Source organism: Saprospira grandis DSM 2844, from assembly GCF_000275825.1.
GTDB lineage: Bacteria > Bacteroidota > Bacteroidia > Chitinophagales > Saprospiraceae > Saprospira > Saprospira grandis_A.
In genome coordinates, this window is record NZ_JH719942.1 from 503,600 (window position 1) to 734,285 (window position 230,686).

184 protein-coding genes and 1 pseudogene are annotated in these 230,686 nt (G+C 47.1%); 67 read left to right on the top strand and 118 right to left on the bottom strand.

Annotated features, from left to right (window positions below; translation table 11 throughout):
* The first annotated feature begins 125 nt into the window (after positions 1 to 125).
* The gene (locus SAPGRDRAFT_RS23890; RefSeq protein ID WP_081491905.1) at positions 126 to 311 is read left to right on the top strand and encodes a hypothetical protein; all 186 of its coding nucleotides are present in this window, start codon (positions 126 to 128) and stop codon (positions 309 to 311) included.
* Between the two features lie 1,224 nt (positions 312 to 1,535).
* Here the strand turns inward: SAPGRDRAFT_RS23890 and SAPGRDRAFT_RS02465 are convergent.
* The 21 genes from SAPGRDRAFT_RS02465 to SAPGRDRAFT_RS02575 form a co-directional block, all read right to left on the bottom strand.
* Positions 1,536 to 4,256: a DEAD/DEAH box helicase gene (locus SAPGRDRAFT_RS02465; protein ID WP_002656922.1), complete on the bottom strand. Its 2,721-nt coding sequence runs from the start codon at positions 4,254 to 4,256 to the stop codon at positions 1,536 to 1,538.
* 83 nt (positions 4,257 to 4,339) lie between these two features.
* Entirely contained in the window at positions 4,340 to 6,100 is a 1,761-nt protein-coding gene (locus tag SAPGRDRAFT_RS02470; RefSeq protein WP_002656924.1) for a site-specific DNA-methyltransferase, read from the bottom strand.
* A gap of 666 nt (positions 6,101 to 6,766) precedes the next feature.
* Entirely contained in the window at positions 6,767 to 7,207 is a 441-nt protein-coding gene (locus tag SAPGRDRAFT_RS02475) for a hypothetical protein (protein WP_002656926.1), read from the bottom strand.
* Positions 7,207 to 7,497, bottom strand: a complete 291-nt coding sequence (locus SAPGRDRAFT_RS02480) for a hypothetical protein (RefSeq protein ID WP_002656928.1) — start codon at positions 7,495 to 7,497, stop codon at positions 7,207 to 7,209. Before SAPGRDRAFT_RS02480 ends, SAPGRDRAFT_RS02475 begins: the two co-directional genes overlap by 1 nt.
* A 49-nt stretch (positions 7,498 to 7,546) precedes the next feature.
* Complete coding sequence (locus SAPGRDRAFT_RS02485; RefSeq protein ID WP_002656930.1) at positions 7,547 to 8,104, bottom strand: RNA polymerase sigma factor; 558 nt, start codon at positions 8,102 to 8,104, stop codon at positions 7,547 to 7,549.
* A 55-nt stretch (positions 8,105 to 8,159) separates the two neighbouring features.
* Positions 8,160 to 8,732: a DUF6702 family protein gene (locus SAPGRDRAFT_RS02490; protein ID WP_002656932.1), complete on the bottom strand. Its 573-nt coding sequence runs from the start codon at positions 8,730 to 8,732 to the stop codon at positions 8,160 to 8,162.
* Positions 8,733 to 8,818: 86 nt separating this feature from the next.
* Positions 8,819 to 9,814: a YHYH protein gene (locus tag SAPGRDRAFT_RS02495; RefSeq protein WP_002656933.1), complete on the bottom strand. Its 996-nt coding sequence runs from the start codon at positions 9,812 to 9,814 to the stop codon at positions 8,819 to 8,821.
* Positions 9,815 to 9,840: 26 nt separating this feature from the next.
* The gene (locus tag SAPGRDRAFT_RS02500; protein WP_002656935.1) at positions 9,841 to 10,935 is read right to left on the bottom strand and encodes a YHYH protein; all 1,095 of its coding nucleotides are present in this window, start codon (positions 10,933 to 10,935) and stop codon (positions 9,841 to 9,843) included.
* 9 nt (positions 10,936 to 10,944) lie between these two features.
* Positions 10,945 to 11,592: a hypothetical protein gene (locus SAPGRDRAFT_RS02505; RefSeq protein WP_002656937.1), complete on the bottom strand. Its 648-nt coding sequence runs from the start codon at positions 11,590 to 11,592 to the stop codon at positions 10,945 to 10,947.
* A gap of 235 nt (positions 11,593 to 11,827) precedes the next feature.
* Positions 11,828 to 14,047 carry a TonB-dependent receptor gene (locus SAPGRDRAFT_RS02510; RefSeq protein WP_002656939.1) on the bottom strand — a complete coding sequence of 740 codons (2,220 nt, stop codon included), beginning with the start codon at positions 14,045 to 14,047 and terminating at the stop codon, positions 11,828 to 11,830.
* Positions 14,048 to 14,146: 99 nt separating this feature from the next.
* A complete protein-coding gene (locus SAPGRDRAFT_RS02515) occupies positions 14,147 to 14,425 on the bottom strand; it encodes a hypothetical protein (RefSeq protein ID WP_002656940.1) in 279 nt (92 codons plus the stop codon).
* A gap of 73 nt (positions 14,426 to 14,498) precedes the next feature.
* On the bottom strand, positions 14,499 to 15,488 hold the full coding sequence (locus tag SAPGRDRAFT_RS02520) for a YHYH protein (RefSeq protein WP_002656942.1): 990 nt from the start codon (positions 15,486 to 15,488) through the stop codon (positions 14,499 to 14,501).
* A 411-nt stretch (positions 15,489 to 15,899) separates the two neighbouring features.
* Entirely contained in the window at positions 15,900 to 16,361 is a 462-nt protein-coding gene (locus SAPGRDRAFT_RS02530) for a hypothetical protein (protein WP_002656944.1), read from the bottom strand.
* A 6-nt stretch (positions 16,362 to 16,367) separates the two neighbouring features.
* Positions 16,368 to 17,798, bottom strand: a complete 1,431-nt coding sequence (locus SAPGRDRAFT_RS02535; protein WP_002656946.1) for a CCA tRNA nucleotidyltransferase — start codon at positions 17,796 to 17,798, stop codon at positions 16,368 to 16,370.
* Between the two features lie 71 nt (positions 17,799 to 17,869).
* Positions 17,870 to 18,433 (bottom strand): L-threonylcarbamoyladenylate synthase, encoded by a 564-nt coding sequence (locus tag SAPGRDRAFT_RS02540; protein ID WP_002656948.1) that lies wholly within the window; start codon positions 18,431 to 18,433, stop codon positions 17,870 to 17,872.
* A gap of 324 nt (positions 18,434 to 18,757) precedes the next feature.
* On the bottom strand, positions 18,758 to 19,375 hold the full coding sequence (locus tag SAPGRDRAFT_RS02550; protein WP_002656949.1) for a hypothetical protein: 618 nt from the start codon (positions 19,373 to 19,375) through the stop codon (positions 18,758 to 18,760).
* A gap of 4 nt (positions 19,376 to 19,379) precedes the next feature.
* Positions 19,380 to 20,450 (bottom strand): DNA polymerase III subunit delta, encoded by a 1,071-nt coding sequence (holA, locus tag SAPGRDRAFT_RS02555; RefSeq protein WP_002656952.1) that lies wholly within the window; start codon positions 20,448 to 20,450, stop codon positions 19,380 to 19,382.
* A gap of 3 nt (positions 20,451 to 20,453) precedes the next feature.
* On the bottom strand, positions 20,454 to 21,557 hold the full coding sequence (locus SAPGRDRAFT_RS02560) for a ferredoxin--NADP reductase (RefSeq protein ID WP_002656954.1): 1,104 nt from the start codon (positions 21,555 to 21,557) through the stop codon (positions 20,454 to 20,456).
* Positions 21,558 to 21,688: 131 nt separating this feature from the next.
* Positions 21,689 to 21,970, bottom strand: coding sequence for a transposase (locus SAPGRDRAFT_RS23350; RefSeq protein WP_253271247.1), 282 nt, complete (start codon positions 21,968 to 21,970; stop codon positions 21,689 to 21,691).
* Between the two features lie 249 nt (positions 21,971 to 22,219).
* Positions 22,220 to 22,504: a transposase gene (locus tag SAPGRDRAFT_RS23355; RefSeq protein ID WP_037349759.1), complete on the bottom strand. Its 285-nt coding sequence runs from the start codon at positions 22,502 to 22,504 to the stop codon at positions 22,220 to 22,222.
* Positions 22,505 to 22,573: 69 nt separating this feature from the next.
* Positions 22,574 to 23,137: a TetR/AcrR family transcriptional regulator gene (locus SAPGRDRAFT_RS02575; RefSeq protein WP_002656956.1), complete on the bottom strand. Its 564-nt coding sequence runs from the start codon at positions 23,135 to 23,137 to the stop codon at positions 22,574 to 22,576.
* Positions 23,138 to 23,901: 764 nt separating this feature from the next.
* Here SAPGRDRAFT_RS02575 and SAPGRDRAFT_RS02580 point away from each other — a divergent pair.
* Positions 23,902 to 24,495, top strand: a complete 594-nt coding sequence (locus SAPGRDRAFT_RS02580; RefSeq protein ID WP_002656959.1) for an START domain-containing protein — start codon at positions 23,902 to 23,904, stop codon at positions 24,493 to 24,495.
* Positions 24,496 to 24,515: 20 nt separating this feature from the next.
* On the opposite strand, the gene SAPGRDRAFT_RS02585 is transcribed toward SAPGRDRAFT_RS02580, so the two are convergent.
* The 6 genes from SAPGRDRAFT_RS02585 to SAPGRDRAFT_RS02610 all read right to left on the bottom strand — a co-directional run bounded on the left by SAPGRDRAFT_RS02585 (position 24,516) and on the right by SAPGRDRAFT_RS02610 (position 30,760).
* Entirely contained in the window at positions 24,516 to 25,202 is a 687-nt protein-coding gene (locus SAPGRDRAFT_RS02585) for a hypothetical protein (protein ID WP_002656961.1), read from the bottom strand.
* A 2-nt stretch (positions 25,203 to 25,204) separates the two neighbouring features.
* A complete protein-coding gene (locus SAPGRDRAFT_RS02590) occupies positions 25,205 to 26,320 on the bottom strand; it encodes an AAA family ATPase (RefSeq protein WP_002656962.1) in 1,116 nt (371 codons plus the stop codon).
* 303 nt (positions 26,321 to 26,623) lie between these two features.
* Positions 26,624 to 27,247, bottom strand: coding sequence for a bifunctional nicotinamidase/pyrazinamidase (gene pncA / locus SAPGRDRAFT_RS02595; RefSeq protein WP_002656963.1), 624 nt, complete (start codon positions 27,245 to 27,247; stop codon positions 26,624 to 26,626).
* A gap of 12 nt (positions 27,248 to 27,259) precedes the next feature.
* Positions 27,260 to 27,982 (bottom strand): NUDIX hydrolase, encoded by a 723-nt coding sequence (locus SAPGRDRAFT_RS02600; RefSeq protein WP_002656964.1) that lies wholly within the window; start codon positions 27,980 to 27,982, stop codon positions 27,260 to 27,262.
* A gap of 5 nt (positions 27,983 to 27,987) precedes the next feature.
* Positions 27,988 to 29,442 (bottom strand): nicotinate phosphoribosyltransferase, encoded by a 1,455-nt coding sequence (locus SAPGRDRAFT_RS02605; RefSeq protein WP_002656966.1) that lies wholly within the window; start codon positions 29,440 to 29,442, stop codon positions 27,988 to 27,990.
* 352 nt (positions 29,443 to 29,794) lie between these two features.
* Complete coding sequence (locus SAPGRDRAFT_RS02610) at positions 29,795 to 30,760, bottom strand: hypothetical protein (protein WP_002656968.1); 966 nt, start codon at positions 30,758 to 30,760, stop codon at positions 29,795 to 29,797.
* A gap of 161 nt (positions 30,761 to 30,921) precedes the next feature.
* Between SAPGRDRAFT_RS02610 and SAPGRDRAFT_RS02615 the strand changes: the two genes are divergently transcribed.
* The 5 genes from SAPGRDRAFT_RS02615 to rpoN all read left to right on the top strand — a co-directional run bounded on the left by SAPGRDRAFT_RS02615 (position 30,922) and on the right by rpoN (position 39,831).
* On the top strand, positions 30,922 to 32,574 hold the full coding sequence (locus SAPGRDRAFT_RS02615) for a hypothetical protein (RefSeq protein ID WP_002656970.1): 1,653 nt from the start codon (positions 30,922 to 30,924) through the stop codon (positions 32,572 to 32,574).
* 185 nt (positions 32,575 to 32,759) lie between these two features.
* Positions 32,760 to 33,944, top strand: a complete 1,185-nt coding sequence (locus SAPGRDRAFT_RS02620) for a sensor histidine kinase (protein WP_002656972.1) — start codon at positions 32,760 to 32,762, stop codon at positions 33,942 to 33,944.
* A 274-nt stretch (positions 33,945 to 34,218) separates the two neighbouring features.
* On the top strand, positions 34,219 to 36,195 hold the full coding sequence (gyrB, locus tag SAPGRDRAFT_RS02630; protein WP_002656976.1) for a DNA topoisomerase (ATP-hydrolyzing) subunit B: 1,977 nt from the start codon (positions 34,219 to 34,221) through the stop codon (positions 36,193 to 36,195).
* Between the two features lie 615 nt (positions 36,196 to 36,810).
* The gene (locus SAPGRDRAFT_RS02635) at positions 36,811 to 37,710 is read left to right on the top strand and encodes a UbiA family prenyltransferase (RefSeq protein ID WP_002656977.1); all 900 of its coding nucleotides are present in this window, start codon (positions 36,811 to 36,813) and stop codon (positions 37,708 to 37,710) included.
* A gap of 597 nt (positions 37,711 to 38,307) precedes the next feature.
* Positions 38,308 to 39,831, top strand: a complete 1,524-nt coding sequence (gene rpoN / locus SAPGRDRAFT_RS02640) for an RNA polymerase factor sigma-54 (RefSeq protein WP_002656980.1) — start codon at positions 38,308 to 38,310, stop codon at positions 39,829 to 39,831.
* A 39-nt stretch (positions 39,832 to 39,870) separates the two neighbouring features.
* Here the strand turns inward: rpoN and SAPGRDRAFT_RS02645 are convergent, their stop codons facing one another.
* The 14 genes from SAPGRDRAFT_RS02645 to SAPGRDRAFT_RS02715 all read right to left on the bottom strand — a co-directional run bounded on the left by SAPGRDRAFT_RS02645 (position 39,871) and on the right by SAPGRDRAFT_RS02715 (position 50,697).
* Entirely contained in the window at positions 39,871 to 40,179 is a 309-nt protein-coding gene (locus tag SAPGRDRAFT_RS02645; RefSeq protein ID WP_002656983.1) for a hypothetical protein, read from the bottom strand.
* Between the two features lie 10 nt (positions 40,180 to 40,189).
* Complete coding sequence (locus tag SAPGRDRAFT_RS02650; RefSeq protein ID WP_002656984.1) at positions 40,190 to 41,407, bottom strand: exonuclease SbcCD subunit D C-terminal domain-containing protein; 1,218 nt, start codon at positions 41,405 to 41,407, stop codon at positions 40,190 to 40,192.
* Between the two features lie 81 nt (positions 41,408 to 41,488).
* Positions 41,489 to 42,220 (bottom strand): hypothetical protein, encoded by a 732-nt coding sequence (locus tag SAPGRDRAFT_RS02655; RefSeq protein ID WP_002656986.1) that lies wholly within the window; start codon positions 42,218 to 42,220, stop codon positions 41,489 to 41,491.
* Positions 42,213 to 43,337, bottom strand: coding sequence for an ATP-binding protein (locus SAPGRDRAFT_RS02660; RefSeq protein ID WP_002656988.1), 1,125 nt, complete (start codon positions 43,335 to 43,337; stop codon positions 42,213 to 42,215). Before SAPGRDRAFT_RS02660 ends, SAPGRDRAFT_RS02655 begins: the two co-directional genes overlap by 8 nt.
* A 76-nt stretch (positions 43,338 to 43,413) precedes the next feature.
* Complete coding sequence (locus SAPGRDRAFT_RS02665; protein ID WP_002656990.1) at positions 43,414 to 44,004, bottom strand: hypothetical protein; 591 nt, start codon at positions 44,002 to 44,004, stop codon at positions 43,414 to 43,416.
* Positions 44,005 to 44,010: 6 nt separating this feature from the next.
* Positions 44,011 to 44,643, bottom strand: a complete 633-nt coding sequence (locus tag SAPGRDRAFT_RS02670) for a hypothetical protein (protein WP_002656993.1) — start codon at positions 44,641 to 44,643, stop codon at positions 44,011 to 44,013.
* Positions 44,644 to 45,006: 363 nt separating this feature from the next.
* Positions 45,007 to 45,765: an aminotransferase class IV gene (locus tag SAPGRDRAFT_RS02680; RefSeq protein WP_002656995.1), complete on the bottom strand. Its 759-nt coding sequence runs from the start codon at positions 45,763 to 45,765 to the stop codon at positions 45,007 to 45,009.
* Positions 45,766 to 45,811: 46 nt separating this feature from the next.
* Positions 45,812 to 46,585: a hypothetical protein gene (locus SAPGRDRAFT_RS02685; RefSeq protein WP_002656997.1), complete on the bottom strand. Its 774-nt coding sequence runs from the start codon at positions 46,583 to 46,585 to the stop codon at positions 45,812 to 45,814.
* A 197-nt stretch (positions 46,586 to 46,782) separates the two neighbouring features.
* Entirely contained in the window at positions 46,783 to 47,454 is a 672-nt protein-coding gene (locus SAPGRDRAFT_RS02690) for a rhomboid family intramembrane serine protease (protein ID WP_002656999.1), read from the bottom strand.
* 8 nt (positions 47,455 to 47,462) lie between these two features.
* Positions 47,463 to 47,936 (bottom strand): 23S rRNA (pseudouridine(1915)-N(3))-methyltransferase RlmH, encoded by a 474-nt coding sequence (gene rlmH, locus SAPGRDRAFT_RS02695; protein ID WP_002657003.1) that lies wholly within the window; start codon positions 47,934 to 47,936, stop codon positions 47,463 to 47,465.
* Positions 47,937 to 47,939: 3 nt separating this feature from the next.
* The gene (locus SAPGRDRAFT_RS02700; RefSeq protein WP_002657005.1) at positions 47,940 to 48,758 is read right to left on the bottom strand and encodes a hypothetical protein; all 819 of its coding nucleotides are present in this window, start codon (positions 48,756 to 48,758) and stop codon (positions 47,940 to 47,942) included.
* Positions 48,755 to 49,483, bottom strand: coding sequence for a DUF5672 family protein (locus SAPGRDRAFT_RS02705; protein ID WP_002657007.1), 729 nt, complete (start codon positions 49,481 to 49,483; stop codon positions 48,755 to 48,757). The genes SAPGRDRAFT_RS02700 and SAPGRDRAFT_RS02705 overlap by 4 nt, the downstream gene beginning before the upstream one ends.
* A 1-nt stretch (position 49,484) precedes the next feature.
* A complete protein-coding gene (locus SAPGRDRAFT_RS02710; protein ID WP_002657009.1) occupies positions 49,485 to 49,955 on the bottom strand; it encodes a DUF2452 domain-containing protein in 471 nt (156 codons plus the stop codon).
* Positions 49,956 to 50,136: 181 nt separating this feature from the next.
* Entirely contained in the window at positions 50,137 to 50,697 is a 561-nt protein-coding gene (locus tag SAPGRDRAFT_RS02715; RefSeq protein ID WP_002657010.1) for an RNA 2'-phosphotransferase, read from the bottom strand.
* A 294-nt stretch (positions 50,698 to 50,991) separates the two neighbouring features.
* Here SAPGRDRAFT_RS02715 and SAPGRDRAFT_RS02720 point away from each other — a divergent pair, with 294 nt between their 5' ends.
* On the top strand, positions 50,992 to 52,446 hold the full coding sequence (locus tag SAPGRDRAFT_RS02720) for a toxin-antitoxin system YwqK family antitoxin (RefSeq protein ID WP_002657013.1): 1,455 nt from the start codon (positions 50,992 to 50,994) through the stop codon (positions 52,444 to 52,446).
* Here SAPGRDRAFT_RS02720 and SAPGRDRAFT_RS02725 read toward each other — a convergent pair.
* The 16 genes from SAPGRDRAFT_RS02725 to SAPGRDRAFT_RS19790 form a co-directional block, all read right to left on the bottom strand.
* Positions 52,443 to 55,718, bottom strand: a complete 3,276-nt coding sequence (locus tag SAPGRDRAFT_RS02725) for a UvrD-helicase domain-containing protein (protein ID WP_002657014.1) — start codon at positions 55,716 to 55,718, stop codon at positions 52,443 to 52,445. The two genes, SAPGRDRAFT_RS02720 and SAPGRDRAFT_RS02725, sit on opposite strands and share 4 nt — an antisense overlap.
* Positions 55,719 to 56,066: 348 nt before the next feature.
* Positions 56,067 to 58,700 (bottom strand): TonB-dependent receptor, encoded by a 2,634-nt coding sequence (locus tag SAPGRDRAFT_RS02730; RefSeq protein WP_002657016.1) that lies wholly within the window; start codon positions 58,698 to 58,700, stop codon positions 56,067 to 56,069.
* Positions 58,701 to 59,051: 351 nt separating this feature from the next.
* On the bottom strand, positions 59,052 to 59,834 hold the full coding sequence (locus tag SAPGRDRAFT_RS02740) for a CheR family methyltransferase (protein ID WP_002657017.1): 783 nt from the start codon (positions 59,832 to 59,834) through the stop codon (positions 59,052 to 59,054).
* The gene (locus tag SAPGRDRAFT_RS02745) at positions 59,831 to 60,673 is read right to left on the bottom strand and encodes a CheR family methyltransferase (protein WP_002657019.1); all 843 of its coding nucleotides are present in this window, start codon (positions 60,671 to 60,673) and stop codon (positions 59,831 to 59,833) included. The genes SAPGRDRAFT_RS02740 and SAPGRDRAFT_RS02745 overlap by 4 nt, the downstream gene beginning before the upstream one ends.
* A 3-nt stretch (positions 60,674 to 60,676) precedes the next feature.
* Positions 60,677 to 61,165 (bottom strand): hypothetical protein, encoded by a 489-nt coding sequence (locus SAPGRDRAFT_RS02750; RefSeq protein ID WP_002657020.1) that lies wholly within the window; start codon positions 61,163 to 61,165, stop codon positions 60,677 to 60,679.
* Positions 61,158 to 62,813: a chemotaxis protein CheA gene (locus tag SAPGRDRAFT_RS02755; RefSeq protein WP_156001813.1), complete on the bottom strand. Its 1,656-nt coding sequence runs from the start codon at positions 62,811 to 62,813 to the stop codon at positions 61,158 to 61,160. The genes SAPGRDRAFT_RS02750 and SAPGRDRAFT_RS02755 overlap by 8 nt, the downstream gene beginning before the upstream one ends.
* Positions 62,814 to 63,148: 335 nt before the next feature.
* Positions 63,149 to 64,198 carry a chemotaxis-specific protein-glutamate methyltransferase CheB gene (gene cheB / locus SAPGRDRAFT_RS02760; protein WP_002657023.1) on the bottom strand — a complete coding sequence of 350 codons (1,050 nt, stop codon included), beginning with the start codon at positions 64,196 to 64,198 and terminating at the stop codon, positions 63,149 to 63,151.
* Positions 64,179 to 64,562: a response regulator gene (locus SAPGRDRAFT_RS02765; RefSeq protein WP_002657026.1), complete on the bottom strand. Its 384-nt coding sequence runs from the start codon at positions 64,560 to 64,562 to the stop codon at positions 64,179 to 64,181. Before SAPGRDRAFT_RS02765 ends, cheB begins: the two co-directional genes overlap by 20 nt.
* A gap of 229 nt (positions 64,563 to 64,791) precedes the next feature.
* Positions 64,792 to 65,295: a chemotaxis protein CheW gene (locus tag SAPGRDRAFT_RS02775; RefSeq protein WP_002657028.1), complete on the bottom strand. Its 504-nt coding sequence runs from the start codon at positions 65,293 to 65,295 to the stop codon at positions 64,792 to 64,794.
* Position 65,296: 1 nt separating this feature from the next.
* Positions 65,297 to 67,570, bottom strand: a complete 2,274-nt coding sequence (locus SAPGRDRAFT_RS02780; RefSeq protein ID WP_002657030.1) for a methyl-accepting chemotaxis protein — start codon at positions 67,568 to 67,570, stop codon at positions 65,297 to 65,299.
* Between the two features lie 261 nt (positions 67,571 to 67,831).
* Entirely contained in the window at positions 67,832 to 68,569 is a 738-nt protein-coding gene (locus SAPGRDRAFT_RS02785; RefSeq protein WP_002657032.1) for a chromophore lyase CpcT/CpeT, read from the bottom strand.
* A 28-nt stretch (positions 68,570 to 68,597) separates the two neighbouring features.
* Positions 68,598 to 69,398, bottom strand: a complete 801-nt coding sequence (locus SAPGRDRAFT_RS02790; RefSeq protein ID WP_002657034.1) for a queuosine precursor transporter — start codon at positions 69,396 to 69,398, stop codon at positions 68,598 to 68,600.
* Positions 69,399 to 69,402: 4 nt separating this feature from the next.
* A complete protein-coding gene (locus tag SAPGRDRAFT_RS02795) occupies positions 69,403 to 71,652 on the bottom strand; it encodes a SulP family inorganic anion transporter (RefSeq protein ID WP_002657036.1) in 2,250 nt (749 codons plus the stop codon).
* 530 nt (positions 71,653 to 72,182) lie between these two features.
* Positions 72,183 to 73,811 (bottom strand): ATP-binding SpoIIE family protein phosphatase, encoded by a 1,629-nt coding sequence (locus tag SAPGRDRAFT_RS02805; RefSeq protein WP_002657038.1) that lies wholly within the window; start codon positions 73,809 to 73,811, stop codon positions 72,183 to 72,185.
* A gap of 7 nt (positions 73,812 to 73,818) precedes the next feature.
* Positions 73,819 to 74,421, bottom strand: coding sequence for a SpoIIE family protein phosphatase (locus SAPGRDRAFT_RS02810; RefSeq protein WP_002657039.1), 603 nt, complete (start codon positions 74,419 to 74,421; stop codon positions 73,819 to 73,821).
* Positions 74,418 to 74,600, bottom strand: coding sequence for an ATP-binding protein (locus SAPGRDRAFT_RS19790; RefSeq protein ID WP_051018592.1), 183 nt, complete (start codon positions 74,598 to 74,600; stop codon positions 74,418 to 74,420). The genes SAPGRDRAFT_RS02810 and SAPGRDRAFT_RS19790 overlap by 4 nt, the downstream gene beginning before the upstream one ends.
* Before the next feature lie 142 nt (positions 74,601 to 74,742).
* On the opposite strand from SAPGRDRAFT_RS19790, the pseudogene SAPGRDRAFT_RS02820 reads away from it, so the two are divergent.
* Positions 74,743 to 75,559: pseudogene (locus tag SAPGRDRAFT_RS02820) on the top strand (IS5 family transposase).
* Here the strand turns inward: SAPGRDRAFT_RS02820 and SAPGRDRAFT_RS02825 are convergent.
* From SAPGRDRAFT_RS02825 to glmM, 8 genes are all read right to left on the bottom strand, one after another.
* The gene (locus tag SAPGRDRAFT_RS02825; RefSeq protein ID WP_002657045.1) at positions 75,556 to 75,750 is read right to left on the bottom strand and encodes a hypothetical protein; all 195 of its coding nucleotides are present in this window, start codon (positions 75,748 to 75,750) and stop codon (positions 75,556 to 75,558) included. The pseudogene SAPGRDRAFT_RS02820 and the gene SAPGRDRAFT_RS02825 sit on opposite strands and share 4 nt — an antisense overlap.
* Complete coding sequence (locus tag SAPGRDRAFT_RS02830; protein ID WP_002657047.1) at positions 75,750 to 76,109, bottom strand: STAS domain-containing protein; 360 nt, start codon at positions 76,107 to 76,109, stop codon at positions 75,750 to 75,752. Before SAPGRDRAFT_RS02830 ends, SAPGRDRAFT_RS02825 begins: the two co-directional genes overlap by 1 nt.
* Positions 76,110 to 76,985, bottom strand: a complete 876-nt coding sequence (locus SAPGRDRAFT_RS02835; RefSeq protein ID WP_002657049.1) for a protoglobin domain-containing protein — start codon at positions 76,983 to 76,985, stop codon at positions 76,110 to 76,112.
* Positions 76,986 to 77,046: 61 nt separating this feature from the next.
* A complete protein-coding gene (locus SAPGRDRAFT_RS02840) occupies positions 77,047 to 77,379 on the bottom strand; it encodes an STAS domain-containing protein (RefSeq protein ID WP_002657051.1) in 333 nt (110 codons plus the stop codon).
* Positions 77,380 to 77,440: 61 nt separating this feature from the next.
* Positions 77,441 to 77,968 (bottom strand): helix-turn-helix domain-containing protein, encoded by a 528-nt coding sequence (locus SAPGRDRAFT_RS02845; protein WP_002657053.1) that lies wholly within the window; start codon positions 77,966 to 77,968, stop codon positions 77,441 to 77,443.
* A 4-nt stretch (positions 77,969 to 77,972) separates the two neighbouring features.
* Positions 77,973 to 78,686, bottom strand: a complete 714-nt coding sequence (locus SAPGRDRAFT_RS02850; RefSeq protein WP_002657055.1) for a helix-turn-helix transcriptional regulator — start codon at positions 78,684 to 78,686, stop codon at positions 77,973 to 77,975.
* 387 nt (positions 78,687 to 79,073) lie between these two features.
* The gene (locus tag SAPGRDRAFT_RS02860) at positions 79,074 to 80,204 is read right to left on the bottom strand and encodes a cysteine desulfurase family protein (protein WP_002657056.1); all 1,131 of its coding nucleotides are present in this window, start codon (positions 80,202 to 80,204) and stop codon (positions 79,074 to 79,076) included.
* A gap of 113 nt (positions 80,205 to 80,317) precedes the next feature.
* Positions 80,318 to 81,709 (bottom strand): phosphoglucosamine mutase, encoded by a 1,392-nt coding sequence (gene glmM, locus SAPGRDRAFT_RS02865; RefSeq protein ID WP_002657058.1) that lies wholly within the window; start codon positions 81,707 to 81,709, stop codon positions 80,318 to 80,320.
* A 205-nt stretch (positions 81,710 to 81,914) separates the two neighbouring features.
* Between glmM and SAPGRDRAFT_RS02870 the strand changes: the two genes are divergently transcribed.
* Positions 81,915 to 82,658 carry a hypothetical protein gene (locus SAPGRDRAFT_RS02870; RefSeq protein ID WP_002657060.1) on the top strand — a complete coding sequence of 248 codons (744 nt, stop codon included), beginning with the start codon at positions 81,915 to 81,917 and terminating at the stop codon, positions 82,656 to 82,658.
* Between the two features lie 227 nt (positions 82,659 to 82,885).
* Here the strand turns inward: SAPGRDRAFT_RS02870 and SAPGRDRAFT_RS02880 are convergent, their stop codons facing one another.
* From SAPGRDRAFT_RS02880 to SAPGRDRAFT_RS02895, 4 genes are all read right to left on the bottom strand, one after another.
* The gene (locus tag SAPGRDRAFT_RS02880; protein ID WP_002657062.1) at positions 82,886 to 85,924 is read right to left on the bottom strand and encodes a CHAT domain-containing protein; all 3,039 of its coding nucleotides are present in this window, start codon (positions 85,922 to 85,924) and stop codon (positions 82,886 to 82,888) included.
* Positions 85,925 to 86,156: 232 nt separating this feature from the next.
* Positions 86,157 to 87,260, bottom strand: coding sequence for an acyloxyacyl hydrolase (locus SAPGRDRAFT_RS02885; RefSeq protein WP_002657063.1), 1,104 nt, complete (start codon positions 87,258 to 87,260; stop codon positions 86,157 to 86,159).
* Positions 87,261 to 87,711: 451 nt separating this feature from the next.
* Entirely contained in the window at positions 87,712 to 88,107 is a 396-nt protein-coding gene (locus SAPGRDRAFT_RS02890; RefSeq protein ID WP_002657064.1) for a hypothetical protein, read from the bottom strand.
* Positions 88,108 to 88,119: 12 nt separating this feature from the next.
* Positions 88,120 to 89,040 (bottom strand): hypothetical protein, encoded by a 921-nt coding sequence (locus tag SAPGRDRAFT_RS02895; protein ID WP_002657067.1) that lies wholly within the window; start codon positions 89,038 to 89,040, stop codon positions 88,120 to 88,122.
* Positions 89,041 to 89,116: 76 nt separating this feature from the next.
* Between SAPGRDRAFT_RS02895 and SAPGRDRAFT_RS02900 the strand changes: the two genes are divergently transcribed.
* The 3 genes from SAPGRDRAFT_RS02900 to SAPGRDRAFT_RS02910 all read left to right on the top strand — a co-directional run bounded on the left by SAPGRDRAFT_RS02900 (position 89,117) and on the right by SAPGRDRAFT_RS02910 (position 94,266).
* Positions 89,117 to 89,410, top strand: coding sequence for a hypothetical protein (locus tag SAPGRDRAFT_RS02900; RefSeq protein ID WP_002657069.1), 294 nt, complete (start codon positions 89,117 to 89,119; stop codon positions 89,408 to 89,410).
* 401 nt (positions 89,411 to 89,811) lie between these two features.
* A complete protein-coding gene (locus SAPGRDRAFT_RS02905; RefSeq protein WP_002657070.1) occupies positions 89,812 to 92,007 on the top strand; it encodes a T9SS type A sorting domain-containing protein in 2,196 nt (731 codons plus the stop codon).
* Between the two features lie 27 nt (positions 92,008 to 92,034).
* Positions 92,035 to 94,266, top strand: a complete 2,232-nt coding sequence (locus SAPGRDRAFT_RS02910) for an FG-GAP-like repeat-containing protein (protein WP_002657072.1) — start codon at positions 92,035 to 92,037, stop codon at positions 94,264 to 94,266.
* A gap of 188 nt (positions 94,267 to 94,454) precedes the next feature.
* On the opposite strand, the gene SAPGRDRAFT_RS21435 is transcribed toward SAPGRDRAFT_RS02910, so the two are convergent.
* Positions 94,455 to 94,670 carry a hypothetical protein gene (locus SAPGRDRAFT_RS21435; protein ID WP_002657076.1) on the bottom strand — a complete coding sequence of 72 codons (216 nt, stop codon included), beginning with the start codon at positions 94,668 to 94,670 and terminating at the stop codon, positions 94,455 to 94,457.
* 38 nt (positions 94,671 to 94,708) lie between these two features.
* Between SAPGRDRAFT_RS21435 and SAPGRDRAFT_RS02925 the strand changes: the two genes are divergently transcribed.
* The 9 genes from SAPGRDRAFT_RS02925 to gcvP all read left to right on the top strand — a co-directional run bounded on the left by SAPGRDRAFT_RS02925 (position 94,709) and on the right by gcvP (position 107,523).
* A complete protein-coding gene (locus tag SAPGRDRAFT_RS02925) occupies positions 94,709 to 96,850 on the top strand; it encodes an HD family phosphohydrolase (protein WP_002657077.1) in 2,142 nt (713 codons plus the stop codon).
* Between the two features lie 2 nt (positions 96,851 to 96,852).
* Positions 96,853 to 97,356 carry a GNAT family N-acetyltransferase gene (locus SAPGRDRAFT_RS02930; protein ID WP_002657079.1) on the top strand — a complete coding sequence of 168 codons (504 nt, stop codon included), beginning with the start codon at positions 96,853 to 96,855 and terminating at the stop codon, positions 97,354 to 97,356.
* Between the two features lie 14 nt (positions 97,357 to 97,370).
* Complete coding sequence (gene surE, locus SAPGRDRAFT_RS02935; RefSeq protein ID WP_002657081.1) at positions 97,371 to 98,141, top strand: 5'/3'-nucleotidase SurE; 771 nt, start codon at positions 97,371 to 97,373, stop codon at positions 98,139 to 98,141.
* A gap of 3 nt (positions 98,142 to 98,144) precedes the next feature.
* The gene (locus tag SAPGRDRAFT_RS22805) at positions 98,145 to 98,450 is read left to right on the top strand and encodes a hypothetical protein (protein ID WP_002657082.1); all 306 of its coding nucleotides are present in this window, start codon (positions 98,145 to 98,147) and stop codon (positions 98,448 to 98,450) included.
* A 356-nt stretch (positions 98,451 to 98,806) separates the two neighbouring features.
* Positions 98,807 to 100,186 (top strand): cytochrome c peroxidase, encoded by a 1,380-nt coding sequence (locus tag SAPGRDRAFT_RS02945; protein ID WP_002657085.1) that lies wholly within the window; start codon positions 98,807 to 98,809, stop codon positions 100,184 to 100,186.
* A 21-nt stretch (positions 100,187 to 100,207) separates the two neighbouring features.
* Complete coding sequence (locus SAPGRDRAFT_RS02950; protein ID WP_002657087.1) at positions 100,208 to 100,615, top strand: hypothetical protein; 408 nt, start codon at positions 100,208 to 100,210, stop codon at positions 100,613 to 100,615.
* A 212-nt stretch (positions 100,616 to 100,827) separates the two neighbouring features.
* Positions 100,828 to 101,451 carry a DUF1573 domain-containing protein gene (locus tag SAPGRDRAFT_RS02955; RefSeq protein ID WP_002657089.1) on the top strand — a complete coding sequence of 208 codons (624 nt, stop codon included), beginning with the start codon at positions 100,828 to 100,830 and terminating at the stop codon, positions 101,449 to 101,451.
* Between the two features lie 161 nt (positions 101,452 to 101,612).
* Positions 101,613 to 103,415 (top strand): ABC transporter ATP-binding protein, encoded by a 1,803-nt coding sequence (locus tag SAPGRDRAFT_RS02960; RefSeq protein WP_002657091.1) that lies wholly within the window; start codon positions 101,613 to 101,615, stop codon positions 103,413 to 103,415.
* A 1,180-nt stretch (positions 103,416 to 104,595) separates the two neighbouring features.
* On the top strand, positions 104,596 to 107,523 hold the full coding sequence (gene gcvP / locus SAPGRDRAFT_RS02970; protein ID WP_002657093.1) for an aminomethyl-transferring glycine dehydrogenase: 2,928 nt from the start codon (positions 104,596 to 104,598) through the stop codon (positions 107,521 to 107,523).
* 262 nt (positions 107,524 to 107,785) lie between these two features.
* Here gcvP and SAPGRDRAFT_RS02975 read toward each other — a convergent pair whose 3' ends face one another.
* On the bottom strand, positions 107,786 to 110,296 hold the full coding sequence (locus SAPGRDRAFT_RS02975) for a CHAT domain-containing protein (protein ID WP_002657096.1): 2,511 nt from the start codon (positions 110,294 to 110,296) through the stop codon (positions 107,786 to 107,788).
* Positions 110,297 to 110,496: 200 nt separating this feature from the next.
* Between SAPGRDRAFT_RS02975 and SAPGRDRAFT_RS02980 the strand changes: the two genes are divergently transcribed.
* The 3 genes from SAPGRDRAFT_RS02980 to SAPGRDRAFT_RS02995 all read left to right on the top strand — a co-directional run bounded on the left by SAPGRDRAFT_RS02980 (position 110,497) and on the right by SAPGRDRAFT_RS02995 (position 112,808).
* Complete coding sequence (locus tag SAPGRDRAFT_RS02980; protein ID WP_002657098.1) at positions 110,497 to 111,378, top strand: phosphatidylserine decarboxylase; 882 nt, start codon at positions 110,497 to 110,499, stop codon at positions 111,376 to 111,378.
* Between the two features lie 265 nt (positions 111,379 to 111,643).
* Complete coding sequence (locus SAPGRDRAFT_RS02985) at positions 111,644 to 111,925, top strand: hypothetical protein (RefSeq protein WP_002657100.1); 282 nt, start codon at positions 111,644 to 111,646, stop codon at positions 111,923 to 111,925.
* Positions 111,926 to 112,160: 235 nt separating this feature from the next.
* Positions 112,161 to 112,808 carry a thioredoxin family protein gene (locus SAPGRDRAFT_RS02995; protein ID WP_002657102.1) on the top strand — a complete coding sequence of 216 codons (648 nt, stop codon included), beginning with the start codon at positions 112,161 to 112,163 and terminating at the stop codon, positions 112,806 to 112,808.
* 242 nt (positions 112,809 to 113,050) lie between these two features.
* Here the strand turns inward: SAPGRDRAFT_RS02995 and metG are convergent, their stop codons facing one another.
* The 3 genes from metG to SAPGRDRAFT_RS03015 form a co-directional block, all read right to left on the bottom strand.
* The gene (metG, locus tag SAPGRDRAFT_RS03005; protein WP_002657103.1) at positions 113,051 to 115,225 is read right to left on the bottom strand and encodes a methionine--tRNA ligase; all 2,175 of its coding nucleotides are present in this window, start codon (positions 115,223 to 115,225) and stop codon (positions 113,051 to 113,053) included.
* A gap of 75 nt (positions 115,226 to 115,300) precedes the next feature.
* Positions 115,301 to 115,732 carry a hotdog fold thioesterase gene (locus tag SAPGRDRAFT_RS03010; protein WP_002657105.1) on the bottom strand — a complete coding sequence of 144 codons (432 nt, stop codon included), beginning with the start codon at positions 115,730 to 115,732 and terminating at the stop codon, positions 115,301 to 115,303.
* A gap of 117 nt (positions 115,733 to 115,849) precedes the next feature.
* Positions 115,850 to 117,295 (bottom strand): IS4 family transposase, encoded by a 1,446-nt coding sequence (locus tag SAPGRDRAFT_RS03015; protein WP_172635369.1) that lies wholly within the window; start codon positions 117,293 to 117,295, stop codon positions 115,850 to 115,852.
* Between the two features lie 276 nt (positions 117,296 to 117,571).
* On the opposite strand from SAPGRDRAFT_RS03015, the gene SAPGRDRAFT_RS03020 reads away from it, so the two are divergent.
* Positions 117,572 to 118,180, top strand: coding sequence for a TetR/AcrR family transcriptional regulator (locus SAPGRDRAFT_RS03020; protein WP_002657107.1), 609 nt, complete (start codon positions 117,572 to 117,574; stop codon positions 118,178 to 118,180).
* A gap of 20 nt (positions 118,181 to 118,200) precedes the next feature.
* Entirely contained in the window at positions 118,201 to 119,127 is a 927-nt protein-coding gene (locus tag SAPGRDRAFT_RS03025) for an alpha/beta fold hydrolase (RefSeq protein ID WP_002657115.1), read from the top strand.
* Between the two features lie 231 nt (positions 119,128 to 119,358).
* On the opposite strand, the gene SAPGRDRAFT_RS03030 is transcribed toward SAPGRDRAFT_RS03025, so the two are convergent.
* Positions 119,359 to 121,029, bottom strand: a complete 1,671-nt coding sequence (locus SAPGRDRAFT_RS03030; RefSeq protein ID WP_002657117.1) for a hypothetical protein — start codon at positions 121,027 to 121,029, stop codon at positions 119,359 to 119,361.
* Positions 121,030 to 121,297: 268 nt separating this feature from the next.
* Here SAPGRDRAFT_RS03030 and SAPGRDRAFT_RS03035 point away from each other — a divergent pair, with 268 nt between their 5' ends.
* The 3 genes from SAPGRDRAFT_RS03035 to SAPGRDRAFT_RS03045 are packed head-to-tail and all read left to right on the top strand — an operon-like array spanning position 121,298 to position 122,894.
* Entirely contained in the window at positions 121,298 to 121,657 is a 360-nt protein-coding gene (locus tag SAPGRDRAFT_RS03035) for a VOC family protein (RefSeq protein WP_002657118.1), read from the top strand.
* Entirely contained in the window at positions 121,650 to 122,216 is a 567-nt protein-coding gene (locus tag SAPGRDRAFT_RS03040) for a hypothetical protein (RefSeq protein WP_002657119.1), read from the top strand. The genes SAPGRDRAFT_RS03035 and SAPGRDRAFT_RS03040 overlap by 8 nt, the downstream gene beginning before the upstream one ends.
* 24 nt (positions 122,217 to 122,240) lie before the next feature.
* Positions 122,241 to 122,894: a transglutaminase-like domain-containing protein gene (locus SAPGRDRAFT_RS03045; protein ID WP_002657120.1), complete on the top strand. Its 654-nt coding sequence runs from the start codon at positions 122,241 to 122,243 to the stop codon at positions 122,892 to 122,894.
* Between the two features lie 208 nt (positions 122,895 to 123,102).
* Here the strand turns inward: SAPGRDRAFT_RS03045 and SAPGRDRAFT_RS03050 are convergent, their stop codons facing one another.
* On the bottom strand, positions 123,103 to 124,062 hold the full coding sequence (locus SAPGRDRAFT_RS03050) for an Rpn family recombination-promoting nuclease/putative transposase (protein WP_002657121.1): 960 nt from the start codon (positions 124,060 to 124,062) through the stop codon (positions 123,103 to 123,105).
* Between the two features lie 550 nt (positions 124,063 to 124,612).
* Between SAPGRDRAFT_RS03050 and SAPGRDRAFT_RS03055 the strand changes: the two genes are divergently transcribed.
* Positions 124,613 to 129,478: a beta strand repeat-containing protein gene (locus SAPGRDRAFT_RS03055; protein WP_002657122.1), complete on the top strand. Its 4,866-nt coding sequence runs from the start codon at positions 124,613 to 124,615 to the stop codon at positions 129,476 to 129,478.
* Between the two features lie 570 nt (positions 129,479 to 130,048).
* On the opposite strand, the gene SAPGRDRAFT_RS03065 is transcribed toward SAPGRDRAFT_RS03055, so the two are convergent.
* Entirely contained in the window at positions 130,049 to 130,810 is a 762-nt protein-coding gene (locus tag SAPGRDRAFT_RS03065; protein ID WP_002657123.1) for an amidohydrolase, read from the bottom strand.
* 204 nt (positions 130,811 to 131,014) lie between these two features.
* Positions 131,015 to 131,467 carry a hypothetical protein gene (locus SAPGRDRAFT_RS03070; protein ID WP_253271251.1) on the bottom strand — a complete coding sequence of 151 codons (453 nt, stop codon included), beginning with the start codon at positions 131,465 to 131,467 and terminating at the stop codon, positions 131,015 to 131,017.
* 29 nt (positions 131,468 to 131,496) lie between these two features.
* On the opposite strand from SAPGRDRAFT_RS03070, the gene SAPGRDRAFT_RS03075 reads away from it, so the two are divergent.
* The gene (locus tag SAPGRDRAFT_RS03075; RefSeq protein ID WP_002657125.1) at positions 131,497 to 132,579 is read left to right on the top strand and encodes a DUF3810 domain-containing protein; all 1,083 of its coding nucleotides are present in this window, start codon (positions 131,497 to 131,499) and stop codon (positions 132,577 to 132,579) included.
* Here SAPGRDRAFT_RS03075 and SAPGRDRAFT_RS03080 read toward each other — a convergent pair.
* The 6 genes from SAPGRDRAFT_RS03080 to SAPGRDRAFT_RS03105 form a co-directional block, all read right to left on the bottom strand.
* Positions 132,576 to 134,147, bottom strand: coding sequence for a leucine-rich repeat domain-containing protein (locus SAPGRDRAFT_RS03080; RefSeq protein ID WP_002657126.1), 1,572 nt, complete (start codon positions 134,145 to 134,147; stop codon positions 132,576 to 132,578). The two genes, SAPGRDRAFT_RS03075 and SAPGRDRAFT_RS03080, sit on opposite strands and share 4 nt — an antisense overlap.
* A 4-nt stretch (positions 134,148 to 134,151) precedes the next feature.
* Complete coding sequence (locus tag SAPGRDRAFT_RS03085; RefSeq protein WP_002657127.1) at positions 134,152 to 135,225, bottom strand: hypothetical protein; 1,074 nt, start codon at positions 135,223 to 135,225, stop codon at positions 134,152 to 134,154.
* A gap of 523 nt (positions 135,226 to 135,748) precedes the next feature.
* A complete protein-coding gene (locus SAPGRDRAFT_RS03090) occupies positions 135,749 to 138,814 on the bottom strand; it encodes a M43 family zinc metalloprotease (RefSeq protein WP_002657128.1) in 3,066 nt (1,021 codons plus the stop codon).
* A 279-nt stretch (positions 138,815 to 139,093) separates the two neighbouring features.
* Positions 139,094 to 140,362, bottom strand: coding sequence for a lipase family protein (locus tag SAPGRDRAFT_RS03095; RefSeq protein ID WP_002657129.1), 1,269 nt, complete (start codon positions 140,360 to 140,362; stop codon positions 139,094 to 139,096).
* 97 nt (positions 140,363 to 140,459) lie between these two features.
* Positions 140,460 to 141,881 carry a hypothetical protein gene (locus SAPGRDRAFT_RS03100; protein ID WP_002657130.1) on the bottom strand — a complete coding sequence of 474 codons (1,422 nt, stop codon included), beginning with the start codon at positions 141,879 to 141,881 and terminating at the stop codon, positions 140,460 to 140,462.
* 226 nt (positions 141,882 to 142,107) lie between these two features.
* On the bottom strand, positions 142,108 to 142,917 hold the full coding sequence (locus tag SAPGRDRAFT_RS03105) for a DNA/RNA non-specific endonuclease (RefSeq protein WP_002657131.1): 810 nt from the start codon (positions 142,915 to 142,917) through the stop codon (positions 142,108 to 142,110).
* Positions 142,918 to 143,079: 162 nt separating this feature from the next.
* On the opposite strand from SAPGRDRAFT_RS03105, the gene SAPGRDRAFT_RS03110 reads away from it, so the two are divergent.
* The gene (locus tag SAPGRDRAFT_RS03110; RefSeq protein ID WP_002657132.1) at positions 143,080 to 143,706 is read left to right on the top strand and encodes a cytochrome c oxidase subunit 3; all 627 of its coding nucleotides are present in this window, start codon (positions 143,080 to 143,082) and stop codon (positions 143,704 to 143,706) included.
* Positions 143,707 to 144,206: 500 nt separating this feature from the next.
* Here the strand turns inward: SAPGRDRAFT_RS03110 and SAPGRDRAFT_RS03120 are convergent, their stop codons facing one another.
* Positions 144,207 to 144,758, bottom strand: a complete 552-nt coding sequence (locus SAPGRDRAFT_RS03120) for a SixA phosphatase family protein (RefSeq protein ID WP_002657135.1) — start codon at positions 144,756 to 144,758, stop codon at positions 144,207 to 144,209.
* A gap of 123 nt (positions 144,759 to 144,881) precedes the next feature.
* Complete coding sequence (locus SAPGRDRAFT_RS03125; RefSeq protein ID WP_037349781.1) at positions 144,882 to 146,534, bottom strand: T9SS type A sorting domain-containing protein; 1,653 nt, start codon at positions 146,532 to 146,534, stop codon at positions 144,882 to 144,884.
* A gap of 271 nt (positions 146,535 to 146,805) precedes the next feature.
* On the opposite strand from SAPGRDRAFT_RS03125, the gene SAPGRDRAFT_RS03130 reads away from it, so the two are divergent.
* From SAPGRDRAFT_RS03130 to SAPGRDRAFT_RS03195, 13 genes are all read left to right on the top strand, one after another.
* Complete coding sequence (locus tag SAPGRDRAFT_RS03130; protein ID WP_002657137.1) at positions 146,806 to 147,888, top strand: M42 family metallopeptidase; 1,083 nt, start codon at positions 146,806 to 146,808, stop codon at positions 147,886 to 147,888.
* 434 nt (positions 147,889 to 148,322) lie between these two features.
* Entirely contained in the window at positions 148,323 to 148,931 is a 609-nt protein-coding gene (recR, locus tag SAPGRDRAFT_RS03135) for a recombination mediator RecR (RefSeq protein WP_002657138.1), read from the top strand.
* Positions 148,932 to 148,937: 6 nt separating this feature from the next.
* Complete coding sequence (locus SAPGRDRAFT_RS03140) at positions 148,938 to 150,950, top strand: glycosyltransferase family 2 protein (protein ID WP_002657139.1); 2,013 nt, start codon at positions 148,938 to 148,940, stop codon at positions 150,948 to 150,950.
* A complete protein-coding gene (locus SAPGRDRAFT_RS03145) occupies positions 150,951 to 151,823 on the top strand; it encodes a hypothetical protein (protein ID WP_002657140.1) in 873 nt (290 codons plus the stop codon).
* Positions 151,816 to 152,064, top strand: coding sequence for a hypothetical protein (locus SAPGRDRAFT_RS03150; RefSeq protein WP_002657141.1), 249 nt, complete (start codon positions 151,816 to 151,818; stop codon positions 152,062 to 152,064). Before SAPGRDRAFT_RS03145 ends, SAPGRDRAFT_RS03150 begins: the two co-directional genes overlap by 8 nt.
* 45 nt (positions 152,065 to 152,109) lie before the next feature.
* Positions 152,110 to 152,325: a heavy-metal-associated domain-containing protein gene (locus SAPGRDRAFT_RS03155; protein WP_002657142.1), complete on the top strand. Its 216-nt coding sequence runs from the start codon at positions 152,110 to 152,112 to the stop codon at positions 152,323 to 152,325.
* 13 nt (positions 152,326 to 152,338) lie between these two features.
* On the top strand, positions 152,339 to 153,127 hold the full coding sequence (locus SAPGRDRAFT_RS03160) for a DUF3050 domain-containing protein (protein WP_002657143.1): 789 nt from the start codon (positions 152,339 to 152,341) through the stop codon (positions 153,125 to 153,127).
* 549 nt (positions 153,128 to 153,676) lie between these two features.
* Entirely contained in the window at positions 153,677 to 154,624 is a 948-nt protein-coding gene (locus SAPGRDRAFT_RS03170) for a hypothetical protein (RefSeq protein WP_002657144.1), read from the top strand.
* Positions 154,625 to 154,689: 65 nt separating this feature from the next.
* On the top strand, positions 154,690 to 156,030 hold the full coding sequence (locus SAPGRDRAFT_RS03175; protein ID WP_002657145.1) for an SWIM zinc finger family protein: 1,341 nt from the start codon (positions 154,690 to 154,692) through the stop codon (positions 156,028 to 156,030).
* 5 nt (positions 156,031 to 156,035) lie between these two features.
* Positions 156,036 to 157,565, top strand: coding sequence for a DUF5691 domain-containing protein (locus SAPGRDRAFT_RS03180; RefSeq protein WP_002657146.1), 1,530 nt, complete (start codon positions 156,036 to 156,038; stop codon positions 157,563 to 157,565).
* A gap of 188 nt (positions 157,566 to 157,753) precedes the next feature.
* Positions 157,754 to 158,854, top strand: a complete 1,101-nt coding sequence (locus SAPGRDRAFT_RS03185; RefSeq protein WP_002657147.1) for an ATP-binding protein — start codon at positions 157,754 to 157,756, stop codon at positions 158,852 to 158,854.
* A 45-nt stretch (positions 158,855 to 158,899) separates the two neighbouring features.
* Positions 158,900 to 159,484, top strand: a complete 585-nt coding sequence (locus SAPGRDRAFT_RS03190) for a 3'-5' exonuclease (protein ID WP_002657149.1) — start codon at positions 158,900 to 158,902, stop codon at positions 159,482 to 159,484.
* 210 nt (positions 159,485 to 159,694) lie between these two features.
* The gene (locus SAPGRDRAFT_RS03195) at positions 159,695 to 161,167 is read left to right on the top strand and encodes a hypothetical protein (protein WP_002657150.1); all 1,473 of its coding nucleotides are present in this window, start codon (positions 159,695 to 159,697) and stop codon (positions 161,165 to 161,167) included.
* A gap of 412 nt (positions 161,168 to 161,579) precedes the next feature.
* Here SAPGRDRAFT_RS03195 and SAPGRDRAFT_RS03200 read toward each other — a convergent pair whose 3' ends face one another.
* The 5 genes from SAPGRDRAFT_RS03200 to SAPGRDRAFT_RS03220 all read right to left on the bottom strand — a co-directional run bounded on the left by SAPGRDRAFT_RS03200 (position 161,580) and on the right by SAPGRDRAFT_RS03220 (position 165,948).
* Positions 161,580 to 162,530 carry a hypothetical protein gene (locus tag SAPGRDRAFT_RS03200; protein ID WP_002657152.1) on the bottom strand — a complete coding sequence of 317 codons (951 nt, stop codon included), beginning with the start codon at positions 162,528 to 162,530 and terminating at the stop codon, positions 161,580 to 161,582.
* A gap of 12 nt (positions 162,531 to 162,542) precedes the next feature.
* The gene (locus SAPGRDRAFT_RS03205) at positions 162,543 to 163,070 is read right to left on the bottom strand and encodes a hypothetical protein (RefSeq protein WP_002657154.1); all 528 of its coding nucleotides are present in this window, start codon (positions 163,068 to 163,070) and stop codon (positions 162,543 to 162,545) included.
* A complete protein-coding gene (locus SAPGRDRAFT_RS03210) occupies positions 163,070 to 164,413 on the bottom strand; it encodes a flavin monoamine oxidase family protein (RefSeq protein ID WP_002657155.1) in 1,344 nt (447 codons plus the stop codon). Before SAPGRDRAFT_RS03210 ends, SAPGRDRAFT_RS03205 begins: the two co-directional genes overlap by 1 nt.
* Positions 164,414 to 164,938 carry a dihydroneopterin aldolase gene (gene folB / locus SAPGRDRAFT_RS03215; RefSeq protein WP_002657156.1) on the bottom strand — a complete coding sequence of 175 codons (525 nt, stop codon included), beginning with the start codon at positions 164,936 to 164,938 and terminating at the stop codon, positions 164,414 to 164,416. It abuts the gene before it with no gap.
* 353 nt (positions 164,939 to 165,291) lie between these two features.
* Entirely contained in the window at positions 165,292 to 165,948 is a 657-nt protein-coding gene (locus SAPGRDRAFT_RS03220; RefSeq protein WP_002657158.1) for an NUDIX hydrolase, read from the bottom strand.
* 133 nt (positions 165,949 to 166,081) lie between these two features.
* Between SAPGRDRAFT_RS03220 and SAPGRDRAFT_RS03225 the strand changes: the two genes are divergently transcribed.
* The 6 genes from SAPGRDRAFT_RS03225 to SAPGRDRAFT_RS03260 all read left to right on the top strand — a co-directional run bounded on the left by SAPGRDRAFT_RS03225 (position 166,082) and on the right by SAPGRDRAFT_RS03260 (position 176,847).
* Positions 166,082 to 166,609, top strand: a complete 528-nt coding sequence (locus SAPGRDRAFT_RS03225) for a dihydrofolate reductase (protein ID WP_002657160.1) — start codon at positions 166,082 to 166,084, stop codon at positions 166,607 to 166,609.
* Positions 166,610 to 166,795: 186 nt separating this feature from the next.
* Complete coding sequence (locus tag SAPGRDRAFT_RS03230; RefSeq protein WP_002657162.1) at positions 166,796 to 167,824, top strand: ion transporter; 1,029 nt, start codon at positions 166,796 to 166,798, stop codon at positions 167,822 to 167,824.
* A 161-nt stretch (positions 167,825 to 167,985) separates the two neighbouring features.
* Positions 167,986 to 168,726, top strand: a complete 741-nt coding sequence (locus SAPGRDRAFT_RS03235; RefSeq protein ID WP_002657163.1) for an electron transfer flavoprotein subunit beta/FixA family protein — start codon at positions 167,986 to 167,988, stop codon at positions 168,724 to 168,726.
* Between the two features lie 33 nt (positions 168,727 to 168,759).
* The gene (locus tag SAPGRDRAFT_RS03240) at positions 168,760 to 169,719 is read left to right on the top strand and encodes an electron transfer flavoprotein subunit alpha/FixB family protein (RefSeq protein ID WP_002657165.1); all 960 of its coding nucleotides are present in this window, start codon (positions 168,760 to 168,762) and stop codon (positions 169,717 to 169,719) included.
* A 393-nt stretch (positions 169,720 to 170,112) separates the two neighbouring features.
* Positions 170,113 to 170,682 (top strand): MarC family protein, encoded by a 570-nt coding sequence (locus tag SAPGRDRAFT_RS03245; protein WP_002657166.1) that lies wholly within the window; start codon positions 170,113 to 170,115, stop codon positions 170,680 to 170,682.
* Between the two features lie 498 nt (positions 170,683 to 171,180).
* Positions 171,181 to 176,847, top strand: a complete 5,667-nt coding sequence (locus SAPGRDRAFT_RS03260) for an alpha-2-macroglobulin family protein (protein ID WP_002657170.1) — start codon at positions 171,181 to 171,183, stop codon at positions 176,845 to 176,847.
* A 236-nt stretch (positions 176,848 to 177,083) separates the two neighbouring features.
* Here the strand turns inward: SAPGRDRAFT_RS03260 and SAPGRDRAFT_RS03265 are convergent, their stop codons facing one another.
* The 4 genes from SAPGRDRAFT_RS03265 to SAPGRDRAFT_RS03280 all read right to left on the bottom strand — a co-directional run bounded on the left by SAPGRDRAFT_RS03265 (position 177,084) and on the right by SAPGRDRAFT_RS03280 (position 180,629).
* A complete protein-coding gene (locus tag SAPGRDRAFT_RS03265; protein WP_002657171.1) occupies positions 177,084 to 177,821 on the bottom strand; it encodes an RluA family pseudouridine synthase in 738 nt (245 codons plus the stop codon).
* Positions 177,822 to 178,109: 288 nt separating this feature from the next.
* Entirely contained in the window at positions 178,110 to 178,658 is a 549-nt protein-coding gene (locus SAPGRDRAFT_RS03270) for a hypothetical protein (RefSeq protein WP_002657172.1), read from the bottom strand.
* 199 nt (positions 178,659 to 178,857) lie between these two features.
* Entirely contained in the window at positions 178,858 to 179,715 is an 858-nt protein-coding gene (locus SAPGRDRAFT_RS03275) for a LysM peptidoglycan-binding domain-containing protein (protein WP_253271252.1), read from the bottom strand.
* Positions 179,716 to 179,723: 8 nt separating this feature from the next.
* The gene (locus SAPGRDRAFT_RS03280; RefSeq protein ID WP_002657174.1) at positions 179,724 to 180,629 is read right to left on the bottom strand and encodes a DUF72 domain-containing protein; all 906 of its coding nucleotides are present in this window, start codon (positions 180,627 to 180,629) and stop codon (positions 179,724 to 179,726) included.
* 109 nt (positions 180,630 to 180,738) lie between these two features.
* Between SAPGRDRAFT_RS03280 and SAPGRDRAFT_RS03285 the strand changes: the two genes are divergently transcribed.
* From SAPGRDRAFT_RS03285 to SAPGRDRAFT_RS03315, 7 genes are all read left to right on the top strand, one after another.
* Positions 180,739 to 181,947: an exo-beta-N-acetylmuramidase NamZ family protein gene (locus SAPGRDRAFT_RS03285; protein WP_002657175.1), complete on the top strand. Its 1,209-nt coding sequence runs from the start codon at positions 180,739 to 180,741 to the stop codon at positions 181,945 to 181,947.
* Between the two features lie 219 nt (positions 181,948 to 182,166).
* Positions 182,167 to 182,673, top strand: coding sequence for a DUF4442 domain-containing protein (locus SAPGRDRAFT_RS03290; protein WP_002657176.1), 507 nt, complete (start codon positions 182,167 to 182,169; stop codon positions 182,671 to 182,673).
* A gap of 7 nt (positions 182,674 to 182,680) precedes the next feature.
* Entirely contained in the window at positions 182,681 to 183,457 is a 777-nt protein-coding gene (locus SAPGRDRAFT_RS03295) for an MbnP family protein (protein ID WP_002657177.1), read from the top strand.
* A 261-nt stretch (positions 183,458 to 183,718) separates the two neighbouring features.
* Positions 183,719 to 184,732, top strand: a complete 1,014-nt coding sequence (locus tag SAPGRDRAFT_RS03300) for an FAD:protein FMN transferase (protein WP_002657178.1) — start codon at positions 183,719 to 183,721, stop codon at positions 184,730 to 184,732.
* Positions 184,733 to 184,738: 6 nt separating this feature from the next.
* Positions 184,739 to 185,200: a hypothetical protein gene (locus tag SAPGRDRAFT_RS03305; RefSeq protein WP_002657179.1), complete on the top strand. Its 462-nt coding sequence runs from the start codon at positions 184,739 to 184,741 to the stop codon at positions 185,198 to 185,200.
* Positions 185,201 to 185,465: 265 nt separating this feature from the next.
* Positions 185,466 to 185,858: an energy transducer TonB gene (locus SAPGRDRAFT_RS03310; protein WP_002657180.1), complete on the top strand. Its 393-nt coding sequence runs from the start codon at positions 185,466 to 185,468 to the stop codon at positions 185,856 to 185,858.
* 48 nt (positions 185,859 to 185,906) lie between these two features.
* Positions 185,907 to 186,647 carry an energy transducer TonB gene (locus SAPGRDRAFT_RS03315; RefSeq protein WP_002657181.1) on the top strand — a complete coding sequence of 247 codons (741 nt, stop codon included), beginning with the start codon at positions 185,907 to 185,909 and terminating at the stop codon, positions 186,645 to 186,647.
* Between the two features lie 314 nt (positions 186,648 to 186,961).
* On the opposite strand, the gene SAPGRDRAFT_RS03320 is transcribed toward SAPGRDRAFT_RS03315, so the two are convergent.
* Positions 186,962 to 187,849 (bottom strand): lysophospholipid acyltransferase family protein, encoded by an 888-nt coding sequence (locus tag SAPGRDRAFT_RS03320; RefSeq protein WP_037349784.1) that lies wholly within the window; start codon positions 187,847 to 187,849, stop codon positions 186,962 to 186,964.
* A gap of 164 nt (positions 187,850 to 188,013) precedes the next feature.
* The gene (gene dacB / locus SAPGRDRAFT_RS03325) at positions 188,014 to 189,474 is read right to left on the bottom strand and encodes a D-alanyl-D-alanine carboxypeptidase/D-alanyl-D-alanine endopeptidase (RefSeq protein WP_002657183.1); all 1,461 of its coding nucleotides are present in this window, start codon (positions 189,472 to 189,474) and stop codon (positions 188,014 to 188,016) included.
* 142 nt (positions 189,475 to 189,616) lie between these two features.
* Between dacB and trxA the strand changes: the two genes are divergently transcribed.
* Entirely contained in the window at positions 189,617 to 189,937 is a 321-nt protein-coding gene (gene trxA, locus SAPGRDRAFT_RS03330; RefSeq protein ID WP_002657184.1) for a thioredoxin, read from the top strand.
* Positions 189,938 to 189,996: 59 nt separating this feature from the next.
* On the opposite strand, the gene SAPGRDRAFT_RS03335 is transcribed toward trxA, so the two are convergent.
* The 6 genes from SAPGRDRAFT_RS03335 to ribD all read right to left on the bottom strand — a co-directional run bounded on the left by SAPGRDRAFT_RS03335 (position 189,997) and on the right by ribD (position 195,960).
* Entirely contained in the window at positions 189,997 to 191,115 is a 1,119-nt protein-coding gene (locus tag SAPGRDRAFT_RS03335; protein ID WP_002657185.1) for an AAA family ATPase, read from the bottom strand.
* Positions 191,116 to 191,132: 17 nt separating this feature from the next.
* The gene (locus tag SAPGRDRAFT_RS03340; RefSeq protein WP_002657186.1) at positions 191,133 to 191,897 is read right to left on the bottom strand and encodes a leucine-rich repeat domain-containing protein; all 765 of its coding nucleotides are present in this window, start codon (positions 191,895 to 191,897) and stop codon (positions 191,133 to 191,135) included.
* 3 nt (positions 191,898 to 191,900) lie between these two features.
* Entirely contained in the window at positions 191,901 to 192,332 is a 432-nt protein-coding gene (locus SAPGRDRAFT_RS03345; RefSeq protein ID WP_002657187.1) for a hypothetical protein, read from the bottom strand.
* A 686-nt stretch (positions 192,333 to 193,018) separates the two neighbouring features.
* Positions 193,019 to 193,780, bottom strand: coding sequence for a hypothetical protein (locus SAPGRDRAFT_RS03350; protein WP_002657189.1), 762 nt, complete (start codon positions 193,778 to 193,780; stop codon positions 193,019 to 193,021).
* 227 nt (positions 193,781 to 194,007) lie between these two features.
* Complete coding sequence (locus tag SAPGRDRAFT_RS03355) at positions 194,008 to 194,910, bottom strand: EamA family transporter (RefSeq protein ID WP_253271253.1); 903 nt, start codon at positions 194,908 to 194,910, stop codon at positions 194,008 to 194,010.
* A gap of 3 nt (positions 194,911 to 194,913) precedes the next feature.
* A complete protein-coding gene (ribD, locus tag SAPGRDRAFT_RS03360; protein WP_037349786.1) occupies positions 194,914 to 195,960 on the bottom strand; it encodes a bifunctional diaminohydroxyphosphoribosylaminopyrimidine deaminase/5-amino-6-(5-phosphoribosylamino)uracil reductase RibD in 1,047 nt (348 codons plus the stop codon).
* 181 nt (positions 195,961 to 196,141) lie between these two features.
* Between ribD and SAPGRDRAFT_RS03365 the strand changes: the two genes are divergently transcribed.
* Positions 196,142 to 196,918, top strand: coding sequence for a ParA family protein (locus SAPGRDRAFT_RS03365; RefSeq protein WP_002657193.1), 777 nt, complete (start codon positions 196,142 to 196,144; stop codon positions 196,916 to 196,918).
* Positions 196,919 to 196,977: 59 nt separating this feature from the next.
* Here SAPGRDRAFT_RS03365 and SAPGRDRAFT_RS03370 read toward each other — a convergent pair whose 3' ends face one another.
* From SAPGRDRAFT_RS03370 to SAPGRDRAFT_RS03385, 4 genes are all read right to left on the bottom strand, one after another.
* Positions 196,978 to 197,715 (bottom strand): outer membrane lipoprotein-sorting protein, encoded by a 738-nt coding sequence (locus tag SAPGRDRAFT_RS03370; RefSeq protein ID WP_002657194.1) that lies wholly within the window; start codon positions 197,713 to 197,715, stop codon positions 196,978 to 196,980.
* A 184-nt stretch (positions 197,716 to 197,899) separates the two neighbouring features.
* Positions 197,900 to 199,174: an ABC transporter permease gene (locus tag SAPGRDRAFT_RS03375; RefSeq protein WP_002657195.1), complete on the bottom strand. Its 1,275-nt coding sequence runs from the start codon at positions 199,172 to 199,174 to the stop codon at positions 197,900 to 197,902.
* Positions 199,171 to 200,316, bottom strand: coding sequence for an ABC transporter permease (locus SAPGRDRAFT_RS03380; RefSeq protein ID WP_002657196.1), 1,146 nt, complete (start codon positions 200,314 to 200,316; stop codon positions 199,171 to 199,173). Before SAPGRDRAFT_RS03380 ends, SAPGRDRAFT_RS03375 begins: the two co-directional genes overlap by 4 nt.
* A complete protein-coding gene (locus SAPGRDRAFT_RS03385; protein ID WP_002657197.1) occupies positions 200,313 to 201,023 on the bottom strand; it encodes an ABC transporter ATP-binding protein in 711 nt (236 codons plus the stop codon). Before SAPGRDRAFT_RS03385 ends, SAPGRDRAFT_RS03380 begins: the two co-directional genes overlap by 4 nt.
* Positions 201,024 to 202,567: 1,544 nt before the next feature.
* On the opposite strand from SAPGRDRAFT_RS03385, the gene SAPGRDRAFT_RS03400 reads away from it, so the two are divergent.
* Entirely contained in the window at positions 202,568 to 205,216 is a 2,649-nt protein-coding gene (locus SAPGRDRAFT_RS03400) for an AAA family ATPase (protein WP_002657198.1), read from the top strand.
* Here the strand turns inward: SAPGRDRAFT_RS03400 and SAPGRDRAFT_RS03405 are convergent.
* The 3 genes from SAPGRDRAFT_RS03405 to SAPGRDRAFT_RS03410 are packed head-to-tail and all read right to left on the bottom strand — an operon-like array spanning position 205,213 to position 206,863.
* Entirely contained in the window at positions 205,213 to 205,869 is a 657-nt protein-coding gene (locus tag SAPGRDRAFT_RS03405; RefSeq protein ID WP_002657199.1) for a glycoside hydrolase family 25 protein, read from the bottom strand. The genes SAPGRDRAFT_RS03400 and SAPGRDRAFT_RS03405 overlap by 4 nt on opposite strands.
* Entirely contained in the window at positions 205,869 to 206,048 is a 180-nt protein-coding gene (locus SAPGRDRAFT_RS23370; protein ID WP_253271254.1) for a hypothetical protein, read from the bottom strand. The genes SAPGRDRAFT_RS03405 and SAPGRDRAFT_RS23370 overlap by 1 nt, the downstream gene beginning before the upstream one ends.
* Positions 206,049 to 206,071: 23 nt before the next feature.
* Positions 206,072 to 206,863 carry a sugar nucleotidyltransferase gene (locus tag SAPGRDRAFT_RS03410; protein ID WP_253271255.1) on the bottom strand — a complete coding sequence of 264 codons (792 nt, stop codon included), beginning with the start codon at positions 206,861 to 206,863 and terminating at the stop codon, positions 206,072 to 206,074.
* A 294-nt stretch (positions 206,864 to 207,157) separates the two neighbouring features.
* Between SAPGRDRAFT_RS03410 and SAPGRDRAFT_RS03415 the strand changes: the two genes are divergently transcribed.
* The gene (locus SAPGRDRAFT_RS03415) at positions 207,158 to 207,661 is read left to right on the top strand and encodes a Dps family protein (RefSeq protein ID WP_002657201.1); all 504 of its coding nucleotides are present in this window, start codon (positions 207,158 to 207,160) and stop codon (positions 207,659 to 207,661) included.
* A gap of 230 nt (positions 207,662 to 207,891) precedes the next feature.
* Here SAPGRDRAFT_RS03415 and SAPGRDRAFT_RS19805 read toward each other — a convergent pair whose 3' ends face one another.
* Positions 207,892 to 209,757 (bottom strand): endonuclease, encoded by a 1,866-nt coding sequence (locus SAPGRDRAFT_RS19805; protein WP_002657202.1) that lies wholly within the window; start codon positions 209,755 to 209,757, stop codon positions 207,892 to 207,894.
* Between the two features lie 359 nt (positions 209,758 to 210,116).
* Between SAPGRDRAFT_RS19805 and SAPGRDRAFT_RS03430 the strand changes: the two genes are divergently transcribed.
* From SAPGRDRAFT_RS03430 to SAPGRDRAFT_RS03440, 3 genes are all read left to right on the top strand, one after another.
* Positions 210,117 to 212,051, top strand: coding sequence for a toxin-antitoxin system YwqK family antitoxin (locus SAPGRDRAFT_RS03430; protein WP_002657203.1), 1,935 nt, complete (start codon positions 210,117 to 210,119; stop codon positions 212,049 to 212,051).
* Between the two features lie 95 nt (positions 212,052 to 212,146).
* On the top strand, positions 212,147 to 213,013 hold the full coding sequence (locus SAPGRDRAFT_RS03435) for a nuclear transport factor 2 family protein (protein ID WP_002657204.1): 867 nt from the start codon (positions 212,147 to 212,149) through the stop codon (positions 213,011 to 213,013).
* Positions 213,014 to 213,344: 331 nt separating this feature from the next.
* Positions 213,345 to 214,598 carry a pyruvate dehydrogenase complex dihydrolipoamide acetyltransferase gene (locus tag SAPGRDRAFT_RS03440; protein WP_002657206.1) on the top strand — a complete coding sequence of 418 codons (1,254 nt, stop codon included), beginning with the start codon at positions 213,345 to 213,347 and terminating at the stop codon, positions 214,596 to 214,598.
* 258 nt (positions 214,599 to 214,856) lie between these two features.
* On the opposite strand, the gene SAPGRDRAFT_RS03450 is transcribed toward SAPGRDRAFT_RS03440, so the two are convergent.
* From SAPGRDRAFT_RS03450 to SAPGRDRAFT_RS03460, 3 genes are all read right to left on the bottom strand, one after another.
* Complete coding sequence (locus SAPGRDRAFT_RS03450) at positions 214,857 to 219,710, bottom strand: T9SS type A sorting domain-containing protein (RefSeq protein ID WP_002657208.1); 4,854 nt, start codon at positions 219,708 to 219,710, stop codon at positions 214,857 to 214,859.
* A gap of 329 nt (positions 219,711 to 220,039) precedes the next feature.
* On the bottom strand, positions 220,040 to 224,767 hold the full coding sequence (locus SAPGRDRAFT_RS03455) for a T9SS type A sorting domain-containing protein (protein ID WP_002657209.1): 4,728 nt from the start codon (positions 224,765 to 224,767) through the stop codon (positions 220,040 to 220,042).
* Between the two features lie 433 nt (positions 224,768 to 225,200).
* Entirely contained in the window at positions 225,201 to 226,406 is a 1,206-nt protein-coding gene (locus tag SAPGRDRAFT_RS03460) for an imelysin family protein (protein WP_253271256.1), read from the bottom strand.
* A 178-nt stretch (positions 226,407 to 226,584) separates the two neighbouring features.
* Here SAPGRDRAFT_RS03460 and SAPGRDRAFT_RS03465 point away from each other — a divergent pair, with 178 nt between their 5' ends.
* Positions 226,585 to 226,863, top strand: a complete 279-nt coding sequence (locus SAPGRDRAFT_RS03465) for a DUF202 domain-containing protein (protein ID WP_002657213.1) — start codon at positions 226,585 to 226,587, stop codon at positions 226,861 to 226,863.
* 230 nt (positions 226,864 to 227,093) lie between these two features.
* Here the strand turns inward: SAPGRDRAFT_RS03465 and SAPGRDRAFT_RS03470 are convergent, their stop codons facing one another.
* The 4 genes from SAPGRDRAFT_RS03470 to SAPGRDRAFT_RS03485 all read right to left on the bottom strand — a co-directional run bounded on the left by SAPGRDRAFT_RS03470 (position 227,094) and on the right by SAPGRDRAFT_RS03485 (position 230,622).
* A complete protein-coding gene (locus SAPGRDRAFT_RS03470; protein WP_002657214.1) occupies positions 227,094 to 227,354 on the bottom strand; it encodes a hypothetical protein in 261 nt (86 codons plus the stop codon).
* Between the two features lie 22 nt (positions 227,355 to 227,376).
* Positions 227,377 to 228,972, bottom strand: a complete 1,596-nt coding sequence (locus SAPGRDRAFT_RS03475; protein WP_037349793.1) for a zinc-dependent metalloprotease — start codon at positions 228,970 to 228,972, stop codon at positions 227,377 to 227,379.
* A 208-nt stretch (positions 228,973 to 229,180) separates the two neighbouring features.
* Positions 229,181 to 229,495 (bottom strand): MGMT family protein, encoded by a 315-nt coding sequence (locus SAPGRDRAFT_RS03480; RefSeq protein WP_002657217.1) that lies wholly within the window; start codon positions 229,493 to 229,495, stop codon positions 229,181 to 229,183.
* 14 nt (positions 229,496 to 229,509) lie between these two features.
* Complete coding sequence (locus SAPGRDRAFT_RS03485) at positions 229,510 to 230,622, bottom strand: leucine-rich repeat domain-containing protein (protein ID WP_002657219.1); 1,113 nt, start codon at positions 230,620 to 230,622, stop codon at positions 229,510 to 229,512.
* Positions 230,623 to 230,686 lie beyond the last annotated feature (64 nt).

A 230,686-nucleotide genomic window follows, 5' to 3' on the forward strand; every position in this document is an offset into this window, starting at 1 on the left:
AACATACTCAAAGGGCGCAATTCAGACTGAGCAAAAGCTCCAACTGAACCTATAATAAATAATAGTAGGAATATATTTTTCATATTCTTTTGGCCCAAAGCTAGCCATTTATTGGCTGATGTCAAATAAAAGGATGTTTTTGGGGCCTGCCGCCTGCGGCGGCCGGGCCCTTGCAGGGCTCGCAGGTCTGCTCGGCCCTTCAGCCCTTCGGGCTTCGGTCTGGCCTGCGGCCACCCTTTCAGGCCCCTAGGCCAAGTCGCTTCGCTCCTTTGCGGCGGCTTCGCCGCCTGCTAGCTGTGGCTGCAGGTTGAAACCAGCAGCCATACAACAACCCCATTCTACATCTATAGTGCAGAGAGGATTAAAATCCTCTACCGCTTTGAACAAGGGTTATTTTTTTCTTTGGTAGTTTTGGTTTTGTTTTTCCTCCCCCATAAAATTCAAAGGAACCCTAGGGCCAAGGCCCTAGGCTATCTAAAAAAATCGCCATCCCCTCATTCGAGGGGATTTGCATTCCAGCCAGCCCCTAACCACATTCCCTAAAACAACCATTGAACGAAGCACAAAAAAGCCCCCTCGACAGAGGGGGTGACTTTAGCTTTAGCCTAGGGCCTTGGCCCTAGGGTCCTGTACAAAACTGCCCAACCGCCGAAGAAAACAACCCAAAGAAAAAAGACAGCTGAGTAGGTTGAAACCTACAGCTTGGCGGCGGCTGCGCCGCCTGCTATATGGGCCTGTAGGTTTTAACCTACAGCATATTCCAGCCAACCCCTAACCACATTCCCTAAAACAACCATTGAACGAAGCACAAAAAAGCCCCCTCGACAGAGGGGGTGACTTTAGCTTTAGCCTAGGGCCTTGGCCCTAGGGTCCTGTACAAAACTGCCCAACCGCCGAAGAAAACAACCCAAAGAAAAAAGACAGCTGAGTAGGTTGAAACCTACAGCTTGGCGGCGGCTGCGCCGCCTGCTATATGGGCCTGTAGGTTGAAACCTACAGCCATACAACAGCGGTATTGCTTCGCAATGATATATGTACGAGGGTTGAAACCCTCATACAATTAACTGATTCCCATCTCAATATACCCCCTTATTATATCTACAGTTTTTAACGGACATCATAACAGCCGTATTTATGATTTAAACCGCCCAGAAGCTGTTTATCTATGGAGGGTTTCAACCCTCCATTTTATATTAACATGCATTCGTTAATTGGCTGTAGGTTTTAACCTACAGCATATTCCAGCCAACCCCTAACCACATTCCCTAAAACAACCATTAACCGAAGCACAAAAAAGCCCCCTCGACAGAGGGGGCGACTTTAGCTTTAGCCTAGGGCCTTGGCCCTAGGGTCCTGTACAAAACTGCCCAACCGCCGAAGAAAACAACCCAAAGAAAAAAGACAGCTGAGCGGCCCAGCGCTGCGCAGGGGTGGCCGAAGGCCAGACCAAGCGGGCGCAGCCCGCGCAGGGCCGAACAGACCTGTGAGCCCCGCAGCATAGCGGCGGCCAGCTTGCTGGCCGCGGGCCCCAAATCCTAGATCTCAGCCAAAAGTTCTATCAACTCTCTTACCGTATAAGAACCCTTAACAGCCGTATTTTCTCTAAATACCATACAGTAGTTATACTGAAACCCATCTCCTAAAGCATTGGCATAACTTGCCCACTGGCCTCCCAAACGAGCTTTCTCTTTGGTATCTTCAGTAGCAGATAAATGCTCTCCCTTGGTTTCTACAAGGACAATCCCTTTATTTTTTGTATAGATTAAAAAATCAGGATAATGGTTAATGGGGCCATTGATAAAGAACCCTTTACGACTAGGTATGCGATGCCAAAACACAACATTATCTAAAGCTGCAACTCGATCTATTACCTCATTCTCAAATTTATTCCCATCTTCCTCTTTGGTATACAACCCCTTGGCTAGATTAGACTCTCCTTTAGCGGTATAGGTATTGGTTAAGGTAAACTGATAAGAAGGCCGAATTACCACCTTTCTACTCGCTAGCCTTTTGTAAAATTCCTTTTGAGCGAAGGAAGTACCACAACGATCAATATGATTTTTAATAATCTTAATCGCCTGCATATTGGTCGCCAAATCATAGATCTCCTGACCTTTAAATTCGCCAGCCTCAAAAACTCTCAAGACATATTTCTTCAAATCCTGATCTGAATAAGGTGGCATCTTCCCCATCGAACTAACTATTGCCTCGGCTGTTCGCTCTAGTTTCTTATCCCTATTGCTTTGCGCATTTAAGTAGTCTAAAAATCTGGATGTCTTGTTAGGGCTAAATCGACTATATTTTACATTGCCTTCCCGACTGTTCTCTCCCTCTCGGATATCAATTTCATAAATCTCTTTATCTGAAGGATTAAAGTTAATGTCTACACTCGCCTTGGCCAGCTTAAAGTCTTCCTTCAATGATTCTTTATCAAAGAATAAATAGCCTGTTTCTTCCCTACCCCTCGAAAATAACTGCTCCAATTTCTTAGGCGCCTTTTGAAAAAATTGCGGCAACCGAATGCCCTCCACATAAGAACGATAATCTTCCTTAATAGAAGTGGTATTGATCATTTTTTTCATTCCGCTCTCTTGTTTACTTAGAAATGGGTCTTCTTCTCGCTCGGCAATTCGCTTATGCTGATCTTGCTGATGTACTGCTAATGCTTTCTCCGTCAACTTATCCAATAAAGCCGATCTAACTTTCTCTTTTTGGGCAGGATCTGCAGTTTGTAATTCGGCTCGAATAGGCGCATTACTTTCTAGAATAGTATCTAGTTCCCCCTCATCTAAGAACTGACTAATCGCTCCTCTTACTACCCCATCATCAATCGTACGCTGTACCCCCTCTACAAATTCTTCTTGCTCATCTAAAACGATTATTTCAGAGCGTTCCTTGGCATCCGAAAACCCCGCCTTATTCAACCCCTCTACAATATTATCTAAGGTAGCCGTAAAATTACTTGAAGAGGTAAAGACATATGCCATATTGAGCAAAGGGTTCTTTTGCTCTCTTGTATAAGGTAGACGCAAGACACGCCCCAAGATCTGCTCTACATCTGTTTTTGAGGACTTACTAGCAATCGTAGCCAAAATATAGGCAAAAGGACAATCCCAACCTTCTTTCAATGCATTTACCGTAATGATATAGCGAATTTCACAATCTCTAGACATGAGGTCCACAGACTTCAATTCATTGATGTATGCCGTCTTAATGGCAATCTGCTCTGCAGGAACCCCCTTGGCAATTAACTTCGCCTTGATCTTCTGAAAAGTTTCACTATCCTTTTTTGTCTTTGGCTCTGCCTGAAAAAGAACAATTGGCCGAATGTACTCATCTGCCTGCTCCCTAGCCGTTACTTCTAAGTTATGACGCATGTCTAAAGCCGAACTGATTACATCCTGCGGCTTATTATGATTATAGACAATTACTGGCAACTTTATCATCTGCTCGTCTTTCAAACGACTGGCCGATATTACACTGATTAAGTTGCTATTCTTTCTAGGCGTAGCAGTCAAGTCCAATACAAATGAGGGATACATGTTCTGCAACATTTCTACACTCAAATCACTTTCCGCCCGATGGCTCTCATCTATAATACAAATAGGACGAAGACTGCGGATGACATTCATCAATGAATATTTGTCCACCTTTTCATCCTCTAAAAGAAAATCCGTATTGTTCAATACATCTATGAAAGGAGCCAAGGCTCCATTCTCCCGATAAATGAGACGATCCACTTTCTTTCTGGACCGAAAGCTGTCAAAACTCATCACCAAGATGTTTAACTGCTCTCGTACCGAGCCCACATTAAAACTCGCTCCCTGCAAAACCTGATCCTTGCTATAAACAGCGACTCTATTATTAAATAATACGTTCAATCTCCGCCGATAAGGATGCTCCGGGTCCTTTAAGTTGTTTAGCGTTTGCTCTAAAATTGTATTGGAGGGCACTAACCATAATACAAGGTTAGCCTGCGTAGCTGGCAAAGCTTCCGCTATTTCCCCCAAAGCATTACAAGCTAAAAAAGTCTTCCCGCCAGCCGTAGGCACCTTTATACATACATGCGGAATCTCCGCACCCAAGTTCGGCTTGTAGGCCTGCATCCCGTCTACTATATTCTCGCTCTTCATCTGAACGCCCTGAGACTCCCAGAAAAACTTAAATGCCGATTTTAAATCCTTTTTTTGCTCCCAGCATTCAATAAATCGTCTTAGGTCTTGAATGACTTCCTGTTGGTATTCCTTTAATTCCATCTTTGCTCTTGTCTGTTAATGCACTGTCTATATAATATGTATCTTCTCGCTATGGCTTTAAGGCTTGCGTTCACTCCGCCTCCCTATATTCTAGCTATATCTCTCGGAATCTTCTTAAAGATAATATTCCCCGATGCTAAAAATTCATCTCCAATCAAACTTAAGTCAGCATAAATTACAACACCCCTTATCTCATCTGATGACAACTCTATCTGCTCCAAAAACTTATAGGTCAAATGACAACTCTCTTCTTTCTCATAAAAAAAGAAATAGTCCCGATCTTCATAAGTCCCCATAAAGTAGGGGGCCTCCGCTCCCCTTTCCCGATAGCCTTTCAAAGAACCCGTCTCCGTATAAAATATATACTTCCGCAATTCCTCTTCCTCCAAATCCTCATTCAAAAAGTTGGGATTGCTCTCCTTAAATATGCTCGGCCCCAAACGATAAAATCCAAAGTCTCCTCCCAGACCCGCTACGGCTTTAGCCCCTTCTCCATATCCATCTATCACTCTGCGTACCCGCTCCGCCGTGATCTGCTCTGCATAATCCTCCATCTCTATCAAAATAAACTGACGATTCCCCCCATCTTCTTTGTTTAACTCTAATACCGCCTGGGCCGTTGTCCCCGAACCCGCAAAAGAATCTAAGATGATGGAGTCGGGGTCTGATAAGTTTTTAATTATCTGTTTAGAAAAAGCACAAGGCTTAGGAGTACTAAAATGTATTTTCATATTTTTTAAAAGCTGATCATCACTCCCTCCATACCGAAAAATAGAGCTTATATTTTCCTGCATGTTTTCATGCAGAAAATACTTCCTCGTAGGTTGAGTAGACTGATCTTCCCCAAATAAGATACGACCTTCTTCTAATAGCCGCTGCATTGTTTGTGGCGGATTTCTCCATCCTCTAGCCGGCACCGGACAAGCGTTTCCAGTTAAAGGATGTTTTAATGGAATAAAATATTCATCTGGCGCTTGCTTTTTATTTGGCCAAGCCATTGAAACTCCACGATAGACTGCTCCTGAGCTATCTATATATTTATACGCTAGTTCGCCCCCTGTAAAATCTTGCTTTTTAAGCCATGCTTGAAATTCAGCATTAGCATCTTCTAATGAATAATTCTTTTTCAGGTGCTTATATTCCTTAATATCTATATTATACTTCTTGGCAACTTTTACAAAGTCTTCAGGATAAATAGTTTGTCCAATTTTGGAGTAATACTTCTTTGCCGTAGCTAACATTTTTAAAGCGTTCTTTTTATCCTGCTTTAAAAGCAAGTCAAACTTTTGCACATCTTTAGCGTATAGCAGAATACTTTCATGTTGACAGGATATCCTCTTAGTATCTCCTTTTGGGTTTTTTTTATCCCAAACTATTGTCCCTAAACTGTTCGTAGATCCAAAAATTTCTTCTAAAAGAAATAAAAAACTATGGTATTCATTTTCATCAATATGAATTATGATAATACCATCCTCTGCCAGCAATTTATGCAATAGTTTTAGCCTAGGGTACATCATACAGAGCCATTTATCATGTCGGCTCAGGTCTTCACTTTCTTTACCGACCACCTCGCCCAGCCACTTCTGGATCTTAGGGTCTTTCACATTATCATTATAGACCCAGCCTTCGTTTCCGGTATTATAAGGGGGGTCAATATAGATGCACTTAATTTTGCCTTCATAGGCGGGCAACAAAGACTTTAGGGCCAGCAAATTATCGCCATGAATAATCTTATTAGCACTTTGGGCTGCACCATAAGTATAAGAAAGGGAAAGGGGACGATAAGGAACATCCAAATGATGCGTAAGCACCTTTTCCTTTCCTATCCAATTTAATGTAGGCATTCTACTATAGCTTTAACAGTTTGATTGAATCTTTACGAAAAGCAATATATAGGTTTTTAACAAAAATTGCTAGCCCAAAGCCCTCGGAGCTTTTTTCAGCCTTAGATAAAGCAGGATTTAGGCCTTTTTCGCTATAATCAGCAGGATGATTTTTTTGGGGCCTGCCGCCTTTGGCGGCCGGGCCCTTGCAGGGCTCGCAGCTCTGCTCGGCCCTGCGTCGCCTTTGGCTCCTTGGTCTGCGGCTGCGCCGCCCCCTTTCAGGCCCCTAGGCCGATTTGGCCTCCGGCCAACCCTAGGGCCAAGGCCCTAGGCTATCTAAAAAATCGCCATCCCCTCATTCGAGGGGATTTGCATTCCAGCCAGCCCCTAACCACATTCCCTAAACCGCCCGGCCGCCGAAGAAGATGGCCCAAAGAAAACATAAAAGATGAGCGGCCTAGCGATGTGTAGGGGTGGCGCAAAGCGCCAGACCAAGCGGGCCTTAGCCCGCGCAGGGCCGAGCAGACCTGCGAGCCCCGAAACGTAGCGCCGCAAGGCGAAGCCGCGGCGGAGGCCCCAAAAAAGGCAAAAAAAAGGGAAAAAAAAGGCAAAAAAAAGCCCCCTACAGAGGAGGGGGATATCTGGCTAGCGTTTAGGCGAATTGGCTAAAAGAGAAAGTTTGGGGTTCTATTTTTCTAGTAGGATAGCTTTTAGCGTATGGGCCAACCATCTTTTAAAGGACTTCTTTTGTTCTTCATGGAGGAGGGCTTCTACTTTTTCGAAATGTTCGTAGGTAACAACTACCTTTTGAGATTGGAGTGATTCAATATCTTGGATAATAGTTTGTTGGTTGCTTACTTTATTTTGGCTAACGAGCGGGCTAAAGTACCTCATAACCAGGTCATGTTCTTGGAGGTGGACCTTTTGCATTTGCTGCAGATGTTCGTTTACGAGTAGAATAAACGCTTGTTCTTGTTCATTGCTTAAGTTAAGTTCTTGGGTGGTATCTTCTAATCGTGGGGGGCCTTTTGGGGGAGGGGGGCTAAAGAATAGGAAAAGGGTAATTAGGGAAATATTTAGTAGGAGAAGGCCTAAGCTCAGGTATTTATAAAACTGTAGCTGCTTCATTATTGATAAATTTTATAATTAGACATTAGGCTAATATTGGGGTTATTGCTTTGTTTTTGGGTGGACAGTTGTCTATTTTGTTGAAGGGCTTGGATGGTCCAGAGATTTAGTATTAGGAGGCCTACTAGGGCGGCGGCGACAATAGAAAGCTGTTTGAGTTGGATAACTTTTGATTGGGAGGCTAGCTCTTGTTCAATTTTGGTAAACAGTTGAGTTGGCGGTTTTGCTTTGGGTGCTCCTTTCATGCTGTAGAGCACATTATTTAGTTGTTCTTCTTTATTGTTATTCATAGAAAATAATTTTAGGGTGACTTTATATATTATTAGACTTCAGAAGGGGTTAAATCCTTCGGTTGGGGTAGGATTTTTCTAGTTTGGATCTAAGATTTTTTTTTGCTCTTTGGAGGAGGGATTCTACGGCTTTTAGGGAGATGCCCATAATATTGGCTACTTCTTGTCGGGGTAAATCCTCGACAAAGCTAAGGATAAAAGCTGTTTTTTGTTTATTGGCCAAGCTTTCAATAAACTGAAAGAGCAGTTTTGCATTTTCTTTATTTTCGAGAATCAGGGCGGGGTGTTCAAAGTCTGTTTGTTCTTTTTGGGTATAATTTAGTTGAAAGAGGGTTAATCGTTTTTTCTTTTTAATAAAATTGATGGATTTATTGACTGTAATTCGGTAGACCCAAGTATTGACAGCAGCCTTAGCTTTAAAATTGGCGGCGGCTTGATAGATGCTTGTAAAAACATCTTGTGTAACTTCCTCGGCATCTTGAAGATTCTGGGTATAGCTAAGGGCTGTATTAAAGACCTTTTCTGCAAAGAGCTGGTAGAACTGCTGAAAAGCTTGGCGGTCTTCAGCGGCGATACGGCTTAATAATTCCTCAGCGTTAACATTCAAAGCTTAGTATAATTTGATACTTATAACAAAGCGCTAGAATAGGGTGGTAGGAGCCTTATCTAGCGAGTAAATAATAAATGAGGGCGATAAAAACGAGGGCGCCTAGGGTGATCAGGAGGTAAGTGCTTAGCTTACTTTTAGGGGCTTCAATGATTATTGCTTGGTAGTCATTATTGGTGGAGAGGACAAGATGTTCTGCTTGGCCATTTAAGTGGTGGAAAAAGATAGTTTGATGTTGTTTATTCTCCTTAAATGCGGGGATACTGATCGTGGCTTCTTTTATATTTTGGGGTAGATCTGAGAGGATAAACTTCAGGTCTGTTTGGTGGTTTCCTAGGCGCAGGCCGCCATCTTTTAAGGTAATTTTTTCTCCGTTGACCTTTAGTACAAATCGGGGTTTAATATATTCTATGATTAGTTGTTTGAGTTGGGTGGTTGTTTTGGTATTGAGCGATTCTTTGCTGTATTGTTTTAGCAGTGCTTGTTCTAGTCCGCTTTGGCTCAGGTTAACATTGAGGGTCCAATGATTATCTTCTTGATTTAGCTCATAGCGGGCGGAAAGCGGGTTATGGGCAAAAAGGCTGAAAGGGAGTAGGGTGAGGAGGAGATGGAATAGGATAAACTTCATTTAGGCAATGCTTTAGTGGTTGAGTAAAAAGGGGAAGAGGTGATCCTCTTCCCCTTTTTGGTTTAATCATATTTAGTTTGCTGTATTTAGTTATATTGGAAAGCATTTTGGGCGGCCACGCCCTTTAGGCATTGGGGTACATTGGGTGCGCTAGTTGTGCTAGCTACATAGTGGTAGACGCCATCGGGGTATTCGTTGGTTATGGCTGTTCTTCCGCCGCAGTCATCTAGATCTGTAGGAGTAGTAGCATAAGCATAGATAGGAAATCCATCTTTGGCAAAGCCTACTAATTCGGTAGTAGTTGTTTGAGTAATTTTGGTACAAGAGGTAGCGGTAATTCCGTTGGCTACAAGTACTTGATTCATTACTTGAGGGACAAAATGCCAGTGGTAGTAGCCAGCGGGGTCATGATGTCCACCACAGGGGTCTAGAGAAGGGATATTGATTTCTGTTGCTGTACCGCCGGTACCGCCTGCTCCTCCACCTGGGCCATTCATAGCTGGTCCATTGATTGCTGAGGGGGGGTCACCATTGATGGGGACGCCATCTAGAGAGAGGCCGATGAGTTCTATTTCTTCGATATCATTATTAGTTGCGGCTAATTTAGGGTTGGCCGGAATAATGAAGGTGAGTTCTAGGTCATCGTTGGGTGCAGCATCTAAGCAATTAGACTGATCCATATTGATAGTCCCTGAAACAAAGTCATAGATATTCACATTGCCGCTAGAGTCTACGATATCGTAGCCATCGGCTTCCATATCATTGAGAAAATCGGCTGCCCAGAGGCGGAGGCCGGGGTTAGTTGCCCCATCATAGACGCTTAATCCGGCTACATCATTAACTGTTTCGGCACAAAAAGGGCCATTAGCTACGGGGTTGCTAGAGAAGCTAAGTTGGAAGCAATCGGCGGTAGTTCCGTCTTCTAGGGTTGCGGTAATGAGTTCAAAGCTCAGCAGTGAATTTGCGTTAAATAGTGATTCCTTGATGAGGTAATCTTCTGTGGGGGAATCTTCATCTGTTTTATTGCAAGCGGAGAGGCCAAAAAGGCCTATTATGGCTGCTATATAAATTAGATTTTTCATACTTAGGATTTTTTTTGGTTAGATAATTATTCGGCCCAGGCGCCATGATAGCATTCTAAGATTTCATTATTTTCTAGGGGCATAACATGGTAGTGATAGCCTCTAATTTCGTCATAATGTCCGCGACATTCGTCCAGATCGGTAGGTTCATTTCCATTGACATCATATTGTGCGTAGAGTCCGTGTCCATCTAAGGCGTAGCCAATCATGGGGGCGTGTCCATCTGCTTGAGCGATACGTGTAGTGAGGCCCATATCTCCGTGATAGTGGTAGCCCAGGCGGTTATTGACATGTCCTCCGGCGTCATCGACGGGGGCGAGTTGGTATCCGGCGAGGATAATATTAACATCTGCGGGGTGGTCAAAGCGGACGCCATTAAAGGCTAGTCCTCTAACTAGGGGGCCATAACTCACGCCAGCTTGGTCAAGAGTTGGTCCATCGCCAAGTGTGGTAGAATTAGCTTGAATAGTTGGTCGAACGGGGATGAGATAGCTTTCTTGAGCGTTTACCCAAGAGGGTAGGCATTGGGCGCACATATTCATATATTGGTCTTCAATATTGGGGTCGGCGCCCTGTTCGCATTCTTGTTGAGTAGTGAAGCGGTAGACATTTCCGTTAGCGTCATGCATTTTCCAGCTTGTATCATTATAAAATACGGCTAGATTTTCAATAAAGGGTCCATCTACATCGTAGAGGACGCCATTATCCATCCAGAGGCCTCCATCTTCTGGTCCATCAGAAATATGTTCTGGGCACCAGGGTCCCATTTGGTGATCGGTGGGGATATGTTTAGAAACAATTTCAAAACATTCTGTTTCTGTGCCGTCGGATAAGGTACAGGGTACACGGTTTATCGTAACATTTCCATCTGTAGTAATGAATAGAGTTTCATCTACTTCATTGACAACATAGGGGCTCGTATCGTCATTATCTAGACTATTATCTACGTATCCTGTTGGTTGTTCGCAGGCAGTTTTGCTGATGGCAGGATTTCCTAGTCCGTCGGCGTCGGTATCTTCATACCAGAGGGTATCTTCACAGAGGGGTTCATCATCTCCGCAGGCCCAGAGGAGTTGCAGGCTTAGGAGGAGGAGCAAAGCATATTTCAGTTGATTTTTCATGGCTTTATTTTAAAGATTTGGCGTGGGTGGGGCTATTTTAGATTGTTTATTAAGGAGTAAAAAAATTGCTATTCCAGTTAGCAGGATGCCTAAGACAAGAACAAGAGCATAGACATTAGTTTGTTTTTCTGCGCTAGGGTCTAGGGGTTCAAATTTATTATCTTCAGCTTTGAGGTATAGTTGATGATTATTTTCTTTATTCATCATAAACTGATTTTTGGCGAAGCCTTTTTTTAGTACAATCAGGGCGGCTTGGTTTCTGGAGATATGTTCAAAGCTAGTGTTCTTCACCTCTATAAGGTTCATATTGTCATGTTGTCCTTCTAGTTCAAAAGTAATACTGCTTTCATGTCCTAGGCGAACTTGGGGTTTATTCAGTTTAAGGCTTTCGCCCTCATTAAATTTCACCGACAGGCTTTGTTCTATTTGCTTAACGACCAATTCTTTAAACTCTTCGGCTGTTTTATAGGCATCTTGGCCAAAGCGTGCAGCTACTTCATATTCGAAGGCGGTAAGGGAGGCTCGGATTTGGACAATCCACTGTCCGTTTTCTTTTTCCATTAAGATGGTGGAGGACAAATTGGGTTGGTGGGCCCAGAGCCCTGTTGTGGAGCAAAGGAAGAGGAGCAATAGGCTATATTGAATGATCTTTTTCATGCTGTATAATTTTATAGTGGTGATCAATGCTTAGAAGCTAATTATTCAAGATATTTTTGGGGTTTGCCCCTCTCCTATTGGTTGGGGTTTTCTTGGCCCAGCGCTGCGGAGCGGGTGGCCGTCAGGCCAGACCGAAGGCGAAACGAAGTGTAGCCTGAAGGGCCGAACGAACAGTGAGCCCCGCAGCATAGCGGCGGCCGCCCGCCCTTTTTGGGGCGGCCGCGGGCCCCAAATTCTAGAACTTATATTGCATGACTGCCTTGAGGAAAAAAGGAGTTCCGGGCGTAAAGTGAATTTCCTCTACCGATTCGCTTTCATTAAAAAGGCGAGATTCGGTGGCAAACTGTGTTTCGTTCCATGCTGTATTAAAGAGGTTTTGAACCTGCACAGCAAAATCAAATTGTTTATATCCATAGCCTAGGTTGGCATCGACAAGCGTGTATCCTTCTGCTACGATAGAATTATCTTCATTGGCGGGGCGGTCATTGATATGTCTTAGGTTGAGGCTCCCATAAAGTCCGCTAGGGTGTTTATAATTCAGGCCAGCTTGGAGGGTGAAATCTGCTGCTAGGGGGATATAATCTTGGCCGATTTCCTCCTCTATACTTCGGGCGTGGGTATAATTGGCATCCAGGTTAAAAAAGAGGGGAGCAATAGGTTGGTATCGATAGCTAAGGTCTATACCTTGTCTTTGGCTACGGCCAGAGGGTTCTACAATACCGGCATCGCCTACATAGACAAACTCTTGTTCCATATAGAGGTACCAATAGGCCATATTGAGGAACATTTTGGGGCTAATTTTCCAGTTATAGCCTAGATCGAAGCCATAGGTAGCGGGTAAAATTTCGTCTAAATTTTGGGCAATGACTAGGCGGCTATCATTGGAGTGGAAGCCCTTTCCTCCTTTGAGGTAGAGCTGCAAGCGATTGGATTGTTGGTAAGCGATATTGAGTTTTGGGCTCAAAATGCTTTTTGTTGTAGCGCGATGGTCATATTCGCTGCTCAGATGGTTGGTATAAGCAAAATCAAAATAATCTAGGCGCAAGCTGGGCTGGATCAGCCATTTGCCAATATTTAATTTTGCGCCTAGATAAGCAGCGGCATTTTTTTCTTGGATATCGCCAAATTGGATTTGCTCCAAAACGGTTTGGCGATTGACCGTATGAGAGAGTTCATTGTCTATAGATTCATCGGCTCTTAGTTGTAGGCCAGCGATCAGGGCCCCTTCTAACTGATTAAAATGAAAGAAGCGATTATACTCTGTATTTAGGCCGTAGATATTTCGATCTTCTTGCTGTTTGATTTGGTCGCCATTGATGCTATCTTCTAAGAAGAAGGTAAAATTAGAGTAGAGTTCAAAATCGTACTTGCTCCAATAGAGGCTAGTTTTGATCAAAGAATGCGCATCAATAATTTTTTTGTGCGCCAAACGAATATTTGTTCGGCTGGTTTGTCCGCCTTCGGTATCATCTATAGCTCCAAAGCGGCTAATGAGTCCTTGTTCTACTGCTCGTGTAGGAATTTGGCCCGAGGCGTCCCAACTACTTTGAAAATGCGAGGCCGTAATATTTATTTGATTATTTGGGGAGCTATTTAGGCTATATTTAGCAAAGAGATTGAGCCGATCAAAGTGCTGGGGGCTTTCAAAATAGCCATCAGTTGCTTGATAATCGCTAGCGATATAAGCCGATTGCTTTTCGCTATTAAATAATTTAAAAAGCCCCAAAACACGGGCACTATTATATTGGCCAGCTTCTAGTTTAATCAGATTGTTTTCTAAGTAGTTTTTTGTTTTAAAATTGACATAGCCAGCTGTAGCAAAATTACCTTTTTGCTCATTGTAGCTTCCTTTTTCAAACTGAATTTGCTCTACCGTTTCAGGAATCAGAAAATGCAAATCTGCATAGCCCTGCCCATGCGCATGAGAGACCATATTTACGGGCATATCATCTACCGTGATGCTCAAATCGGTGCCGTGGTCAATGTCAAAACCACGTAGAAATATCTGCTCGGCTTTTCCTCCCCCAGCATGCTGCCCAATAAAAAGACCAGGCACTTTTTTTAATAAGTCTTGAGAAGATTTTACGGGCTGCAACTGCAAATCAATATCAGAAAGGAGCTGTAGGCTATTCACCTTATTGTTGATGACAACTTCTTCAAGCTCTACCGCCAAATCATCTAATTTTACAATAATAGGACTGTCCGTTTGGACCACCAACAATAACTGAGGGCGATATAAAAGATGTCGAAACTCTAAAGTATCTCCAACAGCCACTTTTTCTAGCTGAAAATTACCCCGCAAATCACTGTGGCTATGCTGCTGATTGGCCCTGTTGATAACAGTCGCCTCAGCAATAGGAGAAGAGCTCTGATCTAGGATCTGCCCTTCTAGGGTTTGTGCACGCAAACTAATAGAGAAGGTCAATAATAAAGCGGAAAAAAAAATAAACTTCATTAGATTTTTGTTTAGTGAGCCCCCAAGATATTTTTTTATAAAAAAAAAAGGGCAACCCCAATTGGCTGCCCCTAAAAAAACAAACAAGACTGTAGTTATCTAATCCTCTCTACGGCCTCGAGCTCGTTTCTTTTTTTCTGGTTTGGGAGCGTTTTCTAGCTCCTCAGGGCTAATAAAACCGTCCTGGTTGGCATCAATTGTAGCAAAACCTTTTTTCAAAGGACCTTTTACCTCCGATTCTGCAAGCAAGCCATCTTGGTTGGCATCCATTTGTTCAAATACTTCTTCTGTAGTAGGAGGCGCTTTACGCTCTCCTCTTTGTGCGTTACAATTCAATGCGATAAAAGCAAAGCTAACAGCCATCATTAGAGTTTTCATAAGTTTCTATTTTGTGGTGTAAAATTAAAACTCTGACCTCACGCTATTAAATTAGTTTAAACGACAATGAAATTTATTCTACATATGCCCCTTTTAAGCAATTGATAAAGTTGTTGTTCCCCGCAGCATCTACATGATAATGATAACCTCTTACTTCATCATAATGCCCTCTGCAATCATCCAAATCTGTAGGTTCATTACCATCAGCATCCAATCGAGCATAAATACCATGACCATCCATAGCATAACCAATCAAATCCGCATGACCATCGTCCTGCGCAACAGCATAACTCAGCCCTGTTGCAGCATGATAATGATACCCCTGATTAACATTGACATGACCCCCCGCATCATCAAAAGGAGCTAGCGTATAAGCCCCCAAAATGTTGTTTACCGGAGCAGGTGCAGAAAACTCAACGCCATTCAAAGCCAACCCTCTTGTTGAAGGAATTGTACTTTGGCCCGGAGGAGGCCCAGGCTGCCCCGCCGTCATAAAATCTACAGCAACTTCCTGAAGAACGGGAGTCACCGGAATGGTCCATGTCTGACTAACCGTAGCAATGTAAGAAGGAATACACTCTACACAGAAGTTTTCATATGTCGCCCCAACATTAGGATTGGCCGCATCTATACATTCTTGCTCTGTGTCTGTTGTGTAAATATCCCCATTGGCATCATACATCTGCCAGGTTGTATCATTATAAAAACTAGCCATGTTCTGTACAAAGGCGCCATCTACATCATAAACTACTCCCCCCTCTAACCAAATCCCTCCAGCAGATGCATCATCGCTAATGTTGTCCGGACACCAAGGGCCCATCTGATGATCTGTAGGCATACTCGTCGTTACAATCTCATAACAATCCGTTTCTGTCCCATCAGAAAGCGTACAAGGTACAATCGTTATTGTGGTGTTCGTATTCGCCGCCGTAAAATAACTAGCCTCTACACTCACTACTGTTTCTTCACTGCCCGAAATATCTTCCTCATCCTTTTTACAAGCCGAAGTGGCTACTGCTAAGCCCAAAAATAAAAAGGAAGCCATTTTGAAGGATCTGTTCATAATCATCTCTTTTTGGTATTCTTACATTTAATACCCCTTTAGACCCTCCTCCCCATATAATCCTTCGCCCTTTGGTTGTTTTTTTTTTTTTAATTTCGCCGCTAAAAAATCCCCCCAAAGCACATACCTACAATGCGTGTTTTTTATTCGCCCAAATCTTTCTTCTCTATACTCATTTTTTGGGGCCTCCTGCCTGCGGCAGGCGCTACGCTTTGGGGCTCGCAGGTCTGCTCGGCCCTTCGCCAGCTTCGCTGCCTCGGTCTGGCCTGACGGCCACCCCGCCGCATCGCTAGGCCTGCTCATCCATTTTTTTTTCTTTTAGCTTTTTTCTTCGGCAGTTTGGCTTTTGTTTTTTATTCCCCATAATTAACCCAAACACAAAAAAAGCCCCCTAAACAGGAGGCTTTATAGCTATTGCTGCAAATTTTGAGTGTTTCCCTTTAATGGCAAACCATTGAGAGGAAGCGGCTGCCAACTGCTTTCGGGAGTAAACATCCAGATCGTTTGGTCTTGCAACCGAAGCATATAGACCGTCTGTTGCCCCTGCATAAAAGCCTGAAAATCATCAATTTTATAATTGTCAGGCAGGCCTTTGCTGGAAGAAGGCTGCCAAGGATGACCCGGAACAAACCACCAGATCGATTGGTCTTCTAGGACGGCCACATAACGGCTGCCATCTCGAGCAGAGCGGCTGTAAGCCACAAAATGAGCAATTTTATAATCTTTGGGCAGACCATCATTGGAAGAAGGCTGCCAGGGATAACCCGGGGCATACCACCAAATCGACTCGTCTTCTAGGACCACCACCGTGCGGATATCCCGGTCTTCTAGTCGAGTATAGGTAGAAAAATGTTTAACTTGAAGTTGATTCATGGCAGACTATTTTTTGGGAAAGAGGTCCATCGCGGCGGCCTGCGCTAGCATAAAATTGCGGGCGGCCTCATATTCATTGGCAATCAAACCATCGAGGATCGCCTCGCGGATGGCATTTTTGAGCTGGCCCACCGTTCTAGAGGGCTTAATCTGAAAGGTCTCCATAATTTCCTCTCCAGAAATAGGAGGTTGCCATTGGCGGAGATGGTCTTTTTCTTCTACCTCTTGTAGGCGTTGGCGCAGAAAAATGAGGTTGTCGGCATAGCGGGCCAATTTTTTGGGGTTGGCGGTGGTGCTATCGGCCTCACACATCAAGAGGAGGTCCTCTAGATCCTCTCCGGCCTCAAAGAGAAGGCGGCGAATGGCAGAATCGGTAATATTTTCTCGGTCCTGTGTGAGCAGAATAGGGCGTTGGTGCATACTCACGATTTTTTGAACCTTCTTCATTTTTTGGTCCAATGGCAGCTTAAAACGCTTAAATATTTTGGGGACCAATTTGCCGCCTACAGCCTCATGCCCATGAAAGCTCCAGCCTTGCCCCTTAAAATAGCGCTTGGTGAGGGGTTTGGCTATATCGTGCAAGAGAGCCGACCAGCGCATCCAAAGATCATCGCTCTTTTCCGCCATATTATCAACCACCTTTAGCGTGTGCCAAAAATTATCCTTATGGCGGACCCCTTCTTTTTCATCTACCCCATGCATGGCATAGAGCTCAGGGAAAATCAGCTCGAGCAGGCCAGATTTAAACAGCAGGCTAAGGCCCAAAGAAGGCTTGCTCGAAAGCATAATCTTATTGAGTTCTGTGCTGATGCGCTCTTGAGAAATAATATGAATGCGTTCCCGCTCAGACTGAATAGCGGCGAAGGTCTTCTCCTCAATCTCGAAGCCCAACTGACTAGCAAAGCGGATGGCCCGCATCATGCGGAGCGGGTCATCAGAAAAGGTGGTTTCTGGAGCGAGTGGAGTGCGAATACATTTTGCCTCTAGATCGGCGAGGCCGCCAAAGGGATCTAGCAACTGCCCAAAATCGGCTTCATTGAGCGAAATGGCTAGGGCATTGATGGTGAAATCGCGGCGATTTTGGTCATCTTCTAGGCTGCCATCCTCTACAATGGGTTTGCGAGATTCGGGGCGGTAAGACTCCTTTCGGGCGCCGACCAGCTCAATTTCCCAATCCTTATGATGCAAGGCGGCTGTACCAAAGCGGGCATAAGTGACCACCTTAGGTTGTGGCTTTAGGCTTTTGGCAATGGCCTTGGCCAATTCGATACCGCTACCAACACAGACGAGGTCGAGGTCCTTCCCCTTAGTCGAGCGGGCCAATAGGCGGTCGCGGACATATCCGCCAATCACATAAGTAGGAAAGCCCAGCTTCTGAGCCGCTTGGGCTATAGTCTTAAACAAGGCCTCCTCTTGGGCCGTCATCTCAAATTGCATAGGAAGGTGCAAACTATGTTTTCAAAAAGATTAGAAGGCGCAAAGATAGCAAAATTAAGCGTCCTCCCCAATTAGGGTCGAATAAACTCCAATTCTTCCTTGGGGCCAATACGGACAATGGTGGAGGGGGCCACTTCTTGGCGATCATCTTGGCCGTACTCACAAACATAATCTACTTTTTCTATGAGGCTGGGGTCAATTTCGCCAAAATGGGCTGGGCTAGCTTGGCCGCTATAATTGGCAGAGGTAGAGACCACGGCTCGGCCAAAGGTGCGGATAAAATCTTGGCAAAAAGCAGATTGGCAGACGCGGATAGCGATGCTGCCATCGGCGGCCAAGAGTTCTTTGGGCAATTTTTTGGGTTGATCGTAAATAATGGTGAGCGGGCGTTCATGAAAGCTAATGAGCTTAGCGGCCTTTGGGGGAATGGGAAAAACGTATTGCTTCAGCATCTCGATATCGGAGACGAGGAGAATCAGTGACTTTTCTGTGGGGCGGCCTTTGAGGGCATACAACTGCTGGACGGCGGCTACATTATGGGCATCGCAGCCCAGGCCCCAGATGGTGTCTGTAGGATAGAGCAGGCTCCCTCCCTTTTGCAGACAGGCTAAAATTGCTGCTTTTTCGTCTTTCATTCTGTAGTTATATTAGGTCTTAAATTTTGGTCCTTAAGCAAGGGGGCAAAAAGCTATACTTTAGTTCCCCCAGATGTTCCGCACAAAAGTAATAGGATTAATGCGTTTTACCGCATTTAATTTTGGTCCATTTGGATGGGACAGGCGGCGAAGCCGCCGCAGGCTGAGGGATGGAAAGGGTGGCCGCAGGCCAGACCGAGGCAGCAAAGCTGCCGATGGGCCGAGCAGACCTGCGAGCCCGACACAGCCCGACCCGCCCGCAGGGCGGGGCAGCCCCAAAAAAAGAAAAGCCAGCCCTTCTCAAGAAAAGCTGGCGAAAAATGTTTAGTAGCATTGCCAGAAGGCGGTATCTTCAAAGAGATACATGACGCCTGAGTCGCCGAGGTTAAGCTCTGGCGCCAGTCGCTCATCAAATTGGCCAATAAAGGGGCCATGATGTTCATCGCTTTGGAGCCAGAGTGGTTGGCCGCCCAGGTAAGCGCAATTGAACAGTTGTTGGCGGATGGCCTTTAGGGCTTCATTGGGCGCTTCCCAGCCAAAAATTTCGCTAGGGAGCATTAGGGCTTTTTGCTGTATCATTTGAGTAGAAAGGGGCGCAATAGGCGGCGTGTTGGGCATAGCGGCTTGGCCAGTATGGAAATGGAGCTGGCTAGAGTCATTGAAGGGTAAAAAAGCCTCATTATCTTCTGGATTCGCCACAAAAAGAGAGAGAAAATCGGCTGGGGGGTTGGGCAGCTGCCGCAAATCTAGGCGCAAAACATGCTGCATCGGCTGGCCTTGGCGTTCGGGCCAATCCGTTAACTGGCTGGCTTGACCGCCATAATAAGAAAGGCTGGCGCCGCCTTCTTCTCGCCAAAGGAGGATAACTTTTTCTTGTTTTGCCTCAGGGTTTTGGGCAAAATAGGCCTGGGCGGCCTGTTGGAGTGATTCGTACTTATTCATAGGCTTAATCAATTTGTAAAATTCGGGAGACCAGCTCTTGTAGGAGTTGGCCCGACTCAGTTTGTTCATTGAAAAAATCGCCCACTTGTGGCCAGCCCACCCCTTTAGAGCGGAGGTCATAGATTTTGAGCAGGGCGATAACTTCCTCTAGATGAGGCAGCGCATAATTTTTTTGCACATGGCGATAATCGGCAAAGCGTTTTGTTTTTTGGCCTGGGCGGCCATAGGCTCTTTGGCCAATGGCCCCAGCAATACTGACATCATCTAGGTTGCTCAGGAAGCGGCAAATATAGGCCTTACTAAAGAAATTGTAGAGCACGCCCGTGAGCATGGGCAGGGGGCCCGCTTTGGGATTGGCCTGATAATACTTGACAATTCGCTGGGCCTTGAGGGCATCTTTTTGGGCCAGGGCCGATTGTAGTTCAAAGACATTATAATCCTTGCTAATGCCAATATTTTTCTCAATTTCTGCCTTTCCGATTAATTGGCCCTTAGGGTGGTTAATCAGCAACTTTTCGAGTTCATTGGCGATCTTGCTCAGATCGTTGCCCAGATATTCGGCCAGCAAGAGGCCCGCCTCTTCTTCTATTTGGGCGCCTTTGTCCTTGAGGTAATTGCGGATCCAATTGGGCAGCTCATTTTCATAGGGCTTTTTGCTTTCAAAAAGGACCGCCTTGCCCGCTTTTTCGGCCACTTTGAGGCTTTTGCCTAGCTTTTTGCGGCTATCGAGTTTTTTGTGCTTATGTAAAATAAGCAAAAGCGTAGTGGGCAAGGGGTTTTTGACATAAGCCTCTAGTTGGTCCAAACTGCGCATACTTTGGGCCTCCTTAAGGACCACCAACTGCCGTTCGGCCAGCATAGGGTAACGGCGGGCGGCATCTAGAACCTGCTTAAAGTCGGTATCCTTGCCATACAAAATCGTTTGATTGAAGGCTTTTTGGTCCTCAGAAAGCGTATTGGCCTCAATAAAGTCGGCAATTTCATCAATATAAAACTCCTCCTCGCCATGCAAGAAGTAGATCGGGGCGATTTTCCCCTGCTTAACATCTCGGATAATTTCTTTGGGGCTAGCCATAAATTAGACATCAAAGTTGATACGGACAATAGGCGTAGTGGGCTTAGACTGGCAGCTGAGGATAAAGCCTTGGGCGACCTCCTCCTCATCTAGGGCCAGACAGCGTTCCATCTCTACGCTTCCTTCTTCTATTTTGGCCATACAGCTAGAGCAGGCGCCAGACATACAAGAAAAAGGCGCATCGGCCCCTACCCTACGCAAACCGTCTAAGATAGATTCTTTCTTTTGCAAAACAACCTCAAAGTCTTCCCCATCGATGCGGGCATAGACCTTGGCATTGGCTTGAGCATTCACCTCATTTTTTGGGGCTTCATCGGCATTGAACCATTCTCTGTGGATTTGGTCGACACCCAAGTTTTCGCCTGCTTTTTGGGCGGCATCCATCAGTCCGGCGGGTCCACAAAGATAAAGCGCTTTGGGGCGACCATCCTCTGCCTGATGCTGCTTGATAAAGCGGCTGGCCTTTTTGGCGTCAATTCGGCCCTGTTCGCCCTTCCAGCTTCTGTTCTTTTTGGCAAATAGGCCCATAAAACCACCAGAGGTTTCGGTTTTGGGTTGGCTCAGGATATGTTTCACGAGCAATTGGCCAGCATAGCGTTTTTCTAGGCGGTCTAGCTCTTCTCTAAACAAAATGCTATCTTCTGTTCTGTTTTGGTAATAGAGAAAAACCCGACTTTTTGGGGCCAGCTCAATCACTGATTTCAAGATAGACAAGAGCGGCGTCAGTCCGCTTCCGCCCCCAAAAAGGAAATAATCTTTCTTCTCATCGGCTTGGGGCTGGGCCACAAAATGGCCTTCTGGGGGCATGACCTCAATTTGGTCTCCTGCCTTAAGCTGATCGTTAATATGATTAGAGACTAGGCCCTTGGGCACTCTTTTGACGGCCACGGCCAAATCTTGGTCTAGGGCAGGGCTAGAGCAGAGCGAATAGGCTCGGCGTTCTTCTTGGCCATTGAGGACAAAACGAAGCGTAACATATTGGCCCGCAAGATAGCTAAACGGCTCCTTGAGCGCTTGAGGAATATCAAAAACGAGCTTTACGGTATCGTTAGATAGCGAAATGACTTCTTTTAGTGTAAGCGTATAAAACTGATGGGCTGCATCCATAAAAAAGCTTATTGTTCTTCTTGCTCCCTTGCATTTTTTTGCAGATAGCTCTGCTTAAAAATACCTCGGCTTTTCATCAAAAAATAATTATCAAAGGCGGCTTGCAAAGAGATATCATACTCTGAGTTTGTTTAAAAATTTCGTTTTAGGAAAATAAGTATAAAGGCTAAATAGTGTAGACTCGCCCAGTTGTCGGCTTTTCTTTCAAAACGAATGAGTAAAATTTTGAATGCGTCAATCCATGCGTTAGTTCGCTCAACAGAAAAGCGTTCTTTGTAAAGTTCCTCATCTATAATATCTTGATAATAAGCTTTTTTTCTATTTCTTTTGTTGTGGTCAATATTAGGGATAATGCCCATTTTTTGGCAGTTTTCTCTAAGTTTTTTGCTATCAAACCCTGCATCAGCATTCATAAATAAACCATCAGGAGAGATGTCTGAAAGCTGCAGATCGGCAAGCTATTTTTTGGAAATGACTCTCGATTTCAAACAAATCATTATGGTTTCCCGCAAAAGGCGGAGACATAGCGATTGGCAGCCCATTTTTATCTGTGAGAAAGAGAGCATTTGTGGTTTTGGACTTTTTTCGGCCCTGATAACCCACAGCTTCGCCCCCTCTTTTCGCTGGGGTATGACTTCCGTCAAGCTGTATACTAGATAAATCTAAACAAGATTTTCATGGGCTAGAAATTGGATCCACACTTTTTGCCAAATACCAGACTCGGACCAGCTATTGAAGTAGTAATATACTGTTTGCCAGCAAATTAGAACTTCGTCAAAAAAAGATTGTATCGGTAATTCTCTCCACTGACAACCTGTTTTAAGCCTATAAATTATCGCTTTAACAATTTGCCACAGAGGCGCTTTGGTTTTTCGAGCCAATTTTTTTTCGGGAAAAAATGCTAATATTTTTTCCGTAATAAATTCTTTTGATAAATTCACAACCATGTTGCAAAGCCTTTTTTTGTTTTTGTCGTAATCAACAATAATAAGCGCTTTGCAGCATTTTTTTTTGCCTTAGTCTAGCTGCTGACTAAAAAATTTAAACAAGCTCTCTTGCAAAAAGGCTTCATCGGCTACAGAGCGGATGAACATTTTATCTGTTAGGGCCAACAGACGAGGATTGATATCGTTCATGATACCGGCCTCGATTCCTTTTCGGTAGAAGGCTTCGGCCACAAAGAGGGCTCGATCTTGAAAATCCCGCATTTTGGCCCAGAGCTCAGGGTAAAGCTGTCGGCTATCAATGAGAAACTGATTGGACATTTCGGCCAGCATAACCGAGGCCGTTTTGATCACCTCAAAATAGCGTTCGCTAAAGGTAATTTTATCATCGCTTAATTGGTCCTCAAAGGCTTCAATTTCGGTAATTCGGAGGCGGACCACGGCATCTAGGATTTCGGCTCTAGAGGCAAAATATTTATACAAAGTGGCCTTGCTAATGCCCAATTTTGCGGCAATATCGTCCATAGTAAATTTGGTCAATCCATTGCGGAGATAGACCGTAGAGAGTTGTTCGATCCAGCTAGCTTTGAGGCTAGGGTCATCGATTCGTTCTTTTTTGACTGGTTTTCGTCCCATATATTTTTGGAGTAGCGGCTAAAAAACTTTTTTCTGGCCCTAAAGTTACCAAGTTTTGCGCAATTTTTTTTTGTTTTTTTGGGGCCTCCCGCCTGCGGCGGGCGCTACGTTTCGCCGCTCGCTGCTCGCTCGGCCCTTCGCCGCTTTCAGCGGCTCGGTCTGGCCTTCGGCCACGGCTGCACATCGCTAGGCCGTTGCCAGCCGCCCTTCGGGCGGCCAAAAGCAGGCCTGGGGGCCTGCCCCGCAGTTCCGCCTAAGCCTTTTTGGACCAAATAGAGGGCTTGGCGCCATGGCCCAGCGCTGCGGAGTGGGTGGCCGAAGGCCAGACCGAGCTTTTTGAGCAAAGCGAAAAAGCGAAGGGCCGAACAGACCTGTGAGCCCCGTAGCATAGCGGCGGCCGACCTAGGCAGAGCCTAGCCGGCCGCGGGCCCCAAAAAGAAAAAGCCAGTCCTCTTTACAGAAAACTGGCTTTATATATAGTCTATTGATGATTCTCATAAAAAAAGGAGCCCGATCTACACCAAGCGCTCAACCACCTACCCTTGCTTCGTTTCCGACCTGGGGGAATTCAGTAGGAGCTGCCCGTGTCTCTTGGCTCCGCTGCAAATATAAGGTGGCTTTTTAGATTTGCCAAATCTTTTTTGAGGAGAAAAGGCCATAGCGAGGCTAAGTCTTTTGGAATCAGGCAGAAAAAAATCAGAAAAAGGGAGAATTAGATAGGGGGAGGCTTTAAATTAAACATCTGTTTAATAAAAAGAAAGTCTATGAAGAAGTTAGTTTTATTTGCCCTCCTCCTCCTCGTTTTTGGTCCTTTGCAAGGGCAGCAATGGGAGTTGGCCAAAGAAAAATCGGAAATATCTGTTTATAGTCGGCCATTGGCGGCTTGGGAAATGCAAGAGAGTCGAGCCGAAATGTACATTTCGGCCAATTTAGAAGCGGTAGAGGCGGCCATTAAGCGGGCAGATATGCGCAAAAAGTGGATGTATGAAACCCCATTAAATGAGAACCTAGAGCGGGTTTCTGATGATGAATTCTATGTTTATTATCAGGTAGATATGCCTTGGCCGATAGAAAATAGGGATAATGTGACGCATTATAAGATACATCGATTATCGGAGACAGAGTTGCGGATTGACTTTAGGAGTTGCCCAAAGAAGAAGGCCAAACAGGCGGGTTTTATACGGATTGAGGAGATGCAGGGGCATTGGTATTTTAAGGATATGGGTCGGGGGAAATTATTTGTTCGGCAGCAGTTGGTGGCTCATGCTGGGGGGAGCATTCCGGCTTGGTTGGCCAAAAAATCGGTGGTTGAGGGGCCTTATAAAACGATGACGAAATTTAGGGCTTTATTGGAGTAGGGCCTTTTTTGTGACCTAGCTTATAGTTCTTTTTTTAATCGTTCACAAAGCAGCAAAAACTGTCGAAAACTATCTAGATGGTTAGTTTCTACAGTTCGGTTCTTCATCTCTTTAAAATAGCTAGTGGTCAAGACTGCAGAAGGATTTGCTTTTGTATAGCGCATATTTTTTTCCTTTAGCATCTCTCTTAGGTAGTAGGCGTGAAACTGTGCTACAGTTCCAGTTTGATTTGGGGCTAAGGGCATTTTTTCAGGATCTGCTATTCCCACATCATAATGTGCTTTTAAGGCTCTAAAGCGTTCTGATTCTGGCGCTCTACTACAGACTCGTCGGTTTCCTAAGAACCAGCTTTCTATACAATGTTTATGAACAATAATTTCTAGTTTACAGTTGGTAGGCAAACTAAAATTGCGCTCTTTTAATGCTTTCTCTAGTGCAACTTTTCGATCAAGAAGAGACAAATCTTCACTATCTATACAGACCAGCAAATAATCGTAGTGATCTGCGAGTTCTGTGATATCTTCTGCAGCATGTACAAGATGATTATAGATCGAGGGAATTCCACCAGCAGAAAAAAGGTAATAATTATTATGCTGCACCTCCTGATAGTCATCAACTCGACTAAGTTCGGGAAGTAGCCTAGCCAACCATTCTGGATAAGCCCTCATTTCTGTCTTAGCCCCCTCGACTATAATGTATAAATTCATAATTAGCTTGTTTGCACTCCTTGTCGATATTGCTTCAGGTTAATTAAACGAAGAAAACGTTCGTGTTTTGAATCTCCAAGGTTTAATCCTTTAGCATCAATAGTTGAAATGGTCCCTGCTTTTCGCTGTACTAGCTTCCAATAATCATAGGGCACCTGATTAATAATGTATGGATGATGGCTAGTGGCTATAAATTGAATACTTTCTTGGCTATACAGCAAATCCTCTGTCAGAATATCAATACAATTAGTCCCCAAACTATTCTCAAATTCATCAATCAGTACCACTGTCCCTTTTTCCAACAAGTACATCTCTGCAATATGAATCAGGCTGCGCAACATACCTGAGGAAATGCGATATTGAGGAATCCAGTTATTAACTCCTTTCTCTTTTATAGACAAAATAATTACTCGTCCCAAAAAAGAGCTAAGTTCTCCCATTCGGCCTGTTTTTATCTCTTCTACCTGAGGAAAGGCTGCAGAAAATTGCTCCTGTATATCCTGAAAAAGGTCATCATTTTTTTCGTATAGCCAGTGCAATTTAACAATTGTGGGGAGTTCGGCAGCTTTTAACTCCTCTACAGTTTGGTAATCCTCCATTCTATAATCAGTAGAAGATATCCCAACTTCTTTAGTGTGATCTCTTAAAATAATTTTCTGAAAGCCTTCATAAGCGGGACGGATCGCTTCTTCTTCCTTAAAAATGGAAATTAGGCTTTCTGTAAAAGAGAGCTTGGGCATTTTTTTACCCTCAAAATATATTTGCTCTCCTTTGCGCTCTGTAATTAGTTCATCATTTAACCAGAGTTTTTCTCGAAGTAATTTAGCCATTTTCTTTTTAGCACTCGTCTGCCAATCTAAGCCCTCTATCTCATCAACTAAAAAGTCAAATTCACCTGTCCAACGATAGTGCTGACCCTCATTCCGAAATTTGACATCCCATGCTAATCCATTTTGATTGCCCCCCTTACTAATCTTGACCAAGCTATTTATGGCCTGAAGAATCTGCGTTTTACCAACTCCCGAAATGCCAACTAAAAGTGTCAACTTTAGAAAGTGAATATCTTGAATTGACCACTCCTCTTGCATATGTTGATAAGCTAGACTATCAAGGTACATAGGATACTAAATTTATTTTGTACAAAATCAAAATGTTGTCAAACTGCTTATCTCAAGATAAGCGTTTTTTTACAAATGCTTAAATATCCTAAAAAAGGCCCCGCTAGCAGTTGCTAGCGGGGCCTTTTTTCTGGCTTAAAATAAAAAAGAGGCTGCCCTTATTCAGGACAGCCTCCCCTAAAAACCCAAACAAATAAACACAAAGACAATTCAAAGATACAGCTCTTATTGTAAATGTCAAATTGCAGCCTAAAAATATCCCCCAAAAGGGGTAATTTTAACAAATGTTAAAAACCGATGTAACTACACTAATTTAATAACATATTGGCTATCAATAATTTCTACGCCTTTTGCTTTTAGTTCGGCGATTGCATTTTTTCCGTCTTCTGCTTTCATATTTACGGCTCTACAAGCATCTTGGACCAAATAAGTTTTGAATCCTAGGGCCTGAGCATCTAGGGCGGTAAACTTGACGCAATAATCTAGTGCAAGGCCGAGCACAAAAACAGTTGTGACGCCTTTTTCTTTGAGGTAATCGCCTAGGCCGGTGGATTTTCTGTGGCCATTATCAAAAAAGCCGCTATAGCTATCAATTTCTACATCCGTTCCTTTTTGGAAGATCTTTATAATTTGGCTTTGGTCTAGTTCGTCTACCAGCTCGGCGCCATAGCTTCCTTGCACGCAGTGAATGGGCCAAAGGATTTGCTCTAAGCCATTGAGGTCAATAACTTGCCCAGGCTGTCGAAAAAGGTGATTGGCCGCAAAGCTTTTGTGGTTGGCGGGATGCCAATCTTGGGTAGCCAGCACCAGATCAAAATGAGGCATCAGGCTGTTGGCGATAGGGATCACGGCATTAGCATCGGGGACCTCTAGGGCGCCATGTTGGCAAAAGTCGTATTGTAAATCTACTAAGATCACTGCATTCATAAGTTACTCTCTTTAGTCTTCGGTCTCTCTGGGTTGAAAGCGAATTTCGAAGATAAATTCGCCTAAGCGTTCAGACAGCCGTTGATATTTTTCTTTATTAAATTTATAGAGGTAGGCGGGGCGATGCGGCACATTTTGTTGCCGTTCTTGTTGTTCGAGCAGGCCCATTTTTAGAATTTTGGATCTAAAATTTCGGCGGTTGAGTTGTTGGCCCAAAATAGTTTCATATAAATTCTGAAGATCTGTCAGGGTAAACTTTTCGGGCAAAAGCTCAAAGCCAATAGGTTTGTACAAGACCTTTGCTCGGAGTCGCTCCAGCGCCATTTCTAGCACTTTGTTATGGTCAAAGGCTAGGGGTGGCAGCTCCGAAATCTTAAACCATTTGGCTTGTCGGGCATCAGAGGCGGCTTTAATGGGGTGTTCCGATAAATTGACTAGGGCATAATAGGCCACACTAATCACTCGGCCCCTAGGGTCTCGATTTGGTGCGCCAAAGGTATAGAGCTGCTCGATAAAGATATCTTTAATGCCCGTTTCTTCCTCCAGTTCTCGTTTGGCGGCCAAATCTAGGTCTTCGCCCATATCTACAAAGCCGCCTGGCAAGGCCCAATGCCCAGCAAAAGGGTCATCGGCTCGCTCAATGAGCAAAATGCGCAAATCTGCGCTATCGTCTAGTCCAAAAACCACACAATCTACCGTGACCGCGGGTCTTGGGTATTCATAGGTATATGCCATATTTTTTATTGTTTTTTATTCCGAAGTCCCTCTATTAAGTCGGCTTTAGTTTGGGCCAAATTCGCTTCTAGCCCCTTGGGGTACAACTTAAAATCTACGCCCTGAAAAAGGGCCAAATCTTGTTCTGCAGCCTTGCGAATTTCGCCTAAGCTAGGCAATTTATAACAAAGTTTGCCTTTTCTAAATATGGGCTGCAAGAGATCTTCGTATTTTCGGCTATCACAAACTATGCTACGGCCATCTAGGCTTTGTAATTGGCCTAAAGGGGCAGTTTGTAGCTCATCCCAAATCATGTCGCCATAGGGCCGCCCATCGGTTAAATAATAGCGGCGAACTTGGAGCGCGCCCGGATTAGAGATTTTAATTGGCGTATTGGAAAGCTTAATTTTATAGGCCCATTTGCTGTTTGCATCCTTGCGCAAGGCGGCCAGTTTATAGACGCCGCCTAGGGCGGGCTGATTCTGAGCCGTGACCAAATTCGTGCCCACGCCCCAACTATCAATGGCTGCTCCCCCAGCCTTTAAGGTCCTAATTTTATCCTCATTCAGGCTATCGCTAGCAATGATTTTAGTGTTTTCAAAACCTGCCTCATCCAAACGTTTTCTGGCCCAAATACTCAGGGCCCGCAAATCGCCACTATCTAAGCGAATCCCAAGTAAATCTTGTCCTTGCGCCCTGAGTTCTCGACCGATTTCAATGGCTTTGTCTACTCCCTTTTGGGTATCATAGGTATCTACCAGAAAAACGCAATTAGCGGGCATGGCCTGCGCATAAGTAGCAAAGGCTTGCTGCTCATCCTCAAAACTCATCACCCAGCTGTGCGCATGGGTTCCCTTTACGGGAATGTCATAGAGCTTGCCGGCCAATACATTACTCGTTGCGGCTACTCCGGCAATATAAGCTGCTCGAGAAGCCGAGAGGCCGCCATCAATTCCCTGCGCTCTACGCAAGCCAAACTCTAGGACCGTATCGCCCTGAGCGGCCAAACAAACCTGATGGGCCTTGCTGGCGATTAAGGTCTGAAAGTTGAGGATATTTAACAAGGCCGTTTCTAATAATTGGGCCTGAATCAATGGGCCACGCACCCGCAAAAGTGGTTCATGCGCAAAAACAACTCGGCCCTCTGGCACTGCATCAATATCACAGCTAAACTTCATGCGCTGTAAGTAATTCAAAAAGGCTTCCTCAAATAATGGGCGGCCATCGGCCCCCTTCAAGCCCCCCAAATACTGTATATCGTCTACCGAAAAGGCAAAATCTTGCATATAGGCAATGGCATCTTCCAAACCTGCCGTAATGGCATAATTGGCCCCAAAGGGATTTTTTCGGTAAAACCAATGAAAGATGGCCTCTTCTTCCTGCCGTCCTGCCTTCCAATAACCGTAGGCCATAGTAATTTGATAGAGGTCGGTGAGCAGGGCCAAACTGCTCCGATAGCGCTTATTTAAACTGTTTTGCATAGGGATATTTTATTTTGTATGAACAAGGTAATTAGACTTAGTTTATTTTCCAAACTAACTTAGTTTATTTTTCAAACTAAGTACCCTAGCAATTAGTTCAGCTGGCTTAAAATTTCAGGTTAAAAAAGGAATAGCCAATTGGTTATCAGTTATTTATTTCTGGTCTTTTTTGCGGCAGGCAGGCGGCTTCGCCGCCTGCAAAGGAGCGAAGCGACGCGGCTGAGGGGCTGTAGCAGGGCGGCGAAGCCGCAGACCGAGGCGCTCTGCGCCGAAGGGCCGAGCGAACAGCGAGCTGCGAAATGGCCCGACCCGAGCGAAGCGAGTGGGCAGCCCCAAAACAGCAGCAGCTTGGCTACAGAAGGGGATAATATTGAGCCAGGGCGGCAATAGCCAGAAGCAGCAGTTGCCAAAGCTCTGCCCAGCGGCTATTTTTCCAGGCTTGCCATTGCAAAGCAAGCAGCAGAGCTAGGGGCAGCAAGCAGGCGGTTAGTTGGGCGGATATTCCTTGATAGGCCAAGAGCTGTAGTGGGGCAAAAAAGAGGAAGATAAAAATGAGTTGTAAAAACTTCTGCTCCTTAATAGTCGTCTTTTGTTTGAGGGCTTGAAAATTGGCCCAAGAGAGGAGAAACATCAGCAAAGCCGCCCCCAAAGAAGCTAAAAGAAAGGGATCATTGAAGTTGGAAAAATCTTGGGCGAGCCAATTGGAAAAGGCATAAATTTGGGCAAAATCGCCCCAATGATCAAAGAGAAAATAGGTTGTGCCGCTTAAGAAAGCCGGTATACTGCCCGAGAGTAGGATGACGGAAAAATCCTTAATACTGGCTGGTCGAAGGGTGACCCAGGCCAATAAAAAGGCGGGTAAATAGAGGGCAAAAGGCAGATAAAACTGTATACTTAGGCCCATAAAGAGGGCGGCATTAGAAAGTGGCAAAACCGAGTTTTTCTGTTCGTAAGATCGGTAGAGATTATAGAAACAGAGCAGCAAACTCAAATTGCCCAGCAGAATGGGAGAAAGGCCTAGGCTCTGCGGAAACAAAGCCAGGCTAAGCAAGCTACTGATAGCCACAAAAAAAGTACTCTGTCGGCCCAAGCGAAAGCGATTGACCAATTGATTGAGCCCAAAAGCCAAGACAAAAGCGAGGAGCAAAAAAAGCAAATTGGCCCCTAGTCCACTGCCACCAACATAAGGCGCCAGTGGCCCCAAATGCGCCAGAGTAGCCCTATCGGGGAGAAAAAAGACGGGCAAAAGGAGTAAAACTCCATAAATCAAGACAAAAAAGCCGGTAATAATATGGTTGTTGCGAAATAAAGAGAGCACCTTTTCTTTTTATAGGGTAGAGGTAATTTGTTCATTTAGGGCAAAATGGGCCTTTCGTCTAAAAGATGATGGACAAGATCTTAATTCTTCAGTAAGTTCATCAAAAAAGCCTAAATTTACGGTCCATTTTATGCCTGACCGCCCCAAAATACAGCTTCAGCATGCGAAATACAATCGGTTTTCTGCTTTTCTTTCTCCCTCTTTTTCTTTTGGCCCAAACCGAAGAAGAAGAACAAGCAAATCCCCCCTTAAAATTGGGGCAATTTTATGCCGATATACATATCAACTCTAGTAGTAAGCCCTACAACTCTCGGACTGGAGACATGGACTATACGATCTGGGAGCCCATTTTTCATGATTGTGGCTACGATCGCTCTAGCCAAATGATGCAGGCCCTTGGCCCTTATTTGCCCAAATACTCGCAGGCGCATTTTGCGGCCCTAGCGCAGGGGCGTAGCCGCCTGAGCTGCATGGCCCTCTCTCCCGTAGAGCGCCCACTCATCAATGGCTCTAGTTTTTACAATGACCGAAATAAAAAATCAACCGTCTCTTGCATGACGGGCATTGTGGCCAACCAACTCTTTTTGCGCCAAAAAGAAATGGATTACTTTGCCGACTTGCTGGGTAATATTGAGTATTTGCAACGTTTTGAGGGCGATAAAAGCTTCTACTATTTTCAGGGCAAAAAGCATCAGTACGAAATTATCCGCAATGCCGAGCAGCTCGACTCGGTGCTGGCCAGCCCCTACCGCCTCGGCATCTTGCTGAGCATTGATGGAGGCCATAGTTTGGGCCACTCTATATATATAGATGAAAATATTACCAACCTAGAGGAGTATAGCGATCTGATGCGCAAAAATATTCGCCGCCTAAAGGGCCTGCTCCCCATCTCGGATAATACCGATGAGTATATCCAAACGCCAATTCTCTGGATTTCCTTGGCCAAAAATTATGAAAATGGCCTAGGCGGAATGGCCAATAGCTGGAGCCGCGACGAAATTAACGTCTTTGGTAAGGTCAAAGCAATTAACAACGGCCCTAGCCGCCTAGGTAAAGAAATTATTGAAGAACTGACCGCCCGAGAAGGCCGACGCATCCTCATTGATGTGAAACACATGAGCTACCGCTTTAGAAAATATTATTATCAGGCCATTGAACGAGCCTCGATTTTGGGCGAAAAAATTCCCGTGGTCTGTAGCCATTGTGGCATTAGCGGCTTGAGTTGGCAGCAACGAAATTATAAACGCAAAGATGACGATAGTAAAAATAATACCTCTTACCTGAACCACTGGACCCAAAACCTCTCGGAGGAGGACCTTGTCAATATTTATAAGTCGGGCGGACTGATTGGCATCCCCCTAGATGCCTCGGTTTTGGGCGGCCAACTGGCCCTAGAAGAAATCCAAATGAGCCCCGAAGGCAGCTTGCAACGCAAAAAAGCAGAACTGCACCTCTTTATGGCCAATCTGCTGACGGTGGTGCAGCTGGTTTCTAAAAGTAGCGGCTACAACCCCAAGCGAAGAAGTGTTTGGGACATCATTGCCCTCGGTTCCGATTTTGACAATATCAAGCAACCCCTCACGGCCTACCCTAATGCCTCCTCTACCGCCAAATTGGCTGAAGATGTCCAGGAGTTTTTGACCCAGCCCGAAAATATTAGCAGCCTCTTTACTAGCCGCCAAATTGAGGAACTGATGGAGGGCCTTAGCCCCGAGGAACTAACCGAAAAGATCATGGCCAAAAATGCCTATACCTTTATTAAAAAACAGCTAGAGCTCCAACCCAAACTAATGGGCCCACAAGCCCAAAAATAAGGTCCTGTTTTTTCTTTTTTTTGGGGCTGCCCCGCCCTTCGGGCGGGTCGGGCTGTGTCGGGCTCGCAGGTCTGCTCGGCCCATCGGCAGCTTTGCTGCCTCGGTCTGGCCTTCGGCCACCCTTTCCATCCCTCAGCCTGCGGCGGCTTTGCCGCCTGTAGGGGTCCAATACGACCATTTTAGCTATGAACATCAATCAATTTTTTCAGACAGCCAGCTGGCGATTTGCCCTTATTTTGGGCTGCGTATTGGTCCTTTTGGGCTCTGTTTACTTTAATATTACGATTGGGCAGCAGCTAGAAACCGCAGAGCGGCAACGCATGCGCACTTGGGCCCAGGCCCAAGAAAGCATTTTAAAAGCAGCCAATAATTGCGACCTCAGTTTTCAGAGCCAAATCATTAGCGAGAATGAAGATATTCCCATGATTCTGGTCGATGGCGATTACCGCATTATTGATGTGCGTAATTATGGCGATAGAAGCTGGCCCAAGGACCGAAAATACTTTGAAAAAGAGCTAAAAAAGCTGAGAGGAAAAAGCCAGCCCATTATTTATGAAGTGCCCGAACTACAACTTAAAAACTACGTTTATTTTCGGCAATCTAAATTGATTACCTACTTAGAGGTATCGCCTTATTTGCAGTTTGCTTTATTGTTGGCCTTTATCATTATGGCCTATTTGTCTATTAAGGCCCTTAAAGATTTGCAGCAAGAGCGCATTTGGTTGGGCATGGCCAAAGAAACTGCCCATCAGTTGGGGACGCCCACTAGTTCTTTGGTGGGTTGGATAGAAAACATTCGTTTGTTTTATCCCGAAGATGAAAATCTGGGCATGATGGCCGATGAAATGGCCAAGGATGTAGAACTGCTCAATCAGGTGGCCTATCGCTTTTCTAAATTGGGGGCTTCGGCAGAATTGAAAGAGGAGGACCTTTTGCCTCGCCTAGAAAAATTGTTGGCCTATAGTAAAGAGCGGGCCTCTAGAAAAGTGCAGTTTATGGCCCCCAACTTTGAGGAACTAGCCCCAATTATTGCTCCTATCAATGGCCTTTTATTTGATTGGGTGATTGAAAACCTCTTTAAGAATGCCCTAGATGCCATGGATGGACATGGCGAAATTGCCCTGCGGGTCTATCAAGTTCAGCAGCAAGTGATTATTGAAATTCAGGATAGTGGAAAAGGCATGCCCAAAAAGCTGCATAAAAAGATTTTTCAGGCGGGCTTTTCTACCAAACAGCGAGGTTGGGGCTTGGGGCTCTCCCTCTCTAAGCGCATTGTAGAGCAATATCATAATGGGCGCATCTATGTAAAAGAATCGGTACCTGGAGAAGGGACCATTTTTAGGATCCAGCTGCCCACAAGCCTAAGTTAAGCCTTCTGCGGTTTGCAGGCCCTTTAGGGCCGCAGGCTGAGGGATAGAAAGCAGTGGCCCAAAGGGCCAGACCCAAGCCGCCGCAGGCGGCTGCAGGGCCGAGCAGACCTGCGAGCTGCGACATAGCCCGACCCGAGCAAAGCGAGGGGCAGCCCCAAAAAAAAGGAATAAAAAAAACGAGATAGAGAAGCGCTAAAAAAGAAGCTCAAGAACGGTTCTTTTTTGCTTTTAAAAAGGCTGGCATAAGCCATTTATTTTTTGTATTTTTGTAGCTATGGAAGAAAATAAAAACAACTTAGATCAACAACAGCCCGAGGTTCAGAATGCGGACTACGGCGCCGATAATATTCAGGCGCTGGAAGGCTTGGAGGCCGTGCGTATGCGGCCAGGTATGTATATTGGAAGTACAGACAGCAAAGGGCTTCATCATTTGGTATGGGAGGTCTTGGACAACTCGATTGATGAGCATTTGGCGGGTTATTGCGATGAGGTGACAATTACCGTGCACCCCAATAATTCGGTTAGTGTTTTTGATAATGGTCGGGGGATTCCGGTGGGCATGCATCAGAAACTACAAAAGTCTGCTTTAGAGGTGGTCATGACGGTTTTGCATGCTGGTGGAAAATTTGACAAAAAGACTTATCAGGTATCTGGTGGTTTGCATGGTGTGGGGGTTTCTTGTGTGAATGCGCTATCTAGCTTTTTGAAGGCGGAAGTGCATCGCGAGGGGCAGGTTTATGTGCAGGAATATAGCTGTGGGATTCCGCAGACCGAGGTATCTGTGATTGGGCAGACGGATCGGACGGGGACCAAAGTGACTTTTTTGCCCGATGCCAGTATTTTTTCGGCCATCAATTATATTTATGAAAACCTAGCCAAGCGCTTGCGGGAGTTGGCCTATTTGAACAAAGGTTTGCGTTTGATTATCATTGATGAGCGCAAATTGGAGGAAGATGGTAGTTTTAAGCGGGAAGAATTCTTTTCTGAAGGCGGACTGAAGGAGTTTGTTCAGGAGATGGACAGCAATAGCAACCGAGAGATTTTGTTGCCCGAGCCTATTCATGTGATGGGAGAAGAAGAGGGTGTATTTGTGGAGGTAGCTTTTCAGTACAATAACTCTTATCGGGAGAATCTTCGTTCTTTTGTCAATAATATCAATACCGTTGAAGGTGGAACGCATGTTTCTGGATTTCGCAGAGCGGTGGGCCATGAGCTCAAGAAATATGGAGAGCGGACGGGCTTGTTTGCCAAGGCCAAGGCCACTATTTCTAGTGAAGATTTTCGAGAGGGCCTAACGGCTGTGGTGGCGGTAAAGGTGCCCAACCCGCAGTTTAAGGGACAAACCAAAGGAGAATTGGGCAACCAAGAGGTCAACTCTATTGTATCGGGAGCCGTGCGTAAGGCCTTTGCTCTTTATTTGGAGGAGAACCCTTCTACGGCTAAGTTAATTATTGACAAGGTAGTCTTGGCGGCTCGGGCTCGTACAGCAGCCCGCAAGGCCAGAGAAATGGTACAGCGCAAAAACGTCTTGACGGGTTCTGGTCTGCCAGGTAAACTGGCCGATTGCTCGTCTAGAGATGCTAGCCTATCTGAAATCTTTTTGGTAGAGGGAGACTCGGCGGGTGGAACGGCCAAACAGGGCCGCAGCCGTGAGTTTCAGGCTATTTTGCCCTTGCGTGGTAAGATCTTGAACGTAGAAAAGGCCATGGAGCACAAAATCTACGAGAATGAAGAGATCAAAAATATCTTTACCGCCCTAGGCGTACGCATTGCCGAAAAAGATGGCGATCGTTATCTCGATACCGAGAAATTGCGTTACCACAAGATTGTCATTATGTGTGATGCCGATGTGGATGGTAGCCATATTGTTACCTTGATTTTGACCTTCTTCTTCCGCTATATGCGCCCCTTGGTAGAAAATGGCTATGTTTATATTGCCGCTCCACCCCTCTACTTGATCAAGAAAGGTAAAAAACAAGTCTACTGCTGGGATGAAACACAACGCCAAATAGCAGTAGCCGAATTAGGCGGGCAGGGCGTTGGCATACAGCGCTATAAGGGTCTGGGCGAAATGAATGCCGAGCAACTTTGGGAAACTACCATGAATCCCGAAACCCGCACCCTGCGTCAGGTACAAATTGAAGATGCCGAAATGGCCGATGAGACTTTTAGTATGCTGATGGGAGATGCTGTGCCTCCTCGCCGTAAGTTTATTGAAGAAAATGCAAAATATGCCAATGTTGATGCCTAGAATTTAGGCCAAAACAAAGAAGCAAAAAGCGAACTTCCCAAATTGGGAAGTTCGCTTTTTTTTTGCCTTGCTAATATAAAAGGGCAAAGCTTGGAAAATAAGTTAAGCACTTGAACTGTCACATCAGTCAGGAATTTCTGGCCTTTTTATAGAGCCCTAGATAAAGAAGCAAAGATTTGCTACGAACAAAAGTGCGGCTAAAATATGGCCAATAGGAGTTAAATTTTGGCAAAATCAACACAAATCACTACAAATCAGTTACTTAAAGCCAAAGGCTAGCAAAAAACACTTTTTTAGGTTTTTTTATGACCTTGAGCTTGTAAAAGAAATGTTAAGCTGATTTAAAGAAAATCTGGCTTTTAGGGTAACATTTTGAGTAAAAATGCCATAAACTACTAGTAGTCCCAAATAAAATGAAGCTAATCAATTGACTTAAGGTATAAAATTCATTTTAATTGTAATTAACGACAGAAAATAGAACAGACACTAAAGGACAAAAAAGCAAGGGAAGAGTGACAGGAATCAACCAAACTTAATTCTTAGACAAACTAAAAAGGCAGAATTTTATCTGTATTTGGGCTTTTTTTTGCGTATTATACATAAAAATAAAGCCCTATGGACAAACAAATTTCATTTCAGCAGTTATTTTTTGCTTTTTCTAGAGAAATAGAGCTTCTCTGGAAATTTACAAAAACCGACCTTTTGGTCTCTGTCGTATCGGCTAGCATTTTTATGCTAGTGGCGCTTTTTTCGGTGGCTTCAGTTAACCTTCAAAGCCTGCTTTATTTTGGCCTTGGGCTTTGCTACTTTATTTTTTACATATATCCTTTTGACATTAGCAACCAATTGGAGGCCATAGAAGAGGACAAAATTAACAAGCCTTTTCGGCCCTTGCCTTCTGGCCTGATTAACGAGCAATCGGCCTATTTTCGCTATTATTTAGGCACGGCTATTTACCTAATTTTAGGGGCCTTTTTGGGCGTCTTTTATTGGTCGGCACTTTGGGTAGTTGTTACCTATATGCTCAATTTGGGCGGCTGGGATAAAAACTGGATCACAAAGAATTTTGTCTCTATGGGCTTGGGCACTGCTGCTCAATTGGGCGCGGCTTGGCAAATTATTGGCCCCTTTAGTTCTTCTGCCATTATTTGGATCGGCTTAATTTCTTTTTGGGTGGCCCTTACTTCTTGCACCCAAGATTTTCGAGATGTAGAAGGCGACCTAAAAACGGGCCGTAAAACATTGCCTATTTTAGTGGGTGATCAAAAGGCCAGAATCATTACGATTAGCTTTTGGGCCATTATGTCAATCAGTGTTGGAATCGTCTATTTTCAGTTGCAAGAAGGCCTATTTTGGCTAGACCTCGCCCTCATTTTGCCTGCCCTGAGCTGCCACTTTTATATTATGTACCGTCTTTGGTTTTTGCGCAGCCCGCTGGCCGATGGAAAAACCTACCTCATCCAATGCCTCCTCTATTGCTACCTTTTGTTGCTGTCTGTCTATATTTTTCTATAGATTTTTTGGGGCTGCCCACTCGCTTCGCTCGGGTCGGGCTATGCCGTGGCTCGCTGTTCGCTCGGCCCTGCGCAAAATTTCGCTGCGCTCATTTTGCTAGGTCTGCGGCTTTGCCGCACCACTATCTATCCCTCAGCCTGCGGCCCTTTGGGCCTGTAGGACGCCATAAAAACAAAAGGCCAAAGAAGAAGGCCAAAAGAAAAAATACCGATGAGCGGCCCAGCGCTGCGCAGCCGTGGCCGAAGGCCAGACCAAGTTTTTTTGAGCAAAGCGAAAAAAAACGCAGGGCCGAGCAGACCTGCGAGCGGCGACAACAAGGACTTTAGTCCGCAGTTCGACGACCGAAGGGAGTAACCATAGCGGCGGCCAGCAAAGCTGGCCGCGGGCCCCAAAACAATATGATCCCCTCCCCCACTGCAGAAGTAGTAACTAAAAGTTGCTACTTTTTTTTGCCAAAAAGCGGCCACCCGATCAAAAATCTTACCAAATGAAAACTTAAATTTGATTTTAAGGGCTAAAAATAGTAACTTTAGTAAGTAAGCGGGCGTATATAGCCCCTAGAACCCTTTTCGCACAGCCTATTTAAACGATAAATATATGCTCAAGCAACAGCAATCTCAGAAGATGATGCAAAAGCTATCGCCTCAGCAAATTCAGCTGATGAAGCTCTTGCAAGTACCCACCGACATGCTAGAACAGCGGGTCCAACAGGAATTGGAAGGTAATCCGGCCCTTGAAATGGATGAGCATCAGACGGAAGAGGAGGAAAAAGAGGATCCCTTAGAGGAAGAATATTTGATTGGGAGTGAGGAATCGGAGAAAAAAGAGGAAGAAGAAGAGCTCAATGACCCCGATTTTGAGGATTATTTGGAAGAATACCTGGGCGATGATGTCGCTTCTTATAAACTAGAGGTCAATAATTACTCGCCAGACCAAGAAGAAAAAACCATTCCCGCCGCTGTAGAATCTAGTTTTCAGGAGCAGTTGGAGCGGCAATTGGGCATGCGTGAGCTGACGGAGTCGGAAGAATTGATTGCGCGGCAGATTATGGGCAGCTTGGATGATGACGGTTATTTGCGGAGGGAGCCTATTGCTTTGGCCGACGACCTATTATTTGCCGAAAATGTTCGTTTGGGGGAGGCTGAAATTCTGCGTGTTTTGGAGGAAGTCATTCATTTATTTGAGCCGGCTGGAATTGGAGCCAGAGATTTGCGGGAGTGTTTGCTTTTGCAATTGGACCGCAAACTGCAGTCTGAAGAAGTGCAGCAATATTATGATGAAAAGGAAATGAAGAGCCTCAAATTGGCTCATCGAATTATCAAAGACTACTTTGAGCCCTTTTCTAAAAAGCACTACAAAAAGCTGATTCGCCAACTCAATATTTTTAGAGAAGACCTCAAAGATGCTACCGATGAGATTTTGAAACTCAACCCTAAGCCGGGTAGCGTTTATGCCTCTTCTTCTAAGATTAAGAAATATGTAGTGCCCGACTTTATTATTGAGAACAAAAACGGAGAGCTAGACCTGCGCCTGAACAGCCGCAATGCGCCTGAGCTTCGGATCAATCGGGAATATAAAAATATGTTGGAGGCCTATAGTGCCAGTAAGAAAGACAAAAAACAGCGAGAAGCCATCATGTTTGTCAAGCAAAAAATTGATGCCGCTCGTTGGTTCATTGATGCCATTCGTCAGCGTCAGGACACCATGTTTAGGACCATGTATACTATCATGAACTACCAGGAAGACTTCTTTTTGACGGGAGATGAAAAGCGCTTGCGGCCCATGATCTTAAAAGACATTGCCGAAATTACGGGCTTAGATATCTCGACGATTTCGCGGGTGGCCAACAGTAAATACGTACAAACTGAATTTGGGACCAAGCGGCTCAAGAGCTTTTTCTCGGAGTCTTTGCAAACCCAATCTGGAGAGGAGGTCTCTACCTTGGAGGTCAAGAAAATTTTGACCGAAATCATTGAGGCGGAGAACAAGCGCAAGCCTCTTTCTGATGAGAAACTAAAAACGGCCTTACAAGATAAGGGCTATAATATTGCTCGAAGAACCGTAGCCAAATACCGAGAGCAGTTGAATATTCCGGTGGCTCGTTTGCGCAAAGAAATTTAAGAAAAAAGCCCTGATCGTGAAGATCAGGGCTTTTTTGGTTTATAGCACGGGGGTACCATCTTTTCCTTTTTTCAGCATCAATTTAAGAAACTCCACATCGGGTAGGCGGCCATTGGCCTCTTCGCGGGGCAGCATTCGGCCACTGCTACTATCTAGGCGTTGGTGTGGGGGCGCAATAATAATCACTCGTTGTTTATTGGTTTGGGGATCTCGGATAATAATGCGTTTGCCCTCCTGCATCAGTTCACGTTCGGAGGGATTGGCCTTAAAGTTTAGAAAATAGAGGGCCGAAAAGCTGCAAAGGCTCAGGCTGGCCACTCCTAATTGGTAAAAAATTGTTTTTGACATCCTATTGGCTTTAATCTCGATCTTGTTCTTGCATCCAAGAGAGCAACTCCCCAAAGCTTTTTTGTAGCGCTTGGCTGGCTTTGGGATCGGTTCCTTTTTCTTGGAGGTAAAGGTCGAAGAGCCCTTCTGGACTCAATTCTGCTAGGTCTTTTTCTGGACCTTTAGCCGCCTTTTCCCTACTGTTTAGCGCTGCTTTTTGCTGCATAGAGATCAGTTCGGCGGCTTTGTCTTTTAGTATTTTGCGAAACTCTTGTTCTAGAGCGGGCAAAAACTGTGGCACTTCTAGTTCTAGCTTGAGTAAATCACTTACTTTTTCGCCTTTGGGGGCTAGTTTTTCCAGTTTGGCCCTAATTTTTTGCTCATCGCCCTTATAAAAGATTAAACGCCGAAGCAGCTTTAAGGGTTTCGTTTTATTTTGGAGCAGCTTTCGGCCCTCAAACTCGAGCAGCTGCACAGATTGCGCATAATTGATTTCATTGAAGTCCATGGGCAAGATAGAGCCCGAGTAACAGATCCGTCCTTGCTCCCCTAATTTTTGTGGGCGGTGCAAATGCCCTAGGGCCACATAATCAAAAAGGGCGGGAAAATCTTGGGCGGGAAAAAGGTCGGCCTGACCAATATGGATATAATCGCTACGGCCATCTCGCTGTCCTTGGTCCACATATAAATGCCCCGTAGTAATTAGCGGAATATTCAATGCTGTTTTATCGGCCAGCAAAGCAGCTAAATCCGCATAATGCTGTCGGATGGCCAAACGGAGCGCCTTAATTCGCTCTTCATAGGGCAGCATTTGGCCTTGTCGGAGCTCTCTTTCTCTTAGAAAGGGGACGGCAGCAACATAGGCTTGTAGTTCGCCTTGGGGATTTCGGACCTCAATGAGCTGTTCTTCTAAGGTTTCGGGTAAATTGGCCAATACCTTTATATTAAAGCTATCGAGCAGCAGTTTGCTACTATCCAAAAAATTAAAGGAATCGTGGTTACCCGCCACCACCACTACTGTATGACAAGAGGTTTGTTGTAAGGCTTTTAGGAAATTATAGTACTGCGCCTGCGCATAATTGGGCGGCAGGTGTTGGTCAAAAATATCGCCAGCAATAAGGAGCAGCTCCACTCCTTCGGCAATAATAAGGTCTATAATCTGCTGAAGAACAGCCGCATGTTCCTCTTCTCTAGTCTGGTTAAATAATTTATGGCCCAAATGCCAATCGGCGGTATGTAGTACTTTCATCTTTGTTGCTTTGTTGCACAAGAAACAAAAAAGCGCTCGCTTTTTGTTGAGCGAGCGCTGCTAATTGCTAAAATTTCAACCTTAAAGTGCTTCATCTGAAAGCCCTAACTTTTCTTTAAAACCAGAGAGACCATAATAATCGGCCAGCATTAAAGGATATCCACTCAAAACAGCAACAACTTCTGCTCTATTGAGATAATTATTTTGCTGAGATTCAAAAATGGTCAGTTGGTCAACCCTTGTTTGGGGCCAACTGAAATTCCGATGAACAACATAATTCATCTTTCTTAAATGGGCTACTGCAACTTCTCGCCAGTGACTTAGCTCCCAATTTGTTAGATTCTGAAAACGAGGACTAGCTTCATTGCCCACCAAATTTTTATAGTTAATTTTTGTCCTAGCCGCTACAACTAATTCTTTAAAATCAATCTCATCAGCTAAATGCTTAATCGCTTCAAGCATCGGATAACTAATGTAGAGCTTACCTTCTTCTGTTTCATTCCTAAAGAACTCTAGCATTTCTACTATTTGTTCATCAGTAGCCATACGGTCGTGCCCATCATAATCAAAGAAAAAGTATAACTCACTAAAATCATTTCGGCCAAAGCCCTCTAATTGATTAGGATGACGGTTTTTTAGTAAAAAAAAGGTATCCAGAAACTCATCTTCTGAGCATTGCCTATAGAACGTATAAATATTTTCTCCATAGACTGTAAAGATGGTACTTTGCTCTATTAAATTCAATGCTTTTAAGCGCTCTCCAATCTGATTTTCTGCTCGGCCACCTTCAAATACAAAAAGAATTCTACTCATAAAAAGCTCCTGCTTTATACATTTTTTCAATGTTATGCGCCTCTCGCAACTCTTTTGCCGTACTTGCCGCTAGTGATTGTATTTTATTGGGCCACATCAAAAAATAACAATCAGGACGCAGTAAGTCATTCGTCATGATAGAGGTATTATGCGTAGTTAGCACAAATTGTGTTTTCGACGCTTTGAGCAGCTCCACAATTGCTCGAGACAACTCATGATGATAAAAGGCGTCAAATTCATCTATGAATAAAAAAGAAACGGGCTGCTCAGAACGCAAACGAAGACTCCAAGCATAAAAAAGTGCTAGTGCTTGCGTTCCCGTAGATGCAATATCATAGAAGGGAATATGAACTCCGTCAAAATCAAAGGCAATAATTATTTTATCAAAAGTACTTACGGCCTCCAATCGACAATCTAAATTAGCCTTCTCATTTAAAAACAACTCAAAGTCTTTTAACTTCCCCTTTTTTATAATATCTGTTTCAATGTCCCAAACCCCATTTTCATAGCCTAAATATAGATTTCTAGACAAGGACCGATAAAAGAGCATTTTATTTACAAAGTCAAAAAACTCTGCCAATATCCGATTCTCTAAACTATCAATTAAGTTTGCATTCGTCTGGATATACTTTAATAACGATAAGTTTGGGTTATTCAACTCTTTGTTTAAACTTTCGGCTCCAGCTAGTTCAATTCTCGCTATAGTTCCTTGGCTACGATCTATTTCGGCCACAATTTGATCATTGATGATAAGTTGCTCTTTCAAAAGCAACCGAAAGCTCTTCTTTTCATAGGAATAAGTAACTCGCTGCCGACCAAACAAAAATTCATACTTGAAAGTCGCCGCTCGAGTTTTATTGTATGCATTTAGATAACTACTCTCTCCATAAGAGTTTTCTGCATCTGTGTGCTTATCCGTCAAATGCCCAACAATATCAAAAAGAGCCAAACCTAAATTTGATTTGCCCACTCCATTGTATCCATAAACAATGGCATTTTGTACTACTCCCTCTTTTACTGCAGAAGCATTAAAGCTGTAGTTTTTTGCATCTTCTAAGGAAAAGATGAAAGGCTCCTTAAAGTTCTTAAAATTAGAGACCGTAAATTTGCTTAGCATAATTGACACTTTATTTATTAGCTGCAATAAATGAAAAAAAGCAGCCGTAAAAAAATTACGGCTGCTTTTTCTCCCCCTAATCCAAAAAATAAACGGGCTCATCCATGGCCCTTATTTTCTCCTTTATCTGCAAAAAGAGATGCAAGGGCTTTTGCGGTCGCCAATTTAATTCATTAAAAGGGGCCCCAAAATAAATATGCTCATGAAGATCATGGGCCTCCATTTCAGCACTCAAATGCTGCCGCAAATTCAAAAAACAACACCAGCCTTCTTCCTCATCCAAATCCTCTACAAAGGCTTCGTAATAAGCATCATCACTGCCATGAAAATTTAATACATTTTCCATAATGAGCATAAAATAGCGAATCCCCTCCCCCTGCAAAAGGTCCAGTAGTTCATCTTTCAAACAACCCATGTCATTGTTGAGAGTGTCGTTCCACTCCCCAATCAACTCAATAATAGCATAACCCCGCTCATAATCCACAAAAAGAATTTTAAGATAGAGGGTTTCCGAGCCAAATTCATCCCATTGCGGATGAATCAGGTAGTTGTAGATCCTGTTTTCAAAATAGAATTCACTATACTCCCGCCCATAAAATGGCGAACGCTCGTCTTGCTCTGCCGTATATTCGTCTCGCCAACGAAAATGAGGTTCTATGCTGTGCATCTCTTTCTAATTTGTCGGAATAGCCTGGGGAGCAATCTTTACCCCATCAATATCATCGCGAATGAGGCTCTGTACTTGGTCTACCGCCCGTATGACGCTGGCATAACCCTCCACATCAAAGGTGTTGGTGTTCGATTTGGGCAATATGTCGTTGATTTTTGGCCCCGTTACCCCAATGGTCTGGAAAATATAACGCACCGAGGCCCGACCTAGCTGTACATGGGCCGCCAATTGTGGTAGGTTGTTTAAGTCAATTTTTCGACTGGCCTTTTCAATATGCAAAAATAAACGTACCCCAACTCCATAACGACTCTGATCCTCTTCACAGTCCATATCTTTGTATTGCATATAGTCCACAATGACCACCACTTCTTTTTTGCCCAATTGCATTTCTTTGCCAAAAAGGGCCAAGCTCCCCTGGTTGTTCTTGTTAAATTGATAATATATTTTTTTCAATCCACCATCCAGATCCGCTACCGTTTTAGGCAACTGACAACCCGCTGGCGGCGCTACTACTTTGTATTCTTTAACCTCTACTTTGGGCATTTGTTCATCCACGGTTTCCCCTTCTTTAGATAGCTGATCACAAGAGGTCAATAGCAATAGAGCAAAAATAAGTATACTAAATTTTCTAATCATGTTGATGTTGTTCGTTGGCCCCAACTAAAAAGAAGAGCACGGTTAAGAGATTCCCAAATTTAACCTATTTCTGCTAAAGGGTTTCATCTTTTATGAACTGTTTTTTGGGGCTGCCCCGCCCTGCGGGCGGGTCGGGCTGTGCGGGGGCTCGCTGCTCGCTCGGCCCTTCGCTTTTTCGCTGCGCTCAAAAGCTCGGTCTGGCCTTCGGCCACCCCCTGCCATCCCTCAGCCTGCGGCCCTTCGGGCCTGTCCACCGCAAAAGTGGTATTCCTCGCTGCGCTCCTCATCCGTCAATATGTCCCCGCCCACCCTCCCCTCCTCGAGATTCCCTAAGGAATCCCTTCGGGGAGGCTGGACCAATTGCTATTCCCCCCAAAGCCTAGCATTCAACCTAGGCTGCCAAAGCTCCGCCCAACTACAAACATAGCCCCGGCCCATAAACTCCCGCACCCAACTGATCCCCTGCACCGCATTCGTCAGCCAAATTTCATCCGCGGCCAGACAATCCGCTATAGTCAGGGCTTTTTCCTCCACCACTACGCCCTTCTGCCCAAATACATCCAACAAATAGGCCCGAAACACCCCCGCCACGGGCCCTTCCGAAAGAGCAGGCGTGGCCCATCCCTCTCCTTTCCGAAGCCAGATATTGGCCGCCACGCTCTCTACTACACGGCCCCAAGCATTCAGTAAAATACAGTCGTCAAAACCCGACTCCTGCCTATATTTGGCCGCCATCACATAGGTCTGGGCACTCAATGATTTTAGAAAAGATAAGCCACCCGCCGCTATCGGCTGCCCTTCATAAACGCCTAAATGCAGCCCCTTTTTGGGCCAAGGGAAAGCAGCCGCTTGCAGCGGCTGCTCTTCTACCGCATAGGCCAAGCCGTTCTCTTCAGGGGTATAAAGCCCGCCGCCTGCCCGCCAGCAGCTCAGCCGCAGGCGGTAGGCTTCGCCCAAACGGATAAATGAAGCTAGCTGAAAATCCTCCGGGAGCAAAATGCCCAATTGGTCCAAACTGCGGCGCAGCCGCTGCTCATGCCAAAGCAACAAAGGCGCCCCCTTGGGCCCTACCCGAATGCTCTCAAACAACCCATCCCCATACTTAAACCCTCTGTTATTCATAACTATACATAAAAATGGCCTTGGAAAAACTCCAAAGCCAAATTACTTAATATTGTTTCAATAAGCGCCCCCATTTAGAAGCCGCCTGCTTCATAAAGGCCCCCACTTCTTCTCTAGCCGTGCGGTCCGGCACCTTCCAACGAGCCATAGAAAAGAAAGAGTGCTTTTGCTCTTCCTCTACCTCTGGCGGCAAAATCTCTAGCCAGCGGTCTACGGAAGTACGCAACTTTTGGACCTCCTCCAAAAGGACCAGCTCCTCCTTGATGTGCTTTTGCTGCAGCTGGTTGTCCAGACTTTGGGTAAATTGCCAAAGCAAACCATAAGCCTCCTTGTAGCGATTCCGAATTTCTAAAATTTCCACCATATTCATGAGCATCTGCAAGTTGTAGCCAATGCTCGAACGGCGCTTGCGCTGCCAATCCGCTGCCGTAAGGACCAAACTCTCCTCTTTATAATCATAAATGGCCAAATAGAGCATATTGGCCCCATTGGCAGCAGCATAAAAATGCGGAACATCGGCCCCTTGGGCCTCGGCAAAGGCCATTTCTTGGGCCAACTCTTCTGGAATATTGCCAATGTATTCCGACTTATTGTTTTGGGGCTGAAAACATTCTACCTCGGCATCTATAAATTGCCCAAGGCTAAAGGCCCAAGCCGCCGATTTGTTGGTGGCCGCCCAAGACATAATGGGTGCCGTGCGGGCATGAGCCAAGACCTGCCCCTCCTTATTGGTCCAGTAAATTTTGGCCTCGGCCAAGTTGGTGCTGCAATCGCTAGCGCCCAACTGGGCCAAGCGCTCTGCTATTTTTTGTGTAGACATGATTTTATATGGATTCTATTTTCTGTACTCTAATTTTTTGCGTCTAGAGGCGGGCGAAGCCCGCCCGGCCTAGCGCTGTGAAAGGGTGGCCGAAGGCCAGACCAAACTTTTTTGAGCAAAGCGAAAAAAAGTGAAGGGCCGAGCAGACCTGCGAGCCCTGAAACCTAGCGCCGACGAGCGAAGCGAGGCGGAGGCCCCTAAAACCAATTGGCCAATTGGTAATAAAAATTTTGAGCAATGGCGCCTCCCGTCCAAGCAAAATCAAAGGCTAAGGTAAAGACAATGCCCCAAATAGCCCCCCAAAAGTGAGCATCATGCCCAATATTGTCGTTGCCATTTTTACTCATATAATGCGAGTAGGCCAAATAGCCCAAAGCGGCCACAATGGCGGGAGTGGGAATAACTAAAAAGAGCAAAAGCGTGCTGGTGGGCGCAAAAAGCACATAGGCCAACAAGACCGCCGAAACCGCCCCAGAAGCCCCCAGTGCATTGTAGCCATAGTTGTCCTTATGCTTCTCGAAGCTATAAAAAGAAGAGGCAGCTAGGGCCGAAACATAAAGCAAAAGATAGAGAATATGGCCCCAAATATTTCCAAAAACAAGGGTAAAAACCTGCTCCACCTGTCCCCCAAACTGATAAAGGACAAACATATTGAGGCCCAGGTGCATGCCATCGGCATGAATGAGGCCCGAGCTAAAAAAGCGGTACCACTCCTTGCGGTTGACAATGACCGCCGGATTAAAAATGAGCTGTGCGTAAATCTCCCGCTTCTGAAAAGCTTGGAGAGAAACGATGACCGTAATGACCAAAATGGCTAAATTTACGGGCGCCTGACTAAGCAAATTGTCTAATAAAAGTAAGCTATTCATAATAGAAATTAAGCGTGATGATAGGGCAAGCCCCTTTGGATACTAATGGCCCGATAGAGCTGTTCGAGCACAAAAAGGCGGACCATTTGATGCGAAAAAGTGAGTTTGGAGAGACTCCAGCGGCCATTGGCACGGGCATAGACCTCATCGGAAAAGCCATAGGCCCCACCAATTAGGTAAATGATCCGCTTATGGCTAAGTTGAAACTGCTGCTCTAGTTTAGCAGAAAAAGCCAGCGAGTCAAACTGCTTGCCTCGCTCATCGAGGAGCATAAGGAAATCGCCCTGCTCTAGTTTGGCCAAAATCTTTTCGCCCTCCTTCTGCTTAATTTGGGCCTCTCGCATATTTTTGGCCCCTTTTATATCGGGAATAATGCGGCTCTCGAAGGGAACAAAATGCTTGAGGCGCTTTTCATAAATATCCATTCCCTCTTTGAGGTAGTTGAAGGCGGTGTTCCCGACCATCCAAAATTCTAGTTTCATCTCTTAGCGTTGGCGGCGAAAAAAATAACGGTCCTTGCTACGGACATTTAAGTTGGTGATCCAGAGCGACTGACTATCTAGCTTATTGATGGCAAAATATTGCCGTTTTTTCTGGGCATTATCAAAAGAGAGTCGACGCTCTTCTAGGTATAAAGGCGCTTGCATAGGCACCAGCAATTGGCTGTCGCTAATTTGCCAAAAGATGCTATCGGGCAAATGAAAATAGTCTCGCCATTGTTGGCGGGCGCCATCAAAAAAGACATGATCTTCTAAGCGCCATTGGCCCTGCAAAAGCGGAAAAATATCGGTTTGTTCTAGACTATCAAAAGTTTCCTCATAGCGAATAGCTTGGCCCAAATAAGCCGCATGCAAAAAGGGCGTACTCAACTGGAAATTGGGAATCTCTAGCTCCTTATATTCCTCTAGGCCCAGGCGGATTTTCAGCTGCATGCTGCCCGTAGATTGCTTAAACTGCTCATGCGAGTGGAGCTGAAAACTCCCCGACAAATTGCGGTTGACGACAAAGCCCGTGCTGTCGAGGCCCGTCAAAACGGCCTCAATTTGCTCCGAAGGGAAGCTATAACTACTATCTAGGGCAAAATTAAATAATGCTCCATTAAAAATGAGGTAAAGGCTGCTAGAACCGCCCTCCAAACTCAGTTGGATGATTGTCTGCTGGCCCGATTGAATACTAAAGTCCTGCTCCGTATTCAGTCGAGCATAATAATGAATGCCCCCTCCCGCATCTATACTTTCTTTTGGTCCATTTTGGCCACAGCTAAAGAGGCCAAACAGCAAAACAAAAGCAACTAAAATTCTCATAATTTATCTTTTTCGGCCTGAATAAAAGGGGCCCAAAATTCGGGCTCGTATTTCTCCCAAGCATGGCAACCAAAAGGCAATTGCTCCCCATTTTGGGCATAGGCTTTTGCTGGCGAAAGCTCAAAGGCGAAACGCAGGGCTTCAGCTTCTTTGGGCCGCTTAAATTTCATGAAATAAGGCAGAACACAGGCCCAGAGAAAATCTTCATTTTTGCCCGTGGCCCGCAAAAGGCCGCCCCATTGCTTGGCCGCCTGAATAAAACGCTCAATTTTTCGGAGCGAAAAGCCTCCATTGCCCACCTGCCCCTTCATCATATTGGCCAAATTAAACAGTGGGCGCTTGTCTACCGGGCTAGGCGGGGCCTCTATCCAAGGCGCCCCAATATAGTCATAATCTTGCTCCATCCAATGGGCCAATTCATCGCGAAAAACAAAGGCATCTAGCTGATAAATCAACAAATAATCATAAGCTTGAAAACGGCGATAAAAATCGGCCCTCAGCATCAAACGATTATAGCCTTTTACCGAAGCAAAATAAGTAGGCTCAAAATATTCTACTGTAGCCTTGGGCGCAAGGGCCAAATAAGGGGCCGCATCAAAGCCCTCTGCCGCAATAAAACTAAAGGGGTAATTGCCCAAAACACGAACAGCCTGCCCAAGGGCAAGCAGTTCATTATCTGTGGGTTGCTCCCGATAAATCGGAATGCAAACAATAGCAGTTTTCATCTTATTCTTCTTCTGGACCAGCCTCTTTCAAAATCTCCCAAGTATGGTCGGCCAACAACTTTACAGTAGCCAAAAAGCGGTGAAACTTATGCCCAGCCCAGCCCCATTCATCGGGACCCACCATAGACAATACAGCCTCCCCATTCTCTCGCTGATAGAGGTGGTAAATATGGTTAATTAAAGGCTTAAAGTTCATATCGGCCCCATAAATCATCTCCGAAACCGAGACCCGATCCTGCAATTTTTTGGCTTGCATAGCCAAGAGCTTAATCTGCTCCTCAATCTGAGACAACTGCATTTTGGTTTGCTCCTGCATGGCCTGCACAGACAGCCCTTTGGCCCGCCCCTTGTCCATCGGCTTGATCACAGCGCCCCCCACCGTATGCGCATAAGGCAAAAGGTGTGGATTTTCTGCAATTTTATCGGGATCAATCGGGTTGATGAACTCTTTTTCCTTTTTCTCTTCTTTCATAATCTTGAAATTAGGGCCTAAAAATACGGATTGTTTTAATATTGTGGGTCTATACTGCTGTTTTTTTGGGGCCTCCGCAGCTTCGCTGCGGCGCTATGTTGCGGGGCTCGCTATTCGCTCGGCCCTTCAGGCTCCACTTCGTTCCGCCTTTGGTCTGGCCTTCGGCCACCCCTCCACAGCGCTAGGCCGAAGGGCCGCCTGCCCATAGCTGCAGGTATTCTGGCGGAACGGTATCGGTAAGCCAAACGCCATTGGCCGATTGGTAGAAGGCATAGCCTGCGGCCTGCATCTTTTGGGCCTGCACCACCAAAAGGACCAATTTGCCATGCCGACGGCCCACATTTTCGGCAGTAGAAATATCTGCCGATAAATGCACCTGATGCCGATCCATTTTTAACAAGCCCTCTTTTAAAATGTTGTCTAAAAAATGCTGGGCCGTGCCATGATAGAGAATTTCTGGGGGCGCTTGGGCCCTATATCCCAACTCAATGTCTACAGAATGTCCCTGGCTGGCTCGAATCTTGGTTTTTTCTGCATTAAAAGCAAAGCGCTTTTTGTTATTTTTGCAGACCACTTCCTCCAGCAACTCCCTATCTAATTCCTTATTATGAGCCTTGGCCGCCGCCAAAAGCTGCTCCACATCGAGCCAGCCGCCAGCCTCTAGGCTTAGGCCCAATAGCTCGGGCCGGTGGCGTAGAATTAAACTTAGGAACTTAGAGGTTTTTACTAATCTTCTACTCATTTTTCGTTTTTTTCGCTGATAATGAAGAATTTTGCCTAAAACGTTCCCTGCGCCCCCTCTTTTTTGCAGCAAACTGGCCTAGCGCTTGCTCAAATGCTCGGCTTAGCTGCCTGAGGCTGGGGCTTTCCCCAGCCTATCGGCTGAGGGATGGATAGCAGTGGCCCAAAGGGCCAGACCGAAGCGCGCAGCGCTGAAGGGCCGAGCAGACCTGCGAGCTGCGACAGAGCCCGACCCGCAGGCCCAAAGGGCCGAAGGGGCAGCCCCAAAAAAATATATTAAGAAACTATTTCATCTATGCGATTAACCATCATGTTCTGCCTTGCCTGCCTTTTCTGTCTGAGCAGTGTAGAGGCCCAAAAAAAACGACCCAAATACAACCAAATCAATGCCGAGGGCCAAAGAGTAGGCTACTGGATTATTAAGGGAAAAGATGGGAAACCCCTGGCCAAAGGCCGCTATAACGAAAATGGCGGAAAAGAAGGCCGCTGGCGCTTTTATATCTCTCCAATTGGCCGATACGCCGATGAACCCGATGTGGTGGGCCAATATGAAAATGACGTAAAAAATGGCCGCTGGGAGCTAGTAGACTCCAGAACAAAGATCAAAATGAAAGGCAAATTTACCAACGATAGCATGAATGGCGTCTGGATTGTCTATAACCATTTAGATGATAAACTGGCCGCGGGCAAATACCTCAACGGCATCCGACAAGACGAATGGCTGCTGTTTAAGGATGACCGCCTGATGGCCAAAGGCCGCTATACCAATGGCCAAAAAAAAGGCCGCTGGCAATATGACTATTATATAGATAAGGGAAATGTCCACATTAAAGGAGAATTTGACTTTGGCCAAGAACGGGCCAGCGGAAAAATGGAATACTATAAGGTAGACCGACATCCCCGTTTTGGAACCGAAGAGTTGCTGGTGGGCACGGGCTCCTTTCTCAATGGCCTGCGAGAAGGCCGCTGGATTGAGTACAAAAGAGGCCTCAATGGGGGCGAACTAGTGGCCACCGGCTACTATGATGGCGAAGGCCGAAGAACGGGCCTTTGGAAAACCACTTTGGATGCCGAACCCTTCCGACAAGAGACCTTTAATGACGGCAGACGCCAAGGAGTCTTTAAGACCTACTATGATGATGGCACCCCCAAATATAGTACGGCCTATGAAGATGGCCTAGAACTGGGCTTTTTTACTAGCTATTATGAAAATGGAGAAATTAGGGCCAAGGGCGCACATACCATTTTGAAGGACCAAAAAGATATGGATACCCTCTTTTATAAAATTGAACTGCCCTATGAATATAAATTCAAATTGGTGGACCAAGACTTTGAGGCGCTGAACTACAACGCCATTAACTGGATTGACAAAGTAGATTATTCGGTTTCTGCCGATAGTTTGGAAGAGCGCTGGCAAGAGTACCTCAGCTATGGCTTGGCCAAGGAGTTTCGTATCCAGAAGCTAACTCCTCGCAAACAATATAGCGTTCGGATTGGGGAGTATGTGCAATACCACATTAACGGCAAAGAACATATTAAGGGAAAATACCTGCCCAAACTCATTATTGAGTACAACCCTTTGACAGGCCGCAAAGAACGCGGTTATGCCAAAACTGGCGAATGGGTAGAGAATGACCCTGTGGGTTATCTGCGCTTCAAGTACTTTTTCAAAGATGGGGTTTTAGTCCGAATGGAAAATAACAAGGGCCGAAAGATCGACCCTTATACCTTTGAAGAATTAAACGATTAGAAGTCTTCTTCCTCCTCTCCTACTAAACTAGGCGCTACTTCTACGTAGAGGCCCGAAAGAGGAAAATGTAAATAGCAGCTAGCGCTATAGCCTGCTTGGGCCAAGGCGTTTTTGGCTGCATACAATTTGGCTGCTGCTTCTCTGATGCGGTGGCTTTTTTGTTTCCAGCCCTCATAAGTATACAAAACATCTAGCATTAAGATTTGCCGCTCCTCCTCTTCAGAAAAGAAGTAATAATCTACCTGCCCCCTAAAAACCTGTCGGTCTTGCTGAAAGCGGAACCTTCTGGCCCGATGCAGCTGCATAGGTCCAAATGCCTGTAGGCTTTGATGAAACTGCTGACTCAGGCGCATCAATTGCAAGCTATTGAGCTGATGCTTGAGCTCAAAATCTTCTAGTAGTTGTTGGGCGGTTTGCTCTCTCAAGCTCAGGGCATAATCCAATTGGTCGGCCCGCAAATAGAGCTGTAACAATTGGCCCAAACGCTCTTCCTCCTCTTCGCTAATATCTTCTATGGGCAAGCCAGGCAGATAGGGATACTCGCCCAAAATTGGCATTTCAATTTCGCCCATCAGCTGCTCTGCCGTTTCGGGCTGGGCCGCCAAATGGTCCTGCTCGCCCTTAAAGGCCTGCAAATAAGGAAAAACCTCCTCCTCTTGTTCCGCTTCTAGGGGGTCAATCTCCTTAAAGAGCTCCAATTGCATCCGCTGAACGGGCAGGGCATTCCCCTTCCAGTCCCAAATGCAAAAATCGCTATCGGGGTCTACGGTCTGCATCTCCTCATCGCCCAGATGAAAGCTGCGGTTGAGCCAATTGAGGCCCCAATTCTTTTGCTGCAAAAAGATGGGCAAGGCCAGATAATCTCGGGCACGAGTTACCCCCACATAAAGCAAGCGCGACTCCTCCTGCAATTGCGCCTTTTTGCGCAAGGCGGTCTGTAGTAAGGCCTTGATGTTCTCTACCAAATTGGTTTTCTGGCTCTGCTTGCCATAGGGATTGGGCCAAAAAGAAATCAGGCGATTGGCCAAGGGGTTTTTCAAGTCTACCTCTTCCTGGGTAGAAATCAACTGAAAGCCAAAGTAGTTTTCTCGCAGCGATTTCTCTAGCTCATAGCAAACCACAAAAGGCCATTCTAAGCCCTTACTCTTATGATAGGTCAATACATTGACGGCATCCTGGCTTTGGCTAGAGGCCTGGGCATCTAAGCCCTCCCGCTCCAAATGGTCCAACCACAGGAGAAAGCCCCCCAAGGTGGCCGCATTATGCAAACGGTTGCAGTTTTCTTCATATTCTAGGGCCTTGCTGCGTAAGGCATCCAAATTGGCAAAACGCTGATTGGCATTTCCCCAGCGGGCCACTACATTGCGGAGGTTCATTTTTTCGATGACCAGATTGACGATTTCGGTGGCAGACATCTCGGGCAGTTGTTGGGCCAAATGCAATAAGCGCTTAATTTGTCCCGACTCCCCCCAAAGTTTATACTTTTTCTGCTCCTGCTCTCGCTCCAAATACTTTAGGCGGTCCTTGACAATTTCCTCCAAGCTCTGCGCCTCTAAGAGAAGTTTTAGCTCGGCTACCGATAAGCTATCTTGCGGATTGAGAATAAACTTTAGGCAGGCATGCAACAAACTGGCTTCTGGCGTTTTGAGCAAGCCCTTTCGGGCAATGGAGGCTTTTAGGCCTTCTTCGGCCAGTTGCTCGGCTAGGTCCTGACAAGTTTGGTTCGAGCGGCAGAGTACGGCTATATCGCCCGCCTGCAAAGGCCGCATTTGGCCCTTGCCTCTGGGCCGAATCATCCGCCCCTCTTTTAAGAGTTGGGCAATAGCATGCGCCAAAGCCCGATGCGGCCAAGGTTTTCCGGGCCGTCTTTTGCCTTCCTTAAAGTCAATAACCCAATGCTCTAAGGCATGGCCCAAACCCTGGGGTTCTAGTTCTTTCTTAAAGGGCGGAGCTACCTCTAAGGCTACCCGCTCTTCCCCTAAATCTGGAAAAGCTTTGCAGAAAAGCCCATTGGTAAAATGAACAAGGTCTTGCCTAGAGCGCCAAGAGTTCCCCAATACTTGCATCTCTTTGGCTTGTTCTACTACGGCCTGCATGAGCTCGGGGGCGGCCCCTCTAAAACCATAAATTGACTGCTTGGGGTCGCCCACCCAAATCGAGCGCTTGGCCAAACGGCTGAGGTCCAAGAAGATTTTGAGCTGAATGGGGTTGGTATCCTGAAACTCATCGACTAATAAAAGGTCTAGCTCTTCTTCCAAAACTTCCCGCACTAGGGGTTGCTCCAAAAGCTTGAGGATATAGACCTCCATATCGGTGTAGTCAATTAGGCCTCGACTCGTTTTGTAGGTTTCGTATTCATCTATAGCTGCCTGTGCCAAGGCAAAAAGCTGCTCGATATATTGGCTGAGGTCCTCCTGAAATTGAGGATGAGATTCATGCCCATCGGTCAATTCTTTGAGTTCTTCTACAGCCTCCTTACATTTTTTTGGGGCCTTGCCGCAGGCTTTGCCCAGGGCCACCCATTCCGACCAATGCAAATAGCCCCGAGCGCGAAGTTTATTCTGAAAACTTCGCAGTTTGGAGATTAGGGTTTGTCTAGATTTGGTCCCATCTTCTATTTCTAAAACGGCCAGCAAGGTATTTTCCAAATAGCTGCGCAACTGCTGGTCTAAAGCTGCGGCGGTCTTGGCGCTTCGGCTAGGCAAAAGGGCCAAAAGACTACGCACAGAAGCCGTAGCGCTTTCTTCCAGGGCTGCTGCATCTAGGTTGTTGCTTCGGGCCAAATCGGTCAGTTGGAGGATATCGCTGCGCCAATCTCGGCCATAAAAGCCCTGCTCTTCATAACCTAGGCGCTTGCTCAGCATTTCCATTTGCAGGCTGCGCTCTTCGGTTAAAATTGTCGATAGCGATTGGTTAAAAATCTGCGATTGCTCCCCTTCGGCAATGATGTCCATTTCGGGAGAAAGCCCCGCCTCAAAGGCAAAGCGCTTGAGCAGCTGTACGCCCACCGCATGCACGGTCCCAATCATGGCTTGGCCCAATTCATCGGCTTCTTGGCTCATGCCTTCCTCCAATAATTTGACCCGCACCCGCTCTTTCAACTCAGCGGCGGCCTTATTGGTAAAAGTGGTGGCCAAAATCCCCGAGGCCCGCACTTCGGCGGGCTGTCCATCTTTGGGGATCAGCAGTTCGGCCATTTGTTGAGTGAGGGTGTAGGTTTTTCCACTCCCCGCTCCAGCCGATATAATTTTCAGTTGCATTTTTTCTTGCATAGCTCATCTGTCTTCTTAAGCAGTTATCAACCGCTAGGTCCTTATCCTTCTGTTTCTTTTTTGTGAAAACTTAGGTTTTTTATACGCAATAAAGTTATCCCTTATTTTGGGGTTTTGCAACTGTTGTTTCTTTTATTTTTGTTTGGGGCCTTCGGCCATAACTGTAGGCTCAAAGCTACAGCAAGATTAAATTCTTGCGTTTAGAAGGAGCGAAGCGACTGGCCTAGCGATGCGAAAGGGGGCGGCGAAGCCGCAGACCAAGGCCGTCAGGCCGCAGGGCCGAGCAGACCTGCGAGCCCTGAAGCGTAGCGCCGACGACCGAAGGGAGGCGGAGGCCCCAAAACCTCATTAAAAATCTAGACGAAAGCGCAGGTTCAGTCGGCGAGAAGAGAGATAATTGGGGATAGCATAGCTGGTATTTGTGAAGTCCTTGATCCAAGTATTGGAGGCTACATTGCCCACCGCCATCAGGTTAAAAACCTCTAGGCTCAGCCAGGCCGATCGCAGGTAGCGGAAAGGATTTTTGCTATCTTTTTTGAGGGCTTGTTCGGCCATGGCCAAGGATAAACTCTTGTCTTTATAGGCTTCTTGGGCCTTTTTGGCGCGATCCCAAAGCGAGAGGCTAAAGCCAATATCGATGCGATGATAGGGGGAATAGCGGTAGAGGTTTCGGGCCACAATATTGTCTTTGGGCACGCCATAGTGCATGCCGCTGCCCAAGGTAAAGGCCAAATTGACCTTGAACCACTCGGCGCCGGGCAGCTCATCTTGAAAATACATAGAGAAAATGAAGAGCTGGTCGGTGGGTTTAGAGACATAATCAACCGTGCTGGTATCGATAGTTTGGCCCTCTAGGGTATAGACCTTATGGTCTACGCCATTAAGGCTTTCGCGGGCGCGCAACAAAGAGAAATTGACCCATGATTCGAGGCCTTTGACCAGCTCTCCGTTGAGGCGAAAATCCCAGCCCGTTATGTAGCCCTTGGCCAGATTATCGCCATAATAGCGAATCCGAACATTGTCCACATCATAGGGAATTAGGTCCCATTGATGCTTATAATAAAGCTCTGAAATCAGCTTAAATTTGCGCTTATACCAGCTAAAATCCCAGACGACACCGCCCAAAATATGGACCGACTTCTGTGCGCGGACCGAAGTATTGATTTCGCCCTCTAAATTCCTCAACTCCCGATAAAAAGGGGGTTGATGATAGGCTCCTAGGGCCAACTTAAAGGTCAAATCCTTGCTCCAATGGGTCGTATCGCTCATGGCATGATGCTGTGAAAGCGGGCTATAGTAGAGCTGAAATCGGGGGGCCAGCAAAAACTCTTCGTTCAGGCTCCAGTAACTGGCCCTCAGGCCGAGGGTGCTCCGCAAAAAGTGCCGATCATTTTTGTACTCCCAAGTATTTTGTAGAAAGCCCGAAAAGCGATGCGTCAACAGCTGCGTATCGGTCCGGATGTATTCAAAAACAGGCATGGCCGTCGTGTCAAAGGGGAGCGTATAGCCCAAAGAATCGAAGCTGGTCCACTCCTTTAGGTCGTCACGGATAAACTCATTTTTGTAGGTCAAGCCCCACTTTAAGAGCTGTTTACTTTCGGTAAAGGTCGAGTCATTGAAGCGCTCATAGCTATAGGCGCCCACATATTTGGCCTGAATCACATTGGCCGTCAGGTAGTTTCGGGCATATTGATGGGTTTCGCCATAGGCCAAAGTGCCCAGCACATCGCCAAAATTATCGGCGCCCAGGCCAGTTTCCACCTCCTCCAAGCGATAATTATTGATCACATCAATGCGTTCATCCTCCTGCGATTGGTAGTTAGAAAATAAGATGCGGTGGCGGCTATTTTCCTGAATCGTCAGTTTTTTTTCTGGAATCGTTTTGACCTTTAGTTTTCCACTGTAGGCCAAGGCCGTTCCCATCATATAGGTATTAAAGCTAGAAATTTCTTGGCCCTCAAAGAGCGAGCTGAGGCGTATCGCATAATTATATAAGCCGCTCGTGCTGGCCGATTCTTCAGGTATCAGTTGAAATTGGGCCGTATTATAATTTCCGATGGCTTCTATTTGCCAGTTTTTGCCCAAATCATAGATCAAATCGGCCTGCAGATCTAAAAATCGGGGGACATACTCTCCCTTAATATCTAAGCTCGATAATAAATACTGGGTTGTTTTATAGCGGGCGCCCAGGGTATAGGTCAGGGCGTTGTTGCCCTCTGTTCGCCCACCCAAATAGAGCGATCCGCCCAATAAACTTCCGCTAGCTCTGGCCTCAAAGCGGCTAGGGCGGCGATAGCGGACATCCAAAACCGAAGACATTTTCTCGCCATATTCAGCCTTAAAGCCCCCCGAAGAGAAGGCCAATTCATTGAGCATATCGGGATTGGGAAAGCTCAGGCCCTCCTGTTGGCCCGAGCGAATGAGCAATGGGCGGTAAATCTCAAAGCCATTGACATAGACCAAATTTTCATCATAGTTTCCGCCTCGCACCGAGTATTGAGAGGAAAATTCGTTGCGATTGGCCACCCCTACTGCGGTATACAAAAGCACCGACTCTAGGCTCATGGTCGTGGTTGGAATATTCTGAATATCATCTCTAGACAGCCGCAAAGCATCCGCTTCCTTATCCGAAAACGACTCTACAATTACCTCTGGAACCGCATCATCCAAGGTTTTCAGGGCAATATCTAAGCGCAAAACTTCCTCCTCTTTTAAGCGCAGGCCTCGCTTTTCATAGCGTTGAAAGCCCAGATAGCTAGCCATTAGTTTGAGCCGAGGACCAGCGGGCAGACTCAGGTCATATCGGCCATCCATATCCGTCACCAGCCCAATGAGCAGTTCGTCATTGAGGTAAACACGAATAGCAGCCGAGGGCAGCGGCTCTCCTGTTTGCGCATCGGTTAGCTGGCCGATGAGTCGGCCTTTTTGGGCCAATAAGGGGAGCGAAGCCAAGAAGAAAAAGAAAAATATTAAGCGAGACATAATTTATTTTTGTACAGAAAGAAAGAGCGCGTTGGCGGCCCATACTTTTTATCAACGTAGCTAGGGCCTAGTTCGCAAGATACAGAACTGTTTTTCTTTGTCGCTTTTTCTGTTTTGATTTTTTGGGGCCTGCCGCCTTTGGCGGCCGGGCCCTTGCAGGGCTCGCAGGCTTGCTCGGCCCTTCCTTTTTCGCTTCGCTCAAAAGTCGGTCTGGCCCTATGGGCCACCCTTACAGGCCCCTAGGCCGGCTGCGCCCTTTGGGCGCGGCAAGGCCTCGCTTCGCTCGGCCCCACAAAAAAAAAGCCGCCAAGGAAAATTCCTTGGCGGCTGCGGTTGCTCCTTTTGGGCCATTTACTTCGCTTGAAAAATGCCCATGCCCAAAGGCATAAAATGCGCTTCATCTGTAATTTGATCTTGGGGACCAAGGCAAAGTAAGCCATTTGTTTTCAGGCCCGTATAGCAATGGTCCAAAATCTTTTTTCGATTTTTCTCATCATAGCGTTTAATCACCTCCGAACAAATAATGAGGTCATATTTATTTCGGTTAGGGACCATCTTAGAAAAATTTCGGCTGCTATAACTCAGGTTTTTCTGATAACGCGAGCTAAGGCGGTTGGGACTAGAGCTACTCAGGTACTTTTTATAATTACCATTAGGGAAAAGCAACCGAAACTTAATGGTCAATTGCTTTTGCAAATTGGCGTATTCTGCTTTTTTGGCAATTTTCAAAAGGCTAGGATCTACATCTGTAGCCTCAATCTTAGCCGATAGCCCCATTTCCTCTAGCAAAAGGACCAAACTGTGCAGGCCTTCACCTCTTCCTACTTGCATATACAAAATGCGTAGGTTTCCGCTTGCCTTTTCTTCTAGCAACTGCTTAAAATGTCGCCATTGAGAAAGAGGATTAAAAAAGCTATTATCTCTAGCCTGCAAAAAGCGAATTGTTCTTTGGCCCAAATCAGCATTCCGCAAAATTTGGCTCCAAAGCGAAAAGATAGAGCTAAGCTGTTCTGCTTTCATCAACAACTCTACTCTTTCAGTTAGAAAGCTTGGGGAATAGCCTTTAAAGTCTGCGCCAAATTTATTGGCCAAACCAGAAAGCAGAGAGTCAATTTCTTCGGTTCTTACCATCATAATAATTCCTTCTTTTTATAAATTCGACGACTCAAGCAATAGGGTTCAAAATAATCTTGTCCAGCTTTGGGGAGTATATCATAATAGCCAATAATCAGATAGCCATTTGGCTTGAGGCTTTGATAAAAACGCTTGAGGCTGTTCATTTTGAGCCGCTCGTCAAAGTAAATCATGACATTGCGGCACAAAATCAAGTCGAAGTCTTGGGGGTAATCGTCTTGGACAAGATTGTGTTGAAAAAAGTTAATCTTCTTCTTCAAGTTAGGGTGCATACAGAAGTCCTTTTGGTCCTCTGTTAAAGTAACATAAGCACTGGCCCTATTACGAGGGCTAAATGCTTCATAGTTTTTAAAATAACGGCCTTGGCTATTACTATAATAGCAGCCTTTTTTTGCTCGATCCAGCATTTTCTGGCTCAGATCAGAGGCCCAAATTTCGGCCTGTTGCAAAAAATAGCTCTCTTTGAGCAAGATTGCCATACTGTAGGCTTCTTCTCCAGAGGAACAGCCTGCATGCCAAACTTTCATGGACCTTCTAGACTTAAACTCCGGCAGGAGTTCGTCTCTTAGTCCTCGCCAAAGCTCTGGATTTCTGAAGAAGGCCGTTAAATTGACCATCAATTCATCTACATAATGCTGAATCATCTGGCGGTCCTTCAAAATATGTCCCCAAAGCTGAGTCAGTACAGTATAGTCATAACGCAGCATCAAGCGAGAAAGTCCCCGTTTTAAGGATTTTGCTTCATATCCGCTAAAATCCATACCAAAACGCTGTTTAACTGCAGAAACAAAAGCAGCTAGTTCTTCATCGCTGGCTGCTGCAGGTGTAGAAAACTTCATAGCTTATTTTATCCTATTTTTGGGTAGCCGTTCACCGGCTACGGTCCAATAAATACAGACCGGCTTGGGGATGCCCGCTGCGCTAAAAGATAAGCGAAAAGACCAACTCTCGGCGCTTATCTCTTTCCAGTCTTTAAACACTGGGGGTAAGCCATAAATTACGCCCTCATAATGGTCGGCAAAACTGGCCAAAAAGTTCCCCGAAAGGATGTTGTCCAGTTCGAGGAAAAAGGCTTCTTCCATTTCGGCAGGGACAGCCGCCCCTGCTTGGGCCAAAATTACTTGTTTCCAAGCCTGGGGGATGAGCAAAAAAGATGCGCCTACAATTGGGCCTTTCAGCTGGGTTTGCCAACAACTCCCCTGCTTCGGAAGTTGGTCCAGACAGTCTATGCCCAAGTAGTTTACCTTTTTCCCGCTATAGCGCTGCAAAAGCTCCAGCATTTTTGGTACAGCCGCCAATAGCAACTGACTAAATTCTTCTTGTTTAGGCATCCCGTTCTCGCTTAAAGTCCTCAAATAATGTGTCTATGGTCAATAGCAAACAAACTTCGCCATTGCCCAAAATCGCAGCTCGCCTAAACAAAGGGTGCTGGTCTAAGGGCGGAGCTAATTTGCGTTCAAAAATCTCTTTTTGTTGCTGCAAACGATCTACCCAAAGGGCCATTCGCTGCCCTCCATAATGCAAAAGCAAGAGCTGAAGCTCTGCCTCTGCATCTAGCTCGGCTATGCCTTCTTTTTTTTGCCCAAAGACCTGGGCCAAGGCCCGAATCGGATAAAAATCACCCTCATAGTTGCACATCCAGTTTTGGCCCAGCCACTTTATCTCTTTCCGCTTGATGCTCAAGACTAAGTACGCCATATCAATAGGAAGCGCAAAGCTTTGCCCGTCTTGCTCAAAAAGAAGCACGGTGCGCATGGCCATAGAGTAAGGCATTTGCAGACAAAAAGTACTTCCTTTGCCTAAAACAGTGGACAAACTTAGTTTGCCCCCCAAAGATTGTATCGCATTCCGAACCGCATCTAGCCCCACTCCCCTACCCGCCAAATCGGTCAATTCACTAGCCGAAGAAAAACCCGATTTAAAGAGGTATTCAAAGCATTCTTCATCGCTCAATTTGGCCAACTGGGCCGCAGTTAGCCAAGCTAATTCAATGAGTTTTTGCTCAATTTTTTTACGGTCTACCCCCGCTCCATCATCAGTGAGCTCAATAACAACCTGCTCCTTATTGGTCCTTGCCTGCAGCAATAATGTCCCTACTTCCTCTTTGCCCGCCAATAGGCGTTCCGCTGGCTTTTCTATGCCGTGGCTCATCGCATTGCGCAACAAATGTTGTAAGGCATCGGCAATAACGGGCAAAAGGTTGCGGTCAATCTCGGTCTGCCCTCCCCGAATCTCTAAGCGGGCCTTTTTGCCCGTTTGTCGACACAAATCGCTCAAGATCCTCGGATATTTGGCAAAGAGCAACTGCAACTCAGACATCCGCAGTTGCATAATCTGATATTGCAGCTCTGTACTCAACCGATGTAGGGTCAAAAAGCGATAATCATTGCCTTTTTCCTGCTGATCTTCCAACATCAATCGGTCCTTTTCTATACTGAGCTCTCCCACCAAATTGAGCAGTTGCGTGAGCCGTTCTACGGGCACTTTCAAATGGTCCGAAAGCCGAATATCTCGAGGCGCCAATAGGTTTTCGGCTGGTTCTTTAAACACTTCTTTTTCTTCAGAAGTAGCCAGCGCCTCTACCGTCTTTTCCCGCTTCTTGGCCTTTCGCAAGGCTACTTTTAGCTTGGTGCTAAAGCCTTTATAGGCCAGTTTTTCTTCCTTCCGAATGGCCGAAATCAAATCGGAGAGCAGATCACTGCTTCGCAAAAAAAGCACAATATCATCGGGCCAAAGCGGAAATTCTCCAGCCTGTAGGGCCTTAAAATAATCTTCCAAAAGATGACTCACCGCCGCAATGCCCTCATAACCTAGGCCCATAGCATTCCCCTTTAGGGTGTGCGTCAACCTAAAAATAGGGGCCCAGAGGTCTTTGCGCTCGGGGCTAGCTTCTAGCTGCAAAAACAAGGCTTCTAGTTCGGCCTGCTGCTGTTCTGCTTCTGCTAAAAATATCGCCTTGTACTCATCTCCTGTTTCCAACTGTTTTGCTTTTTCTGTATTTAACTTTTTTTTGGGGGCCTCCCGCCTTCGGCGGGCGCTACGTTTCAGGGCTCGCAGGTCTGCTCGGCCCTTCGTTTTTTCGCTGCGCTCAAAAACTTGGTCTGGCCTAACGGCCACCCTTTCACATCGCTAGGCCAAATGGAAGTCCTGCGCTTCGGCCATCCTTTGATAAAAATTTTAAGCTAGTCAAGGCATTTTTTAAAGGCATAGCCTTAGCTATGGGGGAGAAAAATAACGATGAATAGCAGGAAATTAAATTAAAGGATAGAAGTGGAGGGCTTCTATTTGGCCTTCGGCCAAGGCGGCTTTGCCGCCTATTCCATATCTAGTAATTGGACCAAAAAGGGCGGAATAGTTGAGAGCGGAAGCTCTCTTCGGCTGGCGCCTATTCCTTGAGCTGCTCGGGGCATTCCATAAATGCTAGAGCTAGCTTCATCTTGGTTGATCGTAAAGCCGCCAGCCTCCTTAATGGCCAATAAGCCTTTGGCCCCATCGGATCCCATGCCCGTAAGCAAAACCCCCAAAAGGCTTTTGCCGATCAGCTCGGCTGCAGATTCAAAAAGGGCATCGACAGAGGGGTAATTATAGGAAGGATGCGTTCTTTGGCTCCAAGCAAAAAGGTAGTCCTTAGGAGTTCCCCGCAAGAGCAAATGATAATCTCCTGGGGCCAAATAGACCTGATTGGGTTTTGGTCGCTCGCCATTTTGGGCCATACTAACTTTCAGTTTACTCATTTTTTGTAGGCGGCGGGCAAAAGCGGGCAAAAAGGCCTGCGGCATATGCTGGGCAATAACAATAGGCAGCGGCCAATTTTCGGGCAATTGGGCCAAAATAAACTCTAGGGTGGCGGGACCGCCAGTAGACGCGCCCAACAAAAGCATTTCGTAGGGCAAATCTGTTGAAAAAGAGTGTTTGGCTTGGCTGGCAAAAGCCTGTGGTTTTTGGGCCAAATTAGTGGCTAGGGCCGCCTTAATTTTTTGGTCCAACTCTAGACCAAAATGCTGCAAATTGCCATTGCGCAAAGAGGGCTTGGCCAGTACATCGGTGGCCCCGGCGGCCAAGGCTTTGAGCAAAAGCTCTTCGCTTTGGCTGGCTGCAGAGAGCAACAAAATGGGACAAGGGCAATTTGATTTCATAATTTGCTCTACCCCATAAAGGCCGTCGTAATCGCCCATAAAGAGGTCCATAAGGACCAAATCGGGTTGAAATTTGGCAGCCATTTCTGCGGCCTCTTTTCCATCACTAGCTTGGCCTACAATGGTATATCCTCGATTATTGCCCAACCAAGAGCGAATTAGCTGGCGCATCACAGCCGAATCTTCAGCCAATAAGATGCGTTTGGGCTTATTCTGTAGTTTGGTCATTGAGGCATTTATTTGCGGTCTCGAGTAATTCTTCTGGGGTAAAGGGTTTTACCAAATAGGCAGAGGCGCCCAATTTGAGGCAATCTTGGATGACTGATTCTTGGCCTACGGCGCTAATCATAATGACCTTGGCCTTTAGTTCTTCGGCTTGGAAGACCTCTAGAATATCGCTACCGATCATATCGGGAAGAATATTATCTAGGGTAATGAGGTCGGGGGCAAGGAGCATGGCCAAATCGATAGCTTGTTCGCCATTGGCGGCTTGGCCGACCACTTCATATTCTTCATCTGCCGCCTGAAAAGACTTAAGGATCAGGCTACGCATATAGAGCGAATCGTCTACGATTAAGACTTTCTTTTTCATAGTGGATTTTTGAGGAGGGTAAATAATTAAAAATGAATTTAGGGCCTAGCCCTTTATTTTTTGGCGAGCCTTGGCGAGTTTTTTGGCCAAAGGCCCTTTGTTTTGGCCTAGCGATGTGGAGCAGTGGCCGAAGGCCAGACCGAGGCAGCGAAGCTGGCGAAGGGCCGAGCAGACCTGCGAGCTGCAAAACGTAGCGCCCGCCGCAGGCGGGAGGCCCCAAAACAGCAGCTTAAATTTTATCAATATCTAGGAGCACGGCAATTCCTTTAGGGCTTTGGAAAAGGGCTTTGATGTAGGGATTATTTTGGAAGAGCCCCTCTGCCGCTTGTAGAGCCTGCTCATTTACCTTAAGGGTTTCGGGCAGTTTGGGGATGAGTAGGCCTTGTTTTTTATTTTTTTGTTGGAGGACCAGAAAGAAGCCTACTTTTTCTTCGGCGCCTATTTTTTGGTCGAGCAAGTTAAAGAGATTGATAGCGGCTAGGATTTCTCCGCGGACATTGACCACCCCTTGGATATGGGCGGCTGCCTTGGGAATTTTGGCCATAGGGGGGCAGGGCAGCACCTCTTTGGCGGCAGAAATGGGGAGGGCGTAAGTGGTTTCTCCGAGTTCAAAGCTCACCAATTGGATTTGCGAATTTTTGGTTGTGTCGGTTATTTTTTTGCGTTCCTTTTGGGCGGCCTGTTGCAGTTCATCTAGCGAGATATAGGCCTGTTGATTTTCCTCTTTGGGCATATTATCTCAATTTAAATTTCAGAATATTCTCTTGGAGTTGGGTGGCCACCTCGGCTAGGTCCTTACTAGTTGCCGAGACCTCATTCATCCCTTGGCTGAGCACTCGGGTAGAGTTGGCGACCTGTTCGGTACCGTAGGCGGTTTCCTCGGCGACGACGACAATTTTCTCGATATTTCGGACTGTAGCATCAATGGCTTCCTTTTGTTGGTTGCTAGAATAGACGATACTTTCTGAGAGGCTAAACGTTTGGTTATTAGACTCTTGAACATCCTTAAAGACCTCTTCGGCCTCCTTAGAAGCTTCTCCGCCCGACTTCACATTTTCCTCCATGAGTTCGATAGCTCGGCTAGCGGCATAGATATCTTTTTGGACCTCTCGGATGATGCGTTCGATATTGACGGCGGATCGGCGGGAGCCCTCGGCCAGTTTGCGAATTTCCTCGGCGACCACGGCAAAACCTCGGCCAGCTTCGCCGGCTCTAGCGGCTTCTATAGCGGCATTTAGGGCGAGTAAATTGGTTTGCGAGGCGATATCGGTAATAATGCTGAGCGTGCTAGCGATTTCCTCGGAGCGGTTGGAGAGGACCGAAATGGACTGGGCGGTACTTTGGGCAGATTGGCGGATCGACTCCATATTATCGACCATAAGTTTGAGGGTAGCCAAGCCTTCTGAGGAAGAACTTTGGCCCTTATGAGCGGCTTGGTTAATCAGCTCGGCCTTTTGTTTCATCAGGTTGGCTGCCTTGAGCAGCTCATCCATTTGCTTGCTGGCCTCATCGGTTTGTTGGGCCTGTTGTTGGGCTCCTTGGGCCATTTGTTGGGTAGCGGAAGCGGCTTCTTTCGTCGTACTTTGCATTTCCTCACCCTTGGTCAGCATTTCTTCTGAGGCAGTAGCCAGCAGATCGGCAATTTGGGCCGTATTGGTGAGCAGGCCATTGAGGCTAAGGATAGCTTGGTTAATTCCTTCGCTAAGATTGCGGATATCGCCTTGGGCTTCGATATCGAATTGGCCAGTGAGGTCGCCCTCTGCCAATTGGTCGATAATTTTGCCGAGTTGGCCGATGGGTGTAGAGACTGATTCGAGCAGCATATTGACAGAACCGACCAGCATTAGCCAGTCGCCCTTTGCATTTTCTAGCTTGAGGCGGGCGCCCAGATTACCTTCTTGGCCGGCGGCGGCCACCACGCGATTTACCTCTAGGACCACCTCTTTTTGGCGGCTAATATCATTGGCGATTTTGATCACCTTAGTCACTCGGCCCGATTCGTCTTCTACGGGAGTATAGGCCGCTAGGATAAAGATATCTTTTCCTGTTTTAGAGATGCGGCGGAACTCGCCTTCTTGTTTTTGGCCCATAGAGAGGTCGGCCCAAAACTGATTGTATTTATCGCTATTTCGGTAATTGGGATCTACCAGCATAGAGTGGTGATGGTCGACTAATTCTCGTTTATGGTGATAGCCCATCAATTGGACAAAATTGTCATTAACATCTAGGATATTTCCATCTGGATCAAACTCAATGCGGCCAAAAGAGCTATCTATGGTTTCTCGGAGGGCTTCGGCATGCAGTGAAATAGCTTTTTGTTTAGTAATATCTAGGGCAATTTTAACAATCTTGCTCAGCTTTCCCTCTTTGTTTTTGACGGGAGTATAAGCGGCTTGGATCCAGACATCTTCGCCCTTAACATTTTGGCGTTTAAACTCTCCTTCTTGGGTTTGGCCTAGGGCCAAGGACTGCCAAAACTGTTGATAGGCTATAGATTTTTTGTAGCTATCGCTTACAAAGATAGAGTGATGTTTCCCGATCACCTCTTGGGCAGAATTAAAGCCTATGAGTTGGGCAAAATTATTATTGAGATAGAGAATATTTCCGAGAGGGTCAAACTCAATACGGCCAAAAGACTTATCGATGGTTAATTGCAGGGCTTGGGATCCAGCTTGCGTTTGGGCCTCTTCGCTTTGGTCTTCGAGGCAGAGCAAATAACGTTTAGTTTCTGCTTCATTTTTCAGCTCTTGAATATGGACACGCAAATGAGATACGCCTTCAAATAAGCCATAAAGTTCATAGACTTTTGCCTGCCGTTCTCCTTTGCGGTAAGCTTGTAGGGCCTGTGGCACAAAAGGCAGGCAAATGCTGCTATACTCGCCAATGAGTTGCTGAGCTTCCTGCTTTAATAAGGCTGTAGCAGCTTGATTAACTAGAGCTATTCGAAGATCTTCGGATAGGATAATTGCAGGCGTAGGGAGCTGCTCATAAATTTGTTGATAGTTCATGCTAATTATTTCTATATCTCTCTAAAAAAGGGGGTACTTCTTTAGAGCTGGGGGGTGAGGGGATACATTCGTTTTTTTAACGAGAAAATGAGTGTTCTTTACTCGCATCATTCTGCCAGTAAATTTCGCTCAACTAGCAAGACTCCATACATAAAATGTGGGGGGAATAAATAGCAAAGGCCTCGCTCTGCGAGGCCTTTCTATCTTTTGAATGCCCATTTAATAATAGGCAAAAACGATTAGACTTTCAAATAGTTTAGACTAATTCTTTCCTACTTTAATATAGCCTTCATCGCCGGGATTGAGGCGGAGGAAAGACAGGCCGGGGCCTTCTGTAGCTTTAAGTTTTTGTTTACTCTTATCATAGAAGGTAAACCACATAGTATAGCCTTTATCGGTAGTTTCATACATGAGGTCGACATATCGGGCGGCTGTAGTAGAAGTAAGCATTTCGCAGGTTACCTCATCGGGCATTAGGGTTTTGAAGCTTCCTTTTTTGTGTTCCTGATGAATGATAGTCAGGTCGCAAGCGGGATTTTTGATTAGGTCCTTACGGATATCGAGTTTAGGGAACTTGCTTTTTTTCCAGGCATTGATATACTTTTCGGGTTCTTTGAGGTAGTAAACCTCTTGGCGAAAGCTATCTCGGTCGATTTGGACATACTGTTCGATGCGTTGATCGAGTGGGCTTTCTTTCATATCGGGAGAAAAGAGTTCGAGATAGACCCAAAACTCTCCTGGGCGGTCATATTGAAAAATGGGAACCACCACAAACTCTTGGGGGGGTTCGGCGCTATTTTCTTCTAGGAGTTGTTGGCGGTTACTAAAGTGCCCGGCCAACTGTAACTTCAGGCGGTCAAATTTGTTAAATATTTTGGAGATCTCCTCTGGAGATTTGCTTGACTTTTCGTAGAGTGAACTAGCTGCTTTTTTACCGCCAGTACAAGCGGCCAAGGCAAATACCAAGAGCAAGATCGCCCATAGCTGTTTTTTCTGCATAAGATTGATGATCAGTTATTGAAGGAGGCTAGGCTCCTTCTTTTGAAGATGATTCCTTGACGGGGAGAAGTGCTGTGTCTTTAAGTTCATCAGCTAAATTCTTGCCCAAATAGTTATCAATAATGTGGTGCATCCAATAAAGCAAAGGCGTTAGGAGGATAGCCACAGTAAATTTATAAATATAATTAACGGTTCCTACAGCAATGATGCGGTCAAAGCTCCAATCGGCGCCTAGGCCAAAGGCGATATAAAGGACCACAAAGCTATCTATGAGTTGAGAGACCAGGGTAGAGCCCGTTGCTCTCATCCAGATGCGGCTTTCTCCGGTTGCTCTTTTGATGCGTTGAAAAACGATGACATCTACAATTTGGCCCACTAAAAAGGCGGTGAGCGAGCCCACGATAATCCAGAGTCCTTGTCCAAAAATAGCTTGAAATGCCACTTGCATATCTTCTGGTCCTCCATTTGCGGCTTGGCTACTAGGCCACCAACTAGCGGGCAGCAGGGCAATACTCAGAAAGACCATTAAGAAGGCGTAGAGAATAAGGACCACAGCCCCCTGCGAGAGGAAGCGCACCCCTTTGGCACCAAAATACTCATTGATGACATCGGTCATAATGAAAACAACGGGCCAAAGTAAAACACCCGCCGTAAGATCTAAATTGAGTTCATAGCCTAGGATCATCAATCCTAGGGGATCAAAACCACCGCTAGCCTCTAGAGAAAAGATTTTCACGCCAATAAATTCTGCAATAATTGCATTGGCAATAAAGAAACCTCCTAGGACCAAAAATAAACGGTTGGCCTTATATTGAATGATATGATTCATGTTCCTAAGATTTTAATTGTGCTTGAGTTTGTTTGCGCCAGCTCAACATGAGCTTTTTAGAGAGTTCCTCTGCAAAATTGTGCATTTCTCGCATTTCTTGCAAAGAGGCAAAGCGCAACTGGTGCATTATGAAAATCATGGTTCCGTTCGATTCGATATAGTGCGTGGGCTGGCTCTCCAAAAAGTCGAGCAAATCTGTATCAAAAAACTCACGCATATCTTTTTCGCTTGGGCCACGCAAAAGGTAGCGATGCGAAAATTGGGGATGGGATGTAAAATTGACATCCTTATAAACCGATAATTGCGCTCCTATTTTAGTGGGGCCTTTTTCGGCCTCCAAAACAAAAAGCGGTGCATTAAAGGGAAGGTGCAAAAGAATAATAGTACTATGATAAGCCTGCGCATTGAAAAGCGCCCCCTGGGCAAAGGTCAAATCACAACTCTCCCATTCAAAAAAGAGTTGGTAGTTCCCCTTAGCCATATTGAGCTTATACTCAATGGGCCGAGTCTGGAAAAAACTAAACTGCTTGAGCATATTCACCTCCCAACTCAGTTCGGGCCAAAACTGCCCACTTTTCGCCTCTGCCAATTCGCCCAGAGCCTGCTGCCTTTTGGTCAGCTGTGGCTTTTTATTTTCGGGCAATACATGCATGGCATTGGGGTGACGCGAAGAGGTTTCATGCGCATCTAAACCAATAATATCAAAGTTGAGGTTGGGCAAATCATAGCGTTCTACCTCCTCATTGAGGTATTCCAAAACTGCCGAATCTACCAAACGAGTGTTAGAGAGGTCCAAAATCAAGAGGTCCTTTTTGTTGGCCGAACGCAGGGTGTTTTTTAGCTGTAAAATATTGATGAAGTTGATGACCCCCTTAATGGCCACATAAATCTGTCCATCGGCCCGCTCTTCTACCTGAATATCGGGGCGCAAAAGGTAGGCCCAAAACTGCTTAAACCCTAAATTAGATTGGCTATACTGCAAGAAAATAGTTACGGCAAAACCAAAGGCAATTCCCCAAAGTAAGCCATTAAAAAGAATCATGAGCAGGGTTGAAATAAGGACCACAAACTGCTCTAATCCTAGACGAAAAGTATCCTTAAAGATTTTTGGAGAAGCCAGTTTATAGGCTGTAAAAATAAGTAGGGTCGCTAGTGCGGCCAAGGGCACGCCCTTAGCAAAAACGGGCAAAAAGAGCACAAAAACAACCAACATCAGGGCCTGAAATAAATTGGCCCATTTGGTTTTGGCCCCATAGTACATAGGCACGGCTGTAATCACGGGCAGGCCACCAACACAGGCCGAAAAAATACTGCTCAACCCACAGGCAAAGAGATCCTTATTCAGGTTGGTTTGTCTGCCCAAAGGATCAATTTTATCCATGGCCTTAGCCGAAATCACCGTCTCAATAGACACAATCAGGGTGATGGTCACCACAATCTGCCAAAAGTAAAAATGGTCCCACTTCGAGAAGTCCGGATAGACCACATTTTCCCAAATATTCTCGGGTAAATTGACCAATAAATCGGGCCCCAAAGCAAAGCTTTGGCCCATGGCCTCCACCGTATGCGGCTCATCCAAATTGAGCACATAAGCCATAATCATACTAAAACCAATGACCCAAACTGGGCCCGGAATCATCTGTATCCAACGGTTTTTGGTATAGGCCTGCAAAACCAAAAGGGCCACCGAGCCCAAGGTAATCAGCCCCACAATAGGGTTTTGGCGCAAAAAGAGCTCTGGAATCTCCTCCAAGCTCTCCATAGGCGTGAGGGCCCAGCTCTCGGCGCCCAAGGCCACCGGCATCTGTTTGCCCAAAATGATCAGCCCAATAGCGCCTAAAACACCATAAATAACCGATCTAGAAAATATATCTCCATAACGGCCCAAACGCAGAAGGCCGAAGAGCATCAAAAACACTCCAGCTACTACCGTGGCCGCTAAAAAATACCGAAATCCCGCCAGGGCATTGCCATCGCCCAAGAGCTCTATACAACTCAGGGTAACTACAATCAAACTAGCTGCGGGGCCGTTCATGGTCAATTGGCTACTCCGAAAAAGAGTGGCAATCAACCCACCCATAATAGCCGAAAACAAGCCGGCCATGGGCGGAACTCCCGAAGCTAGGGCAATGCCTAGGCAAAGCGGTATGGTGACCATAGCCATACTAAATGCAGCCACTCCATCCTCTTGCCAGGAAGGTTTGGCTTGCAGCCAGTTGCTACGCCACTTTTGCCTAAATTTTTGTCCTATCATATCTACTTTCCATACTGCGAATAATGCGGTCTTTGTATCAGTTTGCCTGTTGCAGACTGCTTGTTCTTCTTTTATTTTTTTGGGGCTGCCCCTGCGGCCTACGGCCTTGGGTCGGGCTCTGTCGTGGCTCGCAGGTCTGCTCGGCCCTGCGCAAAATTTCGCTGCGCTCATTTTGCTGGGTCTGCGGCTTCGCCGCACCACTTTCCATCCCTCAGCCAATAGCCGCCGCCCTGCCTCTGGCCCAAAAGCCAAAATATTATTTGGGCTAACTAGCGCCAGAAAATGCTTGGGCTAAAATAGGGAAAGACTGCCCTACTTCGACGACCGAAGGGAGGAGCAGTCTACAGGGCGCTTTAGCGCCCGCAGGCCTAGCTGCCTGTAGGGGTGCCGCGCAGCGGCAGACCAAGGCGGCAAAGCCGCCGCAGGGCCGAGCAGACCTGCGAGCCCAGCAAGGACAACAAGCCCTTCAGGGCGCAGTTCGACGACCAAAGGGAGTAACCGCCGCAGCAAAGCTGCGGAGGCCCCAAGAATTACTCAAAAATATTGTACTTAATCATCAGTACGACATTCTGATCAATTTTGCGTTTATACGAGTGTTCATCCATTAGTTTACGGACCAAATGAATGCCCAATCCTCCAATTTCGCGTTCTTCAATAGACTTGCTCAAGTCGGGCGGTGTTTTTTGGAAAGGGTTAAAGGGCAGGCCACGGTCCGAAATTTCGAGTAATAGCTTACCGGCTTGCAACTCTATTTTGATGTCGATGAGTTGGAGGCGGTCTTCATCCTCAAAGCCATACTTAATAATATTAGATAATAGTTCATCGAGGACAATATTGACCTTGAGCATAACGGGCATAGGAATGCGGTGCTCATGGGCAAACTCCTCAAAGATAATCATGGCGCGTTGGACCTCAGAGATTTCGTTCTTGATACAGAACTCCTTATCGTAGGTGGCCACAGCTTGGCCCTTACCTAAGAAACTCAGGGCGATAGCGGTAATATCATCAAACTGTTCTCGTTCTCCCTTAAAGATTTGGGTAGCTTGCACGATTCGTTCTACGGTAGGTTGTGCTTCTTCATCTGGATATTGTTTGAGGAGTTGTTGCAGGCGTTCGTCTGAGAATAGTTCATTGGCTTCATTGTGGGCCTCTGTAATTCCGTCGGTATAGGCAAAAACCAGATCATCGGTTTTGAGTTCTATGGTTGATTCTCGATAAACGAGGCCTTCCATAGCGGCCAAAACGGGGCCATGCAATTTGCTCAGGCGTTCGAGTTCGCCATTGGCTCGGCGGATATAAGTGGGGTTATGTCCTGCATTAGAATAAATAAACTGCCCAGTTTGCACATCGAGAATACCCATAAAGAGGGTCACGAACATAGACTTTGGGTTATCCTTGGCCATTTCGGTATTCACATAAGTGAGAATACTAGCGGTAGATTGCTCTGTACTTGCTCTTGATTTGAGTAGGGTTTTACAGACGGCCATCATGAGGGCGGCGGGTACTCCTTTACCCGAAACGTCTCCGACGACAATAGCGAGGTGGCGATCATCGAGGAAATAAAAATCGTAGAAATCTCCACCTACTTCTCGGGCGGGGATAAGTTGGGCGAAGACCTCAATTTCGTCTTTATGGGGAAAGGCTGGAAAAGTCAATGGCAGCATACTGAGTTGGATATCACGGGCTACATTGAGCTCATTTTCCATTCGTGCTTTAGCCAAAGTGGCCTTACGAAGATTTTCTGAAGACTCGAGTAATTCTTGGGCTAGTTCCTCCTTAGTTTTGAGGTCGAGGATATTAGAGGCGGCGCGAAATTTCTCTTCAAAATCTTCTCTGAGGCGAAAATGCTTAATCAGCAAGAGTTCGCTACTCTTATTGGTGGGTTGGATTTCGTCAAAGAAGGCGGCCAAGAGGCGTTCTTCTTTGGCGGATCTTTGCACCTGAACGCTGAGTGTAATTTTTTCTCCATCGCCTTTGAGCTGCACCTCTACCTCTTGGGGGTAGGGTAATTTGCGCAAATAGGAAGAGATAGAATTACTTAGGGTAGTCACTGTAATAGCGTCTACAGTTAGCAACTCTGCCACGCTAAAGACTTTATGTCTGAAGTGGTAAATATCTTCTATGGCTTGTATTCGAATATGGCTAGTGTGCAAGAACATAAGCAGGTTATTTCAGGAGGTTAAGGTAGACTATAGAAAGATCATCATAGCTACGTCCATAGTTTTCGATAATATCTGATAAGAGTTCGGCTGTTCCTCTGAGGGGCCAACTCTTACGGTAAAGGGGGCGTCCTTTGATACCATCTGAATACATCATCAGGGCATATCCTGGTTGCAATTGATGCTCAGTGATTTGGAACTGCCGGGCTCTTTGGCCCAGCACGCCATCCTTAGACACCAGCAATTGTTCTTGTTGGTGTTCGAGAATTCGGACCACGACATTGCCCAGTCCGATATACTCTAAGCGGCCATCTTCATGCAGGCGGCAAACGGCTAGGGCTGCGCCTCGGCTTGCTTCAAAGTGGCGATGTGCTTTTTGGAGCAATTCGTCTAGCGGAAGATAGTGATATTTTTTCAGATAGGCTTTTAGCTTATCTGACATTTCTGCGGCTTTTGGGCCATGGCCGAGGCTATCGATTAGGGCTAGGAAGATAGAATTTTCTTCTCTGTGGAGCAGTACTGCATCTCCACAGCACTGCTCTCCTCGGCAATTTCGCCAAGAATAGTGCAACTGGAAATATTCGTCCTCATATCGTCTGACCCAACTCATGATTTATAAATTACGATACTCACCTCGGTTCCCTTACCGAACTCGCTTTTGATGTTAAATTCATCCATCATTCGGCGAACGCCAGGAAGGCCAAGGCCTAGGGTTCCGGAGGTACTAAAACTATCTTGCAGAGCGGTTTCAATATCTTCAATTCCTGGTCCTTGATCGATGGCGACCACTCTAACGCCTAAGCGGGGGTAAGTTAACTTTTCTATGAGCTTGTTTAAATTTTTTAGTCAGCAGCTAGACTAAGGCAAAAAAAAATGCTGCAAAGCGCTTATTATTGTTGATTACGACAAAAACAAAAAAAGGCTTTGCAACATGGTTGTGAATTTATCAAAAGAATTTATTACGGAAAAAATATTAGCATTTTTTCCCGAAAAAAAATTGGCTCGAAAAACCAAAGCGCCTCTGTGGCAAATTGTTAAAGCGATAATTTATAGGCTTAAAACAGGTTGTCAGTGGAGAGAATTACCGATACAATCTTTTTTTGTACGAAGTTCTAATTTGCTGGCAAACAGTATATTACTACTTCAATAGCTGGTCCGAGTCTGGTATTTGGCAAAAAGTGTGGATCCAATTTCTAGCCCATGAAAAATCTTGTTTAGATTTATCTAGTATACAGCTTGACGGAAGTCATACCCCAGCGAAAAGAGGGGGCGAAGCTGTGGGTTATCAGGGCCGAAAAAAGTCCAAAACCACAAATGCTCTCTTTCTCACAGATAAAAATGGGCTGCCAATCGCTATGTCTCCGCCTTTTGCGGGAAACCATAATGATTTGTTTGAAATCGAGAGTCATTTCCAAAAAATGCTTGCCGATCTGCAGCTTTCAGACATCTCTCCTGATGGTTTATTTATGAATGCTGATGCAGGGTTTGATAGCAAAAAACTTAGAGAAAACTGCCAAAAAATGGGCATTATCCCTAATATTGACCACAACAAAAGAAATAGAAAAAAAGCTTATTATCAAGATATTATAGATGAGGAACTTTACAAAGAACGCTTTTCTGTTGAGCGAACTAACGCATGGATTGACGCATTCAAAATTTTACTCATTCGTTTTGAAAGAAAAGCCGACAACTGGGCGAGTCTACACTATTTAGCCTTTATACTTATTTTCCTAAAACGAAATTTTTAAACAAACTCTATATTAAAATAGCCTTCTTTGGCATACTTCAAAATATTATAGCCTAGTTCAGACACAGAAGTACTCAGCTTAGCTACAGCAATAGTAGGAAAGCCTAGATCCTTGAGCAAATTGCTTGTTTTATGGATCGTGAGATGTAGGTCCATCTCTGTACGAATATGTTGTCTAAAAACGAGTTCCATTATAACTTAGATAAGTATTCTAGGGCCAATTTAAGATCTGCCTCTACGGCTAGGGCATCAAAGGAAATGTCTAGACCGACAATAGTGGCGGTTAGACCGGGAGAGAGTCCACAAAGTACAGGGACCAGACCTACAATTTTGAGCGTTCGCATCAGTTGCAATAGACTTTCTAATTCTTCTGCATCGATGAGCTCCAAACCAGAGAGGTCAAAAGCTACCCCCTTGTAGTTTTGTCCTTGGATCTGATTAAAGAGACGGTCTTTTAAGGCATTGAGCGCTGGAGCCGTTAGCTCATATTGAATGGGAACAATCAGCTTGTCCTCTGAGCGCTGTACTGGTATTCTATGGAGTTGTTCCATCTATTTTTTAATTTGTCGAAGTTCTAAGCCAGTTAATTTATAGGCCTCATTTAGAGCGGCCTGCATGGTTCCCTCCGTGATAATTTCGTCAATTTGCACCCCTAGTTCTACAATAGTTTGGGCTACTGCAGGCGAAATTCCAGATATAATACAGTCACAGCCCATCAGGCGAGAAGCTTTAGTCATTTTAATAAGGTGGTTGGCCACGGCGGTATCTACTACAGCAATTCCGCTAATGTCTAAGATAAAGACTTTAGCGGCCATTTGCCCCACCTTATCGAGCATTCTGCTCATGAGCTCCTGAGCACGTTTAGAGTCAATAATCCCCACCAAAGGCAGCAATAAAATATGCTTGGCAATTTGGGCCACTGGGGTAGACATTTCTCGCAAAGCTTCATTTTGCTTCTCTAGGCGGTTCTTCATAATTTTGTTGTAGGTATCTACAACAATATAAACATCCATAGAGACTCGTCGGTGATAGGCAGTAGACAAAGCCACGGTATGCACTCCCAAAGCATTAAATTCGTCTTCAAAGAGTTTATTGAGTATCATGACGGCATCATAATACATATCTAAGGGCAGGCCGATGCGGGCATGCACCTCGCCTATTCGCACTCGTTTATTCAAGTAGGCGTCATCTAGATCATCTTTCCAGAAAGATCGCCAATGCTCTACTTGCAACTGCTTAACCTTAGCGACATAATCTTCAGAGTGAAAGTAATCCTTAAACTTTGGGAACAGATAAAGGTGCTCATATAACTTATCAATGATAGCTGGAAGGCGGTCTAGCATCTGTTTTGAGGCAGTTTGCAAAAGCGCCAACTGCTCATCTTGGATAAAGAAGCGGTTTTTTAAATTGGAGGCGGTAAGTGACATTTATAATGGAATTTATTCTTGGGGCTCATGGGAAAGGAGTTGGGCTCCTATTTATTCTCCCTTAAGCGAATGCAGCCAAGGCTGCATCTAGGTCAGGCTGTACATCCATGATGCTGCTAAAGCCCGACATATCGAGGATCTCTGTAACTACCTCATTGGCATTACAAATTTTGAGTGAGCCTCCTAGGCCCAACATTTTTTTGGCTGTAGCCAAAAATACACGTAGGCCTGCACTACTTACAAATTTGGTTTGGTTCAAATTGAAGATCACTTTGCTATGTGCATTGATATGTTTGTTAATTTCGGTCTCGGCAAAGCTGGCGGTTCCTGTATCTAGGCTGCCTTCAAAGCTAAGGACCAAAATGTCATTTTTTGTGGTAACGTGAACTTGCATAATTTCTATTGTCTATTAAACGAATGTACGGTTATCTTTTCTTTAAGTTGGTGATCCCTGACTAGCGATCCAACAAACCCAAACGATCGGCAAAATGCCAAAGCTCAGCTCTGCTCTTTATGCCCAGCTTTTTGCGCAATTGCTTAAGCTGAGTTTTTACGGTAGCTTCTTTACGGGCCGAAAGTGCAGCAATTTCTTTTGCTGTCTTCCCTTCTACCCAATATAATAACAATTCTCTTTCTCTTGCACTTAATTGGGCATATTTATCTGTATCGGCCTGTTTGACTAGCTCTTGCTCGAGCATTTCTTTAGAAAACTGATAGGCGCCTAAGGGGCCAAACTGTATAGCACGGATAGACAGTTGCCCTGTATCGGCCTGATAATGGGCCAAATCTAGTTGCCAGTTCCCCTCGGTCTTGCGCTGGCACAACTGCCAATGCTCCCCTCCTTCTTCTTGATTGAATACAGGCTGACAGCCGCCCTCCCAGGGACCTTCTTTGGATCCAGTTTGCAAGCGACAGAGCAGCGATTGCTGTCCACAAACTAAAGGAGCAAATAAACAGTATTTAACGGGCTCTTTTTCTTGCATTAGCCTATTTTTTAGGGTAAATCTCAAAAGCTTGTATAAAGCGCATAAACTCATGAAAACTGCTAAAAGGCAGCTTGGCCCTCAAATTACTGAGGTGTTGCTTGACCGTTTCGCTAGAGCAAGTTAGTAGGGCTGCGGTTTGCTGCATACTTTTGCCCTCGCCCCAATGCGCCAAGACCTCTAGTTCTCTAGCTGATAAGCGCCGATAATGCTCATAGTACCGCAGCTGCAAACTGCTAATTCGGAGCTGTTTTTTTAGCCGCTGGCTCCAAATGCCCGCCTCATTGACAGGGACACTGAGCGAAAACACCCAATTGCCGTCTTCAGAGGGCTGATGAGAGGCCAAACGCAGCTGGTACTCTTTGGTCCAAGCAGAGCGCATCTTCACCAATAGCTGATAAGGATTTAATTCCTTTTTCCAGTCTCGCCAACGCTGCAGCCGAAGATAATGCGCCAAGCTACTCGGCTCTACAAAACTAAGAAAACGCTCTCGGCCAAAACTGACTAAATCTTCTTCTTCCGCTACGCCATAAAACTGCCTAAAACTTTCATTGACATAGGCAAAATCAAAGCGGCGGACATGCATAACAGCCACCGATAAAGGGCTGGGCAGCCCTTCAAAATAGCTACTTAAGCGCTCTAAGTCTCTGCTTAAGCACCAAGTATGCAGCTCTAATAAAAGTTGTTGCTCTTGCTCTGTATGTTGTTTGATGTTCATATTTTGGTCTTTGCGCTTTAATGTAGGTCTTTATTTATTTTTTTTAGTAAAAACGCCCCCCTTTTGGGGGATTTTTCTCTCAAAATAAATGCTCCTCCCTTCGACGACCAAAGGGAGGAGCAGCTTGCAGGGCGCAAAGCGCCCGCAGGCCTAGCGATGTGGAGGGGTGGCCAAAGGCCAGACCGAGCCAGCTTGCTGGCGAAGGGCCGAGCGAATAGCGAGCCCCAAAACGTAGCGCCGCAGCTTTGCTGCGGAGGCCCCAAAAAATCAGCCAGCCCCGACAACCAGCCTCGAAGAGGCGCCAGTTCGATGACCAACGGGAATAAACGACAACAAGCCCTTTAGGGCGCAGTTCGACGACCGAAGGGAGTAACGCCCCAAAAAACACTAGACAATCTTTAATAAAGCGGCGATACAGCGGTCTATTTCTTCTTTTGTATTTTCATAGGAAAAAGAGAGCCGCAAACTACGTAATTCATCGGGAAGGCCCAGCGCCGACAAGACCCGAGAGCCCTTGAGTGCGCCCGAGCTACAGGCCGAGCCCCCAGAGGCGCTAACGCCCGCCAAATCGAGTTTAAAGAGTAGCATATCGGTGGGGACTTCGGTCTTAAAATTGACCGAAAGCACCTTATAATGGCTCTCTCCCTGCCAGTCGCCATTGAAGGACAGCCGCTCTCCAAAATGAGTTTGCAGCTGCTCGATGAGGTAGCTTTTTAGGGCCGAAATATGCGCCCGATGCTCGGGCATTTCGGTCAAGGCCAAATCAACGGCTTGGGCAAAGCCCACAATGCCCGCCACGTTTTCGGTGCCCGAACGCAGCTGCCGCTCTTGGCCACCGCCAACAATGAGGGCCGGAATATGAATGCCCTGGCGAATGTATAAAAAGCCTACGCCTTTGGGGCCATGCAACTTATGCGCAGAACCCGACATAAAATGAATGGGCGCCATTTGCTGGACATCTATGGGGTAATAGCCCAGGGTCTGCACTGTATCGGTATGAAAATAGGCCCCAAACTCTTGGCAAAGAGCGGCAATAGCGGCAATATCGTTGAGGGTCCCTAGCTCATTGTTGGAGTGCATCAGGCTGACCAGCACCTTGCCCTCGGCCTTGGCCAAAAGTGTACGCAACTGGCCCAAATCTGCCCGACCAAACTGGTCGATCGCTAAATCAATACGGTTTACCCCAGCAGCCTGCATCTGCCCAACGGAATTGAGCACACAAGCATGCTCAATTTCGGTAGAAATAATGGTCTGAATACCCAAGGCCGCCACCGCCCCCTTGATGGCCATATTATTGGCCTCCGAACCACCAGAAGTAAAAAACAACTCTGAAGGCTTGGCCCCAATGGCCCGGGCAATATTGCGGCGCGACTTCTCTACCGCCGCCCTGGCCGCCCGTCCCTCGGCATGAATAGATGATGGATTGCCATATTGCTGACGCAAAAAAGGGAGCATAGCCCTAAGAACCTCCTCTCGAATAGCCGTCGTTGCGGCATTGTCAAAATAAATTCGTTGCATAATATGTTGTTGTTTGCACTGTAAATAAGGTCGCATCAATAATAAGAAAGGTTGCGCATTCTTAAAGAATGTGCAACCTTTTATTTCCTGTCAAAACGCATTTAATAGCCCCATTAAGCCATGATGATTTCGCGAACATCTGACTTGATTTTGTTTGCCAAGTTTTGAGCCGTTACCGATGATGCACTCTCCGTATAGATCCGAATGATCGGCTCTGTATTCGACTTTCTAAGATGGATCCAGTTCTCATCAATAAAAATCTTCAGTCCATCAATTGTATTCTTAGGATAGTTGACATACTTTTTCTCTAAAGCAGCTAGCAATTGGTCAATATCAATTTGTGGCGTCAACTGAATTTTATCCTTAATGATGACATAGTTGGGATAATCTGAACGCAAAACCGAAGCCCGCTTATCTGTACTCGCCAAAAATGACAAAAAGAGCGCAATACCTACCATGGCATCTCGGCCATAGTGCAAAGCAGGATAAATGATTCCGCCATTGCCCTCTCCACCAATAATCGCCTCCACTTCTTTCATCATCTGCACCACATTGACCTCTCCAACAGCAGAAGCCGTGTACTTGCCCCCATGCTTTTTAGTTAGTTCGGCCAACGCTTGGGTAGAAGATAGATTCGAAACCGTGTTTCCTCCACCTTCTTCCCCCAAAATATAATCGGCCACCGCCACTAAGGTGTACTCCTCGCCAAAGGGCTCTCCATCTTCACAGATCAAAGCCAAACGATCTACATCAGGGTCTACCGCAATGCCCAAATCTGCTTTCTGCTTGAGTACCTCCGCCGATAAAGCCGAAAGGTTCTCTGGCAAAGGCTCGGGATTATGCGCAAAACGCCCCGTTACCTCATCGTTAATCGCAATCACCTCGCAACCCAACTGCTCCAATAAAGGCACCATAGAAATAGCCCCCGTAGAGTTGATGCAATCAATGACTACCTTGTATTTTTTCTCCTTGGTCAATTCAGAACGAACCAACTTGAGCTGCATAATCAAATCAATGTGCTTCTGAATGTAACCCACTTTCTTCTGATAAGTCCCCAACTCATCTACCTGCGCATACTCCACTTCTCCAGAAGAAATTAAACGCAATATCTCACTGCCATCTCTAGCCGAAATAAACTCGCCCCGATGATTCACAAACTTTAAAGCATTCCACTCCTTCGGATTGTGACTGGCCGTCAAAATAATCCCACCATCAGCCTCCTCTTGCATCACCGCTACTTCTACTGTGGGCGTAGTCGACAAACCAAGGGTATAGACATTTACCCCCATCATCCGCAAAGTCGCCGAAACCAACTGCTCGATCAATTCTCCAGATACTCTCGCATCTCTTCCCAATACTACTGTAGGCGCATCTTTGCCCGTCTCTTGCTTAATCCAATAGGCATAAGCCGCCGTACTCTCTACCAAATCTTGGGCGGTGAGGTTCTCTCCTACTGCGCCCCCAATTGTTCCCCGAGTTCCCGAAATTGATTTTAATAGTGCCAAAAGCTCTAGCGTTTACGTTTTAATAAAAAAATGAACTACTTCCCCCTTCCCATTAAGGTCAGTGAGCAGTTTCACCCCATCTCAAAGCCCTCTCCCTAAAGAGCGCTTTCAAATTTTGCCCAAAAATAGTTTTTTTATTTATCATTGTACAGTGATCCGATTCAAAAACTCCCCTTTTTCTTCGCTTCCTCCAAATGACTCCAATATGAGACCTACTTTTTTCCTGCTCCTCGCCCTCTCGACCCTCCTAATCAATTGCCAAAAAGAAACGGAACCCTTTCCCGATTTTGAACTCAGCTATTTCCCTATAGATAGCGGACATTATATTGTCTATCAGGTAGATAGCATCTATTATAATGATTTTGACCGAACGGTCGACACGGTCTCTCTACTCATTAAAGAGGAAGTCGGCGGCCAAGAAACCGATAACCGCAACCAAAACTACCAACGCCTCAACCGATACTATAAAAGAGATAGCTCCCCCTGGCAACTGGCCGAGGTCTGGGCCATCCAAATTGAAGGCAGCTTTGCCTACCGCATAGAAAATAATCAACGCTATATCAATCTGAGCTTCCCCCTAAAAATGAACCGCCAATGGGATGGCATCCCCTATATCCGCAGAGATACCGTGATTAGTATCCCCGGCGGTAGTATCGATATTTATAAGGATTGGGACGCCTCCGAGATTATCGAACTAGATGGTAGTTATAGCTATAATGGCCAAAGCTTCGACTCCGTACTGACGGTCCTGCAAGTCGATAAAATCAATAATATTGAACGCCGATATAGCCTAGAACGATATGCCAAAAATTATGGCCTCATCTATAAAGAACAACTGATCCTAGATACCCAATGCAACGGAAATATTGCCAACTGTATCGGTATCCCCTGGGAACAAAAAGCCGAAAAAGGATATATCCTCAAGATGACTTTCCTCTCCTCTAATTAACAAAACAATGGCCCCTCTCTCCTCAGAAGATGGGCCTTTTTGTTTTCTATTTGGGGCCTCCGCAGCAAGCTGCGGCGCTACGTTTCAGGGCTCGCTATTCGCTCGGCCCTTCGCCAGCAAGCTGGCTCGGTCTGGCCTGACGGCCACCCCTCCACATCGCTAGGCCTGCGGGCGCTTCGCGCCCTGCTAGACCAGGCTCGCTGCGCTCGCCAAACTGGACCAAAGAACTAGGCCGCCTTTTCTTTCCACCGACGAAATATGCCCATGGGGATAGATAAAGCCAATAGCCCCCCCAAAGCATAAGGCCAATAATCTGCCCAACGTCCCTTCTTGGCCAAAGGAATCGGACGAGGATCTCCCAGTTGTATAAAAGCCGCCCAATAGGCCGGATGCCCCAAACTAGGCTCCCCAATCCCATTCAAATAATCTAGTTTGGCCAAGCGCAATGCCATCGACTTGTTGGCCCCCTCTTGTAAATAACTGTAAAAACGCTGCATAATATAAGCCGTGCTCTGATCATTGACCTGCCACAAACTAGCCACAATAGAAGAACTGCCCGCAAACTGAAAGGCCCGAGCCAAAGATAATAAGCCCTCTCCCGATTGATACTCCCCCAACCCCGTCTCACAGGCCGAAAGAACCAATAAGTTACTCTTTAGCTGCAAACGACCCAACTCCCATGCCTCCAAAAAGTTGTCTTCTGTACTATCCGCCGTTTCCGTAAATACTAATGAAGATAAAAAGGGCTGCCGCTTCTCTAAAATACCATGTAGGGCCAAATGCAATAAGCCATAGCCCTCTTGCTGATGACGCTTGAAGTTGAGCTCACTAGCCTCCTGCTCATACAAAAACTGCCCATCAAATAAGGCTTCTAGATAGGCCACTTCTTTTTGGGCCGCTGGCAAAGGCCCCAATACCGAACGACGGTTTTGCAGTAAGGGACTGCGCAACTCACTAGCAGGCTCTCCCTCCGCATAGCTGCCCGCAAAGGCCAATACTTTATCATAGGGATATAAAGAGCGCCGACTTTGGTCCAAATACAGTTTAGCCGAAGATTGATAACTGATCTCCCAATCTTTGATTAAGTAGGGAATAGAATCATAAGGCGTAGAAAGTGCCACCTCTCGACTCAATAGGGCCTCAAAGGGCAAATAACTCATTGGCCCATCCAAAACTAGGGTTAAGCGCTGCCCCTGCTGCTCAGCCAATATGGGCCAAAGTAGTTGCTCACTCACCAAAAGAGCTAGCTTTAAGTAGCGCTCTCGACTCCCTTCTGCATCATTTAAGACCGAAGTAAAGGCCTGCATTTCTTTTTGTAGGGCCAAACAGTCCTCAACCAAACCTTCTTGCTCCAACTCATACAACTGTAGCTTTTCCGAACTGAGCGCAAAGGCATACAGTCCCTCTTCCGACCAAAAATAGGCCAGCAGTAATTCCTCTGTAGCCAACTGCTGTTGTAGGGCCCCTATATCCAATGCCTCTACCTCCAATTGCTGGGCAAAGTAGCCGGGAAACTGCTGCTTGACAGCCTTCTCAAAGGCCGTAATAGCCAACTCCTGCCGCGCAATCTGCCCATCTAACGCCTGCTTTTCTGAGGACTCCAAACTGCGGGACCGCTGCTGCTTTAGGGCCATAAACTCCTCTTCTAGGGCCGCCCTTTGGTCCAAAATGCTGTCGGGCAATTGTAGGCCCCAAGCCCCCAACTGCTGCTCTTCCTGAAATAAAACCGCCTTTTGCTCCTCCGCCAACTGAAACAAACTAGCCACTGGCTGCTTACGCAATAGTTGTAACTGAAACTGCCGATTGAGCAACCGCTGCCCCAAACTTAAGGTCCGCTGTTTATCCCCCTCATGCCGAAGCTCCTGACGGATTTTACGGTTGTAGCCTAAGGCCAAATCAAGGTAGAAAGCCGCAGAGTCTAAACCATTTTCCAACTGCTCATGATCTCTATATAGTTGGCTCAGCGCCTCTAGACTTTGGACAAAAAATGCAGGATGCCAATAATCAGCCTCTAGTAACTCTTCTGGCGCTAGCCAATTTTCACTCTTCGCATTGGCCTGAATAACCTCCCAAAAGCCATTTTGGGCCAACTCATAGTCCTCTTTGTAATAATGTAGCCTAGCTATAGAGTATTGGTTTTGTAGTAAGCCGAGTTGATTTTTGGCCATTTTTCCTTTCCTCAGGGCTAGGGCTTCTTGCATATATTGCATGGCCTTTTTTCGCTTCCCCATTTTAAAGTAGGCCACAGCAGTATTGTTTAGACTAATCGCATATTCTAAAGAAGGACCAACCACTTTTTTTTCTTCCCGAAGGAGCTCCTCATAATTGGCAACAGCAGCCTCTATTTCGCCTAAGCTGCTCAGAATCGCCCCATAATTGGCCTTTAGCTCAAAGTACAGACTATGCTGCTTACCCAAACTAGCCGAAATAATAGCTAGGGCCTTTTCTTCATTTTCTTTGGCCAACTTTAACTGCCCATCTAAGGCCTGTACCCCAGCCAAAAAATCAAGATCCATGGCATAGTAGTAATGCCCCTTACCATAAAAAGCCTCATCAATGGCCATCAGCTGAGTATGAAAAGATAAAGCCTTACTCAAAGCCCCCATATCTTTATATAATTGCGCCAAATTATTAAGGAAGGTACTTTCGCTTTCCTCATCGAGTAAACTATCAGCCTGCAAGAGCGCTAAGCCCTCTAAAAAGTAGTGCTCTGCATCGCTTAAGGCATCATACTGATAGGATATGGCCCCTAGCAGGTTGTAAATTTTACTTTTCTCTTCTGCAGTTTCTACCGCCAATAAACTCTTTTCTAAGGCCTTTTGGGCCCGCTTGTAGTCACCACTGTAATAGAGGTAACAAGCCCAGGTATAATAGAATTTAGAGTAGTAAGGATCTGTTTTAGGGCATTCCGCCAAAGCTGTAGAAAGTAAGGACTTGGCCATATCCCAGTTTTCTTGCTCTATGGCATAATAGGCCAAACTGTTTTGCCAATAGTATTTTTCTTCTCCTGCTGGGGCTCGAGCAATCATTTGCTCTAGGTAAAATAGGGTTAGCTTAGCAGGAGCTTCGGCTGCTAAAAACTGATGCACACTATCCGCATAGCTCCAGTAATTTGGGGCACTGCTAGCTATACTTAAATAGCTATCTACTATAGTCGATAGGTTTTCTTCGCTTTCTAGTAGTCGTTCATAGAGCTGCTGGGGGGCAGTCTGGGCCTTCCCCAAAAAAGGAAGGCAAAACAATAGGAAGGGAAGTAGGGGCTTCATCTGTTTTATTTGTTCTGTTTTCAAAATACTAAACTTCTGTTTAGCTGCTTAACGGCTGGGCCTAAAAGGCCCGAAGGGCCGTCGGCTGAGGGGCCGTCGGCTGAGGGGCTGTAGCAGGGCCGCCAAAGGCGGCAGACCAAAGCGCTGAAAGCGCTGCAGGGCCGAGCAGACCTGCGAGCTGTGCAATGGCCCGACCCAAGGCCGAAGGCCGTAGGGGCAGCCCCAAATCCATTTAAAAATCTAATCCTATGGCCAAGTCAAAGAAGTCGGCAGTGATGCCATGCGCCTTGATGCGTAGCGCCAAATAGGGCGTATGCTTGTACTTTAGGGGCGAAAAAGGATAGTAGGCCAGGCTGGCCCGAGTATAGGGGAGCCTGACGACCGGCTCCGTAATATAATAACCAACTTGCACTCCAAGACCAATATTGCCCATCAACCACTCATGTCCAGCCCAAAACAACAAACGCTGCGCCTTTTGTCGGGCTTCTTGGGCCGTTAGGGTCAGGTTGCTCAACCAAAAGGCCTCTACCCCGCTATGGTACTCCCCCAAGAGGCCAAAACGCAGACTTTTAGTGGCCGCATAGCGATAACTACCGTAAATTGTGGCACTGTAGAGAGCAAACTTTGGTCCCCGCTCGGTACGGCGCACCTCGGTCATGCCTAGGCCAAAATCAGCCCCAACGCCCCATCTTTTGGGCGGTTGATAATCCGTTGGGGCAGGCCGATAGTCCTGCTGCTGCAAAACATAGGGCCGATAACGCAGGCCCAAATGAAAACTAGCCGCATTGATGCCCAAATTGGGAAACTGAGAAGCCCCATTAGAATAATGCGTAAAACTAAATGAAGGCTGCAAAAGCAAACGAGAACTCAAAGGCCATTGAAAGCCCAAACGCAAAGCCGTGTTGTTGTTCCAATGCGAACCAATGATGTTGTTGTCGGGATTCCTAAAACTATTGCCATAATTAGATACATAGGCAATGCCTAGGGCCAAGCGAGCATAAATCTCCCAGTCGCCAGAGCGCCAAAAAGGAAACTTGAGCTGCGGCATCAACCCAATACCCCAACCCAAACGAGCATCCGCAAAGTCCTGAAAAGATAAGATGAGCCCAAATTCTGGATAGCCCGCCAAAGCCGACCAATCCTTTTTGCCATAACTCTGATACAGCCAGTTAATCTCGCCCCCTAAGGTAGGCGGCAAACGGTCTACCGGAATATTGATGTACTCCCGATGTTTGACTAAGCCCCCATAATGCAGGCCCATTTCCCAACTATGCCCCTGCTGAGACCAACTAATTGAGGCCCAAAGTAAAAGTATAAATAGTAGTAGCTGCCGCATGCTGTTTTAGCCCAAAGATAGGGCTTTCTCCTGAAGTCCTGAAAGGAAATAAGGCTTTGGGGGGGGCTTAAGTCCTAAGGAGGATTAAGGAAGGTCCTCGCCAGGACCTGTCTAGGTCCTAGCGACCATTAAGAGACATCCTCCAGAGGATCTGCCTAGGTCCTAAGGAGCATTAAAGGAGGTCCTCGAGAGGACTTAAGTAGGTCCTACTGACCATTAAGTGAGGTCCTCAAGAGGATCTAGACAAATCCTAGCGACCATTTCAGAAGGTCCTAGCGACCACCTCCATAGGTCCTAGGCTGGGGGTAAAAGAATCCCCCTGAGGGGGTTTGGGTACCCCTCGGGAGGGCTTCGGTACCCCCTCCAAATAATGAGTTAAAATCATCTTGAGGAGGGAGAAAAATAAAGCCCCAAACTATGGTTAGTTTGGGGCTTTATTGCTTTAAATAGACTAAGGGACTAAAATAATAGGAACGAACTCCTGCACATAATTCCCTTTATGATCTATATGGCAGCGGATTTCCAGTTCTGCTGCTCGGGGGAGGCTATCGGTATAGACCCAGCTAGTATCAATGGCCAATAAACCATCATGGGTATGCAGGCCCGCCGAGAAGAGCAAATCATAAGTGCTTGTATCTAAGACATAGAGCTCATAGCCATGCATTTCCCAATCTTCTGCAGAGAAATTGGCCTGTATCCGAATAGTTTCTCCCCTACGAAAGGTATCGCCAGGCTGAGGGCTCAACAGAAAGCTATCTACTTCTTCTTGGCTGGGCGCTATAGGGGGCTTTTCGCAAGCCAATAGGGCCAAGCTCAAAAGTAGACTGAGCAGAATAAGATGACGCATAATATTATTTGTTTAGAAAAGATAAATCGCTCGGAAGCTAGCCTGCCAGCGGCCATATACATAGCCTTCACCTAGGGCTTGCTGAATGGGCAGTTGGGCCTCTACCCCAAAGGCATAGTTTTGCAGAAAGAGGTCGGCCCCAAGGCGGCCCCAAAGGGCCCAGCCAAAAGTAAACTCTTCGGGAATATTGCCCCGATAATCGGGGTTGCGGTATTCATAGCGCAGGCCCGCCTGATAAGAAATAGAATTGCCCTTAATCTTTTGGCGGTAGAAGCCGTATAGGTTGGTATTCCAGCGGTCGCCAAACTCATAATTGGTTTCTGGCGCTGCGGTATTGAGGGTATAGCTCATTTCTAGGCCACCGCCCCAGTTTCGGTACTGCCAATTATAGAGCAGCATAAAGGGAAAATCCCAAGAGCCGGTCCCCATTTGTAGATTGGCGGGCAGCAGCTCCCCATCGGCAGATTGGCGCTGATACTGCCCCGTGGGCAACTTCAGGCCAAGGCCCAATTGCAAAAAGTGGCGCAGCTTATATTCTGCACTATCCGTATTATTATAAAGGGTAATATTGGCCTGCAGACTAGCATCGCCTAGACCCTGATTATAGCTCCATTGGCCGCCCTCATAATTGCTATAGTGCTGATAAGGCAGGCTAGCAAAGAGTTGCAATCGGTTTTTCAGCAAGCCATAGCGGCCCCAAATTTCGGCCCTTTGCAGATAATCCCAGGCCTCTAGGGCCTCGCCTTCCTCCAACAAATAGGGCGGATGCTCTGTATAATACTTCTGAAAACGATATCGAAGGCCCATAAACCGACTGCGATAATTGGGAAGTAGGCCAAAGACATTATCTCCAGCCCCACTGCCGCAAACATCGCAGGCCAACAAACTAGGGGCAGACAAAAGCAGAAAAAAGAAAACAGAGAGTAAGCGCATAGATCGGTATTTTGCTCCTAGCCAGCAGGGCCGCCAGGAATTTCTTTATCTTGCGCAAAGATAACTTATAACTACCATGAAAGAAAAGAAAAAAAACAATTGGCTCGAAAAGCTAAAGAAGAGTACCGATTTATTTTGGTCTGAAACCTACCCCGCCAAAACGGCTGAGGAAAAACAAGCCTACTGGAGCGCTTTGGTCCAAAAGGCCCTCAAAGAGGCCAAAAAGAACGGAGAGGAGCTCGGCCAGGTCTTTAGCCCCAGTTGGTGGCAGGAGATTAAGGCGCAGGATGCCCAAGCTTGGGACTATCTGGCCAAAAGTTTTCCAAAAGCAGACTTTCCCGCCATCTGGAGCGCTTGTCCAGAAAATTAGGATTTGGGGCCCGCGGCCGGCTAGCCTTCGGCTAGGTCGGCCGCCGCTATGCTGCGCCGCTCGCAGGTCTGCTCGGCCCTGCGTCGCTTCGCTCCTGGGTCTGGCGCTTCGCGCCACGGCTCCGCAGCGCTGGGCCTGCGGCGGCTTTGCCGCCTGCTAGCTGTAAATTCAATTGATGAGGGTTTACCCCTCATTCTTATAAGATTGCGAAGCAATACCTTTAGAAAGGGCCGGAGGCCCGCGGCTGAGGGGCTGTAGCAGGGCCGCCGAAGGCGGCAGACCAAGGAGCGGAGCGACGCAGGGCCGAGCAGACCTGCGAGCGGCGCAATGGCCCGACCCAAGGCCGCAGGCCGCAGGGGCAGCCCCAAAAAAAGTAATGTAAAAACAATCACATAAAGAAGATGAAAAATAGCTTATTATTAATTTGTTTATGGTTGAGCGCTCAGCTTATGGCCCAGCTTCCTGAGGCCCAATTTCCCTTAATGGGGAGTAATGGACAAGCCCTTGAGCTAGCTTGGCAGGGCGGGCTCAACTCGCCACAACTCTCTACAGCCGACCTAGACGGCGACCAAGCCCCAGAACTCATCTTATTTGACCGAGTGGGCCAAACTATTGATATTTATAGTTGGCAAAGCGATGGCAGCTATTTGCCTCGGCCAGCGCTGCGCTCCGCCTTTCCACTTGCCCAACTACAACACTTTATGCTAGTGAGAGACTATAACTGCAATGGAATTCCGGACCTCTTTAGCTATTTCCAAGATGCTAGCCTAGGGCAGACAGGTATTATTGTCTATGAGGGGCAGCTCAATTTGGCGGGGCAGCTCAGTTGGAGCACTGTTGGGAAAAAACTATTTTATAGGGATGTACAGGGGCAAATAGAGCCTATTTTTCTGAGCAGCATAGATATTCCGGCCATTGATGATATAGATGGAGATGGCGACCTTGACCTCCTGACCTTTAACCCCTCTGGGGGCTATATCGAATACTTTAAAAACCAATCTATAGAAGAGGGGCATGCCTGCGATAGTCTGCATTTCACCTTAGCCGATGACTGTTGGGGGCGGGCCTATGAGAGTGGATTGCAGGCCGAGCTAGACCTCAGCCCAAGAATGGATAGCTGTGCCAATTGGGCCGGTTGGACCGCCCTGAGGCCACAGTCGGGCCGTCATGCAGGCTCTAGTTTGCTTAGTTTGGACCTAGATGGCGACCAAGACAAGGACCTCGTTTTGGGCGACCTCTCTTTCTCCAATCTCATCGCCTTGCGCAATGGCGGACAAAACGACACGGCCTGGTTTGACCAACAAAATGTAAACTTTCCGACGGGCCAAGCGGCAGCCGTAGAGCTTTTTCCCGCCGCCTTCTATGAGGATGTAGATGGGGATGGCATCAAGGACTTTTTGGCCACGAGTAATCGAGACTTTGCCTCGGAGGACCGCAGTTTGTTATTCTATAAAAATACGGGTAGCAACAGCCAACCGCAGTTGCAGCTACAAAGCAATCATTTTTTAATTGAAGAGATGTTGGACCTAGGCACCAATGCTTTTCCGCTTTTAGCCGATTGGGATGGAGATGGCGACCAAGACCTCATTTTGGGGCATTATGGTAGCTATCAGGCGGGCAACAGCTATACCGCTGGACTTTGGTACTTTGAAAACCAGGGCAGTGACCTTCAGCCTAGTTTTAGACAGCAAAGCGATGACTTGGGCCAATTGCGGCAATACAACCTGCATCGCTTGGTCCCTACTGCTGCCGATATAGATGCCGATGGCGATTTGGACCTCTTGATCGGTTTGGATGATGGCCAATTGTACTTCTTGCAGAATACCGGCTCGGCTCAAGCCCCACAACTAGCCGCTCCCCTGCCCTATCAGGGCATTGATGTGGGCCAGAATGCGCACCCACAATGGGTAGATTTGGACCGAGATGGCGACTTAGACCTAGTTTGTGGAGAGAAAAATGGCAATATCAACTACTTTGAAAATACAGGCGATAGCAGTCAGGCCCAGTACTCGGCTAGCCCTACCACAAGCAGTCTAGGCTTTATTGATGCCCGTCAGCCAGGATTTAGCGAAGGCAACTCGGCCCCCTTCTTTTTAGATTTGGACCAAGAATACCGGCTATTTCTGGGCGGCCAAACAGGGGAGATTTGGACCTACGACAGCATTGAGCAGAACATTTTGGGGACTTACCGCAGAATTAGCCATCCTTTGGACCAAATTGATGAGGGTTGGCAAACGGCCATAGCCGCCTCTACAGCCTTTGGGCAGGGACAAGCGACCTACTTCATTGGCAACCGCAGAGGGGGACTTTCGGCTTACTATCAGTTGCTGACTAGCCATTCTACTATAGCCCCTCAGCTTAAGCTACAGCTTTGGCCCAATCCGAGTCGAGGCCAATTTCAGTTGGAGGGCTTGCCCCCCACTCCTGGTCAAAAGCTCTTTGTATACAATATGTTAGGCCAATTGCTATATCAGCAAAGCCTAAACGGAAGCTCCTCTCAAAGGATAGATTTATCGGCCCTAGGAGCAGGACAATATATTTTAAGCTTATCTTCTAGTCCAAGCAGCCAATATGCTCAGATTATTGTTATATATTAATATATTCATTATAAAACTACTTGCGTTATGCACAAACTCCTTCTACTCCCTCTTTTGCTTTTCGCTGGCCTTAGCTTTGGCCAAACGGTAGAGCCTTGGTTGCCCCCTGTCATTAACAGCAATGGGGATACCTTAATCTATGGAGCGCTAGGTGGGTTAAATACCCCCCAGTACTCTGAACTAGACCTCAACAATGATGGTAAAATGGACCTATTGGTCTATGACCGTTCTGGGCAAATTGCCTTGACCTTTCTCAATGAGGGGGGGGCCAATGAGATCAACTATAAGTATGCGCCCAAATACCAGAAGAACTTTCCGCAGGGGACCCGTAATTTCATGTTGGCCCGCGACTTTAACTGTGATGGCATTGCCGACCTCTTCTTCTTTAATCAACCCCCCTTTACCTCTGGCGGAATTGGCGTCTATAAAGGGCGCTACAATGCCGATAATGAACTAGAGTTTGACCTTTACAACCCCTTATTGGAATACACCCACCCTCAGTTTGGGGTCAGCGACATCTTTATCTTTAATCCCGATGTTCCCGCTATTGAAGATATTGACTTTGATGGCGACCTAGATATTGCCGCCTTTACCCTAGACTTTACCTTTCAGCGAAATGTGTACTACTACCGCAACACCTCTATAGATGATGGACATGGTTGCGACTCGCTCAACTTTATTTTGGAGCACGAATGCCACGGCATGTTCTCGGAAAGTGGCTTTGACAATGTGGGCATCTTGAGTAATGATGTCGATAGCTGTGCCGGCAACTCCTATTGGGGACGCATGGCCAACCCCCGACATATTGGGTCTACCGTAACCTTAGTAGACTGGAATGCCGACCGCAAAATGGACCTGCTCATGGGAGATGTCAGTGTAAACACGCTCAATATGCTTACTGCAGAGATAGTTAACGACACCTTCCTCTTTGTTTCTCAAGACATTACTTACCCTAGCTATGATGTTCCTGTAAATGTATTTAGCTATCCTGCGGGCTACTTTGTAGATGTAGACAATGATGGCGATAAGGACATGATTGCCAGCCCCACCGAGCTAGCCACCGGAGAGGCCGTGACCGACTCTGTTTCTTGGCTCTACCTCAACAACAGCCCCGACTCGACTATGCAGTTGGAGTTTCAGCAAAAGGACTTTATGGTGGGGCAGATGATTGACTTGGGCATGGGGAGCTTCCCCACAATTGTCGATGTTAATGCCGATGGCCTTTTGGACCTAGTGGTCGGGCATTTTGCCTATACCGACACCTTTAACGTCTTTAGTACGAGCCTACACTACTACGAAAATGTGGGTACTGCAACAGCTCCTGTCTTTGAGTTGATGGATGAAGACTTTGCGGGCTTGGCTAGCTTGGGCCAGCAGTCTTTTGTCCCTACCTTTGGCGATATTGACGGCGATGGCGACCAAGACCTTTTAGTCGGTTTGGTAGATGGGACCTTAGACCTTGTAGAGAATACCGCAGGGGCCAACCAAGCCATGATTTGGGGCAATCGCACAGATAGTTTTGCGGGCATTGATGCCGGTAGCGTCGCTTATCCGCAACTTATGGATTTGGACCGAGATGGCGACCTTGACCTTGTGATCGGTAATGATATTGGCCGAATGTACTACTATGAAAATGATGGAGATGCCAATACGCCCGACTTTCCGAGCAGCCCGAGCAGCAACACCTTTGGCTTTGACCTCACAGCCTATGGGGGCAGCTTAGCCGCTCCACATTTTGTAGATATAGGGACCGACTTTGAGCTCTTCTTGGGCCATGATGATGGCAAAATTCTACAGTTTAACAATATTGACGGCAATGTAACGGGCCTTTACGACACCCTTAGCCTAGACTTTATGGGCTTTTGGCAGGGACGCAACAGTACCATTGCCGTAGCCGATTTGGATGGCGATGGTCAGCGCGATTTTGTGCTGGGCAATATCCGTGGGGGGCTTTCTTTTTATCGCCCTGCTTATGTAGATACCACGACTAGCAATAATTTCTTGGCCCAAAGCAACAGCTTTAGCCTCTTTCCCAACCCCAACCAAGGCCAGTTTGTCGTAAAGTGGGAAGCGCCATTAGAAGCGGGCGGACAACTCTTTTTGTTTGACCTCATGGGCCGCCTCATCGAGCAGCAGCAGTTGGTCCAAGGACAGCAGTATAGCAGCTTTCAGTTGACGGACTTGCCCGCAGGGCAGTATTTGTTGCAGTATCGTAGCAAAACGGGCCAACAAGAAGTACAAAAAGTAATTATTCGATAATGATTTGGGGCTGCCCCGCCCTGCGGGCGGGTCGGGCCATTGCGCAGCTCGCAGGTCTGCTCGGCCCTGCAGGCTTTTTCGCTTTGCTTCAAAAGCCTTTGGTCTGCCGCCTTCGGCGGCCCTGCTACAGCCCCTCAGCCGATTGGCGGCTTAGCAGCCGCCTGTTGGCCGAGCCGCCCTGATTAAATTTACGAATGGACCAACTTGGCCAGCGCTCTACAGAGCGCTGGCCTTTTTATTTGCGCATCGGGCAGGCCCAGCGCTGCGGAGGGGTGGCCGCAGGCCAGACCCAGCGGGCAAAGCCCGCGCAGGGCCGAGCAGACCTGCGAGCCCCGCAGCATAGCGGCGGCCAGCTTGCTGGCCGCGGGCCCCAAAAAAAACAGAAGAGCGATCAGCAAAGCCATTGAATCTTTGTATTTTGGCCAGACTGCAAAAAATAATTATGAAAAAGAAAAATGCGATACAGCAATACCTGCAAACCATTCCGCATATTGTGCGCTATGTTTTGTTGGGGGCTTTAGTTTTATTTATTAGCCTCTTTTTTCCCAACAACATCCGTTTGGACTATAGCTTTGAGCCGGGAGAAAGTTGGCGTTATGAGGACCTCAGAGCGCCTTTTGCCTTTCCGATTAAGAAATCGGAAACCCTATTGGCCCAAGAAAAGGAATATTTGGCCAAAGACTTCATGCCTTATTACCGCTTGAATGCGGCCTTGGGCCAAGAGCAAATTGCTAGCTTTGAAACGGCTTTTGCCCAGCGCTACCAGCAATTGAATGATAGTGTTCGGGCCCTAATAGATAGTAGCCAGGCCCAAGATTTGGGGCAAGGTCTGCTGGCCAAAACCTATGAGCAGCACATCATAGAGCTGGCCAGCCAGCATCAGGCAGAGGGCAAAGAGCTGCAATTTCGCTTAATTGAGCAGCAAATAGAACTAGGCGAGCATCAGGCCCTCGACTTCCTTTCGCAGCGAGAGGCCGCCCAGATTGTGGTAGATAGCTTGGGGAAACTGCCCCAAAGCTCGGAGCAAACCGAGCTCCTTTTGGCCCTATTAGACAGTTTGATGGCCCAAGCCGATATTAACTACGAGGCCTCTTTGACCGCCAAAAACAAAGCCCTGGCCATTGATAATGTCTCGCTGACCAGAGGGATGGTCAAGGCCGGCGAGCTGATTATTCGGCGAAATGAATTGGTAGACTCTACGGCTTATGCCAAACTGATCTCCTATAAAGAGAAATACGACCAGGAGATCAACCAGCACAAAAACGGCTTTTTGATTTATTTGGGCTATCTGCTCTTGACCTTGGCCCTGATTGCTATTTTTAGTATTTTCATACGGACCTATTCGCCGGAGCTCTTTCAGAACAACCAGCATTTGAGCCTTATCTTGGTCTTTATTGGAGGCTACTCCTACCTTTCTTTTGCGGTAGACCAATTGCCAGAGTTGAGCTCTTATCTGATTCCCTTTTGCATTGTGCCGATTGTCATCAAGAACTTTTTCTCGGCCCAGATGGCGCTCTTTACACATATTGTGATCATTCTGATTGCGAGTATGCTGCTGTCTTTGGACTATCAATTTATTTTGGTCCAGATTATTGTGGGCATGGTGGCCGTATTGACCAAGCGCAAAACCCGTTATTTGACCGACTTCTTTTTTGCGGTCCTTTATATTGGAATTGCCTATGCCGCTTGTTATTTAGGCTTAGAGCTCATTCATAAAGGCGCCTTTTCGCCTGTTTTGGCCGAAGATGGCCGCTTGATTGAGGAAGGCGTAGAATGGGGCAACTTGGGTTGGATTAGCTTTAACGTCTTTTTGACCCTACTCACCTATCCCTTGATCCCTTTACTAGAACGCATCTTTGGGCTCATTTCTGAAATCACTTTGGTAGAGCTTTCGGACCTCAACAAGCCCTTGCTCAAAGAGCTATCCCTCAAGGCGCCGGGGACGATGCAACACTCCTTGCAGGTGGCCAACTTGGCCGAGGCGGCTTGCTCGGAAGTAGGTGGAAACGCTCTACTCGTCAAGGTTGGGGCCCTTTATCACGACATTGGTAAAATGCTCAATCCGCCTTACTTTATAGAGAATCAAAACCAATATAATCCGCATGAGGAATTGACTTATAAAGAGAGTGCGGCTATAATTATTGGGCATGTGACCGAGGGGGTCAAGTTGGCCAGAAAATACCGTTTACCTCGGGCTTTGGTTGATTTTATTGCCACGCATCACGGCAGCACAAGAGTAGAATACTTCTATCGGATGTACCAAAAGGAGAATCCGGACTTAGAAGTAGACCCGGCCGACTTTACCTATCCTGGACCAGCGCCCAGAAATAAAGAAGAAGCCATATTGATGTTGGCCGACTCCATTGAGGCGGCATCCAAAAGCTTAAAAAATCCTACGGGTCAAGATATTGACCAATTGGTAGACAAAATTGTCAAGTTCAAATTAGAGCTGGGCCAATTGCAAAATACAAACATTACCTTTAAAGAACTCAATCAAATTAAGGCGGTATTTAAGAAAATGCTCCGCAGCATTCAGCATGTGCGCATTGAATACCCCGAAGAACAGAAAAAGAAATCTGAATAACTATGGGCTATATTATCCGTGCCATGAAACCCCAAGATGCCAAGGCCTTTATTGAGCTATTGCAAACCACCGATGCCGAAAGTAACTTTATGTTGCAAGAGCCTGGCGAGCGGCAAATGAATAGCTTTCAGCTGCGCATGGCTGTGGCTACGGGCATTCATCGCATCTTTTTGGCCGTAGAAGAAGAAAGTGGCCGTTTCATTGGCCATATTGCGGGCAGTTTCCCCTATGGTCGGGGCGAGCGCATTAAACACGCTATGCATATTGGCATCTCGGTCCTCAAAGAATTTTGGGGCCAAGGGCTGGGCAACGCCCTCTTTGCAGCCCTAGAGGATTGGTCCCAAGAAAACGGCATCCACCGCCTCGAACTCACCGTCATGACCCATAACGAAAGAGGGGTCGCCCTTTACAAAAAACGAGGCTTTGAAATAGAAGGCACAAAAAAACATTCGGCCAGAGTCAATGGCGAGTACATTGACGAATATCTAATGGCTAAACTCTTTTAAACGCTACCTAAATTATGTCGCTAAATATATTAGTTACCAATGACGACGGCCTAAGCGCCCCCGGCATCCGCGCCCTTGTAGAAGTGGCCCAAGAATTTGGGCAGGTCTATGTGGTGGCCCCCGATAGTCCACAATCTGGACAAGGGCATGCCATTACCCTAGAACACCCCCTCCGCCTCAAAGAACAACGCATTTTTGGCCCCAATATCCCCGCCTATGCCTGCTCGGGTACCCCCGTAGATTGTGTCAAGTTGGCCAAACACGTTTTGCTTAAAAATGAAGATATTGACCTCTGTATTTCAGGCATCAACCACGGCTCCAACGCCTCCATCAATATCATTTACTCGGGCACCATGTCCGCCGCTATGGAGGCTTCCGTAGAAGGGATTCCCTCTATCGGTTTTTCTCTGCTCGACTATAACATTGATGCCGATTTCTCAGCCGCTAAAATCTATGCCCGAAAAATTATCAAACAGGTCCTTGAACAAGGCTTAAAAGAAACGCTGCTCCTCAATGTCAATATCCCCAAACTGCCCGCCGATGCCATCAAAGGTATTAAGGTTTGCCATCAGGCAGAGGGGCATTGGGCCGAAGACTTTTTGGAAAATACCGACCCCATGGGCCGCACTTACTACTGGCTCACAGGCAAGTTTACCCTAGCCAAAGAAGACGAAAATGCCGACGTTTGCGCCCTAGAAAATGGCTACGTTTCTGTGGTGCCCTCTATGCACGACCTCACGGCCTATCCCGCTCTAAATTATCTCAAATTTCTGGAAGAAGTATAAGCTATGCAACTGTTTAAAGATCAATTGGTATATGGCTTGGCTTGGGGACTCATTACGCCCCTCATTAGCTTTGCCCTCGTCTTTGCCATCAATAAAACTCTACTACAATCAGGAATGCTCGATACCTATGCCACGGCTTGGCCCGGCTTTAAGGACAGCACGCTCCACCTGATTGCCATCTGTGGCAACCTGATTCCCGTGGCCATGGCCAACCGCCGCCGCCTCGATGAATTTACCCGAGGCATTATGTTGCCCACGGTTATCCTGGCCTTTGTCTGGATGTTCTATCACAATCCACTCAATATCTAGAATTTGGGGCTGCCCCGCCCTGCGGGCGGGTCGGGCTGTGTCGTGGCTCGCAAGCCTGCTCGGCCCTGCGGCGCAAAGCGCCTTGGTCTGCGGCTACGCCGCACCACTATCCATCTCTCAGCCGGCTGGCGCTACCGCGCCCGAGCTAGACAAAAGGCCAGTTTGGCCCAAAAAAGTAGGCCGTTGTTCTTCAAGAACAACGGCCTACTTCCGTCTAAGCGCAAAAACTTGGGCCTCAATTTAAACCTTATCTAGCTAGAAAAAGGCTTAAGTTGTTAAGGAAATGTTTAAACCTTTGTCCATCAGCACTATCCTAAAGCCCTTAAACGCTTTCCTTACCCTTTACTCCACAACTTATGCGATTATCCTTTGTTTTTGCGGCTGCGCTCATAGCCCTTGTACTTGGCGCTAGTACCATTAATTTGGACCAGCTAGACAATTACGCCAACCAAACTGTTCCCCCTTATATTCAGCAAGACAATCTGCCAGCAGGCCAACAGATGAGTGATGCAGTGGCTACTTTGGGCCGTGTCTTGTTTTATGATAAGGCGCTCTCGGCCAATAGCAGCATTTCTTGTGGAAGCTGCCACCAACAGGCCTTTGCCTTTGGCGATACGGCCAAACAATCTTTAGGCTTAGATGGCGGGCTGACGGGCCGCCACTCTATGCGCCTCATCAATGCCCGCTTTGCCGAAGAGGTAAAATTCTTTTGGGATGAACGTGCCCTGAGCTTAGCCGAGCAGACCACACAACCCATTCAGGACCATATAGAGATGGGCTTTTCGGGCAGCAATGGACAGCCCGATTTAGATTCTCTTCTTCGCCGCCTTAGTGCACTCCCTCGCTACCAACAACTCTTTACCTTTGTTTATGGCGATACGATTGTAACCGAAGCCCGTCTGCAGGAGGCCCTCTCTCAGTTTGTGCGCTCTATCCAATCTTTTGATAGCCGCTTTGACCAAGGTTTGGCCCAAACCAATGGCAATATTAACCAGAACTTTGGCAATTTTACGGCCCAAGAAAACCAAGGGAAACAGCTCTTTATTCAGCTTCCCGCTAATGGCGGAGCAGGCTGCCAAGGTTGTCACCGCGCCCCCGAATTTGACATTGACCCAGCGACCAACAACAACGGCATCATTGCTACCGCAGATGGCACGAGTACAGATTTGACCAATACTCGAGCGCCTTCTTTACGAGATATTGTTAATCCTCAGGGGCAGCTCAATGGTCCCTTGATGCACAATGGGAACATCAACAACCTTCAGCAGCTGATCAATCATTATAATGCGGTTCCTCAAAACCCCAACAATAGCAACCTAGATGCTCGTTTGTCTGGTCCAGGGGGACAGCTAAACTTGACGCAGGCCCAAAAAGATGCCCTAGCCGCCTTTTTGGCTACCCTTTCTGGCAGTAATGTCTATACCGACCCCAAATGGTCCGATCCCTTTGTTGGGGGCCTAAGCATTATTCAGTCTACGGCAGTGGCCCAGATGGAAAATGCCCTAGAGTTACGCCCCTACCCCAATCCGAGCAGCAATTTGGTCCAGCTAGACTTGCCCGAGGGGCCTTGCCAAATCAGCATTTATAATATGGCGGGGCAGGTTGTGCAGCGGCAAGAGAGCGAATCGGCCCAAATTCAGCTTAACATTTCGGATTTGCCAGCGGGCTCCTACCTCCTAGAGGTTCGTCAGTGGCTAAAAGGTCGCCGTGGCCTTAGTCGAATACAAAAAATCTAAGCGATTGCTTACCTTTGGTCCATGATTCGCTTTTTTCTTATCTTTTTGATTAGCATTTTGGGCCAAAACAGCAGCTTATACCTACAGCGCTACGCCCATTTTTCGGCAGTATTGGCTTCGGCCTTGCCAACTTTGGGCCTAGCGCTTTTTTTGCTGTTGTTGCCCCAATCTTTGGGTAATTTTTGGTTAGAAGAGTTGCCTCTTATTTTTTTTGGGGCTAGTTTTGCGGGCATGTCGCAGGCGCATCGTTTGCCCAATTTGCCCAGCCAGTTGGTTTCGGCCCTAATTTTTGCGGCCCTCTTTTTTGCCCAGAGTCAATTTTTCAAGGGCTATGGGGGGGCTTTGGGCACATCGGCCTGTATTGCGGTTTTGGGCAGTACGGCCCTGCAAGAACTTTATGCCTATGGCAAAAAGAAATGGAATCCTTAGTTTTTTATTTTGGGCCTTTATTCGGTCTAGCAGCGGGCGAAGCCCGCGCAGGCTGAGGGATGGATAAGGGGGGCCGAAGGCCAGACCGAGCTTTTGAGCGTAGCGAAAAAGCGATGGGCCGAGCAGACCTGCGAGCCCTGACACAGCCCGACCCGCCCGCAGGGCGGGGCAGCCCCAAAAAAATAATCTCATAAAAAAAATAGTTATTGCCTATGAAATTGCAGCAAATGAAACTGCTTCTGCTTTGCCTACTATTGAGTATAACTGGCAGCAGCCTGATGGCCCAATCGAAAAAAGAGTTATTGGCCCGAATTGAAAAGCTAGAACAAGAGAGCCTGAACCAACTGCGGATGTTGGAGCAACAGGCGGGGCTGCAAGAGGCCCTAAACAACAGCATTGCCCGCCAAGACTCTATGATGGCTAGGCTTTTGGCCCTAGAGAGCTTGACAAAAAAGATGAATCGGGAGCTGCTCTTGAAAGAAGAGAAAATTGCGGCTTTGGAGCAGGCTATTCCCCGCCCAAAAATGGAATTTGTGCAAACGGTCTATGATTTTGGCGAGCTAGAAGCGGGGCAAAAAGTAGAATTTGAGTTTGAGTTTCAGAATACGGGCAATATGCCCCTGCAAATTTTTAATGCCAAAGGGAGCTGTGGTTGTATTGTGCCCGAATATCCAAAAAAGGCCTTAGAAACAGCCGAAAGGGGCAAAATCAAGGTGGTATTTAATAGCAAAGGCAAAAAAGGCCTGCAGCGAAAAACCATCACACTCAAAACAAATCTGCCTCAAGAAAAGGTAGAGCTATTGATTTTGGCGGATGTAAAAGCGCCAAAGGAATAAAGGCAAGGGCAAGGCAACCACAGTTGTTTTGCCTTTTTTTTGGCCAAAAAATGACATAAATATGGAAATTTTAGCCAACCCTTCCTCCTGCTTATTGTTGAAAAAACTGTTACTTTTGCGCCTTAACAGCCTATTTTTGGGCCAGTAAGAAGAAATGAACAATGTCTAAACAAGATGATCAGGCCCCAAAAGGGCAAAAAAAACTCAAAAAAGATGGGCTCAAGCGGGCCTTCAAACTACTTGCTTACATTAAGCCTTATCGTACAGCTTTTGGGCTTTCGCTCATTTTGCTCATGCTGGGTAGCTCTGTCTTTTTGGTTTTCCCTTGGGCTGCTGGAGAGCTACTTGCCATTGCCGACCCCGACCGTGAGGCGGCCTATGGCCTTACCTTTAATAGTATTGGTTGGTTACTTTTGGCCTTGCTAATCTCTCAGGCGAGCTTTTCTTATATCCGCACCCTGCTCATTACCTATGTGAGTGAAAAATCGATGGCCGATATTCGGAAAGACCTATACAGCCAACTGGTTCGACAGCCGATTCACTTTTTTGAGCAGCGCCGAGTGGGCGAGCTCTCTAGCCGGGCCACCACCGATGTGCAGCAACTACAAGATGCTATCTCGATTACCTTGGCCGAATTTATTCGGCAGCTCATTATCTTGATTGGTGGCTTGAGTTTTATTGCCGTTATTGCCCCCAAGCTGACCTTAATTATGCTGGGGACCTTTCCGGTGGTTATTATCATTGCGATGGTCTTTGGCCGTTACATTCGCAAACTGTCTAAAAACCGCCAAGATGAATTGGCCGCGACCAATGTGATTTTAGACGAAACGCTTTCGGCCATTGCGGTGGTCAAGGCCTTTACCTCAGAGTGGTTTGAACGGAAACGCTATGGTCGCTCGGTAGATAATGTGGTGCAGATTTCCCTGCGTTTTGCTCGAGTTCGGGGACTGTTCATTGCCTTTATCATTGCGGTCCTTTTTGGGGCCATCTTCTTCATTCTTTGGATCGGGGCGAGCATGATTGACGAGGCCGACCCCAATGGATTTCACTCTGACGACTTTGTCCAATTTATTACCTATACAGCTCTTTTGGGCGGTTCGCTCTTTAGCTTGGGGAACTTCTACGAGCAGTTGGTGCGGGCCGTGGGGGCCTCGGAGCGCATTCTAGATATTTTGGAGCAAGATACCGAAATAGCCGCTGAGGCGCCAGAGGGCGAGCTTCGACTTCAGGGGAATATTCGCTTTGAGCAGCTCGCCTTTAGCTATCCTTCTCGGCCTGATATTCAGGTGCTCAAAAATATCAACTTTGAGTTGGCCGCAGGCGAAAAAGTGGCCCTAGTGGGTAGTTCTGGGGCCGGAAAATCAACTATTGTGCAGCTCTTGCTGCGCTACTACCAACAACAGCAGGGAAAAATCCTGATAGATGGCCAAGATATTAGTGGCTATAACCTGAGCCAATTGCGCCAGAATATGGCCATTGTGCCTCAGGAAGTGATGATGTTTGGCGGAACAATTCGAGAAAACATTGCCTACGGAAAGCTAAGCGCCAGCAAGGAAGAACTCATTGAAGCGGCCAAAAAAGCCAATGCTTGGGAGTTCATCCAGCAGTTTCCAGAGGGCTTAGATACTATTGTGGGCGAAAGGGGGATCACGCTTTCGGGCGGGCAGCGCCAACGGATTGCCATTGCTCGGGCTATTCTGAAGGACCCCAAAATTTTGCTTCTAGATGAGGCCACCTCGGCCCTAGATGCCGAATCTGAGCGGCTGGTCCAGGAGGCCCTCAATACCCTCATGCAGGGCCGCAGCTCAATCATTATTGCCCACCGCTTGGCCACCATTCGAGAGGTGGACCGCATTTATGTTTTAGAACATGGCGAAATCATTGAGCAGGGCAACCACCAAGAGCTCAGCCAAAAAGAAGATGGGGTTTATCAACAACTGGCCAAGTTACAGTTTGAGCATTAAGCCTTAACGAAAAGCCATTCCTAGTTGTAGGGATGGCTTTTTTTATTGTTTTTTTTGGGGCCTGCCGCCTTCGGCGGCCGGGCCCTTTCAGGGCTCGCAGGTCTGCTCGGCCCTGCGTCGCCTTCGGCTCCTTGGTCTGCGGCTGCGCCGCCCCCTTTCAGGCCCCTAGGCCGATACTGTAGGTTGAAACCTACAGCAAAATGATATTGCTTCGCAATGATATATAGATGAGGGTTGAAACCCTCATAAATTTAACTTTTCGGCCATTCTTTGATAAAATTTCAGGCTTGTCAAGGCATTTTTTAAAGGCATAGCCCTAGCTATGGGGGAGAAAAATAAGCGTCTGTTGAAAATTTTGTGTTTCTCCTTTTTGCGGCCTAGGGACAAGCCCCTAGGCTAGCTTTTTTAGACAGCCCTCTAAAGAGGGCCTTTGGATGAGGTCCTTCTTTGAAATAACTACTTAGCAAGGGCATGTATATAAGCCTTTGAGGCCCTTTAGGGCTGACTCCATTGGATTAGCCTAGGGGCTGTCCCTAGGCGACTATTGGCCAAATCCTAGCCAGCTAAAGGCCCAAATTTTATTCTAATACACAAAATCCTGAACAGTCCTGGCAGCCAGACCCCACCCAGCTAGCAGCCAGACCTACTCGGCTAGCAGCCAGACCTAACTTTTGCCTTTTTTCATTTTGTTACATTATCTCCACTTTTAACAACTCCCTAACAATTGGAGTCCCTCTGTACAAAAGGCCGCCAGCAGTCTTGTTGGCTCCTCATCAGGCTGCGGGTTTCCAGCTGCACTAATGGCCGAAGGCCAAAGGCCCAGCGCTGCGGAGGGGTGGCCGAAGGCCAGACCGAGCTTTGAGCGCAGCGAAAAGCGAAGGGCCGAGCGACCCGACCAACGGGAGCCGACGCAGCGAAGCAAGTAACAGCGAGCCCCGCAGCATAGCGGCGGCCAGCCTTGCTGGCCGCGGGCCCCAAAAAAAGAAAAAACATTGTGTAGATAAATCTGTTTTTTAGGGCAAAGCGGTTTAGAATCTAGTCTAAAAAAATTAGCTTTGTGGCAGAGCTAACCGTTCTTACCCTTTGACTACTTAAGCAGCTAAAAACCAAAGAAGTAGTAAGTATCAACTCAACTCTTTAAAAAAGGCAAAATTTAATTTTGCTCAAAAGCTAAACGCCGATGTCTATTTTCCAGCATCCCGATCGTTTTGTGCAGCGTCATATTGGACCAAATGCAACAGAGCTTCAAGATATGTTGAAGCAAATTGGCCTTCCCTCTTTAGAGGCCCTTATTGCGGAGACTATCCCTGAAAACATTAGAAGAGCAACGCCCTTGCAACTGCCTGCGGCCCTTTCTGAATCGGACTATTTGGCCGAGCTCAAAGAAATTGCCGCCAAAAACAAGCTATACAAAAGCTATATTGGTCAGGGCTATTATCATACGCTGACGCCCAATGTCATTTTGCGTAACATCTTTGAGAATCCGGGATGGTACACCCAATATACGCCCTATCAGGCAGAGATTGCCCAGGGGCGTTTGGAGGCTTTGCTGAACTATCAGACGATGGTCAGTGATTTGACGGCCTTGCCCGTAGCCAATGCCTCTTTGTTGGATGAAGCCACTGCGGCGGCTGAGGCCATGACGATGTTTTATGGAATTAAGAATCGGAAAAACAAGAAAAATCCAGCCAACCAGCTTTTGGTTAGCCGAGAAATTTATCCGCAGACCCTAGACGTACTCAAGACCAGAGCCGAGCCTTTGGGGATAGAAATTGCCGTGGCCGATCCGGATCGCATGCGCTTTAAGGACCCCGAAATCTTTGCAATTTTATTGCAATACCCCAACTCTAGAGGAGAGGTCAAGGACCTTCAAGCGACGGTAGAGCGGGCCAAAGCCGCGGGCATTTATGTCATTGTAGCCGCCGATTTGATGAGCCTCGCCTTATTGAAAGCCCCTGGAGAATGGGGGGCAGATGCCGTAGTGGGCAATACGCAGCGCTTTGGGGTGCCTATGGGTTTTGGTGGACCTCATGCGGCTTATTTTGCGACCAAAGAGGAGTTTGTCCGTCAGATTCCGGGCCGCATTATTGGGATGTCTTTGGACCAAAAAGGGCAGCCTGCTTTGCGGATGGCTCTACAAACCAGAGAGCAGCATATTCGTAGAGATAAGGCCACCTCTAATATCTGTACCGCCCAGGCTTTGTTGGCCATTATGGCGAGTATGTATGCCGTTTATCACGGACCTAATGGGATTCGTAAAATTGCCGAGAATATTCATCGACATGCGCAGGTTTTAGAGGCCGAATTGAGCCGTTTGGGCTTTCAGCAACTAAACAAAGCCTATTTTGATACCTTGCGAATTGATGTCTTGGAGAAAGCCGAGCAGGATAAGCTGCGAGAATTGGCTTTGGCCCAAGAAATCAACTTATTTTATGATATGGGCCGTTATGTGCAAATTTCGGTAGACGAAAGCACTAAGCTAGAAGACATTGCCCAATTGGTTCATGTATTTGCCCAACTCAAGGGACAAAAATCGGAGGCTACAGCCGAGCAATTGGCCAAGCGTTATGCGGCTGCTTTTGCCTCGCCTAAAATTCCTAGCCAGCTTCAAAGAGAAACAGCTTATTTGCAGCATCCGGTCTTTAATAGCTATCAGTCAGAGAGCCAAATGATGCGTTATATCAAGCGCTTGGAAAATAAAGATTTGTCTTTGGTGCACTCTATGATTTCTTTGGGGTCATGTACCATGAAATTGAATGCGGCCAGCGAATTGATTCCCGTTTCTTGGCCTGCCTTTAGTCAGATGCACCCATTTGCGCCCTTAGATCAGGCGGAGGGCTATCTGCAAATCTTTGATGAGTTGGAGCGTTATTTATCTGATATTACTGGATTCACGGCCTGTTCGCTACAGTCTAACTCTGGGGCTCAGGGAGAATACAGTGGTTTGCTCAGTATTCGGGCCTATCATTTGGCCCATGGGCAATCGCAGCGGAAGATCGCCTTGATTCCCTCTTCAGCCCATGGCACCAACCCCGCCTCTGCGGTCATGGCCGGCATGAAGGTCGTGGTGGTAAAATGCGATGAGAAGGGCAATATTGATGTGGAGGACCTCAATAAAAAGGCCGACAAATACAAGGATCAGCTCTCTTGCCTAATGGTCACTTATCCCTCTACGCATGGAGTATTTGAGACGGCCATTCAGGAGATTTGCCAAAAGATTCACGATTGCGGCGGGCTGGTCTATATGGATGGGGCCAATATGAATGCGCAGGTGGGCCTCACTGCTCCGGGCCTCATTGGTGCCGATGTTTGCCATTTGAACTTGCACAAAACCTTTGCGATTCCGCATGGGGGAGGTGGACCTGGCATGGGCCCCATCTGCGTCAATGATAAGCTCAAGCCTTTCTTGCCCAAACACTATATTTCTGATCAGGTAGGTGGAGCCCAAGGCACCAAAGCGGTGGCTGCAGCCCCTTGGGGCTCGGCTAGTATTTTGCTCATTTCTTATGGCTACATCCGTATGTTGGGCGCGCAGGGTTGTACCGATGCCACGGCCTATGCGATTCTAACCGCCAACTATATCAAGGCCCGTTTGGAGCAAGATTATGAGGTATTGTATACTGGCGAAAAAGGTCGGGCGGCCCATGAATTGATCATTGATTTGCGCAAATTTAAGCAGCTACATGTTTCGGCAGAAGATGTGGCCAAGCGCCTCATCGATTATGGCTTTCATGCTCCTACCCTTTCCTTCCCGGTGGCCGGCACCATCATGATAGAGCCCACCGAATCGGAAGATAAGGCCGAGCTAGACCGCTTTTGCGATGCGCTTTTGGCCATTCGCAAAGAGATTGACGAAATTGCTAGTGGCGAGGCCAGTGCAGAAGATAATGTCTTGATCAATTCACCACATACCATTCACGAGCTCAGTGCCGATGAATGGAACCATAGTTATCCGAGAAGCAAAGCCGCTTATCCCCTCCCCTTTGTGCGGGGAAATAAGTTTTGGGCCTCTGTGCATCGGGTCAATGGCGCCTATGGCGACAAAAATCTGATTTGTACTTGTCCCCCGCTCAGCAGCTATGAAAATGAAGCAGAATGCGAGGCTTAATGGCTAAAGCATAGCCTTAAATTAGATAGAGCAGATACGGTTAAAGGTATCTGCTCTTTTTTTATGGTTTTTGGGCCTCCCGCAGCCAAGCTGCGGGCGCTACGGTTACTCCCTTTGGTCGTCGAACTGCGGACTAAAGTCCTTGTTGTCAGGGCTCGCTATTCGCTCGGCCCTTCGCAGGCTTTGCCTGCTCGGTCTGGCCTGACGGCCACCCTTTCGCATCGCTAGGCCTGCGGCGGCTTCGCCGCCTGTCCCCTGCAAACTAGCGCAACAACTGAAAAGCGGCCCAATAATAAGGGTGAGCATAGCGTCCTTTTTCTTTTTTCATCAGGGCCAATTGGGCTTTTCGCAGAGCGCTGGGGGGCGAATCTCCTCTTAGGTAAGCCTCATAAAACAGCTCCATAAAAAGGGCGGTAACTTGGTCGTTCACGCTCCAGCGGCTGCCCATAAAATAGTCTACCCCCGCTTGCTGAAAAGCGGTGGGTAGGCCTAGCAGGCCCTCTTGGCTACTGGTTTGGCCTAGGGCCGTTTGGCAGGCAGAGAGGACCAGCAGTTCGCAGCCTTCTAGCTCTAGGCTGAGTAAATCGAGGGCGGTGAGAATGCCGTCGGCTTCGGCCATAGCGCGACTAGCGGGGCCTTGCCAGCTCAGGTTGGCCCCGGCAAAGACCAAACCCGAGCGCATAAGGGCTTGTTCTTCTTCTTGGATCAGTTGTTTTTCTAGGCTGAGTTCGCGGCTGCTTTCTTCAAAGAAAATTCTGTCTTCATCGCCTTCTTTTGGGCGTTCAAAAAAGTAGGCATGAGTGGCTAGGTGGATCAGGCGAAAACGCTTTTCTTGCAGCAATTCTAAAAAGCGCACTTCATTGGCCGAGCCGCTGGTCAATTGATCAGTTTCCCAGCCTGCATTATATAGGGCTACTTCTAAATCCTCTACTTCTTCTAGGCTAGCGGGCAGGGGGTTCCAAGGCAGCCAGGGGCTGTGTTTGGGTTTGAGGCCAAAATCCACGCCCCCCATTAAAAAGGCTTGTTTGCGGGCAAAAGTTCGGGGTCGTTTTTTTAATTTATGAAAGCTACTATAATAATGTAGTTCATAGTCTTCTATGAGATAACGTTCATTATGGCTTTGCTGAATGGCTTCAAAAGAGAGAGCCTGTAAGATGGCGGGTAATTGGAGGTGCAGGCGGTTTTTAGTCCCTAGATGTGGGCGCAGGGGTTGCCAAAGCTTTTTATCTAATAATTGGCTTAGTCCGGGAATAGACAAATAGCTGCGATTAACATCGCTAATTGTTTTGAGTGTAAAAATATGTGACAAGACGGCCTGCATGGCTTTTTCTGTGCAGAGCTCTTGCCAAATGAGCAGGCTATCTTGGCTAAAGATCAGGGCGGCAAACTTAGCATTGCTTAGCCAATCTTGGCCATTATGGTCTTGATAGTGTAGAATACTGATGGCTATTTCGGAGCTATCTAATTGGGCTTGCAGTTGTTCTAGGGTATAATTTTGGGCTAAAAAGGGAATATCATTTTGGCGAAGGGCGGCCTTTAGTTCTTTTTCTAGGGCTTTTACGGCTGCTTTTTGTTCGGCTTGTTGGAAGCGGTGGGCCGCTTTTTTTTTACTGAGGCGATAGCTTTGGGCCAGTTTATCTACGGCTTCGGCCCAATCCATTTTGAGGTCTATTAAGTGGGGCGACCTTAGGGATTTTAGGGCTTGTTTGAAGGCTGTGGCCTCTGCTTGGCCCCTAGCTTGGGCGGCTAATTGGAGTTGGGCTAGGCATTTGAGCCATTTTTGTTGGGGATGTCTGGCCACCCAAGCCATAAAGCGGTTAATTTCGGGGGTTAAGCTTTGTTGGAGCCTCAAAAACTCTTGGTAGCTACTATATTGGGCCAACTCATCAATCTCTTGGATCAGGTTTTGGATATAAAGCTGCATAAGGGTTTCGCTTTGGTTCAATTGGCCTTGACGTTCATAGAAGTAGGCCATTTCTCCGGCTAGGCTTAGTGTGAGCGGATGATCTTGGCCCAATTTTTTTTTTCGATTTTGGTAAAGTTGTTCATAGCGTTTTTGGGCCAGAGCGGTTTTTCCCATTTTCCAGGCATTTTTGGCTAGGGCGGCCTTTAGGACTTCGCTTTGGTAGGCGGTGCTGGGGCCAGTAAGGGCTAAGGCTTCTTGGAGCAGTCTTTCGGCCTTTTGGCCTTTCTTATTTTTTTGGGCCAAGATAGCGGCGGCATAGCGCCATTGGAGATTTTCTCTTAGGGGGATATTTTTTTGCTGCAAAATTTTGTCATAAATTCGCTGAGCGGCCAGCAACTGTCCTTTGAGCTGGTAGATTTCGGCCAATTGGGCCAAGAGCTGCAGGCGGTCGAGGCTAGGCGGGCCGAGCAAGGGCGGGAGTTGTTCTTGGGCTTGCATCAGGAATAGCTCGGCGGCTTCATATTGGCCATCTAGTTGTTCTAAGCGGGCCAATTGCTTATAGAGAAAATGGCTTGAACCCAGGCGGAAGCCTGCTTGTTCATTGAGTTGTAGGGCTAAGGTGCCATACTGTCGGGCTTGTTCGAGATGGCCCGACTGCAGATGTAAATCAAAGAGCAGCAGCAGGCTAGTGTAGTGGGCCGAATTGACTTGATCTTTAGTGGCATTGAGGGCTTTGTGGGCCAGAAAAAAAGCTTTTTTTTCTTGGCCCAAGCTCCATTTTTGCCGAGCTTGCTGTTGTAGGTCCTCTACTTGGGCTAAAAGGCAAAAAGGGAGAAAAAAGAACACAAAAGGGAGGAGTAATTTCATAAGGCGATTTGCTGTAATTGGAGAAAGCAGGCGGCGAAGCCGCCGCAGGCCTAGCGATGTGGAGCAGTGCGGCGCAGCCGCAGACCTAGGCAGCTCTGCTGCCGCAGGGCCGAGCAGACTTGCGAGCTGCAAAACGTAGCGCCGACGACCGAAGGGAGGCGGAGGCCCCAAAAGATAAATAATAGTCAAAAAAAGAGAGCATGCAAGGAATACAATATATAGACCGCAAAACGGGAGCGCTTTGTGAGGAGCGGCCACCGGCGGAGAAATACATTCGGTTTTTGTATCAGAGTCCGTTGGGCAAACTGCCCTTAGAGTTATTGGTGCGCAGGAAATTTTTGTCGGCTTGGTATGGTCGGCGGATGGACAAGGAGAAATCGGCGAAAAAGATTGCGGATTTTGTGGCTGCTTATCATATTGATATGAGTGAGGCGTTGCGAACAGTGGAAGAATTTGAGAACTTCAATGCCTTTTTTTGTCGCAAATTGCATCCTTCGGCTCGGCCTATTGGGGAGGGTTTGGTTTCTCCGGCCGATGGCAAACTGCTTGCTTTTGAGCATATTGATGAGCTGCGTGCTTTTTTTGTGAAGGGGCAGGCCTTTAATTTGAAGCGTTTTTTGGGCGATGAGATTTTGGCCGAGCGTTATGCCAAGGGGAGTTTATTGATCATTCGCTTGGCGCCGCATGATTATCATCGCTATCATTTTCCCTATGCGGGGCAGGCCGAGGAGGCCCAGCAGATTTTGGGGAGATATTATTCGGTTTCGCCTTATGCTTTGGCGAGGAATTTTGTGAAGGTATTTTGTGAAAACAAAAGGGCCTATAGTATTCTAAAAACAGCTGATCGGGGCGATATTTTGCTGGCTCCGGTGGGGGCGACCATGGTGGGCAGCATTCATTTTAGTTATCCGCCCAATGCCCAGTTAGAGAAAGGGCAAGAAATGGGTTATTTTGCCTTTGGGGGCTCTACGGTGGTCATGCTTTTAGAGCCGGGGCAATTTGAATTGAGTGCGGATTTATTGGAAAATAGCCGCAGAGGGATGGAAACTGCGGTTCGGATGGGCGAACAAATTGGGAAATAAGTATTTTACCTAAATTTAGTCTTTGCCCAAATGGCCTAGAAAAAAAGGATTTTCTTGCTGTAAATTTGCAATAGAGCAAAAGGAAATACTTGCTCTAACTTCAATTAAGTTTGGGGTAAATCATGGGGATTACAGAGCAGCTACTTTGGGGAAAGTAGCTGCTCACTTTTTTTGCCCCTATGCGTTTTGAAAATTTGGAAATAGATTGTAGTTTTAGCAACTGATTTTAAACACTATTTCTCATTTATCCCATAAATTTAAAATAATGGCCGATTATACAAAGGACCTAGAACAGTTGGTAGATATCCTTTTGATGGAATTTAATAAGCAGTTTAATGGCAGCATGATTAACCCTCATGTAAAGTCTTACTGGAGCAAACTAAAGACTCGTTTGGATGCTGATGTGGTGACTGCCCTAGAGCAAAAGCCCATGGAAGATAGCAGCAAGGAGCTCCTTAATAAGACCTTGGCAGAGAAATTTACCGACCAGCGTTTTTTGGCGCATACGGCTATGTTCATGAACCAATATGAGCGGACCAAAAAGTAAGCTTGGCTACTTTTGGAAAGCCCCCTTTTTTCAGGATAGAGAAAAGGGGGCTTTGTTATTGGCCTTTCTTTTGTTAATCTTGAGCTCTGTTAAATATAAACAAAAGCTTGCGGGACATTCATCTAAGGGCAAAACTCTTGCGTTCTTGTGTTGTCAGCAAACAAAACTATTGCTCCAATAGTCTTGTCCTCCCCCAATTAAGACAGCAAGCTGTCTATAAAATATAATTTGTTATATGTTCAGAATTGCCACCACTCTAGTTCTTTCTATTTCTGGAATCTACCTCGCTTGTAGCTCCAGTACGCCCCAAAACCTTAGTTCTAAATCTGCCGATAGCGCCACCTTTGAGCTGAAAAGCTTTAGAGGAGAAAGCGAGGAAACCGAAGAAGAAAACCCTTTGTCTAATGTCAATTGGATGACTTATGAGCAGGCCGTTGCTCAACTCCAAGCCGATAAGGCCGCCGGCCACAAAGGCAAAAAAATCTTTATTGATATTTATACAGATTGGTGCAGCTGGTGTAAGCGAATGGATAAAAATACCTTTCAGCAAAAAGAAATTTCGGCCTATCTCAATACCAACTTTTATCCCGTAAAACTAGATGCCGAATACCGAAAAGATATTCTTTTTGCGGGCAATACCTTTAAGTATATTCCCCAAGGCCGCAGAGGCTACCACCAACTGGCCGCCGTTTTGCTAGATGGCAAAATGAGCTACCCTACAGTGGTTTTTCTCAATGAGGACTTTCAGCTGATTCAACGCATTCCGGGCTATCTAGAGGTCGGTATTTTTGATACTATTTTGCATTATTTGGCCGAGGATCACTACAAAGAAACCCCCTGGGAACAGTTCCAACAAGAATATAAAAGTACGGTCCAACGCTAAGACATAGACCAACAACACTAAAAAGGGCAATCAGTTTTTTCGCTGATTGCCCTTTTGCTTTTTATGTTTTCTTTTTTTGGGGCTGCCCCTGCGGCCTTCGGCCTTGGGTCGGGCTCTGTCGTGGCTCGCAGGTCTGCTCGGCCCTGCGGCGCTTGCAGCGCCTAGGTCTGCGGCTGCGCCGCACCACTTTCCATCCCTCAGCCAAAGCGCTTTGCGCCTTTCTAGACGCAAAAAACGGGAGCTTATTTAATCAAGGCGCCATCTTGCATGCCCTTCCAGGGTTGGAGCAAAGAGAGGCTACCATCTGGATTTTCAGCCGTTAAAATCATTCCCTGCGAAACAATTCCTCTGAGTTTTCTGGGCTTCAAATTCACCACCATCACGACCTGTTGGCCCAAGATCTCTTCGGGCGTATAGCATTTGGCCAAGCCAGAAACTACGGTTCGTTTTTCTCCGCCCAAGTCTACCTCAATTTCCAATAATCGATCTGCTTTTTTCACCTTTTTGGCCGAGATCACCTTGGCCAAGCGCATTTCTACCTTCGTAAAATCATCAAACTCAATCTCGGGCAAACGCTTTTGGTTGGCTTCTTCTTGGGCTTTGCGCTTGGCCTCTGCCTCTAAAGCCTTTAGGCGATCTTGCAACAATTGCTCTTGCTGCGCAATCAAATCAGACCAGCGCTTATCTTTCTTATTATTGATTTTGGCAAAGATAACTTTGGGCGCTGCCAAAGTATGACCAACGGCTAAAAGGCTTTGGCCTGCAGCTAGTTTTTCTTTCAAGCTCGCCATATCCAAATCAGCTGACCAATTGAGGAGCTCTTCCATTTTTTGGGCTACAAAGGGCAAAAATGGCTCGAGCAAAATATTGAGGCAAGCGGCAATTTGCACCCCAAGGGCCAAAACGGTTTGTACCTCTGCGGCCTCTGGATTCTCCTTGGCCAATTTCCAAGGCGAGTTATTCTGGAACATTCCATTGCCCAAACGAGAGAGTTCTAGGACCGTTTGAATCGCTTGGCGAAACTCAAAGGCCATGATTTCTTTCTCCAAACGCTCTACCAAAGGCAAGATTTCTGTTTGGCAAACCTTCTTGTAGCTGCTTTCACTACCCACCTCAGATCCCTGAATCAGCAAATCTAAATCGGCTGCAGGCAGTTTGCCCGCACTATATTTTTTAATAAAGCTGAGCACTCGATTGAAGAAGTTCCCCAGGTTATCGGCTAGCTCATTATCATGTAGGGCCACAAATTCCTCCCATTTGAAATCGCCATCTTTATTTTCGGGCAAACTGCGAATCAAGGCATAGCGCAACGCATCTTCCTTATTGGGAAATTCGGCAAAATCTTGTAAATATTGATGTTGTTCAATCACCCAACCTCTAGATTTAGAGAACTTTTTGCCCTCTAAGTTCAAAAATTGATTGGCGGGAACATTTTTGGGCAGAATATAATCGCCTGCTGCTTTGAGCATGGCGGGAAAAACTACACAATGGAAAACAATATTGTCTTTTCCAATAAAATGAATCAATTCTGTATCCTCTCCTTTCCAGTAATCCTCCCAGTTTTTGCCTTGCTCTTCGGCCCAAGCCTTAGTGGCCGAAATATAGCCCAAGGGCGCATCAAACCAAACATAAAGCACTTTGCCCTCGGCATTTTCAATGGGCAATTTGATTCCCCAATCCAAGTCTCGAGTAATGGCTCTGGCTTGCAGTCCCCCCTCGATCCAAGAAAGGCATTGGCCCAAAACATGCTTGCGCCATTTTGTTGGGTCATGCAATTGCTGGCCATCTAGCTGCCCTTTTTCCACCCATTCTTTGAGCCAAGCCTCATGCTGGTCCAAACGGAAATACCAATGCGTTGTTTCCTTAAGCACAGGCGTTTTTCCACTCATTGTAGAAATTGGATTGATCAATTCTGTAGGCGAAAGCGTAGAGCCACATTTTTCGCATTGGTCGCCAAAGGCTTCCTCATGTCCACACTTAGGGCAGGTTCCCTGAATATAGCGGTCGGCTAAAAACTGCTTAAAGTCTTCATCGTAATACTGCTCTGTGGTCTTTTGCTCAAATTGGTCGCCTTTTTCCAACAGCTGCAAAAAGAAATCTTGGGCCGTTTTATGATGCAGCTCGCTACTAGTCCGATGATAAATGTCAAAAGAAATACCGAGCTGCTCAAAGGTTTTTTTATTCAGCGCATGATAATGGTCAATAATTTCCTGAGGACTCCGCCCCTCTTTTTTGGCCCGAATCGTAATGGCTGCGCCATGTTCATCAGAACCACAAACAAAGGCCAAATCTTTGCCTTGTCGACGCAAGAAGCGGGCATAAATATCGGCAGGCAAATAGGCCCCCGCCAAATGGCCAAGGTGCAAGGCCCCATTAGCATAAGGAAGGGCTGCGGTAAGGGTATATTTCTTTGACATATCTCTTTTTGTAAAGTCTCGAATCAAGGGCGCAAAAATAAAAAAAAGCCCTTAAAAAAGGGCTTTTCAAGGGGCTTATTTAGCATCTCTTAGCATGACCGTAAGGCGGCTACTACAAATGGGGCGCCCTTTTTGGTCCTGCAATTCGATCTCCCAAAAATGTACCTGACGGCCAATGCGAATAGGGCGACAAATCCCCACTACTTCGCCTCCTTCAGGCACCGAACGCAAATGGCTGGCATTGATTTCTAAACCCACGGGCTGCTTTCCACTATCCTCATCTATACAAAGGACCGAGGCCACAGAACCCAGCGTTTCGGCCAAAACAACAGAAACACCCCCATGCAAAATCCGCGCTGGCTGCACCTGATTGGCCGTCACGGGCATTCTGGCCTTCAAGTAATCCTCCCCAATTTCTATAAACTCAATGCCCAAATAACTCACCACAGTATTTTCCGATAACTGATTGAGCTGGGCCAAGCTGGCTGTTCTTCTCCAAATAGACATAACTGTAAATATTTGATTGATATAATGATGTTTTGGGGCCCGCGGCCGGCTAGCCTTCGGCTAGGTCGGCCGCCGCTATGCTGCGCGGCTTGGGTTGACCCACTTTTTATAGCGGTGTCAATTTAGGGATCGATATCCATCATACATAAATATGAATCTCTCTAATCCTAGTCCTATTTTTTTGACGGATACGGCATGCCTAGTTTTCTTTACTGCGCCATTAAATCCGCCCAACCTCGCTATGATCCAATAGGCCCAAGCTATTGATTTAGAGGTGAATGGATTGCGCAAAGAAGGGCTTTGGCTTTCGCCTTTTAGATATTGTTTAAATATAAGATCTAAGACTTCTACTTCATCTTCTGTGAAAATAGAGGTTGCTGGAGTTTCATTATCTTGGTTAAGTCCAGCTTCTTTAAGCTTAAGGACCTTGTCAGATGCACTGATTGCCATAAGTATCATTTTGCGGATAGCTTTACCTGTTTTTAAACATATGTTTTCAATGTCAAAGCCATCTGATTTTAAATATTTAAAGTATGTTTCAATTAACCACCTCTTGCGGTAGCAAAGAACAAGCTCTAAGAGCTCTTCTTCGCTGTTGATTTCTTCATTTGTGAGTAAGCGCCAACTGATGGTTTCATCATCATGATCTTTTTTTGTTCGGCTTCTTTTTCTAGCGGCAGATTTTGAAAAACCTTTGCCCTTTTCAAAAACCTCAATAACATTGATTGTCATTGGTTTAGGTCTTGGTTCGCCAAGAATGTACTTACAAGATTTTGGAACGGCAAAAGTCACTTTTTTAGATCGAATAACTAGCTTCTTCCCGTTAAGTTTTTTACGGCTACTCTTGACCGTTTCTGTCGTCTCAAAATCTGCTGGATAATGTTCAAAGACATCACATAATGGAATCTTTTTGCCATCCTCCCAAATCGTTGCTCGTCTATCTGTTCGAGACCGAATCAAGAACTTAATATGCTGCCTGAAAAAACTTTCCATCATGGGATAAACATCTCCTTCTCGATCACAAACATGTAAAATATCAATTAGGTCGTTAATCACTTTTAACGCAGATTCTGTCTCTTCTACATTTACTTTCCACCTCGTAATTTCACCTCTAAAATGACCCGTATTTCTATTTTCAGCCTCCTTACAAGTTACTCTATTTTTATATCGATTGTAAAGCTGAACACCTCCTAAGCCATGATAATGAAAGCTTTCTCGACCATATAGTAGAGCCATGTGAAGAAATACAGACAAATTTGTTTCCCGACCTCCAGGGCCTAAACCCTCTTTGTCGGTTAGTCTATTTCTTTGCTTGTTCAGTACAACTTCAGAGGTGTCGTGAAAGGCCAGAAGCTTTTCTTCAACCACCTTCATAGACTCCCTACTTTTGCCAATAAACTCAAATTGAATGTATTCCTCACTAAGATTTTTGTTTGATAACAACCTCATGAAAGCCTTACGGTCTGCATCAGTTTTTGCTACATTTGTTAAATGTGGGTTAGGATTATTTTTTAGACTCTCTACTAATCTATAACATACTCTTACTGATTGCTTATTTAGCATAAATGAAGATGCATTTGTACTGTCCATATAAATCTTGATTTAGAGCTAATTTAAGCTTATTTTTAAAAGTGGGTCAACCCAAGGCTGCGCGGCTCGCAGGTCTGCTCGGCCCTTCACAAAACTTCGCCAAGGCTCGTTTTGTTCGGTCTGGCCTGCGGCCACCGCTGCGCAGCGCTGGGCCAATTGCGGCCTTAGATTAAAGAAACATTAATCCGCTGCAATATAAATAAACCAATCGGTATTTTTTGTAGTTTTACATCATAAGCAACAACAAGCATGAAAAAATCGGCCAAAACAAGGCAACATATTATAGAAACCACGGCTCCTATTTTTAACCAACAGGGCTATATCGGCAGTAGTTTAACGGACCTTTGCCAAGCCACGGGGCTTAGCAAGGGGGCCATTTATGGCCACTTCCAAAATAAAGAAGAATTGGCCCTAGCGGCCTTTAATTACAACTTGCGCCAACTTAGCCAAGCCATCATGAAAAGGGTCGATGCCGAAGATCGGCCTAGCGATAAACTAGCCGCTATTCTGCAATTTTATCAGGATTACCACCATTTTGCGATTCCTTTTGGGGGTTGTCCTATTCTTAATTTGGGAATAGATGCCCAGGGACAACATCCTCAATTTTTGGCCCGGGTAGTAGAAGTGATTAAAAAACTAGAAAATCATATTCGCCGCCTAATTGTAGAAGCGATGCAGGCCGGAGAGTTTCGGCCCAATTTAGACGAGTATAAGCTCAGCCGTCAGATTTTCTCCCTTTTAGAGGGCGCTATTTTTATGACGCTTAGTCTAAATAATAGCCAATATTTATTGGATGCTACAGATTTGGCCCAAGACATACTCAGAGATTGTCAGCAATCCCCTACTCCTCTACAATAAATAAAACCAATCGGTATATTATGGAACAACAAGCACAGCCAGCTGGAGAGTTGGGTAATTTTTACAAAAAGCAAGAATTGCCCTTAGCCGTAAAAGCCTTGCGCTTTTATTTCAGCAACTTGGGCAGTTTGGCGCCCAACTATTCTACAAAGTTATTTTGGCAGCTCTTTACTCGGCCCAATCCTCGTAAAATAAAGGATTGGCATAAGGAGTTTTTGGCCACGGCCAAAAACAAAAGCCGATTTGAGGTAGAGGGCCATGAATACTGTTTATTTGAATGGGGGGAAGGGAGCAAAACCATTATTTTGGCCCATGGTTGGGAGGGCATGACGCCCGATTTCAAGCGGCTGATAGAGGCCCTTTTGGCCCAATCTGATGATTACCGCATCATTTCTATTGATTTTGCGGCCCATGGGGCGGCGGCTGGGCAAGCCAGCAATTTGCCCATTTTTATGCTGGGCCTAAAAGAGCTGCTTCGCAAAGAGAAAGAAATTTATGCCTTAATAGGGCATTCTTTGGGGGCTTGTGCCTCCTTTTTTGCGGGCCTAGAAGAGCGAAAAGAGGTTCATATTCAAAAATTAGTGATGATGGGCGCCTATCCTATTCCCTATCATTTCTTTCTAACTTTCAAGGAGTTCATGCAGGTACCCGATGCACTTTTTCGCAAAATATTTAATAAAATCCAAGGGCAAATTGACTGGGATATTTCGCAGTATAATATGTATGAGCAGCGCTATAAACTACCTGTAGGAGAGGTTCTTTTGGTGCATGACGAACTAGATGAGGTGGCTAGTTTTGAAAAGATCAGGGCCTTGGCGGCGGGCTGGGATAAGGTAGAAGTCTTTTATGGTCGGCATGGGGGGCACTCTCGTCATTTTCGCCACAAAGAGGTAGTTAAAGTAGTGAGTAATTTTGTGGGAAGAAGCAAAAAGGCATTGGCCAATTAGGTATTATTGGTCCAAATCTGCGTTCTACAGGCCCAAAGGGCCGCAGGCTGAGGGATGGACAAGGGTGGCCGAAGGCCAGACCGAGCAAAAATGCGCAGCATTTTTTGCGAAGGGCCGAGCGAACAGCGAGCCCTGAAACAGCCCGACCCGAGCGAAGCGAGTGGGCAGCCCCAAAAAAAACGCCCCCTAGAAAAAGGGAGCGTCTAAAAAAGGAGTGAGATGGAGCTATTCCTAAGGATTTGGAATAAGCTCTTGGTAGTAAGCCTGTCTTTCACCTACGACTTGTAGTTGAAAGATTTTGGGTAAATCGGCTGTATTTAATTCTGCTTGCGCATGAGCAAAATTTTGCTGCAGCAACAATTGGCCCTGAAGGCTATACACCTCTAATTTGAGCAATTCTTTGCGGTCTTGCTCTATCTTTTGGATGCGGAGATTATCTCCTTGGCGATAGAGGGTAAAGCCTTTATTTTGTTGCCAATTTTCGACCTTTACTACTGAGTAGCTGATGTCATTTTCGGCAAAGCCGACAAACTGGAGGCGATAATAATTATTGCCTCCAAGCGGTTGTTCATCGACAAACTCATAATTTGCGTTTTGTTGAGGGTCATTTTGGGCGCTTAGGGTATAAAGGACCTCAAAGAGCATATCGTCGCCAGCGCGTTGCACCACAATTTGGTCCATATCGTACTCACTTTCTGTTTGCCACTCTAGCAAAATACCTTTTTGCGGCTCTTTTTTCGTCTTAAAATAGGCTAACTTGAGGGGTAGGCTAGCTTGAGAAACCGAATAAACATTGTAGATACGGAGCTCGGTGAGCAAGCCTAGAGTGGGAGCAGTTCTTCGGATCTCGACACGCTCTAGGGTTTTGCCTGCGGGAATATTGAGGACCAACTGAAAGCGGCCAGAGCCAGCGCCTAATAGATTTGCAGAAAGTAAGGGCGAGCTATTATCGAGTAGGCTGCTGCTGCCATCGCTATACTGTGCCATTAGGGCTAAGCCGTTATTATCCCAAAGATCGCTGCCTAAATCTAGGCCTAAATTGGCTAGAGCTGTTTCTTGGAGCTGAATAACTACTGCATCTGAGGTACCGTCGGCATCGCCTAAAAAGTCGGTATTAGGGCTAACATCCCAATCGTACTCAATATATTGGTACTCTGTACCCAAGAGGCTCAGGCCAATGTCCCAGCGCATCTGTGCATACTGAGAGTTAGGGTCATTTCCTAAGCTAGCGGCATGCACCTCATTGAAAACTCCACAACTGAGGCAAGAAGTTAGGGCCGAGCCGTTTTGGCCAGAATTTCCGGTAAATCGGCTAGCGTAGTAGCGGTCGGTAGGCATGCCCTCGATGTCATAGACTTCTAGGACAGAAGGCGTAATGCCTGCCCCCAAAGAAATTAAGGCGCCTGTTCGGATACGGATCCCGTCGATATTAGCCGTTGGAATCTGAATGAGTAAATTAAATCGAGAGCTAGCTGCATCAACCACATCCAGCTCGGCCAGAGAGGTTCCAGAGCTACCGCCATAGGTACTCACTACAGTGGTTCCATTGAGCAGCTCAATTTCTAGGCGGTCGAAAACTAGGTCATTGGCTAAAGTGCCTAAAAGACCTGCTAGAATGCTATGATCGCTAAAAGCGAGGTCCAGACGAAGTTCTGAGCCTATAGCTAAGGCTGCTGCAAAAGAATAATCTTGAGAAACATAGCCAACTGTCGAGAGAGGCAGAGCCGTGGGATCAACTAAGGCAAAGGTGCTTGTACTCGCATCAAAGGCCATTTCGGATTGACTGACAAAGCAGCCGACACAGCTCAATGAATTTTGTGTGTTGCCAGTAGATACTGGCTTTTGGGCCCAAAGAAAAAGGGGAAGGGCCAAAAAAATGAGGGGTAAGATTGGGAATTTCATATCATAGGTTTTTTGAGGTAAAAAAAACCTTGTTTTAATCATCCATTTTTGAGGTATGCATTTCTTTTACGGAAAGTTTTCAATTCTGTTTCATAAAACATTAAAAATAAATAACTTACAATTAAAAATTGTCACAAAAAAGCATTATAAATAATGCTATAAGTTGCCTAAAATGGGGGCTCAGGGATAATTTAGGCTCAAAAAAAATAATATTTAATACACATAAATTATTATTTTAAATTAAAAAAATAAAGTAACTTAAAAATACATGTCAAAACCTGCTTACATAGAGTTTGCTGCCAAAGACTTAGCGGGCACTAAAGCCTTTTTCCAGAAGGTGTTTCAATGGCGTTTTGAGGATTATGGTCCAGCTTATACGGCCTTTTTTGCGGCTAATTTTGAGGGGGGATTTTATGAAGCGCCTTTGGCTTCTTCGGTAAAATCTGGGGGTGCCCTCTTGGTTCTTTATGCCAAAGATTTGCCAGCTTGTTTGGCCCAGGTAGAGGCTGCTGGGGGAGAAATTAGCCAAGATATTTTTATTTTCCCTGGAGGGGCTCGTTTTCACTTTATAGAGCCCAGCGGCAACGAGTTGGCCGTTTGGTCAGAACAAGCCAGCCCGCATGTCTAGGGCGATTCGATACGTTTGGGACCAAAGCTGCCAAGACTACTTTTTGGCCCATATTCAATCGCATCATGGCGAGCTGATCAAGGCTTTTTATCTCTTGGTGCCCTATCTGCAAAGCATAAAAAAGGGCCAAGCCATTTTGTACTTGCGGGCGGGACATTGCCGCATTTTGCGGCAATGTCCCGATCTCGAAGAGCTGCTTTTTTCTAGCCTTGGCGAAACAGCCGAAGAGCTAGAAGAATACATCCAGTTATTTTGCCAAACTCCGCCCCCCAAAGAGCTGGCCCAGGAGCTACGGCCCTATCTCGACCGCTACCTACTGAGCTTTGAAGAAGCCCAAGATATTGCCAAAATTTACTTAAGTAAAAATCAGCCTTTGGCAAAGTTAAGCGGGCATGGACAATGGCTGCCCGAATGGCAATTGGATGCAAACCTCTACCCTATTAAGGAGCCCGTTTGGGTAATTTTTGCCCAGAAAAAAAGCAAATTTGAGGGGGCAGGAGAGTATAGTTTAGTCATCTCTTGTCGAGAAAAAAAGCTCGCTGATATTCGACTCATTTAAGTTTTACCGCTAAAATCCATCTTTATGCAAGAGCTTGCGCCCTATTTGGCCAGCAGTTATTTTATAGAATCTGACCATCCTGATATTCAGGAATTTGCAAAAAAAGTTAGTGCGCAAGCCAAAACGCCAGCCGAAAAAGTGCAGGCGCTTTACTATGCCGTTCGAGATGGCTGGCGCTACTACCCTTATCATCTTCGCCTAAAAAAGGAGGCTTTGCGGGCCAGTTATATTTTGCAAAAAGACTATGGCTATTGCGTCGAGAAATCGGTCCTTTTTGCCAGTTGCCTTCGAGCAATAGGCCTTCCCGCCCGCCTCGGTTTTGCCAATGTGCGCAACCATTTGGCCACTAAAAAAGTAGAGGAATATCTGCGGACCGACCTGATGGTTTTTCATGCCTATACCGAGGTCTTTTTGCACCATCGTTGGATCAAACTCACCCCCGTTTTCAATAAAACCCTTTGCGAGCACCTTAATGTGGCTCCTCTAGATTTTAATGGGCAAGATGAGGCCATTTTTCAAGAATCGGATAAATCGGGGCAGCCATTTATGAGCTACGAAAAAGAGTATGGCCATTTTGCAGACCTTCCGCTTGCGCTTTTTGTTCGGGAGCTCCGCCATTATTATCCTCATATTTTTGAGCAGCGGATTCAGCGCAAAGATATTATTGTTGATTTTTGATTTTTGGGGCTGCCCCGCCCTGCGGGCGGGTCGGGCTGTCTCGCAGCTCGCTATTCGCTCGGCCCTGCGCAAAATTTCGCTACGCTCATTTTGCTGGGTCTGCGGCTTCGCCGCCCTGCTGCCCATCCCTCAGCCTGCGGCCCTTCGGGCCTGTAGGACCTAAAAAAGCTTGAACCTCATCAAGGTTCAAGCTTTCTATTATTTAGGGCTAGTCCTTTAGCCAATTTTTGAGTTGTTCTAGGCTACAGCCGGTAATTTGCGCAATTTGGTCTAAGGGTAAATTAGCGGCCTGCATTTGTTTGGCCATGGCTTTTTTGGCTGCTAATGCGCCTTTTTCTAAACCTCGTTCTTCTCCTTCTTTTAGGCCTTCTTCTCGTCCTTCTTCTCGTCCTTGTTCTAGCCCTTTTTCTAAGCCTTCTTCCAAGCCCTCGGCTCTGCCTTTTTCTAGGCCCTCTTCTAGAGCGGTGTCAATTACATTTTTAATATCTCGATGCTTTTTGAGAGAGACCTCATAATTTTGGCGCTCTTCAATAGAGTAGCTGGCAATTTCGGCGGCACGGAAAAGCCCAATGAAAATGCGCTCTTGCAAAGCCGCTGGCCGATCTTCTAATTTGGCCAAATAGCGGAAAAGATAAAGCCATTTATCTTGTAGATCTTCTAGCTCATCTAGGGTTTTGGTAAAATTAGGCAGCTCGATATAAATATAGGTAAGGTCTTCAAAGAAGAGCTCTTTGTCTTGGTCCTTGAGCTGTACATATCGAATCACTCGATTATGCGGGTTGGGCTGATTGATCTTAAAATCGAGAATACAGATCGTATAAATGGGCCAGAGCTTAAAATTCCAATCGCCCCTTTCGGATTGTTCTTGAATGGGGAAAGTGCTATAAAAAATAGAGCGGTCGATGAAATGATTTTGCTTACTGCGTTGCAGCTCAATAATAAAATGCTCGCCTCGGCTGCTAGTGCAATAGATGTCAAAAATAACTTTTCGGTCCAGAAAGCTGGAGGGCAGGCGTTCGCTAGGGAGATATTCGAGGTCCTCCACCTGATGCTTTTCGGGCAGCAGCTGATTGAGAAAATGGATAAGCAGCTCCTTATTGGCGGCCTCGCCAAAAAGCTTCTTAAATCCAAAATCGGTCAGTGGATTGATATAGCGATCCTTGATCATCTTTTTTTCTTCTTTTCCCAAAATTAAGACATTTAAATGAGGTGATAAAAAAATGCAGCGCTAAAAACTGCGTATACCCCTAACTATACGAACTAAAAACCAAAAAATCAACACTTAAATGTACTTAATTTTAAATTTGGGCCAAATTTGCGGTTTTGGGGGCGCAAAGCGCCCGGCCTAGCGATGTGAAAGGGGGCGGCGAAGCCGCAGACCAAGGCCGTCAGGCCGCAGGGCCGAGCAGGCCTGCGAGCCCTGAAGCGTAGCGCCTGCCGAAGGCAGGAGGCCCCAAAAGAAAAGTCCTTTAATTTTGTTAAAAAAATGTTACTTTTTAATTTTAACATACTAAAGTTTTGGAGTTTATTGCTGAGCTATTTTTCGCCTAAAGATTTAGTTAAAAGCTAGGAACAAAGGCGCTTGCGTTAAAAATGGTACTTTTGGTGCTTTTAAAGTTTTAGTTCCCGAGGCTATAAAAAAAGTTGGCTTGGCACGAAAGTAGACTGAGAGCAATCCAAATAAAACCGACATACATACATAACTTAAACCTTAATTTATGCGATCATTTATTTATTCAGTATTAGTGCTTCTGCTCTCTTTGGGGAGTTTGGGGCAGCTACAGGCTCAGGAGAGCGATGGCTATGGCGGTCATTGGTTTTTGGGTGGTGGTGGAGGTGTTGCTTGGCAGCAGAGCGATGCTTGCACGCAATTGGGGGGTGGTTGGACCATCTACCTAGGCAAGAACATTTATTACAGTCCGAGCAGGCCCTTATCTTTAGATTTGCGGATGCGTTATATGGGGACTGTGACCTATGGGCAGGACGATCAGTTGACGGACATCAGCAACAACAACTTGTTGAATGGGCAGTCTACCTCTTTGTTTGACCCAGATTATTCGGTGAGTAATGGGGGCAGCAACTTTGTATACCACAACCACCGCACGGCTTTTAATGATTTATCATTGGAGGCGAGAATCAACTTTGAGAACCTACGTCGCAATCACAACATCTGGTTATCGCTTTATGGTGGAATTGGGCTGGGTTGGTATCGGGTAGCTTATGATCAGTTGGACCAGCGTGTTTTTTTGGATGATGAGTACATCAACCTTTATAATAGTGTAGCGGGTGATTCTAGCTTGAGTTCTTCTGAGATTGTGGACCAGCTTGTGGGGGGTCGTGATGGCGACTATGAGACCTTTACCGATGGATTTGGCGATTATGACGTCATTTTCACCCCTTCTGTAGGTTTTGAGTTGGGCTATTGGGTAACGCCACGTTTTGCGATTGGTTTTGGGCACCGAGTGAACTGGACCTTAACGGACAACTTTGACGGAGTTGTTCGGGCTGGCAACAATGAGATTCATCATTTTTCCAACTTCTTTATTCATGGTCGTTTGACGGACCATCATGAGGAGGAAGTGAAGCCTTTGCCAGATCCTCAGGCAGCGCCTCCGCAGGTCAGTTTTACGAATCCTTCGGGCAGTTCGGCCACGACCAACAACAGCAGTTATACGGTACGGGCGACAGTTCGGAACGTACGTTCGGCCAGTGACATTCGCTTTATTCAGAATGGGCAGGTGATTAACAACTTTAGTTATAGCAATGGGACTTTTCAAGTAACGATTCGATTGCAGCAGGGAGCCAACAACATCAACATTCGGGCAAACAACCCCTCTGGAACCGACCAAGATGTGGCCACCATTAACTACGAGCCTATTATTCGTCAGGATCCTCCCCCCAGCGTAGTCATTACGACTCCTTCGGCCAATCCTTATACCACAAGCAGCAGTTCTGCTAGCGTAAGAGCGACCATTCGCCATGTAAACAGCAGCAACAATGTAAGTTGTACGCTAAACGGTCAATCGGTCAATAACTTTAGCTTTAGTGGGACAAGTTTTAGCTTGAGCAATATTTCTTTGCAAAATGGCAGCAACACGGTAGTGGTATCGGCTAGTAACAATGCGGGTCAGGCCTCTGACCAGACCGTCATTATTTACAAGCAGCCTGTAAACAACAATACGAATACCCCCTATCCCCCTACCGTAAACATTACGAGTCCTTCTTCTAATCCCTATAACAGCTCGAGCAGCAGTGCGAGCGTTCGTGCGACTATTCGCAATGTTCGGAGCAGCAGCAACATCAGCTTTACGGTAAATGGTCAGGTGATTCGCAACTTTAGTTTTAGTGGAACTAGCTTTGTGGCGAGCAACATCAATTTGCAGCAAGGAAGCAATAATATTGTGATTACGGCTAGTAATAGTGATGGAAATGGTTCTGATCAGACGACTATCATCTACCAGCCAGTGCGCAATGCTACGCCTCCCACGGTAAACATCACGACACCTTCTGCCAATCCATACAACAGCAGTAATAATAATGCAACCATTCGTGCGAGCATTCGCAATGTGCGTACTAGCCGCGACATCAGCTTTACCGTAAACGGCCAGGCCTCTAGTAGCTTTAGCTTTAGCGGAACTAGCTTTGTGGCCACGGGCATCAACCTACAGCAGGGCAATAACTTTATTGTTATTTCGGCCAGCAACCAAGATGGCAATGCTTCGGATCAAACGACGATTATTTATCAGCCGCAGCGCAACCCCATGCCTCCTACGGTAAACATCACTAGCCCTTCAGCAGATCCTTATACGGCTTCTACTAATCGGGCGACTGTTCGAGCGACGATTCGGAATGTGAACAATAGGAATGATCTGCAAATGCAGGTGAATGGGCAAACGATTCGCAACTTTAGCTTTGCGGGGACCAACTTTGTGGCTACAAATGTGAATCTTCAGCAAGGTAATAATGTAGTGGTTATCTCGGCCAGCAACCCAGATGGTACAGCTTCGGACCAAACGAGCATTATCTACAAGCCGCAGCGCAACCCCACGCCTCCTACGGTAAACATCACTAGCCCTTCAGCAGATCCCTATACCTCTAACGCTAGTCAGGCAAGCATCCGCGCAACAATTCGCAATGTGAATAATAGCAGTGATGTACAAATGCAGGTGAATGGGCAAACGATTCGCAGATTTAGCCTCAGCGGCAGCAGCTTTAGCGCCAATAATGTTTCTCTACAACAGGGTAATAATGTGGTGGTGATTTCTGCTAGCAACCCAGATGGTACAGCTTCGGACCAAACGACCATTATCTACAAGCCGCAGCGAGTTCCTACTCCCCCTACGGTAGATATTACTACGCCCTCGGCCAATCCTTATAACACGCCGAGCAATACAACGACAATTAGAGCCAGTATTCAGCATGTAGATAACAACCGTGCAGTTAGCTTTAAGGTAAACGGGCAAACCGTTCGCAACTTTAGCTTTAGCGGAACTAGCTTTGTGGCTAATAATGTCCGCCTACAACAGGGTAATAATACCATTGTCGTTTCGGCCAATAACCCAGATGGCAATGCTTCGGACCAAACGACGATTATTTACAAGCCGCAGCGAGTTCCCACGCCCCCTACGGTAAATATTACGACGCCTTCAGCTGATCCTTATACAAGTACAAGCAACAGCACAACGGTAAAAGCTAGCATTCAGCATGTAGCCAGTAGCAGTAATGTTCGCTTTACGGTAAACGGACAAACCGTTCGCAACTTTAGCTTTAGCGGAACTAGCTTTGTCGCTAATAATGTCCGCCTACAACAGGGTAATAATACCATTGTCGTTTCGGCCAATAACCAAGATGGCAATGCTTCGGACCAAACTGTAGTGATCTTTAAACCACAGCGTATTCCCACTCCACCCACAGTGAAGATTACTACGCCTTCGGCAGATCCTTACAACAGCCCGAATACCAATACGCGTATCGTTGCTACAACTAGCAATATTAGCCGCAAATCAGAAATTAGCTTTAGCCTGAATAATCAGAATGTTTCTAATTTCAGCTTTGCCAATAATAGAATTACCGCTTCGGTAAATCTTAAGCAAGGAAGCAATCAAATTAGCATCAAGGTGCGCAACCAAGATGGCAGCGCTACTGATCAAACAGTGATTACCTACAAGCCAGCACCTGCACCTACAGTGAGAATTACCTCTCCTTCTGCCGATCCACATACTGTGGCCCAAAACCAAGTCGATATTAAAGCCGATGTCTTTAATGTCAATTCTGCCAATGATATCCGCTTTACGGTTAATGGCCAAACCAACCGCAACTTCCGCTTTAGCAACAATAAGTTTACGGCCCCCAATATTCGATTGAATACAGGCAATAATACCTTTGTTGTTAGTGCAACGAATGCGCAAGGCAATGCCTCTGACCAAACCGTGGTGATCTATCAAGCCGCTCCACAACCCCCAACTGTAGATATTACTACGCCCTCTAGCAACCCTTATATGGCCGCTAGCAATAGCACGACAATTCGGGCCACCATCCGAAATGTAAGCAGCAGTAGTAATGTTAGCTTCTTGGTGAATGGTAGAGCCATGAGTAACTTTAGCTTTAGTGGAACGAGCTTTAGCGCAACCAACATCCCCCTACGCCAAGGCAATAACAGCATTAGCATTTCAGGGCAAAATAGCGCAGGTACCGCTAGCGATGCCGTTACCGTGATCTATAAACCCGCTCCCACTCCAGATGTACGCAACCTCAATGTGAGCATTAGCCCCAACCTCAATAAGTGCTTCGCCGCTATTTCAGCCGAGGTCCTTAATGTGAGCAGCAAAAATGAAGTGAGCTTCCAAGTTAATGGCCGTAGAGTTTCTGACTTTACCCTAAGCGGTAGCCGCTTCAACGCCCGCCTAGATGTAAGCAATCTCGGCTCTGGCGCAATCACATTTACTGTTTCGGCACAAACTGCCGGCGGTAGCGACTCCGAAAATAAACGCGCTAGCCTAGCCGATTGCTCTAGCAATGTTTCTGGCGGAAACTCCAGTACCATCGGCGGAAATAACAATACCAAGGATCCTCGAAATTCAGGAGGAAATAATGGCGCCAATAGCCGCCCAAAACCTTCTGTTACCTTTACTAGCCCTCGTCTTGGAACGAGCTCGGTCCGTACCGTCAATGTTCGTGCAACCATCACGAATGTAGATAACCGTAGCCAAGTCCGCTTTAAGCTCAATGGCCAGAATATGTCGAACTTCCAACTCTCAGGCATCAATTTCCAAGCTAATAATATGGGCTTGCGCCCAGGGAGCAACCTGCTCGAAATTACCGCCACAAACAATAACGGAAGTACCACACAAACCTTTGCCATTACTTATAATACCGGAGGAGGAACGAGCAATACTGCCGACCGCAAAGCTGATAACAATAACCAAAATAGCGCTACCAATAGTGAATCTACGGTGAACGATAAAAAGCAAAGCAATAAGCAGACAAAAACCTCGACTAAGGACCAAAAACGTCGTGGAAGTACAACGAAAACAGAGGAAGAAAAGAAAGAAGAAGCCAAAACGCAAAAACGTCGAGGTAACTAAATTTACACTCTTTCTCTAAAATTTTGGGAGCATTGGATTTTTTCCGATGCTCCCTTTTTTATTTTCTTTTTTTTGGGGCTGCCCCGCCCTGCGGGCGGGTCGGGCTGTGTCACAGCTCGCTGTTCGCTCGGCCCTGCGCCGCCTTTGGCGGCTGGGTCTGGCCTGCGGCCACTGCTATCCATCCCTCAGCCATGGGCCCTGCGGGCCCTAGCGGCTGCGCCGCCAAGCCAAACGCTTGCCTTAGAGCAAAAAAAAAGACCCGCCCACAAAAATGCGAGCAGGTACTAACCCCTAAAAATGTATGAAGAACAAGTAGTTCAAATAGAATGGATTTTACTAAAAACCCAAAAAACACTTTTCAAAAAATCCCCCTCATAAATGACAGAATGTAGGATTTTTACACCCTACATAAAAAAAAGACCTGCCCACAAAAATGCGAGCAGGTACTAACCCCTAAAAAATGTATGAAGAACAAGTAGTTCAAATATACTATATAATAATTTATTATAGTGTATAATTTAAGTTTTTGCTCCCTCTAAGCCTCTAAATAGAATAATTCTATACAAAAGTCTATTTTGTTCTATCCTTCAAAAAAGGGAGCCGTTTCCGTATAGCTAATAATTCATCTATAGAAATCTCTATGTTTTTTATTTGCTCTTTACCTTTAAGCTGAAATAATATTTCGCCATCGGCGGCAATGAGGCTGCTATATCCAGAATAATACAAATCTGTGCCATCGGTCCCTAGCCGATTTACAGCAGCAACATAAGCTTGGTTTTCTATTGCTCGGGCCTGAAGCAGCGCCCGCCAATGTGCGCTGCGTTTATCGGGCCAATTGGCCACATAAATGGCCAAATCGTAGTTATCCTCTTGGCGGTTTCGGTTCCAGACCGGAAAGCGAAGATCATAGCAAACAAAAGGGCAAATCCGCCAGCCTTTATAGGCAATGATAATTTTTTCTTGGCCGGCCTCATAGTGTAGATCTTCTTGGGCCATCGTAAATAGATGTCTCTTATCGTAGCAAAGATAATCGCCTGAAGGAGGCATCCAAACAAAACGATTATAGTACTTTCCGTTTTCTTCAATAATGAGACTGCCCGCCAAAACCGTCTCCAATGCTTGGGCTTTTTGCTGCATCCATTGCATAGCGGGCCCCATCATGGGCTCGGCCAGCTTTTGGGGCTGCATACTAAAGCCCGTTGTAAACATTTCGGGCAAGATGATTAAATCGCTTTCTTTGGGGGCCAAAGGCGCCAAAAGTTGGTCAAAATGGGCCAAATTGGCCAAGGCATCTTCCCAATGCAAATTTGCTTGGACTAAGGTGATATTCATAAGCTGATGTTTTATGCAAGATAATTTGGCCCTCTGCGGCGGACAGGCGGCGAAGCCGCCGCAGGCCTAGCGATGTGCAGCAGTGGCCCAAAGGGCCAGACCGAACAAAACGAGCCTTAGCGAAGTTTTGTGAAGGGCCGAGCAGACCTGCGAGCTGCAGAACGTAGCGCCGACGAGCGAAGCGAGGCGGAGGCCCCAAAGTCATTAGAAAGTAGCCAACTGCCGCTTGTACATTTTCCAAACCACCCAAAAGTAATACAAAAGAGGAAGGGCCAGCCCCAAGGCAAAATAGCCCCAAAAAGCAGGCGTTTCTACAGCGATATACTGCCCCAAAACCCACTGAAAGCTGTAGCTGGCATAGGCCAAGAGGCCCAAGAGTAGGAGGGCCGAAATGCTCATCATTAGGCCCCTAGAGAAGCGCCATAGTTGTAGTCCTCTGGCCTCGTTTTTTGTGGCCACCTTATCGCTAAACTGTAGTAATTTTTGGCGGATATACAAGAGGAGGGGGAGCGGAAAAATGGGCAAAAGGAAGCCCGCCAAGGCAAAAATGCCGCCTAGGTAAATCAAGCCCAAGAAAAAGGCTTTGAGCGCCAAAAGGAAATCCATAACTTGAGTATTATTGCTAAAGGGCGCCAGACAGCCCCAAAATGAGTTCATTTTAATTAGTTGTCCAAAATATAGAAAATATGCGGTTTTTCCTGAAAAACTATTTCTCTTTCCTGCTTGGTCTCTTGGCCCTTTTGCTAAGAATTTTTTGGGGATTTTTTCCGGCTCATTGCGAGACCTACTACGCTAGAGGCCTTTTTTTATGGATCCGCCAAGGGCTAGACCTCCTTTTTTCGCCCCTACCATTTGCGGCTTTCTATTTATTTTGGGCCAGTTTTTTTATTTGGGCGGCCTATCGGATTTGGGCTAGTTTTCGGGCCAGGCCTTTTGGGGGTTGGCGAGCATTTTTAGGCTTGCAAGTTCGGGCCACGGCTAATTTTACAGGCCTAATTGTCAGTCTTTTTTTGGGCCTTTGGGGCTACAATTATGCAAGGATTCCCTTAGAAGAACAGCTTAGCTTGGCCGTTCGTCCGCTCAGCCAAGAAGAAATGCGGGCCGAAGGGGCTCGGATACTAGAAGCGGTGGCCCAAGCCCGGGCTGAAATTGGTCCATTAGATAGTTTTGCTTTAGATAGTGCCATTTTGCCCAAAGATCTAGTGGCACATCTGCGTACTTGTTTGGAGGCTGAGCTGGCCAAACTGGGCTATCCGCATCGGGCAAATTTTAGGTTGCGGGCCTTGCAGCCCAAGGGCTTGGGCTATGGCTTTAATGCCTCGGGGTTTTATTGGCCCTTTACGGGAGAAGCGCATATAGAGTCGGCTTTGCACCCTTTGCAACAGCCCTTTACGATTGCGCATGAACTGGCCCATGGCTATGGCTTTGGCGATGAGGCCAGTTGTAATTTTTTGGCCTATTTGGCTTGTCAGGCCTCGCCCAATGCCTTTATCCGTTATACGGGCCAACTGGCCTATTGGCGCTACATTTTCTCGGAGTTAAAATATAGTGACTATGGCTATTATCGCTATCTGCGAGCGCAAATTGATCGAGGAGTGCATCAAGATTTGGCCGCTATTTATGCTCAGATGGGGCCCTACTTTGAGTTTGTTCCGGGCCTACATGGCATTGCCTACGAAACCTACCTGCAAATGCAAGGCGTAGAAGAGGGTTTGGCCTCCTATGACCGCATGGTTTTATTGGTCTATGCCTGGGAAAAGCAACACTAATCGAGTAAATATTGTAATTCTGGCCCAAAATGCGCCTTAATCTGCTTTTTTACGCCTTCTTTGGCCGCCCGATGCAAATAGAACCGAAGCTCTCGCAATTGCTTGAGTTCTAAAAAGCTGCTGGGCAATTCTAAGGAGGGACTATAGACCGAGAAGCTCTGATAAAAGGAAAGTCGCTGCAAGTTGGGCAGGCCGCCCCAATTTTCTGGAAACTCCTCTAAGAGATTATAGGAGAGGTCCAAATCCTCTAAATTGGGCAAATCGAATAGGCAGGCAGGCAGGGCCGTAAGGCTACAATTTTTTAAGGACAAGGCCCGCATATTCTTGAGCTGGCCCAAAATATGGAGCCGCTCTCGGTCGATCTGCTGTGCACCTTTAGATAACTCTTCGGTTTGTTTGTAGTAACTCCCCACAAAACCAATTCGGCACTGACTAAGGTCCAAAATCTCAATATCAAAATCGGCAATTTCGGTGGGAAGATGCTCTAAATACTGCCCAGAAAGGTCCATCGTTTTGGCCTCTTCCTGATAGAAATGAGCCAATAAGCGCCGTTTTTGTTCCGAATCCTCGCTATAGCGGAGCAAAAAAGCCAAGCCCTCTTTATTCTGCTCAAAAGCCAGGGCCGCCATGGCCAAGGGCTGTTCTAAGGGGAGGCGTTGCCCTGCAGGCAGCTGCAGCTCACTAAAATGGGGGTAATTATGAAATGGCGTATAGGCTTTGAGGCTCTGAGAGGGTCGTTTGTAGTTGGCCAGGCCTAGTTGCCGCAACTTTGGAGCTTGGCAAAATTCTTCGGGCAAGGCCAAGCCTCTTTGCAAATTCACCTGACAGCTGCCCGTCAGTTCTAAGGCTTCTAGCTCAGGGAGTTGGGCCAAAAAGCTAGGAAATTGCTTGAGGTTATTTCGGCCTAGCTGTAGGCGCTTGAGCTGCTTTAGCGAAAGCAAGGCCTTGGGCATTTTTTTCAATTGATTGCCCGATAGCTCTAGGACTTCTAGCTGCTCTAGCTTGGCAATTTCTGGAGGAAGACGGCGCAAAAAATTATCATTGAGCCGAAGATGCCGAAGGTTTTTATAGGCCAAAACGGCCATGGGAAACTCTTCTAGGCCTGCCTGAGAAAGATCGATCAAATTGCCCTTTTGGCAAAAGCTCAGATCTGCATCGGATTTTCTGCCCCCATCCAATAAATAATAGGCTCCCAGTTTGTGGTCCTCATAAAGCCATTCGGCCAATAGCTTGGCCGGCAGATCGGCCTCGGCCTCGCAAAGATGAAGCTGCTGGGCCAAGGTCTTTTCCTGAGAAGATAAAAGGAGCGATCGGCTAATCTGCTGCCAGTAAAAATCCATCACGCCAGAAGCGGCTAGCCTCGGATTGGCCCGCAGCAAACGCTCGGCAGTATCGGCAATGGCCGAAGTGGGCGCAAACTGATAGACATAAAAAAGAGCGGCCCGCAGCTGGGGAGACTGCGGCCCTTCCGCCAAAAGGCTAAAGGCCAATTCTACATTTTCGGGCTGCGAGCTCCGCAGCAGCAGTAATAAATTGGCCAGTTCGTCGGCAGTAAATCGATTGGGCATATATTTATTTTTGAGGAGCCTGGGGCGCCTCCGTCACTAAGAAAAAGTCATATGGACGTAGCAGCTTTTGCAAGACGAGATTCTGGGCCAAATAAAAATGATCCTCATCCCGATCGACAAAATATCGAATGATGCGCTCGCGCAAGCCCGGACGGCCATCACCACGGTCATAAGAAGGGTTAATGACCGGATAAATACTCAATTGCTCCTTTTTCCCTCCCTTAAATTCATATCGCAATTGGGCAAAAGGAACCGTTTTTATTATAGAGTCGCGCAAAGGCGCATCATAAATTAAACGCTCGGCCCCCATGAATTCCATTTCTTCCAAATAGGCCGAAATATACTCCTTTTTCAACTGCCCCTGGGCTACATCCTCTCCATTGGGCATCTGGTATAAAGGACGCAATTTATAGTCCTCTCCCCCATTACAATCAATATGAAAAGAATAGGGGCGCTGCTCTGGCGAGTAATATTCCATCTCTAACCAAGCAATTTTTTGGGGGTTGAGGCGCAACATGGCCTTATCTCTCAATGCCTTTTCTCTACAAGTGTAGCGGGTATCAATACTGCCCGAAAACTTAGGCAAATAGACCATATAAGGCACCTCAGCACCTTCCATGACGGCAAAAGTAGCCTGCCCAGCATCGGCAGGGCCACCAATGTAGTAGGTCCGCATTTTTTTATCTTGCTGATTGTACAACTCTACCTTGATGCCAATACTTCCAATCCCCTTGAGGACCGAATTGACAGAAGGCGCAGGCACTCGGTTTCTGGCCCGTAGCTTTTCTATGGTCTCTATCAAGTTATTAAAGGCATTGGGACTAGGCCGAAAAACCTTGCCCGTTGCCTGATTGGTATAGGTCCAGCTGCCATCCGATTGCTTTTCAAACAAAGCCTGATTGCCCTGCTTATCGGCCAAAAATATTTTATGCAAAACCTCCCGAGCATTTTCTACCGCAAATTGCGTATGCTCTACCTCTGCAAAGCTATCTTTGTACTCCTTTCTCCCTTGCCAAAGCCAATAGACCAAGCCCAATAAGATCATTAAAATAATGGCTAGTATTCCAATCCGTTTCATGTTTCATTTTTTATATAAGCTCCAAAGATAAGCAGCCTAAGGGAAATCTAAAATCTAAATAGCGGCCTTCTCTTTTTCTTAATTTTTTGGGGCTGCCCCGCCCTGCGGGCGGGTCGGGCCATTTCGCAGCTCGCAGGTCTGCTCGGCCCTGCGCGGGCTGCGCCCGCTGGGTCTGCCGCCTTTGGCGGCCCTGCTACAGCCCCTCAGCCGCGGGCCTTCGGCCCTTTGAAGCGGTATGGCTACGCCATAATATATTGATGAGGTCCAAATCTGCGCCCTACAGGCGCGAAGCGCCGCAGGCTGAGGGATGGACAAGGGGGGCCGAAGGCCAGACCGAGCAAAAATGCGCAGCATTTTTTGCGAAGGGCCGAGCGAACAGCGAGCCCTGACAACCAGCCCCAAAGGGGCGCCAGTTCGACGAAGTAAACAGCCCGACCCGAGCGAAGCGAGTGGGCAGCCCCAAAAAAAACAGCCCAACAAAACTGTTGAGCTGTCTATTTAATGATCAAGCAGTAGCTGCCTATTATTGTTTGACAAAGCGGCGGTGGTAATTTTGCCCACCTTGCTGAATGCGCAAGAAGTAAATGCCGGCGGCCAAATCTTGAAGCGGGAACTGGAATTGGTTCTCTCCCTCACTCACGCTCACTCTTCTTGGAGGCGTAATTTGTCGGCCCAAAGCGTCTACAATTTCAATTTGGATCTCGCTATTATAGTAACTATAAAATAGGAGGTTAATTTGTTCTCGGGCGGGGTTGGGCTGTAGGCGAATGGTCTCTAGGCTGTTGCGGCGTATGTCTAGCACACGGACCGAAGAGTAGTGGGTGCTGCCATCATCAAAATGCTGCAAGAGGCGATAATAATTATAGCCATTGAGCGGCTGTGCATGAATTTTTTGATAGCTAGCGGCTTGGCCTTCTGCGGTAATTTGGAAAAGGTCTTCAAAGTCAATTCCATTTGCAGAATGCTGTAGGCTAAAGCTATTGCAGCCTTCCTCCGAAGCTGTTTCCCAGCTTAATAGCGCCTGATCTCCGGTTCTTTTGGCCTCAAAAGAGAGTAGATTATTAGAGAGCAAAGTGGGATTGGGATCGCCAAAGCCAAAGCCAGAAAAGCCCGTACTAAAGTTAGCGGAAAGTGTTATGCCATTGGCGCCAAAGCTGCCTAGAGTTGCTGGAACATACTCAATATTATAGCTGGCATAATTGCCGGGCGTCACATCTGAAATTGGATTATTGGCTACCTTAATAATTTTGAGATCGGCTCTTGTTTTTCCCGTGGCGGCCTCCCAATCGGCAATTTCTGTTTCTGTAAAATAGAAAGTTGCGTTATAGGTTCCTGAAGCATTATTGCTAGATGGATTTAGGTAGAACGTTTTGGCCATTAGGGCATTGGCTGCAAGCAAATCGATAAAAGGAGCGGTAGGTCCAGCATTACTAGCCGTAGAGCGATCTAGCTCTAGGGTGGTGCAGCCATAATCCCAAGCCGAAGTATTTTCAATGCTTCCCATGACATTAGAAGTAGCGGGATCGTAGAAATACACCATATTGTTTGGGCCAAGGGGAAGATCATCATTATTGGCCGTATTTACGGCCTCTTGGATATCCGTATTAAAGTTGGCCTGCAAAAGGATATTGTCTAGGGCCATACCATACATCCAGCTGCCGCCATCACTATACTCAAAGCGAAGCATAAGGTTATTTTGGCCAAGGTAAGCATCTAGGTTGCTATTGATCGTTACCCAAGGCGTGATCCGGAGGCCATTTCCACCATTTGTGCTAGTATTGCTTAGCGTTAGGAGGGGGAGAAAGGGACCAGCGGCGCCATTGGTAGAAATAGATACAATTCCAGTTTCAGGCGCTTCGTCGGCAAAGGCATGATCAAAGCTAAAGGTTGTAGAATTGGCATTTTGCAGACTAAAGGCAGGAGAAAAGAGGTAATCTGCAGACTTATCGCAGGCATTGCAGCCATCATCATTGGTATAGGCAATAGTTGTTGCATTGCTATTGTCGATGGTCCAATATTGACTAGAAGCTGTAGCGGCAGTGCCTAAAGCAAACATGTCGGCAGGTGTATTTCCAGAGGTAGTAAATCCGCCAGCACCAGATTCAAAGTCTACGTTGATGATATCGACCAATTGGTTGGCCATAGGCGCATAATCGTCATCTTGGACCGTAAATACATGTTGGCGATTATCGGTTGTTGTAATTGCGGCATCGCCTACAGTACTTAGATTCATATCGATAGTAAAGTCTTCTGTTGCTTCAATAACACCATCATTATAGATACGAACCGTTAGGGTTTGCGTAGTTTGTTGGCCGGCTAAAAAAGTAACTGAGCTAGGGAAAAAGTCATAATCTTCGCCTTGGGTGGCTGTTCCAGAAGGGACAAAAGTAATGATGGCATCATCAGAAGGAGGAAGAGCGATATTGAGGTCTAGGGTAAACTCCTGAAAATTACAATCGGTCCCTTCGGTTACTACTGTTTGGTCCAAATCAAAGGCAATAGTTGGGGTTGGAGGCGCACATTTGGTAGAGCTAGCTAGTTCCATCCGACGAGGCGAGTTATTCATGACCACGACCATCCTTGCTTTTTGGTCGGCGGTAAAGTTATTCATACAAGCATCATTGGAATAATCCATATAGTTCTCAATCAAATCTGTAGTGCTACAAGAAACATGGCCCGTAGGGCAACCATAGTTAGCATCATCTGATTCGGGAGTATCTGCACAAAAGTCATCTAAACTACAATCTCCATCGCCCCAGATATGCCGAAGGCCAAGCCAGTGGCCCACTTCATGAGTAGTTGTTCGGCCCAAATCGTAGGGTGCGCTATAGGTTCCGCCGGGTGCAATAGCCGAAGAGCCGAAGGCACTAAAAGACATAATTACCCCATCGGTATTTGCGGCACCGCCAGAAGCCGTTAGGCCGCCTAATCCAGAGGCATCTGGAAATTGGGCATAACCGAGAATACCCCCCATTCCACCACCAAAGCGGCAGGTCCACATATTTAGGTATAGAGTAGGGTCCCATTGCGTAGAAGGTTTTAGCGTGCCTTCAATGGAGGCATTGGTGTTCCAGCTTGCCTGTCCCAAATCTACCCGGTTAATCCCATTAAAAGGGTTACCTGCTTCATCATATTGGGCCATACAGAACTCGATCTCCACATCGACCCCAGCCCCATCGCCGGGGGTGCCTGCCAATTTGCGGAAGTCCTCATTCATCACTTGGATTTGTGACAAAATTTGGGCGTCAGAAATATTTTCGTCTGTGCCCACAGGATCGCCATTATGAATAACATGCACCACCACGGGAATTCTATAGACCACTGATTTGGCTCCGCCTCTAGCGGCCTTTTGTTTGTATTTGGCTACTTTGGGAGCGAGCCAGCGTTCAAAATCTTCTACATAATTTGTATTGAGCTGTTTACGCATGCGTTCAGCTTCCATTTCAACGGTGGCGCAGCGAATATGGCCAGAGGGCGTGCGTTGAAAACTAGTTTGATTTTGGGCAGCTCGGGGCGCATTGGCTGGTTTTTGAGCCAAAAGACCTGTAGTCAGTCCAATAAAAAGAAGTAGTGTATAGAGTAATTTCATGAACGTTGGTTTTGGTTAGACGATTAAATTTTGCTAATTTTTTGACTTAAAAAAAAGGCCTAAATCACCTAAGTGGAGAAATTTAATTCAAAAAAATGCACTTATTCAAATATATAATTTTGAATAATTCGTTAAAACAAAAAACTAGCGCTCAAAACAAAGCCCTAGCCATTTTATAAATGGCTAGGGCTTTGTTTTGTTACATCTTTTACGTTCCTTTTTTTCAGAAGAATTTGAAGTTTTTGCGCAGAGCATTCCAAAAGGCCCCAAAACAGCCAACTACTTAGAGCCAGGCATGCCTGATTTTCCGCCAAAGTAGAGATAGGGAAAACTATCGTCTACCCCAGGGAGCACTTTCTTTTGTTCTTCAGTGAGTTGCTCATAGGCCGCTTTTACGTAGAACTGTGGATTGTGGTACCAAACGCGAATAGGCAAGGCAGGCAGCCAAGCGTTTTCCATTTCCTTTTTTAGACGAAGCTCCGCCCTTGTTCTTTTGTCTCTGAAGGGGTGTTTATGAAACTTGAAAGGAGATAATGGGGTATAGCGTTCTCTTACATTTTCGTGCAATTGATAACCGCCTAGGTCTTCGGCATCAAACCAATGCCGTTGTCCGCAGTTGGTATAACCTGGTGCCCAGAGAATACTCACGGGGTCAAGGTAATACTCAAATCGGTGGATCTTATTGGGCAGTAATTGCGCTAGCTTTTCGGCAAACTTCTTATTTCCAATGGTTCGGGGCGAGGCAAAAGTATAGACATTTTGCACAGGCAGGCCCGCTGATTTTAGGTAAGCGCCCGAGATAATAGCCATGGCGCCGCCCAAACTATGTCCAGTAATCCAGATGGGTTTATGTTTAAACTCTTTTTGTTGTAAGGTACGCATCAGCTCATCTCGGATCAGGTCAAAGCTCTGCCAAAAGCCCTTATGCACCTTAGTATTGATCAAAAAACCACCAGCTTGAACCAGCTGAATTCGAAAATCGGTCCCCTTCCATTCGCTCCATTCATTTTCCTCTACTCGATCGGTGCCCCTATAGACCAAAACGACCGCTCTAGGGGTATTGACAATCATCAGTTCGGGGTCTAGGCCTTGGGCTTTCCCCTTGCCGAGATAAGCCATTTTCCGCATAAAGTGGAAGGTACTTTTAGCTTGTGGAGGCTGCTCCTCTTTCATGCCCGTTAGCTGCCGGGGGTAATCAAAATAGTGAGCAAAGCGCAGCTGAAAAGCCTCCTGAAAATTATCGTCATCGACTACTGCATATTGCTTAATCCATTCTGAGTCTGGAATACTATCTACTGGCTGATAGCCATTTTCTAGATAGCGCAAATGGTACTCCATTCGCTCCAAATACATCAGTTCTGAGAACTTGGCCAAAAAGAATAAGTTAATCGGAGAGATACCCTCCGCCTTGGGTTCAAAAAACCGAAAGGCTCCTTTTTCTTGCTCTCGGGGCTGAAACTTAAACTGCAGCTGAGCAAAACTGCAATTAGGGAGTAAGAAGACTAAAAATAAAAGATAGTTTACAGGCGCTAGTCCTTTGGTTTTCATTGATTTATTGTTTTTTCATACTATTTAACTTTGGTCGTTTGCCTATCAAAAAATGTGCCCCTATTTAAGTTTTTCTTTAGCTTTTTGAGTCTGCTACTTAATAGTCAAACTCCATACTTTCTAGGGGGAAACCAAAAGCCCCTCTTTCTTGAATATATCGAGCCACACGGTCAGATAACATCGCCTCCCAGCCTTCTTCTGCCGCCTGTATTTTGCGCAGCGCTTCTCTAGATCGAATATGCAAAACATCCTCATTATAGCCTTCTACATCTCGAATCTGCCGCTGGTCCAGCAAATGCTGATAGAGATTGCGCATCCCTTCTGGAATGGGCAAATTATGCGTTTGCAAAAGCTCGCCACTGCCTTCCTTGAGCTCTGGATAAGCGTATAGCGTTACACTTCGGGTAAAGACCTCGCCAAAGGCCGTGAGCAAACGCCCATCTTTATTCCGCTCATATTTGCCCGATAGCAAACTAAGCAGCAGGTTGTTTTCGAGGACCAAGCCCAAATGCTGAATCCGATAATCAAAGGCATATTGAATGAGCTTATGGTAGCGGTCGCAGTCCGTAATCATGACATACTGCCCCAAATAATTAAGCAGCCGCGCCCGTTCCAAAAAGTTTTTCTCATCAGTAGTGTTTTCTTCTCCCTGCAGACTATGGAGGGTCATTTCGGTCATGACAAAGCAATCCATAGCCCGCCGACTAAAGTCGGCCCTAAACTGTGCCGCCGAAGCCCGAATCATGTCTAGGCTCAGTAAGGTAGAAGGATTGTAGTTGCCCCGAACCAACAAAAGGTTTTTCTTATACAAGAACTCCGAAATATGAACGGGCTGCCCCTTCTTATCAAAAACAGCCACATCGGTCAGCTTTTGCTCTACCAAAGACAAGAGCAAAAGGCGGTTGTCAATATGCTCAAAATCAGGCCCTTTCATGCGCACCACATCAATGCGGATGCGGTCCTCCAGCTTATCGAGCAAAGAAGCCAAAAGCTCTTTGTAATCCGCATGATAGCGATAACAAGCATACAGTAAATTAACCCCCAAAATACCCACCGCCTGCTGCTGCAAATTGGCATTGCCATCCTGCAACTCTATATGCAATACAATTTCGTTGGGCTCTGCATGCGGACTCAACTGAAAGCGCATGCCCATCCAGCCCTGCCCCTTGATGGTGCGGTGATAATTGATGGTAGTAATGGTATCGGCAAAGGCAAACAAACAGAGGTCGGGCCGCTGCCCACTCAAACGATCCAACAACAACTCATACTCATGGTCCAACATTCTATATAACCTAGACTCGCAAACGTAGCGGCCAGAAGGCTCCCGCCCATAAATGTCATCACTAACCACTTTGTCGTAGGCCGAAATCGTTTTGGCAATGGTCCCCGCCGCAGCCCCTACCTTAAAAAAATAACGAGCCACTTCTTGCCCCGCCCCAATTTCGGCAAAAGAGCCGTAAATTCTAGGGTCGAGGTTGATTTCTAGGGCTTTCTGTTCGGTTTCTAAAAATTGACGCATAGTTGTAGTATTAAGATCCCGAATATACAGTTTTGCTGAAAAAAAAGAAAGGTTTGTAAACTGAGTTTACAAACCTTCTAATCACCAAAAATCAATCAAATTCTAACGCTTGTATTAAAGGACCAAAAGCGAATTGGCCCCAATACTGTCGTTTTCTATTAGCTAAGATAGAAGCATTCTACATAAATGCAAAACTTTTTACAAAAAAAAAGTTTTGTTCTTCTGCTTAGTCCTTAAACCAGTTGGCCAGTTCTTTTTGCTGCTCCAAAGCATCTGCCTGCTGCACCGATAATTTCGGAAAAAAGTTAAGCCCAGTCTTACTTTCCAATTCCCGAATGCTCAAAGCAAAGCTGCCTAATTCAGCATCCGATTTCTCATTGGCCAATAAAAAGGCTATGCTCTTACGCCCCTTTAGGTCTACAATGACTTTGTAAAAGGCCGAAGGCACCAAAATATCTCCCGCAATTTTAGGAGCATCCGCAGGCAGTTGCGCAGGCAAAACAGGCCCAGTAATTACCAATAAATCACCTTTCTCTAAGGCCCAATCTCGCAAATCACCCTCTAGCTTTTTCCAAATCCCCCGATTAAAACTAGGGTCCTGAGGCGATACATTAGACAAATAAAAGCTTTCGTCCATAGCCTTGGGATCAAAATCCATATCCTCCGCCGGAACCAAATGCCCCCGGTCAAAACCCGACCCCCGATAATCAGCATCGCTAGCCGTTTGCCGACCCAATTCAGGGTCCTGTATAAAACCAGAACGCCTAGGCGCCCGATCATCTACTACCGACTGGCTGTCGATCCGATACATAACCCAGTCCGCATTTTTAGCATCTAAACGATAAGAAAGCTGATAAAATTGATGACGCACCAATTGCCCAGCCCGCCCCGCTGGCACATCTGCCAGTAACTGATCGGCAACCCAAAGCTGCTCTTCTGCCACTGGGGCCGGACTATCCCCCCCCGGCGCTTGCGGACTAGGTTGACAGGACCAAAAACTCAATAATAAAAAACCTAATGCTAGTAATCGATTCATAAGTTCTGCTTTTGCGTTGGGTTACCCCAACTCTTTTCTTATATGTTTGTTAAGAAGCAAACATAAGTTATTTTTCCCAAAGCTCTCTTCTGTGACTCTCATCGCTTAAACTCATCATAGCCCTTTGTTTATTTTGACCTCATTTTTCAACCGCACCAACTTATGGCCAATAGAAAACAGTACCCCCAAGACCAATACGAAAAACCGGTCTTTAACCTCCCCTACCAAAAAATTTATCTCTACCTGCTTTTGCTGGGCCTCACTTTTCTCTTTATTGCATTTGCCATCGGCTATGTCTATACCCGATCAGCCAATGAGGTGGACCAGGGCGTTTACCTCCCCCCCATTTTTATCGCCAACTCCATTTTGCTCCTCCTCAGTAGCCTTACAGTCAAAGCCGCCAATACCGCCTACAAAGAGGATGAAACCCAAAAGTACCAAAATGCCCTCAACCTTACCTTTTTACTCACAACCATTTTCTTGGTCATGCAGGTACTCGCCTGGACCCTCTACAAAGATGCCCTAATGGGCGAAAATATCGGCAATGGCAAACAGTATCTCTACGCCCTCTCAGGCCTGCACTTTGCCCACGTTTTTGGCGGCCTGCCATTTCTGCTCTACTTTATGTATGTGGCCTCCGTCCGCATGAAAGAACCCGTTAGCGTACTGGTCTATTTCTCCGACCCCGCCAAAAAACTCCACCTAGAACTCCTCACCGTCTATTGGCATTTCCTAGATGCCCTCTGGATCTTCCTCGTCCTTTTCTTCCTTCTCAATATGCTGTTTTAACTGCTGTTTTGGGGCCTGCCGCCTTCGGCGGCCGGGCTGTGTCAGGGCTCGCAGGTCTGCTCGGCCCTGCGCGGGCTGCGCCCGCTTGGTCTGCGGCTGCGCCGCCCCCTTTTCCATCCCTAGGCCGATTTGGCCTCCGGCCAACCCTAGGGTTCCTATGAATTTTAGGAGAGGATATATAGTAGGCAGCAAAAAGGCGAAACACAAAATTTTAAACAGACTCCTCTTTTCCCTCCCCTCAATTCAAACACCCAAGAAAAAGTTGAGGGACTAGCTAAGCACCTATTAGTCTAAGGCTAGGTTTATATACATTGGGTTATTGGGCCGGAGAAGAAGGTCCAAAGAAAAAACTAAAGTTGAGCGGCCCAGCGCTGCGGAGGGGTGGCCACAGGCCAGACCGAGCTGGCGAAGCCAGCGAAGGGCCGAGCGAACAGCGAGCCCCGCAGCATAGCGGCGGCCAACTAGCCTTCAGCTAGTTGGCCGCGGGCCCCAAATTATTCCTAAAATTCTTTTTCCTCTAAGGGGGGCTGTAGATCTAAATCTAGTTCTCGGTACTTCTTTTTATAGAGCTTGGGGTAATCCCAAAAAGCGAACTCTCCATTGCTGCGGTCGAGCAACTGCCAATCATTGATACTAAAAATGGTTAGGCTCAGGCCGGCGGTGGGTTGGTTATCGATAGGCGTTGGTTTGAAGGCATTGACCCAATTGGTGGCGCTAGTATTGTGGCCCACAACCAGGACCTTATTGATCTGGTTGGGCAACTCTCGGAGGCGTTGATACAGCTGCGGGAGCTCGGCTTCATAGAGGCGATAACTAATTTCGATATCGCCGGCGGGGCGGTTTAGGGCTTGGCAAAAATGCAGAGCCGTTTGTTGGCAGCGTTCTGCAGGAGAGCAGATAATATGGTCCAGCGGCAGCTCCCTGCGCTTAAACAACTGGGCCATAAGTTGGGCGGCCTCCTCTCCTCTGGGGTTGAGCGGGCGATCAATATCGTCTAGTTCGGGCTGCTCCCAAGAAGATTTGGCATGGCGTAAAAAATAAACCCACTTCACAGTTATTGTATTTTGGTTAGGGGGCGAATATCTTAAAAAAAAGAGAGGGCACAAAAAAAGCCGCCTCCTTTGTCAGGAGGCGGCACTGAAAGCTATTGTAATCAGCTTTTTAAACGCTATTTATTATTGCTTGATGAACTGCTTAACTGTAAATCCTTGGCTAGTGGCCAAGCGGATAAAGTAGACTCCAGCAGGCAATTCGTTGATATTGATTTGCTCCGTTTGGTTTTGGGCGCCATTCAAGCTAATTTCCTGAAGACGTTGTCCACGGATATCGATCAAGCTAATTTGTGCATCCATTTGCTCCTCTAGAGACAACTGAATATTGAGGTAGTCCTTAGCAGGATTGGGGAAAACAGCCAAGTTATTTTGGTCCAATTGCGCTACAGGCGTTACGGCTGTTCCTGACATGAAAGCAGCTTGATGTAGACGGACAACGGGGCGGTAGCCACCAGTAAATCCACCAGGATAAAAGCGGTCAGTATATACTGTAGAACCTAGGCTAATGAACTCTCCAGTTCCGCCATAGGTAAATCGAGGAGAAGTGGGAATTGTGCTATCGCCTTGGTACTGTACCACAAGGAGGTACTGCGTGTTGGCCGTCAAAACAGCAGAATCGGCTCCGCTATTGATATCGAACAAACGCTCAGTAATGATCGTATTGGGTAGCGTATCAGCAGCAGTAATGATGTGCTGAGTAGCGGCGACAGGCGTATAAGTAGAGTAATCTGCATCTTGCCCTGTAGCGCCAGTAATATCATAAAGGAGGATATTGAAAGGACGGCCAATAAACTCAGAGCCATTGTCTAGTGCAAAAGAAGCCCAAGCTGCAGCACCACCATTGGGGCCAGCGATATAAGCGTTACCCATATCGAAGCGGTAAGCGGCATCGGCAAAGCCTTGGTCAGTTACCCCGATCCAGGTGAACTCATCTTCATCGCCTTCATCAAGCATAAAGCTATGCTCTGTAATGCGGAAGTTTTCAAATACAGTATCATTAGCCAAAGAGCTAAAGAAAGTCATCTGGTACAAGCCCGTATCTACAGGCGTGTAGGTCTGTGTGAACGTTACATTAACAGTAGTATCTGCAGCAATAGTTAGGGTGTCAGTCAAGGTTTGAGTAGCCCCAGCAGGATCAGTTACAATAGCCGTAACGGTAGCACTAGCAGCAGAAGCGCTAGCATTGATTACATCTACATTGATTCCGTCTAATACTTGGATATGGTCCTCTGGCGTACCATAAGCAAAAGTACCTACGGCATTGGCAATAGCAGGCTTACGGAAAGTCATGCTTACAGAATCGCCGGCAGTAATCGCATTGGCCAAAAGCTCACAGTCTTCATAGCTAAGCATTACCGTGGGGATGGTTACCGAAGCACCAGAAGTACCTCCGGCCATATTGATGACCCCACCACCGGGCTGGCTATTACAAATCACACAACCAACAGCCCCTTGAGTTTGTGCATTTAGGGCCTTTAGGCTAAAGTTACAAGCGCCACGGCGAACAAGAGCAATCTTGCCCGTCAAATCATTGACTACAGAGTCACAAGAAATAGAATCGCCTACTGCAGTTCTGGCCCAAACGGCCTCTCCAGTTACACTTGCAGCCAAAGAGGTAGGTCCCCAGTCCGACTGATAACCATAGATATAAGAGCCCGCCAAGTTAGAGGGCGAGTTAACCTCTACCAACATGGGGTGCTCCAACTGCTGGGCAGATAGACCGAAACCCATAAGCAGGCAGGCAAAAAGAAAAAGTTTCTGTTGTAGAATTTTCATAATAGATTGCTGTTTTGGTTCTAAAATCGCAATAATATATGCGGTTCGTTTGCCTTAGCAAGATAATTTATTCTGTTTGATTTTAAAAGCCCTATTGTCTTAAAGTTTAAGTTATATTAACTTTTATTTTACAACAGCCGCCTAAAATACTGCAAACTAAGGCTTTATTTTTTTGTTTTATCTGCCCTTGCCAATGAGCGGGAAAAGCTTATATTTAAGCTTGTTTTAGATTAAAATTAAGGCCCTTTTGGCCGCATCAAAACGTCAATTTATGAATATCATCACGCCAGCTTCTGAAGAATTTTTGGCCCAATACCTCAACAATGCTTCGCCTACGGGCTTCGAAACCCCCGGCCAAAAACTTTGGCTAGATTATATTAAACCCTATATCGATGAGTATTTTGTCGATAACTACGGTACCGTGGTGGGCGTGATCAACCCCACTGCCGACTACCGCGTAGTCATTGAGGCCCATGCCGATGAAATCTCTTGGTTTGTGCATCAAATTACCAAAGATGGCTACCTCAAAGTGATTCGCAATGGCGGCTCTGACCATATGATTGCCCCCTCCAAACGCGTCAATATCCATACGCCCCAAGGCATTGTCCGCGGCGTTTTTGGCTGGCCCGCTATTCATACTCGCCGTGGCGAGGATGCCAAACTGGCCCCAAAACTCGACAATATTTTTATTGATGTGGGAGCAGACTCTAAAGAAGAGGTAGAAGAAATGGGCATTCATGTGGGTTGTGTGATTACCTTCGACGATGAGTTTGAGGTCCTCAACGACCGATTTTATATGGGCCGCGCCCTAGATAACCGCATGGGGGGCTTCTGCATTGCCGAGGTGGCTCGCCTACTCCAAGAAGAAAATGTAAAATTGCCCTTTGCGCTCTATATCGTTAATGCCGTTCAGGAGGAAGTGGGCCTCCGTGGTGCCCAAATGATTGCCAACCGCATTAAACCGCATGCGGCTATCGTTACCGATGTTTGCCACAACACCCATACGCCCCTGGTCAGCATTGCCAAACATGGAGACATTAAAGGTGGAGAAGGGCCCGATTTGACTTATGCCCCTGCCGTGCACAACAAATTGCTACAGCTCATTATTGAGGCCGCCCAAGAGAAGGAGATCCCCTTCCAACGCTCGGCTTCTTCACGCATAACGGGCACCGATACCGATGCCTTTGCCTACTCCAATGCGGGCGTGCCCTCGGCCCTCATTTCTCTGCCCCTCAAGTATATGCACACCACCGTAGAGATGGCCCATAAGGAAGATGTCAAGCATGTGATTCAACTCATTTTTGAAAGTCTTCAGAAGATCGAAAATCAACACGATTTCCGCTATTTTCATTAAAGAATGATTTTTTTGGGGCCTCCCCTAGGGCGCTTTGCGCCCTAGGGGCCTTCCCTTTCGCAGCTCGCAGGCCTGCTCGGCCCTGCGGGCTGCACTTCGTTTAGCCCTGGGTCGGCGGCTGCGCCGCCCTCCTACAGGCAAGTAGGCCGCTCATCGGGCTTGTTCCCTTTGGGGCAGCCATCTTTGGCCCTATTAATTATTAAAAGGTGCGCAGCGCTGCCTTATTTGGCTGAGGGATGGATAAGGGGGGCCGTCAGGCCAGACCCAGCCGCCTTTGGCGGCGCAGGGCCGAGCAGACCTGCGAGCCCTGACACAGCCCGACCCGCCCGCAGGGCGGGGCAGCCCCAAATTCTTCTCCCCGAACTGCACAAAAAGAAGACTGACAAATTTTGTATCTTGCGCCCATTCTAAAACTTCTTTGAAATAAAGTAGCTATGCCCCTTTCCTCTCAACTCTTAGAAGAAGGCGTACAAGCCTTTAGCAAACTGCCGGGTATTGGCCGCAAAACGGCCCTTCGTTTGGCCCTACACCTCTTGCAAGCCGAAGAAGAGGAGGTGGTTGATTTTGCCAAAGCCTTGCTTGATATGAAGCAAAAAATTCAGTTTTGCCAAAAATGTCATAATATTTCGGACCAAGAAACTTGCAGCATTTGTCTATCGCCTAGCCGCAGCAAGCAAATTATTTGTGTGGTAGAAAGCATTAAGGAGGTCATGGCCATTGAAAACACCCAGCAATTTCAAGGTACTTATCATGTATTGGGGGGCCTCATTGCGCCCATTGATGGCATTGGCCCGAGCGAACTTGAGATTGCCTCTTTGATAGAGCGCATTGAAAAAGATGAGGTAGAAGAGCTAATTATGGCTCTTAGCCCTAGCATTGAGGGCGATACTACCGTTTATTATATATCTAAGCAGCTAGCAGGCAAAACGATTAAGATTTCGACCATTGCCCGAGGGGTTTCTTTTGGTGGCGAGCTAGAATATGCCGATGAGCTAACCTTAGGACGTTCTATTTTGGGCCGTTTGCCCTATAAACAAAGCTAATTGAGCATGAAACTGAGCATTGTCATTGTCAACTACAATGTGAAATATTTTTTGGAGCAGGCACTCTTGGCCGTTCGCAAGGCGGCCAAGGGCTTAGCCGTAGAGGTTTTTGTGGTAGACAACAACTCAGTAGATGATTCTGTGCAGATGTTGCGGGAAAAATTTCCTGAGGTCAAGCTGATAGCCAACAGCCAAAACTTGGGTTTTTCTAAGGCCAATAACCAAGCAATTGCGCAGGCCAAGGGAGAATATGTACTTTTGCTCAACCCCGATACTGTTATCCGAGAAGATAGTTTATCGGCCCCCTTAGCCTTTATGGATGCGCATCCTGAGGCGGGCGGTTTGGGCGTAAAAATGATTGATGGCAAGGGTTGTTTTTTGCCCGAATCTAAGCGGGGATTTCCTAGTCCGGAAGTGGCCTTCTACAAAGCCTTTGGGCTCTCTAAGCTCTTTCCCAAATCTACTCGCTTCAATCGTTATCATTTGGGCTACCTCAGCGCCGATGAAACCCATGAAATCGAGGTACTTTCTGGGGCCTATATGCTTTTGCGCACATCTGTTTTGGACCAAATCGGCTATTTAGATGAGGCCTTCTTTATGTATGGGGAGGACATTGACCTCTCTTATCGGGTGGTACAAGCGGGTTATAAGAACTATTATTTTGCGGGCACCACGATTATCCATTATAAGGGAGAAAGCACCAAAAAGGGCAGCTTAAATTATGTCAAGACCTTTTATAATGCCATGATTATTTTTGCCAAAAAGCATTTTGGTGGACCTCAGGCGGGGCTTTATGTGGGCATGTTGCGGGCGGCCATTTATTTTCGGGCTAGCCTTACGCTTTTGGCCAATTGGAGCAAGCGCTTATTTCCCTTGCTCTTAGATGCGTTGCTCATCTTTCTAGGCCTCTTTTTGCTCAAAGATATTTGGGCCAATTTGCGCTTTAATGATCCTCATTACTTTAAGCCCAGCTTAGTCTACTTCAACTATCCGCTTTATATAGGCATTTGGCTGACTACCGCTTTTTTTCGTGGGGTCTATGACCAAAAGCTCAAGGCGGGACAGTTGGTCTCGGGTTTTGCCTTGGGCAGCCTGCTCATTGCGGCGGTTTATGGTTTTCTGCCCTCCCATCTTCGGGCCTCTCGCATGCTGATTGTGCTGGGCACTATTTGGGCCATTGGCAGCAGTTGGAGCTGGCGCTACCTGCTAGCCCTTTTGGGTAAGGGCCCATTAGAGCAAGGCCAACAACTGCATAATGTAGTTATTCTGGGCAGCTTATCGGAAAGCGAGCGGGTGCAGCGCCTGCTCTACAAGGCGAGGGTACAAAACAACCTCATTGGCACCGTGGCGGCCAGCGAAACCGAAGCCAACTTCAAGCAGTTTTTGGGCAGCCTCTACCAGCTAGAAGAGCTGGTCCAAATCTATAAAATCAAAGAGATTATCTTTTGCGCCAAAGACCTTCGGGCCGAGCAAATCATTTACTGGATGAACCGTTTGGGAGCAGAAGTCGCCTATAAAATTGTGGCCGAAGATAGTCTGAGTATTGTGGGCTCCAACTCCAAAAACGCTGCAGGCGACCTCTACACCCTAGAGCTGGGTTTCAAGATTGCCGAAACCATGGCCAAGCGCAACAAAAGGCTGTTGGATTTGAGCAGCAGTTTCATTTTCCTGCTTTTTTCTCCTATTTTAGCTTGGAGCTGCGCCTCTCCGCTGGGCTTTATCGCCAATGCTTGGGCCGTTTTTTGGGGCCAAAAAAGCTGGTTGGGCTATACCGAAGGAGACAGCAAACTACAGCATCTGCCCAAGCTCCGCCCTTCGGTCCTCTCCCCTGCCGATAGCCTGCCCCAACTGCCTGATGAAGAACACAGCCTCCACCGCATCAATCTCTTTTATGCCAAAGACTACTATTGGTCAGAAGATGCTCGGCTAATCTGGGAAAACTGGCGCAAACTGGGCCGAAAAAAGCAGCCCGCCCGCACTTCTGCCCAGCCTCAGCCCGCCGCTCAAAAACAAGACTAAATGGCCAAGAACTACCAGGCCCAACTGATGGCCCACCCCAAAATCCCCATCAGCCTTTTCGACTTCCTAACCGAAGAGCTGCAGATTTCTCGCCGCTATCTGGCCCTTTGTATCGGTGCCGATGCCCTACAACTTATTAAGCATTGGAAAAAACGCCTGCATCTGCTTTGCCTGCTCTTGCCCGATGAAGCCGCCATCTCCCTAGCCGAAGAACTAGACCCCAGCCAAGAAATCTGGATCCAAAAAGGCGATTTGGCCCAACTTCCCCTAGATGATGATAGCGTAGATATGGTCTGTATTCTAGCCCCCCTGCCCGCCTCCCCAACCGCCTGGAAAAAAGAACTCCAACGCCTGCTCCGCCTCAATAGCTATGTCTTTGTACTCAGACACGAACTAGAGGACCAAAATGAACGCAGCTTTTCCTGGGCCTTTAGCCAGTTTTTTAAACAATTACACGGCCCCAATAGCTACCCCCACCTCCCCAAAACAGAAAACTTTGACCAACTCTACCCTAGCAACTACAAAGCGCAAAGCTTTGCCAATCAACTCCGACTCGATTGGCCCCTACTAGAAGCCCACTACCAAGCTTGCCCCCAAGCCTTTGGCCTAGAACAAGAAGAATACGAACGCTCCCGAAAAGGCCTGCGCATCCTCTTTGAACAATATCAACAAGATGGAAAAGTGGTCCTCAACTACCAAACAAAACTCTACTACGGCCTTTTTAACCTCTATACCCCAGCCATCTCCCTGCGCAAAAATATATTTTTTCAACTGCTCCGCCCCTTTGCCTTTCTCTTCTACCTACTCATCAAATTAAACCTCTACTTTTGGCGAGCTATCTACAAATTGCAAAAAAAACAAGCTGATGACTAAGCAAGATTTACAAAATAAATGTCAAGAGTTAATCGAAAAATTATCCTACGAACACCTAGAACAAGTCCACGACTTTGGCAAAATGCTCCTAGAAATGCAACAAAGTGAAGAAGATTTTAATAACCACTTTAGCATAGAAACCCAAGAGGAAACTCAAGCCCCCAATGCAGAACCCCTAGCCGACCCCCTAGATAAACTCCTGCTGCAACACCTAAAAGACGAAAATCGAGATATTAACTAAACCAATTTCTCCTTTTTCTATTCTACTCTAAAAGTACGCTCTAAAATGAAGAAACTCGTTTTTAAAACCAGTTTGCAGTGCAACAACTGCCAAGCCAAAGTGCAAGATGAACTCAACGCTATTCCCGGACTGCATTGGCGGCTCGACCTAGCCGATGCCGACAAAAAACTCTATGCGGAAGGCGAAGAAATCAAAGCCGAAAAAATTATCGAAACCATTGAAGATTATGGGTTTGATATAGAACTTATTGACGAAGTATAATCTATACCGCTTTATGGCCAACCTACCCAAGGAAATTCAGGCCCTTCAGGCCAAAATTGCTCCCATCGAGGCGCAAATTATCCAACACCCACTCTATAAAAGTATCCAAAAACCAGAAGATCTGCACCCCTTTATGCAGCATCATCTGCTGGCCGTTTGGGACTTTATGTCGCTGCTCAAAGCCCTGCAAATTGAGCTGACCTGCATGCAGCTCCCCTGGCGCCCAACAGGCAATGCCGAAACCCGATTTCTCATCAATGAAATTGTGGTGGGCGAAGAGTCTGACGAACTACCCGATGGCAGCCACCTTAGCCATTTTGAACTCTACCTGCAGGCGATGCAAAAGGCTGGCGCCAATCTAAACCCCATGCAAACCCTTTTGCAAGCTATAGAAGAGGGCCAAAAGGTAGAAAAAGCCCTGCAAACCGCCAATATTCCCGCCGGCGCCCAAAAGTTTGTCAACTTTACCTTTGAGGTGATCGCCACAGGCAAACCCCATATTATGGCCGCCGTTTTCACTTTTGGCCGCGAGGACCTGATCCCCGATATGTTCCAAGCCATGGTAGACGACCTCAACGCCCGCTTCCCCAACGACCTTAGCCTCTTTAAGTATTATCTGGACCGCCACATCGAGGTGGATGGCGACCACCACAGCCATCTGGCCCTCTCCATGACGGCCCAACTCTGTGGCCAAGATCCCGAAAAATGGGCCGAAGCCGAACAATATGTACTCCAAGCCCTGCAAATGCGAAAAATGCTCTGGGACTCCGCCTATGAAGCCATTATGACCGTGCAAGTCTAATCCCTTTTTGGGGCCTCCGCAGCAAAGCTGCGGCGCTACGTTTCAGGGCTCGCAGGTCTGCTCGGCCCTGCGCAGGCTTCGCCTGCTGGGTCTGGCCTAACGGCCACCCTTACACATCGCTAGGCCAAATGGAAGTGCTGCGCTTCGGCCATTCTTTGATAAAAATTTTAAGCTAGTCAAGGCATTTTTTAAAGGCATAGCCCTCGCTATGGCCGCAAAAAATAACGATGAATAGCAAGAAATTAAATCAAAGGATAGAAGAGACAGGACTTCTATTTGGCTTTTGCCTGCGGCGGCTGCGCCGCCTGCAAAACGCAAGCTCATCTTATCTGGATGGCCTTGCGTTTTTTTGTACCTTTGGACCAAAGGGCGCAAAGCGCCCCCAAGGAGCGAAGCGACTCGGCTGAGGGATGGAAAGTGGGGCGGCGAAGCCGCAGACCAAACTGCCGAAGGCAGTGCAGGGCCGAGCAGACCTGCGAGCCACGACAGAGCCCGACCCGACCGCAGGGAGGGGCAGCCCCAAAAAATAGAAAAAACTAGTTGAAGAATATGAAAAAGATTTATTTCAGTTGTTGTTTCCTTTTGCTTAGCCTTTTGGCCAAAGCACAATACTATGAAGTCTATAAAGGGATTTTGGGCGGCGAACCTATGGAAATTATTTGGACCGAAAAGGCCGACGGCCAACTAGAAGCCTATTATATAGATATTAACCGCAGACAACGCTTTCCTTTAGTTGGCGAATATCATCAGGAAGGGCAATATTGGTCCTTTGAAAGCCATGAAAGCCCCCAAAGTTGGCGGCTGTTTTTGCGAGCACGCTGGGGCCAAAAAGGCCGCCTAGACGGCATCTACTACCGAGAAGATAAGCTGCGTAGCTTTGCCGATATGCGACAACAAAATGCCAGCAAACGCAATCCCGAACAACTCATCGAGGCCGTTAATGGCATTTATCGCGACTTTTTGGCCCAAAATAAGCTCCCCCAACGACAAAAGGAATTGCCCTTTACCCAAGACGAACAAACAGGCATTTATTTTCTGGCCGAAAATGAACCCGCCCCCCTGCCCTCTGGCCTTAGTTTGGCTGGCCGAAAAATGCACCGTTACCAAGCGATGCAGGTCTTTTTTGACGACTTTTCGGGAGATGGCAAAAAACTGAGCCTCTACTTTCAAGTCCTTACTTATTACCCCAATATGCAACTGATGGTCTGGGCCGAAGAACAAAACGAAAGCGGCCAAACACTCACCCTAGGCGTTTATCAGCAAAATCGTAGAAATTGGGAGCTGACCAAAGATGTTTTGCAAGAAAAAAGCTGGACCGAACTAGCCGAACGGCTCCCCAAAGGGGCCAAAATCAGCAAGAAGGGCGCATTTTACCAATTGGAATTGGGCCAAAATCCCTTGCAAATTGATCTAGGCACCCCTTTGAGTAGCTTTTACGACAAAAAGAAACCACTCTTCCGCCTCTTTTGGGAAAAAGGCCATTTGCTGATTCGCTAGGCCAAGACCTTCCATTCTTCACTGCTATTTTGTACATTTAAAGCCCAAAACATTTTCTTTTGCCCATGAATTGGACGACCTCAGAAATTTCTGCCCTCGCCCCAGATGTCGCTACCGAAAACCGTGCACGTCGACTTGCCCAAGCCCAAAAATGGGAGACCCTGGGCCAATATGAAGACTGCATCTGGGGCTATTGCAAAGGAGCCGGCATTGGAAGTATGGCCTATGAAGTAAAAATCTACCTCAAGGGACCAGAACTGCTTTGTAACTGTGCCCAAAGACAACTGCATTGCAAACACGCCCTTGCCCTACTCTTCCTTTTTGCTGAATCTGCCCCGCTTTTTCAGAAAAAAACGCCCCCAAAAAATATCCTCCACTGGTATTTGCAGCAACAACCCCAAACTGCAAAAACAAACCCCTCGGCAGCGGTGGACCAAAAAGAGCTAGAAAAAAAGCGCTTGGCCAAAGCCAAGCGCCAAGCCAAAAAACTGGCCCAAATGGAGGCCGGCATGGAAGAACTAGAACAATGGCTACAAGATTTTAGCAGACAGGGGTTTGCCCAATTGCCCGTCCAAGACAAAAGCTTTTGGGAACAACTGGCCCAAAAAATGACCGATGCCAAAATGAGCCGCCTAGCTTATGGCCTGCGAGAAACCGCCCAAATCCTGCCCTTTCAAAGCAACTGGATGGATTTTCTGGGCCAAAAAATTGGCGAGCTGCAACTGCTGCTGCAAAGCTTTAAGCAAAGAGAAAAGCTCTCGCCCCTTCAGCTAGAAGATTTACTAGATGCCCTGGGCCGAGTACAGCGCAAAAAAGATATTGTGGCCCAAAACGAGCCCATTCAAGACCTATGGTTAGTCTTGGCCCAACTAGAAGAAATTGATGCCGAGGGCCGAAATATGCGCAGAGTTTGGCTGCAAGGTCTGCAAACAGGCAAAAATGCCCTACTCATTGATTATAGCTTTGGGAGCCGTGGTTTTGAGCAAAACTACTTTTTGGGCCAGCTCTTAAGCGCCAAACTCTACTATTATCCTAGCGCCTACCCCCAAAGAGCTATCTTGCAAGAACAGCAGCAAAGTGCCCAAAAAGGACCCTTCCAAATTCAGATGGCCGAAAACTGGCAGGCGGCCCAAAAACAATACGCCCAAGCCCTAGGGAAAAACCCCTGGCTCAATTACCAATTATTTTTGGTCCAAAACCTTCGCTTAGAACAGCAGGCCGATGAACACTTTATCCTTTTGGACCAAAATGGGCAATTCCTTCCCTTTCAGACCAAAATAGAGCAAAGCCTCTGGCGCATCTTGGCCTATGCCGCCGAAGCCGACATCCACCTAATTGGCGAATGGCAAAATGGCCAATTCCGTCCCCTTTCTATCTTCAAACAAGGTCAACCTCAAGCGCTTTAAGTCTTATGCAAAGCTGGAACCTCATCATCAAACAACTTTTATTGGGCAGTGCCCAAGCAGGCCCTTTACCCAAAGAAAGCCAACTCCAATTGGAGCATTGGCAACTGCAGCATATTGGCCAAGAACAACTAGAGCTTCAATATTTGCAGGCTTTGGCGGCCCAATCGCTCTTTAAGAAAGCAGAATTGCCCCTGGGCCAACTGCCCGAAGCCGCCCAAAAAACTAAGAAAATTCAGGATGAGCAGCAGGCCGCGCCCCAAAAAGCCAGCTGGATGCTGCAACAAATCCTCAGCCGCAGACAAGAAGAGCTCTTGCCCGCTTGGATCGATTTGGCCCATAGCCAAAACTGGCGAGTGGCGCCCGATAATTTAGCCGATATCTTAACCTTTGGCAGCCGCCACAAAGAACTGCGGCCCGCTATTATTTCCGTTTTGGGGCAAACGGGCCGCTACTTGGCCCAATTCAAAAGAAGTTGGTCCTATGCCGCCATCAAGGAATTACAGGAAGAAGAATTGGCCCAAGCCGACTTCTCTAGCCTGCTCTTTTGGTTGCAGCAAGAGCGCCGTTTAGACCCCGCCAATGCCCTAAAAGTAGTTCAGCAGTATTGGAAAGAATGGAGCAAAAAACAGCGGCTGGAAGTGCTCGAGCTGCTTCAGCCCCAAATCAGTAAGGCCGATGAAGCCTTTCTGGAGGAGGTCCAAAATGACCGCCGCCAAGAGATTAGGCAAGCCGCTGTAGAGCTTTTATTGCTTTTGCCCAATACCGCCCTCGAAAAGCGAATGCAAACCGCCCTCGAACAACTGATTCAGTATGATGGGGAACGACTAAAGATCGCGGCTCCCGAAAAACTAAGCGCCCAGCTCAAAAAAGATGGAATAAGAGCGCATTACCAGGCCTTTAGCGAAGGGAAAAACAGCAATTGGCTGGCGCAGATGATGGCCTCGGTAGCACCCAGTTATTGGGCCCAAAGTTGGGGGCTTTCGCCTATGGCTTGTCTGCAGTTGGCCCTAAACTCTGACTATCGGCAGGCTTTGGTTTGGGGCTGGAGCAAAGCCGCCCACCGCCTCAAAGATTTAGATTGGCTGATGGCCTTTCATCAGCTCTTTATGCAAAATGAACCTAAAGGGAAACAAGCCCTTTTCTTTTCCCTAGAATTTCTGTATTATGATTTGCCCAGTTCATTCTTTAATGAATTGGCCATGGCTTACCTTCAGGCCTCGGGCAAAAGAAGCATAGATGATGAAGATCCGATTATGCAGTTACTTTTGCAAGAGGGCCAAAGTTGGGAGGCCGAATTGGGCCGGCAGGTTTTGGAGGCCATGAAAATCAGTTTGGCCCAGGGCTTTTCCGTTTTTCAGTGGAACCACAAAACCCTGCTCAAACGAGCGGCCTTTGCCCTAGACGAAAGTCTGTTTGAGGACAAAGAACTGCTTAATGACTGGCCTCAACTGGATTATTCTTGGCAAAAGGAATTGGACCAATTTAGCGCCCAAATCTCTTTCCGTAAAGAACTGGCCCAACTCAAGGCCCTTTAGGGACTTGCAGCGGACAGGCGGCGAAGCCGCCGCAGGCTGAGGGATGGATAGTGGGGCGGCGCAGCCGCCGACCAAGGCGCCCCGCGCCGCAGGGCCGAGCGAACAGCGAGCCACGACACAGCCCGACCCGAGCGAAGCGAGGGGCAGCCCCAAAAAAATAGCTTGACGATTATCTAATACAATACTATATGGCGAAGCGAAAAAAGGCAGCAGAACAATTGTTGCGCCCTCATGCCGAGGTGCTTTATGCAGAGGAACTCAAGGCCCTCAAAAAAATGGATAGCTACCCCAAACCCCATAATTGGGCGCTTTCGCCTTGGGCGGTGGTGCAGTTTGTTATGGGTGGCAGCTTGGAAGATGGGACCGAAATTGAGCCCAAATATTTTGGCAACCGCCGCTTGATTGAGCTGGCCGTAGCTACCCTAGCCACCGACCGCGCCCTGCTTTTGATGGGGGTGCCCGGTACGGCCAAATCATGGGTCAGCGAGAATATTGCAGCGGCCATTAGTGGCAGCTCGACCTATTTGGTGCAGGGCACCGCCGGCCTTGGCGAAGAGGCCATGCGCTATAGCTGGAACTATGCGCAATTGTTGGCCAAAGGCCCATCGGCAGAGGCTTTGGTGCCCTCTCCCCTGCTGCGGGCCATGCAAAATGGGGCCATTGCCCGACTAGAAGAATTGACCCGTGTGCCCGCCGATGTGCAGGATACCCTCATTACCATGCTGTCGGAGAAATTGCTGCCGATTCCCGAGCTCAATACCGAAGTTCAGGCCCAAAAAGGCTTTAACCTGATTGCCACGGCCAATGACCGCGACAAGGGCGTCAATGAGCTTTCTTCGGCCCTCAAACGCCGCTTTAATACTGTAATTTTGCCCCTGCCCGCTTCTTTAGAAGAGGAGGTCAAGATTGTCAAAATGCGAGTAGAAAAGCTAGGCGCCGCCCTAGAGATTCCCGCAAAAATGGCCCCACTCAAAGAGATTGAACGCCTAGTGACGATCTTTAGAGAACTGCGTTCGGGCGTAACCCAAGATGGCCGTCAGAAAATCAAGCAGCCCAGCTCTACCCTCAGCACCGCCGAGGCCATTTCGGTGGTCAATAATGGCCAAGCCTTGGCCGCCCATTTTGGCGATGGCGAACTGCGGGCCAGAGATTTGGCCTCTAGCCTGATTGGTGCGGTGGTCAAAGACCCCAGCCAAGACCAAGAAGCCTGGCAAGAATATGTAGAAACGGTGATCAAAGAGCGGAAAGAATGGGCCGATTTGTACCGCGCCTTTAAAGAACTAAGCTAAACTACCTCATTTGGGCCATAAAACGGCCCCAATAAACTGATTAACATGCAATACCCCGTCAAGATCTCTAAAGCAGAGGTCAATGAACTCCCCCTCTGGCATTTTGAGGGCGAAATTATTACCGTAGAAACCGAAGAGCAGCTAGAAGAGGCCCTTTTGGCCCTCAATCAATGCAAAATTTTGGGCTTTGATACCGAGAGCAAACCCTCTTTTCGCAAAGGAGAATACTATCCCGTTTCGCTCATCCAATTGGCTATGCCCGATAAGGTTTTTCTGATTCGCAACCTCAAATCCGGCTTTAGCGATGGCCTCAAGGCCCTCTTCGAGAACCCCAAAATTGTCAAGGCAGGCCCCGCTCTCCGAGATGATATCCGCGATTTACAGCGGCTGCGCCCCTTTACCGCCAAAGGCTTTAAGGACATTGCAGATATTGCCAAGGCCAACGGCATTCAGCAAATGGGAGCCCGCAATCTCACGGCGATTTTTCTGGGCAAACGGATTTCGAAATCCCAACAGACCTCGAACTGGGAGCGAGAGCCCCTCAGCCAAGCCCAAAACTTTTATGCCGCCACAGATGCCTATTTGGGCCTAAAAATTTATACCTTATTCGAGGAATTGGGCTGGACCTAAAACAAGATGCAGCAGTCTATTTTTCTAGGCTGCTGTTTTTTTTGGGGCTTGCCCGCCTCCTAGGCGGGCCGGGCTGTGTCGCGGCTCGCTCTCTGCTCGGCCCTGCAGTTTTTTCGCTGCGCTCAAAAAACTTTGGTCTGCCCCTTCGGGGCACCGCTATCCATCCCTAAGCCGGCGGCTTCGCCGCCTCGGAACGCAAATATTGGAGCCATGTCATACGAACAAAAAGAAGTTAATCTTCGCCTAGAAAAATACTTGCTCAAAAGTAACCAACAATTTACCCTAGAAGATGCTACCGCTAGTACGGGTATGCCCATTATTGAGAGCGAGTCGGCTATTCGAGAGCTGATGCAGCGCTACGATTGCAAGCTTAAAGTGACCGAAAATGGCGATTTAATCTATGATTTTACGGGCCTGCACCGCCGTACAGAAAAAAGCTTTGGCGAACGCCTGCAGGAATTTGCCGATTGGTTCTGGAAGGGCTTCAAAATCTTCTATCGAATTGTCACGGCGGTTTTTCTGCTCATTTATTTTGTACTTTTTGTGGTCATTCTGATTGCCTTGATTGTCGGTCTGTTGTCTCAGGGCGGCAACTCGGATAATGATAGCAAATCGGGGGGAGTGGGCAAGCTCTTTTTGGTCCTTTTTCGAGTTTTTCTCTCCATTTTTGAGTGGAGCACCATTTTGGGCTATGATTATACCTACCGCAGCCGCGACGACTACGGTTATCCCTATAAACATTATGTAGAGAAGCCGGGGCAATTGGCCAAATTGCGCAAAAAGCGCAAAAGTTCTAAGGAAGAAAAGGGCTTTGTGGCTTCTATTTACGACTTTATTTTTGGTCCTGTTCGTTATCAGCCGGACCCCTATGCCAACCATAAGGAGGTGGCCAGTTTTCTGAAGGAAAACAAGGGCTTGGTCTCTACTGCAGAGCTACAGGCTTTGGCCGGTTGGCGCAGAGATGAGGCCGAAAACTTTATGACAGAGCTTTTGGGCCGTTATGATGGCCAAGCCAAGATTTCGGAGCGTTCTGCCGTCCTTTATGGCAACTTTAGCCAGCTAAACCGCTCGGCCAACCGCCCCGATGAGGCCCCTATTATCTATTATTGGGATGAATATGAGCCTGAATATGAGCTCACGGGCAATAAAACAGGGCGAAATTGGGCCATTGTGGGCATGAATAGCTTGAATTTAGTTTTTTCGCTCTTCTTTTTGGCCCAGCCTAACTTTTTTGCCGAATTGGAGATTCCCATTGCCAACGGTCCCTTTTTGGCCCAGATTATTTTAGGGACGATTCCCTTTACTTACTCCCTGCTCTTCTTTTTGATTCCCGCTTTTCGCTACTTTAGGCTCTTGCCCCTGAAGCGAAAGCAACGGCAAGAGAATGCGCGTAAACGATTGATGAAAGTCATCTTTCAGCATGTTCGCGTTCCTATTAGTCTAAAGATGCTGACCCAGGTGGCCAATGACCAAGCCCAAACCGAGGAGAAGCTCAAGGAGGAGCAGGTAGAAGCCCTAATGCAGGAAGTGATTCAGGATTTAGGGGGAGAGTCGAGCTTAAATTCTCAAAACCAATTGGTCTATCGCTTTGATCGCCTGCAAGAAGAGGTAGAAGAAATGAGCCGTTTGCGCCAAGAGCATCGAGGAGATGATCGTCTGGGCAAGATTGTTTTTGAGTCTTAGGGGGAACTGTTCAGGATTTTGTGTATCCGAATAAAATCTGGGTCTTTAGCTTGCTAGGAGCCAGCCAATAGTCGCCTAGGGACAAGCCCCTCTCTAAACAACCCGCCAACAGCTCCCCTGAGGGATTCCTTAGGGAATCCCGAGGAGGGGCGGGTGGGCGGGGTCGTGAAAACGGATGAGGAGCGCAGCGACGAATACCGCTTTTCTGCGAAGGCCCGCAGGGCCGCTGAGGGCCCAGCGCTGCGGAGCGGGTGGCCCGAAGGGCCAGACCAAAGGCAGGCTCCGCCTGCCTGCAGGGCCGAGCGAGCAGCGAGCCCCGCAGCATAGCGGCGGCCGCCCCTACTAAAAAGGGCGGCCGCGGGCCCCAAAAAAAATCTCCCCAACAGTAAACTGTTGAGGAGATTTTGGCGCCTTACTTTTGTAATTCTAGTAAAAGCTTATGCTTATAATCCTTACTCTTCTCGAAATCATCGGGGTTCAGGAGGATATGCTCCGTAAACTTTCGCTTCTTAAAATCGGCAGTCATATTAGAGAGCTGGCTATAATCATTTTTGGAGAGATAAGGCTCCTTATTGGGCCAAACGACAAAACTAGGCTCTGCATATTTGGTAAAAGGATACTTTTGCAACTTCTCGATGGCCTCGGTAATGGCTGGACCAAAATAATAGCCCTCGGGTAGGGCTTTGTCGCCTAGAGCTTGCCGCAGCAGAATCTCTGCCAAAGACTCTTGGCTCTGGATATTGAGGGTCAGGAAAAAGCTATTGACATGTGGTAGCTTTTGGACCTTTTCGGCATTGAAATTTTCTTGCAGATAAGTCATATGCTCCATGGGATCGCCCCCATTAAAATGGACCACAATCGTTTCGGAAAAGCGGAGCATCGTTTTGAGGTAATAGGTTTTTACGCCCTTATGGTAAGTATAAGTGACCTCCTCTACCTCTAGGCGCTCCTCCATGAGATCGGCAGGATGCTCGGCGGTAATAAAATTGCGTATAATGGTTTTGAAACTGGGGTGCGACATACGAACCTTAAAGGCTGTATTATGGGGCAAATAGATGCCCCATTCATCTCCCTTGGGGTCATAATATGCAATATAGGTATTGCCTAAATCGGTACCTCGATTTCGGATATCATAGACCGTAAACTCTACCTTCAGCTTAGCACGGGCCTCTTTATAGCCAATTGCTCTTTGGGCCCTGTATGCTGGTTTTTCGAGTCGGATAATGAGGTGCGTCATCCCCTCTTCCGACTTATTGGAGAGGATGCGTTCTCTGGGCTTTTTATCTTTGGGCGGCAAGAGGCCTTGGGCAAAGCTAGGCGAAATAAAGAGGGCCAAAAGGCCAATTAAGGCGAGTTTTCTCATAGTGGCTAAGATTTATTGGGCGCTAAAAATGGGCTGTAGTTCTTGCTTAATTTGGTAGAGATACATAATCTGCTGGCTACATTCTGGGCCGAATTCGGCCTGCAATTCGTTCCAAAGCATCAGGCGGTCCATAGCGGTTTGCAAATAGGGCCAAAGGCTGCAGGGCAGCTCGCCTTCAAGGACCAAAGGGGCCAAGCAGGCCGCCAGAAGATAACTATCGGTAGAGAGAATTTCTAGCTCATCGCGAAAGCGGCGATCGGCAATTTCTGCTTCCATTTTCTTTCGGTTGAGCAAATGAGGGCCATATTGGGCCAGATTTAGCTTTCGTTTTTTGCTCATCCAATCGCTAACAAACTCTAAGGGGTCGGCTTGGGGCGCTGTTTCTCGCCAAAGCAGATAAGCTTTTAGGCTTTGGTAGCCCTCCATGGCCCCAAAAGGCGCCAGTTGGTCGCGGCTATCCCAGAAAAAATCGCCTTTAAATAAGGCTAGGGCTTTGGGGTGGGCCAAAGATTTTTGAATTCCTCTATAGGTCGTTTTCATTAAGATACATTTAGGTCCATCAAGATTTGTAGGGCTGCCTCATAGCCCGTTTCAAAGGCCCCATGAAGGCTTTGAATATGGCCCTTAGGGTGGCAGGCTTCACCAGCAAAATACAATTTATAATCGATCGGGGCTTGCAGTTCGGCTCTATCGCCGGGCAGCTCGCTATTAGAGGGATAAGAATAGGCGCCCCAGATATGCTCCTCTTGGCTCCAGTCCTGCCAATAATATTTTTCAAAATGGCTGCTGGCCGCCCCTACATAAAGGCTATCTAATTCGGCTAAAATGGCTCGGCTAGCGAGCTCTTGGCCCATATTCCGTAGAATTTCGGCCTTTTCGCCAAAGGCCCAGGCGCAAAGAATAGCATCCTTGCCCGACTTATAGGCCTGCGTATCAATATAACTGCTGGCCATTTTGGCCCCAATAATATCACCGCTCCAAAATAGGCGATTAAATTTAAAGAAGATTTTCAGGCCATCGCCCATTTTTAGTCGCTGAATCGCTGCGGTTTTGGCACTGGGCAAGTTGGGCGCAAAGCTAATGCTCTCCTTTTGCAAAACAGGCAGGGGAACGGTCAGTAGCACCTTATCCACCAAAATTGTTTGATCTTGGGTAAAAACCTTAATCTGCTCCCCACTATAATCAATATGTTTTACAACTTGGCCCAATTGCAAATATGGGCGGAGCGGACGAATCAGGGACTCATCAATAAGATCATAGAGCGAGGGCTCTGCCTTAAAGTCTAGCTCGCCTGAAGACCATTCTCTATTGATTTTGGCTAGGGCTTCCATCCCCAACTCCTTGGCCGAGCAGCCCCATTCGCCAGCCCAATACTCCAGCAAAGGATAAAGAGCCTGATCAATGCCATTTTGCTCGGCCCAATCTAATAAACTCCCTTTGATGGGTGCTTCTTCATAGCCCAACTCATTAAGTCGCTCGAGCAGAACCTCTGCCCCAGGATAATCCTCTAGGGCCCGAAGTTGTTGTTTGTAGGGCACAAACTCCTCCCCTTCATCTTCTACAATTTGGCTTTCGTATTGGCTATCTAGCCAGCGAAAAAGTGTAGAGCGCTGCCCATGCAACCATTCTGCGCCTAGTTCTAGCGGCATATCGGCCCAGTTTCGGAGATTGGCCAAGCGGCCCGCTGGACGCTTTTTAGCCTCTACAATAATGGGGCGCAAGCCCTGTTGCTTAAGCATATAGGCCGCCGTCAGGCCAGCCAAACCAGCCCCAACAATAAGGACCTGTCCCTGAAAATAGGGCCCCGTACTCAGCTCCCAAAGGCGGGGGCTGAGCGCTTGAAAAACGGGGGCTAAAAAACGATTGGCAGGAGAGTTAGGCATCTAATCTTTATTTTTAATCAGGTGGGGTTGAATACAAGTTGAACAAATATTGGGGCCATGATTTCGGATGAGGGTGGCCTTGGTTTCTGGATAAATCAAACCATGTTTTTCCCAACATTCTCCAGCTTCATGCTGCAAAAATTTTTTGCCACATTTGCCACATTTTACCACAAAATTCTGTTGCAGTTCAACAAAAGTGCGGCTAACGGGGCCGCCCAAGGGCGGGTCCAGCTTAGAAAGGCGCAGCTCAATATCGGCAGCTTTACTCAAAATAGAGCGCAGTCGGTCCATAATCCGCTGGGCCAGATGTTCAATCATTTTAGAGGGCTTGGCCATTTCTACCTTAGCCGCCCGATAAATGGTTTCATAATTCACCGTATCGCCCAATTCATCGGTTTTGCCCACCTTGCCCGTGGCGGTTTCCACATAAACATCTAGGCGGTAACGGCCCCCCATTTTGCGTTCCTCCTCATAAAATCCGTGATAGGCATAAAACTCCATGCCCTCAATTCCTATTCTTCCCATAGCGTTAAGCTGCTGTATTTATTTCTACTGCTGTTGATTCAAATTATTTTTTGGGGCCTCTGCAGCAAAGCTGCGGCGGTTACTCCCTCTGGTCGTCGAACTGCGGACTAAAGTCCTTGTTGTCGTTTCAGGGCTCGCTGCTGTTTTGGGGCCTCCCGCCTTCGGCGGGCGCTACGTTCTGCAGCTCGCTGTTCGCTCGGCCCTGCGGCGGCAAAGCCGCCTGGGTCTGGCCTAACGGCCACTGCTGCACATCGCTAGGCCATTGGGCGCCGCCTTCTAAAAGTAAGATATTTTTCCATAAAAAAAGGGCCGTCGGTCATCGACAGCCCTTTTTGGGGATATTTTTAATCTCTTCAGGCGGCTTCTTGGGCCAAGGCCTTACAAAGGGCCACAAATTCGCTTAGCATCATGGCGGTGGCGCCCCAAACCGTTTTTCCGCAAAGGTCAAAATACGGCATATTGGGCAAAATCGAGCCATTGTAGGTTTGAATATCCTTAGATTTTCGGTTTGTAGAATCGAGTAATTCGGCTAGTGGGATTTCAATAATCTCTTCTACCTCTTCTGCATCGGGGATAAAATTGGGTCGTTCTTCTAGGTAGCCCACAAAGGGATAGACCAAATAATTGCTCACGGGAATATAGAGTGAGGTCATTTCCCCAAGCAATTCCACTGTTTCGGACAGCACGCCAAACTCCTCTTCGGTTTCTCGGAGGGCGGCGGCAGCGGGGCCGGCATCAAAGACCTCTAGGCCTCCACCTGGAAAACTAATTTGTTTGCTATGCGGATAGGGCGAAGTGGGCCGTTGCATTAGGGCGGTATGCCACTCTCCTTTGTGCATATACAGCAAAAGTAGCGTAGCGGCTTCTTTATATTTTCTGGGCAACTTGAAGCGAGACTCTTGGTCTGCTCTTCGGGCGAGGGCTTGGCCCATCATTTCTTTTTGTGCGGCTTGTCCGGGTAATTCTTGAGCGAGTTCTGTCTGCAGGTGGCGAATAAATTTTGCTTTCATTGTTCTTTTTTTTGGAGACTGCATTTCAACTAGTCCCTAACTCTATTTTTTTTTACTTAACTTAAACTTTTGCCAACTTGTTCCTTGTAACTTTGGTTACGAACTTCTTTTATTTTGCTAACAAACATTTGCTATGATTATATCTGCTATTGTGGCTTGCAGCCAAAACCGAGCCATTGGCAAGGGCAATAAAATGCCCTGGTATTTGCCGGCTGATTTGCGTTATTTTAAGGCCACAACCCTAGGTTACCCCATTATTATGGGCCGAAAAACCTTTGCGTCTTTGGGGCGGCCTTTGCCCAAGCGACGCAACATTGTCTTGAGTAAGCAAAAGAAATATGGCCCAGAAGGGGTAGAGGTTTTTTCTTCGCTTTGGGAGAGTTTGAAAACCCTAAAAAAAGAGGGTTGTGAAGAAGTATTTATTATTGGTGGGGGGCAAATTTACCGGCAGGCGCTTCCTTTTTGTCATAAGCTCTATTTGACAGAAGTAGAAATTGACTTGCAGGGGGCCGATACTTTTTTTCCAGAGCTCAAGGTAGAAGACTGGACCCTATTGAGCGAGGAGGCCCATGAGAAGGACCAAAAAAATTTGTATAATTATACCTTTAAGGTCTTGGAGCAGAACAACAGAAGAAGCTTGCTCAAAGGCTTAGCGCAGTAGTGGATCTAGAAGGCGCGCAGCGCCTGGCTGAGGGATGGATAGGGGTGGCCGAAGGCCAGACCGAACAAAACGAGCGCTAGCGAAGTTTTGTGAAGGGCCGAGCAGACCTGCGAGCCCCGACACAGCCCGACCCGCCCAAAGGGCGGGGCAGCCCCAAATCATAAAAAAGAAGCAGTAGAAAAGAATATGAGTACAGCAGAGCAGCGAGAACAAATAGCCCATCGGCAGGCGATATTACTGGACCTATTGATGTTAATTTTGGTCGTTTTGGATTTGAGTTGGATTGCCTTTGACCAAATTTTTGGCGTCAAGCTCATTCGGGAGCAACTCTTTGATACTTTTTTGCCTCAATTTAGCAGTTGGTACTTTGAGGAAGTGCATCAGAGTTTTTTGCTTTATGAGTCGACGATATTCGGGACCTTTTTCATTGTAGAAATTAGTTTGCGTTGGGTTTGGGCCATTTGGAAAAAGCGTTATGCAAAATGGTTTTTCTACCCCATTGTGCATTGGTATGATGTCTTGGGTTGTATTCCCTTGAGTTCTTTTCGGGTTTTGCGTTTTTTGCGGGTCATTGCATTATCGTATAGTTTGCACAAATGGAAATTCATCAATTTGTACAACTACAGCCTATTTCGTTTAGTCATTCATTACTATAACATTGCGGTAGAAGAGATTTCTGATCGGGTGGCGATTTCTTTATTGGAAGAGGCCAAAATTGAGATTCGTCGGGGAACGCCCTTATCTAAAGCCTTGGCCCAGGATGTATTTCGGCCCAAGCATGCGGAATTGACCGATTGGGCCGCGGGGCATATTCAGGCGGGTTTACAACTGCATTATCATCGGCATCGCTATGAAATACAGGCCTATTTGAAAGATATTATTGAGGAAATCACGCATGGCAACAAAGAGCTCAAGCGGCTGCAGAAGATTCCCGTTTTGGGTAAATCGATACAGCAAGATGTGGAGCAGGCCGTCTCGAGCATTACCTTTGGGGTGATTGACCGTTTGACCACCGACCTAGCCAACAAAGAGCATTTGGTGGTTTTAGAAACCACCGTGGCCGCCGTTTTGGAGGTTATTTTTCAGATGAGCGAGCATAGCAAAGGCGAAAAAGATAATTTGGCCAATGATTTAGTCATTGAAAGTGTAGATCTTATCATTAACCGCATACGCAAAAAGCGTTGGCAAGAGGTAGAAGCCAGCTGGAAGGCCTGAATTTACTATAGTTTAGCCCATAGTTCAGTGAACAAAAAAAGTAGTTTAGCATTATAATTTTCAGCTTCAACTCTCTATATTTGGCGAAGCTCGAAAAAGCAAAAAAAAATTTGGCCAGCCCGCTGGCCAACAATTATCATATAATTTCAATTCTAACGTCTATGAAGTTATTAGTGTGTGTTAGCCAGACACCTGATACCACTGCCAAGATTAAGTTTACGGCAGATAACAGCCAATTTGACAAAAATGGTGTACAGTTTATTATGAACCCCTACGATGAGTGGTATGCCCTAGTGCGCGCCCTCGAGCTCAAGGAGCAAGTAGGTGGAACCGTTACCCTTTTGCATGTTGGCCCCAAAGAAAATGAAGCGGTCATCCGCAAAGGACTTGCTATTGGTGCCGATAATGCCATCCGCATTGATGCCGAAGCAAAGTCTTCGCTTTTTGTTGCCAAACAAATTGCAGAATATGCCAAAACCGAAGGTTTTGACCTTCTTTTCTTTGGTAAAGAAACTATTGACTACAACGGTTCTGAAGTACCCGCAATGGTTTCTGAATACCTCGACCTTCCCTTCGTATCTTATGGTATCGAAATGAGCGTAGAGGGAACTACCGCTACTGTTCAGCGCGATATTGAAGGTGGTAAAGAAGTACTTACTGTAGATACTCCATTTGTATTGAGCTGTGCCAAAGGAATGGCCGAACAACGCATCCCCAACATGCGCGGTATCATGATGGCCAAACGTAAGCCCATCAAAGTGGTTCCCGCTGTAGAAGCTGCTGTAGGTGCCGAATTGGTAGGCTATGCCTACCCGCCCGAAAAAGGCGATGTTAAACTGATTGATGCAGACAATATGGACGAACTCGTTCAGCTTTTGCACAATGAGGCCAAAGTCATCTAATTTTTCCCTGACCAAAAATTATCTCAATATATTATGGCTGTATTAGTATTTGCCGAAAGCCTAACAGGCAGTATCAAGAAAATTGCCCAAGAAGCCGTAGCCTACGGTTATCAGGCGGCCCAAGCTATGGGTACAGAATGTATCGCCCTTACAATTGGCCAAGCCGATGGCGCTGGCGATTTGGGCCTTTATGGCGCTGCTAAGGTCTACAATGTAGACGCTAGCAACGATTTTGACGCTCAGGTTTATGCCAGCATTTTGGGCCAAGCGGCCAATAAATTTGGTGCTGACCTTATCGTTTTTGCTCACTCTTCTTCTGGAAAGTCTTTGGCTGGCCGCCTTGCCGCTCGCTTTGATGCCGCTTTGGTCACTGCCGCCACTAGCATTCCTACTGTTGCCGATGGCGGTCTGCATATCAGCAAAGGGGTATTCTCTGGTAAAGCGTTTGCCACTTATGCCCTCAAAACAGACAAAAAAGTAGTCACTATCGCCGGAAATACGTTCCGCCCCACTGAAGTAGGCGCTGCTGTTGCCATTGAATCCGTAAGCCTAGATGCCGCCACTGGCCGCATCAAGGTAAAAGAAGTGAACACCGTTACTGGTGCCGTTCCTTTGCCCGAAGCCGAATTGGTGGTTTCTGCTGGCCGTGGGATGAAAGGTCCCGAAAACTGGGGAATCATCGAGGAACTAGCCGGTACGCTTGGTGCCGCAACCGCTTGCTCTCGCCCAGTTGCCGATGTACACTGGCGCCCTCACCATGAGCATGTAGGCCAAACTGGGGTGGCTATCCGTCCCACGCTTTACTTTGCTATCGGTATTTCAGGAGCTATTCAGCACCTGGCTGGAGTTAACCAATCTAAGGTGATTGTAGTCATCAATAAAGATCCTGAAGCTCCCTTCTTCAAAGCTGCTGACTATGGCGTTGTTGGCGACCTCTTCGATGTGGTGCCCAAACTAAATGCCGCTCTCGCTAAATTTAAGGCCAATAACTAAGCCTTTACTTCTGCGAATAAAAAAAACCTAGTTGCATAGCAACTAGGTTTTTTTTTGCCCCTAAGGGAAACTTGGTCCAAAAAAAAGAGCGGACAACCTCCTCAGGCTGCCCGCTTCTGCCAAAATACATTAACCTAACTAACTATTATGAACCTCTAATAGTTACAGTACAAACTTACAAATATAAAAATTGGCAGCCAAATAAAAAAGTGTTTTTTTGTTTTTTGTTTAACAAAGAGCAGCCTGATCTCCCCTTCTTAGCCTTAATTTAAGACTTACTTTAGTTTATCATAACGTAGATGAGTAGCAAAAAACTAAGGACTTTTATAGCTTTGCGCTCATTTTTTACTATCTATTGAGTAAGCATACAAAATAGCTCTAAAACAATTGTTTATGAATTTCAAGGATGCCTTTACGGCTAGCATGATTTTATTTGCGGTAATTGATATTATTGGTAGTATCCCGATCATTTTGGACCTGCGCAAAAAGGTGGGCCACATTCAATCTGAAAAGGCGAGTTTGGTGGCCGGAATCATCATGATTGCCTTTTTATTTGTTGGCGAAGAAATTCTCAATCTTATCGGCATTGATGTCAGTTCTTTTGCCGTGGCAGGGGCTTTTGTGATCTTTTTCTTGGCCATCGAGATGGTGCTGGGCATCCAAATTTATAAGGAAGATGCCCCCGAAACAGCCTCTATTGTGCCCATTGCCTTTCCCCTGATTGCTGGGGCCGGAACCATGACCTCGCTGCTTTCTTTGCGGGCAGAGTACGCCCTACCCAATATTATTATTGCCATTATCGTTAATCTGATCGTGGTCTATGCGGTCCTCAAACTCTCTGGCCGCATCGAAAAATTGCTGGGCCAATCGGGCCTGAACGTGATTCGCAAGGTCTTTGGCGTCATCCTTTTAGCCATTTCCATCAAGCTGTTTGCCTCTAATGTAGGCGGTTTGATTGACTAATGGGATTTGGGGCCCGCGGCCGCCCTTTTCTGCGGGGCGGCCGCCGCTATGCTTCGGGGCTCGCTCTTCGCTCGGCCCTGCAGCCGCCTTTGGCGGCTTTGGTCTGGCCTTCGGCCACCCGCTCCGCAGCGCTGGGCCGTTTGGCCCTTCGGGCCAAGGCGGCTGCGCCGCCCAAGCCTTTTTCTTCGCTTCTAGACAGATAAAAGGACGTTCTGTTTAGATTCTAAAGGAATCGCTTTATCTTAAATACCAAAGCCTTTTTGGGCCCTAGCAGGCGGCAAAGCCGCCGCAGGCTGAGGGATGGATAGTGGTGCGGCGAAGCCGCAGACCAAGCAAAAAACTTGTTTTTTTGTGAAGGGCCGAGCAGACCTGCGAGCCACGACAACCAGCCCCTATAGGGGCGCCAGTTCGACGACCAACGGGAGTACACAGCCCGACCCGCCCAAAGGGCGGGGCCGCCCCAAAACAAAACTTTCTTAACCTCTATTATACCTACCCATGCGTCAACTTATTTCCCCTTTATTTTGGAGCAGTCTACTGCTTTCGGGATTTTTACTGTTGGGCCTTTCTGCTTGTAGCAAAAAAGACAAGCCGCCCACAGATCAAGAGCTGTTTCAAGCCGCCGATGAATCCTACAAAAACTATATTTCGGCCTATACCGCAGGCCTGATTTCTGCAGCCGACCCCATTCGCATTCGCTTTTCTTCCGATTTGGCCAGCAAGGCCCAAATTGGCCAAGCCGCCCATGCCGAGCTACTGAGCTTTGAGCCCGCCCTAAAAGGAAAACTCTTTTGGGAAGATGCCGCTACACTTCGCTTTGAGCCCGCAGAAAACCTGCCCCAAAAGCAAAGCTTTCGGGCTATTTTGGACCTCAAAAAGCTGTTTAAAAAACTACCCGAGGGCCTAGAAAACTTTAAATTCGCCTTTAAGGCCCTCCCCCAAGACTTTGAAATTAGCAGCCATCGGATTTATATCCCCAAGGCCAATCAGGCCGATCAGCTAGAGCTAGAAGGCGCCCTCTATACCGCCGATGTGGCTAGCCCCGAAAGCGTCCAACAACTGTTGCAAATTGATTATCCGGGCCAAGAAAACCTAGAGCTGGTCTGGAAACATTTGGCCGACCAAAGAACCCATCAGTTTACCATCAGAAATATTCAGCTCAAAAAAGGCGGCGAAGATGGCCAACTCTTTTTGCGCTGGGATGGTCAAGCTTTGGGCCTAGATAAAAAGGGCGTGGACACCATCAATATGCCTTCAGAGCTCTTTAAGGTGGCCCAAGTTAAGGTGTTGAATGATGAGTCGGGTTATCCCTACTTCTCTGTTCAGTTTTCTCAGCCCTTGGCGCAGTATACTAGGCCAAGCCCTAACGATAATGCTATTCTGCCTAATAACAGTTTGCGGGAACTAGATTATCTCAGCATCTTTCAGTCAGACTATGAGGTGAGCCGTCGTTTTGACATTTTTGTCGAAAAGAACGAGCTCAAATGTATTCCTAGAAATAAAAATACGACGGGCGACTTTAAATTGGTCCTTAATGAGGACCTTCGTTCTTCTTCTGGCGATAAGCTCAAGGGAGAGCAAGAATTTACATTAGAGCTCCGCTCTGCGCAGCCTGCTGTGCGTTTATTGGGCCGAGGAAGTATTCTGCCCAACAACAAAGGGCTATTTCTCCCCTTTGAGGCCATCAACCTCAAGGCGGTAGATGTGCAGGTTGTTAAGATTTATGAAAATAATGTATTGCAATTTTTGCAAAAAAATGACCTCAATGATTTATACCTCAATTATATGGGTAGAGTGGTGGCCCAAAAAAGGGTCTCTTTGCAAGAACTGGCCCCCAATGCCAACCCCAATGAATGGACCCGCTACGCCTTGGCCCTAGACGAACTCGTTGAGCAAGAACCCGGCGCTATTTATCAGGTGGCTATCGCCTTTAGAAAAGAATACCAAGCCTTTGGTTGTGGCGCTTCGGCCTCTTTGGGCCTAGAAAGCACCCAAACTCTTTATCAGGAAGATGAAGAAAGCCAAGAGCTCATTAGCTTTTTTGAACGGCCAGAATTCTATAACTACAACTATAGCCGCCGAAATGACCCTTGTACAGATGACTATTATAATTATAGCCGCTTTGTTCGCCGCAACCTCTTAGCCTCTGATATTGGCATGATTGCCAAAAGAGGACCTAATAAAGAAATACTTGTTGCCCTAACCGACCTAAGAACTACCGAGCCCATTAGTCGAGCTACGGTAAAAATCTATGACCATTTTCAGCAACTTATGGCCGAACTACAAACGGATAGTGATGGCTTTGCTAAAACGACCACCAAATATCTACCTAGCTTAGTGGTTGCCGAATACAATAAGCAAAAAGGCTATTTGCGCATGCCGAAAGGCGGCAATCTTTCGCTAAGCCGCTTTGAAGTAGGCGGCAGCCGCAGCCAAAGCGTTAAAGGCTTAAAAGGGAGCTTGTATGGAGAAAGAGGCGTTTGGCGCCCCGGTGATTCTTTGTTCTTAACTGTAGTTTTGGAAAGCAAAGAAGAGCCCCTGCCCATGCAATATCCCCTAAAGTTGCAATTGCGCAACCCTCGCGGACAAATTGTTTATAGCCGCACAGAAGGGCAACACCTCAATGGCGTCTATAGCTTTAAGGTAAAAACCGAAGACAATGCCCCCACCGGAAACTGGTCGGCGGAGGTAGCTGCTGGTGGACTCAACTTTAGCAAAAGAATCATGATTGAAACGGTAAAACCCAACCGTCTCAAAATTGACTTGGACCTTGGAAAAGAGGAGCTCATGGCCGAAGACCGAGCGCTTAAGGCCGACCTCAAAGTGAAATGGCTACATGGTGCCCCAGCGGCCAAAATCCGTAGCCGAGTACAAATGAGCCTAGAGCCCATGCCTACTGATTTTGAGGAATATCCCGACTTTGTTTTTGATGATCCTACTCGCCTAAACTATAGCCGCAGCCCTTTTACGGTCTTTGATGCCAACCTAAACGAACAGGGCTTTGCCCAGCTTCAGGGCGAAATCAAAATGGAGGCCCTACCTGCGGGTAAACTCCGTGCGGGCTTTAATGTACGCGCCTTTGAATCTGGCGGAGACTTTAGCGTAGATAATTTCTCTATGCCTTTTTCTCCCTTTACGGCCTATGTCGGTATTGAGATCCCCAAAGATGCAGGGGGACGCAAAACCCTCAAGGTGAAAGATGGCAATACAATCAACTTAGTGGTGCTGGACCAAAATGGGCAGCCCCTTGCCAACAGAAAGGTCAAAGTTGGGCTCTACCGCCTAGACTGGCGCTGGTGGTGGGACAATGGCTATGAAAACCTTTCTCGTTTTAGCAGCAGCTATCACAAAGGGGCTATTTCTACCATAGAATTGACCACAGATGCCCAAGGTAAGGCCCTTTATCAAGTTACGCCCGAAGAATGGGGCCGCTATATGGTCCGAATCACCGAAGAAAGCAGCGGACACTGCACTGGAGATTTCTTCTATGCAGGTTCGCCTTGGGATGATAGCGATTTTGGCAATCGTTCTGCCGCTAGTATGCTGGCCTTTTCTGCAGACAAGGAGGTCTATGCCCCTGGTGAAGAGGTGGTCCTTCAATTGCCTGCTGGAAAAACGGGCCGAGCCCTTTTGAGCTTAGAAAATAGCAAAAAGATTTTGGAACATCGCTGGATTAAGATTCAGGATAACCCCAAGGGCATCCAAGAAATTCGCTTTAAGGTAAATGGCCAAATGAGCCCTACCATTTATGCGCACATTAGCTTGGTCCAACCACATCAGAATAGCCTCAACGACCTGCTTATCCGCAGCTATGGAGTCATTCCGATCCGAGTAGAAGACCCTGCCAGTCGCCTAGAGCCCCAACTAGAAATGCCTAGTAAGTTGCAGCCCAATAGTACGGTTAGCATTAAGGTCCAAGAGGCCAAAGGCCGCCCAATGACCTACACTATTGCCATGGTAGATGAGGGCTTACTCGACCTCACTCGCTTCAAAACGCCTGATCTCTGGCCCGAATTCTATAAAAAAGAAGCCTTGGGCGTAAAAACCTGGGACCTCTATGAGCAAGTTTTGGGTGCCTTTGGCCAACAACTAGATCGTATCATTACGATTGGTGGAGGTAGCGGCATTGACCCCGCACAAGCCAAAAAAGCCAACCGCTTTAAACCTATGGTTCGCTATTTGGGTCCTTTTGAGCTAAAAGCAGGCGCCAAAGCCGAACATCAAGTGAAAATTCCTAACTACATCGGTTCGGTTCGGACCATGTTGGTGGCGGTCCAAGATGCCGCTTATGGACAGGCAGAAAAAACAACTCCTGTCCGTAAGGACCTCATGACTTTGGCCTCTTTACCTAGAGTGCTATCGCCCAAAGAACGCTTGGCCCTTCCCGTTACCGTTTTTGCCATGGAAAAAGGCATTAAGGATGTAGAAGTTCGCTTAGAGACCAATGAATTACTACAGATTAAAGGAGAGAAAAGCAAAAAGCTCCGCTTTGAGCAAGTAGGAGAGCAAATGCTATCCTTTGATATTGAAGCCGCAGAAGGTTTGGGCGTAGCCAAAATTAAGGTAGTGGCCCAAGCTGCTGGTAAAACAGCTAGCTATGAGCTAGAGGTCCAAGTACGCAACCCCAATCCACGGATTAGCAAAACTTATGCGGCTGTCTTGCAACCCGGCGAAAACTGGGAAGAGTCCCTGGCCCGCATTGGAATGCCGGGCACCAACCGCGCTAGCCTAGAGCTTTCTCGTATTCCCGCCCTTAACCTACAAAAGCGATTGCACTACCTCAAACGCTACCCCTATGGTTGCGTTGAGCAAACTGTTTCTGCTGTTTTTGCCCAGTTGTATTTGGGTTCGCTCATGCCATTAAGCAAAAAAGAAACCGCCGAAATCGAGCAAAATGTAAAAGCGGCAATTAAGCGTTTGGCCCGCTTCCAAACTGCCACGGGCGGTTTTGCCTACTGGCCTGCTGGAAGCGAAGCTTCTGAATGGGGCAGCAGCTATGCTGGACACTTTTTGTTGGCGGCCAAAAAAGAAGGCTATTTGGTTCCTAAAGCTATGCTCGACAACTGGAGCAATTACCAAAAGAGTATGTCTCGCATTTGGAGAATGCCCAGAGGAGAACAACTCAACCAACGAGCCAATGCCCCTTTAATGCAAGCTTATCGCCTGTATACCTTGGCCCTAGCCGGTAAATCGGAATTGGCCGCCATGAACTTACTTCGCAATCAGCCTTTGCTCCCCAGCAATGCCAAATGGCGCTTGGCGGCAGCCTACGCCCTTACGGGCAATAGCCAATTGGCCAAAAATATGAGCAAAAACTTGCCAAAAGAAGTTGGTAGCTACCGAGAAATGAGCTACACCTACGGCTCTGACCTTCGAGATGAGGCCATGATTCTAGAAACGCTCAATCGTTTGGGACAAAAAACCGAGGCCGCCAAAGTCTTGCAGCAATTGGCCCAAAAACTCAGCTCAGATCGCTGGTACTCTACGCAGTCTACCGCCTATGCCCTTTTGGCCGCAGCCGATTTTGTCAAACAACAAAAAGGAGGCGCTCAGGCCAAAAATAGCTATAGCTTTAGCTTTGCCCAACTCAACGAAAGTGCTAGCTTAGAGCAAGCACCCATTTTTGAAACGGACTTGCCCGTTGGTAGCCAAGCCGAAGCCCTCAAGGTAAAAAATACTGGAGGAGGACCGCTTTTTGTTCAGGTTTTGCTAGAGGGACAAGCCCTGCAAGATGAAACCGAAGAAATTAGCAATGACCTTAAATTGACGGTGAACTACCAAGATTTGGAAGGCAAAAAGCTTGATATTAAACAAATTAAGCAAGGGACCGACTTTATTGCGATTGTAGAGGTAGCCAACCCTGGCCAAAGAGGCCGCTATGAAGAACTGGCCCTAGAGCAGGTTTTTCCCGCCGGTTGGGAGATTTTGTCTAACCGCATGAATGCCGCCTTGGGCGCAGGCAATAGCCGAGCCGATTATCAGGATATTCGCGATGATCGGGTGTATAGCTTCTTTGATTTGGGCGCAGGCCAAAAAATGACCTTCAAAATTTACTTGAATGCTGCCTATAAGGGCCGCTTTTACCTGCCTCATCAGTCTTGTGAGGCCATGTATGACCACAGCATTTTTGCCAATAAAGCTGGCGGTTGGGTAGAGGTAAACTAAGCCCTCTCTCCTATTCAAAAAGCGCTAATCGTCTCAGAGATGATTAGCGCTTTTTTGTTTTATTTTTTTCTGTTGGGGCCTCCGCTGCGGCTTCGCCTTGCGGCGCTATGTTTCGCAGCTCGCAGGTCTGCTCGGCCCTGCGGCAGCAAAGCTGCCTGGGTCTGGCCTTCGGCCACTGCTGCACAGCGCTAGGCCAACAAAAACTGCGGCCTTGCCGCAGTCCAGTAAAGCGCCAGTTAGGCCTTGGCCCATTTTCTCAATTGGCTGAGGGTAGCCCGCATATCTTTGGGGGGTTCTGCCTGAAAGCTCAAGCTTTCGCCAGAGCTAGGGTCTGCAATTTGCAATTGGTAAGCATGCAGGGGCACTCTTTTTAGCAGGGGGCGTTCTTCGGCATATTTGGCCGAGCGATATTTTCGGCCCTTAATTTCGGAGAGGAAAAACTGATCTTGGCCTCCGTAGCTAGGGTCTACCACTAGAGAGTGGCCCAAATGTTTGAGATGCAAGCGAATTTGGTGTGTGCGGCCAGTCAAGATATCGCAAGCGAGCAAGCTATGTTGTTTAAAGGTCTCTAGGGTCGAGTAATCGGTAATAGAGGGTTTGCCTTTTCGGGCGACGGCCATACGGCCAGCAATGCTAGGATGTTTTGCGATAGGGACATCGATGCGGCCCTCTTCTGGGTAGGGTTGGCCAAGGACCAGCGCCCAATAGGTCTTTTTGGTTTTCCGCTTTTCAAACTGAAGGCTTAAATTTTTGTGTGCTTCGGCTGTTCGGGCAAAGCAGATAATGCCTGAAGTATCTTTATCTAGGCGGTGGACGATATAGATTTCGCCAAAATCGGCTTGTAGCATATGATAGAGATTGGGTACTTCATCGGGGCGAAAGCGGTCGGGAATGCTGAGCAAGCCGGCAGTTTTATTGACGATGATAAAGTCTTTAGTTTCAGCGATGAGCTGATAGTTTGCTTTTTTTGCCATTTTATGTTAGCGTTCTGATGTGATGCGAAGGGGTTTTGGTCCTTTTTGTTGCGGCTGCAGGCCGCATTTTGGCGCCTGCAAGGCGTTTTTTTTTGGCCTAGCGCTGTGGAGCAGTGGCCTGAAGGGCCAGACCGAGCCAGCAAAGCTGGCGAAGGGCCGAGCGAATAGCGAGCTGTGCAACATAGCGCCGCAGCTTGCTGCGGAGGCCCCAAAGATCCAAAAAAAAAGCAGCTTCCGTAAATAATAGTTACGAAAGCTACTTTTGGGCCTTTAGAAAGCGGCCAGATATTAGAGTTGAGGCAATTCGATTAGGGCGGGGCTATTGGCATGGGTAAGTTCTAGGGCTTCGGCCTCTAGGTTTTTCTCTTTGATGCGGAAGCTCCCTTGGCTACCGTCGGGTCGGACCTTTAGTTGGCCCTTGATGATATAGGGGTGGCTCACCCATTGGTCTCGCCAAGAAATTTTGAGGTCCATGACCAGTTGGCTAGCGTCTAGATCGGCCTTGAGGACCTCTAGGCCGGGCGATTGAAAAGGCTCTGGATAAACGGCATTGATGGCATACCAAACAGAGGCCTTGGCCAATTCTTCGGGCTTATTACTTTTTCTTTTGTAGGGCCGCTTGAGTTGGGCAATTTTTAGGGGGCCAGCCTTGGGTCGGGTTTGTTCGGTGAGGGTACGAATTTCTTGACCCTCTAGGTCTTCATCCTCAAAAAAACCGTCAGAAATATAGACGGTTTCTTTAGGGAGGTTGAGTAAATCTAGATCATTGCCGGGGCTACAGGAGTAGGCTAAAAGGCAACTGAGCAAGAAGAGCAGATAAGAACTTTTATACTTCATACTGTCCATTTTAAGTTAGTAAAAACAGATCCTGAATGCGGGGACATTGAGGATTTTTTAGTAGTTAGGTTAGTTTTGAGTCGTCAATTGTCACAAATTAGTGAATAAATTATGTTTTTCTAGGCTTTTGAGTCGTCAAAATCACCACAATCTCTTTATTATCAGGAATAAATCCAAATATCAACTTGTTAAAACTCTATTATTTAACAAGCTTTCTAATTTTTACATATGCTTGAGCATCAAGGATTCCCAATGCTTGGGCGCTGATAGGGGAAAGCATAACAATAGAGCCTCTGGCGAAGGGCGTATCGGGTACGGGACCTAGAACTTTTGCATATATTCGGCGTTCAATCATAGGGTTTTCAATCAGAATTACGTCTCCAGTTTGGGCGCCATCATATAGAACATATAGGCCATTAGTTTGTTGGCTAAGTTGTTCATATTTGGGCCAACAGGCTCTGCCCTCCTCCATTTTTTCGGTTTTGCCTCTCATCAGGCCCATTTCATACTTTTTTCGCCATTTTCGGTTTTCTTCGGCCAGGGCGCCATCGAGTCCGGTATGTTTACTTAGGCTGTCACTAACTCCCTTCAAAGAGAACCAACCTACTTGTAGTCTTTGGCCTTCATAGAGCACGGCTGAGCTAAGTTGGTTGCGATTTTGGAGTAGTTCTACGGGCATATTAAAATGTTTTCGAGCGACTCGCCAGAGGGTTTCATTTGCTTTTACCTGATAATAGACCTTCACATAATTGCTATCAATATAGGGGCGAGGTTTGTTTCTTAAGATGGCCTTTGCGCTAATGGGAATGCGTAGTTTTTCGCCAACTTTGAGGCTACGTTTAGAGAGGCCAGGGTTACAATAGTAGAGGTCGGCTAATTTGATTTGGTAAAAGTTTTTCATGGAGTAAAGCGTTTGTTTGTGCTTTACTTGATGGAGCAAATACACTCTTCCGCCGTTAATATCTACAAAGACGCTATCTTCTGGGTAGAGTTTAATATTTTGCGCTTGCGTTAAATGACTTACGAAAAGAGCTAAGACAAGGATGAGATAAGGCATAAATTTCATTAAAATAGTTGGAGTTGGGGGTCTTGGTAAGGTTGTGGAATTTTGATGGACCAATCTGTTTTTTTGGCCAATTGTTCTGCCATATACTGGCAGATATCTGGGGCCAGGAGGTTGTCTGGTTCATGCAAAAAGAGATAAAACTCCTTCAATCCTTGGGATTGCAGGCTCATTATTTTTTCTATCCAGGCATCTACTCTTTGGTAATCGCTGGGAAGCAGGCCATTGCCCACAAAGCGGAGCATCAAAAGGGGGGCGGTTAGTTCGAGATGCAGTACATCTCTTCTTCCAGCGACATCTGTAATGCAAGTTCCTACTTTATAATGCTGCAAAAGGTCAAAATAGTCTTTGCGGGCAGCAGGATCGGCAAAAATACTGGCTTGGCGGGCTTCTATACAGATGGGGAAAAGGCTTTGGGGGTATTGTTTGAGGAACTGCTCGAGCAAAGGCAGCTTAGCGGGGCCAAAATGCGGGGGCAACTGCATAAATCCCCAGCCCAATCGGGGGCCGAGCTCCTGCATTCGTTCGGCAAAGCTTGGGCCTAGGCCCAGATTGATGCCTAGGTCGGCGGCATGGCTAATATTTTGGCCCAATTTGGGTGAAAATCGAAAGTTTTGGGGGCTCTCCTCTCGCCAGCGTTCCAATAATTCTACTTTGGGTAGTTGGTAATGGGTAGAATTCAGTTCTATGCCGTTAAATTGGGCCGCATAAGCTTTAAAATAATCTTTGGGCGCTGTTTTGGGCGGATAATAGCGCCCTACCCACTCCTTCATCGCCCAGCCAGTACAGCCAATATAGACCGCTGGCTGTTCTGGCCGTTCTTTGGCCAGAAGGGCAGTGCTTCGCTCGGCCAAATTGGGCAGCGAAAAATCTACTCTAGAGATATCTGTCAGTTTACCAAATTTCATTCCTTACTTTTTGAGAGCACAAAGATCTCGAACTCATTTTATTTTAGTCGCTAAAAGGCCTACTTTTTTTTAAGGGCAAAAGACGCTATCTTCAGCCAAAATCTAGAATATGCGCCCAGTTTACTTCCTTTTTGCCGCCATTTGTCTACCACTTTTCCTTTTTTGGCCGCCCAAAGAGGCCCCTGCTCAAACAGAGGTCTTTGATAACCAAATCAAAACAGGGGCCGAGCAAATGCACCACTACCTCCCTTTCCTCAAAGGTAAGCGGCTCGGTTTGTTGGTCAATCATAGCTCGGCTATTGGGGAAACGCATTTGGTAGATAGCTTGTTGGCCTTGGGCCTAAATGTAAAAAAGATTTTTGCCCCCGAGCATGGCTTTCGCGGAACGGCAGACCGAGGCGAAAAGATTTTGGATGCCAAGGACCCAAAAACGGGCTTGCCTATTGTTTCTCTTTATGGCAAAAACCGCAAGGCCAAGGCCGCAGAATTGGCCAATTTGGATCTCGTCATTTTTGATATCCAAGATGTGGGGGTTCGCTTTTATACCTATAGCTCTAGTATGACCTATATGATGGAGGCCTGCGCCCGAGCCAAAATTCCCTTTTTGGTCCTCGACCGCCCCAACCCTTTGGGCCATTATATAGATGGACCAATTCTGGAAAAAGAACAGCGCAGCTTTGTGGGCCTTCATCCCGTTCCGATTGTGCATGGCCTTACCTTGGCCGAATATGCCCGCATGATTAACGAGGAGTTTTGGTTGAGCGATAGCCTGCAATGCGATTTGAAATATGTGGCCTGCCTCAATTATCGACATGATAAATATTATGAGCTGCCCATTAAGCCCTCGCCCAATTTGCCCAATATGCGCAGCATTTATCTCTATCCGGGCCTCTGCCTTTTTGAGGGCACCCAATTTTCGGTTGGCCGAGGCACTCAAAAACAGTTTCAGTGCTATGGCCATCCGGCATTTCCCAGCCGCCAATATTCCTTCAAGCCTGTGCCTATGCCTGGGGCCAAGTCTCCGGTCCAAAATCAACAGCTCTGCTGGGGCGAGGACCTCTCTCTGATTTCTCTAGATAGCCTGCAGGCCCAAAAACAAATTCCCCTGCAGTATTTTTTAAAGGCCTACAAGGAGGCCCCCAGCAACTTAAAGCAAAAATTCTTTTCTCAAAAGGCTTTTTTCGATAAATTAGTGGGCAATAGCTGGCTCCGAACCGCCATCCAAAAGGGCGAAAACGAAGAGCAAATCCGAGCCCGCTGGGCCAAAGAACTAGAAGATTATAAGGTCTTGCGCCAAAAGTATTTACTTTATCCTTAAGTCTATATTTTGGGGCCTCCCGCAGCTAAGCTGCGGGCGCTATGTTGCGGGGCTCGCTGCTCGCTCGGCCCTTCGTTTTTCGCTGCGCTCAAAACTCGGTCTGGCCTTCGGCCACCCCTTCACAGCGCTAGGCCGTTTAGGGCCTGCGGCCCTAGGGCTGGCTATTCCGCCAGCCCGTCCCAACTCTTGTCATCATCAATCACCATCAATCATATTATTATGCAAGCTCCTATTTTAGGGCAACATGCCCCCGAGTTTATGAAATTGTTTTTGTCGCCCCTCAAGCAAAAGTTATTTTTGCTCAGCAAGCTGCCCGCAGCTTGGTTCATGGGGGTCAAAATGAAGACCCTAACGCCTGAGCGCTCTATTGTTCACTTGCCCTTTAGTTGGTACTCCAAAAACCCCTTTAAATCCACTTATTTTGCCGCCCAAGCCGCTGCAGCCGAACTCTCTACCGGGATCTTGGCCAATATGCAGCTCTACAAAGGGCCAAAAATGTCTATGTTGGTTACCGGTATGCGAGCAGAATACTTTAAAAAGGTCAATAAAACAGCTCGCTTTGTCTGCGAACAAGGCCAAGATATTAAGGCCTGTATGCAAAAAGCTATAGATACTGGAGAAGGCCAGCGAATTGAAATCATTTCAGAAGGCTATATGACTGGCCCTGACGGACAAGATATTTTGGTCTCTCGCTTTTATTTTGAATGGAGCTTTAAAGCGAAATAAACAATTTATGAAGTATTTATTTTGGACCTTAGGGTTCTTGCTTTTGGCTAGCTCCTGCGATTTGGAAGAAGGCTGCACCGACCCCATTGCCGAGAACTACGCCCCCGAGGCCGATACGGACTGTTGTTGCGAGTATTTTAATTTGCGCCTCAACCGCTCGGGCATTTGGGCCGATACCAGCAGCTTTAGTTGGTCTAGTAAGTATGCCGATATGCAGGGCGATAGCTTTCAGCTAGAGCAGTTCCACTTTTTTGTATCTTCCTTTGCCCTCCGCGATAGTAGTGGACAATGGTGGCAGGTACAGGATAGCCTACTCTACCCTTTGGCCAATGGCAGCAGCCGTTATTTGGCTAGCGATATTGCCATTTGGCGAAGCAATAGCTTTTTGTATGATTTGGGCCGTTTTGACCAAGCTAGAACCTTTGATCGCCTTCGCTTTTTGGTGGGCGCCCCTACCGACTGGGCCGATTTGGCCCCAAATGAAATAGAAAGCAGTTTGGCCCTCAGCAGTAGTTTTACGGCTAGTTTATATGAAAACTCCGCCTATCAATCGGCCCAGATGCAGGCTGTGTTGGGCAACGATAGCAGCCAATATATTCTGAATGACACTCTTTGGGTAGAACTCCCCTTGGCCCTTTCGGGCTCTTTTGATGAAGACCTCAGCTTAAGTATAGCCCTAGATTATTCGGATTTATTGCGAGGCATCGCCTTTAACAGAGATGATTCTAGCCAGATCGTCCAAAGCATTCGCCAAAATATGAGCGCTGCTTTTCAGATTCCCTAAAAAGGTATTCGTCGCAAAGCTCCTCATTCATCAATATAACCCGCCCACCCTCCCCTCCAATGGATTCCCTAAGGAATCCATTGGGGGAGCTTGGGCCATTTTTAGGTCCAGAAAGGCGCGAAGCGCCTTGGCCTAGTGATGTGTAGGGGTGGCCGAAGGCCAGACCCAGCCGCCTTTGGCGGCGCAGGGCCGAGCAGACCTGCGAGCCCCGAAACGTAACGCCCGCAGCTTGTCTGCGGGAGGCCCCCAAAAAAAAACAACATGAAAAACCTTATCTACCTTAGCCTAATCTTGCTACTGAGTTGCCAAGCAAAAGCCCCTCAAAATTCGGACTATTTAGAACTCAGTGGGCAGACCATGGGCAGCAGCTACAGCATTAGTTACCAAGACAGCCTAGGGCGCAACTTTGGTCCGGCCATCGACTCCCTGCTAGTAGCCATTAATGCCGAAGTATCGACCTACATTCCCAGCTCTACAATTAGTCAGTGGAACCAATCGGAAAAAGGCATCAAAATAGATGATCGCCCCCACTTTTTGCGCAACTACCTCTTGGCCAAACAAGTATTTCAAGAAAGTGAAGCTTGGTTAGACCCCAGCCTCATGCCTTTGGTTAATTATTGGGGCTTTGGCTATGCTCAAAAACGGCCCGTACTTGCCGTAGACAGCCAAAAAGTAGACAGCCTAAGGGCCCTTTGTGCCTTTGGGCAACTAGAGCTCGACAAAGGCTATTTGTATAAAACCAAAGCTGGCAACGAACTTGATTTTAGCGCCCTAGCCAAAGGCGATGCCGTAGATGAACTGGGCCGTTATTTAGCATCCCAAGGCGTTCGGAACTATATGGTTGAAATTGGGGGAGAGCTACGTTTGCGGGGACATCAGGAAGGTGCCCAAGGCTGGTATATTGGCATTAATTTGCCTAAAACAGAGGCGGGCCTAAAAGAAATTCAGAATATTGTCGAGATCAAGGACTATAGTTTGGCCACTTCTGGAAATTACCGTAACTTTTATGAAGTAGAGGGCCAAAAATATGCCCATACCATCAACCCCAAAACCGGTTATCCAGAAAAAAGCCAACTACTCAGCGCTTCTATTTTTGCCCCCAACTGTGGCCGAGCCGATGCCTGGGCCACCGCCTGCATGGCCATGGGCCTCCAACGCGCCCAACAACTACTGCCCCAACAAAAAGAACTAGAAGCCCACCTCATTTATGTCGATAGCTTAGGACAACTACAAAGCTGGTCGACCCCAAAAGCAAAAACTTGGATAAAAAAATAATGCCTTATGCGACTCCTCCTACTGCTCACTAGCCTCTTCTTCTTATTGCCAAGCCTAAGCGCCCAAGAAAAAGAACTAGCCGTAATGGCCCCCCTAATGCTCTCTGGAAAATGGACCGGCAAACTCACCCAAGACAAAGGCGGCATTGCCAAAACCTACTACTATGAAGTAGAACTCAGCCTCAACGGACAAGATATTGTCGGTACAGGCATGATCCGAGCCGGGCGCATGTTTGGCTATTTCAATATCAAAGGGAAATTAGAAGGGACCAAAGTGACCTTAGAAGATATAGAAATTACCAATGAAGAAATTAAGGAAAGAGCCGCCTGGTGCCTCAAAAAAATGCCCCTGCACTTCCGCTTCCAAGATCGTAAATACAAATTAATAGGGCCCTGGTCTGGAGCCGTCCCCTGGAGAGACTGCTCCCCCGGAGAAATCGAACTAGAAAAAGCCAGTATTCGGGCCTAGGTGGAATACCTAATTTATTAGTTATAGTAAAAACTTTTATTCCTAATATGGCCTTTAGAGGCAATTTTTCCCCTAAATTATGCCGCCGAAGCAAAATAATACAGTTTGGTCGCCAATCGCCCACAGAATAGATATTAGGAATAGGTCTTTTTGGTATGATTTTCAGAGAGGAGGACAAGAACAAATCTCTGCCTACAAAATAAGACTTATTAAGAACTACTGACTGCCCAGCTCTCCCCTTTTGGGCCTAGAAAAAAATGATATTATGAAACAAATCTTTGCCCTTTTTTTTCTCATTAGCAGCCTTGGTATTAGCCAAGTATACGCCCAAGAAGGAGAAGAGCCTCGCTTTCCCGGTTGTGAGGATGCCTTAGATTATGACTGCGCAGATATGAAAATGATGCAGTTCCTTTTTAGTAATCTCAAACACCCTCAGGCCGCCAAAGACGCTAATATACAAGGTACTGTTGTGGCTAGCTTTACCATAAAATCCGATGGCTCTATCAGCGACCCAAGCGTAAAGGAAGGACTTGGACATGGATGCGATGAAGAAGTTATCCGCCTAATCAATCTTATGCCCAAATGGATTCCAGGCACCGACCCCGAAGGCAATCCCATAGATCTGAAGTGGGAGATTGACGTGAAATTTAAGAATTAAAAAAAAAGACGGCGGCGCCGTCTTTTTTTTGGCCAACAGCTCTACACTATGCCTTATTACAGCCTGTTTTTCTGCCTCCTCCTCTCCGCCACGCTCTGGGCCCAAGAAAATCGCCCAGCACTCTTCCCCTCTTGTAGCGACCCACTCATTAGTCTAGCCCAACAAGAAGACTGCAGCCGCAAAAAACTCCTAGAATATATTCACCTGCATTGCCCCTACCCCGATACCGCCCTGCAAGAAGAAGTGGAGGGCCTAGTGGTCGCCGCTTTTGAAGTCGATGAAGAGGGCCAAATCGCTAAAGTCAAAATCCTAAAAGGAGTAAATAAGGCTATTAATGAGGCCGTTATGCAAACCCTCAGGGGCATCAAGGGCTTTCAGCCCGCCCTAAAAGATGGCCAGCCAAGCAAAAGCTGGATTGAGCTGCCTATCCGCTTCCAACTCAATAAATTACTGCATCTGGCCCAAGAAAATAAGTACCAATTGCTCTGGTCGGGCCCTAGCCAAAACAACCAACTCAAGAAAAGGGAACTACAAGCCCTCTTCCAAAATGAATCTCTTTTTGTCCGCAACATCCAAGGCCAAAACTTTAAGATTCAAGAACTAGAACTCAGCTACTGGCGCAAAAAAAAGCTACGAACCATCTACCTCAAAGCCCCCAAAGATTTCTGGACCGAAGAGGTCCAATCCCTCCTCAAAGATGTTCGCCGAAAAGGAAAGCTTTTTCTCCGAGCGCATATCCAAGATCGCTACGAAATAATTGTTGTACACAGAGATCTAGAACTGATTTAAGGGTTTGGGGCTGCCCCTTCCGCCGGCTGAAAAGCCAGCGCAAAGCGGTATCGCTTTGCGAAGCGATACAAAATGAGGGTTAGAACCCTCATGAATTATCGGGCGGGTCGGGCTGTGTCAGGGCTCGCAAGTCTGCTCGGCCCTGCAGTTTTTTCGCTACGCTCAAAAAACTTTGGTCTGGCCTTCGGCCCCCCTTTTCCATCCCTCAGCCTGCGGCCCTTCGGGCCTGCTAGACGCAAAAAGGGCCAAACAAGGCTCTGCTCCAGCCTAAAAGAGGGCAGAAAACCATGGTTTTCTGCCCTCTTTCTTTGGCCCTAGGCCTGCGGTGGCTTGTGCTTCCAGCGCTTATGCGACCAAAGCCAATAGGCGGGGTCCTTTCGGATTTGAGCCTCTACTTTGGCCATGTAAATCTGGCTGATTTCTTCGGCAGTATGCGCCTGTGGGTCCTTAATGAGTTCTTCAAAATGGACCTCATACACCCCTCTTTTTACTTTTTGTACATCAAAATAATAAATGGGAATATTATAGCCTTGGGCATAGCGGGCCGGGCCATGAATTGTGGCCGTCTGCTGACCAAAAAACTCCACCCAATGCGCCTTTTTCACACTGCTCGGGTTTTGGTCGGCAATGAGGACCAAAAGCGGAGACTGTAGGCGATGCGCCTCAAATTGCTTGGCCGTTTCATAGGTAGGAACAATCACATTACCCGACAAACTGCGGCCCTTAAACATCTCGGCCTCTATCAATTTATTGGCCATGGGTTTATAAATGACCATACTGAGCATAGGCGTCTGAAAGCCAAGACCAGCTCCGCCCCACTCCCAGTTATTGTAATGCGCCCCGGCCAAAACAGCCGCCCCTTGTTTTTGGGCAATGGGGTCAAAAATATCGCCATTGACCACCTTCCAGCGCTTTTCAGCCACTTCTTCACTCATGCTCAGGCCCTTGAGGCTCTCTAAAAAGATATCGCAAAGATGGCTATAAAACTGCCGTTCTATTTGGGTCCTTTCTGCTTCCGTTTTTTCTGGAAAACAACGCAGTAAATTATCGCGGACCACCTGTTTGCGGTAGCCCAACAACTTATAAAGGACCAAATAAAGAAAATTAGAGTAGGCATATAAGAGCCAAAAAGGCGTTAGCCGAAAGCTAAACCGTACTGTTTTAAAGGCCCAAAGCCCCAAGTGATCTGAAAATTTTGCCATAAGTTCTAAGTTGTAAAATGCGGCCAGGCCCTATTGGCCTAGCGCTGTGGAGGGGTGGCCCGCAGGGCCAGACCAAAGGCGAAACGAAGTGAAGCCTGCAGGGCCGAGCAGAGCTGCGAGCCCCGCAACATAGCGCCGCAGCGAAGCTGCGGAGGCCCCAAATCCTATTGATTATACTCGGCCATGGCCAGCAAGACTTTCTCTAGCTTTTTGCGGATGGTCCAGGATGCACAATTATAATTATTGACGATAATAGAAAACGCAATTCTGCGGCCCGAGCGGCTTTTGACATAGCCCGTATAAGAGCGAACTCGGTTCATGGAGCCGCCTTTGCCGTGCAGATTTTCCTCTAGGGCCGTTTTGCGGCCAAGGTACTTAAAAGTTCCTGTTTTACCCGCCACCGCCAATAGATTATAAAAATTGGGAAAGCTTTTTTGATCGATATAGACTTTGCGCATAATTTGGGCCATGGTTTTGGCGGGTACACCGTTGCGGGCAGAGAGTCCAGAGCCATCTTGCATAAAAAAGCCCTTAGTTGAAACGCCCCGCTTTTGCCAGAAGTCCATCAGGACACCAATGCCGGCCTCGGTAGAGGCCTCTTGCTTAAACTTTTTGCCCAAGGTTTTGAGGAAAGACTCGCAGTAGAGGTTTCGGCTAGCCTCATTCACATGCTGAATAATTTGGGCCAAAGGAGGCGAGTAATGCGTATGAAAACGGCGGCGTTTTTCGGCCATTTTGTAGTTTCGGTGCGTTACGGGTTGGCGCAAACAGCGAACCCCCTGCGCATTGAGCGAGCGCCAAAGCCAATGCGCCGCAAACAACTCTGGATTAGGCGCGGCCCCTTTTACCCTAAACTTCTTGCTGCCCTGAGGCAGACTTCCACGGATCCAAGCCTGGGGGTGATAAGGGGCCGTATAAATATAGGATTGGTCGCCAGAGCGGGGCTTGCCCGTTTCCAGCTCATTGATCACCTCTAGGCCGGGCACCTCAGGCTCGCAGCCCAAAAACTTGGGGCCCCGGCTTTGGCTGGCGCTCAGTTGAAAGCGCATATAGAAAAGATTATCGTGCAAATTGAGGCCAGACACCCCTGCTCCATAATGGTTGCCCATATCCATCCATTGCCAAGTAGGGACCATAATCGAATTGTCGTAATGGCTACCATCGCCAATAATGAGGCCTGTGATCTTTTGGATACCCGCCTTGCGGACCGCCTCACAAAACTCATTGGCCAAATCGTCTAGGCTAGGAATATCCTCCATATAAGGAGAGCCCAAACAGGGGTCGCCCGTTCCTTTGAAGTACAAATTGCCATGCAAAACCCCATCCTTGATGTAGCCATCATACTCCAAATAAGTAGCAAAACGATGATTTGCCCCCAAAAGGGCTAGGGTCGTGCTAGTGGTAATGGCCTTCAGGGTAGAAGCCGTGATCAGGGATTGTTCTGGATTTCGGCTGGCGATCAGTTCGTTTTTATCGATATCAATAGCGGCAAAACCGATAGAGGCGTAGCGGAGCTCTGGCGCCTGCTCAAACTCCTTAAGCGCCATTTCTAGGCGGTTTTGGCCCAAAATAAAGCTGGGCGAAAGCAGTAAAAAACAAAAGAAAAAGCTAAATTTGTTAGACATAATAGCGGGAATCTGTTAAATATATTTTAGGCGGTTTTCAGTTCTCAAACTTTATCGCTAATTTCGTTGTTACGACAACAAAATAATCAAAAGCCCTCGAGAAGGGCTCATATTTACAATATTTAAAACCAAAGATTGAATCATGGCCAAGGAAATCACAAATAGCAACTTCGATAGCCTAATACTTGAATCTGGACAAGTAGCACTTATTGACTTTTGGGCACAATGGTGTGGTCCTTGCCGCGCAATTGCTCCTATCATTGAAGACCTCTCTCAAGAGTTTGAAGGTAAAGCAATTGTAGGTAAAGTAGATATTGACCGCAACCAAGAGATTGCTATGAAGTATAATATCCGCTCTATTCCCACTATTCTTGTCATTAAGGATGGTGAGGTTGTAGACCGCCAAGTAGGGATGACTACAAAGGCTAAATTGAAGTCTAAATTGGAGCAGTACATCGTCTAATTGATACTGCCCTATTTTAAGAAAAGGAGCTTGACTTAAGGTCAAGCTCCTTTTTTGTTTTACATCTTCTGCAAAAGCAATTTGCCAATCTCGGGGTCGGTCATAATTACTTTAAGGTGCTTATTGGGCGAGGCCACTAAATCTTGGGCCATCGCCAAGCGGATGTCATTGGGCAGGAAGTCTATTTTGATAAAGGACTTTATATTTTGTAGCTGCTCTTTGTTGGGCTTGACGCTATTGATATTGAGAAAATTGACCAGTCGCGTACAAATGGTGGCCAAAATATCTACCCGCAAGCTGCCCTTAGCAACCACCGACTTAATAGGCGAAAGCACTTCTTTCTTAAAGTCTTTGGCGTTAAGGATATCTTCTGGGCTAATCAATTTGGCCAAGTTGTTATTGACAAAAGAGAGAAAGGCTGCCACCGTATTGCTATCCAAGGCCGAATCGGCTAGTAGCTGAACAAGGCCCAACTCTGCGGAAAGATCGGGAATATCACTAATTGACTCAAAGAATTGCACCAAGGAACGGGGGGTGGTCCGTTCTCCCGTGAGCAACTCTGGATAGGTCAATACAAAGTTGATTCCCCTAGGGTCCAAACCATATTCCTCGGCCCATTTGGCCCATTCTTTCACATCAAATTCCATAGTAATGTGCATCATGCGGGTGAGCATGGCATCATCCATGGGCGTAACCGAATAATCGCCCCCATCGGGGTTGGCCGTTAGCACAATCTGCCAACCTTTGGGCAACTTCCAGCTCACTAGTTCATAGTTTTGCAGCAGCTGCATAATTCCTCTAAGTATGCGGTCATCGGCTCGGTTGACATCATCAATTAAGAGAATACCTGGCCCTTCTTCTTGGGGCACCCAATTGGGTGGAGAGAAACGAGTTTGGCCCTCCTCATCAATTCGGGGCATACCCAGCAAATCACCCATTTCCTCAAATTGAGCTGGTGCTATATAAGCCAACTGATAGCCCTTTTCTCGAGCCATGCTTTCTACCAACTGCGTTTTGCCAATTCCATGCTTTCCCCAAATGCAAATGGGTGTTTTAGGGCGGTTTTGCGCCTCCATCCGCGCATTAGTTTTTAGAATATGCTCCACAAAGCTGCGAAGTTCTGAGGCATTGGTTTTGGTACCGTAATAAAGGTAGTGATGTTGTTCTGCTATAGACATAAGTGGGAAAATTCTTCCTAAAAATAAATATTTACATCGCTTAGCTGGCGACTAAGGTTGCGCTTTTGGCTGGCCGATAATTGGTTGCGCTCTAGATGCAGCATTTGCAAACTACTCATTTGTGGCAGATTATAAGGCAGGCGCTCAATTTGATTGTCGCCTAGGTCCAAAATCCGAAGTTTGGGCAGGGCACAAAGCTCTTCGGGCAGGCGCTTTAGCTGATTGCCCCGAACAATCAGTTTCTCTAGATTTTGTAGCTGGGCCAAAGCCCTAGGCAATTCGGTTAGCTGATTGTCCATCAAAACCAAGGCTTGGAGTTGCTCCAACTGGGCCAAGACATTGGGCAGCTGGCTCAGACTACAGCTATTTAGCGAAAGCGAACGCAAAAGAGAGAGCTCGCCCAAACTTTCAGGCAGCTCCCCCAAAGGATTATAATGGATCTGTAGCCGCTCCAAAGCCCGAAGTTCCGCCAAATTATCAGGCAATTTAGGCAGGTAGTTGTGGCTCAGACTCAGGCTACGCAAATTGGCAAAGTAGCCCAAGGGCTGCGGCAGCTCGGCCAAGGGCTCATAATGCAAACTCCAGTCGGTTAAGGCCCCCAAAAGCGCTTCCTGAGCAGTTTCTACCGCCCAATACAAACCCGCTGGCTGCCGAACAATCAGTTCTGCCAGAGCCGAATCAGCTGGCAGGGGAGCAAAGGACTGCGCCAAGATAAACCCCAGCTCCCAGCCCTCTTCCGCTGCCAATAAACGCTTTAAATTTGCTAGTTCTGCCGCTTGCATAGACTATTTTTTCTTTTCCATTTCTTCAGACACCTTGACCACCTCTTCCGCCAATTTACGAAGGTCTTTTTGAGCCGCCGCATTGGGATCCTCCGCAGAACGAGCCGATTTTGCATTCTGTCCTGCTGCAAGCATTTCTTTAATGCGCTGACGCTCAGCCTCCAAATCTTTCAGTTTCTGAGCATAGTCTTGGTCCTCATCAGCCTCTTTGAGGTTATCAATGGCCTTGTCCAATTTGTCTAAAACCTCATCATAGGTGCCCGCTTCAACCTTGTCCTTCTCATGATTAAAGACCTCCACTACAGTCTGCCCAAAGTCTTTAGCAGAACCCAATAACTTATTGCGAACCGCCTTGTCTTCTGGCGTTCCCAATACAGACACATAGATAATCCAACCAATTAAGGCTACTACTACCAAAGAAATTAGCTTTTTCATACGCTTGTTTTTAGTTTTTGAATAAGAATATTTTTTGGGGCCTCCGCCTCCCTTCGGTCGTCGGCGGTTACTCCCTTCGGTCGTCGAACTGCAAACTAAAGTTCTTGTTGTCGTTTCCCAGCTCGCTGCTATTTTGGGGCCTCCGCCTCCCTTCGGTCGTCGGCGGTTACTCCCTTCGGTCGTCGAACTGCGAACTAAAGTTCTTGTTGTCGTTTCCCAGCTCGCTGCTATTTTGGGGCCTCCGCCTCCCTTCGGTCGTCGGCGGTTACTCCCTTCGGTCGTCGAACTGCGAACTAAAGTTCTTGTTGTCGTTTCCCAGCTCGCTGCTATTTTGGGGCCTCCGCCTCCCTTCGGTCGTCGGCGGTTACTCCCTTCGGTCGTCGAACTGCGAACTAAAGTTCTTGTTGTCGTTTCCCAGCTCGCTGCTATTTTGGGGCCTCCGCCTCCCTTCGGTCGTCGGCGGTTACTCCCTTCGGTCGTCGAACTGCGAACTAAAGTTCTTGTTGTCGTTTCCCAGCTCGCTGCTATTTTGGGGCCTCCGCCTCCCTTCGGTCGTCGGCGCTACGTTTCGCAGCTCGCTGTTCGCTCGGCCCTGCGCAAAAAACAAGTTTTTGCTGGGTCTGCGGCTGCGCCGCACTGCTGCACATCGCTAGGCCATTCAAGGACCCTACTTAGCGCCTGTTTAGCTATTCTACTTTTTTTTCTAATTTTGTTCTTTTATCTGCTTTAGGACTGCGACTATAGCGAAGCTGCTCCTCTTTGCTCAGAAAAGGAACCACCAAAGATAATTGGAGGCCGAATTGCCCGCCTTTTTGCGTCATTTCATTAAAGCCCACATTTTGATCAAAATTAAAATCCTGCTGCAAAGCCTGTAGATCGAAAGGACGATACGCCCGATAATATGGCCGAATCTTAAAGATATAAAATAAGCGGTCTCGTTGCTCTTTTTTTAGCAAAAAGCGAAAAGGAAAGGCCAATTCTGCATAAAGCTCGCCCCAAATATTATAGTTCTTTATCGGGACCAGATAATCGCCCCCAAAAGAATAGCGATAACGCATCTGCCCCATATGCAAACTGGCCCCTATACTATGAAACTTTGACTTAAGAGGCCGAAAGCCCAGACTGGCATCCGCAGAGATAAGGCTATATTCCAACTCTACCCTTTCCTTGAGCAGTTGCGGATTGACACTGCTGATCTTCCGCCCAAAATAGCCAAATCCCAGGCTAACATTGGTTCGCTCGGCATAACGCCCCAGCCCAAACCGATAACCATGCAAGGCTCGCAAATCGCCTAAGTTATGCCCCTCTCGTTCATTAAATTCTGTAATAATGGCAGAGAGCTCATCCGACTGAAAGCTGCTGTATTCATAGCCCCCATAGGCATAGTATTGCCCCCAGCTGGCTCCCGCATAAAAAAGAAATAAGAGTAAGAAAGTAATCTGTTTCATGATACTATTTTAAGTAAATGTAATCTCTAGTTCTTGGCGCAGTCTTCTCTAGGGCAGGGCAAAGCCCTGCCCTGCTCGGGCTGGCGGAACCGCCAGCCCTTTCTCGGCTGAGGGATGGAAAGTGGGGCGGCGAAGCCGCAGACCAAGGCGCTTTGCGCCGAAGGGCCGAGCAGACCTGCGAGCCACGACACAGCCCGACCCGACCAAAGGGAGGGGCAGCCCCAAAATCATTGAGAATAAGCCATCAATAAGATAGCGAAAATGGCTAAAAGCACCCCAATATAATTTATTTTTGACAAACGTTCACGAAAGAAAAAGAGCCCCAATAAGGCTGTCGCCACCACAATACTAATGTTGTTGATGGGCAAAACAACTGATTTATCCCAAACCTTGAAGGCCAGCAGCAAAAAGACGATCGAGAAGTAGTTGGGGATGCCCAAAGCTATACCACCCCCTACATTTTTCCAAGACCAACGGGCCTTGGCAGTTAGCAATTGATAGAGGTAAACCACCGCCCCTAGCAAGCCCGCCGAAGCAAAGATGGCCGTAGTAAAAGCCGCCGATTCTTCCTCTGTCCCCCCTAAAATGCTTTGCTGCACATACTGTAAAAGGACCTCAATCAGGCCACTGCCGCTAAAGCTATAGATAGGAAAAAACCAAAGCAATAGCAGGCTGCCGCCCTGGGCCAAATACTGCTGCCGCTCTTGTTTTCGGCTATCGCCCGCTACTAATTTTTCGGGCCAATTGCTGGCCAATACAGCCGCAAAGGCCAAGCCCAAACCAATAATTTTTAAGCTGTCCGCAGGCTCTTTAAGGGCAATAATAGCATAGGGCACCGAAACCAAAAGCGACATCTTTTGGAGGACCGAAGAAATAGTTATCCCAAATAAACGCACCGTCAGGCCCACCGCATAAAAACAACTGATGAAGATGATCCCCAAAATGAAGGCGTAGGGCATATAAGGTGCGCCCAAATCAAACAATTGACCATTGTATAGCCCCCCCGCCAATACACAGACAAAGTAGTTGATTACAATAGCCCCAAAGGTGTCTACCCCAAAGCGAGGAAAAAGCTTGAAGACCGTAATCAAGACCGTTGAGCAAAAGATACTCAAAAGAAGATATAACACAGTTTAGTCGTTGCGGTAATAAATTTCTACCCGATTATCAAATAGAGGCGCTACGCTCCTCAAATAGTTTTTGGGCGCTATGGGCGCCGCAATGCCTTGGCCCAAAATATCAGAAGATCGCAAAATGCGAATCTCATCCCAAAGGCCCGCCGATAGAAAGCTCTGCAAAAGCTGCGCTCCGCCCTCTACTAAGACCGATTGTAGGTCTAGCTGCTGCCAATCAACGCAAAGTTCCTCCAAAAGCTGCTCATAGGGAAGTTGGACAAAGCTTAGATTCTTTTGCTCTAAGGCGGGTGGAATGGCCCGATACACTCTTGTGGCTTGCTGTCCATCAAATAGTTGCAAGCCCATAGGCAACTGCCCCTCTCGGTCCAAAACCATCCGCAGCGGCTGCCGACCAAAATGATGGCGATTGCTCAAGGCGGGATTATCTACCGCTGCCGTTTTTCGACCCACAAGTATAGCCGACTCCTGGCTGCGCCAACGGTGATTGATCCGACTAGAGATGGGGTTGGAGATCCGAAGGTTCTCCCCTGCTCGCCCCATAATATCATCTAAAGAACAGGCCCACTTGAGGATAATATAGGGGCGTTTTTGCCCAATATGCCGAAAAAAACGTCGATTCAGCCAGGCCGCTTCTTCTTCCAAAACCCCTACTTTCACCTCATGCCCCAAAGCCTTCAAGCGAGCAATGCTCTTGCCCCCCACCTTCTCAAAGGGGTCGGCTTGGGCAATGACCACTCTTGGAATCTTATGCCGCACAATCAAATCTACACAAGGGGGCGTTCGGCCATGATGAAAACAAGGCTCTAAGGTCACATAGATGGTCGATTGGGCCAAAAGCGACTGATCTTGGACCGAGCGAACTGCCAAGACCTCCGCATGCGGCTCTCCCGCCTGCTGATGAAAACCCTCCCCAATGATGCGCCCCTGATGCACAATCACCGCTCCCACCCTAGGGTTGGGCTGCTGACTCCCCCCACTCAAACGAGCCAAAGAGATGGCCCGACTCATATATTTTTTGTCTAATTTTTCTATTGTCTCTTTCATGGCCCAAAGCTAATACTTTTTTCGATTTTGAATTGCTTCACCTCCCCCCTGCTTTCCCCCTCCTAGCCGCAAATTATAGAGAGCGAAAAGCGCAAAAAGATATTTTTTTACTATTTTGGGCGAGCTAGCCCTTTGTCTTAGCAAGGACCCTAGTAATTTAGTAAAGACTAATAAGAAGACCATGAGTATTATCATATCCCTATTGAACCACAAAGGAGGCGTTGGAAAAACTACCTCTGCGATCAACCTAGGCGCCGCCCTGGTCAAACTAAATAAAAAAGTACTGCTTGTCGATCTTGATCCGCAGGCGAACTTGACGATCTCTCTGGGCATCCCCAGACAAAGAGTGACGATCTATGAAAATATGCGCGGCGATGCAGAACTCCAACCCTATAATGTGAAAGAAGATTTTGATGTGATCACCTCTTCGCTAGACCTCTCTGGGGCCGAAATGGAACTCATCAATGAACCCGGCAGAGAGTATATCCTCCGAGAACTCTTCGAACCCCTTCAAGAGGAATATGATTATGTTATCATTGATTGCCCGCCCTCATTGGGCCTGCTCACCCTCAATGCACTAACCGCCAGTAATTTTGTTTTCATTCCCGTGCAAACTGAGTTTTTGGCCCTGCAAGGACTGGCCAAGATTAAACAGATTACCGATAAGGTCAGCTTCCGACTCAATAAGAAACTAAAGATGGGCGGCGTGATCGCCACCATGTACGATAGCCGCAAAATTCTTAATCGCGATATCGTGAGCACAATCAAGAAGTATTTTGGAGATAAGGTATTCAACACCAAGATTCGTAGCAATGTCTCTCTGGCCGAAGCCCCCTCTCAGCACAAAGATATCTTTGAGTATAATAAGTCCTCTAATGGCGCCAAAGATTATCTCGCCCTCGCTAAAGAAGTGGTGGGCCGCCTAGAAGAAGCCCCTCAGAAAAAATCAGATGCCTAAAGGCTAAACGATAAAGCTAAAAAGGGCTGTCGGAATTCTCCGACAGCCCTTTTTCTTTGCTAGCGCTTCAATATGCTTTTATTAAAATAATGTTCTGGAATCGCTTCATCTAAGGCTAACTCCAAAAGAATAAAGTCGGTCCCCTTGCCCTTTTTGAGAGCATCTTTATAATGCGTAATTGTTGGGTAGTAACGATCTCCAAATGCCTTGACCTCCGAGAAGGTTAACTCCTTGAGCAGCTGGCCGCTCTTGGCATATAGCTCTTCTTTTAGGGGTACATAATAGCGCTGATCTACCCAAATTTTTCGCTTGGGGTAACTCAATCCCTCTACCTTGGCCACTAATTCTAAAACCCAGACCCGCTGCCCCTGCAGTTCCTCCTCCCCCAACAAACGCAAACTATAAATATCCTGCATTTTTCGGTCTTCCATCATATCCTCATAAGAAAGGTCAGAGCCCATGACCGACTGCCGAAGCATATGCCCCGATAATTGAATACTCCGATCCGTTGCGGGCGAGTAAATCCATAGGCGATCGCCTAACTTAAGCATTTTAGTCCCTCGCTCCCTAGCCGGGGCCAGGTATTCGGTATAGGCCTTTTGGTTCCCCTCCGAATAACTTCGGCTCTCTACGGTTCGGCTGCCTCGACGGCCATGAATGACCATCTGACTTCGGCTGATTTGCGTCTTGGCATTCATGTTTTCATCCATCTTAGCAATGATCTCACTGGCCGTTTGGGCCCAGTTTGGCGCCATCGTAAAGAGGATTAACACAAGACTACATAATATTTTTTTCATCTCTTTTCTGTTTTGTTTTTTTGGGGCCTCCGCCTCGCTTTGCTCGTCGGCGCTACGGTTACTCCCTTTGGTCGTCGAACTGCGGACTAAAGTCCTTGTTGTTAGGGCTCGCTATTCGCTCGGCCCTTCGCCCCCCCCTTTCGCATCGCTAGGCTGGCGGGCCTTCGGCCCTTTGGACCAATTTCTAGGCCTCCAATTCCTTAAATAAATTGGCGGTGCTTCTTTGATAGATGCCCAAACCCGCTAACATACTGCCCAAAAGACTAGCCAAAAGGCCCGGAATAAAGCCGATATAGAGCAATTCTACCGTTAATTTGGCCCTAAAGACCGAGGGCATCATCACATTAGATTGCTCCAAGGCCCCATCTAGGTCAATACCATATAGTTGTAGGTAGTAGCAAAGCCCCAGCCCGACTAATGTGCCCAAAAAAGAGCCTAAGCCACCAATGAGTAAAGACTCTATACAAAGGGCCGCATATATTTGCCCTTTGGCCTCGCCCAATGCCAAACGAATACCAAACTCTTTATAGCGTCTCAAGCCGCCTAAAAGCCCCATATTCCAAAGGACAATAGACATGGCCAGCACAAAGATGCCTATAATCAAAGTAGACATATTATTGGCATAGTCTACATATTGGCCCAAGTTGTTTTGTGCTCTGAGCGAAAGCATAATAGGCGCAAATTCATCGGGGTTATCAGCCTGGGCCGCATTAAAGCCTTCTGCAATGATTTTAGCTTGCTTGACCGAATAACTATTGTGCTTAAAATAGCCCAAGATCTCTGCCGCCGCATCTTGCATATCCAAAAAATCTTCCGCATCGGCTAAGTTCATAATAAGGCTGCTGCGGTCTATGGCCACTACCCCAAAACGAATGACGCCCACCAATTGGTAGTTTCTAAAGCTCATGCTGCCCTCCATCGTGCTGCCCATCAAACTGAAACTTTGGCCCAATTCTATGCCCAAGCGCCGAGCAAATTCCTCCCCCATGAGGACCTCCTGCGGCTGTTCTGGCAAGCGCCCTTTATATAAGGACTTTTGCAGGTTCAATCTTTGGGCCTCTCCCAAACTAGGGGTACTGAGGTCTAGGGCCGTTACATTGGCAGGACCTTGGGCCTTCGTTTCTCCCTGAGCATTGGCCAAATCTACTAGCCCCCCAAAGCGAAGCCTGGGCGTCCAGATGAGCTCGGGATACTCCTGCCGCAAATGGGCCAGTAGGCTGTCAGCCTCATAAAGGGCCAAGTCATTGGGCTTTTGGCTGGCTAGCTCGGCATAGGCGCGGCTCATTACTTTGAGGTGCCCCGTCTCTAAGCGAGCATTCTGCTCGATAATATCATTAAATACCCCCTGCATAAATCCCGACAAGAAAACCGTGAGCAATACCCCCATAGCCGTAACCAAGATGGGGAAAAAGCTGCGAGAACGATCTCGCCAAATGCCTTTAAGTAGAAAGTAGATCATTGTAGTTTTCCTTTTAGGGCGGCAACGGGGCTCATCCGAGCGATCTTCCTTGCAGGCCAATAACTTACCAGAAAAGAGCTGGCTAAAATAATCAAGCTCGTTTTTAGAATGAGGATCCAGCTATAGACGGGATAAATGGCCTTGCCCATACTCACGCCCATTTCATCGGCCATTTCAGGCATGGGGATGCCGTTTTGGGCCAAATAATAGAGCAAGGGGGCCCCATATAAACCGCCCAAGAAGAGGCCAAAGATGGCATATAGCCCTCCTTCTAAGGTAAAGAGCAATTGAACTTCTTTTGGGCTCATGCCCAAGGAGATATAGGTCCCAATTTCTTTCTGCCGCTTAAATATAGACAACACCTGAGTATCAAAAAGGGCCAAAAGGGCTATGGCCAACAAAATGTAATAACTAAACTGCGAGCTGCCTTTTTTGGCTTCAATAATCTTATTGATGGGGGCCAGTAGAACCTCCAATTCTTGCCAATTGGCCCCAGCCACCGACTGCGGTTTGGCCTTGGCGGCCACCCAAATATTGGCTTTATTCTCTAGGCCCGTTTTAGCTTGCAAGCTCAAGAGGTCTACCCAGATTTGCCCTTGGTCCACGCTAGGCAGTGGGCTATCAAAAACGCCCGCTATTTCTATTTCCTGAGCATCAAAGCTGCCTTTTTGGTCTCTCCAGCGCATCAAAAGACGGTCGCCTTTTTGGAGCTGGCAGTTTTTGGCCATTCTGTGACCAATGAGGGCGGGAAACTGGGCCTGACTTTGGGCCAAAAGAGCCGTAGGCAAGGCCAATAATTCTTGTTGGGCGGGAATCCCTTTGATAATGAGCGGATACATCCGCCCATCGGGATAAATACTCCCCTGCCGCCATAATATAGGCGTTCCCTCTAGGCTTTGGGGCCAATCCTTTAGGCCCTCCTGATAAGAAAAGGGGTCTAGGGGGTCAAAACCTTGGGCCCAATACTGCCCCGCAGCAAACTCCCAAGCAATACTATCTTGTTTGGCCGACTGGTTCCAGCCGTCTAACAGCCCATTGATAAATAGAATCAAGACAAAAACAAGGGAGAGAATGCTCGCATTGAGCCAAGTCCGCAGTCCCGCCCCCTTCAGATTCCGATAGGCTAAGGTCCAGGCTATCATTCGCTTACTGTTTTAGGGATTTGGGCCTCATCCTTTTCGATTTCTCCGTCTCGAAGATGGATGATGCGCTCTAGGTAGGCCATTACTTTCTCGTCATGGGTAGAAAATAGAAAGCTTGTCCCTAATTCTTGATTCAGGCGGCGCATCAGACGCATAATATTGTGTGCATTGGCAGCATCTAGGTTGGCAGTAGGTTCATCGGCCAAGATTAACTTGGGCCGTTTGACAATAGCGCGGGCAATGGCCACCCTTTGGCCCTCTCCGCCCGATAGTTTATCGGGTTTTTTATTGGCCAAATGCGCAATGCCCAACCACTCTAGGGCTTCTTTTACGGTTTTTTGGCGCTCTGCCTTGCTCTTTTTTTGAAGCAGTAAGGGAAACTCTACATTTTCAAAAACAGTATAGACGGGCAAGAGGTTAAATTGCTGAAAAATAAACCCCAGCTCCAAATTCCTAAAGTTGGCCGCCGCCTTGGCGCTCATGTTGGCCACGTCTTGGCCCAAAACAATCGCCTCACCCTCCGAGGGTTGGTCTAAACCACCAATAATATTAAGTAAGGTGGTTTTGCCTGAGCCCGAGGGACCCACTAGGCCCGAAAATTCTGCTGCTTGCATATTTAAGCTTAAGTCTTTAAGGGCCGTGAACTCTCCTTCGCCCAAAGGAAAGCGCTTATAGATATGTTTAAGGACGAGAATGTCTTCTTTCATCTTGCTAGAGGGTTATTTCTGTTACTTAGGCGGCCAAGGCTAGCCTCTCTTTCTACTGAAGATAAGACTTCGCTAAGAAATAGACTGTTGATTCCTAAAAATATTCTGCAAGGCCCTTTTTTTGGCCCTTTCTAGCCGCCGCTTAATGGCAGGCAACTTTCCTAGGCCTAATGCCTAGGCCATAAGACTGGCGAGCTTTAAGGAAATGGATGTTTTTTGATATTTTCTTTTGGGGCTGCCCCGCCCTGCGGGCGGGTCGGGCTGTGTCGCAGCTCGCAGGTCTGCTCGGCCCTGCGCAAAAAAGCGCTTTGCGCTTTTTTGCTGGGTCTGGCCCTTCGGGCCACTGCTTTCCATCCCTCAGCCGCGGGCGCTTCGCGCCCTTCTGGACCCGCCCCTTTTGCTTTGGGCTAAATTCTCTATATATATAGTAGGCTACTCCAATTTGTCTATTTATAGAACTTTGTCTTTAAGCTGCTGTTTCCCTTAGCCAATAAACCAGCTATAATAATGAGTGTACAGCAAGTTTCCCTTTAGCTCTGGGGGATTCCCCCTAGCCATCTGGATCGTTACATTTAAGCGGGGGGATTCCCCCTAGCCGTCTGGATCGTTACATTTGAGCTGGGGGATTCCCCCTAGCCATCTGGATCGTTACATTTAAGCGGGGGGATTCCCCCTAGCCATCTGGATCGTTACATTTGAGCTGGGGGATTCCCCCTAGCCATCTGGATCGTTACATTTGAGCTGGGGGATTCCCCCTAGCCATCTGGATCGTTACATTTAAGCAGGGGGATTCCCCCTAGCCATCTGGATCGTTACATTTAAGCAGGGGGATTCCCCCTGGCCATCTGGATCGTTACATTTGAGCGGGGGGATTCCCCCTAGCCGTCTGGATCGTTACATTTGAGCGGGGGGATTCCCCCTAGCCGTCTGGATCGTTACATTTGGCTCCGGGGATTCCCCAGAGGCGTCTGGATCGTTACATTTGGCTCCGGGGATTCCCCAGAGGCGTCTGGATCGTTACATTTGGCTCCGGGGATTCCCCAGAGGCGTCTGGATCGTTACATTTGGCTCCGGGGATTCCCCAGAGGCGTCTGGATCGTTACATTTGGCTCCGGGGATTCCCCAGAGGCGTCTGGATCGTTACATTTGGCTCTGGCGTGGCGCCGGAGCCATCTGGATCGTTACATCGTAGCTCCGGGGGCATCTAAATAGTCCTATTGCTTTTTTCGGGGGCTCCCCTACTAGCGTTGAGCTATAAGCGATTAGGCGCTAAAATATGAAGAGGAGTCTTTTTATCTTCTAGAATGGGGGGCCGAAGCGGAATGCTCAGAGAGAAAAAGTTGTTGAGCGGCCCAGCGCTGCGGAGGGGTGGCCGAAGGCCAGACCGAAGCCGCCGCAGGCGGCTGAAGGGCCGAACAGACCTGTGAGCCCCGCAGCATAGCGGCGGCCAGCTTGGCTTTGCCAAGCTGGCCGCGGGCCCCAGAAATAAAACTTGCAGAAAGGAAGTTAAACAACTATATTAGATAGTTAATAAAAAGCGATCTATGTCAAAATTACTCGACCCGAACTTTAAGCCGTACAAATACTTGGATCTCAAGACCTACTGTACGGTAGAATGGTTAGCGGGCAATAAAAAGAAATATCGGCAAGTATTTGACCGCTATGAAACGGCCCATATATATGCGGAGCTGACCTTTTATAATAAGTTATTTGATGAGGAGGACTGGGTAGTGAAGGTCAATCTCAAGTGTTATTCTCTAAAGAAGGGGCGCAAAGAGCTTTGCGACCTTAGTTTTGAGCGCAAAGTAAGTCGTTATGACAACTGTGTTTATATTCGAGAGGGATGGGGAAACAAGAAAGCAGGTAATTTTTGGAAGGCTGGTAGTTACTACTGGGAAGCTTATGTGGATGGGGAGAAAGTAGCGACTCGGTACTTTTATATAGAGGATACGGGGAAGAAGACCTTAGATATTAAGCATTATCTGCAGTTAAAGTCGGCTAAAATGTTTGAGGCGGCCTATAATGCGGAGTTGACAGAGGAGCAGAAAGTGTACCTCAAGACCTTCCCGGCCAATGAGACTCGTTATGTACATATAGATTTGGGTTTAGAGAACATGTTTCGGGCTAAATCTTGGCATTGTGAGTTGGTAGTACGGGTATACAATGCGGCTCGTCAGCTCAAGGGCGAGGCCACGCATTTGCAGACCATTGAGGCGGAGGAAGCAGTTTTGGAGATTGAGTTGCAGTGGGGGTCTAATGTAAAGGGTTCTTGGAGCAAGGGGCAATATACTGCTGAAATCATTTTCATGGACCAACTGCTAGCGATTTTGCCGTTTACGGTAGATGAAGAGGCTGAGGAGGGGATAGTGGGTTGTATTTTGCCCAATCAATTTCAGCCGATGGCCTTAACAGGAGTGGATGGACAGGGTGAAGATTTTGAGGAAGTGATGCAAGGTTTGGACCGTTTGATAGGCTTGGCGGCCATCAAGCAGAAGTTGCGCGACCATGCCAACTACCTACAATTTTTGCAGCTACGTAGAGAGAAGGGCTTTGCGGAATTGGAGGAAACGAGTCTACATGCGGTCTTTCAGGGGAACCCGGGGACGGGGAAAACCACCGTGGCCAAAATGATGGGGCGGCTCTACTCTAGCATGGGGCTTTTATCTAAGGGGCATGTACATGAAGTAGATCGGGTGGACCTTGTGGGGGAATACATTGGGCAGACTGCGCCTAAGGTTCGGGATGCGATAGAGAAAGCTCGTGGGGGTGTTTTGTTCATTGATGAGGCCTATGCTTTAGCGAGGACCAATGATGACAGCAAGGACTTTGGTCGAGAAGTGATTGAGATCTTGGTCAAAGAGATGTCTAATGGTCCGGGTGATATGGCTGTCATTGTGGCGGGTTATCCTAAGGAAATGAAATACTTCTTAAGCTCTAATCCGGGTTTGCGTTCTCGTTTTAAGTTATTCTTTGACTTTAGCGACTACTTGCCTGATGAGCTATCGGCGATTTCCAACTATGCTTGTCAGCAGAAGGCTGTTATTTTGTCGGAAGCGGGGCGGAAAGCCTTGGATCAGATGATTGTAGATGCTTTTCGGTCGAGGGACCGTAGTTTTGGCAATGCTCGTTTTGTTTACGATTTGATTGAGGAGGCCAAAATCAATTTGGGTTTGCGGATTATGGCTAGCGAGGCGCCTCAGGAATTTAGCAAAGAGGAATTAGAGACCGTTAGTTTGGAAGATGTTCAGCGGATCGAGTTGGAGAGTCCCAAGCGCTTGCCCAACCTCCCGATAGATGAGCGTTTATTGGTAGAGGCTATGAAAGAGCTCAATGAACTGATTGGGATGCAGAACATCAAGACGGAGATTGCCGAATTGGTACAGTTGGTTCGGTTCTATCGATTGAGTCATAGGAATGTGCTCAATAAGTTCTTTTTGCATACTGTTTTTGTGGGGAATCCGGGAACGGGGAAGACCACAGTTGCTCGTATTTTGACCAAGATCTACAAGGCCTTGGGTATTTTGGAGCGGGGGCATATGGTAGAGACCGATCGTCAGGGTTTGGTAGCGGGTTATCTGGGGCAGACCGCCATAAAAACCTCTGAGCGCATAGATGAGGCTATGGGAGGCGTTCTTTTTATAGACGAAGCCTATGCGTTGATCTCTGGCGGCAATGGCAATTTGGCCAATGCGAGTGATTTTGGGGCCGAGGCCATACAGACCTTACTCAAGCGGATGGAAGACTCTAGGGGGCAGTTCTTTGTTTTTGCTGCGGGTTATCCGGAGAACATGGAGAGCTTCCTCAAGGTCAATCCGGGATTGCGTTCTCGTTTTGACAAAATCTTGAAATTTGAGGATTACAAAAGCGAGGAGCTGTATTCTATTGCCTTGATGATGTTAGGAGAAGAGGGCTTAGAGTTGGAAGAAGCTGCGGCGGACTATCTTCGTCGGCATTTGGAGCAGCTTTATGAAGTACGCGACAAATACTTTGGCAATGCTCGTTCGGTCCGTCAGTTGATCAATGAGGTCAGTCGTAGGCAGAGTTTGCGTTTGGCTGCACTAACAGAAGAAGAGCGGCAGCAGCTATCCTTACAGCAAGTAAGTTATGCCGATGTAGCGGGACTAGCGGCTGATAGTGAAGAGCAGCTCTTTAATAAAAAGAGCATTGGATTTCGCTCTAAGGGCAATGCCTAATTGAGCAAGAGAGCCTTTAGCTCTTGGCGGCTAGCGGAAAACACATTAAGGTCGACCTGGGCGGGAATGCCTGGATGTCGGCCTTTATTTGTATACTGCCAAAACAGCCAATTTTTGGTAGTGGGCATCTTGCGATTATAGCGAGCGATCCAGAGCGGATAATCTTGAAACTCTGGATGCAGATAATCCTCATAGAACTTCATGGAGCTATAGATAATGGGCTTACATTGGCAGGCCTCTTCTACCTTGTTGAGCCAAAGAGCGACGCCGAGGCGGAGTTTTTCTGCCCCTACCCCATCTAGTTCCTCTACATCGAGTACGGGGGGCAGGTTGCCGGGGCCAAGGGGCACCGTTTGGAGAAAAAAATTGGCCTGAGCGATTGCAGAGCGTTGAGGTCTAAAAAAATGGTAGGCCCCTATGGCTAGGTTCTTCTTCTGCAGGGCCGCCCAATTATGCTCAAAGAGAGAATCTTGGTAATTATCGGCCTCTGTGGCCTTAATAAAAACAAAGTCGACCTTTTTTTCATCAAACTGTTCCCAATCGATTCGTTTTTGATAGTGTGAAATATCTAGGCCTTTGACGACATAGTCATCGGCTTGATGTTTACAAGAGAACAGCAGTGGTAGCAAGAGCAAGAGAGGGAAAAAGCGCATTAGGAAAAGTCAATTTCAGTGTTATCTCCAATATTTAGGCTTTGGCTAAGGCCCTTTACCGAGGCATCGCTACCAATGATAGAGCGTTGCAAGACGGCCTCTTCTATACTGGCATAATTTCCAATAATAGAATCATAGATAATGGCTTGTTTGAGTTGGGCGCCATCTCCCACCGACACATTAGGGCCAAGGATAGAGTTTTCTATTTTGCAACCTTTGCCAATGCGTACGGGGGGATAATAATCGTATTCGTAAAACTATAGTGGGTACCTTCTTCTCGGTCGCGGCGTTGCAGCAGCATAGCATTGGTGGCCAGTAAGATTTCTTTTTTGCCACAATCAAACCAATTGCTAATGGGGCAGACCGATATTTTGCAGCCTAGACGGACCATCTGCATGAGGGCATCGGTCAGTTGGAACTCATCCATAGTTTTGACCTCATGCTCAATAATATAGCTAAGAGCCGCAATTAGTTCGGGTACTTCACAGATCTTATAGATGCCCACAATGGCCATATTAGATTTGGGGATGCGGGGTTTTTCGACCACCTTACGGATATAGCGATCTTCATCGAGCACCACCACCCCAAACTCTCGGGGGTCCTCTACTTTTTTGACTCCTAGGCAGGTTGTTTTGCTAGAAAAGATCCCTTTTAGATTGCCATCTAGAATCGTATCGCCCAGCATAATCAAAAACTCGGGTTCCTGCATAAACTCCTTTTGGGCCAGCCAGATAGCATGCCCTAAGCCGAGGCGTTCTTCCTGATAGATAAAGACCTTTTTGAGGTCGGGATAACTATCTTCAATATACTTTTGGATCTTATCGCCTAGATAGCCAATGACAAAAACAAACTCCTCGATTCCGTACTCTTGCAACTGCTCAATAATAGCGGCAATAATGGGTTTACCGGCCACGGGGATAAGGGGTTTGGGTTGGGTGTAGGTATGCGGGCGCAGGCGGGTGCCTGCGCCTGCTACAGGTATTAGCGCTTTCATAAAATAGGCTTCTGATGAGTGATAGACTGGCTTTTGCTGGTCCAAAATACAGCTTTTCCCGCAAATCGGGCAGCATCCAATTTCTTTTAGCCAAAAGAAATAGACGCAAAAAAGTGAATAAACTGCAAACAATATATTGACAAAGCTGTTATGTAAATAGAGAAAAGCGGAAAGAGGCTTGTTTTTAGCCTTAAATTTTGGGAAGAGCGAGATTGAGTTTGCTGAACAGTGGCTTTATATTCCTTGGCTGCCCAAGTTCTTTTCTTTTACTTTATTCATCTTATAAAATTATATATGCAGACCTACCAAAAGTTAGGATTCGAAAAAAAAGAGAGTCAATCTATTGTTCATGCCCTAAACGAGTTGCTGGCCAACTACCAGCTTTACTATCATAAATTGCGGGGGTTTCATTGGAATGTAGAGGGCCGCGACTTCTTTGAGTTGCATGAAAAATTCGAGGAAGACTATCAGGCTGCTCATGAGAACATTGACCACATTGCGGAGCGCATTCGGATTTTCGGGAAGAAGCCTGTTTATCGCTTGGCGGAATATTTAAAAATGGCCAAAATCAAGGAGGCCCAAAGTGATTTGGCCCCAGAGGATATGGTTTGGCAGATTGTGGATGATATGGAAACCCTTTTGGGGGAAATGCTGGGGGTGGTGCAAGCTGCGGAAGAGACTGGCGATACGGCCAGCATTCATTTAATTATGAACATGATGCAGGCCTTAGAGAAGCGTCATTGGATGTTTTCGGCTTGGCTAAAGAAAGTGCCTGTGGCCTCGCCACAGCACAACTAGAGCTAGCCCAAATCGGCTAGGCAGGAAGGGCCCCCAACCATTAGGTTGGGGGCCCTTTTTTCATTGGCTCATCGGCGCATTTGGCCCAGCGCTGCGGAGGGGTGGCCGGAGGCCAGACCAAAGCCGCCGCAGGCGGCTGCAGGGCCGAACAGGCCTGTGAGCCCCGCAGCATAGCGGCGGCCGCCCGCCCTATTTGGGGCGGCCGCGGGCCCCAAATCCTCCTTTGGCAGCTAGTTCACTTTGAGCAACTTGAATTGTTGTACGGTTTGGCCTTTTTGCAAGCTCAGCAGATAGGCTCCTGGGGGCAAATCTTTGAGGTTGAGCTGCCATAGTTTGGCGCTAAAGGCTGCTTTTTTGAGCAATTGAGCTTGCAGATTATAGATAGCGGCCTCTCCCTTTGACTCTTCTGCCCAATAGATGGTCAGTTCATTTTGGACCGGATTGGGGGCAATTTTCAGGGGGGCCTGTTCTTGGCTATGCAGGCTAATGATGGGCGACTGTTGCTGATTAGTTTTTAGTTGATAATAGTAGGTCGTTTCGGGGCTAATATTTTGGTCGATATAATGATCTTGGGCCTCAAACTGCCCCAGAAGCTGCCAGTCTATGGCGTTTTGGCTACGAAAAAGCTGCAATTGAGCTTGGGGGTTGGCATTTTGCCATTGCCAGATGATATCGGCCCTTCGGCTACTGAGCAGCTCGGCCTCAAAATCGAGTTCATCTTGGCCCAAAAGAATCATTTGAGCACAGCCTTGGCCTAGGGCATCGCCCCAGATTTGGCCAACCCATTCAGGATGATCGATAAAGGGATTTCGGTTGCCTTGGATGCTATAGACGGCATTGTTTCGGTCCAATTCTTTGCTACTGACGGGATCATTTTCATGCCAGCTGAGCAGAATTTGGAGTAGCCAGGGCGCATAGGCCGTACAGCTATTGCTAATCATGGCGCAGCTGCCCTCGGGGCTAAGCGACTGCCAGCTGGCCCAATCGGATTCATAGCGGCAGGCCATATAAAAATACATCCGGGCATAATCGCCTTTATACTCATCTATGGGCTCAAAATAATTACTGCTACAAGGCAAACTGGGGTTATCGCCAACCAAAAAGCCATTGCTGCCCGTTCGACTGGGCAAGGTCACGATACCCGGCGGCAGATTGCTTTTAGAGGCATTTAGGCTGCCATCTGAAGGCAGAATATGATGTAAATCGGTATAAGCCGTATCAGAATTTGTGGTGCCCCCGCCCCACCAAGACTTAGGAAAAGAGTGCTCTCTTTGGTAGCAGCCCCCTTCTCCGCCAGGGCAAGAACCTTGATCTTTGTCGCTGCAGGGATCCAATTCGTATTCTCCGGTGGTATGGGGGAAATCGGTAAATACATCCCAGATAATTGTGGCTATGCCGGCATCGTTCGGTCTCAAATCGGTCTGCAAAATGGCATCCCAGACGTCATAATCGCTAGAGGTATAATCAATTTTACGCTGTTGGCGGACCAATTGGTGCAAACTAGACTTAAGGTTGCAGCAAGTTTGGCCGCTATTTATGGGCGCATAATAATTGGCTAGGATACGGATATTATCGAGCTTGTAGTATTTACTTTGATTATTGTAGCCTATGTATCGGAAGGCAAAATGCACGCTTGTGCCGCTAATCGTATCCAGAGCAATAGCGGGATGCCGTTGAAAGAGGGTAGAAAAGCAGCTCAGGGCCTCAATATTAATTAAGCGATCGGCAAGGGGCTGCCAAGAGGCGGCGGCCAGGTCGGCGGCGGTTCCGCCCCCACTATAATTTGTCGAATAAAAGAGGCTAAGTTTAGGCCCAGCATAGCCATCATTATAATCAAAGAGCAAATATTCCTCTTGATAGAGATCTAGGTTAATGGCTGGAGAAACCAGCCAATCCTCATCATCCGCCCCGCCAAAGCCATTACAGCTAGCGGCTCCATTTTGGGCGGTCCAGATATCACTGTCATCGCTCAGACTAATAGCCGACCAGCTCCCTAAACTGGCCGAAAAGTCTTCTTGATGAACAACTGTTTGTGCACTAATTGGCTCGAAGATGGCCAAAAAGCAAAAAAATAATAGTGGTTTAAAGTCAAGCATCAGGATTAAAATTAGGTGAGTGTGTTGGAATTGCTTGCCTTTTGTTTGCTTGTTCGGAGCTTCAAGCTAAAACTTTAATTCTATAGACTAATGCGTTATTTTAAGCGCTAGAAGGCCTATGCTGTCTGTTTTTTGGGGCTGCCCCTCGCCTTCGGCTCGGGTCGCTCCACTTCGCAGCTCGCAGGTCTGCTCGGCCCTGCAGCCCTGCGGGCTTGGGTCTGCCGCCTGCGGCGGCCCTGCTACGGCAGCTCAGCCTGCGGCCCTTTGGGCCTGTAGGGCGCAGAAAGGCGGCTTTGCGCCTAGAAAAACTTGCAAAAGCCAAGGAAAAACCCTAAACTGAAACACAAAAATTAACTAGCATGGCAAAACAACCCAATAGACCCGCTAATTTGCCCGAGGAGGCGAAATGGGTACCGAATAAAAGCCGCTGGGAAGCCGGCGCAACTAACGAAAACGGAAACACCGTTGGCCCTTGGAAAATCTGGCGAAAAAATGGCCAACTCTGGATGGAAATGGAGTATGATGAGCAGGGCAATCACATCAATGATTATCGCCGCTATCATCCCGATGGCAGTATTTCTCAGGAAGGGTCTTATAAAAATGGGAAGCTAGATGGCTGGTTGGCCTTCTATCGCCAACGCTCGGGCAATAGTAAGGAGCCTTTCCCCAGAGAGGTCTACTACAACCAAATTGTCAAAGTCTTACAGCGCTATGTCAATGGACAAGCCCTTGGCAAGCGCTATCTTTTGAAAAATGGCCAAGAGGTCACCAACTACCTCAGTCACAAGCCCGCTTCGGTCCCTAAAGAAGCTTGCTGGAACCAAAGCGATTATGAATGGGAATTGGGCCCTTATGATAAGCAGGGCAAAAAGCATGGCCTTTGGAAATGGTGGCGGCCCGATGCCAGCCTCGTTTGTGAGGCCAATTATGATCATGGCGTCTTGCATGGTTCGCTCAAGCGCTACCACAACGACGGCAAGGTCTCTAGAGCAGGCGAATACGCCCAAGGCAAAGCCCAGGGCCTGCATCATTTTTACCGCAACAAAAGTTATAGCCAAGAGCGCTTCATGAATCAGGTCGACCAAAGAGTAGACCGCTACGAAATTCACTATAAAACCAATGGGCAAGAAGATCATCGGGAGTATTTCCTTGCCGATGGGACGGCCTGTAGCAGCAAGGGCTTTGCTTTATTAACTGTAGCCCTAGACGATCTATTGACGCCTGGCCCCAATGGGTTTTTCCCTAGCCGCTATCAAGAGATGTTGGGCCGAATTTATCCGCAGCTTTTGGCTAAGGACCAATCGGCAGCGCTGGCCAAGATGAAGGCTAATTTTGAGCAGCTTTGGGGCATGCCCCTGCCCGAAGACTTAGGCCAACTCTATGCGCTTTGGTCCGCCATTGGCCAAAGAGAACTCTTTGATAGCCTTTTGCTGGCCCTACCGAAAAACCAAGTCCTTTTGGACCAACAGGCCGCAGGCCAAAACCTCTTTGAGGCCGCCCTGCTCTCTATGCAACAAGAATACCCCTATGATCATATCATTGATTGGTTTACGGGGGGAATTTGTTTGGACCAGCCTCAGCAGCAGCAAAATGGCCGCTACCGCTATGGCTACTATAGCTACCTCTACCAGCTCTATGGCAGTGGCCAAGACCAAGGCAGAATCTACTGCTACGAGCATAACAACAATGGCCTTTGGGGCAGCCAAATCAGCTCGGCCATGGCGCCCAACTTATCGGCTTGGCTCTTTGGGCTATCGGCCTTTTCTTTCTATCATGAATATGAATTGCTCTCTCAGGAGCAGTTTATCAGCTTATACGATGGGCCGCTCAAACAAAACTTTGCGCCAAAATACTACTTTATGAACCATCTCCGCATGGGGAACCGCTATGTGAATGAGAGCGACTTTAAGTATCATCCAAAGCAAAATGCCTTGGTCCAACAATACAACAAAAGCCGCTGGATCATCGAGTTGTTCCGAGCAGAAGGCGATCCCTCTAGCATTGCCTACAACCTCTTTAGCAATGAGCCCTACAAGTCGCCGGAGCGAGCTACAGACATTCTTAGCTCGGTTCCTGAGGCCTTGCACCATCTTTGGTCGGCCTTTTGGTTAGAGGGCCAAGCTGCTAAATTGACTGAATACATTGCGCTTTGCAAGCAATCTCCTGCTTTGATTCTACAAGCTGCTGCCCAACTAGCCGAAGAGCTAAATGCTGGGCGTAAGCGTTTGGGCTTTATCATTGATTTGCCCAAAGTCAAGGCGGAGTTTAATCGCTATGCGGCCCAATACGTCTAAGTTTCCCTTAGACCAATCTAAGAAATGAGCTCCCTTTGGGGAGCTTTTTTTATTTTATGAGTTCAAGCATCTCTTGATCACAAACATTGGATATCATGAAAAAACTAAGCTTAGTCTTGGCCCTTTTGCTCCTTCAGCTGAGTCTTTGGGCCCAAAAAGATGAGCGCCCTGCGCTCATCGCCACCGTCGATAGCTTTTTTCTGCATTTGCATAGCGGCGACTCGGCCAAAATGCGGCCGCTCTTAGCCCCCCAAATGGAGCTACTCACGGTAGCTGGCGATAAGGTCCAACGCAGTCCCCTGCCCGCCTTTTTAATGGCCATTGCCCGCCAACCGAGACTACAAGAATGGGAGGAAAAACTCTGGGACTACCGCCTTCAAATAGATGGGCCATTGGCTAGCGTTTGGACCCCCTACAGCTTTTATCTCGATGGAAATCTCAGTCATTGTGGGGCCAATCATTTTACGCTCCGCCAAAAGGCCGATGGCCAATGGCAGATCATTAGTTTGGTGGATAGCCGCCGACAAGAAGGCTGCCTCAATCGCTCTTGGGCCCAAGAAAGCCAGGCCAAAATAGATACCCTCATGGACCAATGGCATCTAGCGGCCAAAGCAGCCGATGCCGATGGTTTTTTTGGCAAAATGACGAAAAAAGGCATTTATATTGGCACCGATGCTGGAGAAAGATGGTATAGAGACGAGCTGCGAAAATGGGCCAAGGGCGCTTTCAAGAAAGCCCCAGCTTGGGATTTTAGCGTAAAAGAGCGGCATATCCGCATAGATGAGCAAGGCGGCAAAACCGCCTGGGCCGATGAACTGCTGGATACTTGGATGGGCCCTTGTCGGGCCACGGCTGTTTTGAGCTACCAAAATGGCGACTGGAAAATAGAGCACTACCAACTCTCCATGACGGTCCCCAACGAAAAAGTAAAAGCTTATCTTAAATGGCTTGAACAAAAATAGTCAGGCGCTATTCTATAAAGCCGAGGGCCTATTTGGCCTAGCGCTGTGGAGGGGTGGCCGCAGGCCAGACCGAGCAAAACGAGCGCTAGCGAAGTTTTGCGAAGGGCCGAGCAGGCTTGCGAGCCCCGCAACATAGCGCCCGCCGCCCGCCCTATTTTGGGCGGCGGGAGGCCCCAAAAAAACTACATAACAATAGATAGTCTCTAACTCTAGAGGAAAGCCTAGAATAATTTTAGGACATTAAGAAAAGCTTACTATCTTTGAGCCGAGGCCTTGGCTTCAGCAAGAATAAACAACTATTATATTAAATAAATTAATAACTGAACATCCTATGGCAGAAATTGTAAGAATGCCTGCTCTCAGTGATACGATGACAGAGGGTACTTTGGTGGCTTGGCATAAAGCAGAAGGCGAAGCTGTAGAAATCGGCGAATTGTTGGCCGAAATTGAGACGGATAAAGCCGTCATGGAGTTTCAAAGTCTTTATGAAGGAACACTTTTGCACATTGGTGTAGAGGAAGGCAGCGCGGTACCTGTCAATCAAATTATTGCCGTAATTGGTGATAAAGGGGAGGATGTTCAGGCCCTTTTGGCCCAGGCAAATGCAGATGATTCGGCCACTACGGAAGAGGCTGCTCCCGCCGAAGAGGTAGTGCAAGAACTAGAAGCACCTTTGGCCCAAAAAGAAACTTCTTCTTCTGATGATAGCCGCCTAAAGGCTTCTCCTTTGGCCCGTGCAATGGCCAAAGAAGAGGGCATCGACTTGAGCAAAGTAGAAGGTTCTGGCGATGACGGACGCATTGTGAAGAAAGATATTTTGGCCTATATGGAGCGCCAAAAAGCGGCTCCTGTAGCGGCTACGCCTAGTCCTCAAGTGGCTGCGCCCAAGGTCCCCGAGGCCAAAGGCGGCTACAAAGATGTTCCTTTGAGCCAGATGCGCAAAACGATTGCCCGCCGCCTAGGCGAAAGCAAATTCAATGCGCCTCACTTCTATTTGACCATGGAAATTTGCATGGACAAATTGATGGAAACTCGCCAATATATCAAGGGCATTAGCGAGACTTCTATCTCTTATAACGACTTTGTGGTCAAGGCAACAGCTAAGGCGCTTCAACAACATCCTAGCATCAATGCCTCTTGGTTGGGCGATGCGATCCGCTACTACGACTATGTAAATATTGGCGTGGCGGTGGCCATGGATGAAGGTTTGGTGGTTCCCGTTGTTGATGCCGCTGATACAAAATCTTTGTCTCAAATTGCTACGGAAATTCGCGAATTGGCGGGCAAAGCCCGAGATCGCCGCTTGCAAGCACAAGAAATGCAAGGCAATACTTTCACGATCTCTAACCTAGGTATGTTTGGTATTGACGAGTTTACAGCCATTATCAATCCACCCGATGCCTGCATTTTGGCGGTGGGTCGCATTGCGCCTCGCCTTGTGATGGTAGAGGGCGAAGTGAAGGAGTCTAACTTCATGAAAGTGACCCTTTCTTGCGATCACCGTGTGGTGGATGGTGCTCAGGGCGCTCGTTTCTTGCAGACCCTACGCGACATTCTAGAGGAGCCCATGCGTTTGATTATCTAATCGCTTTTGCTCCATTAAAATATCAGCCAGTTGCCTTTGGGTAGCTGGCTTTTTTTATTGTTTTTTTGGGGCCCGCGGCCGCAGGGCGGCCGCCGCTATGCTGCGCCGCTCGCAGGTCTGCTCGGCCCTGCCTCGCTTCGCTCCTGGGTCTGGCCTTCGGCCACGGCTGCGCAGCGCTGGGCCAGGCGCTCCCCTTTGGGGCGGGCAAAAAAAAGAAGGGGACAACAGCAAGCTGTTGTCCCCTTCTGCGCCTAAAGATTAGGGCCGAATTACCGTAAACTTCTTGGTCGTTTTAAAATTGGCATTGCCAATTTGCAAGAAATAAGGAGCTGCGGGCAAATCATGCAGATCGAAGCGAGCGCTTTGGCTGCCTGCCTCTAGCTGGCCTTGGGCCAATACTCTTCCTTGCAGATCGATTAGCGACCATTGGAAATCTTGGCGGAGCGGCTGCGCAAACAACAACTGCGTATAATTTACAGCGGGGTTTGGCGAAAGCAAAGCCGTATTGATCTGATGCGCTTCGGCCTGCGCCTCGGCGAGTTCCGTACTGCTCAGGGCATTGACATATTCGGTAATATCTCGAGTCATCACCGCCTGATAAATTGTTCGGCTAGCAGGAGCATCCTCCTGCACAAAGGCGATTGCCTCCAGATGAGCCGTATCGATATTATTGGGGTTGTAGGTCCAAACCTCCGAAAGCTGAACGCTATCGCCGGGCAGCCAAGATTGGCTAAAGCGAGTTCCTGCGGCATCGGGCAACATCTTGCGGAGCAAAGAGTGCGTATGGAAATTTACGCCATTAGAAAAATAAACGGCTGAATCTTCCGTAACCACTAGCTGCAAATCATAATCTGCAGCGGCCAAGGTATCTCTGGCGATTAGAGTTGCATTGATTTGCAGATTATTATTGCCAATAAAGGCAATTGGCTCGAGGCGGATATCAAAACGGGCATCTTCTAGCATATCGGTTTCAAAATCCTCCTGTCTCAAATCGGCAGAATTGGGTGGGTTGTTGCTATAGCGGCGACCATCAACTACCGCCTTAGCGCTTACGCCATCAATACCATAAATAGAGGTCCTAGCCGAGGGATCGTCTCGGTTCAGGCTATTCATGGGGTCAAAAGCGGGATCTTCATTATTGATTTGTAGTAAAATCACATCGCGGACGGCAGGCGTAGCATAGACCAAATTATAGACATATTGGTTAATCGGATCCATATTGACCACTCCAGCATTAGAGAAATGCTCGAGCAGTACATTGCGTTCTCGGTTCCCGATCCAAACATTATCGAAGGCAAAGCCACGAAGCGGTGTTTGCGAGGCCCCGATGGCGCCAAAGGCCACTCTAAAGCGGAAATTCTCAAAATTGCGGAAAGCATCTAGGGTATAGCGGGCATCTTGCCAGCCGTTGCTTATTCCAGACCAGCCTCTGGGGGCCAGATCTTGCACCCCAGGGCGGCCAGCCACTACAGCTTGATTATACCAATTGATCCCTCGATTGACATTTCCTAAGGGCAACCATTTTTCTGTTTGGGGATCAAAATATTCGATCAGCGTTCCGTCATTTCCTTCATCGGTTTCATTAAAGAAATCGAGTTTGAGCATGGGGCGTTCTAGGGCGGTTAGGTCGATACAAGGGCTATAGACCCAAGCACTTTCATCTGGGCCATAAGTACTATCGGTTCTGGTGATCCAGACTTGGCCATGATCCTGAGCAATGTCGATATCGGCGGGCATCCCCCACTCCCAGAGGTTACTCGATTGGGCTTGGCCTTCGGCCTCTTCTAGCCAACCGTTGGCGCTAGCATCAAAGTCTTCACTATAGGGCGCCAGGGCATTCGGTTGTTCATTGGGCAGCACTAACACCCGAATAGTATCCGAATCGCTACAATAATTATTATTTTCGACAAAAAGCGAGGCCTCAAAAATGCCGGGTCCATTATATTGGTAATTAAAAGTTGGAAACTGGTTATTATTATCATAACTAGCGGCAAAGCTGTTGCCATCGCCCCCATATCCCAAAGGGGCGGTAGTAATAGAATCGTAGAGCGTGGTTGTTCCGGGGATCGTTCCGACCAAATTCATACTATCATTATCGATCTCAAAGAAAACCGAATCTGTAGAGCAGCTATTGTCGGCGCTCAGTTTTACATTGGGCAAACTATGCACATTAAAGCTCGCCCAAGCGGTATCTAGACAAGAAACAAAGGTATTGCTAGTATCTTGGAAAACTGCTTGAATTTGGTGTGTTCCCACTCCAGCGATACTAGAAATCATAAATTCTTTTTCGAAGAGTACGCCGGGGCCGCTATAATTTAGGACATTTCCGCTAAGCAAATTAGGCTGAAAAAAGAGCGTATCTCGGCCAAAGCAGGCATCTACGGTAGCATCTGCGGGCAGACCTTGAACATCATGAGTAGCAAAGAAACTATACTCTGGATGCGGGTGAATATGGACAATTTGGGTATCTCGGGCCGTACAACTGAGTGCTTCCGTTTCATAGATAAGGGTATCTTTGACCAAAGCGGGATAGCGTGTCGTATCCGAGTAATTCGGATTGGGCCAATATTGCCCATAGATAAGGGCGCCATGCATAATTCCTCCCGTGCTAGAGGTATCTCCAAAGAAATAGCGTCCGCCTGTGGGCAAGCCAAAGAGCTCTTGGGGTTCATCGGCTTGGCAAAAATGGTAGCTAGCCATCGTAAAATTAGCGCTAGGCAGTGGGTTGATGGTTACTTCTATTTCTACGGTATCCTTACAAAGGGTTGTAGGATCTTGATACACATAAGCATAATTGACATAACCGGGGGTATTGGGCAAGATGGGGCTATAGACGACAGAGGGATTAAACTGGATATCTGTTGGTCCAGAAATCGTTGGGCCAGAATAGCTTCCGCCAGAAGGCGTTCCCGTTAAGATACCGATTGTATCGTCGGCGCAATAGGTGGTATCTACTTCATCGGTTGAGAGCCCTACGCTGGGAGAGAGATTCACAGTAAATATAGAGTCAATTGAAGAAACGCAGCCATATTGGCTCACATAAGTATAGCTAATCACCTTTTGGCCTGTTCCTGCGGCGGCAGGATTAAAAAGAGGTCCATCACCAACAATACCTGCTCCTGTCAAATTAGCCTGAGAGGCCAAAAGATTAGCTGTAGAGGCATAAGAAGTTGGGGCGGGATAAGTTGTTAAAATATCTACTCCTCCATTTGTACAATAGCGATTCCCTTGATTGCCCAAAGAGCTAGAGTTTCGGCCAGAAATAGCTAGGGCCACATCTCCAAGGATGCGGACATTGGCCGTATCGCTGGCGGTGCAAGTTCCTTGTCCGGCCTCATAAATGAGGTAGTAATTGACATCAGTGCTTTCATTCGTTGCGGTATAAACAGCATTAGGATTAAAAATAGCCCCTAGGGTCGTTGAAGTATTGGCTGCATTTCCGTTACGAGCGGTAATATAATGTACTCCATTAGTGGGGCTAGAGCCGCCTAAATTGACAAAGGTTTCATAATTACAGTAATTCTCGGCAATCGTAGAGTCTATGGCCACTTCGGGTGGGTCTACAATTTGAATAGTTTCTTGATATCGAACGATAACCTCTTGTCCTGTATAGATGGTTTGTGCTTGTCCTGTTGTTGGAGAAGTAGTCACATACTCTCTATCTCTAACTTCTTCTAGATATTCTATAGTCAGCAGCACACTATTTAGTCCATTTGGCAGCAGCAGTCTATATCGTTCTTGGCCTGGGGTACTATTGATTTGTTGCAGAGCAGAAGAGGGATTAGCTTGAACATTCATTAGGTAGCCTCTTCTTTGGCGGGTTTGGTTAGCTGTTGGAGAGGCGTCTGGTCCTTGCCAGCTAGCATCCCATGGGAAATTAGCGGTATCTCGGCCAAACTCTAGAGGGCCATCTAGGCGGCAGTAAACCTCGGGAAAAAGGCGGGGTGGAATAGCTAAGACGTTAATAGAGTCGCCTAATTGGGCGATGCAGCCATCATTATCTATTTGCAGGCCCAATTCATAGCGGCCAGAATCTGCGGTAGCGCCTAAAAAGCGGTTATTTTGAGCATAAACGCCATAAAAGCTGCTGGCTATGGGGGGGCTAGAGTTCAGGATAGAGGTAAAATAGGCAGGTTCACTAGCGATAATACGGATATTTTCGGTATCTGAGCTATTTGTTACTGGAGCAAAGGCGACACTATCGAGGCTATTATTATGAATTGTTATTAGTTGTCGGCTACTCACCGTATTACAAACATCTGTAGTGGTTTGCATATAGGGTTGGTAGCGATATTCTAGTCGTAGGTCTCTATTTTTTCTATTTGTGGTTAGTGCTGCGCTGCCATTTATTCCATCGGGTATAAAGTCATAGCTAGCGCCAATATAGCTAGTTTGGGAAGAGGGGTTTTGCAGATAATTTCCTGTAATTGGGGTATTGCTGCTACTTTCTATCAGTCGTAGGTAGGTAGGTCCTGAGTTGGGATTATAGCCAAAGCCTGTATTGGGTTGGGGGCTTAATTGGACAGCAATTGTATCTCTAGAGCAGACCTCTTGGGGGGCTATAATTTCGGGTTGGGCCTGTACCACTTGTAAAAAGAAGTTCAGCACAGCCCAGCCAGTATCTTGTTGTTCATCATAATGATAAAAAGTAATTTGGCTTGATTGCATATCGCTGGGTACAGAGAAAGTCATTTGGCCTGCGGTATCTCCTTCTATAGTTGTTGAGTTGAGTAAAATGGTAGCGGGAAAAACGTCATTAGGAGCAACTTGTACTGTTCGGATATTGGCTGGGGGGTAAGCGGGTTCTGTGGGGTCTAGGTCTACAGTAATATCATTGATTGGGCCATCGCGATAATAGAAACTAGCACTACTAGGGTTGCCGAGGTAGCCATTATTGGCTTGTTTAATGAGGCAAAGAGAGCTTGTATTATCTTCATGTTGGACATAGAAAAAGTGGGGAGCTTTATTGGTTCCTTCATAATAGATTGTTAGTTGATCGCCTGGGCAGGCTTCAAAGAGGGCGCCTGTATGGTTATTATTGGTAATACTTACTGTTTGGCCCCAGGCGATTAGGGGAACGGAGGCCAATAGAAGGAGGAGCAGCTGTTTCATATCTTTAGTTTTAGATAAGAAGGTGGCTCTTGCTATGGATAGGTTGTAGGTGTTTGCTTTTTGCCTAGAGACAGGCGGGCCTTGGGGCTAAGCCCCGTTTATAAATACAGCGGGCTTTAGTTCATTTTAGGGCGGAGATGGTCCTTAGTGGCAGGGATGGGGTGGCCGGCAAAGCCGGCCAGGCCCGCAGGGCCAATGGCCCAGCGCTGCGCAGCCGTGGCCGCAGGCCAGACCGAGCCGCCGGAGGCGGCGAAGGGCCGAGCAGACCTGCGAGCGGCGGAGCCTAGCGGCGGCCGCCCGCCCTTATTGGGGCGGCCGCGGGCCCCAAATTATCGGACCAGTACCATTTTGCGTTGTACTTGGAATCCTTGGCCTTGGATAGCGAAAATATAGACGCCAGCGGGCCAATCTCGGGCCCAGAGCTGTAGACTTTCTTGGCCGGGCTCCCAGCTTCCTTCTTCAAAGATGCGGCCTTGTAGGTCGGTGACTTGCCAGCTGTGAGCTTGTTGGGGGAGCTCTGCCAACTGCAAATTAAAGAACTCTGAGGAGGGGTTGGGATAGAGTTTTAGATTTTGGAAGGGAGCTGCGGCGGCCTGAGCGGCCTCAAAAGTAGAGGTACCCAGAGAGTCGAGATAAATGGTAATATCTCTGGAGCTAGTGGCTTGAAAAACCTCTTTAGAAGTGGCTGTTTCTTCTTGGATAAAGGCCACCACCGAGGCTTCATTAAAGTCAAAATCATTGGGATAATTCCAGGTATATCGAATATGTTCTTGGTCGCCAACAGCGAAGGCGCGGCTATATCGGCTACCATCGGCAGCGGGCAACATTTTGCGCATCACGCTATGGGTATATTCTCCGCTAAAATAAGTGAGTGAATCTTCTAGGATGGCGATATGCAGATCATAATCGCCCAGTGGAAGATCTTCTAGGGCGGTAAGTGTAACGGCTACTTCTAGGGTATTTCCGGCATAGCTTACAAAGGTATCGATACTAATATTGAACTTAGGCGAGCGGAGCATATCCTCTTCAAAATCGACCATTTGGAGATCTTGAGAATTGGAAGTAGCGCTAAATCTTTGGCCATCGATAAGGGCTTTACCGGCCTGTGAGATCCCATATTTGATAACTCTAGTGGAGGGGTCATCGACATTAAAGAGATTAAATCGGTCGTTGGCATTGGGGAAGCTCGTTTGGTATTGGAGCATCACGGCATCATAGATGACGGGGGTGCGATACATGAGGTTATAGACATGTTGGTTCACGTAGTCAAAGTTATTGAGGCCTGAATTGGAGAAATGTTCGAGCAGGACATTTCGGCTACGGTTACCGATCCAGATATTATCGAAGGCTACACCATCGAGGCCTTGCACTACGCCAATTGCGCCAAAGGCGATACGGAGGCGGAGGTTAGTATAGTGCATGAGGTCGTCTAATTTGTAGCGGGCATCCTGCCAGCCATCAGAGTCGCCTGACCAGCCTCTGGGGGCTAGACTTTGCACACCTGGTCGGCCAGCCACCACATTATAATTGTACCATTCGATTCCGCGGCCCTGTTCGCCAAGAGGCAGCCATTTATTGACATCTTGATCAAAGTATTCAATCACGGCCCCATCATTTCCGGGGTCTGTTTCATAGTAGAGGTCGAGGCTCATCATGGGGCGTTCGAGGGCTGTCATATCAATACAAGGGCTATAGACCCAGCCATCTTCTCCGCCTGAGGTATAGGCTCTATTGAGGCCAGTGATCCAGGTATTTCCGTGTCCAGAAGCAATCACATTGGCGTTAGAGGTTCCCCATTCCCAGAGGTTACTGCTCGTATTGGCCGATTCGGCCTCTTCGATCCATCCGCCAGCATCGGCTTCAAAATCTTGGAAATAGGGCAGAGAGTCGGTAGGTTGAATAGCGGGCAGCACCAAAATGCGCAATTCTGCAGAATCGGAGCAATAGCTATTATTTTCTACAAAAAGGGAGGCGGTATACACCCCTTCTTGGGGGTAAACATAATGGACTGTATCAATTGTATTATCCGATAGGTCAAATATTCCAGAGCGAATCGTTCCATCTCCAAAATCCCAGGTCACCTGAGAGATAGAGTCGTAGAGGGTGGTTGTTCCGGGGATGGTTCCTGTTAGTCCCAATTGTGCATTATCTGGAAAGAGCACGGCATCTTGTGTTCCGCAGCCATCGATAGAGCTAAAATTCACATTAGGCTGACTATGCACATAGAACTCGGCAGAGGCTGTATCTCGGCAAACTGCGGGAAAATTGGTAGAGTCTTCATAGATTGCTCGGATATTATGTGCACCGACACCGGCCACCTGAGGCAGCAAAAAGTCGGTATTATTGAGCACCCCTGGTCCATCATAATTCAGTACATTTCCGGCAGTTAAATAAGGGAAGAAAAAGAGCGTATCTTGGCCCAAGCAAACATGAGTTGTTGTGTCGCCGCCTCCATCTACGGTAGAAAAGCCAAAGACGGGATTGGGGTAAGTGGTGAGTACGGCCTCTGTTCTATTAACACAACCCAGTTCTTCCAACTCATAAACCACTGTATCCACTCTAGTGCTGCTGAGCAAAGTTGGATAATTGGGATTGGGATAATAGGTCGCATCATAAAGCGTATCTGTTGTATTATAGTAGTAAAAAACCCCACCAGCGGGTAGTCCATTTAGACTAACGGGCTGATCTGATTCACAGAAGAAATAATCGCTGACCGTCAGGCTAGGTTGCGGTAAGGGGTTAATGGTTATCGTTAAATAAGTAGTATCGCTACAGCCCGTATTGGGGTCGGTATAGCGGTACTCAAAGTCTACCATCCCTGCCGTATTAGGCGTGGGCGGGGCATAAATAATATTGGGCTGAAAGGCACTATCCTGAGGGTTTTGGATCGTTGGACCAAAAAAGACTCCCCCGGCAGGCGAACCAGTCAAAATGCCTAGGGTATCATTGGCGCAATAAGTATCTCCTAGCTGATCACTAGACAAAATGGGGTTGGGGCCAGGATCTACCGTAAAGGCCGAGTCAATAAAGCTTTTACAACCATACTGATTGACATAAGTATAGCGAATATTAAAGGTACCTGGAGTTGCCGCCTGCGGATTAAAGATCGGACCAAAGCCCTGGATCCCCTGCCCAGTAAAACTCCCCTCTCCAGGCTGCAAAGAATCAGGATGGTCATAAATAGTAGGCGCAGGAGCGGTCAAGAGCTGGTTAGATGGATCATTATAACAATAGGTGTTGTTGCCATTTCCCTGATTGGCCGAGTTCCGACCAATAAAGGCCAAGCTAATCGGGGCCACAACCGTAAACTCCGCCGTATCATAAGCAATACAGTTACCAATTCCCGATTCATAAATTAAACGGTAACGAATATCACTGACCTCTCCTTGGTGCAAACTTGCCGGACTAAAGTTGTTGCCCGCCTGACGAACGGTCCCCGTATTCGGGCCCGTTAAGGTAATCAAGTCATGGATCCCAACAGCTGGCGTCGAATTTAAACCCACAATAGCCACATCATTACAGTAGTTCGCCTGCAAAGTAGTGTCAATCACCGGCTCCTGCGGAGCAAATAACTCAATCGCCTCATAATAGACCAAGGTGGTGACGGTGTCTAGAGTTGGATAATTTGATACATCCTGTGTGCCATTGTTGTTATTGTAATTGCCATTACCACTACTACTATTATCATAGGCCCGAGTTTCCTCCTGATACTCAATTCTCACCCAAATGGTATCTGTTCCTAAAGGAGCAGCTGCAGGATCAATCTGATAACGCTCTTGGCCCAAGTTACTGTTGAGTATCGTTAGGCAAGAAGCAGGCTGCACATCTACATCCATTAGGTAGCCTCTTTTTATGGTCCCGCCTCTGCGGCCCGAATAAAGAGGATCCCAAGGAAAATTATCATTGTCACGCCCAAATGTAAAGGCCGTATCCAAACTACAATAAGAATAAGGCATTACCCGCCCAGGAACATCTCTAACCAAAACATTGGCGGTGGCCTGAGCCAAACAAGGCCCATTCTCTACCTCATAAGTCACCGGAAAAGTCCCAATACCAGACTGAGAAGCCAGAAAAACCTCCCCATCAATCACATAAGTCCCATAAATCGTATCAAGCAAGCTATTATTAACAATCAAGTTCTCAAAACTAGTCGGAGTAACCGCTTGCAACTGCAAAACAGCACTATCCTCCCGGTTGGTCACCGCCGCAAAAGTTGCCCCATCAATATTATTGTTATAAATGGTGGTAATTTGAGACCTGTTCTTAGACGGACAATTAGCTGCTGTCGTTTGCATTATCGGCTGATAATCATAACGAAGCGTATAGGTTGTAGACAAATCCTGAGCCGCCACAATAGAAGTCGCCCCATTCAAACCATTTGGCACAAAAGTATAGTCCAAAGAGGTATTCGGATTGTTATCCGTAATGATATAATTGTTCGGCGGATATCCCGTAAGCGCAACGGTGTTCGAAATACTAATCGAGCCCGACCCCAAAGAAGAAGAAGGCGCTGGCGTAACAAAAATTTCTACATCTCCCGTCGTACACATAGTGTCTGGAATAGGAGACATATTTACATCCGGATTGGTCGCCAACAACACAATGGTATCCAATGGAATCGGCGCCACCGTATAATTACTATCTACCGCATACAACACAATGGTCCCAGAAGTAATATCTGAAGGCGCCTGAAAAGTAATGGTTCCAGAATAATTGCCCACCGCCCCCTGACGAGTCGGCTGCCCAATAAGACTATCCGTAGTATACCCCCCAAAGGGCGGACTCAAATGCGTCGCAGTTTGCCAAGCCAGAACATGAGACCAATATACCGTATCTGTAGTGGGCAATGTTTTCACCAAGCGCTGCCGGCCCCCCTTTACCGATAAAAAAAAGAAGTCAGGATGCTCCGAATATCCACTGTAGTTAATTCTTACATCATGCGTCGGACAAGCTTCTTGTATAGCCGAACTAACAGCTAAGTTCGTTATCGTTGTCACTTTCTGCCCCCAAAGACCAAAACTCAAACTCAGCAATAAAAGGGTAAATATGTTCTTCATAGTGTTGCATTTTCTATTCTAATTCTCATCGCCCCTCAGCCAAGGGTGCCCGCTATCAAACGTTAAAACGATTTTAAGCTTTTCTTCGGCTACTCTCTCCCCTCTTTTTTATTTTTTTTTGGGGCTGCCCCGCCCTGCGGGCGGGTCGGGCTCTGTCGCAGCTCGCTGTTCGCTCGGCCCTGCGGCAGCAAAGCTGCCTTGGTCTGCCGCTTCGCGGCACTGCTTTCCATCCCTCAGCCAGTCGCTTCGCTCCTCTATACGCAGACAAAATAAGCCGCTTTTCCAAACTGTCTAAAAATAGCGTTTTTCAATTGCTAAAAAAAGACTAAATACCCCTAAATCTTCTTTTACCCCTAATTGTCTACGTTTTGTCTAAAAAAAAAGAGCGGCCCAATTAGACCGCTCTTCTTCATATACTATTAGGAGCTCTCCCCTACTCTGGTAGCTCTGTGCTAATCGTAAAGCCTAAAGCCACCGCCGCATCAGCCAATAAATCACCCTGCTCCTGCAAGGCCGTAATAGCCTGAAAAACAGGACCATTATCACCTACATTTTCCTGCGTGACGTATTTGTCAAATGGACTGGGAATCGCATTGACTTTGTCCATAACTTCTTCCATAGCGGTCTCTAAATTAGCCGCTTTCTGCTCGTCCAAATTACGCAATAAAGCCAAAATAGAATGCTCTTGGTCCCCAATAATTTGACCGTTCACATCCTCATAAGTCCCAGTCAATACATTGTTGATCCCCAAAGCATTGGTCACAATGTCTCTATCCGTATTGTCTGAAAAACAAGAATGCTCATCCTCCTGCGGATTATCCGCCGGATTGGCCTCTAGAGCCACAAACATCCGCTCTCCAGCCAATTCTGACTTGGACAAGATAGCCGCCCCACTCAAAATTTTGGCCAAGGCTACATCATCTTGCATGGCCTCAAAAGTGACCCGATAACTCGCTCCAACAGCCCAAGCTGCCTTCAGCTCTGCCAATTGTTCTACCAACAACTCAGTAGTTGCCTGCAAATACTGAACACGACGCTGCGCAAAAATATCACCCGCAAAATCCGTATGGCTGCGGTCTCCGCCCTGCCCCGGATTTACATTGACGTCTATATCGTCTTGACCCCAAAGCAAAAATTCAATCGCATGATACCCAATGCTGATGTTCTTCTCGCCTCCCTGCTCATTCAAACTAGCCAATAGGGCCTTGCTCAAAATAGGATAACTGGCCGTATCATAGATAATGCCGCCATTTACAATATTTCCAGAAGCATCCTCTACATAATCAATGTAGTTTTCATCCAATGGCCAAGCATTCAAATCACCCTCTGGCCCATCAGCATCATCAATAGGACCATCATAAAAACGGAAGGCCTCCGTTTGGCCATAAGGCTCTCGAGCCGCTTTCCAAGCCGTTTTGGCCGCTTCTAAAGTAGTAGCAGAAGGTCCAGCTACCAAATTGTTAATGGCAGTCTGCAATTCCTGAGCCTTCAAATGACTGTCGCTATAAGAAGCATAAACAATCTCGCAGTAGTTGCTCACTACCTCATCTTTCAAACCATCATTGGGGTCTTCATCTTTCTTACAAGCCGTTAGGCTCAATGCGCCCAAGGCTAGCGCTAAGGTCCACTTTTTCATCATTATTAGTTTATTAAGATTTAATCTAATTAAGATTAAGCGCAAAGATAGTAGCATTAACCTAAGCAAAAAATATTTTGACCGTTATTTTAAAGTCTTCTTAAATTTAAGCCAACTGCCAACCTTATCACAGAAAATGATGGCTATTTTTTGTTCCTTAAGCCTAAAAGAAAAATAACTTATGTCTGATCCTACCAATAATAAACCCCAGCCTTTGGTCCGCGATTTACTCGCTCTAGACCGCACCCACCTCGCCAATGAGCGCACCGCACTTTCTTTTATGCGCACAGCGCTTTATATGGTGGTTACGGGCTTTGCCATTATCAATTTTTATCCCGATAAACTGAGCTCTCATTATACGGCCTATGCGCTTTTTGCCTTGGGTTTAGTCATTTTCTTCTTGGGTATTTTTCGATATTTCCAGATGAAAGCCAAAATTTTGGACCACTATAAGGAGTAGGGTCCTGTAGGCGGCGAAGCCGCCGCAAAGGCGCGCAGCGCCGCGGCTGAGGGATGGAAAGTGGGGCGGCGAAGCCGCAGACCAAGGCGGCTTGCCGCCTCAGGGCCGAGCAGACCTGCGAGCCACGACACAGCCCGACCCGACCGAAGGAAGGGGCAGCCCCAAAATAAAAACCGCTAACTTCTAGATCTAGAAATTAGCGGTTTGCTGTTTCTTATAGGGGGCTGCTCTTACTCCAAATAACGTTGATCATTGCCCGAGCGAGAGCGAATAGCCGCCCCTGCTGCGATGCCACCGCCCAATAACAAATAGCCCGCAAAACCACCGGTAGCAATGGCCGCCAATAGGCAAACGGCAAAACCAATCCCCTCTACTGCTAGGCCCAATTTGCCTCTAAACCGGTATTCTGCGGCCGCTTTGAGGGGAATGAGCGAAAAATAGCCGACCACTGCGGCCATGGTCCAGAAAATAATACTTCCAATCAAAAACATATCTCTTATTTTAAATGAGTTCTTACTTAATGATAAATAATTTGCCTTGAGTTTCGCCTGTTTTGCTCCGAAACTGCAAAAAATAACTGCCGCTGGCCCAATTTGTAGGCAATTGCAACTGATAGCGGCCCGCGCCAGCTTGCAACTGAGCGCTTTGTTCCCAGATCAACTGTCCTTGGGCATTAAAAATTCGCCATTGGCCCATTTTTTCTCCCCCTAGGGTCCATAAAATTTGCAAAGGCTGCCCCTGCGGCAAAGGATTGGGCCCCAGTTGAAAGTCTGATAAAACGGGCATATCCAAATCGCTTAGGGCCGTGGGCGAGTTGGTATTAAACTGTTGTGTGGGACCATATCCCGCACAAAAATAGTTGTAGGTTAAGGGCATTACTCGCCAGCTGTAAGGGAACATATTGGGACGAGGCGACAAAATGCGGTTGCTTTGAAAAAAGGTATCGGCCACAACCACTTCTTCAATAACTTGGCCCCCTCCTATGGGCTCTTTGTAGAGTTGAAAAAGGTAGTGCGTTGCACCAGCGGTGGCATTCCACTGAAAAAGCGGGTATTCGGCGGGAATAATGGCATTTTGGCTAGGGCTGAGCAAAGTACTCAAATTGCTAAAGCTATCTAGGCTGCTAGGCTGCCCGATCCAATGCCCTCTCTCCGTCAATAAAAAGGCATTCATGGCCTGAATTTGCTCCTGAGAAAAACCGACCTGGCAGCTACTCAGGGCGTAAGACATAATATACCAGCCATCACTTAGAAAAGCTACGCTATCGGGATCTAGCTGATAAATTGTGCTGGCGGCATTGGTCGAATTACAGCCCCAACGATAGGCCAGATAATCGGCTGGGGTATCACAAAAGCCATCGGCGGCAATACCACAGTTGGCATTGGGGCCAGTTCTGGGCACCTTTTCGACCAAAAGGGTGTCGATAATTAGGGTATCGGGATAGGGTTGGTCCTTAAAATCAGTGTAGTTAATAGTTACTTGCGTAGGAGCTGGCTGCGAAAAACTAGTCTGCGGGCTGCCATTCCAGCTTTGGCCCCCTTCCCAGCCAATAAAGGTATGCGGCAAGCCCAAAGCATGGCCCAACTCATGGGCAAAGGTGTGTCCCGTCAAGCAACTATTGCTCATGGCCACCCCGGCATAAGGGAGGTTGTAGCCGCAATTTCCGGCAGCTGCAGAAGCCACAAAATAGACATTCAGGCTGCTATCTCTATTATATTGCAGCATCTTTTGGCCGCCCTGCGAAACCGAATCATGCACATAAAAGTCGGTATCATAAATCTTGCTAATGGGGGGCTCTACATAAAACTGGATGCCCGTGGCTGCAAAATCGGTATTGAGCTGGCAGACCGACTGCAAAATCTGGTCGATGGGAATACTGCCCGTGCTATCATCCTTAAATACCTGATGAATTGTTAGCCCAATATATTGGGTACTATTGGATTTGGCCGCCAAGAGGGGAGCGTATTGGCTGGGATTGGCCTGATAATTCTTTAGCCAGGCCGACTTATGCGAGGGGCTGCCACAAGACAACCACTCAAAGGGTTCTTGGGCCAACAAATAGCTGCTCAGCAAAAGTAGGGGGAGGGATAATAAGGTTCTTAGCATCATCTTTTTTTTGAAAAGATAAGCTTCTTTTTGCTGAACTCATTGATATCTAAACAGTTTTCTGGGGCCTCCGCCTCGCTACGCTCCTCGGCGCTACGCTTTGGGGCTCGCTGTTCGCTCGGCCCTGCGGCGGCTTTGCCGCCTGGGTCTGGCCCAAGGGCCCCCCCGCCGCATCGCTAGGCCAGAGGCGGCAAAGCCGCCTCTTCTACCCCTAAAGCTCTTCTAGCGGCTCCCAAATATATTTTTCAAAATTTTGGATTTGGTCCTCTATTATTTCTAGCCCTTCTGCCTCTAAAAGGGCCTGCATCGTTTGGCCGCCAAAATGCAGCTTGCCCGTCAATCGGCCCAAGCGGTTCACCACTCTATGGGCGGGCACATCTGCTGGGCATTTATTTAGGGCATAGCCCACCTGCCGAGCCGCCCCAGTTTTTTCTAAGGCGGCGGCAATTCGGCCATAAGTACAAAGCTTTCCTTTGGGAATTTGGCGAACCAGCTCATAGATCGCCTCATAAAAATCACTAGCCATCTTTTGGGCCCAAGTTAAGCGTTATTGTTGAGCCAAACAATCAGTTCTGGATCAATATCTTTTTGCCGCAAGGGATTTTCCTGGTAGTTCAAACTGCGCAACTCTTGCAAATCCATAATGCTTATGGGCAGGGCCGATAACTGATTATTTTCTACACGCACGGTTTTTAATTGCTGAAGCAAGCCAATTGTAGCTGGCAATTTGGCCAAATTATTTCCCCGAATCGATAACTCACTCAACTGCCCCCAATTTTTTATTGTCGGAAGCTTTTCCAATTCATTATCATCCAACTGAAGTAGTTGCAGCAAAGGCAGACGCGCCAAAGTAAAAGGCAGGCGCTTTAAGCGGTTCTGACTCAAATCTAAATGCCGTAATCTTTGTAAAGAAGCAATTCTAGAAGGTAGCCGCTCCAATTTATTATTTCGCAAACTCAACTCCTGCAACTGACAACAATGCCCAATACTTTTAGGCAACTGCTCTAATTGGCTATGCTCAACGACTAGCTTGCGCAAACTAGACAACTGACCAATCTCTTCGGGCAAATACATAAGCGGCGAAGCCACAATCTGCAATTCTTCCAACTGCCGCAACTGCCCAATACTTTTAGGCAAATACAAAAGCTCTAACTGCCCCAAATGCAAACAACGAAGGCTCTTCAACTGTCCAATCTCCTCAGGCAACTCTTCCAGCAAACTCATCTGTATGCTCAACTCTTCCAGTTGATGCAATTGCCCAATACTAAGCGGCAAACGCTTGGCTCGGCTATGAAATATACTCAGCTTTTTAAGCTGCCGCAAACGACCCAATACTTCCGGTATCTGATATAAAGACCGCTGCCGAATAAATAAATGCTCTAAGGAAAATAATTGCTGTATCTCTTTGCCCCCCATTTGCTTGATCCGCTGCCCACAACTAGCTACATATAGCTCTTTTAAGCCTTCTAGCTCTTGAAACATCGGAATCTCCAAACTCTTAATCCAGCTCAAGGCCAACTCTATATTCGCCCGATCCGCAGACTGAAATAACTGCCAAATCTGCTCCTTAAATGGATGCTCCTGCTGCTTTTGCTCTTCTTGGACCAGCATGTACCGGCTGTAGTAATATTTTTCTGTTGCTGCTCTTGCCATAGCCATACAATTTTTATAAAATGAGGGGAAATCAATGCCTATACATAAAATTAACCGCCCACAA

Excerpts from the sequence above, each read along its gene's own strand:
- SAPGRDRAFT_RS02465 (WP_002656922.1), bottom strand. The coding sequence starts at position 4,256 with ATGGAATTAAAGGAATACCAACAGGAAGTCATTCAAGACCTAAGACGA.
- SAPGRDRAFT_RS02470 (WP_002656924.1), bottom strand. The coding sequence starts at position 6,100 with ATGCCTACATTAAATTGGATAGGAAAGGAAAAGGTGCTTACGCATCAT.
- SAPGRDRAFT_RS02475 (WP_002656926.1), bottom strand. The coding sequence starts at position 7,207 with ATGAAGCAGCTACAGTTTTATAAATACCTGAGCTTAGGCCTTCTCCTA.
- SAPGRDRAFT_RS02480 (WP_002656928.1), bottom strand. The coding sequence starts at position 7,497 with ATGAATAACAATAAAGAAGAACAACTAAATAATGTGCTCTACAGCATG.
- SAPGRDRAFT_RS02490 (WP_002656932.1), bottom strand. The coding sequence starts at position 8,732 with ATGAAGTTTATCCTATTCCATCTCCTCCTCACCCTACTCCCTTTCAGC.
- SAPGRDRAFT_RS02495 (WP_002656933.1), bottom strand. The coding sequence starts at position 9,814 with ATGAAAAATCTAATTTATATAGCAGCCATAATAGGCCTTTTTGGCCTC.
- SAPGRDRAFT_RS02500 (WP_002656935.1), bottom strand. The coding sequence starts at position 10,935 with ATGAAAAATCAACTGAAATATGCTTTGCTCCTCCTCCTAAGCCTGCAA.
- SAPGRDRAFT_RS02505 (WP_002656937.1), bottom strand. The coding sequence starts at position 11,592 with ATGAAAAAGATCATTCAATATAGCCTATTGCTCCTCTTCCTTTGCTCC.
- SAPGRDRAFT_RS02510 (WP_002656939.1), bottom strand. The coding sequence starts at position 14,047 with ATGAAGTTTATTTTTTTTTCCGCTTTATTATTGACCTTCTCTATTAGT.
- SAPGRDRAFT_RS02515 (WP_002656940.1), bottom strand. The coding sequence starts at position 14,425 with ATGAAAACTCTAATGATGGCTGTTAGCTTTGCTTTTATCGCATTGAAT.
- SAPGRDRAFT_RS02520 (WP_002656942.1), bottom strand. The coding sequence starts at position 15,488 with ATGAACAGATCCTTCAAAATGGCTTCCTTTTTATTTTTGGGCTTAGCA.
- SAPGRDRAFT_RS02530 (WP_002656944.1), bottom strand. The coding sequence starts at position 16,361 with ATGAATCAACTTCAAGTTAAACATTTTTCTACCTATACTCGACTAGAA.
- SAPGRDRAFT_RS02535 (WP_002656946.1), bottom strand. The coding sequence starts at position 17,798 with ATGCAATTTGAGATGACGGCCCAAGAGGAGGCCTTGTTTAAGACTATA.
- SAPGRDRAFT_RS02540 (WP_002656948.1), bottom strand. The coding sequence starts at position 18,433 with ATGAAAGACGAAAAAGCAGCAATTTTAGCCTGTCTGCAAAAGGGAGGG.
- SAPGRDRAFT_RS02550 (WP_002656949.1), bottom strand. The coding sequence starts at position 19,375 with ATGAATAAGTACGAATCACTCCAACAGGCCGCCCAGGCCTATTTTGCC.
- holA (WP_002656952.1), bottom strand. The coding sequence starts at position 20,450 with ATGGCTAGCCCCAAAGAAATTATCCGAGATGTTAAGCAGGGGAAAATC.
- SAPGRDRAFT_RS02560 (WP_002656954.1), bottom strand. The coding sequence starts at position 21,557 with ATGGATGCAGCCCATCAGTTTTATACGCTTACACTAAAAGAAGTCATT.
- SAPGRDRAFT_RS23350 (WP_253271247.1), bottom strand. The coding sequence starts at position 21,970 with ATGAATGCTGATGCAGGGTTTGATAGCAAAAAACTTAGAGAAAACTGC.
- SAPGRDRAFT_RS23355 (WP_037349759.1), bottom strand. The coding sequence starts at position 22,504 with ATGGTTGTGAATTTATCAAAAGAATTTATTACGGAAAAAATATTAGCA.
- SAPGRDRAFT_RS02575 (WP_002656956.1), bottom strand. The coding sequence starts at position 23,137 with ATGGGACGAAAACCAGTCAAAAAAGAACGAATCGATGACCCTAGCCTC.
- SAPGRDRAFT_RS02580 (WP_002656959.1), top strand. The coding sequence starts at position 23,902 with ATGAAGAAGTTAGTTTTATTTGCCCTCCTCCTCCTCGTTTTTGGTCCT.
- SAPGRDRAFT_RS02585 (WP_002656961.1), bottom strand. The coding sequence starts at position 25,202 with ATGAATTTATACATTATAGTCGAGGGGGCTAAGACAGAAATGAGGGCT.
- SAPGRDRAFT_RS02590 (WP_002656962.1), bottom strand. The coding sequence starts at position 26,320 with ATGTACCTTGATAGTCTAGCTTATCAACATATGCAAGAGGAGTGGTCA.
- pncA (WP_002656963.1), bottom strand. The coding sequence starts at position 27,247 with ATGAATGCAGTGATCTTAGTAGATTTACAATACGACTTTTGCCAACAT.
- SAPGRDRAFT_RS02600 (WP_002656964.1), bottom strand. The coding sequence starts at position 27,982 with ATGGCATATACCTATGAATACCCAAGACCCGCGGTCACGGTAGATTGT.
- SAPGRDRAFT_RS02605 (WP_002656966.1), bottom strand. The coding sequence starts at position 29,442 with ATGCAAAACAGTTTAAATAAGCGCTATCGGAGCAGTTTGGCCCTGCTC.
- SAPGRDRAFT_RS02615 (WP_002656970.1), top strand. The coding sequence starts at position 30,922 with ATGCGAAATACAATCGGTTTTCTGCTTTTCTTTCTCCCTCTTTTTCTT.
- SAPGRDRAFT_RS02620 (WP_002656972.1), top strand. The coding sequence starts at position 32,760 with ATGAACATCAATCAATTTTTTCAGACAGCCAGCTGGCGATTTGCCCTT.
- gyrB (WP_002656976.1), top strand. The coding sequence starts at position 34,219 with ATGGAAGAAAATAAAAACAACTTAGATCAACAACAGCCCGAGGTTCAG.
- SAPGRDRAFT_RS02635 (WP_002656977.1), top strand. The coding sequence starts at position 36,811 with ATGGACAAACAAATTTCATTTCAGCAGTTATTTTTTGCTTTTTCTAGA.
- rpoN (WP_002656980.1), top strand. The coding sequence starts at position 38,308 with ATGCTCAAGCAACAGCAATCTCAGAAGATGATGCAAAAGCTATCGCCT.
- SAPGRDRAFT_RS02645 (WP_002656983.1), bottom strand. The coding sequence starts at position 40,179 with ATGTCAAAAACAATTTTTTACCAATTAGGAGTGGCCAGCCTGAGCCTT.
- SAPGRDRAFT_RS02650 (WP_002656984.1), bottom strand. The coding sequence starts at position 41,407 with ATGAAAGTACTACATACCGCCGATTGGCATTTGGGCCATAAATTATTT.
- SAPGRDRAFT_RS02655 (WP_002656986.1), bottom strand. The coding sequence starts at position 42,220 with ATGAGTAGAATTCTTTTTGTATTTGAAGGTGGCCGAGCAGAAAATCAG.
- SAPGRDRAFT_RS02660 (WP_002656988.1), bottom strand. The coding sequence starts at position 43,337 with ATGCTAAGCAAATTTACGGTCTCTAATTTTAAGAACTTTAAGGAGCCT.
- SAPGRDRAFT_RS02665 (WP_002656990.1), bottom strand. The coding sequence starts at position 44,004 with ATGCACAGCATAGAACCTCATTTTCGTTGGCGAGACGAATATACGGCA.
- SAPGRDRAFT_RS02670 (WP_002656993.1), bottom strand. The coding sequence starts at position 44,643 with ATGATTAGAAAATTTAGTATACTTATTTTTGCTCTATTGCTATTGACC.
- SAPGRDRAFT_RS02680 (WP_002656995.1), bottom strand. The coding sequence starts at position 45,765 with ATGAATAACAGAGGGTTTAAGTATGGGGATGGGTTGTTTGAGAGCATT.
- SAPGRDRAFT_RS02685 (WP_002656997.1), bottom strand. The coding sequence starts at position 46,585 with ATGTCTACACAAAAAATAGCAGAGCGCTTGGCCCAGTTGGGCGCTAGC.
- SAPGRDRAFT_RS02690 (WP_002656999.1), bottom strand. The coding sequence starts at position 47,454 with ATGAATAGCTTACTTTTATTAGACAATTTGCTTAGTCAGGCGCCCGTA.
- rlmH (WP_002657003.1), bottom strand. The coding sequence starts at position 47,936 with ATGAAACTAGAATTTTGGATGGTCGGGAACACCGCCTTCAACTACCTC.
- SAPGRDRAFT_RS02700 (WP_002657005.1), bottom strand. The coding sequence starts at position 48,758 with ATGAGAATTTTAGTTGCTTTTGTTTTGCTGTTTGGCCTCTTTAGCTGT.
- SAPGRDRAFT_RS02705 (WP_002657007.1), bottom strand. The coding sequence starts at position 49,483 with ATGAAAACTGCTATTGTTTGCATTCCGATTTATCGGGAGCAACCCACA.
- SAPGRDRAFT_RS02710 (WP_002657009.1), bottom strand. The coding sequence starts at position 49,955 with ATGAAAGAAGAGAAAAAGGAAAAAGAGTTCATCAACCCGATTGATCCC.
- SAPGRDRAFT_RS02715 (WP_002657010.1), bottom strand. The coding sequence starts at position 50,697 with ATGAGTAGAAGATTAGTAAAAACCTCTAAGTTCCTAAGTTTAATTCTA.
- SAPGRDRAFT_RS02720 (WP_002657013.1), top strand. The coding sequence starts at position 50,992 with ATGCGATTAACCATCATGTTCTGCCTTGCCTGCCTTTTCTGTCTGAGC.
- SAPGRDRAFT_RS02725 (WP_002657014.1), bottom strand. The coding sequence starts at position 55,718 with ATGCAAGAAAAAATGCAACTGAAAATTATATCGGCTGGAGCGGGGAGT.
- SAPGRDRAFT_RS02730 (WP_002657016.1), bottom strand. The coding sequence starts at position 58,700 with ATGTCTCGCTTAATATTTTTCTTTTTCTTCTTGGCTTCGCTCCCCTTA.
- SAPGRDRAFT_RS02740 (WP_002657017.1), bottom strand. The coding sequence starts at position 59,834 with ATGATGGTAAGAACCGAAGAAATTGACTCTCTGCTTTCTGGTTTGGCC.
- SAPGRDRAFT_RS02745 (WP_002657019.1), bottom strand. The coding sequence starts at position 60,673 with ATGAAGTTTTCTACACCTGCAGCAGCCAGCGATGAAGAACTAGCTGCT.
- SAPGRDRAFT_RS02750 (WP_002657020.1), bottom strand. The coding sequence starts at position 61,165 with ATGCCTAAACAAGAAGAATTTAGTCAGTTGCTATTGGCGGCTGTACCA.
- cheB (WP_002657023.1), bottom strand. The coding sequence starts at position 64,198 with ATGACCAAACTACAGAATAAGCCCAAACGCATCTTATTGGCTGAAGAT.
- SAPGRDRAFT_RS02765 (WP_002657026.1), bottom strand. The coding sequence starts at position 64,562 with ATGAAAAAGAAAGTCTTAATCGTAGACGATTCGCTCTATATGCGTAGC.
- SAPGRDRAFT_RS02775 (WP_002657028.1), bottom strand. The coding sequence starts at position 65,295 with ATGCCCAAAGAGGAAAATCAACAGGCCTATATCTCGCTAGATGAACTG.
- SAPGRDRAFT_RS02780 (WP_002657030.1), bottom strand. The coding sequence starts at position 67,570 with ATGAACTATCAACAAATTTATGAGCAGCTCCCTACGCCTGCAATTATC.
- SAPGRDRAFT_RS02785 (WP_002657032.1), bottom strand. The coding sequence starts at position 68,569 with ATGCAGAAAAAACAGCTATGGGCGATCTTGCTCTTGGTATTTGCCTTG.
- SAPGRDRAFT_RS02790 (WP_002657034.1), bottom strand. The coding sequence starts at position 69,398 with ATGAATCATATCATTCAATATAAGGCCAACCGTTTATTTTTGGTCCTA.
- SAPGRDRAFT_RS02795 (WP_002657036.1), bottom strand. The coding sequence starts at position 71,652 with ATGATAGGACAAAAATTTAGGCAAAAGTGGCGTAGCAACTGGCTGCAA.
- SAPGRDRAFT_RS02805 (WP_002657038.1), bottom strand. The coding sequence starts at position 73,811 with ATGTTCTTGCACACTAGCCATATTCGAATACAAGCCATAGAAGATATT.
- SAPGRDRAFT_RS02810 (WP_002657039.1), bottom strand. The coding sequence starts at position 74,421 with ATGAGTTGGGTCAGACGATATGAGGACGAATATTTCCAGTTGCACTAT.
- SAPGRDRAFT_RS02825 (WP_002657045.1), bottom strand. The coding sequence starts at position 75,750 with ATGGAACTCGTTTTTAGACAACATATTCGTACAGAGATGGACCTACAT.
- SAPGRDRAFT_RS02830 (WP_002657047.1), bottom strand. The coding sequence starts at position 76,109 with ATGGAACAACTCCATAGAATACCAGTACAGCGCTCAGAGGACAAGCTG.
- SAPGRDRAFT_RS02835 (WP_002657049.1), bottom strand. The coding sequence starts at position 76,985 with ATGTCACTTACCGCCTCCAATTTAAAAAACCGCTTCTTTATCCAAGAT.
- SAPGRDRAFT_RS02840 (WP_002657051.1), bottom strand. The coding sequence starts at position 77,379 with ATGCAAGTTCACGTTACCACAAAAAATGACATTTTGGTCCTTAGCTTT.
- SAPGRDRAFT_RS02845 (WP_002657053.1), bottom strand. The coding sequence starts at position 77,968 with ATGCAAGAAAAAGAGCCCGTTAAATACTGTTTATTTGCTCCTTTAGTT.
- SAPGRDRAFT_RS02850 (WP_002657055.1), bottom strand. The coding sequence starts at position 78,686 with ATGAACATCAAACAACATACAGAGCAAGAGCAACAACTTTTATTAGAG.
- SAPGRDRAFT_RS02860 (WP_002657056.1), bottom strand. The coding sequence starts at position 80,204 with ATGCAACGAATTTATTTTGACAATGCCGCAACGACGGCTATTCGAGAG.
- SAPGRDRAFT_RS02870 (WP_002657060.1), top strand. The coding sequence starts at position 81,915 with ATGAGACCTACTTTTTTCCTGCTCCTCGCCCTCTCGACCCTCCTAATC.
- SAPGRDRAFT_RS02880 (WP_002657062.1), bottom strand. The coding sequence starts at position 85,924 with ATGAAGCCCCTACTTCCCTTCCTATTGTTTTGCCTTCCTTTTTTGGGG.
- SAPGRDRAFT_RS02885 (WP_002657063.1), bottom strand. The coding sequence starts at position 87,260 with ATGCGGCAGCTACTACTATTTATACTTTTACTTTGGGCCTCAATTAGT.
- SAPGRDRAFT_RS02890 (WP_002657064.1), bottom strand. The coding sequence starts at position 88,107 with ATGCGTCATCTTATTCTGCTCAGTCTACTTTTGAGCTTGGCCCTATTG.
- SAPGRDRAFT_RS02895 (WP_002657067.1), bottom strand. The coding sequence starts at position 89,040 with ATGCGCTTACTCTCTGTTTTCTTTTTTCTGCTTTTGTCTGCCCCTAGT.
- SAPGRDRAFT_RS02900 (WP_002657069.1), top strand. The coding sequence starts at position 89,117 with ATGAAAGAAAAGAAAAAAAACAATTGGCTCGAAAAGCTAAAGAAGAGT.
- SAPGRDRAFT_RS02905 (WP_002657070.1), top strand. The coding sequence starts at position 89,812 with ATGAAAAATAGCTTATTATTAATTTGTTTATGGTTGAGCGCTCAGCTT.
- SAPGRDRAFT_RS02910 (WP_002657072.1), top strand. The coding sequence starts at position 92,035 with ATGCACAAACTCCTTCTACTCCCTCTTTTGCTTTTCGCTGGCCTTAGC.
- SAPGRDRAFT_RS21435 (WP_002657076.1), bottom strand. The coding sequence starts at position 94,670 with ATGGCTTTGCTGATCGCTCTTCTGTTTTTTTTGGGGCCCGCGGCCAGC.
- SAPGRDRAFT_RS02925 (WP_002657077.1), top strand. The coding sequence starts at position 94,709 with ATGAAAAAGAAAAATGCGATACAGCAATACCTGCAAACCATTCCGCAT.
- SAPGRDRAFT_RS02930 (WP_002657079.1), top strand. The coding sequence starts at position 96,853 with ATGGGCTATATTATCCGTGCCATGAAACCCCAAGATGCCAAGGCCTTT.
- surE (WP_002657081.1), top strand. The coding sequence starts at position 97,371 with ATGTCGCTAAATATATTAGTTACCAATGACGACGGCCTAAGCGCCCCC.
- SAPGRDRAFT_RS22805 (WP_002657082.1), top strand. The coding sequence starts at position 98,145 with ATGCAACTGTTTAAAGATCAATTGGTATATGGCTTGGCTTGGGGACTC.
- SAPGRDRAFT_RS02945 (WP_002657085.1), top strand. The coding sequence starts at position 98,807 with ATGCGATTATCCTTTGTTTTTGCGGCTGCGCTCATAGCCCTTGTACTT.
- SAPGRDRAFT_RS02950 (WP_002657087.1), top strand. The coding sequence starts at position 100,208 with ATGATTCGCTTTTTTCTTATCTTTTTGATTAGCATTTTGGGCCAAAAC.
- SAPGRDRAFT_RS02955 (WP_002657089.1), top strand. The coding sequence starts at position 100,828 with ATGAAATTGCAGCAAATGAAACTGCTTCTGCTTTGCCTACTATTGAGT.
- SAPGRDRAFT_RS02960 (WP_002657091.1), top strand. The coding sequence starts at position 101,613 with ATGTCTAAACAAGATGATCAGGCCCCAAAAGGGCAAAAAAAACTCAAA.
- gcvP (WP_002657093.1), top strand. The coding sequence starts at position 104,596 with ATGTCTATTTTCCAGCATCCCGATCGTTTTGTGCAGCGTCATATTGGA.
- SAPGRDRAFT_RS02975 (WP_002657096.1), bottom strand. The coding sequence starts at position 110,296 with ATGAAATTACTCCTCCCTTTTGTGTTCTTTTTTCTCCCTTTTTGCCTT.
- SAPGRDRAFT_RS02980 (WP_002657098.1), top strand. The coding sequence starts at position 110,497 with ATGCAAGGAATACAATATATAGACCGCAAAACGGGAGCGCTTTGTGAG.
- SAPGRDRAFT_RS02985 (WP_002657100.1), top strand. The coding sequence starts at position 111,644 with ATGGCCGATTATACAAAGGACCTAGAACAGTTGGTAGATATCCTTTTG.
- SAPGRDRAFT_RS02995 (WP_002657102.1), top strand. The coding sequence starts at position 112,161 with ATGTTCAGAATTGCCACCACTCTAGTTCTTTCTATTTCTGGAATCTAC.
- metG (WP_002657103.1), bottom strand. The coding sequence starts at position 115,225 with ATGTCAAAGAAATATACCCTTACCGCAGCCCTTCCTTATGCTAATGGG.
- SAPGRDRAFT_RS03010 (WP_002657105.1), bottom strand. The coding sequence starts at position 115,732 with ATGTCTATTTGGAGAAGAACAGCCAGCTTGGCCCAGCTCAATCAGTTA.
- SAPGRDRAFT_RS03015 (WP_172635369.1), bottom strand. The coding sequence starts at position 117,295 with ATGCTAAATAAGCAATCAGTAAGAGTATGTTATAGATTAGTAGAGAGT.
- SAPGRDRAFT_RS03020 (WP_002657107.1), top strand. The coding sequence starts at position 117,572 with ATGAAAAAATCGGCCAAAACAAGGCAACATATTATAGAAACCACGGCT.
- SAPGRDRAFT_RS03025 (WP_002657115.1), top strand. The coding sequence starts at position 118,201 with ATGGAACAACAAGCACAGCCAGCTGGAGAGTTGGGTAATTTTTACAAA.
- SAPGRDRAFT_RS03030 (WP_002657117.1), bottom strand. The coding sequence starts at position 121,029 with ATGAAATTCCCAATCTTACCCCTCATTTTTTTGGCCCTTCCCCTTTTT.
- SAPGRDRAFT_RS03035 (WP_002657118.1), top strand. The coding sequence starts at position 121,298 with ATGTCAAAACCTGCTTACATAGAGTTTGCTGCCAAAGACTTAGCGGGC.
- SAPGRDRAFT_RS03040 (WP_002657119.1), top strand. The coding sequence starts at position 121,650 with ATGTCTAGGGCGATTCGATACGTTTGGGACCAAAGCTGCCAAGACTAC.
- SAPGRDRAFT_RS03045 (WP_002657120.1), top strand. The coding sequence starts at position 122,241 with ATGCAAGAGCTTGCGCCCTATTTGGCCAGCAGTTATTTTATAGAATCT.
- SAPGRDRAFT_RS03050 (WP_002657121.1), bottom strand. The coding sequence starts at position 124,062 with ATGATCAAGGATCGCTATATCAATCCACTGACCGATTTTGGATTTAAG.
- SAPGRDRAFT_RS03055 (WP_002657122.1), top strand. The coding sequence starts at position 124,613 with ATGCGATCATTTATTTATTCAGTATTAGTGCTTCTGCTCTCTTTGGGG.
- SAPGRDRAFT_RS03065 (WP_002657123.1), bottom strand. The coding sequence starts at position 130,810 with ATGAATATCACCTTAGTCCAAGCAAATTTGCATTGGGAAGATGCCTTG.
- SAPGRDRAFT_RS03070 (WP_253271251.1), bottom strand. The coding sequence starts at position 131,467 with ATGAACTCATTTTGGGGCTGTCTGGCGCCCTTTAGCAATAATACTCAA.
- SAPGRDRAFT_RS03075 (WP_002657125.1), top strand. The coding sequence starts at position 131,497 with ATGCGGTTTTTCCTGAAAAACTATTTCTCTTTCCTGCTTGGTCTCTTG.
- SAPGRDRAFT_RS03080 (WP_002657126.1), bottom strand. The coding sequence starts at position 134,147 with ATGCCCAATCGATTTACTGCCGACGAACTGGCCAATTTATTACTGCTG.
- SAPGRDRAFT_RS03085 (WP_002657127.1), bottom strand. The coding sequence starts at position 135,225 with ATGAAACGGATTGGAATACTAGCCATTATTTTAATGATCTTATTGGGC.
- SAPGRDRAFT_RS03090 (WP_002657128.1), bottom strand. The coding sequence starts at position 138,814 with ATGAAATTACTCTATACACTACTTCTTTTTATTGGACTGACTACAGGT.
- SAPGRDRAFT_RS03095 (WP_002657129.1), bottom strand. The coding sequence starts at position 140,362 with ATGAAAACCAAAGGACTAGCGCCTGTAAACTATCTTTTATTTTTAGTC.
- SAPGRDRAFT_RS03100 (WP_002657130.1), bottom strand. The coding sequence starts at position 141,881 with ATGCGTCAATTTTTAGAAACCGAACAGAAAGCCCTAGAAATCAACCTC.
- SAPGRDRAFT_RS03105 (WP_002657131.1), bottom strand. The coding sequence starts at position 142,917 with ATGAATCGATTACTAGCATTAGGTTTTTTATTATTGAGTTTTTGGTCC.
- SAPGRDRAFT_RS03110 (WP_002657132.1), top strand. The coding sequence starts at position 143,080 with ATGGCCAATAGAAAACAGTACCCCCAAGACCAATACGAAAAACCGGTC.
- SAPGRDRAFT_RS03125 (WP_037349781.1), bottom strand. The coding sequence starts at position 146,534 with ATGAAAATTCTACAACAGAAACTTTTTCTTTTTGCCTGCCTGCTTATG.
- SAPGRDRAFT_RS03130 (WP_002657137.1), top strand. The coding sequence starts at position 146,806 with ATGAATATCATCACGCCAGCTTCTGAAGAATTTTTGGCCCAATACCTC.
- recR (WP_002657138.1), top strand. The coding sequence starts at position 148,323 with ATGCCCCTTTCCTCTCAACTCTTAGAAGAAGGCGTACAAGCCTTTAGC.
- SAPGRDRAFT_RS03140 (WP_002657139.1), top strand. The coding sequence starts at position 148,938 with ATGAAACTGAGCATTGTCATTGTCAACTACAATGTGAAATATTTTTTG.
- SAPGRDRAFT_RS03145 (WP_002657140.1), top strand. The coding sequence starts at position 150,951 with ATGGCCAAGAACTACCAGGCCCAACTGATGGCCCACCCCAAAATCCCC.
- SAPGRDRAFT_RS03150 (WP_002657141.1), top strand. The coding sequence starts at position 151,816 with ATGACTAAGCAAGATTTACAAAATAAATGTCAAGAGTTAATCGAAAAA.
- SAPGRDRAFT_RS03155 (WP_002657142.1), top strand. The coding sequence starts at position 152,110 with ATGAAGAAACTCGTTTTTAAAACCAGTTTGCAGTGCAACAACTGCCAA.
- SAPGRDRAFT_RS03160 (WP_002657143.1), top strand. The coding sequence starts at position 152,339 with ATGGCCAACCTACCCAAGGAAATTCAGGCCCTTCAGGCCAAAATTGCT.
- SAPGRDRAFT_RS03170 (WP_002657144.1), top strand. The coding sequence starts at position 153,677 with ATGAAAAAGATTTATTTCAGTTGTTGTTTCCTTTTGCTTAGCCTTTTG.
- SAPGRDRAFT_RS03175 (WP_002657145.1), top strand. The coding sequence starts at position 154,690 with ATGAATTGGACGACCTCAGAAATTTCTGCCCTCGCCCCAGATGTCGCT.
- SAPGRDRAFT_RS03180 (WP_002657146.1), top strand. The coding sequence starts at position 156,036 with ATGCAAAGCTGGAACCTCATCATCAAACAACTTTTATTGGGCAGTGCC.
- SAPGRDRAFT_RS03185 (WP_002657147.1), top strand. The coding sequence starts at position 157,754 with ATGGCGAAGCGAAAAAAGGCAGCAGAACAATTGTTGCGCCCTCATGCC.
- SAPGRDRAFT_RS03190 (WP_002657149.1), top strand. The coding sequence starts at position 158,900 with ATGCAATACCCCGTCAAGATCTCTAAAGCAGAGGTCAATGAACTCCCC.
- SAPGRDRAFT_RS03195 (WP_002657150.1), top strand. The coding sequence starts at position 159,695 with ATGTCATACGAACAAAAAGAAGTTAATCTTCGCCTAGAAAAATACTTG.
- SAPGRDRAFT_RS03200 (WP_002657152.1), bottom strand. The coding sequence starts at position 162,530 with ATGAGAAAACTCGCCTTAATTGGCCTTTTGGCCCTCTTTATTTCGCCT.
- SAPGRDRAFT_RS03205 (WP_002657154.1), bottom strand. The coding sequence starts at position 163,070 with ATGAAAACGACCTATAGAGGAATTCAAAAATCTTTGGCCCACCCCAAA.
- SAPGRDRAFT_RS03210 (WP_002657155.1), bottom strand. The coding sequence starts at position 164,413 with ATGCCTAACTCTCCTGCCAATCGTTTTTTAGCCCCCGTTTTTCAAGCG.
- folB (WP_002657156.1), bottom strand. The coding sequence starts at position 164,938 with ATGGGAAGAATAGGAATTGAGGGCATGGAGTTTTATGCCTATCACGGA.
- SAPGRDRAFT_RS03220 (WP_002657158.1), bottom strand. The coding sequence starts at position 165,948 with ATGAAAGCAAAATTTATTCGCCACCTGCAGACAGAACTCGCTCAAGAA.
- SAPGRDRAFT_RS03225 (WP_002657160.1), top strand. The coding sequence starts at position 166,082 with ATGATTATATCTGCTATTGTGGCTTGCAGCCAAAACCGAGCCATTGGC.
- SAPGRDRAFT_RS03230 (WP_002657162.1), top strand. The coding sequence starts at position 166,796 with ATGAGTACAGCAGAGCAGCGAGAACAAATAGCCCATCGGCAGGCGATA.
- SAPGRDRAFT_RS03235 (WP_002657163.1), top strand. The coding sequence starts at position 167,986 with ATGAAGTTATTAGTGTGTGTTAGCCAGACACCTGATACCACTGCCAAG.
- SAPGRDRAFT_RS03240 (WP_002657165.1), top strand. The coding sequence starts at position 168,760 with ATGGCTGTATTAGTATTTGCCGAAAGCCTAACAGGCAGTATCAAGAAA.
- SAPGRDRAFT_RS03245 (WP_002657166.1), top strand. The coding sequence starts at position 170,113 with ATGAATTTCAAGGATGCCTTTACGGCTAGCATGATTTTATTTGCGGTA.
- SAPGRDRAFT_RS03260 (WP_002657170.1), top strand. The coding sequence starts at position 171,181 with ATGCGTCAACTTATTTCCCCTTTATTTTGGAGCAGTCTACTGCTTTCG.
- SAPGRDRAFT_RS03265 (WP_002657171.1), bottom strand. The coding sequence starts at position 177,821 with ATGGCAAAAAAAGCAAACTATCAGCTCATCGCTGAAACTAAAGACTTT.
- SAPGRDRAFT_RS03270 (WP_002657172.1), bottom strand. The coding sequence starts at position 178,658 with ATGAAGTATAAAAGTTCTTATCTGCTCTTCTTGCTCAGTTGCCTTTTA.
- SAPGRDRAFT_RS03275 (WP_253271252.1), bottom strand. The coding sequence starts at position 179,715 with ATGCCTTATCTCATCCTTGTCTTAGCTCTTTTCGTAAGTCATTTAACG.
- SAPGRDRAFT_RS03280 (WP_002657174.1), bottom strand. The coding sequence starts at position 180,629 with ATGAAATTTGGTAAACTGACAGATATCTCTAGAGTAGATTTTTCGCTG.
- SAPGRDRAFT_RS03285 (WP_002657175.1), top strand. The coding sequence starts at position 180,739 with ATGCGCCCAGTTTACTTCCTTTTTGCCGCCATTTGTCTACCACTTTTC.
- SAPGRDRAFT_RS03290 (WP_002657176.1), top strand. The coding sequence starts at position 182,167 with ATGCAAGCTCCTATTTTAGGGCAACATGCCCCCGAGTTTATGAAATTG.
- SAPGRDRAFT_RS03295 (WP_002657177.1), top strand. The coding sequence starts at position 182,681 with ATGAAGTATTTATTTTGGACCTTAGGGTTCTTGCTTTTGGCTAGCTCC.
- SAPGRDRAFT_RS03300 (WP_002657178.1), top strand. The coding sequence starts at position 183,719 with ATGAAAAACCTTATCTACCTTAGCCTAATCTTGCTACTGAGTTGCCAA.
- SAPGRDRAFT_RS03305 (WP_002657179.1), top strand. The coding sequence starts at position 184,739 with ATGCGACTCCTCCTACTGCTCACTAGCCTCTTCTTCTTATTGCCAAGC.
- SAPGRDRAFT_RS03310 (WP_002657180.1), top strand. The coding sequence starts at position 185,466 with ATGAAACAAATCTTTGCCCTTTTTTTTCTCATTAGCAGCCTTGGTATT.
- SAPGRDRAFT_RS03315 (WP_002657181.1), top strand. The coding sequence starts at position 185,907 with ATGCCTTATTACAGCCTGTTTTTCTGCCTCCTCCTCTCCGCCACGCTC.
- SAPGRDRAFT_RS03320 (WP_037349784.1), bottom strand. The coding sequence starts at position 187,849 with ATGGCAAAATTTTCAGATCACTTGGGGCTTTGGGCCTTTAAAACAGTA.
- dacB (WP_002657183.1), bottom strand. The coding sequence starts at position 189,474 with ATGTCTAACAAATTTAGCTTTTTCTTTTGTTTTTTACTGCTTTCGCCC.
- trxA (WP_002657184.1), top strand. The coding sequence starts at position 189,617 with ATGGCCAAGGAAATCACAAATAGCAACTTCGATAGCCTAATACTTGAA.
- SAPGRDRAFT_RS03335 (WP_002657185.1), bottom strand. The coding sequence starts at position 191,115 with ATGTCTATAGCAGAACAACATCACTACCTTTATTACGGTACCAAAACC.
- SAPGRDRAFT_RS03340 (WP_002657186.1), bottom strand. The coding sequence starts at position 191,897 with ATGCAAGCGGCAGAACTAGCAAATTTAAAGCGTTTATTGGCAGCGGAA.
- SAPGRDRAFT_RS03345 (WP_002657187.1), bottom strand. The coding sequence starts at position 192,332 with ATGAAAAAGCTAATTTCTTTGGTAGTAGTAGCCTTAATTGGTTGGATT.
- SAPGRDRAFT_RS03350 (WP_002657189.1), bottom strand. The coding sequence starts at position 193,780 with ATGAAACAGATTACTTTCTTACTCTTATTTCTTTTTTATGCGGGAGCC.
- ribD (WP_037349786.1), bottom strand. The coding sequence starts at position 195,960 with ATGAAAGAGACAATAGAAAAATTAGACAAAAAATATATGAGTCGGGCC.
- SAPGRDRAFT_RS03365 (WP_002657193.1), top strand. The coding sequence starts at position 196,142 with ATGAGTATTATCATATCCCTATTGAACCACAAAGGAGGCGTTGGAAAA.
- SAPGRDRAFT_RS03370 (WP_002657194.1), bottom strand. The coding sequence starts at position 197,715 with ATGAAAAAAATATTATGTAGTCTTGTGTTAATCCTCTTTACGATGGCG.
- SAPGRDRAFT_RS03375 (WP_002657195.1), bottom strand. The coding sequence starts at position 199,174 with ATGATCTACTTTCTACTTAAAGGCATTTGGCGAGATCGTTCTCGCAGC.
- SAPGRDRAFT_RS03380 (WP_002657196.1), bottom strand. The coding sequence starts at position 200,316 with ATGATAGCCTGGACCTTAGCCTATCGGAATCTGAAGGGGGCGGGACTG.
- SAPGRDRAFT_RS03385 (WP_002657197.1), bottom strand. The coding sequence starts at position 201,023 with ATGAAAGAAGACATTCTCGTCCTTAAACATATCTATAAGCGCTTTCCT.
- SAPGRDRAFT_RS03400 (WP_002657198.1), top strand. The coding sequence starts at position 202,568 with ATGTCAAAATTACTCGACCCGAACTTTAAGCCGTACAAATACTTGGAT.
- SAPGRDRAFT_RS03405 (WP_002657199.1), bottom strand. The coding sequence starts at position 205,869 with ATGCGCTTTTTCCCTCTCTTGCTCTTGCTACCACTGCTGTTCTCTTGT.
- SAPGRDRAFT_RS03410 (WP_253271255.1), bottom strand. The coding sequence starts at position 206,863 with ATGAAAGCGCTAATACCTGTAGCAGGCGCAGGCACCCGCCTGCGCCCG.
- SAPGRDRAFT_RS03415 (WP_002657201.1), top strand. The coding sequence starts at position 207,158 with ATGCAGACCTACCAAAAGTTAGGATTCGAAAAAAAAGAGAGTCAATCT.
- SAPGRDRAFT_RS19805 (WP_002657202.1), bottom strand. The coding sequence starts at position 209,757 with ATGCTTGACTTTAAACCACTATTATTTTTTTGCTTTTTGGCCATCTTC.
- SAPGRDRAFT_RS03430 (WP_002657203.1), top strand. The coding sequence starts at position 210,117 with ATGGCAAAACAACCCAATAGACCCGCTAATTTGCCCGAGGAGGCGAAA.
- SAPGRDRAFT_RS03435 (WP_002657204.1), top strand. The coding sequence starts at position 212,147 with ATGAAAAAACTAAGCTTAGTCTTGGCCCTTTTGCTCCTTCAGCTGAGT.
- SAPGRDRAFT_RS03440 (WP_002657206.1), top strand. The coding sequence starts at position 213,345 with ATGGCAGAAATTGTAAGAATGCCTGCTCTCAGTGATACGATGACAGAG.
- SAPGRDRAFT_RS03450 (WP_002657208.1), bottom strand. The coding sequence starts at position 219,710 with ATGAAACAGCTGCTCCTCCTTCTATTGGCCTCCGTTCCCCTAATCGCC.
- SAPGRDRAFT_RS03455 (WP_002657209.1), bottom strand. The coding sequence starts at position 224,767 with ATGAAGAACATATTTACCCTTTTATTGCTGAGTTTGAGTTTTGGTCTT.
- SAPGRDRAFT_RS03460 (WP_253271256.1), bottom strand. The coding sequence starts at position 226,406 with ATGATGAAAAAGTGGACCTTAGCGCTAGCCTTGGGCGCATTGAGCCTA.
- SAPGRDRAFT_RS03465 (WP_002657213.1), top strand. The coding sequence starts at position 226,585 with ATGTCTGATCCTACCAATAATAAACCCCAGCCTTTGGTCCGCGATTTA.
- SAPGRDRAFT_RS03470 (WP_002657214.1), bottom strand. The coding sequence starts at position 227,354 with ATGTTTTTGATTGGAAGTATTATTTTCTGGACCATGGCCGCAGTGGTC.
- SAPGRDRAFT_RS03475 (WP_037349793.1), bottom strand. The coding sequence starts at position 228,972 with ATGATGCTAAGAACCTTATTATCCCTCCCCCTACTTTTGCTGAGCAGC.
- SAPGRDRAFT_RS03480 (WP_002657217.1), bottom strand. The coding sequence starts at position 229,495 with ATGGCTAGTGATTTTTATGAGGCGATCTATGAGCTGGTTCGCCAAATT.
- SAPGRDRAFT_RS03485 (WP_002657219.1), bottom strand. The coding sequence starts at position 230,622 with ATGGCAAGAGCAGCAACAGAAAAATATTACTACAGCCGGTACATGCTG.